The organism is Pedococcus badiiscoriae (assembly GCF_013408925.1).
Classification (GTDB): domain Bacteria; phylum Actinomycetota; class Actinomycetes; order Actinomycetales; family Dermatophilaceae; genus Pedococcus; species Pedococcus badiiscoriae.
Genome location: NZ_JACCAB010000001.1, coordinates 1134955 through 1363718, shown reverse-complemented (window position 1 = coordinate 1363718; position 228764 = coordinate 1134955). Strand labels below are relative to the sequence as shown.

Sequence of the window (228764 nt, the reverse complement as noted above, 5' to 3'; positions counted from 1 at the left end):
GCCGAGCTTGGTCAGGGCGGCGAGGTGACCGGCGGCCAGGTCCTCGACGTGGATGTAGTCGCGCAGGGCCGTCCCGTCGGGGGTGTCGTAGTCGCCGCCGAAGACGTTGAGCTTCTCCAGCTTGCCGACCGCGACCTGGGCGATGAACGGCATGAGGTTGTTGGGGATGCCCTGGGGGTCCTCGCCGATCGTTCCCGAGGCGTGCGCACCGACCGGGTTGAAGTAGCGCAGCAGGGCGATCCTCCACCGCTCGTCGGTGCTCGCGACGTCCCGCAGCACCTGCTCGATCATCACCTTGGTCCAGCCGTAGGGGTTGGTCGCCGAGGTCGGGTACTCCTCCTTCATCGGCACGGGCGCGTTGTCGCCGTAGACCGTGGCGGAGGAGGAGAAGACGAGGCGGTAGCAGCCGTGCCGTTGCATGGCGCGCACGAGCGCGAAGGTCGAGTCGAGGTTGTTCTGGTAGTACTCCAGCGGCACGTCCACGCTCTCGCCCACGGCCTTGAGCCCGGCGAAGTGGATCACCGCGTCGAACTGGCGCGCCGCGAAGAGCGACTCGACCTTGTCGCGGTCGGTCAGGTCGAAGGCGTGCACCTCGAGGGGCGTCCCGGTGAGCGCCTCGAGGCGCCCGACCACGGTGGGCTTGGCGTTGGAGAAGTTGTCGACGACGACGACCTCGTGGCCCGCCGCCACGAGCTGGACGACGGTGTGGGATCCGATGTAGCCGGCACCGCCGGTGACGAGGACGCGCATGGCCCTACCGTATGCCGCGCGCTGGGTTCCCCGCGTGCGCTATCACCGCGCGGTCAGTCGGTGCGACCGTCCCATCGCCTCCGGGTGGTCCACGTCCAGTCCGGTGTCTCCTTGGCCTCGGGGTGGCGGGTGAAGAACCAGGAATGCGCGCACCACGAGCGCACCGGGTTGGCCGCGGCCGGTAGCCGGCGACCGTCACTGAACCGTGCCACCAGCTCGGTGACCGGCCACTCCACCGGCGCGACGGGCGCGTCGTCCCGGTCCCGGTGCAGCACCAGGTGGTAACCCGTCCCCTCGAGCGCGGAGAGGACATCCGCGAGCTTGAGCGTCTGCGGCGCGCTCTCCAGTCGAGCCCCGTGGCTCTTGCTCCAGCCACGGTCCTGCGCGTAGGAACGCTGGCCCAGGCCCATCACGCTGCGGTGGCTCCGCAAGGCCAGCCCGACGCTCTCCTCCAGAGTGAGGGAATCCTGGGCGTCCTCCCAGGCCGCCACCAATCGGGCGATCGACGCGCTCCGGGTCTCGAACATGCACCCAGCCTGGCGCGCCGGGCCAGCTCCTGACAGGCATCGCGCCCAGCCCTGTGGACGAGCCCGGATCCACGTCCCCGCGGTGGACTCGCGGTCCGCAACGGCGCCGTCACGGCGATCCGGGGCTCGGTGGCGGGCATGGTGAGGACGGCGCTCTCGACGCTATGCCGTGCCCCTGAGCGTGGGGCACGGCATAGGAACCCGAAATGGTGATGGGGCCGGCGCTGCTCGCCGCCCTTCTCAGTGACGGTGACGTCGGCGAGGCCCCTGGCGCCCGTACGTCCCGCGCGCTTGCCGTGCCCCTGAGCGTGGGGCACGGCATAGGAGCCCGAAATGGTGATGTGGCCGGCGCTGCTCGCCGGCCCCAGTGATGGAGGGGCGGCTGGGGCTGCTCGCCGGCCCGCCAGTGACGGACGGGTGGCTAGAGCTGCTCGTCCGCTCGCGTGGGGGCGGAGCTCAGCGTGCGCGACCGGCCGCGGAACTCGGCGATCACGGCGCCGTCGGCCTCCCGCGTGACGGTGACGTCGGTGAGGCCGCTGCGCCCGTACGACGCGCGCGCCCAGCCCTGCGCGACGAGGACGTCGCCACGGCGAGCCGCCGCGATGAACGTGATGTCCGCGCCGGCGGCGACCGTGGGGTGGCCACCGGAGTTGCAGACGAGCGCGAAGGTCGAGTCGGCCAGCGTGAACAGGTAGCCCCCGTGGGCGATGTCGTGGCCGTTGACCATCGCGGCGGTGACCGTCATGCGCACCACGGCGTGGTCGACCTCGATGACGGTCGCCTCCATGCCGAGTGCCCGGGAAGCCTCGTCGCCGTCCCACATCGTCAGGACGTGCGTGAGGTCCGCGGTCACCGACCTTCCTCCGGGTGCATGATCCGGAGTCTGGCAGAGACCGGGCACAACGCAACGGGAGGTATGCCGCGGTGCGAACCCGCGGCATACCTCCCGAGTGGGGGGGGCGGAGCCGGTCAGCTGATCGGCGTCGCTGCCTGCACGAAGTCGTTCGTGTAGGTCTTGGACAGGTCGATCGCCTTGCCCTTCACCTTCGGGTTGAACTCGCTCAGCACTGCGAGGCAGGTGGGCGGGCCGTCGGCCGGCATGAGGCCGGTCGGGTTGAAGATGCCGCGCTCGCTGTCCAGCGCCTTGACGTAGGCCGCCTTGCCGACGCCGCTGTAGTAGTCAGCGGGCATCTGGTCGGCGATCTGCGCCCCGGTGTGGCCCTGGATCCACTTCAGGGTGGCGACGTAGGCGTTGACGAGCTTCTGGACGGTGTCCTTGTGCGCGTTCACCCAGTCGACCGGCATGTACAGCGACGTCGCCGGGTAGGTGCCACCGAGGGCGGCCTTCGACCCGTCGGCCGTGCGCATGTCGAGCAGGATGAAGGCCGTTCCGTCGGACAGTGCTTTGGACACCGTCGGCTCGGTCGTCATGCCGCAGTCGATGGCCTTCTGCTTCATCGCGGCGATGAAGGTCTGGCCGGCGCCCACACCACGACGGGTCTCCTGGGTCGGGTCGACGCCGTTCTTCTTGCTCAGGTACTGCGTGAGGAAGTCGGTCGACGAGCCGGTGTCGGTGATGCCGAGCGAGCGACCCTTGAAGTCGGCCGGGCTCTTGACCTTGCCCTTGAGGTCGCTGCGGCACAGCTCCACCTCGCCGGGGATCTGGAGCATGGACACGACAGCCTCGGACGACTTGCCCTGCGCCTGCAGGGCGATGTTGTGGTCGTAGAAGCCACCGACGCCCTGGACCTGGCCGGCGAGCATGTTCTGGGTGGCGTCGCCACCGGCGGGCTCGTCGATGAGGTTGACGTTGACGCCGGCCTTGTCGTAGTAGCCGAGGCGCTTGGCGAGCATGAACGGCAGGTAGATCTGCTTGCTCATGCCGCCGACCATGATGGTGACCTGGGGGGCGTTGGCGGCCGCCGAGGAGCTGGACGACGAGCCGCCGCCAGCTGCCGCGCCGGAGGACCCGGAGGCGTTGTTGGCGCAGGCGGCCAGGCTCGAGGCGGCAAGCAGTGCGACCCCGAGGGTTGCAAAGCGTTGAGTGGTGGACATGAACTCTCCTTTGAGCTGCGTGGTGGTGCTGCGTGTGATGGTGCGGGTGATGCGGATCGTGCGGGGGGTGCCGCAGTTGGTGCGGCCTGCTCTCACTGGACTGCCGCACCTCCGTGGGTCTGGGGAGGGCGCCAGCGGAGCAGGCGTCGCTCGAGCAGGCTGATGAGGGCTTCCGCCGTGAGCGCGATGATGGCGACGAGCACCATGCCGGCGAGCACGCCGTTCATGTCGAAGTTGTTCTGCGAGGAGCGGATCAGCAGGCCCAGGCCTGCGTTGGCGCCGAGGATCTCGCCGACCAGCGCGCCGATGAGGGCGAACCCGAAGCTGATGTGCAGGCTCGCGAGGATCCAGGTGAACGCGGACGGCAGGACGACGTCGCGGGTCACCTGCCAGCGCGAGGCGCCCAGCAGCCGGGCGTTGGCGATGAGGTTGCGGTCCACCTCACGCGAGCCCTGGTAGGCGTTGAAGAAGACACCGAAGAACACCAGGACGACCGCGAGGATCACCTTGGACTGGATCCCGAAGCCGAAGGCCACCGTGAAGATGGCGCCGAGGATGATGCGGGGGATCGAGTTCGCGGCCTTGAGGAACGGCCCGAAGATCTCCGAGAGCACCGCCACCCGACCCAGGGCGATGCCGCAGACGATGCCGAGGATCGACCCGATGATGAAGCCCATCACGGCTTCCTCGAGCGTGACGAGGACCTGCTGGCCGAGCGAGCCCTGGGTGGTCCCGACAGTGAACCAGTCGATGAGGGTGTGCCAGACACCCGTGGGCTCGCCCCAGAAGAACGGGTCGACGATCTTGGCCTGCACGCACAGCTGCCAGACCGCAAGCGCCACCACGACGATGGCCGTCCGCACTCCCGCGAGGACCAGGCGCCGACGCATGCCCCGGGGCCCGCGCCGCCGCGGCCCTGCGATGTCTCCCTGGACCTCGATGCGGCCGAACTCCGCCGCCAGGGCCACGACGCTGTCGGTCGTGTGCGAGTCGGCACTGGAGGTGTCCATCATGACGCCACCGCCGTCCGGGTGGTGCGGTCGTACGCCTCGGCGACCTCGGCGCGCAGGGCCTCCCAGATCTGCTCGTAGAGCTCGATGAACCGGGGGTCGAACCGGATCTCCTGCACCACACGCGGGCGGGGCAGGTCGATCTCGAACTCGGCCTTCACCGTGCCCGGTCCGGCAGTCAGCACGACGACCTTGTCGGCGAGGGCGATGGCCTCCTCGAGGTCGTGGGTCACGAACACCACGGCCGGCTTGGTCTGGTCCCACAGGTGCAGCAGCTCGGTCGACATGATCGCCCGGGTCTGCACGTCGAGAGCGCTGAACGGCTCGTCCATGAGCAGGATCCGCGGCTCGTTGATCAGGGTCTGGGCGAGCGCGACGCGCTTGCGCATGCCGCCGGAGAGCTGGTGGGGGAAGCGGTCCTCGAAACCGGACAGCCCGACGCGGCGCAGCCAGTCACGGGCTTGGGCGGTTGCCTCGCTCCGGTCCTTGCCCCGGTAGATCGGACCCGCGGCGACGTTGTCCAGTACCGAGCGCCACGGGAAGACGGCATCCTGCTGGAAGACGAACCCGGTGCCGGTCTCGATGCCCTTGACCTCCTGGCCGTGGACGAAGGCCTCGCCGCGCGAGGGGCGTTCGAGGCCGGAGACGAGGGTGAGGGTCGTGGACTTGCCGCAGCCCGTCGGTCCGACGACCGCGCAGAACTGTCCCTCCTCCACGGTCAGCGACAGGTCCTTCAGGGCGGTGTAGGTGCCGCCGTCCGCTGTCGCGAACTTCTTGGTGACGTTCCGCAGTTCGATGGCCGCCATTGGCCGAACCTCTTTCCTCGACGATGAGTTGCGTCACCGTAGGAGCGGGTCCCTTCGGCGCGGAACCCTTCTGTGCGTTGCCCCCGTATGCCGCGATAGCCGTGGTTTTGTGCGTTCTGCTCAGTCATGCTGGGGACGGCGCCGGCCGGCGCCAGCGGTGGGACCACCCACCCGGGACGAGGAGACGTATGCCGCGAATGGGCCGCACCCTGGCCTCCCGGATTCTCTTCGCCGTCCTCGGGATCATGGCTGTGACGATGGCCCTCGGACTCGCGCTGTTCACCCGGGTCACGAGCCGTGCCACCGACCAGCAGGCGGTCGAGCAGACCCGCAGCATCGCCGTCTCGCTGGGACACGTGCCCCAGGTGGCGACCGCGGTCGAGGCCGGCGACCCCGACCACGTCCTCCGCCGGCTCGCCGAGGCGGTCCGCCGCGACTCCGGGGCGTCCTACGTCGTCATCATCGGGCGCGACGGCACGAGGTACTCCCACCCCAACCCGGCCCTGGTCGGACAGAAGATCGAGGAGCCCGTCGTCGCCCTCGACGGCCGGGTGCACACCGGGGTCGACCAGGGCAGCCTCGGCCGGTCCGCCAACGCGCGCGCGCCCATCTTCGATGCCAACGGCAGGCCGGTGGGCGAGGTCTCGGTCGGGCTGCTCGAGTCGGAGGTGGGCGTCCGGTTCACCCACGAGATGGCGGATGTCCTGCTCTACACGGGCGCCGCCCTGGCGCTCGGGGTGGGGGCATCCCTGTTGCTGGCCCGCGGGATCAAGCGGGTGACGTTCGGGCTCGAACCTGCCGAGATCGTCGCCCTGGTCCAGGAGCGCGAGGCGATGCTGCACGGCATACGCGAGGGGGTCCTGGGGATCGACCCGTCGGGGAGGATCAACGTCCTGAACGACGAGGCGAGACGACTCCTCGACATCCAGGGCGCCGTGCTTGGCCAGCGGGTCGTCGACGTCCTGCCCGACAACCGGCTGCGGGGGGTGGTCACCGGCGAGGTCGCGGGTCAGGACCTCGTGGCCGTGACGGACGAGCACCTGCTCGTGCTCAACCGGATGCCTGTCGTCGTCGGTGAGCGCCAAGCGGGCTGGGTGGTGACCATCCGTGACCGGACCGAGCTCGAGGCCCTGCTGAGGCAGCTCGACTCGGTCGAGGGACTGACCACCGCGCTGCGTGCCCAGGAGCACGAGTTCTCCAACCGGCTGCACGTCCTGTCGGTGCTGCTCGAGCTCGGCGAGGTCGACGAGGCGACCCGGTACAGCCGGCACCTGCAGGCCGACACGGCCCTGGTCGGCGAGGAGGTCCGGTCGCGGATCGGCTCGCCGGTGGTCACCGCCCTGCTGCTGGCCAAGACCACCGTGGCGGCAGAGCGCGACGTCCGGGTGCGGCTCGACCCGGCCAGCAGGCTGACCACTCCCGTCGCCGACGAGGTGCCGATCGTGACGGTGCTGGGCAACCTCATCGACAACGCCGTCGACGCGGTCGCCGACGACCCCCGGACCGTGGGGGACCACCCGCGCGGCGAGGTCATGGTGTCGCTGGGCTGCGAGGACGGGGTGATTCAGATGTCGGTCAGCGACACCGGGCCAGGCATCTCGGCGGACCGGCTCGACGACGTGTTCGTCGACGGGTTCTCCACCAAGGAGCCGCGGCGCGGCATGCGCCGGGGGGTGGGCCTGGCGCTGGTGCACCGGCTCGTCACCCGCGACGGCGGGACCATCACCGCCACCAGTCCCGACGGTGCCAGGTTCGACGTGACACTGCCGATGCGGCGCAAGGAGGTCGTCGAGTGATCCGTGTCCTCGTGGTCGACGACGACTACCACGTGGCCCAGGCCCATGCCCTCAGCGTGGCCCGCATCGAGGGGTTCGCCGTGGTCGGGGAGGCGCACACGGCCTCCGAGGCGGCTGACCTCGTGGCGTCCCAGGCGCCCGACCTGCTGCTGCTCGACATGTACCTGCCCGACTTCAGCGGACTCGAGCTCGTGCGGCGGCTGGCCGCCTCGGGAGACCGGGTGCCCGACTTCCTGCTGGTGACGGCGGCCCGGGACATCGACTCCGTGCGCACCGCGATGCAGCTCGGGGCGTTCTACTACCTGGTCAAGCCGTTCAGCTTCGTCGCCCTGCGCGAGCAGCTGGAGGCCTACCGCGCGTGGACCGAACGGGTCGACCAGGAGGGCGAGGCCGACCAGCACGTCGTCGACACCCTCTTCAGCCTCCGGGGCACCTCGACGCGACGCGCGGTGGCCGGTCGGGCCCTCCAGCCGACGATGGCCCGGGTGCTCGAGATCGTCACGACGGCTAAGGGCCCGATCGGCGCCACGGAAGTGGCCGAGATCCTCGGCGCCAGCAGGCCGACCGCGCAGCGGTACCTCGCGTCCTTGGTGAGCAAGCAGCTGCTCGACCTCGACCTCAGCTACGGCAGCACCGGCCGGCCCGAGCACCGTTACCTGCCGCGGAGGCGCTGACCCCGGGAGATTGCGACGGCCAGGGGTCGGCCTGCAGCCGTTTACGATGACCGCATGACCACGGCAACGGCGCCCACCACCCACCCCCTCGTCGACAAGCACGCTCAGGTGATCGCGCAGGCGACCCAGGCGCTGGCGGACCGTTCGTACTTCAGCCGGTTCCCCGAGTCGCCGTCGCCCCGGGTCTACGGCGAGGGGTCCGCCGACGCGGGCCAGGCGGCCTACGAAGCCTTGCGCGACAGTGCTTTCGGGGCGCTGGGCGACGTGCGCACCGATGGCCAGTGGGTCGGCGAGGAGATCTCGCCCTACGGTCCCGCGCTCGGCATCACCTACCCCCACCTCGACCTGGACGCGGCCTTCGCGGCGGCCGCGGACGCAGCGCCTGCGTGGCGTGACGCCGGGGCCCGGACGCGTGCCGCGATCTGTGTCGAGATCGTCGAGCAGATCAACGCCCGCTCGTTCCAGATCGCCCACGCGGTGATGCACACGACGGGCCAGCCGTTCGTGATGGCGTTCCAGGCCGCGGGGCCGCACGCGCAGGACCGCGCCCTCGAGTCGATCGTGGCCGGTCTCGTCGAGCAGGAGCGCATCCCCCAGTCCGTCGTCTGGGAGAAGCCCGGCCGTGACAAGGAGGGCAACCCCGCCCCGCTGCGGATGCAGAAGGACTACCGCGTCGTGCCGCGTGGTGTCGCGCTCGTCATCGGCTGCAACACCTTCCCCACCTGGAACGGCTACCCGGGCCTGTTCGCCTCGCTGGTCACCGGCAACCCGGTCATCGTCAAGCCGCACCCGCGGGCCGTGCTCCCCCTCGCCATCTCCGTCGCCGTGTGCCGCGACGTGCTGGGTGCGGCCGGCTTCAGTCCCGACCTGGTCCAGCTCGCGCCCGAGGCCGACGGCGAGGGCCTGGCCAAGGTGCTCGCCGAACGCGACGAGGTCAGGATCATCGACTACACCGGCGGTCCGGGCTTCGGCGGCTGGCTCGAGGAGCACGGCGCGGCCCGCGGCCAGCTCGTCTACACCGAGAAGGCCGGCGTCAACACGATCGTCGTCGACTCGACCGACAACCTGCGGGGGGTGCTGGGCAACCTCGCGTTCTCGCTCACGCTCTACTCGGGACAGATGTGCACCACCCCGCAGAACATCTACGTCCCGCGCGACGGCATCGACACCGACGAGGGCCACCTGTCGTTCGAGGACTTCGGTGGCCGCCTGGCGGCCGCCGTGGGCAAGCTGACCGGCGACGACGCCCGGGCGGTCGAGCTGCTCGGCGCGACGGTCAACGACGGGGTCCGTGCCAACGCGGCCGGTCTCGCCGCGCTCGCCGATGAGGCCGGCGGCACCGTCGTGCTGGACTCCCGAGAGGTCAGCCACCCGGCATACCCCGACGCGGTCGTGCGCGCCCCGGGCCTGGTGAGCATGGACGCGAGCCGCGAGGACGTCTACACGCAGGAGTGCTTCGGACCGGTCACCTTCCTCATCGCCACGAGCGGCACCGACCAGTCGCTGGCGCAGTTCCGCGACACGGTGCGCGAGTACGGGGCGATGACGGCCGCGGTCTACTCGACGAGCGACGACGTCCTCGACGCCGCGCGGGACGCCGCCGCCGACGCGGGGGTCGCGCTGTCCGAGAACCTGACCGGTCCGGTGTTCGTCAACCAGACGGCGGCGTTCAGCGACCTCCACGGCACGGGGGCCAACCCGGCGGCCAACGCGGCCTACGTCGATGCTGCGTTCGTGGCCAGCCGGTTCCGCGTCGTCACCTCCCGTCGCCACGTGTAGTCGCCGCCGATCTGGCACGATCACTGCATGGGCATCCTCATCAAGATCGCGATCAACGCGGTGGCACTGTGGGTCGCGGCCTGGCTGCTGCCGGGCATCTCGTTCGGGGCAGGCAAGTTCGGCTCGAAGTTCGCGACCGTGGTGCTCGTGGCGCTGGTGTTCGGACTGGTCAACACGGTGGTCAAGCCGATCGCGAAGCTGCTGAGCTTCCCGTTCATCGTCCTGACGCTCGGGCTGTTCACGTTCATCGTCAACGCGTTCATGCTCCAGCTGACCGAGTGGATCTCCGGGCCGCTCGGGCTGAGCTTCACGATCGACCACTTCTTCTGGGATGCGGTGCTCGGCGCCCTGGTGATCACCGTGGTGTCGATGATCCTGCACTGGGTCATTCCCGACCGCGACGAGTGACTCCCGGCCCCGCCTAGAGTGAGCCGCATGAGCAACGCCGCCCCCGAGAACACCACTGACGTCCGCCTGCGCGCGGCCCTCGACCAGGTGCCTGCCTACGTCCCCGGCAAGCCCGCGGCCGCGCCCGAGGGCGTCACGGCATACAAGGTCTCGTCCAACGAGAACCCGTACCCGCCGCTGCCGTCGGTGCTCGAGGTGGTGCGCGAGGCAGCGGGCGCGATCAACCGGTATCCCGACATGGCGGTCACCGAGCTCACCCAGGCCCTCGCGGACACGCTCGGGGTGCCCGCCGAGCACCTCGCCACCGGCACCGGGTCCGTCGGCGTCCTCGGTCAGGTCATCGCCGCGACCTGCGACGCGGGGGACGAGGTCGTCTACGCGTGGCGGTCGTTCGAGGCCTACCCGATCGTCACCGCGCTCGCGGGTGCGAGGTCGGTGCAGGTCGGGCTGGACGACCACGCCCGCCACCGCCTCGATGCCATGCAGGCCGCGATCACCGACCGCACCAAGGTCGTCATCGTGTGCACCCCCAACAACCCCACCGGCCCGATGGTGACCCACGCCGAGCTGGAGCAGTTCCTCGACGCCGTGCCGAGCCGGGTGCTCGTCGTCATCGACGAGGCCTACGTCGAGTTCGTCACCGACGAGCAGGCCCCGCGCAGCCTCGAGCTCTACCGCGACCGCCCCAACGTGATGGTGCTGCGCACCTTCTCCAAGGCCTACGGCCTGGCCGGCCTGCGCGTCGGGTATGCCGTGGCGCACCCGCCGGTCGCGGCGGCCCTGCGCAAGACGGCGACCCCCTTCGGCGTGAACTCGATCGCCCAGGCGGCGGCAGTGGCGTCACTCAAGGCCTTCGACGAGCTCAAGGAGCGGGTGGACGCCCTGGTGGCAGAACGCACCCGGGTGGTCGAGGAGCTGCGCGGCCAGGGCTGGTTCATCCCCGACACCCAGGCCAACTTTGTGTGGTTCGCGCTCGGCGACCGCTCGGGCGACTTCGCCGCGGCGGCCCAGCGTGAAGGGCTGATGCTGCGGCAGTACGGCACCGACGGCGTCCGCGCGACCATCGGCGAGACCGAGGCCAACGACGTGCTCATCCGGGTGGCCGGGGAGTTCCTCGCCGAGCACCCGGTCGACCCCGCCCTGCCGCCCTCCTAGGCTGGGGCCATGGTCGACACCTGGCTCCCGCCCTATCTCGCCCGCCCGGACCGCTACGGCCCGATGCCCTACCGCAAGGTGGGTCAGAGCGGCCTGCGGCTGCCAGCCGTCAGCCTCGGCCTGTGGCACAACTTCGGCGACGACAAGCCCTTCGACGTCCAGCGGGCCATCCTGCGGAGGGCGTTCGACATCGGCATCACCCACTTCGACCTCGCCAACAACTACGGCCCGCCCTACGGCGCGGCCGAGATGAACTTCGGGCGGCACTTCGCCGCCGACTTCCGGCCCTACCGCGACGAGCTCGTCATCAGCTCCAAGGCCGGCTGGGACATGTGGCCGGGTCCCTACGGCGACGGCGGCTCGCGCAAGTACCTCGTCGCCAGCCTCGACCAGACGCTCCAGCGCACCGGCCTCGACTACGTCGACATCTTCTACTCCCACCGCCCCGACCCCGACACCCCGCTCGAGGAGACGATGGGTGCGCTCGCCTCGATCGTGAAGCAGGGCAAGGCGCTGTATGCCGGCATCTCCAGCTACGGCCCCGAGCTCACTGCTCGTGCGGCGGACCTGCTCGACGAGATGGGCGTCCCGCTGCTGATCCACCAGCCGTCGTACTCGATGGTGAACCGCTGGATCGAGGGCGGCCTGCTGGACACCCTCGGCGAGCGCGGCATCGGCTGCATCGCGTTCAGCCCGCTCGCCCAGGGGATGCTGACCAACAAGTACCTCGGCGGGATCCCCGAGGGCTCGCGCGCCAGCCAGGGCAAGTCGCTGTCTCCCGACCTGCTCACCGACGAGTCGCTGGCCCACATCCGCAAGCTCAACGACCTGGCTCAGGAGCGGGGGCAGTCGCTCGCGCAGATGGCTCTGGCCTGGGCCCTGCGCGACGACCGGGTGACCTCGGTCCTGATCGGTGCGTCCTCCGTGGACCAGCTGGAGGACTCCGCGGCCGCGGTCGCGAACCTGCGTTTCTCCGACGCCGAGCTGGAGGAGATCGACCGTGACGCCGTCGAGGCCGGCATCGACCTCTGGCGCTCCCAGTCCCGCATCAGCTGACCCGCCCCACCTGCGGCGGGAGTCCGGATTCTGAGATTTTCCGCCGTCCCGATATCTTGGCCGGGTAAGGCCCCCCTGTGAGCGCCGCCACAAGCGCGCCCCACACCAGCCGCCCCACGACGGCGGAGACCCCGCCCGGGTGAAGAAGGAGTTCCAGTGAGCGACAACGCAGTCGCCGGCGCCACGAGCGTCGAGCATGAGGACGAGGTGCTGGCCGAGCTGACCGCCCCGGTGCCCGAGGTCGGTGACGGCGGACCCGAGATGGTCCAGCTGCTGACTCCCGAGGGCCAGCGCGTCGAGAACACCGAGTACGACGAGTACGTCAAGGACCTCTCCGACGAGGACCTGCGCGGCTTCTACCGCGACCTCGTGCTGATCCGCCGGGTCGACGCCGAGGCCACCGCCCTGCAGCGCCAGGGCGAGCTGGGCATCTGGGCCAGCCTGCTCGGCCAGGAGGCGGCGCAGGTCGGTTCCGGTCGCGCGATGCGCCCGCAGGACTACGCCTTCCCGACCTACCGCGAGCACGGCGTCGCCTGGTGCCGCGGGGTCAACCCGCTCAACCTGCTCGGGCTCTTCCGTGGCGTCAACCACGGCGGCTGGGACCCGAACGAGAAGAACTTCCACCTCTACACGATCGTCATCGGCGCCCAGACGCTGCACGCGACCGGCTATGCCATGGGCATCCAGCGCGACGGCGACGTCGGCACCGGCGACCCCGAGCGCGACGCCGCGGTGATCGCCTACTTCGGCGACGGCGCGACCGCCCAGGGTGACGTCAACGAGTCCTTCGTCTACGCCGCGGTCAACAACGCCCCGGTCGTCTTCTTCTGCCAGAACAACCAGTGGGCCATCTCCGAGCCGAACGAGCGCCAGACGCGGATCCCGCTCTACCAGCGTGCCCGCGGCTTCGGCTTCCCCGGCGTCCGCGTGGACGGCAACGACGTGCTCGCGGTGTATGCCGTGACCCAGCAGGCGCTCAACGCGGCCCGTTCGGGCAACGGCCCCACCTTCGTCGAGGCCTACACCTACCGGATGGGTGCGCACACCACCTCGGACGACCCGACGAAGTACCGCGTCTCCGCCGAGGTCGAGGTCTGGAAGCACCGCGACCCGATCGAGCGCCTGAAGTCCTACCTCGTGCACACCCAGAAGGCCGACCAGGCGTTCTTCGACGCCGTCGAGGTGGAGGGCGACGAGCTGGCGGTCGCGGTCCGCGAGGGCTGCCTGTCCATGCCCGACCCGACGCCCGAGTCGATGTTCGACCACATCTACGTCGAGGAGCACCCGGTCGTGGAGGCCGAGCGCAAGGAGTTCGCGGCCTACCACGCCGGCTTCACGCAGGAGGGTGGTCACTGATGGCCAGCATGACGATCGCCAAGGGCATCAACAACGGCCTGCGCGCTGCCATGGAGCGCGACCCCAAGGTCGTCCTCATGGGTGAGGACATCGGCAAGCTCGGTGGCGTCTTCCGCGTCACGGACGGCCTCCAGAAGGACTTCGGCGAGGACCGGGTCATCGACACCCCGCTCGCGGAGGCCGGCATCGTCGGCACCGCGATCGGTATGGCGCTGCGTGGTTACCGCCCCGTCGTGGAGATCCAGTTCGACGGGTTCATCTACCCGGCGTTCGACCACATCGTCAGCCAGGTCGCCAAGATGCGGGCCCGGTCCCTCGGCAAGATCACGCTGCCGATGGTCATCCGGATCCCTGTCGGCGGTGGCATCGGCGCGGTCGAGCACCACTCCGAGTCCAACGAGGCCTACTTCGCGCACACCGCGGGCCTCAAGGTCGTCTGCTGCTCCAACGCCGAGGACGCCTACTGGATGATCCAGCAGGCCATCGAGTCCGACGACCCGGTGCTCTTCTACGAACCGAAGCGCCGCTACTGGGACAAGGGCGAGGTCGCCGACGTCGCCCAGCGCGGGCTGCTCGAGGCGAACGTCGTCCGCGAGGGCACCGACGCGACGCTCATCGCCTACGGCCCGATGGTCAAGACCTGCCTCCAGGCGGCCGAGGCGGCCGCCGCCGAGGGCAAGAACCTCGAGGTCATCGACCTGCGCACGCTGAGCCCGCTGGACCTCGACACCGTCGCGGCGTCCGTCGAGAAGACCGGCCGGGCCGTCGTCGTCCACGAGGCGTCGACGTTCCTGGGCATGGGCGCCGAGATCGCCGCGGCGCTCCAGCAGCGCTGCTTCTACCACCTCGAGGCGCCCGTGCTCCGGGTCGGCGGGTACAACCTGCCGTACCCGCCGAGCAAGCTCGAGGAGGAGTTCCTCCCCGACCTCGACCGGGTGCTCGACGCCGTCGACCGCTCACTGGCCTTCTGAGCCAGGGAAAGCGAGAACCCATGTCAGTCAAAGAGTTCAAGCTCCCCGACCCCGGTGAGGGCCTGACCGAGGCCGAGATCGTCACCTGGAACGTCACGGTCGGCGACACGGTGAAGGTCAACGACATCATCGTCGAGATCGAGACCGCGAAGTCGCTCGTCGAGCTGCCGGTGCCGTTCGCCGGCACCGTGACGGCGCTGCACGTCTCCGAGGGCGACACGGTCGAGGTCGGCACGCCGATCATCTCCGTCGACACCGCGGGCGGCCCCGCCCCCGTGCAGGACGCCCCCGCCGCCGGGGCCGTCGAGCCCGGCATCGAGGGATCGCCCGCCCCGAAGATGGCGGCCGCAGCCGCGGCCGCCGATGCCGAGGAGGAGATCGAGGAGGGCAAGATCGGCGGCACCACGTCGACCGGTCGCACCGCCGTCCTCGTCGGTTACGGCGTCAAGCAGACCGAGGCCAAGCGCCGTCCGCGCAAGACAGCCATTGCGGAGGCGCCGTCAGCGCAGCCTGCTCCGGTGGCACAGCCGTCTCCGGTCGTCCGGGAGGGTGGCGCTCGCGCGCTGGCCAAGCCGCCGGTCCGCAAGTACGCCAAGGACCTGGGCATCGACCTCGCCGCTATCACCGGCTCCGGCGAGGGCGGCATCATCACCCGCGCCGACATCGAGGCCCACGCCGCGGGCACCACGGGCGGTGCGCCCGCGGACGGTGGCCAGCCGGCATACCAGGCTCCTGTCATCCAGCGCGCCGGCGAGCGTGAGACGCGGATCCCGATCAAGGGTGTCCGCAAGATGACGGCTCAGGCGATGGTCGGGTCGGCATTCACCGCCCCCCACGTCACGGAGTGGGTCACGGTCGACGCGACGGCCACCATGGAGCTGGTCGAGCGGCTCAAGAAGGACCGCGAGTTCAAGGACGTCAAGGTCACCCCGCTGCTGGTGCTGGCCAAGGCGATGACGCTCGCGATCCGACGTCACCCGGAGATCAACGCCACGTGGGACGAGGCTGCCCAGGAGATCGTGGTCAAGCACTACGTCAACCTCGGCATCGCCGCGGCCACCCCGCGGGGTCTGATAGTCCCCAACATCAAGGACGCCGACCAGCTCTCGATGCGCGAGCTGGCCGAGTGCATCGGCGCGCTGACTGCGACGGCCCGCGAGGGTCGTACGCAGCCGGCCGAGATGTCCGGCGGCACCATCACGATCACCAACGTGGGTGTCTTCGGCGTCGACACGGGCACGCCGATCATCAACCCGGGTGAGTCGGCGATCCTGGCCTTCGGTGCGATCCGTCGTCAGCCCTGGGTGGTCACCGCGGCGGACGGCACCGAGACGATCGAGCCGCGCTGGGTCACCCAGCTGGCGCTGTCCTTCGACCACCGCCTCGTGGATGGCGAGCTCGGCAGCAAGTTCATCGCCGACGTCGGCGCCATCCTCGCCGACCCGGCGCGCGGCCTGGTCTGGGGCTGAGCCCAAACCCTCGACGGAACGCGCAAAGCCGACAACGCGCCGGGACTTCCCGGCGCGTTGTCGGCTTTCTGCGTCAGACGATTCCTGCGTCAGACCTGGGGCGCGACCGCCGCGTCCGCGTCGGCCTTGTCGGCCGCCCCGCGCTCGGAGTAGGCAGACCCGCCACGCAGTTCGACGTGCGGGAGCAGCAGCATCACGAGGAAGCCCAGCACCATCACCCCGGCGCCCACGAGGAACACCAGGTCCATCGAGTCGGAGAAGCCCTGGAGGAACGGCTTGGCCAGCCTCGGGTCGAGGTGGTTGAGGAACGAGCTGTCCTTGAGCACGCTCCCGGACGTCCCGCCGCCCTGAGCCGCCGCCGAAGCCATGCCCTTGGCGAACTGGGCGTTGGCCGGATCGGCCAGCGCGGACCGGAACTCCTTGGTCCCGGACGCCGTGGTGAGGGCTGCCTTGATCTTGTCCGGCACCGTGGAGAACAGGATCGACAGGAACACCGCGGTCCCCAGGGTGCCGCCGATCTGTCGCGTGAACGTCGCCGACGAGGTCGCGACGCCGATCAGCCGCGGCGACACGGCGTTCTGCACGGCGAGGGTGAGCGGCTGGAAGTTGAAGCCGAGCCCGAGTCCGAAGGCGACCATCACGATGCTGGTCTCCCACAGCGGGGTGTCCGCCTTGATGAAGTGGAAGACGTACAGCGAGAGCGCCAGCAGTGCCGAGCCGATGATGGGGAACCGCCGGTAGCGGCCGGTCCGGCTGATGATCTGGCCCGAGACGATCGATCCGGCCATGATGCCCAGCGTCAGGGGAAGCAGCAGCAGGCCTGCCTTGGTCGGCGACGCGCCCTTGACGATCTGCAGGTAGAGCGGCAGGGAGGCAAGGCCACCGAACATGGCCATGCCGATGAGCACCGAGGCGCCGGACGCCACGGCGACCGTCCGCTCCTGGAAGAGCGTGAGCGGCAGGAGTGCCTCGTCCTTCATGGCACGCTCGACGAGCAGGAACGCGATGACGCCGATGATCCCGACGGCGTAGCAGGCGATCGAGCGGCCGGAACCCCAGCCCCAGTCACGGCCCTGCTCGGCGACCAGCAGCAGCGGGACGAGCCCGAGGGTCAGCATGGCCGCGCCCCACCAGTCGATCCGGTGGTCGAGGCGGGTGTGCTGCAGGTGCAGGGTGCGCGACACGACGAGCAGCGCGGCGATGCCGATCGGCACGTTCACGAGGAACACCCAACGCCAGCCGGTGACGCCCAGGATGCTCGACTGGCCGGCCAGGAACCCGCCGATGACCGGGCCGAGGACGCTCGAGGTGCCGAACACGGCGAGGAAGTAGCCCTGGTACTTGGCGCGCTCCCGAGGCGGCACGATGTCTCCGATGATGGCCAGGGCCAGGGAGAACAGGCCACCGGCGCCGAGCCCCTGGACGGCGCGGTAGAACGCCAGCTGGAGCATCGACTGGGAGAGGGTGCACAGCACCGAGCCGACCACGAAGATCGTGATCGCGGCCGAGAAGAACTTCTTGCGGCCGTAGATGTCGCTCAGCTTGCCGTAGAGCGGGGTCACGATGGTCGAGGTGATCAGGTAGGCCGTGGTGGCCCAGGCCTGCTGGTCGAGTCCCTTGAGGTCGTCGGCGATCGTGCGGATGGACGTGGCCACGATGGTCTGGTCGAGAGCGGCGAGGAACATCCCCATCATCAGGCCGACCAGGATCGTGACGATCTGCCGGTGGGTGAGGGGTCCGTCGGGACGGGCGGGGGCGGCGGCTGCCATGTCAGTTCTCCGTTGAGCGAGTAGAAAGTATCGAGCGAGTGGGAAGAGTTGTCTTGGTGCGCTGTCGTTCGAGGTCTGCGCCGAACCGCTCCAGGTGACCCGCGAAGTCGCTGGCCTCCTCAGGCGTCCAGTCGGCCATCAGCTCACGGAACCACTCGGTCCGCTGCTGCTGGATGTCGGCGACCAGGGCCTGCCCCTCGTCGCTGAGCCGGACGACCTGGACGCGGCCGTCGTCCGGGTCGCTGACCTTGTCGACCAGCCCGTGGGCCTCGAGGGTGCTCACCTGCCGGCTCACCGTCGAGACGTCCGAGTGGACGCACTCGGCGAGCACCGAGACGCGCCGCGGCTCTGCGGCGAGGTTGAACAGGATCGGGTAGGCGCTGGCGTCCACGGCCGGGTGGATGCGCGGCGCGTGTTGCCGCATGGCCTGCAGGAGCTTCATCAACCGGATGAGGCCGACGCTGACGCGCTCAGCGGTCTGCCGGTCGAGGTGGTGCGGGGACATGGTGAGCCTAGGAGTGGGAGCGAACAGAAGATTGCTTGCCGCATACAAATATCACGACATGGTTGTGTGATGCAAGCAAAGAGTGGGCAGGCAAGGACCGACCCCTCAGCCGACCGAGCCCAGCCGACCAACCCCAGCCGACCAAGTCGGCCGACCACTCAGCCGACCACTCAGGGAACGAGGACGACGTTCTCCAGCACGCGGCGCGCGACGGACTCGTCGCCGTGCACCGTGAAGTGGATGTCGTCGACGGACCCACGCCCGGCCGCGCGCCGGGTCAGCGCGTCGGTGGAGAGCGTGATGGTGGTGAACACGTCGCGCGGGTCCCCGTCGTGGGCCACGCCGGAGAACAGGGGTATGCCGCGTGGCTTGCCGCCGTCCTCGCCCTCCTCGACCCAGACCCCCGCGCGACCCAGCACCGGGCCGGTCACGTCGAAGATGACGACGTTGCCGGGCTCGATCCCGGCGTTGCGGGCGACGAGCTTGGGGAGCTGGGAGAACAACATGTCCATGAACACCGCGGCGCCGCCCGAGTCGAGGTTCCCCGGTCGCCGCAAGGCCTGGCGGATGTCCTGCTCGTGGGTCCAGATGTCGAGGACCCGGGTGCGCAGGTTCTCGCCGGCGGGCGCCGGCCCCCAGGCTCCCCGCACCACGGACTCGAGGGTCATCCCGGGGGCGCTGAACTGCTCCACCCGGTGCGCCACGATGGTCTCCAGCTCGTTGACGACCTTGGCCCCCAGCATCCCCCGCCGGAGCTCCACGGACCGCTCGATGAACTTGCCGGCCTCGTGGCGGACGTGGTCGTAGTCGGGCAGGTCGACCCGCGGCACCTCACCGGTGTGCAGCCACGACTCGAGACCGACGACGTGCGAGATCTGGTCCTTGACGGTCCAGCCGGGACAGGCCGTGGGCAGGTCGAAGTCGGCATCCGAGCACGAACGGCCCAGGTCGATGATGGCTTGCGTCGTCTGCTGGTAGGCCGCGACGAGTCCGGCCAGGTCTTCAGGGGCTGCCGGGTGCAGGGACATGCCTCCACCATACTTAGGCTGTCGTCATGACCTCCCCCGCCGCCCGGACCGTGGGCGCTCCACCAGCGCCCGCGGCGCCGTTGCGGCGGCTGCCGCTCCTGGGCCTGGCGCTCGCGGCCCTGCTGGCGCTGCCGCTGGCGGCCCTGGTGGGCGAGGCCGCCGCGGCACCGGTCGTCGGCGACCCGGGGGTCGTCGTCCGCTGGGGCGTGCTCTACGCGCGCGTCGTGCACGACCTCGCTGCCGCGGTGACGGTCGGGCTGCTCCTCCACGCGGCATACCTCGTGCCGGAGACCACGCGCACCAACCGCAGGGTGACCGCCACCAGGCTCGCCGGGATCGCGGCAGGGCTGTGGGCGCTCTCCGGGGCTGTCGGTGCCGTGCTCGCGATGGCCGACCTGATCGGGATCCCGCTGTCCGACCCGACGTTCGGGCAGCAGTTCACGACGTTCGCGTGGCAGATCGAGCCGACGAGGGTCGCGCTCATCACGGCGGGCGTCGCGGCCCTCATCTCCGTCGCGGCGCTCCTGGTCACGAGCCGCGCGGCGATGGCGTGGCTCTCGGTGGCCTCAGTGCTCGGCGTGCTGCCGCTCGCGCTGGCAGGGCACGCGGCCGGTGCGACCGACCACGGCACCGCCGTCAACGCGCTGGCCGTCCACCTCGTCGCCGTCACGGTCTGGGTGGGCGGGCTGCTCGCGCTCGCGGTGCTGAGGCCGATCCTGGGGCGCGACCTCGCCCCCACGGCCGCGCGCTTCTCGGTGCTGGCCGGCTGGTGCTACGCGGCGGTGGCGCTGTCGGGGCTGCAGAGTGCGTGGATCCGGCTCGGTTCGTTGAGCGGCCTCGGCACCCGCTACGGCGTCCTGATCTTCGTCAAGACCGTGGCCCTTGTCCTGCTCGGGTATGCCGGCTGGCGGCAGCGCCGCTCGCTGCTGCCGGGGCTCGCACACGGCAGGACCGCAGTCTTCGTGCGGCTGGTGGGCACCGAGCTCGTCGTCATGGGGATCGCCATCGGGACGGCGGTCGCCCTGGCACGCAGTGCGCCGCCGGTGCCGGACGCGCCGGTGGCGGACGCGTCGCGCACCTTCGCCCTGACCGGGTACCCGGACCCCGGACCGCTGTCGGGGGCTTCGTGGCTGACGGCGTGGGTGACCGACTGGCTGTGGCTGAGCGTCGCGGTCCTGGCCGTGGGCACCTACCTGGCCGGGGTGCGGCGACTGCGACTTCGGGGTGACGCGTGGCCGGTGCACCGGACGGTCGTCTGGGTCCTGGGCTGGGCCGTCTTCGCCTATGCCACGTCGGGGGCCCCGGGCGTGTACGGCAGGGTGCTCTTCTCCATGCACATGGTCATGCACATGGTCATCGCGATGCTCGTGCCGTTGCTGCTCGTGCCCGCGGCGCCGATCCTGCTCGCCCTGCGTGCGCTGCCCGCACGCACCGACAAGACCTGGGGGCCGCGCGAGGTCCTCCTCCAGGTGGTGCACTCGCGACTGCTCAAGGTGGCTGCCAACCCCGTCGTGGCGGCCGCACTGTTCTTCTTCAGCCTCGCGATCTTCTACTACTCGCCGCTGTTCGAGCTGGCCCTGCGCACCCACACCGGCCACGTCCTGATGATCGTGCACTTCCTGCTGACCGGTTACCTGTTCACCTGGGTGCTCATCGGGATCGACCCCGGCCCCAAGAGGTGGCCGCCGATCATGCTGCTCGTCGTGCTGTTCGCGACCATGTCGTTCCACGCGTTCTTCGGTGTGGTCATGACCGGCAGCACGACGGTGCTGGCCCCCGACTTCTTCGAGGCGCTGAAGCTGCCGTGGATGACCAGCGTGCTGGGCAACCAGCGGGAGGCCGGCGCCATCGCGTGGGGCATCGGCGAGGCTCCGACCGTGATCCTCACGCTCCTGGTCGCGGTGGCCTGGGTCCGCGCGGACCGGGCCGAGACCAAGCGCAAGGACCGCCAGGCCGACCGGGACGGGGATGCCGAGCTCCTCGCATACAACGCACACTTGGCGCAGCTGAAGAAGCGCTCCGAGCGGAAGGGCTGAGCCATGCGCATTGCAGTCGTCCAGGTCGCCTACGGCGATGACGAGCCGATGTCCGAGCGCATCCCGCGCGTCGCGGACCTCGTCCGGGCGCAGGCGGGCCACGACCTGGTGGTGCTGCCCGAGCTCTGGGCGCCCGGCGGGTTCTCGTACCGCGAGTGGGCCGACCGCGCCCAGCCGGTCGACGGTCCGATCGGGGCCGCCATGTCGGCGGCGGCGCGCGATGCCCAGGTCATGCTCCACGCCGGGTCGATCGTCGAACGTCCCACGTCCGGCGAGGTCGGCTCCGACGGGCGGGGGCTCTGGAACACCTCGCTCGTCTACGCCGCGGACGGGAGTCTCGTCGCGACCTACCGCAAGATCCACCGGTTCGGGTTCGGGTCGGGCGAGCCCGCCCTGATGGACGCCGGCGAGGACATCGTCCTCGTCGACCTGCCCGGTGGCGCGGGGCGGGCAGGGCTCTCGACCTGTTACGACCTGAGGTTCCCCGAGCTCTACCGCCGACAGCTCGACGCGGGTGCCATGGCCTTCATCGTCCCGGCTGCGTGGCCGGCGGCGCGAGTGCGGCACTGGACCCTGCTGTCGCATGCGCGCGCGATCGAGAACCAGTGCGTCGTCATCGCGTGCAACACGGCCGGCACCCACGCGGGCACCACGATGGGCGGGCACTCCCAGGTGATCTCGGCGACCGGCGAGGCCTTGGCCATGGCGGGATCCGGCGAGGAGGTGCTCAGCGTCGACGTCGACCTGGCGGCCGTGGGCACCTGGCGCGAAGAGTTCCCCGTCCTGCAGGACCGGCGGCTGTGAAGCAGGCGACTGACAGGAGGGTGGCGCGGCTGCGCGCGCCCGAGCTGGCCGGACGGGGGTGGCTCAACACCGGTGGTGAGCCGGTGACCCTGGCTGACCTTCGCGGCCGGATCGTGGTGCTCGACTTCTGGACCTTCTGCTGCGTCAACTGCCTGCACGTCCTCGACGAGCTTCGCCCGCTGGAGGAGAAGTACGCGGACTCCCTCGTCCTGATCGGGGTTCACTCCCCGAAGTTCGAGCACGAAGCCGACCCGGACGCGCTCGCCGCCGCGGTCGAGCGGTATGCCGTCCACCATCCCGTCCTCGACGACCCCGAGCTGGTGACCTGGCAGGCCTACACCGCCCGCGCGTGGCCCACCCTGGTCGTCATCGACCCCGAGGGCTACATCGTCGCCTCCCTCTCCGGCGAGGGGCACGGCCACGGGCTGTCCGTCCTCGTCGAGGAGCTGATCGCGGAGCACAGCGCGAAAGGCACACTGCGCCAAGGCAACTCCCCGTACGCCCCGCCTGCACCTGCCCAGACCGCGCTGCGGTTCCCGGGCAAGGCGGCCGGGTTGGCAGACGGCTCGTTCCTCGTGTCCGACACGGCGCACCACCAGCTCGTGTGGCTCGAGCCGGACCTCGAGACCGAGCGGCGCCGGTTCGCCGGGCCGACAGGCGACGGGCTGAACGAGCCCCAGGGGGTCCTGGTGCTTCCGGCAGACACGGCCGAGCGGGTCGGCTACGACGTGGTGGTCGCCGACTCGGTCAACCACCGCGTCATGGGGCTGCGCCTGGCCGACGGCGCCTGGACCGTCCTGGCCGGGTCCGGCAGGCAGCTGCGCGAACGGTCCGGCAGCGGTCGGGCCCTGACCCAGGATCTCTCGACACCGTGGGACCTGGCCTGGTTCATCGACAGGGTTGTGGTCGCCATGGCCGGTACCCATCAGCTCTGGGCCCTCCACCTCGCCACGGATCCGGCGGACAACACCGTCGCCGTGCTCGGGGGCACGTCTGCTGAGGGCATTCGGGACGGCGCCGCGGACGAGGCGTGGTTCGCGCAGCCGTCGGGTCTTGCGGTGTCCGAGGACGGCTCACGACTCTGGGTCGCGGACTCCGAGACCTCCGCGCTGCGGTCCCTCGACGTCACGGACGAAGGCTTCGTGGTCACCACCCACGTGGGTCAGGGCCTGTTCGACTTCGGGCACCGGGACGGCCCGGCCGCCGAGGCCCTGCTGCAGCACCCCTTGGGCGTGACCACCCTGCCGGACGGTTCCGTGGCCATCAGTGACACCTACAACGGTGCGATCCGCCGGTTCGACCCGGCCACCACGGAAGTCAGCACGCTCGCGACCGGACTGCGCGAGCCGTCCGACGCCGTCGTCGAGCTCGACGACCAGGGCCGCGCCCGTCTGGTCGTCGTCGAGTCGGCGGCCCACCAGCTGGTGCGCGTCGCGTTGCCCGACAAGGCTCAACGGGTGGATGGCCTGGCCCGGCGGACCCAGCGGCCCCGCACCGAGGTCGCGCCGGGTCCCCTGAGCCTGCGGGTGAACTTCACGCCACCGACCGGGCAGAAGCTCGACTTCCGCTGGGGTGACCCGACCCGGCTGATGGTGTCCTCGACCCCTGAGGGCCTGCTGCGCGGGGGCGGCGGCAGCGCCGAAGGCCTGACGCGCACCCTCACCCTCGACCCCGCGGCCGGCGACGGGGTGCTCCACATCTCGGTCCAGGCGGCCTCGTGCGACGGCGACCCCGAGACCGGCGAGGTGCCCGAGCACGCGGCGTGCCACCTCTACCAGCAGGACTGGGGCATCCCCGTGGTCCTCGTCGACGGCGCCACCACCGAGCTGACCCTGGACCTGCGCGGCGTCTGACCTGCGACGCGGCGTTGCATTCGCGCAGGTCAGGGTCATCACGGGCTACAGTCGACATATCGGGTCATTCCCCGAACCCGCGACACACAGGAGCGAGAATGTACATCGGACTGGGCATCTTCCTCATCGTGGTAGGGGCGATCCTGACCTTCGCCCTCCATGCGTCTGTCGGTGCAGTCGACCTCAACGCCATCGGCTGGATCTGCATGGCCGCGGGCGTGCTGGCCATCGTCCTTTCCCTCATCGTGACCCGCAGGGCCACCGGCGCCGGCTACTCCTCGCGTCGGGTGAGCCACACCGACCCCGCCACCGGCACCCGGGTCGACGAGGTCGACGTCGACCCGCACGCCTGACCCTCGCCGCGAGCGCACGACGAAGGGGCGGGACCGGAGTGATCCGGTACCGCCCCTTCGTCGTCCCCCGGTGGGGGATCGGGTCAGAACGCAGACTCGGGGATGTCCATCAGGGCGTTGTCGGTCGCCTCAGCGATCTGGCGCTCGGCCGCGATCTTGGGCAGCACGTTGCGCGCGAAGAAGGACGCGGCAGCGATCTTGCCCTCGTAGAAGTCGCGGTCCTTGGCCGAGAGTCCTTCTCCCTCAAGGGCCTTAGCCGCCACGGCCGCCTGGCGCAGCAGCAGCCAGCCGATGATGAGGTCGCCGGCGGACAGCAACAGCCGTGAGGTGTTCTGGCCGACCTTGTACAGGTTCGTCAGGTCGCCACCCTCCTGGCGCGGGTCGGACTTCATCAGCTCGCCGACCATGTAGCCGAGGATGCCCTGGACATCCTCGAGACCGGCGCCGAGCAGCTCGCGCTCCCTGTCCAGCCGGCCACCGCTGGCGCCGAGGTCCTTGGCGAACTCCTGGATCTGCATCGCGACGTGCGAGAGTGCCTGGGCCTTGTCCTTGATGATCTTGCGGAAGAAGAAGTCGAGGCCCTGGATCGCCGTGGTGCCCTCGTAGAGCGTGTCGATCTTGGCGTCACGGATGTACTGCTCGATGGGGTAGTCCTGCAGGAAGCCGGACCCTCCGAGCGTCTGGAGCGACTCGGTGCCGAGCAGCACCCAGGCGCGCTCGGACCCGACGCCCTTGACGATGGGCAGCAGCAGGTCGTTGACCCGGTTGGCCATCTCGGCGGGGCTGTCCTTGACCAGCTCCTCGCTGCCGCTCTCGATGAACGCCTGGTCGACGACGTCCTGCTGCGTCGCGGTGTAGATGACCAGCGCGCGCAGCCCCTCGGCATACGCCTTCTGGGTCATCAGCGAACGCCGCACGTCCGGGTGGTGGGTGATGGTGACGCGCGGGGCCGCCTTGTCGGTCTGCTGCGTCAGGTCGGCGCCCTGGACGCGCTCCTTGGCATAGTCGCGAGCGTTCAGGTATGCCGTCGACAGCGTCGAGATCGCCTTGGTGCCGACCAGCATCCGGGCGTGCTCGATGACCCGGAACATCTGGGCGATGCCGTCGTGGGTGTCGCCGAGCAGGGTGCCGGTGGCCGGCTCCTTGTCGCCGAACGTGATCTCGCAGGTGGTGGAGACCTTGAGGCCCATCTTGTGCTCGAGGTTGGTGACGTAGGCGCCGTTGCGCTCGCCCAGCTCGCCCGTCTCGAGGTCGACGTGGAACTTGGGGACGATGAACAGCGACAGGCCCTTGGTGCCGGCCCCGGCCCCCTCGGGGCGTGCCAGGACGAAGTGCACGACGTTGTCGACCATGTCGGACTCGCCGGAGGTGATGAACCGCTTGACGCCGGTGATGTTCCAGGTGCCGTCGGCGTTCTCGGTGGCCTTGGTGCGGCCGGCGCCCACGTCGGAGCCGGCGTCGGGCTCGGTCAGCACCATCGTGCAGTGCCAGCCCTTCTCGATGATCCAGCGGGCGAGCTTCTTCTGCTCGTCGTTGCCGAGGATGTAGAGGAGCTTGCCGAAGGAGTACCCGGCGGCGAACATCGCGACGGCCGGGTTGGCGCCCAGCACCATCTCGTTCATGGCCCACTTGAGGCTGGGAGGGACCACGGTGCCGTCGAGCTCGCCGGGTACGTCCACACCCCAGAAGCCGGAGTCGACGTACGCCTTGTAGCTCTTCTTGAACGACTCGGGCATCGTCACCGAGTAGGTCTTGGGGTCGTAGACCGGGGGGTTGCGATCGGCGTCCGCGAAGGACTCGGCCAGCTCGTTCTCGGCCAGCCGCGAGACCTCCTTCAGCATCTCCTTGGCCGTGTCCGCATCGACGTCGGCGTAGGGGCCGGTGCCCAGCACGTCGCCGCGCCCGAAGACCTCGAAAAGGTTGAACTCCAGGTCGCGCAGGTTGCTCTTGTAGTGACCCATGGCGGGGAATCCTCCGGTGTGACTCGGTGTGACTCGGGCTCGGCCGACCATTACCGATCGGTAACATCCATGTTGCTACCGGCTGGTAACAATTGCAACCCCTCTGTGGGATTCACCACCAAACGGACGATCCGTGCGGCGCGCCTGCGTGGCCCCTGCCCCGGCGCCTGCCCCGCGCGTGCCCGGTGGGCGCGCGACGGAGGGCACGGCATACTCACGTGGTGTGACCGAGGAAGCGAGCACCCAGCCTTCGAGCCGGACGAGCAACGCCGTGCTCCGCGCCCGGGCGGACCTCGAAGCCGGGCGGGAGTGGAAGGCCCGCGAGCGCCTGGTCGGTCACCTGGCCGGCGAGTTCGACGCCGAGGCCCTGGAGCTGCTCGGCGAGGTCAACTACGCGATGCGGGATCTGCCGGCGGCAGGGGCGGCCTGGTTCGGCACGGCCCGACGCGGCCACGACGTCGACGAGGCGGTCGAGGCCTGGCGTGAGCGGCACGGTGACCACTTCGGCCAGATGTGGAGCAGCCTGCCGCGGTCGGTGCGTGAGCGGGAGGGCAACAAGCGGGTCGACGCCCTGCGACGACGGGCCGAGCAGACGCAGGCACCGACGACGCCCCCGGCAGCCACCCCGTCCGGAGAGGGAGGCCCGGACGCGGCCACGATCATCGCGATCGCCCTGGCGGTCCTGTTCGTGGTGTGTGCCGTCATCGGCTTCGTCACCCTGCTGGCCTGGATCACCCCCGGCTGAACGCATCGGCGAGGTGCCCGGACGTCTGTGCACAGACCCGGGGCCCACTGCCCATCGACGAGGTCTCGGTGAGGTCGCCCAAACCTGTGCGCAGTCAGGTCCGCGAGGCGCGCGGGAGCCGGGCGACACGCTCCCGGAGGCCGCCGTTGATCGTCCTTTCGGTCGGGACATGTCGGATATTTCCATTCCCGGGACAGGGAGTACCCAAGCGTCCTAGTTTCACCTGGGTTGCCGGGCCGCACGACGTGTCGGCCCCTGGCGAGGGGGAACCACCTGGACGTGTCCAAGGAGTCCGCCACGCCTACCCCCCTTTGTCACTCTTTTGAACCTAGGAGCACTCTCCGTATGAGATTCCCGTCCAAAGCCGTCTCGGTCCTTGCCGCTGGCGCCGCAGTGTGCGCGCCACTGGCAGTCGCCCTGGCGTCCCCCGCCAGCGCCACTTCTGGCCCTGACAGCACCACGCTGAGCGTCGTCTCGCCGTCCAACGCTTCGGCGCAGAACTGGGCCCCGATGGCCTACAACTGCGACAACGGCGCAGACCTCACTCCCTTTCAGTCGTTCGAGCTGACGCCGAAGGCCCCGCTCGGCCAGGGTGCCCTCTTCTTCAACATCGGCGCCTCCATCAACCAGACTGAGCTCTACCGCAACACCTCCCTGGACGGGACGAACCTCTCGGCTCTGAGCGCCCTCAAGTACTCCACGATGACGCCTGCCGGCAAGCAGCCGGCGTACCTGCGGCTCACCGTCGACCGGGATGGCACCCAGGCCAACATCGACAGCCTCTACTTCGAGCCGGCACTGAACCCCACGCAGGGCGCGGTCGTCGCCGGCGAGTGGCAGACCTGGAGCGCCGGGCCGGGCTCCAACTGGACCACCGACGGTGGCCCCAGCGGCGTGACGGCCCTGGCCGACTACATCACCGCGAACCCCGACGCCAAGATCTACAACAACGGCTACGGCGGCGGTCTGTCCCTCATCGCCGGTTGCGGCGGCGACACGCAGACCAACGCCAAGCTGGGCATCGACCGCGTGGTCGCCACGTCCGCAGGGCAGACGTCCCTGTGGGACTTCGAGCCTGAGGCCGGCTCCCCGACGAACAGCTCCGTCGTCGTCAAGGACGCCAACGGCAGCTGGAACGCCTCGGCCTACAACTACGGCGGCAACAGCGGCGCTGGCTCGGCCACGTACATCGCGCAGAAGTTCGTCCTCGGGCCGAAGACTCCGGTCCTGGGCAAGGGCAGCCGTCAGATGACGGTCTGGGACAACTCCGACGCCACGCAGTTCTGGCGCACCACCGCTGTGGACGGCAAGAAGGTCGACACCATCCGCGGGCTGGGCTACTCCACCTTCGAGGAGCACATGGCAGGCAAGGCCGGCTCGGCACTCCAGCAGCCGGCATACCTGCGTCTGTCGATCGACTCCGACGGCCCCGACGCCACCACCGGCGACATCGTCAAGGACACGACGCTCAACTTCGAGCCCGCGAACAACAGCGACCAGGGCGCGGTCCAGAACGGCACCTGGCAGAGCTGGGACGCCTACAACGGCCTCTTCCGCGTGGTCGAGGGTCCGGACGACAACGCTGGCCAGCTGGTCACGCTCGCCTCGTTCATGGCCCACCACCCCGACGCCGTGTTCGCCACGAACGCGAAGGACTTCGGCGGCTCCGGTGCCCTGTCCCTCGTGGTCGGGTCGGGCGGCGACAACCAGCGCAACGGCACCTTCGCCGTCGACAAGGTGAACGTCGGGCTGTCCACGGTCAACGCGGGCAAGCCGTCCGTCAGCACCACGACGTACGACTTCGAGCCGACCTACACCGTCCCCACGGCCAACAGCCTGACCCGGGTCGGTGCGGGCAACGTCCTGCTCACTGGGACTGCCGCACCCGGCAACTCGGTGGAGATCCGGCTGCTCAAGAACGGCACCTTCGCCACCCTGGCCGGCACCGCCACGACCGACAGCTACGGCAAGTGGTCCTACACCCTGCCGGTCAGCCAGATCACGAGCTACCGGGCCTACCTGGCCGACACCTATGGCACGACCGACATCGCCTCGGCGACCGCGACCGCCTCGGTCCGGTTCCTGCCCACGCTGACCCTGTCGACGGCCAAGGGCTTCACCTACGGCAAGCTCCTGCTCAACCCGAGCGCGAGCAACGTCCCGGTGCGTTACGAGACGTACGTCAACCACAAGTGGGTCTCCTTCGCGCGGACCGTCTCCAAGAACGGCGTCGCCGCCCTCTCGTGGGACACCGCCAAGGGCCGGACCTACCTGGTGCGCGCCTACGTGTCGTCCACCCCGACGGTGCTCGGCAACTACTCCGCGGTCCAGACGATCAAGTCATCCTGACCTGAGCAGCTGAGCGAGGGGGCGGACCGTGATCGGTCCGCCCCCTCCCTGCGTCCCTGAGCTCACATCAGCTCGGCGAGCCGGGCCAGCCCGGGACCGGTATGTGTGGCCAGGCGTTCGCGGGCCTCGTCCAGTCCTGCCGATCCGGGATACCCGGGTGGGATGCGCGCCGGGTTGAGCGGCACCTGGTTGGACCACTCCTTGATGTCGGGCTCGGCCGAGAACGCCATCGTGGCCCGCGTGCCCAGGACGTTCATCCTCACCCACTGCGCCATCGAGTTGCCGTACGGCGTCGGCGGGCACAGCCGGTTCTTCTCGTCGTCGTCGTCGCGAGTCGCCTCGACGTAGCCCGCCAGCGCGGCACCGAAGCACGGGAAGCCGGCCCTGATCGCCTGCAGGGTGATCTCCTCGCGCTGCCAGAGGGGGACGAGCGGGGGGTACTTCAGCCCGTCGGCGGCACAGTGCACGACGAGGGCGTCGTCCGCGACGGCGACCGAGCCGTCGGCGAAGGTGAGCTTGCCCCGGTCGACGGACTCGAGGTGTCCGCGGCGAACGACGTTCTCCAGGGTGCGCAGCTGCTCGAGCTCCCAGGTGGCGAGCGTCGGCGCCTTGGCCATGGTGGGAACGACCGTGCGGTCGATGCGCAGCATGACCCCGGCGGCTTCGAGTCGCAGGAACAGGTCCTCCAGCGAGCTCGCGCTGGCACCCGCCTGCCAGATGTCGGCGGCCATGCCGAGGAAGACCGCGGGGTCGGGCTGGACGACGGCCCGGTTCATCATCCACGGGTCACGGGCCCGCACCCAGCAGATCGCGTCGGGGTCGACACCCCGCGAGAGCAGCCAGATGCAGGCGTCGGTCGCGGTCTTGCCCGAGCCCACGACGACGTACTGGCTGGGGGCCTCCTCCAGCCGTGCTAGCGCATTGACGGGCACCACCCGGGCGTCGTCGGCGACCCCGAACGGCGGCGGCTTCTCCGCAGGGATGCTGGGCGCCAGGTAGTGGGCGTTGACGACTCGGCATCCCTGCGACACCTCGAGCCGTTCACCCGAGATCCGCGAGACGACCGTGCGCTCGCCGACGTAGTCGCTGTTGGGGAAGAACTCGACCTTGCCCGACTGCACCATCCGATCCAGCATCCGCGCGTAGTAGGCGCAGATCTCCGACTGCGAGGCGCGTTCCTGCAGGCCCTTCTCGGGGCCGTGCTGCTGGAGCTGGCCGGTGCCGAGCCTGGTCGACGGGACGCCGTAGAACACCGAGGCCTGGTGCAGCCGCACGAACGGGTATGCCTCGAGCCAGTGTCCGCTGACCCCGTGACGCCGGTCGACGAGGGCCACGCGGACATCCGCATGGTCGGTGAGCGCGTCGGTGAAGGCCATCCCCATGGCCCCGGCCCCCACCACCAGGTAGTCGGCCTCGATGGTGCGCCTCATGGAGCCACGCTGTCACGCCGGCCGCGGCGCGTCTACGGATCCCGCCGGGTATGCCGTGGGGCCCCTGCTGGTGGCAACGCGGCATACCCTGTGCGTCGTGTGGTCGCGGGTGTGGGCCTGCCCGAGGTGGGATGGTCCCGGCTCGATACAGGGAAGGCTGGACGATGAGGTCGTGGCGCAAGTCTGAGGTCGGCTCGCTCGCCAGGATGTACGCCTGGCTCGTGGTCAGGCTCCGGTGGTTCGTCGTCCTGGGATGGGTGGCGGGCGGGATCGCGGCCGCCGTCTGGCTCCCCGCGAGCGTCCCGAACGCTGACCTGGGTGGTTTCGCGCCGCCGAACAGCCGGGCCATCGCGACCGAGACTGCGTCCGCCAAGGCCTTCGGGTTCCCGGTCCTCTCACGCACCATGCTCGTCCAGCACGACGAACACGGTCTGTCGCAGGCAGCGCAGCAGCGGGTGCTGGATCGTGCCGTGGCGGTGGCCAAGCACCAGGCCGGTGACGTCGGACCCATGGTGGCGGCGGTGCCCATCATCAACACCCAGCGGGTCTTCCCGTCGTCGTCCGAGCAGGGCACCACCGCCCTGACCTACATCTTCACCAAGCCGGGCACCACCTTCGGCGCCGAGGTCGAGGCTGCGAAGGGGTTCGGTCGACGGCAGATGAACCAGGCGGATGACCACCTGGTCGGCGTGACCGGGACAGTCCCCGCACAGCTGGCGCAGTCCTCGATCCTCTACGGCCACCTGTTGCTGCTGGAGGGCGCGACCTTGGTGGTGGTCATCGGGATCGTGGCCCTCAAGTTCCGTTCGTTCGTCGCACCGCTGGTGGCGCTGGTGACCGCCGCGGCGTCCTACTTCCTGGCCGTGCGGGTCACCAACTATGCCGGACGCTTCGTCCAGGGGGGCGCCCCGGAGGAGCTCAAACCGCTGGTGCTGGCGCTGGTGCTGGGCATCGTGACCGACTACGCCATCTTCTATCTCTCCAGCATGCGCACCGGTCTGCAGGAGGGCATGGACCGGCTGACGGCGGCCAAGGCCTCGGCGGCGCACACCGGCAGGATCGTGCTGGTCGCCGGGATCGCGGTGGCCGCAGGCAGCGCAGCGATGCTCGTCGCGAGGTCAGGTTTCTTCCGCGCCTTCGGGCCCGTGCTCTCGCTGTCGGTGCTGTGCGCGGTGGTCGTGTCCCTGACGCTGTTGCCGGCGCTGATGGCGATCTTCGGTCGCATGCTGTTCTGGCCGTCGCGACCCCGGCGCCCCTGGTCGCTGCCCTTGGCGCGCGCCGCCGCCCGGGTGCTCACCGTCAGGGTGGTGGCGCTCGTCCTGGGCGGGGCGTGTGTCGTCGGCCTCGCCACCCTCGCCATCGATGCCGATCGTCTCAAGCTCGGGGTGTCCTTCGTCGCGTCGCTGCCTGCCGACAGCGCCCCGCACGCGGCCGCGCAGGCGGCGACCTCGGGGTTCGCCCCGGGGATCGTCGCGCCGACCGAGGTGCTGCTGCAGGGCAACGGGGTCGGCAGTGACCAGCAGAAGCTCACCCGCCTCGCCAGCGAGCTCCAGCACCAGCCGGGAGTCGCGGGGGTCCTCAGCCCCGCCGCGTTGCCTCCGGAGGTGGTGAGCGGGGCCCTGGTCACCAAGAGTGGCGACGCCGCTCGCTTCCTCGTCGTCCTCGACCACGACCCCCTCGGACCCACCGCCATCGGGGACCTGGACAGGCTGTCGCACCGGATGCCGGCCCTGCTGCAGCAGGCCGGGCTGACGGGCGCGCGCTACGGCGTGGCCGGTGACACCGCCATCGCGAGCGAGCTCGTGGCCGCGACCAACGCCGACCTGCGTCGGATCGCCATCGCGGTGCTGCTGGTGAACCTGGTCCTGCTGATGGTGTTCCTGCGGGCTGTCGTCGCGCCGGTGTTGCTTCTCGGCTGCAGCGTGCTCGCCCTGGCCGCGTCGCTGGGTTGTCTGACCCTGGTCTTCCAGGACCGGCTCGGCCACGAGGGGGTTGCGTTCTACGTTCCCTTCGCGGCCTCGGTGCTGCTCCTGTCGCTGGGATCCGACTACAACATCTACGGGGTCGGCCATGTCTGGACCCGGGCCAACCACACGACGTTGCGCAAGGCGATCGCGGAGCGCATCCCGGAGACCTCCGGCGCCATCACCGCAGCCGGCGTCACGCTGGCGGCGAGCTTCGGGATGCTGGCGCTGATCCCCTTGCGGCAGTTCCGTGAGCTGGCGTTCGTCATGGGGCTGGGCGTACTCATCGACGCGCTGGTGGTGCGGAGCATCCTGGTGCCGGCGCTGCTCACGCTCCTGGGCGACTTCAGTGCCTGGCCGCGCAAGCTCAAGGGTGCGGCCGTCGCGGAAGCCGCCGAGCAGGACGAGCGAGCCGACCAGCCGAGCAGCTAGCGTGGCGAACAGAACCCACGAAACAGAACCCCCACGAACACAACCCCCACGAACAGAACCCACGAGCAGAGGTGGCCATGGCCTACGTCGTCGATTTCGAGAAGGTGTCCACGGTCGGCCTCGAGTCGTCACCCGTCACTGAGGCGCTCGCCGGGCTGAGGGCCAACGAGGCGCGGTACTTCAAGAACAAGTACTCCCACGACTTCACGGTCGAGCCCGCCGACGAGGCGAAGGCCCTGGTCGACTCGGTGCACCACATCCTCAAGGATGAGCGCGACCTCGTCATCGCCTCTCGACCCCTGGAGGCGACGGCTTTCGAGGTCGACGGCATCCGGTGGACGTATGTCTTCTACGAGTCCGGGTTGTCGGTCAACGTGCTCTACACCATCGCGGACGGGGGAAAGCGCGCCGTCGGGTTCAAGCTCTCGGACGGGATGGAGGTGCCCGCTGAGCTCGCCGACCGTTTCAAGTTCGCGCGTCAGAAGTCGAAGCTGGCAGGGACGATCCGTGGCTCCTACTTCGTCATCAAGGGCGAGTACTGACCGCCCGTCCGTCGCCTTGGGAAGTCGTGGGAGGATCCTCGACTTGTGACCAAGAATGTCGACCAGTCCACCGCCGGGTGGGTCCCTCTGGCGTTGGGGGCGCTGGGCGTTGTCTTCGGCGACATCGGCACCAGCCCCCTCTACGCGATCCAGACCGTCTTCTCCATCGACCACAACATGGTCAGGCCCACTCCGGGTGACGTGTACGGCGTGATCTCGCTGGTCTTCTGGTCGATCACCCTCGTGGTCTCGGTGAAGTACGTGGTCTTCATCCTGCGCGCCGACAACGACGGCGAGGGAGGCGTCATGGCGTTGGCGGCCCTGGCGCGCAGTGCAGTGCGGCCCGGCGGCAAGCGGTTCGGGCTGGTCATGCTCCTCGGCGTGCTCGGGGCGTCGCTGTTCTACGGCGACAGCGTCATCACCCCGGCGATCTCGGTGATGTCGGCGATCGAGGGCCTCTCGGTCACGGCTCCCGAGCTCGACAAGCTCGTCGTCCCCATCGGGGCGGCCATCATCGCCGTCCTGTTCGGCGTCCAGCGTTTCGGGACCCACCTGGTGGGCCGGTTCTTCGGCCCCGTCATGGTGCTGTGGTTTGCCGTGCTCGCCGCTCTCGGTGGCGCACAGGTCATGCGTGACCCCGCCATCCTGCGCGGCCTGTCGCCCCACTACGCGGTGCTGTTCGTGGTCGAGCACCCGACCATCGCGTTCGTCGCCATGGGTGCCGTCGTCCTGGCCATCACGGGCGCCGAGGCCTTGTATGCCGACATGGGGCACTTCGGATCGGGGCCCATCCGGCGTGCGTGGTTCCTCGTGGTGTTTCCCGCCCTCACCCTCAACTACCTCGGTCAGGGGGCCCTCATCCTGAAGGACCCGACCACGTCGGCGAACCCCTTCTTCCGGATGGTCCCCCATGCGCTCGTCGTCCCCCTGGTGATCCTGGCGACGCTTGCCACCGTCATCGCCTCGCAAGCGGTCATCTCGGGGGCCTACTCGGTGTCCCGCCAGGCCGAGCGGCTGGGCTTCCTGCCCCGGCTGACCGTGCGCCACACGTCCAAGCACGAGCGTGGCCAGATCTACATCGCGGCGGTCAACTGGTCACTGTTCGTGGGGGTGATCCTGCTCCTCGTGCTCTTCCGCTCCTCCGAGCGCCTCGCCACGGCATACGGACTAGCGGTGACGGGCACGTTCCTGATCACCACGACCCTCTTCCTCATCTTCGCCGAGTCGGCGTGGGGATGGAGCCGTGGTCGGCTGGCGATGATCGGAGTGCCGCTGGCAGTGCTGGAGCTGACCTACTTCGGCGCCAACCTGACGAAGGTCGCCCATGGTGGGTGGTTGCCGCTGCTGATCGCGCTCGTCGTCGCCACGGTGATGCTCACCTGGCAGCGCGGGCGCACCCTGGTGACCGCGCGTCGTACGGAGATGGAAGGGCCGCTGGAACCGTTCATCGAGTGGCTGCACGGGGACCCGGTCGGCAAGGTGGCCGGCACCGCCGTCTTCCTTCACCCCAACAAGGACTCCACGCCGCTGGCGCTGCGGGAGAACGCGCTGTTCAACCACGTCATCCACGAGACCGTCCTCATCGTCAGCACCACGTCGGAGAACACACCGCACGTGCCCGACGAGCAGCGCATCGAGCTGGACCACCTGGGCGATCCGTATGACGCGATCACCCACCTGACCCTGCGGTTCGGGTTCCAGGAGGACCAGGACATCCCGGCGGCGCTCGCCCTCGCCCGGGACCTGGGGATCCTCGACGTGGACCCGGACACGGCCTACTACTTCCTGTCGCGGATCAGCCTCCAACGGGGGTCAGGCCGCGAGATGAGTCCGTGGCGCAAGCGGGTGTTCCTGGGGCTGGCGCACAACGCCGCGTCACCGATCGAGTACTTCCGGCTGCCCGAGGACCGGACCGTCGCTATGGGCGCGGCCGTCGTCCTGTAGCGCTGGGGCGCGCCTGCTGCGAGTCAGGGCAGGTGCCTGTCCACCCGCCGTAGCAGCGGGCCGACCACCAGAGCACCGCGGGCCTCGATGATCCGGCGCGCCTGCGGCGACTGGGTTCTGGCCTGCGCGGGGGCCGATAACAATTTTGTACATACGTATTCCAATTCGGCTTCGAGTTCGTTACTGTCGCCGACATGCAGTCAATGCCATCGGTTCCTCGAGCCGTAGGAGGCAGCCTCGCGGTCGTGAAGTTGCTGCGCATGACCGAGGTCGCTGAGGCGATGGCCGAGTCCGGGCTCCCCGCGCCAGCATCCGCGATCCACTGAGAAAGGTTCGGAGATGGCAGAAACGTCCTACCTCCTCGAAGCCCGAGGCATCGTGAAGAGCTACGGGCACGTGCAGGTGCTCAGGGAGACCGACTTTCATGCCGCGCCCGGCCGGGTCACCGCCCTCATCGGCGACAACGGAGCCGGCAAGAGCACTCTCGTCAAGATCCTCTCCGGAGTGATGCCCCCGCAGGGCGGGACGATCCTGATGAACGGGAAGGAGGTCGAGTTCCAGTCCCCGACTCACGCGAGGGACTGCGGCATCGAGACGGTGTACCAGGATCTGGCGCTGGCGCCCGACCTCGGGCCGGCCGAGAACGCCTACATCGGCCGTGAGCTCCTGATGCCAGGTCTGCTCGGCAAGCTGGGCGTGCTCGACAAGAAGCGGATGCGCCGCGAGGCGTTCAAGACCTTCACCTCGCTCGGCACCGACGTCAAGGACATGGACGCATCCGTCGCGGCCCTGTCCGGTGGACAACGACAGAGCGTCGCCATCTGCCGCTCGGTGATGTGGGCCAAAGGCCTGGTCTTCATGGACGAACCGACCGCGGCACTCGGCGTTCGGCAGACCCGGCGGGTGCTCGACCTGATCCGCCGCGTCGCCGACGAGGGGGTCGCGGTCGTGCTGATCAGCCACAACATGCCTGAGGTGCTCGAGGTCTCGGACTCGATCCAGGTGCTTCGGCTGGGTCGCCGGGTTGCCGAGTTCACGAACAGCGCGACTGTCGACGATCTCGTGGGTGCGATGACCGGCTCCCTGGACGTGGCGTCATGAGCCGGATCGAGCGCGACCCCGAGCTGGGCACGGAGAAGGGGTATGCCGCCTCGTCCGCACCCTCGGAGCTCGCCATCACCACTCCCACCGAGCCCGCCGGTGGCCCTGCGGGCGACGCCGTCGACGCGGTGGCGGCCAGCGGGGTCTCGGCACGCAGCCGGCTCATCCGCCGTGGGTTCAGCTCCTCGCCCGCCTACATGTTCGCGGTGCTGGTGGTGATGTTCGTGATATTCAGCGCCCTCTCCCCGACCACCTTCCCCACGCAGGCGAACGTCAAGAACCTGGTCGTGGACACCTCGATCGTCCTGGTCATGTCGGTCGGGATGACCTATGTCATGGTCGCCGCCGGCTTCGACCTCTCGATCGGGTCGGTGCTGGTGTTCGCCGGCATCTGCGCGGTCAAGACGATGACCTGGGTCGGCGGTCAGGGTTATGGGACGGCTCTGGCGGGGCTGGTCGCGGCCCTGCTCGGTGGCGTCGCCTGGGGCCTGTTCAACGGGTTCTGCGTGACGCGCCTGCGCGTGCCTGCGTTGATCACCACCCTCGGTACCTTGGGCGCGGCCCTGGGTATCGCGAACCTGATGACGAACGGCAACGACATCTCGGTGTCGCAGAAGTCGATGATCCAGCTCCAGATCGATGACGTGCTGGGCATGCCGTGGATCGTCTGGCTGTCACTGGTCGTCGTCCTCATCGGGGGCGCAGTGCTCCGCTACACCCGCTTCGGCCGGCACACCTACGTCATCGGCTCGAACGACGAGGCGGCCCGGCGCGCCGGGATCAACGTCAATGCCCACCTGGTGAAGCTGTATGCGATCAGCGGCGCCCTGGCCGGGCTCGCGGGGATGATGTCGCTGGTCCGGTTCTCGACCACGACGATCGGCGGCCACTCGCAGGACGCCCTGACCGTCATCACCGGCGTCATCCTCGGCGGCACCAGCCTCTACGGCGGGTACGGCGTCGTGCTCGGAACCGTCATCGGCATCTTCATCCCGACCGTCCTCCAGAACGGACTCGTCGTGCAGAACGTCCAGCCCTTCTGGCAGAACGTCGCCATCGGCTTCATCCTCATCGGCGCCGTCTACCTCGACCAGCTCAAGCGTCGCGCCCGCGACAAGGGTTGACCGGAAACCTTTACCCAGCAACGCAGGAACCCATCTCACCCCAGCAAAGGATCACCATGACAGGCATCAGCAAGTGGGCCGCGGCAACCGTCGGCGTCGCCTCCGTCGCCCTGGCGACAGGCTGCGCGGGACCGGGCGCATCGACATCGACGTCGACATCGAGCGGTGGGGCATCCAGCAGCAGCTCGTCCGCCGCCATGGGCAAGATCGTCTACATCCCCGGCTTGACGGGAAACCCGTTCTACAACACCGTCTCCTGCGGTGCGAAGACCGAGGCGAGCAAGCTCGGCGTCGACTTCTCCTACCAGGGTGCGCCAACCTTCGGTGTCCCGGAGCAGACGAAGATCCTCAATGCGGTCGTCGCGACCAAGCCCGGCGCGATCATGATCTCGATCACTGACCCGACGGCGATGATCGGCCCCCTGACCGCCGCCAAGCAGGCCGGCGTGAAGATCATCGGCATCGACGGCGACCTCTCGGACACCAGCATCATGACCACCAACATCCAGTCGGACGGGGTGCAGGGGGGCGGCCTCGCCGGGGACGCGCTCGCCAAGGCGGTGGGTGAGAAGGGCACGGTCCTCATCATCGACAACGCGACCGGCTCGGTCGTCTCCAAGGCGCGCACCGACGGCTTCCAGAAGGCGATCGCCAAGTACCCGAACATGAAGGTCCTCCCGATCCAGTTCAGCGCCAACGACGTCAGCAAGGCGGCCTCGATCGTCTCCACCACTGCCGCGACCAACGCCGACCTCGTCGGGGTGTTCGGGGCGGAGACCAACAACACCACGGGTGCCCTGACAGGCGTACGCGAGGCGGGGAAGTCCGGCAAGGTCAAGGTGGTCGGCTACGACACCTCCGAGCCGATCGTCGCCGCCCTGAAGGACGGCTCGCTGACGGGAACGGTGGTGCAGTTCCCGCGCGGTGAAGGTGCCACGGGTGTCGACTCCGCCGTGGCCGCTATGCAGGGCAAGTCGGTCCCGCGCAACCAGGCCGCTGACGCCATCTTCGTCACGCCCGAAACGGTGAACTCCGACAAGGCGAAGCAGTACATTTACGACGTCAACTGCTCGGGCTGATGGAGTCTGACGGCGTGGAAAACGGATCGACCCGCCAGGAGGCGGCGCCCGCGAGCGCCGCCTCCCCGGCCGGTCGCGCCCCCCAGCCCACCGGCCTCGTTGTCGGGCACGACGGCATACCCGATCCGGGCGTGACCCCCCACCCCATCCAGGCGGCGACCATCGGCGCCGGCGAGTCCCGCCGGGCGATGCCGAGCGACTTCCGGATCGCGGTGCGCCCTGGGACCGGGAGTGACACGGTGCGCGCCGAGCGTGAGCGAGGTGCTCGTGTCCAGTCGATGCGCGGCTTCGAAGACACCTACACCGACATCGTGGACTACATCGTCCGGATCACCCATCGGATCTGGGAGGACCAGGACGTCGGCTACATCTACGACACCTACTCTCCCGGCTGTTTTGTCTACGACGACAGCGGTCCCCACTACGGGGTAGAGCGCGTCGTCGAGGCGACCATGGGTGCGCTGCACGCGTTTCCGGACACCCGTTCGTGGGCCGACGAGGTCATCTGGGCCGGTGACGAGGACCAGGGCTTCGTCACCTCCCACCGGTACATCACCACCGGGCACCATCTCGGCGCGTGGCGGTGGGGCCCTGCCACCGGCCGCAAGGTCAACCTGTGGGGCCTGGCCAACTGCGTGATCCGTGAGAACGAGATCTTCGAGGAGTGGGTCCTCTACAACATGGTCTCGAGGTTCATGCAGCTAGGCATCGATCCGGCGTGGGCCGCTCGCGAGTACGGCAACGAGCTGAACCGCACGGTCGCCGACCGCCACCAAGGTGAGGTCCAACGCCTCGCAGGGGGCCGGTTGCCGGAGCCCTACCCGGAGTCCGGGACCCGCGCGTTCGACGTCGAGCACTTCGTGCGGTCGCTCTGGCACAACGTGTACAACCGCCGCGACCTCAGCGCTGTGGACAAGGCGTATGCGGCGACCGCGCGCTGGAAGGGCACGTCCAACAGGGCTGGCTACGGACGCCAGGACATCAAGGGCATGGCGCGCGCGCTGATGGCGACCTTCCCGGACCTCGGCATGCAGGTCGACGAGGTGTACTGGATGGGCAACGAGGTCGAGGGCTACCGGGTCTCGGTCCGGTGGACCGCCCAGGGAACCCATCGGGGCTACGCGCTCTATCGCGAGCCGACGAACCGCCGCGTCCACCTCTGGGGCATCAACCAGCTCTACATCTCGCACGGGCAGATCACCGAGGACTGGCAGATGTTCAACGAGTTCGACGTCATGGCCCAGATCCTCAGTGACGAACCGGCAGGCATGCTCTGAGCCAAGGTCGCGGGGCAGGGCGGCCAACCGCCCTGCCCCCGTCGTAGCCGTCTACTGAGCCACACATGCGCCTCGGTACAGTCGGGCGACAGACGACGGGGAAGGGAGGCAGCCATGGCAGTGACCAGTCACGACGTCGCGCGCGCGGCGGGGGTGTCGCAGCCGACCGTGTCCAGGGCGTTGCGTGACGATCCGCGCGTGGCCGACGCGACCAGGCAGAAGGTCCAGCGGGTTGCCACCGAGCTCGGCTACGTCCCCAGCGAGCTCGGCCGAAGCCTCTCCACACGCTCGACCCATCAGATCGCGATGGTCGCCGACCTGCGAAACGCGCTCTACCCCGCCCTCGTCGAGCCGTTGCACGACCGCTTCGCCCACCACGGTCTCCGGATGCTGCTGCTGGCGGAGCGTGGTGACGACCGGGCCACCTACGAGCGTCTCCTGGACCGCTCGGTTGACGGGGTCGTCCTCACCACCACGCTGATCGGTTCGTCGCTGTCCAAGGGCCTGCTCGACAAGGGGCTTCCCTTCGTCGAGCTGAACCGCTTGTCGGGGAGGCGCAAGGTGGACGGCGTCGCCGCCGACAACCACGGCGGCGCAGCTGACGTCGCCCGGCTCCTGGTGCGTGAGGGTCACCGGCGGATTGCAGCGGTGTTCAGCAGTGCCGACTCCAGCACCAGCCGTGACCGCGAGGCCGGCTTCCGCGCCGCCCTGGTCGAGGCCGGCATCGACCTGCCCGAGCGTCGGGTGGCCCGCACCGGGTTCGGCTTCGACGACGGTGAACGCGGTTTCGCGGCGTTGATGACCGGGCGGCACCGCCCGACGGCTGTGTTCTGCGTCGGTGACCTCGTCGCGGTCGGGGCGCTCAACCAGGCGCAGCGCATGGGCCTGTCGGTCCCCGACGACGTGGCGATCGTCGGCTTCGACGACATCGCGATGGCCGCGTGGCCATGCTTCAACCTCACCACTGCGCGCGTCGACCTGTCGGGCATGGCGGTCGCCGCGGCGGATCTGCTGGTCCGTCGACTGGGTGGCGACGACAGCCCGGCTCGTACGCACGTCTTTCCGACCCAGCTGGTCCTGCGCGGCACCCACCACGGCACCGGCTCGGTGGCGAGCAGCCTTTCCACGTAAGGGAAGTCGCCTGCGCGGTGCGTCGCGTTGGCCGGCGCAGGGTGCGGGGCGACCCGGTCTATGGCTGTCGAACGATGAGGCAACCGACTCTTGACGACGACGTGTGCATACGTATACATTTGAGTCGGCTCGCATCCCCGTCTTCATCCTTCGAGAGGCGTCATGATCACCCAGCTCAAGCAGGCCGTCCCCGCTGAGTCGCTCACCAGTGGCCGCGAGGAGGTGGCCGCGACCGTTCGTGAGGTGCTGGACGACGTCCGTGCTCGCGGGGACGAGGCCGTGCGGACGTACTCGACGAAGTTCGACAGCTGGAGCCCCGAGTCCTTCCGGCTGTCCGCGGGGCAGATCGCCGAGATCGTGGCCGGGGTTCCCGAGCAGGTCATCCGAGACATCGAGTTCGTACAGGCCCAGGTCCGCCGGTTCGCCGAGGCCCAGCGCGCGTCCCTGACCGACTTCGAGGTGGAGACGCTGCCCGGCGTGCACCTCGGACAGAAGAACGTCCCGATCTCCGCGGTCGGGGCCTACGTCCCCGGTGGTCGCTATCCGCTCACCGCCTCGGCCCACATGACGATCGTGACCGCGAAGGTCGCAGGGGTACCGCGCGTCGCAGCCTGCACACCGCCGATCAGGGGACAGATCCCCGCCGCCACCGTGGCGGCGATGTCGATGGCGGGGGCCGACGAGATCTATCTGCTGGGCGGAGTGCAAGCCATGGCCGCCCTGGCCATCGGCACCGAGTCGATCGGCCGGGTCGATCTCATTGCCGGCCCGGGGAACGCCTACGTGGCGGAGGCCAAGCGTCAGCTCTTCGGGCAGGTGGGCATCGACCTGTTCGCAGGGCCCACCGAGATCCTGGTCATCGCCGACGAGGACGCCGACCCGTTCATTGTGGCCGTCGACCTGCTGAGCCAGGCCGAACACGGACCGGACTCGCCTGCCGTCCTCGTGACCACGAGCGAGACCGTCGCCAGGGCTGCGATGGACCATATCGAGCGGATCCTGGTGGACATGCCGACGCGCGACTATGCGGGCCCGGCGTGGCGCGACCACGGCCAGGTGCTCGTCGTCGACTCGATCGACGAGGCTTTCGCGGTCGCTGACACGTTCGCCTCCGAGCACGTCCAGGTGCTCACGAGCTCCCCTCGGCAGGCCCTGGAGAAGATGCAGAACTACGGCGCGCTGTTCCTCGGTGAGGGGACCTGTGTCTCATACGGCGACAAGGTGATCGGGACGAACCACGTACTGCCGACTCGGGGGAGCGCCCGCTTCACCGGCGGCCTCTGGGTGGGCAAGTACCTCAAGACAGTGACCTACCAAGAGGTGACCGACACCGACTCCAGCGCGATGCTCGGCGAGCTGTGCGGTCGCGCCGCACGGGTCGAGCTCTTCGAGGGGCATGCCCGTTCGGGCGACGTGCGTGCGGCGAAGTATGCCGGGGCACCCCTCGACTGGAGTGAGCACCAGTTCACCGCGCATGCCTGACCAAGCGGCCCGGACCGCGCTGGTCACCGGCGCGGGCAACGGGCTGGGCCGCGCCATAGCGATCGCGTTGTCCCAGGCGGGATACCGCGTCATCGTCGCGGGGCGTCGTGAAGGGCCGCTGCGAGACACGGCCGCCCTCATCGCCGGGAACTCCCGAGTCGGCATCGTGGACGTCGCCGATGCCGACTCGGTCTCCACACTGCGCGCGGAGCTGTCTGACGAGGTCATCTCCGTGTTGGTGAACAACGCCGGGGTGGCAGGGCCGGTGAAGCCGCTCGTCGAGATCGAGCTCGACGAGTGGGAGGAGGTCTTCGCGGTCAACGTCCGCGGGATCTTCCTGATGTGCAGGGCTTTTCTGCCTCCGATGATCGCGCGCGGTCAGGGCGACGTCATCAACCTGGCCTCGGTCAGCGGCAAGCGGCCCCTTGCCATGCGCACCCCCTACACCGCGTCGAAGATGGCGGTGATCGGTCTCACGACCACGCTCGGAGCCGAGGTCGGCACGTCCGGTGTGCGCGTGAACAGCCTGTCTCCGGGGCCGGTGCGGGGCGAGCGGATGGCGCGAAACTTCCGGCTCGAGTCTCAGCGGCTCGGCATCAGCGAGCAGCAGGCCGAGGAAGCCTTCGCCGGACGGGCGGCTCTGGGTCGTCTCGTCGAGGAGTCCGAGGTAGGCGATGCGGTGGTGGCGATGCTGCACATGACCGGGCTGCACTGCGCCGACATCGACCTGTCGGCAGGCATGGTGGCACGATAAGCGCCGTGAGCTCCGTCCTGCCGCCTGGAGCGGGCGCGCCCACCTTCGAACAACGGCTGCGACGGCGTGAGCGGCTGCTCGGTGCACTCCTCGGCGCCGAGCAGGACCCGCGCGACGCGGCCTCAGGCCTGGATTTCATCGTCGTGCCGGACGTCGCTCGTTACGGCGCGGTCCGGGCGCTGGTCGGACCGCGGACCCCGGTGCTCGTCCTGGTGGAATCGGCCGAGGACGGTGCCGTAGCCCGGGCGGCGGGTGCCGACGGCCTCGTGGCCGCAGAGGTCGTGCAGGACAGCGCGGGTGACGTCGAGGTGGTTCTGTCCCGCACCGGTCGTGGCCGCCTCGTCACGTCACCGCAGGCAGCGCGGGCGGCGTTCGCCTCGGGCGCCGAGGTCGTGGCCTACGACCTGCCCGCGATGCTGGCCGCCGTCTTTGCCGGCCTGACCGAAGGGCGTCCCAGCGGGGCCCTGGCGTCGGGCCGTGAGCCGCTGGTCCTGCTCAGCGGAATGCTGTGTGACGCCAACCTCTGGGATGGGCTCGCCGCGCGGATATCGGACGTCGTCCTGCCGTGGCCGTGCCGCATCGACCTCGATGACTCGGTGGCCGAGATGGCGGCGAGCGTGCTGGCGGAAGCGCCGCCGCGGTTCGCGCTCGGCGGCCACTCTCTCGGAGCGATCGTCGCCCTGGAGGTCATGCGCCAGGCACCGGAACGCGTGACCAGCCTCCTGCTCGTCAACGCCAGCCCCCGAGGCCCTTCGCAGCTGCAGCAGGACACCTGGGCCCGGTGGCGCCAACGCGCGACCGACGGCGAGCTCGAGCAGATCGCACGAGAGCTGGCCCCGGCGTTGCTCGGCCCCGCTGCGCGTGAGGACCCGGCGACTGTCCAGGCTGTCGTCAGCATGGCCGACGCCGTGGGCGTCGAGGGCTTCTTGCGTCAGCTTGCGGCCCAGTCAACCCGTCCCGACAGCCGAGCGAGTCTCGGCGCGATCGCTGTGCCCGTGCTGGTCGTGTCCGGAGAGCTCGACGACACCTGCCCGCCGGCACTGCAGCAAGAGCTTGCCGACGGTTGTGAGGGCTCGGTGCTGGTGACGCTTCACGGCGGTCACATGCTCCCGCTCGAGGATCCCGACAGCCTTGCGGACGCAGTGCGAGCCTGGCTCCCACGCGCATCGGCGTGATCGCTGACCCGTGACCACCGCAGGCTGAGTCAGTACCCACCACCGCTGGGCGGTCCCCCAGGTTGGCCGCCGTGGGTGTGCGCGATGAGCTCGGCGGCTGCCTTGCGCATGACGCCCACGTCGTTGCCGGGCGTGACGAGGTGGTAGCCCAGCTCCGCCATCTGCTTCGCGCCCACGGCGTCCGCGCTGAAGACCCCGGCCCACTTTCCGGCAGCACGAGCCGCGTCGGCGATCTGCGCGAGCGCCCGCGTCACCCCGGCGGGTGGATGTGCCTGCCCCGGGGTCTCACCGAGGGAGAGGGCCAGGTCGTTGGGACCGACGTACACACCGTCCAGGCCCTCGACCGCAAGGATCTCCCCGAGGTTGTCCAGGGCCTGTGCCGACTCGATCATCGCCCACGTGAGGATCGTGGCATCGGCGTGGTCGACGTAGTCGCTGCCGCCGTAGAGCAAGCCTCGCGAGGGACCGAAGCTTCGGGCTCCATCCGGCGGGTAGTGGCACGCGCGGACGAAAGCGGCGGCCTCGACGGCGGTGTCGACGACCGGGCAGATGATTCCGTAGGCGCCGGCGTCGAGCAGCTTGCCGATGATCGCCGGATCGAGTGAGGGGCAGCGGGCCATCGGAACGGCCGGCCCCGCACTGATTCCCTGCAACATCGTGATCGCGCTGTCCAGACCGAACATGCCGTGCTGCAGGTCCACCGTCACGGCGTCATAGCCGCAATGGGACAGCACCTCGGCCAGGTAGGGGCTGCCGATCGACATCCACGCGCTCACGGCAGCGCGATCCGAGGCCATGGTCGCGCGCAGCCGGTTCTCTCTCACCGGGTCCTCCGTCCGTCGTAGCAAGGCAATTCGGGTTGACAAGCATGCTGGCACTCGCCATCATACATACGTATTCATTGTTTTTTTTCCATCAAGAAAGTTGGCTCGCCGGAAATGCCTGCCGAAGTCGTCGTCACTCCAGAAGAGCTCGCCTACCGCACCATCCTGCGCAAGGACCTCAAGGAAGACCGGGCTGCCTTCCTGGACACGAAGATCCCCGGCTCGGAGGCCAAGATCAACTATCCCCTGATCGGACCGGGCGTGTCCGAGAATGCTGACCAGGTCATCCCGGTGACCGAGCCCCATGGCTTCAACCTGGGTGGCGCGGTGATGCCCGCGGGCGTGGTGAACAACCTGCACCTGCACTTCACCGCCGAGGTGTTCGTCTGCTTCGCCGGCGAGTGGCAGTTCAGGTGGGGTGTGGACGGCGCCGATGGTGAGGCCGTCGTCTCCGACGGCGACGTCATCTCGATCCCGACGTGGATCTTCCGCGGCTTCACCAGCAAGACGGACGACGCGTGGCTCTTCACCGCGCTCGGGCGGGACGAGAGCGGGGGCCTGATCTGGGCGCCCTCGGTGATCGAGAAGGCTGCTCAGTACGGGATGCACCTGTCCGCCGACAACAAGATCATCGAGACGGAGCCCGGTGTCGCGCCCGAGGGCGTCGAGCTGATCAAGCCACTGTCCGCTGACCAGCTCGGCGCGTTGCGCCGGTACTCCGTCGACGAGATGCGCGAGCGCCTGGCGAAGCCGGCGGACCTCGTCTGGAGCGAGAAGCCGTTCCTGGACTCGACGCTGCCGGGTGGCGGGGCGCAGCTTGCGCTGGTGGTCGGCTACGGGCTGACCGAGGACCGCTTCCAGCGCCCTCGACTGTCGGATCCGCATGGCATGTCACTCGCCTGGCTGCGTGCCCAGCCAGGTCAAGGCGTGGGTCAGCACCGCCTTGCCCAGTCCCAGGTCCTGATCGTCAAGAGCGGGCGTCTGAAGGTCAGCCTCAACCAGGACAGCCCGGTCTCGGTCGAGCTCGGTCCCTACGACACCCTCTCCATCCCTGTCGGGGCATGGCGCAGCTTCGAATGCGTCGGCGAGGATGCGACCCAGGTCGTCCTCCTGACCGAGGGCGATGGGCGTGTCTACATCGAATGGGCCGCCCCGGTCGTGGCCGAGGCCGAGGCCAACGGAGTTGCCCTGGACCCCAACGGCTACCTCGCCCCCGCCAGCCTGCTCGCCGGCCGGACGTCCTGACGCCGCGCGCTAGGACGACCTCGGCCGCCGACCGCGCGGCTCGGGGATGCGCCAGCGCAAGGAATGGCGGGTGAGGGCGATCATCTGCCTGGTGGCCGGGGAGAGCACCTGTCCTTCTCGTTGGATGAGGGCGATGGTGTCGTTCAGCGGCTCGGCGAACGGGAACGTCCGCAGATGGGACGGGAACGTCGGGGATCTGACGATCGAGCTGCTGACGATGGTGTCGCCGACGCCCTGACCGACCAGCCCGAGTGCCGTCTCCACCTGTTCGACCTCGATCACCGGGACCAGGTCGACGCCGGCGGCCACCGCCCGCTCGCGCAGCTGGAGCCGCGTCGGGTCGCTCCAGCCGACGTGTGCGTCGTAGAGCACCAAGGAGACGTCAGCGAGCTCGCGGATCTCCACCGGGCCGGCCGACGCCGCGCGGGTGCTCGAGCAGTACAGGACTTCGTCGTCGAACAGGGGCGTCACGACCAGCCCTTCCTCGCTGACGGGGAGAACGACCAGGCCGGCTTCCAGCTCGCCCGTCCGGACGGACTCTGCGACCAGGGCGGAGTTGAGCCCCACCATTCGCAGCTGCACCCCGGGGAAGCGTGCGTGGAACTGGTGGGCCAGATCCGCGAGGTCGTAGTACGCGGCATTGCGCAGCACCCCGAAGGTGCACACCCCCGAGGTCAGGGAGCGCATCGCTTGCAGTGCATTGCGACCACTCTCGACGGCGGCCGTGGCTTGCAAGGCGTGCACGCGCAGCTCGGCGGCGGCCGCGGTAGGCGCCAGCTGGCGTCCTCCTCGGGTGAACAGTGACAGCCCGAGCTCGTCCTCGAGTCGGGAGACGAGCTCGCTCACCGATGCCTGGCTCGTGTCGAGGCGCTTCGCGGCACCCGTGAACGAACCGGTTTCCAGGACCATCAGGAAGGCCCTCAGCTGCGCCAGAGTCACAAGGAAACCCTATATTGTCGATCGTTTCACTATGGGTTGTCCTATTGATCGCGACTCCTTATCTTCGCTGTATGCACATTGGCAACAGCGACAGACCACGCATCACTGGGCAGTTCGAGACCCTCAAGAAGGGCGACATCGGGGGGGTGCCCGCGCAGCGACGCCCCGACGTCATCGAGACGGTGTCCTCGATGTTGAGCGACATCGAGGCCAACGGACTAGACGCCGTCCTGCGCTACTCGCGGACCCTCGACGGATGGGCCGGCGGCGAGCTCGAGCTCTCGGCCGAGGCCCTGGCCCGCACGGGCGACGAGCTCCCTGCGGACCTGCGCGAAGCGCTGGAGGTCGGCGCCGACCGGACGGGACGCTTCGCCCGGGCTCAGCGTGAACGCCTGACGGACTTCGAGGTCGAGCTGGAGCCGGGACTGCTCACGGGCTACCGCTACCTGCCCGTGCCGCGGGTCGGCGCCTACCTGCCCGCCGGCAACTTCCCGATCCTGGCCAGCGCCTTCATGACCGTCGGCGTGGCGAAGGCCGCTGAGGTCCCGACCGTGCTCGTCTGCACCCCGCCGGTGACCCCCGAGGCCGGTCACCCAGCGGTGCTGTACGCCGCGTACCTGTCGGGAGCCGATCGCGCCTTCGTCCTCGGTGGGGTCCAGGCACTGGCCGCGATGGCCTTCGGGCTGGTCGGCGAGGCGTCTGTCGACATGCTCGTCGGCGCGGGCAACGCCTACGTCACGGAGGCGAAGCGACAGCTGTTCGGCCGTGTGGGCATCGACCTGCTGGCCGGGCCGTCCGAGGTCGCGGTGATCGCCGATGAGACCGCCGACCCCGAGATGGTCGCCGCGGACCTCCTGGGTCAGGCGGAACACGGTCTTCAGTCGCCGGCCTCGCTGGTCACCACGTCCAGGGCCTTGGGAGAGGCCGTCATCTTGGCGGTCGACCGGCAGCTCGAGACGCTCTCCACCCGGGAGATCGCGGGCCCCGCATGGCGCGACTATGGCACCGTGTACCTGGCTGACACGCGGGAGACCGCGGTCGAGCTCATGGACCTGCTCGCCCCCGAGCACCTCGAGGTGCTGACGGCCGAGGACGACTGGTACCACGACCACCTGAGCAGCTACGGGTCGATCTTCCTGGGGCCGTGGTCGACCGTCGCATACTCGGACAAGGGCATGGGAGGCACCAACCACGTCCTGCCGACCGGCCGTGGGGCGCGATCCAACGCCGGCCTCTCGGTGTCCCGCTTCCTGCGGCCGTTGACCTACCAGCGGGCGACCCGCGAAGCCACTCCCGAGCTCGCGCCATATGTCGAGCGGATCGCACACTTCGAGGGCATGGAGGCGCACGAGCGCACGGCCACGCTTCGTCTCAGGCAGTACCACGCCTAACCTTTGCCCCATCCCCACCGAAGGAACGAGGAACGCCATGCCCCGTCATTCCCAAGATCAGCTCGAGGAGTTCGCGCCGGGCGTGCTGCGCCGCGAGCTCCGCGTCGTGGATGCCGCCGCCTTCTCGGTCGGGCTCATCGGTCCGGTGGGTGCGATGGCGCTCCTCGGAGTCGGCGCAGCCGGGCTGCTCGGGCACGCCGCGACCTGGGCGTTCATCTTCGCCATCGTCGGTGTCGTGCTCGTCGGGTATGGGTTCATCAAGCTGTCGCGCTACATCGCCCACACCGGATCGGTGTACGCGCTGGTCGGTCGGACCCTCGGGCCGCGGGCCGGCTTCGTCGCCGGAGCCGCCCTGGCCATGGCGTACACGACCATCGGCACCGGCTCGACCATCGAGATCGCCCTGTTCTTCAACAAGGTGCTCTCCGGCCTGCACATCGTCCCGACTGGCACGAAGGAGTGGATCTGGACCGCCGTGGTCGCGCTCGCGATCGTGCTGGCCCTCGCGCTGACGGAGGTCCGCGTGCTGACCAAGGTGCTGCTCGTCTCGGAGCTGGTCGGCGCCGCCCTGGTCGCGTTGCTGAGCCTCGTGATCCTGGTACGGGTCGGCACTGGGCATGCTCCGCACGGTCAGACGCTCAGCTGGGACATCTTCGCGCTGCCCCACGGCACCGATGCGGGGACCATCGCGGGCGCCGCGGTGTTCGGCTTCCTGGCCTTCGCCGGGTTCGAAGGCGCCGCAGCCCTCGGTGAGGAGACCCTGGACCCGAAGCGCGGCATACCTCGCGCCTTGAAGATCACCATCGTCGTCGTCGCCGCATTCTTCCTGCTCACCATCGTCGGCCAGGTCGTGGGCTATGGCGGCAGCCCCGACCAGGTGAAGGCGTTCGCCGGTGCCGACGACCCCTACGGCGACCTCGCGACGGCATACGTCGGGAGTGCCATGGGGATCCTGCTCAACCTCATGGCCAGCGTGAGCCTGTTCGCCATCACGCTCGGCACGGTCAACGGTGCGGCTCGGGTCTCCTACGCCCTGCTTCGGGACGCCGGGGCCGGCGGCCCGGTCGTGCGGCTCACGCGCCGGGGCGCACCGATCGGCACCATCGCCGTCGTGACCGCCCTCATCTTGTGCTTCTCGGTGGGTCAACGGTTGGCTGGGACCGGGGTTCTCGACGCGACCTTCTACTGGCTCACGCTCGGCACGATCGCACTGCTGGTCGCGTATGCGTTGGCCACCGCCGGCGCCTTCCGCTTCCTGTTCATGAACGGTGAGCAGCGCGCCCCACGCTGGCAGGCGGTGGTGCCGATCCTGGCCATGGCCTTCGTGCTCTACACGATCTACAAGAACGTCGTCGGCGTCGAGGGTCCCTACCGGGTCTTCCCCTGGGTGGTCCTGGCGGTGCTCGTCGTTGCGGCGGTCCTGGTGACCTTCGTGCCGGGGCTCGCTGCCCGGGTGGGTGCGCGGATCGGGCAGGAGGAGGAGCCGGCCGCAGCCGATGCACCGGCGCTCGAGGAGCTCGTATGACGACGGTGGTGTGTCGGCAGCTGGCTCCCCGGGTCGGGGAGCCAGCTCACAACCACCAGCTGATCCTCGAGGCCATCGCCACGAGCGGCGACGCAGACCTGCTGGTGCTGCCCGAGCTCTCCTCGTCCGGTTACGTCTTCCGGGACGCGCAGGAGGCGCGGTCCCTGGCGCTCACCTCCACCAGCGATGCCATCGGTGAGTGGATCGGGGCCGTGCCCGAGGGCATGATCGTGGCCTGCGGGTATGCCGAGCTGGGCGAGGACGACCGCGTCTACAACAGTGCGATGCTGTTCGACCGTTCGGGGATCCTGGCGAACTACCGCAAGGTGCACCTCTGGGACCAGGAGAAGAGGGTCTTCCAGGCGGGCCAGTCGGCGGCCCCGATCGTCGACACCGAGTGGGGGCGGCTCGGCCTCATGGTCTGCTACGACCTCGAGTTCCCGGAGTACACCCGCAGCGCGGCCTTGCGCGGAGCGGATGCGCTCGTCGTGCCGACCAACTGGCCGTTGGTGCCCAGACCGGACGGCGAGCGACCGCCCGAGGTGATCATCGCCCAGGCCGCCGCGCGCACCAACAAGATGCCGGTCATCTGTTGTGATCGCAGCGGCGCCGAGCGGGGGCAGGACTGGACCGAGGGCACCACGGTGATCGATCACGAAGGCTGGGTCGCGGGCGAGGCCGACGAGTCAGGCGTGGCGCGCTGCGAGCTGGATCTGCGAGCCGGTCGTGACAAACGGGTCAGCGAGCACAACCACCTCTTCGACGACCGGCGGCCCGACCTCTACTGACCGCCGTGGAGCACATCTGGCGTGGGCGTGGAACAAACCAGCCTGACGATGGTTGACGGTTGTATGAAGAAGATCGGGTTCCTGAACTTCGGACACTGGTCGGCCTCGCCCCACTCGCGGGTGCGGACGGCGTCCGACGCGTTGCTCCACTCGATCGACCTCGCCGTGGCGACCGAGGAGCTCGGAGGCGACGGCGCCTATTTCCGGGTCCACCACTTCGCGAACCAGCTCTCCTCACCGTTCCCGTTGCTGGCCGCGATCGGTGCCAAGACCTCACGCATCGAGATCGGCACTGGCGTGATCGACATGCGGTACGAGAACCCGCTCTACATGGCCGAGGACGCCGGCTCCGCTGATCTCATCGCCGGCGGTCGGCTGCAGCTCGGCCTCAGCCGGGGATCGCCCGAGCAGGTCATCGAGGGGTGGCGCTACTTCGGCTATGAGCCCGCCGAGGGTGAGGACCACGCCGACATGGCGCGCCAGCACACCGACGTGCTGCTGCAGGTGCTTCGAGGTGAGGGCTTCGCCGAGCCGAACCCGCGACCGATGTTTCCCAACCCGCCCGGGATGCTCCGGATCGAGCCGCACTCGAAGGGGCTGCGCGAGCGGATCTGGTGGGGTGCGGCCTCGGACGCGACCGCCCGATGGGCGGCCGAGAAGGGCATGCACCTGATGAGCTCGACCCTGAAGGCGGACGAGAGCGGCGAGCCGTTTCACGTCCAGCAGCGCAAACAGATCGATGCTTTCCGCGAGGCGTGGAAGGAAGCCTGTCACGCCCACGAGCCGCGTGTCTCGGTGAGCCGTTCGATCATGCCCATCACCACCGACCTCGATCGCGCGTATTTCGGTCATGAGGGGAACAGCAGGGACCAGGTGGGCCAGATCGAGGCCAACCTGCGCGCTGTCTTCGGTCGGACGTACGCCGCCGAGCCGGACGTGCTGGTCACGCAGCTGGCCGGGGACGAGGCGATCGCCGCGGCAGACACGCTCCTGCTGACCGTGCCCAACCAGCTGGGTGTCGACTACAACGCCCACCTGCTGGAGTCGATCATCAAGGACGTGGCCCCGGGACTGGGCTGGCGCTGACCTACACATCCATGTTTACCCGTACAGTTTTTCGTTACCCGTACAGCTTTTCGGCGTAGCTGGGCCCGTAGTAGTCATCGAGTTCCGCGACGCTCATGCCGTTGGGTTCAACTGCGTGGGCGATGACGGCGCGGCGAGGCACCGTCGCCTCTGGAGCCCACGTCGTCGGATTCCACAGCTCGGAGCGAAGGAAGGCCTTGGAGCAGTGGAAGAAGATGTCCTCGACGTGGACCACCACCGCCAGGATGGGTCGATGGCCCCGGACGGCCAGCTCGTCGAAGAATGGCGCGTCGCTGACCAGCTCGGCCCGTCCGTTGACGCGCAGCGTGTCGCCGCGGCCCGGGATGACGAAGACCAGCCCGACGTGGGGGTTGCTCAGGATGTTGCGGTAGCCGTCGGCGCGACGGTTGCCCGGGCGTTCGGCCAGGGCGATCGTGCGATCGTCGATCACGTGGACGAGCTGCCCGGCTGCGTCGCCCTTCGGGGAGGCGTCGCACGTGCCGTCAGCACCGGCGGTGGCCAGGATGCAGAACGGTGACGCCGCCAGCCAGTCCCGGTCGACCTCGAGCAGCGCCTGCCTGCTCTTGTCGCGGGCACGAGCCGCGGGCTCGCCCAGGACGGCGACGAGCTCATCGACGTTGGAGACAGCGGCCGATCGACTCATGGCCTCACCTTATGAGGCCCCCGGCGCACGCGGGAGGCAGCGGGCAGTCCCAGCCTGCACGGCCAGGTCGTCGCTCAGGACCACGGTGCGCTTGCGGGATCCGGTGTCTCGAAAAGAGCCTCAGGCAGCGCGACGGTGGCGACCAGCCCGCCGCTCACGAGCCGCTGGAAGTGAACGGTCAGCGAGTGTCGGCGGGCGATCTCCCGGGTGACCACCAGGCCGACCCCAGTGCCGCCTCCGTTGCGAGCGAGGCCGGCAAGGCTGTCGTTGAGCTGGCCCAGAAGTTCGTCCGAGACGTGTGCGCCGCTGTCGCCGACCCTGAGCAGGGCAGGTGCACCAGTCCCCTCGGCCTGGGGCCGCTCGCCGCGGATCCACACGCCACCGGTGCGGGGCGCCATCGCCAGGGCGTTCTCGAGGAGGTCGCCCAACAGGTGCACCAGGTCGGATGCGGCATGTGCCTGCACACGCCGGGTGGGGAAGGCCCCCACGGTGACCCGTTGGTACCCGTTGACCTCCGAGACGGCTGCATGAGCGAGCTCGCTGAGCACGGTGGGAGCGTCGATGCTGCGGATGGTGGGTAGTCCGGCCAAGACAAGGGCGGTGTTGCTGTTGCGGCGCAGCTGGGCGGCCAGGTGGTCGAGGCGGAACAGGCCCGCGAGGCGCTGGGGATCCTCCTCGCGGAGCTGGAGCCTTTCCAGCACTTCATGCTGACGATCGATGAGCGTGGCGCCGCGTTCGGCTATCCAGGCGAAGAGGTTCGCGGTCGGGATCTCCCCGTCGCTCGGCAGACTCCTGCGAGCGTCAGTGACCGAGCTCATGGCGCGGTGGAGTGAGGCACCGAAGCGCCGTTGCGGACTGACACTGACACCACGTACCCCTGCCCCTGGTTCGCACGGTCATTCGGTGCCGCTCGACGCGAGTGGGCCGACCAGCGGTCCTGGCTCCGCGACCGTTGCGGAGACTGGCCAAGGTAATCATCTCGGCAGGAGCAAGTAAAGGGATGGTAAGTCCACATGGTGGCGAACCGGCCAAACCCCCCGGCTCAACCCTCTGGTTGCAACTCTGTCAAAACCCGAACAAAGGGCCCCGAACGATGCTCTACTTCGGCGGTCCCGACCGACGGTTGACCTGTTGACAGAAAGCATCCACACTCCATGAACTCATTCCGCTGCCGCCTGCTTGCCGCGGGCGTCACCGCGAGCACCATCGCGGCCGCTGCCACAATCGCAGCCTCTCCGGCCCTCGCAGCCGCCTCTGACACCGCGGTGACCTTCAACGCCACGGGGAGCGTCCAGAACTGGACCGTTCCCGCAGGTGTCACCCAGCTCTACGTCGATATCGTCGGCGCGCAGGGCGGCGCGGCATACGGCGGGGGTTGGGGCGGCGCCGAGCTGACCGGCACGATCTCCGTCACCCCGGGCCAGACGCTCCACATCGTCGCCGGAAGTCTCGGCAGCAACGGAATCGTGTACCAGAAGGGTGCCGGCGGCGGCGGCGGGTCGTTCCTCTACACCACCGCGAACCAGAGCGGCCTCCTTGCTGCGGCGGGCGGCGGCGGAGGCGCGGGATCGAACACGTTCCCCTCCGAGGCCAGCACCGGCACCTCCGGAACCCCTGGTCTCAACGGTGGTGGGTCGGGAGGCACCAGCGGTAATGGCGGCGGCGCCGGTACCGCCGGCGGTGGCGGCGGCCTCCTCACCAATGGTGGTAGCGCCAGTGGGGGCGGCGGTCAGGCTCTCGCGTTTGGCGCGGCCGGGGGCTCTGGCTCGGGCGGCTACGGAGTCGGCGGCTTCGGCGGTGGCGGCGGGACCGCCGGGTTCGCCGGCGGCGGCGGTGGTGGTTACAGCGGCGGCGGTGGCGGCCGATACGGCAGCGGCAACAATGGCGGCGGCGGCGGCGGAGGTTCCTACTTCTCGGGCACGCTGACCGGCGCAGTCTCCGGCCATGCCGGCAACGGCAGCGTCACGTTGTTCTACCCGTCTCTTCTCACCTCGAGCTCGCCCGCAGCGGGAGTGCCCGGTAGCTCAGTGACCATTGATGGCACTGGCCTCACGGGCGCAACCGTGACGATCGGTGGGTACGCCGCGACAGTGACGTCCTCGACCGACACCCAGGTGGTGGCCACCGTGCCCGGGCCGGCGACTCCGCCCAGCGGGAAGCAGCGGGTCGACGTGACCACCGCAGGCGGAGTCACCCTCCCCGCCGTCGGAGCGTTCACGTACCAGTCGATCCCCCCGCAGTTCACAGCGAACACCCCACCGGGCACCGCGACCCGGGGGACGGCGTACTCGTACACCTTCGGGGCGTCCGGATACCCCACGCCCACGTTCACGGTGTCCTCCGGGACACTGCCGGCAGGGCTGACCCTGACCAGCGGCGGGGTGCTCTCCGGCACCCCCACCAGCGTCGGGATCTCCACCTTCACCGTCACCGCGACCAACGGCGCCTCCCCTGACGCGAACAGCAACCAGACGATCACGGTCAACCCGACTCCTCAGGCCATCACGTTCACGAGCACCGCCCCCAGCAGTGCCGTGGTGGGAGACGCCTACCTGGTCGCGGCGACCGGTGGTGCGTCGGGCAACCCGGTGACGTTCTCCGTTGATTCGGCCAGCGCGTCGGTGTGCTCGGTCAGCAGCTCGACGGTCACGTTCGACCACTCGGGTACCTGCATCGTGGACGCCGACCAGGCCGGCAACACCAACTATGCGGCCGCTCCTCAGGCTCAGCAGCAGATCGCTGTCGGCCAGGCTGCACAGGCCATCAACTTCACCAGCACCGCGCCCACCACTGCGGTGGTGGGAGACACCTACCTGGTCGCGGCGACCGGTGGTGCGTCGGGCAACCCGGTGACGTTCTCCGTTGATTCGGCCAGCGCGTCGGTGTGCTCGATCAGCAGTTCCACGGTCACGTTCGACCACTCGGGTACCTGCGTCGTGGACGCCGACCAGGCCGGTAACGCTGACTATGTGTCGGCTTCGCAGGTGCAGCAGCAGATCGCTGTCGGCCAGGCCTCACAGGCGATCAACTTCACCAGCACCGCCCCCAGCACCGCGGTGGTGGGAGACACCTACCTGGTCGCGGCGACCGGTGGTGCGTCGGGCAATCCGGTGACGTTCTCGGTCGATGCGGCCAGCGCGTCGGTGTGCTCGATCAGCGGTTCGATGGTCACGTTCGACCACGTTGGCACCTGCGTCGTGGACGCGGACCAGGCCGGTAACGCCGACTACGTGTCGGCTTCGCAGGCGCAGCAGACCATCACGGTCGGCCAGGCCGCACAGGCCATCACGTTCACCAGCACCGCGCCCAGCAATGCTGTGGTGGGAGATACCTACCTGGCCGCGGCGACCGGTGGTGCGTCGGGCAACCCGGTGACGTTCTCCGTTGATTCGGCCAGCGCGTCGGTGTGCTCGATCAGCAGTTCCACGGTCACGTTCGACCACGTTGGCACCTGCGTCGTGGACGCCGACCAGGCCGGTAACGCCGACTACGTGTCGGCTTCGCAGGCGCAGCAGACCATCACGGTCGGCCAGGCCGCACAGGCCATCACCTTTGCGCCGCTGACCTCGACGGCGACCGTGGGCGACACCCAGGGCCTCACCGCCTCCGGCGGTGCGTCGGGCAACCCGGTCAGCTTCGCCGTCTCGGCGGCCACGACCGGCTCAGCCTGCTCGATCAGCGGGACGACCCTGTCGTTCGACAACGCCGGCACCTGTGTCGTCGTGGCCGACCAGGGTGGCAACGCCGACTACACCGCCGCCCCGCAGGTCATCCAGACCGTGACGGTCGGGCTCGCATCGACCTCGGTCTCAGTGGTGCTCAACCCGAGCGTGACGGTCTTCGGCCAGAACGCCACCGCCACCGCAACGGTGGGGGGAGCCCAGGCAGGGGACATCCAGTTCTCCGTCGACGGCACCAACCTCGGTCAGCCCGTCACCGTGAGCAACACCCAGGCGACGAGTGCGCCGTTGGGCAACCTCACGCCCGGGGCACACCAGATCGGGGCGGTCTTCACCCCGATGGAGGCGACGAAGTACGCACCCTCGGGCGCGACGCCCCAGGCGCTGGTGGTCGACCAGGCGGCGACGACCTCGACCATCACCACGCGAGCCGACAGCATCACCGCCACCATCGCCCCGGTGTCACCCGGCGCGGGAACCCCGAGCGGCACCGTCCTGTTCGCCGTCGATGGCAACCTGGTCGGGAGTGCGACGCTGTCCGGTGGGGTCGCGACGTTGAGCTACACGCTGCCCACCAGCAAGGCTGACGAGGTTGCCGTCCTGTACCAGGGCGACTCCAACTTCCTTGCCTCCTCCGGCACCACGACTCGTCACAGCCCGACGATCACGGCGACGGTGAGCAGCGCTCAGCCGAATACCAAGGCCGGTTGGTACCGCAGTGCCGTCACGGTGCGCTTCACGTGCACCCCGAACGGTGCTGCACTGGTGACCGACTGCCCGGCCCCGGTCACGCTGGCCGGCAACGGTGCGGCACAGTCCGTCTCCCGCACCATCACGGCCGTCGACGGTGGCGCAGCCACCGTCGCGGTCACCGGCATCAACATCGACCGGACCAGCCCGACTGTTGCGGTCACCGGAGTCTCGACCCGGATGCCGTACTTCGCCGTGGCACCGGCCGGGCGCTGCACCGCTCGTGATGGGCTCTCGGGCATCGCGTCCTGCACCATCAGTCGGCGCATCAGCGGTGCCAGCGTGGTCTACACCGCGACAGCGACCGACAAGGCTGGCAACGTCTCGACGAGCCGGCTCACCGCGATGGTGAGCAGCTTCGCGATCCAGGGTGCGAGCTTCAACAACGGCGTGTACTCGGTGCGCGCCGGTCGCACCTACACGATGCTGGCAGCCGCGACGAGCCAGCCTCGCTACGTCGACGCGATGCCCCACCCCGGGGCCCCGCGCGGCCTGGACAACAAGTTCATCAAGACGGGTCCGAACCGCTGGGCCCTCGGCGTGACCTTCAGCAACGCGATGCTCCACCAGCGCTACTGGCTGATCGGCATGCGAGTCGGCCGCACGACCCAGGTCCTGAAGGTCCAGGTCGTCCGGTAGTCCGCTTCCTAGGGCGATGTAGACACGCCGGGCATCCCCGGCGTGTCTACATCGATCGGACGGGCGGAGTATGCCGTCCCGTCTCCGTGCGAGTTACGTCGCGCACACATGGCCGTGCCCCGCGCAGCAAGCTGCGCGGGGCACGGCCATGTGTGTTGTGAGGACCTGCCGAGTCAGCTGACGGTGGGGTGGGTGACCTCGCACCCGCCCTGGCCGCCGTTGAAGTCGTTGGACCAGGTCGACTGCACGGGGTAGCTACCGGTGCTGAGCGCGATGTTCTGCGACGCGCCCTGACCGGAGGAGATCCACGCGCACTTGTCGCCGTTCTCGTAGCCGGTCAGGTCGGTCCAACCGCCGGCCGGGAACTGGTCGGTGATGGTCTCCGCGTACTCGTGCCCCTCCACGATCGTCACCCCATCGGTGACTCCGCTGGTGCCGGGGTTGACGAAGTTCGCGCCGCAGCTCGAGCCCATGTCGGTGACGTACGGCTCGTTCGTGAAGGCCAGCGGCCCGTACGGCGAGGCCGGCGCGCCGCCGGACAGGCTGGTGTCACCGGTGTAGTCGTGCCAGGCGCAGAACTGCGACGTCGTCGTGTTGAAGCCGTCGGGGTGGGTCCCCGTGGGCGAGAGCACGACATACTGCACGTTGCGGTTGGAGGCGGCGGTCGTGTTGCCGAAGTGCCCCGCGGCCTTGACCGCTTCAGCGCCGATCTGGTTGCCGGTGGCCTGCGACGGTGCGGCGGAGGAAGGGTCCGCCCAGACGCCTGCCAGCGCACCGCCGGTGGGGTAGGCGACGTGCGCGGAACCCGTCGGACAGCTCGTGCTTCCGGAGGCCACGCCCTCGCAGTACTGGGTCATGACGCCCGACCACGAGTCGCCCGTCGTGCCCAGCCCCTTGAAGAAGCCCTGCAGGATCGGCGCCGTGTTCTTGGGGTCACCGGTGAACGTGGCGTTCCCCTTGGCGTCCGTGCCCTGGGTGCCCCACTGTGAGCCCCAGAACACGAGGTAGACCTTGGGGGCGCCGGTGGTCACGCCGACACCACTGGTCCCTCCGCCATAACGCAGGTTGTTGATACCGAGGTTGGGCAGCGCGGCGGTGGTCGTCGGGACCACGCCGTGGCGGTAGGGGTGGCTGAGGACGTCTGAGGGGTCAGCGGCACCCAGACCTGAGGCCTGGGCGGCTGTCGGCACGAGTGCCGCGGCGAGAGCGACGGCGCCGAGGACAGCCAGGGCGCGGCCAGCCCGCGGGAACATCCTGGTTCGGGACTTGTCGGAGATCACGAGGGGCCCTTCGTTGGGGGAGGGCGACCGGCGTGGGCACCCACCGTGGCCAACGAGCCATCTCGGAACCGGTTATGGGCACAAAAGACGCGAATCGCCCAAAGTGTTCAGGATTTGGCAAATTGAGCACGCCTCGCCCCCAAGCTGCGCGTCGGCTCGGCGGCCCGTCAGTGCGTGCGGACTCAAGTCCACCGGGATGGCGCTCTGGCAGGCTCGCCCTGTGAAGTCGGAGCTCGCCCATGGGCCGTCGGGACCATGGCGGACGCCTTTGTGGTTGATCGCGGCCGTCTCGGTCGTCATTGGCCTCCTTACTGGAGCCGGCTACGTTCTGGTGTCGACTGTCGAGTGATCAGCTGGCGGGCTGGCCTGCGGTCTGGGTCGGGTTCGCAGGCGGAATTGTTTCGACCTTGGTCGGCGCGTGGTTCCGGCGGCCGAAGGGGTTGCGAACCGTGAGTTCGTATCGCGAGTGACAGTCACCGCGGGCCTCGCCCGCCCGCGCGTTTGAGCCGGTGACCAGAGCCGTCGGCAACGCGGTCGCTCGTGCCTCGCTCCCTGCCTCCTCCCGATTCTCGGCGCGTTCCATAAACGAGTAACGACCCCGACGAAAGGCGTGTCGGGGTCATTACTCGTTTGAGCCGGTGACGAGAATCGAACTCGCGTGTCCAGCTTGGGAAGCTGGCGCTCTACCATTGAGCTACACCGGCGCACGTCGCCGGAGCGACGTGAACACCGCCCACGGGCGGTGCGGCAGGAAGTCTAACCGAAGGCGCGCGCGAGACTGACGGCCTCCGGCATACCCCTCGCGTTAGTCTCTCTCCGTGCTGCTCAGCGACCGTGACATCAAGGCCGAGATCGACAACGGGCGAGTCGTCCTCGAGCCCTGGGACCCCGACATGGTCCAGCCGTCGAGCGTGGATGTGCGGCTCGACCGCTACTTCCGGTTGTTCGACAACCACAAGTACCCGTTCATCGACCCGGCCGAGGACCAGCCCGACCTCACCCGCCTCGTCGAGGTCGACCCGGGCGAGCCGTTCATCCTGCACCCCGGCGAGTTCGTGCTGGGCTCCATCTACGAGACGGTCACCCTCCCCGACGACGTCGCCGCCCGGGTCGAGGGCAAGTCGAGCCTCGGCCGCCTCGGCCTGCTGACCCACGCGACGGCCGGCTTCGTCGACCCCGGTTTCACCGGTCACGTCACGCTCGAGCTGAGCAACGTCGCGACCCTCCCGATCAAGCTGTGGCCGGGCATGAAGATCGGCCAGCTCTGCTTCTTCCGCCTGTCAAGCCCGGTCGAGAACCCTTACGGCTCAACGAAGTACGGCTCCCACTACCAGGGTCAGCGTGGCCCGACGGCCAGCCGCTCGTTCAAGAACTTCCACGTCACCGACGTCTGAGTCTGCTACGGCCGCGGGGCCGTGTCGGGGCCGTGCCGGCGCACGCTGTGGCAGTAGCCGACGAGTGTGGGAATCCGCCTCGGCGTCGGCTACGAAATACTGCGACTGCCCCACCCGTGAGGAGAACCCGTGCCTGCCCCCCGACTGCTCTGGCCCACCGAGGTCGACCAGCCGCGCGCCGTCGTGCTGATCCTGCACGGCGGCAAGTCGCGCAGCAGGCGTCCGGTCCGCCCCTGGCAGGGAGCCGTCGTGCGGATGGCCCCGTTCGCCCGTGCCGTCGCGGAGGCAGGCGGAGGTGCCATCGCGGTCGCCTCCATCCGATATGCCGTGCGCGGTTGGAACGGCGAGGCGGCCAGTCCGGTCGCCGACACCCGCCTCGCTCTCGAACAGATCGCCGCGAGGCACCCCGGCGTGCCGATCGGGCTGCTCGGGCACTCGATGGGCGGCCGCGTGGCGCTGCACCTCGCCGACGACGAGCGCATCGACGCCATCGCCGCGCTCGCTCCATGGGTCGAACGCCAGGACCGGCCCCGCTGGCACCGTGGCCTGCACGTGCTGTTCATGCACGGCACCCTGGACAGGATGACCTCGCCCCGCGCCTCCCGGGCGCTGGCGACCGCGATGGGGGCGCTGGGCGCCGACGTCCGGTACGACGCGGTCAAGGGTGAGAGCCACGCCATGCTGCGCCAGGCGGCGCGGTGGCACCGCGAGTCGGCGGACTTCTTGGCCACCCACCTGCTGGCACGGTGTGAGGTCGAGGAGCAGTCCTGTCGGACCCCCGCGCCATGATGGCCGGACCCGCACATCGAGAGAGGATCCGCCATGGCTGAGGTCGTCCTGTTCCACCACGTCCAGGGACTGACTGCCGGAGTGCTGGACTTCGCGGACACGCTCCGCGCGGCCGGCCACACGGTGCACACTCCCGATCTGCTCGACGGGCACACCTTCGACACGATCGACGAGGGCATGGCGTACGTCAGGCAGGCCGGCTTCGGCGCGATCCTCGAGCGGGGCAAGGAGGCCGGCGAGGCCTTGCCCGAGGCCCTGGTCTACGCGGGGTTCTCCCTCGGCGTGATGCCGGCCCAGCTGCTGGCCCAGACCCGGCCGGGCGCCAGAGGTGCCCTGCTCATGGAGTCCTGCGTGCCGCCGTCGGAGTTCGGGGACGGCTGGCCCGCCGGGGTGCCGGTGCAGGTGCACGGCAAGGACGCTGATCCCTACTTCGCCGGCGAGGGCGACATCGACGCCGCCCGTGCGCTGGTGGCCGAGGCGCCGGACGCCGAGCTGTTCGTCTACCCCGGCGAGCAGCACCTCTTCGCCGACAACAGCCTGAGCTCCTACGACCCCGATGCCGCGCGGCTGCTCACCGAACGCGTGCTCGTCTTCCTGGACCGCGTCTCCTGACCGAGGCCACTTCTGCTGACCGAGGCTCTAGCGCTCCTCCGGCGTCGACACGGCATACCGCTCCACGATGCGCTCGGCGGTGGCGAGCTCGGGTGAGAGGTCACGGTCCTCGACCCCGGCGGGCAGGCTCGCGCACCGCGCGAAGGCGTCGCCCAGCTCGCCGACCGGCACGACACCGCGCATCCGCAGCGCCCGCACCGTGCACACGAGCTCGACGGCCAGCATCCGTCGGTAGGCCGCGGTCGCCTCGCCCAGCCGCAGCGCCGCCTGACCTGCGAAGCTCGCATCGTCCTCGATGCCTGCCGACACCCCAGCCGTCTGCACGCTCGACGGTGTCGACGCCACCCCGCGGATCGTCGACAACGCCGACGCCGCAACGTATTCCGCGATGAGGACCCCCGACGAGCCCATCGTCGAGTCCGACAGGAACAGCGGCAGCCCGCTGTCCGAGTCCGTGAGGGTGTGGCTGATGCGCGACTGCACGGCCTGTGCCGATCGGGTGAGCGCCAGCAGCGTCCTGTCCACCGCCAGCACCAGGTATGCCGCGTGGAAGCCTCCGTGGTGCGTCACCTCGGCGACGTCGTCCGAGCCCGTGAAGAGCGGGTTCTCCGAGGCGGTGTTGGCGGTCGTCTCCACGACGGCCTTCAGGTCGAGGATCGTGTCGAGGACCGGTCCGTGGACCTGTGGCCAGGTGCGCAGGCCGAAGAAGTCCTGGAGGTGTGCCGGCGTCCCGGGCTGGTCGACCAACAGCTCGCGAAGCACCCGGATCACCTCGCCGGCGCCACGGAACGGGGTTGCTGCGGCAGCGGTCTCGCTCACTGCCTCCGGATTGCCTTGCAGGGCAACGAAGCTCAGCGCGCACACCGTGTCGGCCGCTCGCGCCAGGGCGTGCAGCGACGCCGCGTGCAGGCCCGTCTCGGCGATGGCGAACGCGTTGGACGACATGAGCGGCAGGGCGTCGGCCGAGGTCAGCTGCAGGTCGGTGCGGCGCGCGCCGCCGGACCGTTCTCGCTCGCCGATGAGCGCGAGCCCGACCTCGGCGAGCGCGGTGAGGTCACCGGTCCCGAGCGACCCGTAGCGGTGCACCACCGGCAGCTCGCCTTCCGGCGCGCCCACGAGGTCGGCGAGCGCCTGCGCCAGAACAGGACTGGCGCCCGACCCACCCGCGAGCAGCTGGTTGGCGCGCACGGCCAGCGCCGCCCTGACGACGCTCGACGGCATCACCTCACCCCAGCCCGCCGCGTGCGAGCGCAACAGCCGCAGCCCGTGTTCGACCTTGGAGTCCGTGCTCTCGTCGCGCGCTGCCCCCACTCCGGTGGTGCGCCCGTAGACCGCCCGACGCGAGCTCACCTGCGCCGCGGTGCGATGGGAGCGCCGTGCCGTCTCCATGGCCGCAGGGTCGATCGACGCAAGGGCTCCTCGGGCAGCGCGCTCCAGGGCGTCGAGGTCGAGGCTGTGGCCGTCGAGGTGCACCGGTTGCGTCACGCCGGTCAGTATCGCGCTCCCGGCGCCGTCGCAGGTCAACCGGGGGCGCGAAGGTGATCGCGTCTGTCGGTGCGCTGGGTTAGGTTGATCGACATGATCGTCTTCGACGGTGTCACGAAGCAGTTTCCTGACGGCACGGTCGCCGTCGACCACCTCAGTTTCGAGGCACCCAGCGGCAAGATCACCGTGCTGGTGGGCCCGTCCGGATGCGGCAAGACGACGTCACTGCGGATGATCAACCGGATGATCCGACCGACCTCGGGCACCATCACGCTGGATGGCCAGGACACGGGGCGGATGAAGGAGTCCGACCTGCGTCGCGGCATCGGGTACGTCATCCAGCACGCAGGCCTGTTCCCGCACCGCACCGTGCTCGACAACGTCTCCACCGTCCCGCGACTGCTGGGGATGGACAAGACCGAGACCAAGAAGCGTTCGATGGAGCTCCTCGAGCGCGTCGGCCTCGATCCGGCGTTCGCCAAGCGCTACCCCGCACAGCTCTCCGGCGGCCAGCAGCAACGCGTCGGGGTCGCGCGCGCCCTCGCGGCCGACCCGCCCGTCATGCTCATGGACGAGCCCTTCAGCGCGGTGGACCCCGTGGTCCGCGAGCAGCTCCAGGACGAGTTCCTGCGGCTGCAGGGCGACCTCGGCAAGACCATCATCTTCGTCACCCACGACATCGACGAGGCGATCAAGCTCGGTGACCAGGTGGCGGTGCTCAAGGTCGGCGGGCACCTCGCCCAGATCGCCGCACCGGCATACCTGCTCTCCCACCCCGTCGACGACTTCGTGGCGGACTTCGTGGGCCGCGACCGCGGCTACCGTGCGCTCTCCTTCCAGGCCACCCCGCAGCTGCCGCTCGCTCCCGAACGCACCGTCGCGATGGGGGAGAGCGCCGACGGGGTGGACGCCGACTGGCTCCTCGTCGTCGACGAGCACAACCACCCGTTGGGCTGGGTGGAGCCAGCGCGCATCAAGGGGCAGATCCGCACCGAGATGCTGCACCGCGGTGGCACCGTCGCCAAGGCGAGCGGCCCGCTGCGCGCCGCGCTCGACTCCGCCCTCTCCAGCCCGAGCCGTCGCGGGGTGATCGTCGACGACAGCGGCTCGCTCGTCGGCACGGTCCGCGCCCACGAGGTGCTGACCGCCATCGAGGAGACCGAGCGGCCCGAGCTGGCGCACCCGGAGGCGCCCGGGACGCCCGTGCCATGACCTGGTTCCTCGACCACCTCGACGTTGTCTGGAGCCGGGCGCTCCAGCACAGCTACCTCGCGGGCGTCCCGCTCGTCATCGGTCTGCTGCTGGCCCTGCCGCTGGGGTGGCTCGCGCGGCGCTACCCGCGCCTCTATGCGCCGTTCACCGCTGGTTTCGGCCTGCTCTACACGATCCCCAGCCTGGCCCTGTTCGTCATCCTCCCCGTCATCCTGGGCACGAGGGCGCTCGACCCGATCAACGTCGTCGTCGCGATGACCCTCTACACCGTGGCCCTGCTGGTGCGCACCGTCGCCGACGCGCTCGGCTCGGTGCCCGACCACGTCCAGCAGGCCGCGACGGCGATGGGCTACACCCGCGTCAGGCGGTTCTTCGCCATCGAGCTGCCGCTCGCGGTCCCCGTGATCTCCGCCGGCCTGCGGGTCGCTGCGGTGAGCAACGTCAGCATCGTCAGCGTCGGCACGATCATCGGGGTCAACCAGCTCGGCCTGTTCTTCAGCGACGGCTTCGACCGCGACTTCTACGACCCGCTCTTCGTCGGCATCGTGGCCTGCGTGGTCCTGGCCCTCCTCTTCGACGCCGTGATCCTGCTCATCACCCGGCTGGCCACTCCCTGGGTCCGGGCCACGGGGGCACGCGCATGATCAACAAGACGTTCGCCTGGCTCACCGACCCGTCGCACTGGTCCGGCTCCGACGGCATACCGACTCGGATCTTCGAGCATCTGTGGTACTCCGCCCTGGCCCTGGCGGTCGCGGCCCTGATCGCGATCCCGCTGGGGCTGGCGATCGGGCACACCGGCCGTGGCCGTCTGTTCGTCGTCAACCTGGCCGGTGCCGCGCGGGCGATCCCCAGCCTGGGCCTGCTCTACCTCATGGTGCTCTGGCTGTTCCCGAAGATCAGCGGCGACAACGCCTTCCTCGTGCCGGTGTTCATCGTGCTCATCGTGCTGGCGATCCCACCCCTCATGGCCGGCGCCTACGCGGGGGTCGAGGGAGTCGACCCGGCGGCACGCGACGCCGCCAAGGGGATGGGCATGACTGGCATGCAGGTCCTTCGCAAGGTCGAGGTGCCGAACGCCCTGCCCCTGATCTTCTCGGGGTTCCGCTCCGCCACGCTGCAGGTCATCGCCACCACGACGCTGGCCGCCATCACCGGTGCGGGTGGTCTCGGTCGCTTCCTCATCGACGGCCAGAAGATCCTCCAGTACGAGCAGATGGTGTCCGGAGCGATCGTGGTCGCGGTCCTGGCCCTCGTCGTCGACGCACTGCTCGCCGTCGTGCAGCGGTATGCCGTGTCGCCGGGTCTGACCGGCCGGTCCAGCGGGCGATCGGCGTCGGCGCTGTCCACCCAGCGATCAAATACCCCCCTTGATGTAGAGATTCCGGTCGCGCAGCGTACGGTGGATTCCCAGCCCAGTTGACCAACGGTAGGAGCGGTTTCGTGAAGATCAGCAAGATCACCCTGACGATCGCCACAGCGGCGGCTCTGATGGCCACCGCCGCGTGCGGCAACTCCAGCGACCCGCTCGCCAAGGGCGGCGGCAGCTCCAGCTCGGCCGCAGGCACGATCACGGTCGGCTCGGCCGATTTCCCCGAGAGCGCGCTGCTGGCCGAGATCTACGCCGGCGCACTCAAGGCCAAAGGCATCACTGTCGACAAGAAGCTCAACATCGGCGCTCGCGAGGCCTACATCCCGGCCCTCAAGGACGGGTCGATCGACCTGATCCCCGAGTACACCGGCGTGCTCAGCCAGTACTTCAACAAGAACGCCAAGGCCACCGACAGCGAGGGCGTCTACGCCGAGCTCAAGGCGGCCCTGCCGCCCACGCTCATCGTCCTGAACAAGTCGGCCGCGGAGGACAAGGACGCCTTGGTGATGAAGAAGTCCAAGGCGGACTCCCTCGGCGTCAAGTCCATCGCGGACCTCAAGGGCAAGTCCGCCCAGCTCACCGTGGGTGGGCCGCCCGAGTGGAAGACCCGGATGACCGGCCTGCCCGGCTTCAAGGCGATCTACGGCCTGGACTTCAAGACCTTCCGTCCGCTCGACGCCGGTGGCCCGCTCACCCTGGCCGCCCTCAAGAACGGCCAGATCGACGCCGGTGACCTCTTCACCACCGACCCGAGCATCGCGGCCAACAACCTCGTGGCGCTCGAGGACCCCAAGAGCATGTATGCCGCGCAGAACGTCGTGCCGCTCATCACCAAGAGCAAGAGCAACCCGACTATCGAGGGTGCCCTCAACGCGGTGTCGGCGAAGCTCGACACGGCGACCCTGGCGGCCCTGCTCAAGGAGGTCGTCGTGGACAAGAAAGACCCTGACGCCGTGGCCAAGGAGTTCCTGAGCAAGAACAGCCTCGGCTGAGCAGACTCAGAAAGGCCTTCGCTGAGGCCTGCAGGACCCGGACACGTTGAAGGCCGGGTGTGGTTTCCTCCGGAACCCACACCCGGCCTTTCGGCGTGACCCCCCGGTCCGCCCATCCCAGCTCCGCTGCATCGGGAGGCGCCCCTCCGCACTTCCCGCAACATCGGATCCAGTGATCTCCGTGTGCACCAGAGTGCCCGACGCGGTGGCGTCCGGCATCGGTGAAACCACCGATATTGGGCAGCGCGTTTTCGATAGCCTGTCCGGATGCTGACTCCGTGCGTGGGTCGCGACGACGTCCTCGATCGCCTCCGGCTCCTGCTCAGCAGCGCTCGGTGGGTCACCCTGACCGGGGCTCCGGGGTGCGGGAAGACGCTCGTGGCACGGCACATCGCCAGCGCTGCGCCCAGCGTGGCCTGGGTGCCCGGCCACCGGCACTCGACAACCGAGTCCCTGGTGACTGCCTGCCTCGACGCCCTCGATGCCGAGGTCGCCCCGGGTGACTCGCCCACGTTGGCCCTGCGGCGCGCCCTTGACGGCCGCGACCTGTTGCTGGTGCTCGACGGGGTGGACGCCATCGATGGGCTGGGCGGCGTCCTCAACGACCTCGTCGAGGACGCCGAGGACTTCCGCCTCCTGTGCACCGCGACCACCGTGGCAGGACGCCCCCACGAACAGGTCCTGAAGCTGCCGCCACTGCCCGTCCCCTCGCCGCGCGGCCCGCTCGAAGGTCCCGCCCTCGAGCTGCTGCTGGCCCGCATCGCCGCCGCGGGCGGGCACTCCGTGGACCTCGACAAGCATCACGACATCCTGCGCCGGGTGCTGCGGGCCAGCGGGGGCCTGCCGTCCCTGGTGGAGCAGCTCGCCGTCCAGATCGCGCTCATCGGGGTCAGCGACGTCTCGCCGACGGGCACCCTCGAGGAGGCGGTGCGCCGGTCCTACGACCTGCTCGACCCGGCACAGCAGCAGTGCTTCCGGCGCCTTGCGGTGGTCGGGCGCCCGCTCGGGCTCGACGTCCTCGCCGACGTCTGCGGCGTCAGCCGTCCCCAAGCCGTCCAGCTCGCGTCAGCCCTGGCTCGGCGCAGCCTCGTCGAGGTGAACCCCGATGGGACGTTCGACATGCTGCCGCCGATCAGGGAGGTCGGGCGCTCCCTCGCGCAGCACACGGACGATGCCGAGGAGTCCCTGGCCGGGCTGCTGGCCTGGGCCGACCTGGTCGTCCCGCAGGCCGTCAACGAGGGATCAGCCGATGCTGCCTTCCTCAGCCAGCTGAGCCTCGTCGATGCCGCGGTCAGGCAGGCGTGCGCGGTCGACGCCACGCGACCACGCGGCTACGCCATCGCCAACCGGGCCTTCCCCTCCCTGTCAGCCGCCATGCGCGCCCGCGAAGCCCTGGAGATGATGGACGCTGCGCTCGCCAGCGGGGACGGGCCGCCCATCATCGGCTCGCAGCTGGCACGTCGAGCGGGCATCTGTGCATCCGAGGTGCGTGGCACCTACGAAGGGCTGCGCCTGCTCGACCGGTCCGAAGAGCACGCCAGCGCGCTGGAGGGGCCGATGCGTGACGTCGAGCTGGCCCGCACTGCCGCCATCCGGGCCGAGATGCACCTCGATGCCGGGGACCTGGCCGCCGCCCGCGCCGATGTCGAGCGGACCCTTGCGCTGGGTGGCGGCGACCCCTACGTCATCCGCCAGGTCCGGCGGACCCTGATGGATGTCTGCGTCTCGGCCGGTGACTTCGCCGAAGCCGAGAGGCTGGCGGCCGCCATCGTGGACGCGCCCCCTCCGGATGAGCTGTGGATCGCACTGTCCGCCCGCACCCTGCAGGCCAAGATCGCCTACGAGCAGGGCCGGTTGGTCGAGGCCGCCTCGTTGGCACTCTTCGCCCGCACCCAGGCCGAGGAGATCCGCGAGGACCGCATCGCGCTGCTCGCCGACACGGTGCACCGCATGGTGTCGGGCACGCGGGGCATCGCCGTCGACGCCGAGTCCCTGCCGTGGGCCGTCCGCCTGATCGTCCAGCTCCAGGATGCCCGCGAGCTGTTGTCGGCCGGCGACGTCAGCCGGGCTGCCGGTCGGGCGGCCGACATCGTGGTGCTGGCCGACAGCAGCCGGCTGGGGCGTGACGCGGTGGAGGCGAGGCTGCTGGTGGCTGACGCCCTGATGTCCCTGGGTGAGCCCGCCCAGGCGCAGGCGTCCTACCTGTCCGTGCTGCGGCGCGCGACAGAGGTCCCGATGCCGTTGCGGGCCGCGGACGCGCTCGACGGCTTGGCCGCCATCGCCGCGGAGTCAGGCAACCCGGCATACCGGGCGGTGGCGGGGGCAGCGGCAGCGCTGCGCGTCAGCCGCCGCGCCGTGGGACGCGACCGTCCCGGAGTCGCGTATGCCGCGGGGGCGATTCGCGACTGTCCCGCCGGGTGGCTCGAGCACGGGCAGTTCAGCGCGCAGGGGGTCGCCGCAGTGACGGGTCTGTTTGCCGGCGAGGCCCCGACCGAGGCGTCGTCCTCACCGCTGAACGTCCTGACCAAGGCCGAGCGCGGGGTCGCCGAGCTGGTGGCCGAGGGACTGACCAGCCGGCAGATCGCCGAGCAGCTGTTCGTCTCACCGCGCACGGTCGACGCGCACCTGTCCCACATCTTCCGCAAGCTCGAGATCGCCTCGCGGGCCAAGCTGGCCGCCCTGATGGTCGAGATCGCCTAAGCAAGCCGGCGCCGGGAGCGGCTCCGAATGCCCTGCGTGCCCGACCTCACCTACCGCCTCGTGATCGGGCTCTGTCGTGGGTTGTTCCGTGCGCTCGGCGTGCGGATCACCGTGTCCGGAGCGGACCGGCTCCCCGCGCAGGGGCCCGTGGTCGTGGCAGCGAACCACAGCAGCTTCCTCGACTTCATGTTCGTCGGCCTGGTCGGTGTCCAGCGTGGCCGGCTCGTGCGGTTCATGGCCAAGGAGTCAGTCTTCCGGTCGCGGCTGTCCGGACCGTTGATGCGGGCGATGCGGCACCTGCCCGTCGACCGCGCGCACGGGGAGCTCGCGGCGAGGCAGGCATGGCAGGCACTGTGTGCCGGTGAGGTCGTGGGGGTGTACCCCGAGGCGACGATCGGGCGGGCGTTCATGGTGAAGGAGCGCGCGGACTTCCGGCGCGGCGCGGCTTACCTCGCCCTGGCGACGGGGGCGCCGCTGGTGCCGGTGGCGCACTGGGGCATCCACCGCATCCTCACCGTCGACGGTCGCTACTCGCTGCGTCGCGGCACGGCAGTCGACGTGGTCGTCGGCGAGCCGCTCACCCCCTTCGACGGCGAGACCGCGGAGGAGCTCACGGCGCGGTTGCACGACCGGCTGGCCGACATGGTCGACGAGCTGGTGACGGGCTACGCCCAGCCGCCGCACGACCCGGCGAGCGCCTGGTGGTGGCCCGCCTCGCGAGGGGGTGCGGCACCGACCGTCGACGTCGCGAGGGCGCTGGACGAGGCGGCCGTCAGCCGAGCCGACGCCCCCCGCTGACCCGACCCGCGGCATACCCGCCCGACAGCCCCGGCAGACCACGCGGCATACGTGCCCCGCGGCCCCTGTCGCACCCTCTGCTAGCAGAGGGTGCCTGACTCAGCGCAGGCTGCACCCTCTGCTGAGCCGACCGACCTCTGCTAGCAGAGGTTAGGTACCGGGGGCGGTCAAGTAGCGGGGGCGGTCAGGAAGCGGGGGCGGTCAGGAAGCGGGGGCGGTCAGGAAACGGGGGCGGGCTCGACGTCGTCGCGGCGCTTGACGGCGGCGAGGAGCATCTGGGCGACGTCGACGACCTCGACGTCCTCGCCCTTGCCCTCGGACTGGGCTGCGGTGAGGCCGTCGGACATCATCACCCGGCAGAACGGGCAGCCGATCGCGATCCGTTCGGCGCCGGTGTCGATGGCCTCTTCGGTGCGGTTGGTGTTGATCCGCGTGCCGAGCTTCTCCTCCATCCACATGCGGGCACCACCGGCGCCGCAGCAGAACGACTTCTCCTTGGTGCGCTCCATCTCCTTGAGCTCGACGCCGGGCAGGGCGCCGATCAGCTCGCGGGGTGGCGCGTAGACACCGTTGTGGCGGCCGAGGTAGCAGGGGTCGTGGTAGGTGACCGTGGCGGCGGTGGAGGCGACGTCCTTGGTGGAGGACTTGCCGGGCACGTCGGCCGGGCGCGCGACCGGGACCAGCTTCTTCTCGCGCACGAGGCGGTTGAGCAGCTGGGTGTGGTGGACGACCTCGTACTTGCCGCCGAGCTGGGGGTACTCGTTCTTGATGGTGTTGAAGCAGTGCGCGCAGGTGACCACGATCTTGGTGGCGCCGGCCTCGTTGAGGGTCTCGACGTTCTGCTGCGCGAGCATCTGGAAGAGGAACTCGTTGCCGGCCCGGCGGGCGGAGTCACCGGTGCAGGACTCGCCGTCGCCGAGGATCGCGAAGCTGACCCCGGCCTGGTCGAGCAGCTCGGCCACGGCGCGGGTGGTCTTCTTGGCGCGGTCCTCGTACGCGCCGGCGCAGCCGACCCAGAACAGGTAGTCCACCTCGTCGGCGGACTCGACGTCCTGACCGAGGATCTTCACCGGGAACGGCAGGTCCTTGGCCCAGTCGAGGCGGGCGCGGGCGGCCATGCCCCACGGGTTGCCCTTGTTCTCGAGGTTCTTGAACAGGCCACCGAGCTCGTTCGGGAACGCCGACTCGATCAGCACCTGGTAGCGGCGCATGTCGACGATCGCGTCGACGTGCTCGATGTCGACCGGGCACTGCTCCACGCACGCGCCACAGGTGGTGCACGACCACAGCACATCCTGGTCGATGACGGCGTCAGGACCGTGCGGGTTGTATGCCGCGAGCGGGTTGGTGATGTCGTAGCCGGTGTCGCCGATGAGCGGCGCCTCGGCCAGCGCGGCGGCGCCTTCGCCGAGCGAATCCCGGGTGTCCTCGGTGGCGAGCAGCCAGGGGGCCTTCGCGTGCGCGTGGTCGCGCATCGCCATCACGAGCAGCTTGGGCGACAGCGGCTTCTCGGTGTTCCAGGCGGGGCACTGGGACTGGCAGCGACCGCACTCGGTGCAGGTCGTGAAGTCCAGCAGGCCCTTCCAGGTGAAGTCCTCGACCTTGCCGACTCCGAGCGCGGCGTCCTCGTCGAGGTCCTCGATGTTCTCGAAGTCCACCGGCTGACCGCCCACCACCATCGGCTGCAGAGCCCCGAGGGAGGTGCGGCCGTCAGCGTGGCGCTTGAGGAAGATGTTGAAGAACGCCAGGAAGCGGTGCCACGCCACGCCCATGGTGGGCTGCAGCGAGATGGTGATCATCCAGGCGAACGAGATGAGGATCTTGACCGCCGCCACGACGACGACGACGTTCTCCAGGGTGCCCACCGAGGCGCCGTGGAACAGCCCGCCGAGCCACCCGGTCAGCGGGTAGTGCAGCGCGTTCGCGTGACCGACGGCCGTCGTGCCCGTGGTGCCGCCCTTGGCCTCCAGCGCGTACTCGAGCCCGCGCAGGGTGATGATGCAGATCGTCACGCCGAGGATGGTCAGCTCGACGTAGTAGGCCTGCCAGAACGTCGACCCGAAGAACCGCGACCGGCGGCCACCCTCACCGGCCGCCGAGCGCGGGTGGTTCTTCTGCCGGATCGCCATCAGCGTGACGATGCCGACCAGGCCGGTCCACGCGAAGAACTCCGTCACCCACTCGTACGGGAAGAAGTGCCCGATCAGCGGGAGCGCGAAGTCAGGCTTGACCAGCTGCCCGAACGCGTTGACCAGCGTGAAGAACAGCACCCCGAAGCTGATCATCGTGAACCAGTGCGCCACCGCGACGACCGGCAGCCGCGACATCCGGGTGTGCCCCAGGAACTCGCGCAGCAACGTCACCGTCCGCGCGCCCTTGTCATTCGTGCGGGCGCCGTCGGGCTGCCCCAGGCGGAAGACGGACAGGAAGTGCCGGACCACCCGGGCGAACAACGCGACGGCCACCAGGGTGACCACCCCGCAGACGACGAGCGCGACGATCTGGAGCGCAGACATGGCCGTCACTCTACTGTCCGGTAAGCGCCTGCTTACCCCATTGTGAGCAGGCTCAAATGCGCGTCGTATGCCGTGTGACCAGTTCACGACGCCCGCAGCCTGAACGCGCGTTGCCAGATCGCATAACGATCTGTTGGAATACACATAACGTCTGGTTCGCTGAACAGGACGAACGCCCACGTCCGCGCGCACGGCAGGCACGCGGCATACGACGACGCAAGGAAGCCCGCATGCCCATCTATGACGACGTCACCCAGCTCATCGGCAACACGCCCCTCGTGCGGATCAACCGGTTGATCGACAGCGAGGCCACCGTCGCCGCGAAGCTCGAGTTCTACAACCCCGCCTCGTCCGTCAAGGACCGCATCGGGGTCTCGATCATCGATGCGGCCGAGGCGGCGGGTGAGCTCAAGCCCGGCGGCACCATCGTCGAGGCCACTTCGGGCAACACGGGGATCGCGCTCGCCATGGTGGGCGCGGCGCGCGGCTACAACGTGGTCCTCACCATGCCCGAGACGATGAGCAAGGAGCGCCGCGCGCTGCTGCGTGCCTATGGCGCCGAGCTGGTCCTCACCGAGGGCGCGCTGGGCATGAAGGGCGCGGTGGCGAAGTCCGAGGAGATCGCGGCCGAGCGTGGCGGGATCCTCGCGAGGCAGTTCGCCAACGAGGCCAACCCGGAGATCCACCGCCGGACGACGGCCGAGGAGATCTGGAAGGACACCGACGGCGCGGTCGACATCGTCGTGGCGGGGATCGGCACCGGTGGCACGATCACCGGGGTCGGCCAGGTCCTCAAGGACCGCAAGCCGGGCGTCCAGATGGTCGCCGTGGAGCCGGCCGAGTCGCCGATCCTCAACGGTGGCGAGCCGGGCCCGCACAAGATCCAGGGCCTGGGTGCCAACTTCGTGCCCGAGATCCTGGACCGCACGATCTACGACGAGGTCATCGACATCAACGCCGAGACGGCGGTCGAGTGGGCCAAGCGTGCCGCCAAGGAGGAGGGCCTGCTCGTCGGGATCTCCTCGGGCGCAGCGCTCGCGGCGGCCGACCAGGTCGCCCGGCGCCCGGAGAACGCCGGCAAGACCATCGTCGTCATCATCCCGTCGTTCGGTGAGCGCTACCTGTCGACGATCCTCTTCTCCGACCTCCTCGACTGACCTTCCCGACTGACCTGCTCGACTGACCTGCCCGACTGACCTGCTCGACTGACCGACCCGACCCTAGGTGGCGCTTCCTCCGTGACCCTCGCACTGTATGCCCGGCGCGCGCGCAGCCGTGTCGTCGACGACCTCGACGCCGCGATCGCGCGCGACCCGGCCGCGACGTCGCGGGTGGACGTCGCCCTGAACTCGCCCGGCCTGCATGCGATCTGGGCGTACCGGTTCGCCCATCGCCTCTGGTTGCGTGGTGGCCTGGCGAAGCCGGTGGCTCGCGTCGTGATGACCCTCGTCCGCTCGGTGACCGGTGTCGAGATCCATCCGGGTGCAGTGATCGGCCACCGGTTCTTCATCGACCACGGGATGGGTGTCGTCATCGGCGAGACCGCCGAGGTCGGGGACGACGTCATGCTCTACCACGGCGTCACCCTGGGCGGCCGGTCGCTGCAGAAGGTGAAGCGCCACCCCACCCTGGGGTCGCGGATCACCATCGGTGCCGGCGCTCGCATCCTCGGCCCCGTCTACATCGGTGACGACGTGCAGATCGGCGCGAACTCCGTCGTGGTCAAGGACGTCCCCGCGGGTGCGATCGCGACGGGGATCCCCGCCACGATCCGGTTCCCCCAGGGACACGAGGACCCCTACGAGGCGATGTTCAAGGACCCCGCCCTCTGGATCTGAGAGGTCTCCGGGCGCCAGTCCGTGCCGTAGAGGCAGAACGCGCCGGCACCCGGATGCTCGGCGAGGGTCGCGGCCAGGGCCTGCGACGCGGAGTCGCCGCGGGCCAGACGCCGGTGGTAGGCCACCATCGCGTCGGCTGCCACAGCATCAGAGACCGGGGCCACCGGCGCGACGATGCTGCGCACGCCCAAGGCCATCAGGGCGGCCGTCAGCCCGAGCGGCTCGTCGCCGGGGCGGGGGTCGAGCCGTCCCACGTCACAGGCGGAGAGCACGACGTGGCGGGCCGTCGCCCGGCGCCGGAGCTCGTGCGCGAAGACCGGCCCGTCGGCCATGTGCAGTGACGAGAACCACGGGCTCTGCCGCTCGTGGGTGCCGTGCGCGGCCACGTGGACCACGCCGTCGCGGGCCAGCGCGTCCCTGACGGCCTCCGCCGTTGCGGCCTCCTGGCGGTTCGACAGGGCGCCGACCCCTTCCCACACGCGGGCCACCGCCTCGGCCTCGGCGGCCGCCCGCTCCAGTCGCGGCCCCGTCAGGGTGGTGACCTTGAGCCGGCCAGGCGGATCGACCTCGGTGGCCAGCAGCGGCACGGCCCACCGAGTCACCGAGGGGGCGATGGTGACCGGGCGACCCGCGAGGGTGGGCAGCATCCCCCACGGCACCGCCATCAGGGTGCGCCCGGGGACCACGACGACAGGTCCGTCGGCCAGCTGCACGTCGGCGAAGAGCCTCGCGTCGAGCGCGGCCACCGAACCAGCCACGGCCCGGCCCACGGCTGCCTCCAGGGCCGGGTTCGTGCCGGCGAAGGCGTGCGCGTGCAGGTCGCGCGCGAGGCGGTCGGCCAGCGCCGCGACCTCTGACGCCGAGCCCACGTGGTGCAGCCGGGTCCGCCTGGGGGTCACGACCAGGAGGTACTCCTCACCGTCCTGCGCGACCCACACCAGGCCCTGCTCGCCGCGGGACCCGAGCAGGTCCCGCGCCGCGGCATGCCCGACCGGCGCCACGCGTGTCGTGCCGCCGCCTGTCGTGCCGCCGCCTGTCGCGCCCCCGGCTGTCGCGCCCCCGTCGTCCTCGGCCCGCGACCAGTCCAGGCGGCTCACCTCCCACTCGAGCTCGGTGGCGCGAGCACGGTGCCTGGCCCCCTCCTCGCCGGGCGCGGCACCTTCACGACGGGCCTGGCGCAGCTCGGCGACCAGCTCGGCCGAGCGCCCGTCCTGGGGGCCGGACAACAGCGGCAGGCGGTGCGACACCGCGCGCCATCGCTCGACCGCCTCGAAGACCCGCACGGGTGACCCGCTCGCGAGCGCGTCGTTCACGTCGAAGTCCGCGATCCTTCGCCCGTGCAGAGCGAGGGCCGACCGGATCTCGACGCTCTGGCTGGGGGCCTGTCGCTGGGTCAGCCGGTGCATGGCCGAGCGCACTGCTCTGCGAGAGCCGGAGCTGTTGCCCTGTGCCGCAGCGACTTTCGCAACGAGCAGTCGATCATGCATGTCGGCGGCGAAGCCCTGGCGTGCCCTGCCCCGCAGCCTCTGCACGGCATACCCGGCCTCGGCGACGCGGCCCCGCAGCAACAGGGACTCGACGTGCACCCGCGCCGCGAGCCGCTCGTCGGGGGTGACCGGTCGGTCGACGCCCAGCCAGGGTGCGAGGGTGCGGTCCAACCCGCGCGGCACGACCCCCTCCGTCACGGCCACCCATGCGCGCAGCAGTGCGGCGCTCCGCTGACGCTCGCCCGCCCCTCGTGCGCGGAACGCGGCCACCGCGGCGTCGAGGTGCTGCCGCGCTGTCGAGAGCTCGTCGCGCAGCAGGGCCGTCGTCGCGAGGTCCAGGCGGAGGTCGGCCTCCTCGAGGCGGTGGCCGTCGTGCCGGGCCTCGTCGAGCGCCCGCGTCAGCGTCTCGCGCGCCTGGTCGAGCAACCCCGCCTCCAGCAGGACCAGCGCGAGGTCGTGCTGGGCCCTGACCCGGCCCACCTGCACGTCCATCTCGTCGGCCTCGCGCATGAGGCGGATTGCTTCGGGGAGCCGGCCGGCGTAGTACTCGAGGCAGCCCAGGTTGTGCCTGACCTTGAACTCCTTCTCCACGAGCCCATTGGCGACACAGATCTCGAGCGCGGAGAGGAGCTCGGCGCGAGCGGGCGCGAGCTCCAGCAGGGAGAGGTGGGCGAGTCCCGCGTTGATGCGGGCCGCGACCTCCTCACTGGGCACCAGGAGCCCGTCGGTGTCGCCGAGCCTGTTCAGGGCATCGAGAGCCGCCCGCCAGTCCTGGCAGGAGACGTGCACGACCGCCTCCTGGATCCAGCTCAGCGCGCGCAGCCGCGGCGAGTCGCTCTGCTCGCGCGACTCGGCGAGCATGGCGAGGGCCTGGTCCAGGCCGTGCAGCGCCAGGGTCGGCCAGGCGAGCGTGATGAGCAGCCGCGCGCGCGTGGCGACGCGTTCCTCGCCGTCCAGGCCGTCAGCAAGCACGAGGGCGCGCCGAAGGTCGCGCTCGGCCTCGCGGAACCTGCCGATCTCGTTGAGGTTCCGCGCTCGGGCCAAGAGCTCGGCGACCTGGTGGTCAGCAACCTCGATGTCGTACCTCAGATCTCGATGGCGGGAGTGATGACCGGCCGGCCCTGCGGCTCGTCGAGGCGGCGCAGGACGAGGTGGACCAGTCCGCGTTCGACGGAGGCGAAGGCGAACCGGCCGGCGTCGTCGGTGGTGGTCTCCTGGGTGCGGGACCGCTCGCGCAGCTCGACGTGAGTGGGCCCGGTGGTGACCCAGCCGCTCAGCCGCGCTCCGCCGCCCTCCAGCATCTCGATGGTGATCATCGCGCTGAGCTGGTCGCTGGAGAAGGTGATCGTGCCGGCGCGGTCGTACTGCGTGGAACGCACTCCGGCGAGCTCGGCGGTCGTCGTCGTGATCTCCGCGACCTCCGCCTCTAGGGCAGCCACCGACATCGCGAACTTCGCACGCTCGGCCAGGCCGCTCGGCACCGGGTCGCTGGCCTGCAGGACGGTCCGGAGCATCGCGAGCGCCCTGAGGTCCTGGTCGTCGATCTCGCCGAGGGCCGCGGCCTCCCAGTCGCCGTCGGCGCTCACGACGTCGCCCACCCGGGGTCGCCGATCAGGGCACTTCGGAGCTTGGCCAGGCAGCGCCCGCGGGTGGGTCCGATGCTGCCGACGGGCATGCCGAGCGCCTCGGCGACCTGCGCGTAGTCGGGCCGGTCAGCGAGGGCGATCACCCGCAGGAGCTGCTGGCACCGCTCGGGCAGGTCCTTGAAGTGACGCCACAGCAACCTCTGCTCCTGGCTGCGCACGACGACTGCGGCCGGCTCGTCCGAGGTCGGGGCGACATCGGGCATCGCGTCGCCCATGTCGTCTCGCACGTCCTCGCGCCGAGACCGCCGCGACACGGCCCAGGCCTCGCGCCGGGTGGTGGTGAGCAGCCACTTCAGCACACCTTGCGGATCCGCGATCCCCGACGCGTGCTGGACCAGCGACAGCCAGGTGTTCTGCACGACGTCCTCGGCCTGCGGGCCGCTGAGCCCCTGCGCCCGGGCGGTGTGCCACAGCAGCGTGGTGGTGCTGTCCACCAGCTGTGACATCGCCTCGGGGCGCCCGTCCCGGTAGTCGGCGAAGGCACGGGCTGCGAGCTCGGCGAGGCTGCGGGTGCCGCCCTCGGCCTGCATCACCGCTCGTCCTCGTCGAGCCGGGCGACAGCCTTGGCCAGTGCGTCGACGCGGGCCTTGGCGAGCTCCGCGCCCCGGACCGTGAGGCCCCGGACCTCGGCCCAGCACTCCCGGTGCAGGTGTGAGGCGAGGTCACCGGCATACGCCGGCGCCGCGAACGAGGTGCCACTCCAGAGGGCGAAGCCGCTCGAGAAGTCGTCGGGGTCGCACGACCCGCGGGCCGGGTCCGCGCCGGCCGGCTGGTGCAGGACCGGCCGCAGGCTGCCGTTGAAGGTGACTGGCATCGTGCTGACGACCGCGGTCCCGCAGCGGTAGGCCCGTACCCAGTGTCCGGTGTTGGAGTAGACCGACACCGTGCGCCCGTCCGGGTTGTAGGTGCCCACACTCGCCAGGGGCACCTCGAACCCTTCCGAGACAGCGAAGGCCGCAGGGTAGAACTCGTGGTTGGTGCCGCCATTCCCTGCCGCGGCCACCACGGCCACGCCGGTGCCGGCCAGTGCCCGCAGGATGCCGAAGAATGCAGGCTCGTCATCGAACGCGCCGGGCGTCTCGTGGTAGTAGCCCAGCGAGAGCGACAGGACGTCGATCGCCGGTCCCTTGTCGCGGTCGGAGAGGGCGAGCAGCTGGCGGACGTAGAGCAGTCCGAGGGTCTCGACGAGGTAAGCCTCGTCGGTGACGCCGTCGCCGAACATGACCGGGACGACCAGCAGCGTGGCCTGCGGGCAGTGCTGGCGCACCACTCCTGCGATGAAGGTGCCGTGACCCGCCAACGGGTCGAGCAGCCCGTTGACCCGGTCGAGCGTGCAGCCGGACAGCTCCGGGTCGTCGTCAGGGTTGAACCGCAAGCCGATCGGTATGCCGTCGACGGTCACGTCGCGGATGATGCCGTCGGTGAACCAGGGGTGCTCCCCGAGTCCGGTGTCGAGCAGCGCCACCACCGGTGCCGCGGCGTCGTCGGAGTCCCGGTCGCCGCCGCCGCCCCCCTCGTGCTTCTCGCCCCGGACCACGCCCCGGGGCGCAGCTCCTGCCCAGGCCACCGGGCAGCGGGGCGAGGGCCCGCCACCGGGCATCTGCACGTCTTCGTCACCCACGCCCGAGCCGTAGCCCACGCCGGATCCATAGCCCACGCCGGAGCCGTAGCCGACACCGGAGCCGTAGCCCACGCCGGAGCCGTACCCGACACCCGAGCCGTAGCCCACGCCGGACCCGTAGCCCGACGCAGTCACGATGTGGCTGAGGCTCACGGCCTTCGCCGACTCCGGGTCCTGCGCCCGCAGGGTCTGCAGGATCAGCCAGGCATCGGGAGCCACGACGGGACGATCCGGCAAGGGCCGGAACCGCACGGTCGTCGACACGGCCAGGTCGACCACCTCGCCGAGCTCGTTCTGCTCGACCAAGGCCTCGAAGCGCTCGTCGCGGTGGGCCTGGACGGAGTAGCCCAGCCGCTCGGCGATGGCCGTGAGCGCGCTGATGGGGCCCTGCGCCGACCGCGTCGCGAGGCCCCGCACGAGGAGCTGGTTGCCGGCATACAGGGTGGGGGCGAGGGCGTCGTCACCGTCGAGCCGCACCGCCTTGGCGGGATCGAGCACGCGCACGTCGAGGCGTCGCGCCGCCGAGCGGGGGATCGCGACCCAGGGTGCGGGTCCCGGCCCCGAGGACGGCGGGGGGGCTGATGCGGCCATCGGATCTCCTGAGGTCGTGCCGACCACGGCGTGCGGTGTTCAGCGTAGTGAGGGAATGCCTCATCTGACAGGAGAACCTGACCGGCCGGGTGATACCGGACGGCCGTCGCGAACTCGTCGGAAGTTTTCCTCACCGGCGATGTATCAGGGCCCGCCCTGCCCGCTCTTGTCCAGTGTCAGACCTGGTCGGGGGACCGAGGAGGACACAACGGAGAGGACGCCACATGTCGTGCAGGACCTGTCGCAGGGGGCGACGGGTCCGGGCGATGAAGGACCGCTGGTCACAGGGGTGCCAGCGGGCCGGGCGGCAGTTCGTGGGGGCGTGCTGCCATCCCGCCCTTCGGGGCGCGTCGCCGGGTAGGTCAGGTTGTGGAAGGTGCTGGTCGGGGGTACCCAGCACGCGCCCAGCCGGGCCTCCTCGGCGACGCCGTTGAGTCCAGCAACACAGGAGCGGCACGGCATACAGACTCCGTATGCCGTGCCGCTTCCGCTGTGCGCGCTTCCGGTGTACCCGTGGCCGTGAGCCCGGGCGGTCTACCTCGAGGTCAGGGCAGCTTGCCCGGCCCGGGTCCGAAACCGGTGGTGTCGGCGTGCAGCCGTCCATCGGTCCCGCGGTGCAGGGTCTCGGGGAGCTGCTCACCGGTGAGCCGCTCCTTGGCGCTGGCGCCGGCGGTCTTCGCGACATCACCGAGCCTGGCCGCCACCAAGGGCGCCTGGTCCTTGACGACCTGCTTGACCGTGTCGACCCGGGCCTGGACCGGTGCACTGCCCCAGATGCGGTCGGTCTGGGTCTTGATCTGCTGGTAACGCTTCTGACCGGCCTTGGCCCCGAGCACGTAGCCCGCAGCGAGACCGGCGAGGAAGGTGAGCTTTGCCATGGTTCGCTCCTTTGGTCGGTTCGTTCGACCCTAACAAATCCGCTGGTCAGCGGCCTGCCCAGTCGACGGCGGAGTGGTCGGACGCTGGCAGCCGGTGACGGGCGATACCGTGTCCTCTGGCCTCGCGGGTATGCCGTGGGGCCAAGGAGGGCTCGCATAGTGGCCTAGTGCGGCGGTCTTGAAAACCGCTATGGGTTACACCCATCGTGGGTTCGAATCCCACGCCCTCCGCACATTGAGCATGCGGGATTCGGGAGGAGCGGCGAGGAACGAGCCGCGACGGTTCCCACGCCCTCCGCGTGCGGGGTTCCGACCCCGCGACACGCCCGGGCGCAGGCCGGTCGCTCCCCGGCGACGGGTCCCAATTGCCGTGAAAATCTAGAAAAATTGGATCGCGACCTCATCACTCCGGGTGCAGTCATACGCGAATTGAACGATCCTGAAGAGTAGGACCGACCATTAGCGTTTGTGGTCGGGGGAAAGAGGCGTCCGCTTTCGGGCGGCGGGCCGGAGGCCGGGCAACCCTGCAGCCCGGCCTTCGCGCCGTCCACGGGCAGCGATGCCACACTCAGCGGGCCCGCGCCGGCCGACCCCCGGCGAGCGCTGCGTCCGCCAGCGCCTGCGCCAGCCCGTCGAGGTCGTCGCCTGCTGCCCCGACCGTCACCCGCAGGTGCCCGCCGCCCTCCGGCGCGCCGTCCGGGGCCCCGAGCCGGAAGGGCGCACCAGGCGCGACACCGATTCCCTGGCTGGCCAACCGCACGACGGCCGCGGTCTCGTCGTGCACCGGCACCCAGATGTTGATGCCCTCCGACCCCGGCACCTCGATGCCTCGTCGAGCCAACGCGTCGACCACGTGGGCGCGGCGCGCGGCATACGTCGCGGTCGCCGCTGCGACCTCGTCCTGGGCCGCAGGGCTGGTGAGCAGGCCCAGCAGCACCTGTTGCAGCAACCGGCTCGACCACCCCTGACCGAGCTCGCGCCGGGCCGTGATGGCCCGGTGCAGTGCCGGCGGCGCGCTGAGTGCCGCGAGCCGCAGGTCGGGTCCGTGCGACTTCGAGAACGACCGGATGTATGCCGTGTGGCCAGGCCTCCACCGGCCGATGCTGGCGAGGTCGGCCGCGGACAGGCCGGCAGCCGAATCGTCTTCCACCACAAGGGTTTCGGACCCCTCGAGCAGGTCGGCGATCGCCTTGGCGCGGGTCGCGGTCATCGTGACCCCCACCGGGTTCTGGGCCCGGGGCTGGAGGAAGATGGCAGCGACCGGTTCGGCGAGGGCGGCCTCCAGCCCGGCGAGTACGAGCCCCTCCGCGTCCAGGTGCACGCCGACGAGCTGCACGCCCACGGACTCGAGGAGGTCGACCAGCGGCGGGAACCCCGGGTCCTCGACCACGACGCGGTCGCCGTAGCGCAACGAGGTGCGCACGATGAGGTCCATGGCGTCCATGGCGCCATCCACGACGGCGAGGTCGGTCGCGGCGCACGGCCAGTCGGCACGCAGCACCGCGGCGAGCTCGGGCAGGACGGGGTCGTCCAGGTAGCTGCCGGTCGGGCTGGAGGTGAGCTGCGCGAGGACCGGTCCGAGGGAGGGAAGCAGGCGCGGGTCGGGCACGCCGGTGGACAGGTCGACGGTGAAGTCCGACTCGTGGCGCAGCGCCTGCCGGTACCTGCCCCCGCTCGGCCCGCGCTGGTCGAGGACGGTCGTGCCGCGCCGGCCGTCGGTGCTCACCGCGCCCGAGCGCGCCAACAGCCCCCAGGCGGCGCTGACCGTGGTGGGGGACAGTGCCAGCTGTGCCGCCACCGTGCGAATGGGAGGCAGCCGGTCTCCAGCGGACAGCACGCCGTCGCGGATCGCGGCGGAGACTGCGTGGGCCAGCCCCTTCGCGGTGGGCTGGTCGAGGCGCTGCTCCAGGGCCGAGAGAGTGGCGGACATCTTTGTACCATAGCAATAACAATATTGTGTTACCAGTGGGTGGATCGTATGGTGTGGGCATGACGACGCGCATCTCCCACTGGATCGACGGTCGCCCGCGCGAGGGCACGTCGGGACGTTCCGCACCCGTGCACAACCCCGCCACCGGTCGGGTGACCGCCGAGGTCGACCTCGCCTCGGTCGAGGAGCTGGATGCCGCGGTGGCCAGCGCGTCCGCGGCGGCGCAGGAGTGGCGGCACTCGTCGTTGTCGCAACGGGCCGCGGTGCTCTTCGCCTTCCGGGAGCTGCTGCACACCCGCTCGCCGGAGCTCGCCGCCATCATCACGGCAGAGCACGGCAAGGTGCTCTCCGACGCCGCTGGTGAGATCGCCCGCGGCCTGGAGAACGTCGAGTTCGCCACCGGCGTCCCGAACCTGCTCAAGGGTGGCTTCAGCGAGCAGGTCTCGACGGGGGTGGACGTCTACAACATCCGCCAGCCGCTCGGCGTGGTCGCCGGCATCACGCCCTTCAACTTCCCGGCGATGGTGCCGCTGTGGATGTGCGCCAACGCCATCGCCTGTGGCAACGCGTTCATCCTCAAGCCCAGCGAGAAGGACCCCTCCGCATCGCTCTTCCTCGCCCGCCTGTGGCAGGAAGCCGGTCTGCCTGACGGCGTCTTCAGCGTCGTGCACGGTGACAAGGTGGCGGTCGACGCGATCCTCGACCACCCCGGCATCGCCGCCGTCAGCTTCGTCGGGTCGACCCCGATCGCCAAGTACATCTACGAGCGGGGCACCGCGAACGGCAAGCGCGTCCAGGCGCTCGGCGGCGCCAAGAACCACGCCCTCGTGCTCCCGGACGCCGACATCGACATGGCGGCTGACGCCGTGGTCTCGGCCGCCTACGGCGCGGCGGGGGAGCGCTGCATGGCCCTGTCCGTGGCGGTCGCGGTCGGAGACGTGGCCCAGCCGCTCGTCGACGCCATCGCGGCCCGGCTGCCCAAGCTCACCGTCGGCGACGGCGCCGACCCCGACACCGACATAGGCCCGCTCATCACGGCCGAGCACCGGGACAAGGTCGCCGGCTACGTCGACGCCGGGGAGGCGGCGGGGGCCGCGGTCGTCGTCGACGGCCGCACCGGGGAGCTCCCGGCCGAGGGCTTCTTCCTCGGCACGACGTTGCTCGACCACGTGACCCCCGAGATGACCGTGTACACCGACGAGATCTTCGGCCCGGTGCTGTCGGTCGTCCGGGTCGACACCTACGAGGAGGGGATCGCCCTGATCAACGCCAACCAGTACGCCAACGGCACGGCGATCTTCACCCGCGACGGTGGGGTCGCCCGCCAGTTCCAGTACGACGTCGAAGTCGGCATGGTCGGGATCAACGTGCCCATCCCGGTCCCCGTCGCCTACTACTCCTTCGGCGGCTGGAAGGACTCGCTCTTCGGCGACACCCACATGTACGGACCCGAGGGCGTGAGCTTCTACACCCGCGGCAAGGTGGTCACCCAGCGCTGGCCCGATCCGGCCACCTCGTCGGTCGACCTCGGCTTCCCGAGGACCCGCTGATGGGCCTCGACGGCGTGACCGGCGCCACCGAGGAGCAGGTGCGCCGCGACGACCGCGCGCACGTCTTCCACTCGTGGTCTGCCCAGGGACTCATCGACCCGTTGCCGATCGCGGACGCACTCGGGTCCTACTTCACGGACTACTCCGGCAAGCGATACCTGGACTTCTCCAGCCAGCTGGTCAACGTCAACATCGGCTACCAGCACCCGAAGCTCGTCGCCGCGATCCAGGAACAGGCAGGTCGCCTGACGACGATCAGCCCGGCCTTCGCCAACGACGCGCGCTCTGAAGCGGCCCGGCTGATCACCGAGCTGGCCCCCGGTGACCTCACCAAGGTGTTCTTCACCAACGGCGGAGCCGAGGCCAGCGAGAACGCCCTGCGCATGGCTCGCCTGCACACCGGGCGCCACAAGGTGATGGCCGCCTACCGCAGCTACCACGGGGCCACTGCGGGAGCCATCGCGATGACCGGCGACCCGCGCCGCTGGGCATCGGAGCCCGGTATGCCGGGCATCGTGCGCTACTGGGGTCCCTACCCCTACCGCTCGGCCTTCCACGCCGAGACCGAGCAGGAGGAGGGTGTCCGCGCACTGCAGCACCTGCGCGACCTGGTCATGGTCGAGGGGCCCGCCACGATCGCCGCGATCATCCTCGAGACGGTGGTCGGCACCAACGGGGTCCTCGTCCCGCCGCCGGGCTACCTGCAGGGGGTGCGCGACCTCTGCGACGAGTTCGGCATCGTCATGATCGCCGACGAGGTGATGGCGGGGTTCGGCCGGTGCGGTGAGTGGTTCGCCGTCGACCACTGGGGTGTCGCCCCCGACCTCATCACCTTCGCGAAGGGGGTCAACAGCGGCTACGTCCCGCTGGGCGGCGTCATCATCTCCGAGCGGATCGCGGCGACCTTCGACCAGCGGCCGTTCCCGGGCGGCCTGACCTACTCGGGTCACCCGCTCGCGTGCGCCTCGGCCGTCGCCTCCATCAACATCTTCAAGGAGGAGGGCATCGTCGAGCACGCCCGCGACCTCGGCGAGGACGTCATCGGGCCGGGTCTGCGCGACCTGGCCGACCGCCACCCGAGCGTGGGCGAGGTGCGCGGGCTGGGGGTCTTCTGGGCGCTCGAGCTGGTGCGCGACCGGCATACCCGCGAGCCGTTGGTGCCGTTCAACGCCGCCGGCGCCGATGCCGCCCCGATGAACGACTTCGCCGCAGCCTGCAAGCAGCGCGGGCTCTGGCCGTTCATCCACTTCAACCGCACCCACGTCGTGCCGCCCTGCACCACCTCGGCCGACGAGGTGCGCGAGGGGCTGGCGATCCTCGACGAGGCGCTCGACGTCGCCGACGGCTTCTACACCGGCGCCGACGCCTGACACCGGTGGGCCATCCCGCGCTCGCCGACGCCAAGCCGTCGGTCTTCTGGCTGGACCGACCCGACCGGCCAGAAGGTCGCCCCGGGCTGGGGGGCGCGCGGTCCGCGGACCTCGTGGTGGTCGGCGCCGGGTACTCCGGCCTGTGGACCGCGCTGCTCGCCAAGCAGGCCGACCCCTCACGGGACGTCCTGGTGCTCGAGGCGGGTTCGGTGGGGTGGGCCGCCTCGGGGCGCAACGGCGGCTTCTGCGCGGCGAGCCTGACCCACGGCGAACCCAACGGGATGGCGCGCTGGCCGCAGGAGTATGCCGTGCTGCGCCGCCTCGGGCGCGAGAACCTCGACGCGATCGAGGCGACCGTGCGCGAGCACGACATCGACTGCGACTTCCGGCGCTCGGGCTCCCTCACCGTGGCCACCCAGCCGCACCAGGTGGAGTGGCTGGCGCAGGAGCCGGGGGAGTTCCTCGACCGCGACGCGGTCCGGGCCCACCTCGACTCGCCCACCTACCTGGCGGGGGTCCACGAGCCCGACGAGACGGCGATGGTCGACCCGGCGCGGCTCGCCTGGGGGCTGGCTCGGGCCGCCGAGTCGCTGGGCGTGCGCATCGCCGAGGGAGTGCGGGTCGCAGGACTGTCGACCGCGGGCTCGGGCGTCGACGTGACGACGGCTGACGGGGCCGTCATCCGAGCCGGCCGAGTCGCCCTGGGCACCAACGCCTTTCCGTCGCTGGTCCGGCGCACCCGGCTGCACACGGTCCCTGTCTACGACTACGCGCTGATGACAGAACCGCTCACCCAGGACCAGCTCGACTCGCTGGGCTGGGCCAGTCGCGCGGGGGTGGGTGACCTGGCCAACCAGTTCCACTACTACCGGTTGTCGGCCGACAACCGGATCCTCTGGGGCGGCTACGACGCGATCTACCACTACGGGCGGCGCCTCGCGCCCAGCCTGGACCAGCGACCGGCGACGTTCGACCGGCTGGCCGGACACTTCTTCGACACCTTCCCCCAGCTCGAGGGCCTGCGGTTCAGCCACCAGTGGGGTGGCGCGATCGACACGTGCACGCGGTTCTGTGCCTTCTACGGCACGGCCCATCGCGGCCGTGTGGCCTATGCGGCCGGCTTCACCGGTCTCGGCGTGGGAGCCACCCGCTTCGGCGCGCAGGTGATGCTCGACCTGCTCGGCGGCCGGCACACCGAACGCACCCGGCTCCGGATGGTCCGCGAGAAGCCGCTGCCGTTCCCGCCGGAACCCCTGGCCTACACCGGGATCCAGCTCACCCGCTGGTCGCTGGCCAGTGCCGATCGGCACGAGGGTCGACGGAACCTGTGGCTGCGGACCCTCGACCGCGCCGGTCTCGGCTTCGACTCCTAGGGTCCGCATGACGCGGGGCCGGCCGATGCGAGGATGACTGCGTGAGCCTCCCGGAGCCGCACCCCCTCGACCTGCCACGCACGCCCCCGTTGCGGCTGCGCGGTCGCACCTTCGACGCGTCCAGCCCGGCGGTGATGGGAATCATCAACCGCACCAGCGACTCCTTCTTCGCAGGCAACCGTCACGCCGATCTCGACTCGGCCAAGCGGGCGCTGGATGAAGCGGTGTCCGCCGGGGCCGACATCGTCGACATCGGTGGCGTCCGCGCGGGGCAGCAGGGGGAGGTCGTCGGGCCGCAGGAGGAGATGGAGCGTGTCATCCCGTTCCTGGCGCACGCCCGGGCGAGCTACCCCGACCTCGCCCTGAGCCTCGACACCTGGCGCTCGGAGGTGGCGGCGGAGGCCGGGCGCCACGGCCTCGACCTCGTCAATGACACCTGGGCCGGCCACGACCCCGACCTCGTCCACGTCGCCGCCCGCATCGGGGCTGCCGTGGTCTGCTCCCACACCGGCGGTCTGCCGCCGCGCACCGACCCGGTCAAGGTCAGCTACGGACCTGACCCGCTGGACGTCGTCCGCGACGTGCTCGTCACCCTGGCCAACGGTGCCCGCGCGGCCCAGGAGGCCGGCATACCCGCGGACCGCATCCTGGTCGACCCGACCCTGGACTTCGGCAAGACCACGATGCACTCCCTCGAGGTGCTGCGGCACACCGCGGACGTGGCGGCCCTGGGGTTCCCGATCCTGCAGGCGCTCTCCCGCAAGGACTTCGTCGGGGAGTCCTTGGGACTCGACGCCGACGACCGGCTCGAGGGCACGCTCGCGGCGACGGCGGTTGCGGCCTGGCTCGGCGCCACGGTGTTCCGCGCCCACGACGTGCGGGCCACCCGACGCGTTGTCGACATGGTGGCCGTCATCCGGGGCGACCGTGCTCCGGTACACGCTGTGCGGGGCACCTGAGGGTCCCCGCACAGGGGCCCAACACGTCCCTACGGCATACCGAAAGTTTGAACATCTCGACCTCCACGGATCGCATCCTGCGTGCTAGCGTTTCTCACGGTTGCATCAAGCAGTTCCTCGCAAGGTCGATGAAGTGCCCGTCCTAGCACCATCAGGTCGGGCATTTGCTTTCTAACGAAGGCAGCTCATCTGAGGACGGGCATGTCTCGTCGGTGGGGGTGTGTACGGCAGCCTGGGGCTTCGCAAAGTGCGGACTCCCAATGGCTACAAAAGAAAGAGTTACCCCATGGCACAGGGAACCGTTAAGTGGTTCAACGCTGAGAAGGGCTTCGGCTTCATCGCCCAGGACGGCGGCGGCCCGGACGTGTTCGTCCACTACTCGGCGATCGACTCCTCGGGCTACCGCTCGCTGGACGAGGCGCAGCGCGTGGAGTTCGAGGTCACCCAGGGGCCCAAGGGCCCCCAGGCTGACGCCGTTCGCCCGATCTGACCCGAGGACTGCTCAACCAACAGTCTTCTGACGAGGCCCCCACCGCGTGCGGTGGGGGCCTCGTTGCGTCAGGGTCGCCGGCGCCCTCGGTATGCCGACGACTCGCCGGGGTTTCCCGGGGCGCCGTCGGCGGGGACTCAGCCCCGGGCGAGCGTGGTGAGGAAGGCCCTGGCGATGGGGGCGGCGACGGTGCCACCGCTCTTGCCGGTCTCCACCAGGACCGCGAAGGCCATCCCGCCCTGGTAGCCGACGAACCAGGCGTGCGTCTGGGGCGGGTTCGTCGAGCCGAACTCCGCAGTGCCCGTCTTGCCCCGGACCGTGCCACCGGGCGTGCCCTTGAGCACCGTGGCGGTGCCCTGGTTGACCACCTCACCCATGAGCGTCTGCAGCTGGCCGACGACCGTGGCGTCCAACGGCTTCGGAGTGCGGTCCACCCCCGGCGGCGCGGGCTGGGTGACCAGCTCCGGTGAGATGGTCGAGCCTCGAGCGACATTGGCCGCCAGCACGGCCAGGGCCAGCGGGGACGTGACGTTGCGACCCTGCCCGATCGCGGCCGCCGCCTTGTCGGTCTTGCCGTTGTTGACGGGGACGTCGGCGTCGAAGGCGTTCGCGACGCCGAGGGTCTTGGCCCATCCGGTCAGCCCCAGCGCGGCGGCCGCCTTCGTCAGGTCGCTGTCCCCGAGCCTGGTCGAGAGCTGCACGAACGCGGTGTTGCAGGAGTGGGCGAAGTCGGTGGTGAAGTCGGGGGTGCCGAGCGACTCCCCCTCGTAGTTCTTGTAGGTCCGGCCGTCGACCACGAACGACTTCGGGCAGGAGACCGACGTGGTCGGGGTCACCTTGCCGGCAGTCAGCAGCGCATAGGTCGTCGCGATCTTGAACGCCGACCCCGGGGGGTAGTGGCCGGTCATCGCCCGGTCGAAGCCGAGCTCCGGCGAGTTCGCCGAGGCAAGCACGTCACCGGTCTTGACGTCCACGGCCACGAGGGCGGACGGCACCGAGCCGGTGGCCGCCAGGGCGCTCTCCGCCGCGTCCTGGACCCGCGGCGACATCGTCGTCGACACGTCCTTGCCCGCGACCGGGTCCTTCGAGAACAGCGGGGTGCCCGGCGCGGCGCTGGAGGTGACCTTGACGCCGGCGGTGCCGCCGAGGATCGCGTCGTACTGCCCCTGGAGCCCGCTGATCCCGGCGTAGTCGCCCGCGGCATACCTGCCCTTGCTCTTGGTGATGAGCTCGGCGCTGACCGCGCCGAACGACCCGAGCAACGGCTGGGCGAAGGTGCGGGACTTGGCCAGGGGCTGTTCGCGGACCGGGTAGATCACTCCCTTGAGCCCGTCGAGTGCGGCCTTGTGTGCGTCGAAGTCGGCCTGCCGGTAGGTGATGACGGGAATCGTCGCCTTGCTGCCCGCCTTGGTCGCCGCGGTGAGCTTGGCCACGAGGGAGCCGGCAGGTTCGTTGACGATCTTCTCGAGCTGGGCCACGGTGGCCGCGGTGGCTCGGCCCGGGTCGATCTGCACCGGGTAGACCTTGCCCATCGGGGTGAGGGCGGCACCGTCACGGTCGAGGAGAGTGCCTCGGTTGCCCCAGGTGCGGGTGGCGGTCAGGGTGGCGCCGGACTTGAGCGCGGGATGCCACAAGGAGTGGCCCTGGGGGAGCGTGATCGACCACCGGGTGTCCGAGCCCGCGGCACGCTGGGCAGTCACCGGCACGTCATAGGACCAGACGACGCCCCCGGCCAGGGTCCACGCGACGTGCGCGGTAGCGGTCGCCCGGTCACCCGCGCGCTGCAGCCCGCCCGCCGTGACCTTGACGGGTCCGGAGCCCAGACCCGCCGTGGCCTTGACGAAGTCCGCCTGGACCGCGTCGCTGGTGGCACCCGTGAACAGGACGCCGGGCTTGGTGAACGAGCGTCCGGACCACGACGTCGCGAACGCCGCCACCTCTGCCCGGGCCGCGGTGTCCAGCGTCTTCTCGTGCTCGGCGTGCCGCCACCACAACCACCCTGCGACGGCTGCCGCGACGACCAGTGTGGCGACCGCGACTCCCCCGACGACTGCGCGTTTGGTCATGCCACCATCCAACCCCACTCCGGCCGTGCTTCGTCCCATTTGTCTCCTCGGGCCCACCTCGGGCCCACCTCGGGCCACCCCTCGCGCCCCTCGCGCCCACCGGGGACCACTCCGGAACCGGGCTGGAGCCAACCTCGGCGCTGCCTGCGGCGTCGGGAGTGCGGAGGCGCATCTTAGGGAGCGTTCAGGATGCGCCCGTACACTCACGGAGGCGATTCGTCGCCCGAGCCACTGCACGCGTGGCTCTTCTTCATCAGAGAGGTACACGTGAGCGAGCCCACCAACGGCTCCGCGCCGGACCACAATGTGTCCGACCCGGGCCCTGGTGCCGCGGGGGACGGCAGCCAGCAGAACACCGCGACGTCGCACAGTCGGTCCGACCGCCACGGCGGCACGACGCGTCGCCACCCGTGGCTGCGCCGGACCGCGTTCGCCATGGCCGGCGTGCTGGTCGTGGCCCTGGTCCTCGGCGTCGCGGCCTACGTGAAGCTCAACGGCAACATCAGAAGGCTCGACATCAGCGGGGCGCTGGGCGTTCGCCCGACCAAGGAAGCCACCAAGGACGCGCAGACCAACCTGGCCCCGATGAACATCTTCGTGATGGGTTCGGACAGCCGGGAGGGGACCAACCTCGGCAAGGGGCAGACGGAGTACGGCATGGCAGGCAGCCGCTCCGACACCAACCTCATCGTGCACCTGTCGGCGGACCGCCAGTCGGCGATCGTCGTCTCGATCCCCCGCGACTCGATGACGAAGGCCCCGCGCGACTGCAAGAACAAGAACGACAGCGTGCAGAACGGCGTCACCCGACAGTGGAACCAGAACTTCACCCTGGGCGGACCGGCGTGCACCATCCGCACGTTCGAGGGACTGACCGGCATCTATATCGACCACTTCATCGTGATCGACTTCCGCGGGTTCCAGGACATGGTCAACGCCCTCGGCGGGGTCACCGTCTGCCTGCCCCAGCCCGTCAAGGACCGACAGAGCCACCTCGACCTCCCCGCGGGTCGGAGCAGGGTGGACGGCCGGAACGCCCTCGCCTACGTCCGGTTGCGCCACAACATCGGCGACGGCTCTGACCTCGGGCGCATCGACCGCCAGCAGGCCTTCCTCTCCTCGGTGATCCAGGAAGCCACGAAGTCGTCCCTGCTGCTGCGGCCCGACAAGCTCTTCGGCTTCCTCAACGCCACGACTTCGGCGATGACCACGGACAAGGGCCTGGACATCGGCCAGATGAAGGACATCGCCGGAAGCGTGGCCCGGATCGGCACCGACCAGATCCGGTTCGTGAAGCTCCCGACCGAGACCTACCCCGCGGACCCCAACCGGGTCCAGTGGACCCCTGCGGCCGACACCATCTGGAAGGCCATCCGGCAGGACAAGCCCCTTCCGGGCACGAAGGTGCCGAAGAAGGCGAGCACGCCCACCGCGTCGCCGACCACAGCGCCGGCCCTGACCGTGAGCCCCGCCGACATCAAGGTGCGGGTCACCAACAACTCCGGGGTGCCCGGTCTGGCCAAGCAGGCCGCCGCCGAGCTCCAGGTGCAAGGCTTCACGATCGCGTCGTACCTCACCGGTACGGGCTCGCCGACTGATGGCGTCGTGGTCCGCTACGGCCCCACCATGAAGGAGGCGGCGCGCACGGTCGCCGCCGTCTACCCGGGCGCCGAGATGCGCCAGGACGCCCAGCTGGGCTCGACCATCGAGCTGAGCATGGGCGTGGGCTCGCCGAAGGCGGTCGAGATCCCGAACCGCCTCGGGACCAAGCCGCTGCCGACGGAGAGCATCACCGCGCCCGCCACGTCGGGTTCCACCCCGACCGTGAAGGCCCGCACCGCGGCGCAGGACATCTGCAGCTGAGGTCGGCGACAGGGGGCGATTTTGCTCCTGTCGCTGGGGTGCGGATACCCTGTGCGGGCTCGGCTGCGACAGCCGCCGGGCGTGGAGGCGTCGCCTAGTCCGGTCTATGGCGCCGCACTGCTAATGCGGTTTGGGTTTATCGCCCATCGAGGGTTCAAATCCCTCCGCCTCCGCCAAAAACGAGAAGGACCCGACACGCTTTTCGTCGGGTCCTTCTCGTTTTATCGAACGCGCGGGATTTGGGAGGAGCTGGCGGCGGGGCGAGGAACGAGCCCCGGCGCCAGCGACGGCTCCCTCCGCCTCCCTCTGGCTTTCATCGCACGCGCAGCTTTCCTCGCCCGCGGGGCAGCCGTCGCACGGGGAGCCGAGCGGGCGCATACCGGACCGTTCGGTCCGGCTTGGGCTGGGGCGCCGGTCCAGCAGACCGGCTATGCCGCTTCGGCGCCGCCGCCGAGTCAGTACCAGGGTTTCGCGCCCGCGCCCAAGCGGTGCAACGGACTGGCCATCGCGGCGATCGTGATGAGCGGCTTGGCCCTGGGCGTCCTGGCGATGGGAGGGTTCATCGCGATGTCGATGTCGATGTCAGGTGGCGGCGGTGCCCTCAAGGGGGCCGTGCACCCGCTGGCCCAGTCGGTGTCCGCCGTCGTCCTGCAGGACACCCTCACCTCGACGCTCGAGAACGCGGGCAGCAGCGTCGACAGGCTCGAGTGCCCGGCCGACTCGAAGGTCGGTCAGGGGCTGGTCACTGTCTGCCACGGCTCGGTGGACGGGTTCGACTGGACGGGGGTCGTGGTGTTCGAAGACGACGGCGGCGCGTTCATCGTCACCGAGTACTGATCCGCTTCCTGGGCGGGCTTGCGGCGAAAGATCCAGGAACGCATCGCGACGAACCGTACGGTCGTGGACACGGCCGTCGCAGCGCCGACGACCAGGGTGGCGACCGCGGTCGACGGGCTGGCCACCGCTGTGTGCAGCAGGCCCAGCGCCCCCCCGGTCAGCAGCCAGGTGATGCCGAAGACCACCAGGCCCTGCGTCTGTGACCGCAGGGCTCCGGCCCCGCTGACGCCGAAGGTCCACCGCCGGTTAAGGGCCGTGTTGACGACGGTCGCGACGAGCAGCGCCACGAGGTTGGCTGCCTGGACCGACCCCGCGCCGGCAACGAGCGCGGCGAACAGGCCGAGGTGCACGACCGTGGAGGCCATCCCGACGGCGGCGAACCTCGTAAGCTGGTGCCACGCGCCCAGCGCGCCCGGCCTGTGTCGACGGATGCGGGCCGCGACCTCGGCGACGGGGAGCCGACCGGACGCGAGGCCGCGCCGGACCCTGACGACTCCCCGAAGGTCGTCCCACGCCGTCGCGACCACGTCGACCCGGGAGTCGGGGTCGTCGAACCAGTCGACGGGCACCTCGTGGATCCGCAGGCCGGCCCGCTGGGCCAGGACCAGCAGCTCGGTGTCGAAGAACCACGCGGGGTCCTCGACCATCGGCAGCAGCTCGGCGGCGACATCGGCCCGGATCGCCTTGAAGCCGCACTGTGCGTCCGTGAAACGAGCCCCGAGCGCGCCACGCAGGAGCAGGTTGTAGCACCGCGAGATGACCTCCCGTCGGGGGCCGCGCACGACCCGGGCACCCCTGGCCAGGCGGGAGCCGATGGCCACGTCCGAGTGGCCTGACATGAGGGGCGCCACGAGCGGCCACAGGGCGTCGAGGTCCGTGGAGAGGTCGACGTCCATGTAGGCAAGGATCGGCGCGTCCGAGCCCGCCCACACCTGCTTGAGGGCCCGGCCCCGGCCCTTCTGGGGCAGCTGCACGAGTGCGACTCCCGGCAGCTCTGCCACCAGCCCCGACGCGACGACCGCCGTCGCGTCGGGGCTGGTGTTGTCGGCCACGGTGATCCGGAAGGGATAGGGGAAGCTCTGGACCAGGTGGTGGTGCAGGCGGCGGACACTGGCCGCGAGCGTGTGCTGCTCGTTGTGCACAGGGATGACGATGTCGAGGACGGGGGTGGTCATCGCGGCGTTCCTCAGGTGCTCTGGGTCGTGGCGGAGCCCGAGGTGGCCGTGCCGGACGAGCGCGGCCGGGTCAGGTCGTAGAACGTCGATCCGCCGATCGTGACCTGGCTGAAGGTGGCCGCCACCCACTGCGAGATCTGCGCGCCCGTTCCCGAGCCGCCCGGGCCCCCGCCCAGGCCTCCGCCGCGTCCGCCGCCGGGCCCGTCGCCGTTCCCGCTGGCGACGAAGTAGTGGACGTCGCCGTCCGCGACGTACTGCTGGAACTGGGCCAGTGTCGGGCTGGGGTCGCTGCCGTTGAAGCCGCCGATGGCCATCACGGGGAGCCCGGTCCCGAGCTGCAGGCCCGCCGCGTTCTGCGAGCCGATCGCCGCGGCCACCCATCGATAGCTCGACGCATCGGCCGACAGGGCGGAGACGACCTCGGTGCTGGGAGTGGAGGCGTTGAGCAGGCCGCCGATCCCACCAGCACCGCGGGTGGCACCCGGGCCGCCGGCGGTGCCCTGCTGGGGAGGTGCGCCCATCGCGCCGCGGGGCCCACCCGGCATACCGCCACGGCCGGGGCCGCCGCCCGCGATGGCCGGCCCAGCGTTCACGATCGAGCCGGTGTGGCCCGTGCTGACGGTCTGGACGCTGTAGGCCGCGGGACCGGCGAGCACCGCCACGAGGGCGCTGGCGATGACGGCCGGCACGAAGCGCCGGTGCAGCTGGGTGATGGCGAGCAGCAGCAGGGCGCTCGCGAGCCCGAGGACGAGGACGCCGACGCGCAGCCAGTTCTGCCAGTCGGTCCGCGAGAGCAGGACGAAGGACCATGCAGCGGCGACAGCCGTGGCGGCCGAGAGCGTGACCGAGCCGACGGCCTTCGCGCGATGCTCCCAGGCCTCTGCCGCGCCCATGCCGACCAGGGCAGCGATGGCAGGGGCCAGGGCGACGGTGTAGTACTCGTGGAAGATGCCGGCCATCAGTGAGAACGTCACCATCGTGACGAGGAGCCAGCCACCCCAGACGACGTATGCCGCGCGGCGGCCGTCGGTGCGGGGCGCCCGGCCGCGAAGGAACAGGCCGACCGCGAGCAGGATGAGCGCCGAGGGGATGAGCCAGGAGATCTGGCCGCCGATGCTGGTGCTGAACATGCGCCCGAGTCCCGTGGCGCCCCAGCCGTTGCCGCCACCGACGGAGCCCGTCTCGTTGCCGCTGATCCGGCCGAGACCGTTGTAGCCGAAGGTGACCGACAGGAACGAGTTGTCCTGCGAGCCGCCGATGTAGGGGCGCATGCTGGCCGGGACCAGCTCGACGATCGCGACCCACCAGCCCGCTGAGAGGACCATGGCGCCGGCTCCGAGGATCGCACCGGTGATCCGCCTGCGCAGGGTCGTGTTCGCGAACAGGACGTAGGCGAGGCCGAGGGCTGGCACGACGAGCAGGACCTGGAGCGCCTTGGTGAGGAAGCCGAGGCCGAGGAGGACGCCGACGATGGCGAACCACCTGGCCGAGCCCTGCTCGATGGACTTGATCGTGGCCCAGGCCGCGAGGGCCATGAGCAGCACCAGCAGTGCGTCCGGGTTGTTGAACCGGAACATCAGCACGGCCACCGGGGTCAGCGCCATCACAGCGCCGGCGATGAGGCCGGCTGCGGCACCGAAGTGGCGCTTCACGGTGCCGTGGACGACGCCGACGGTGGCCACACCCATCAGCACCTCGGGCATGAGGATGCTGAACGAGCTCAGCCCGAAGAGCCGCACCGACAGGGCCATCGCCCACAGGGAGGCCGGCGGCTTGTCGACCGTGATCGAGTTGCCGGCGTCCGAGGAGCCGTAGAAGAAGGCCTTCCAGCTGGCGCTGCCGGCCTGGGCAGCCGCGGAGTAGAAGGAGTTCGCGTAGCCGCTAGAGGTCAGGTTGGCGAAGTAGAAGAGGGCCGTGGCCAGGAGCAGGCCGAGCAGTGCGGGACGGGCCCACGTCGGGTCGCCTTCCGCGCCACGCCACAGGCGATGGATCCGGCTGGGCGCCGGCGGCGCGTGGCCGGCCTGCGCGGGAGTCGTGGGAGGTGGGGCCAGCACGGGCTCGCCGGTGGCGTCGCGGTGGAAGGTCATCGAGTCCATGCCCTTACCGTCCGGTCCGGCCCTGTGCGGTCCCTGTGTCACTCATGAGGCCTGCTGATGAGCCGCGCAACCCCTCGGGGCGGCGGGTCAGGCGGGGAGGAGGACGGTGAACGTCGTGTCGCCGGGAGTCGAGGAGAGCTCGACATTGCCCCCGTGCGACTTGGCCACGGCGTCGACGATCGACAGGCCGAGACCGGTGGAGCCGGCGGCCCGGTTGCGCGAGTCATCGCCGCGGGTGAACCGGTTGAACACGGTGCGCTGCAACGACTCGGGCACGCCCGGTCCGTCGTCGGTGACGCTGACGCGGATCCACGGCCCATCGGGCCTCACCGACGTGACGACCTTCGTGCCTGCGGGCGTGTGGGTCCGGGCGTTCGCGAGCAGGTTGGCCACGACCTGGTGCAGGCGGGCGTGGTCCCCGGTCACTTCGACCGGCTCGTCGGGCAGGTCCAGCTCCCAGTGGTGGTCGGGTGATGCGGCGTGGGCATCACTGACCGCGTCCATCGCGAGCAGCGACAGGTCGACTGGTTCGCGGTCGAGCGGCCGACCCGCGTCGAGCCGGGCCAGCAGCAGCAGGTCCTCCACGAGTCCCTGCATCCGCAGCGCCTCGGACTCGACCCGCGACAGCGCATGGGTGACCGACGCGGGCACCGGTTCGCGCTCGCGACGGGACAGCTCGGCATACCCGCGGATGGACGCCAGCGGCGTCCGCAGCTCGTGCGAGGCGTCGGCGACGAACTGGCGCACCCGCTGCTCACTCTCGTGGCGGGACTGGAGCGCGCCCTCGACGTTGTCGAGCATGTTGTTGATCGCCAGGCCGACCTGTCCCACCTCCGTGCGGGGGTCGGTGTCAGTGGCCGGGATGCGTTCGGCTAGGGCGACGTCGCCGGAGTCGAGCTTGAGGTTGGAGACCTGGGTCGCCGTGTGCGCGACCCGTTGCAGTGGGGCGAGGTTGCGGCGCACGAGCCACAGTCCGCCTACTGTCACGAGGACGAAACCGACGAGGGCGCCACCGACCATCAGTGTGATCACCGTGCTGATGGTCTCGGTGACCCCGCCCGTCGGGAGCCCTGAGATGACCGTGTCGCCGTCGGCCTCGCGCGCCGACGCCACGCGGTAGGCGCCGAGCCCGGCGATCTCGACCGTCTTCGGGCTCGTGCCGACTCCCGCGGTCTGCAGCGAGCCGATCTGCCCAGCGGTGAGCGTGCCCGTGGTCTCGTCGTGCTCGACCCGGTTGACGATGACGACGCCGTCGCGGACCACCAGGACGAGGGACTGGGCACCTCCACCGGGGATCGGCCCGCCCGCGCCGCCGGGCCCGTGGTCCGTGCCGTCGTTGATGCGCGGCCCGCCGGCCCGGACGAGGGTGGACTGGAGGTCCTGGTCGAGGCGGCTGACGAGGAAGTTGTGCAGCAGCACCACGGTCAGGGTGGACGTGACCACCGTGATGGCGAGGAACAGCCCGACCACCGTCGCGATCAGCTTCCTGCTGAGCGTCCAGGTTGCCGGGTTGAGGTACGACCGCGTGGCACCGACGGCAGGGGTGGGCCTCATGCCGCGGGCTTGAGGACGTATCCGACGCCGCGCATCGTGTGGATCATCGGCTCGCGACCGGCGTCGACCTTCTTGCGCAGGTAGGAGATGTAGAGCTCGACCACGTTGGCCTGGCCACCGAAGTCGTAGTTCCAGACCCGGTCGAGGATCTGGGCCTTGGACAGCACGCGCTTCGGGTTGCGCATGAGGTACCTCAGCAGCTCGAACTCCGTTGCCGTGAGGTTGATCTGCTCGCCCGCCCGCATCACCTCGTGGCTGTCCTCGTCCATGGTGAGGTCGCCGACGGCCAGCACTGAGGCGGAGTCATCGGTGACGACGGCTGTACGGCGCATCAGGGCACGCAGGCGGGCGACCACCTCCTCGAGGCTGAACGGCTTGGTGACGTAGTCGTCGCCACCGGCGGTCAGCCCGGCCACCCGGTCCTCGACGGCGTCCTTGGCCGTGAGGAAGAGCACCGGCACGTTGGGGTTGTCGCCACGCATCCGACGCAGGACCTCCAGGCCGTCGAAGTCCGGCAGCATCATGTCGAGGGCAACCGCGTCGGGCTGGAACTCACGGGCCGCCCGGACGGCCGCGACTCCGGTGGCCGCGGTGCGGACCTCCCAGCCCTCGTAGCGCAGGGCCATCCTCAGGAGCTCGGTCAGGTTGTGCTCGTCGTCCACGACGAGCACACGGACGGGCGAGCCGTCGAGGCGCTGGAGCTTGGCCGAGGCGGACTGCTGCGAGTTCATGCCTCAAGGAAACACCGGGACCATGTGCGGTGCCCGCGCAACGGCTGTGCGGATCCTGTGAACCCACTGTGGCGGTGGCGCCTGTCTGTCCCTCAGGGGTTCGGCTGGTCACGAGGCTCAGGCATCCGATATCCGAGGCACAGGACCGCCACAGCCCAGGGGCGAACTCTCGGAGTCGACCACCTCACGCACCGACGTTCGGAGACCCCGATGACGATCCCACCCACGGGGGCAGCTGCCGCTCCGGCGACCGCGCCCGCGCTCAACCCGCCCCACCTGGAGCGGACGCAAGGCCAGATTCCCAGGCTCCGGCCGGCCCGAAGGTGAGCGCGCCATGATCCACCTCACGCTGGTCCGTCACTCGAGTGGCCGAAAAGCATTGCAGCGCAAGGACTTCAGCGCCATCCCGGTGTGCGGTTCGGTCCGGCCGCTCGCCTCGCAGCGGGCGATGCGACCTCCGAGGACGTCAGTGACCTCAGGTCCTGGCTGAGCCGAGGCCGAGCACCACGGCGATCCCGAGGGCGCTGCGCGGCTCGTAGGGTGTGCGCCACAGACCGCCGTGGACGGCGCCGGCGGCCTCCTCGCGCCACGGGGTGGTCGGCGCGTGCGGCGCGGTCCGCAGGTCGTGGACGAGGAGGGCTGCCATGAGCGTGTTGCTCGTGGCGGGTTCGAACACCTCGATCCCGAACCGGTGTGCACCGGCATACGCGCTGGCCAGGGCGCGGTTCTTCACCACCGAACGGGTGCGGGTGGGGGGTGCGACGTTGAGGGACACGGTCCGGCCGTCGCGACGGGCAACGGTGGCTCGCCAGCGCTGGAGTCGTTTGGCCAGAGCGTAGTTCGGCCCCTGTTGGGGAACGAGGCTGTCGTTGAGACCGGGGTCGGTGCCTGGGGCGTAGTTGCGTCGCAGCAGCCGTCCGCCGCTCATGGTCCGCAGCGCCGGGCGGACAAGTCGCATGGGCGTGGAAGGTCCGCGGTAGGTGCGGGTGGAGTGCTCGACGGCGTCACCGGGCACGGCGAAGACGTCCGTCGGGGTGGCGAGGAAGGCCAGGGCGACGTCGGCGCGGCGCCTCATCAGCTCGGTGCTGAGGACGTCGACGGCCATGGAGACCCGGACGTTGGTGGCGCCGTCGGCATAGACGTAGTTGCCGAGCACGAGGGGTCCGTCCAGCTCCGTGAGCCAGTCGGCGATGGCCGGGAGCCCGTGCAGCAGGTCGGCACCAGCGTGGGTGGCGAGGTCGTGTGCGGACCACGGTGCGTCGGCCGCCACCGGCATGTGCAGGGCCCCGGCCGACGACGCCGCCACGTCGAGCACCCGCTTCCAGATGTCGGCGCGCGGCAGGTCGACCCCGATGACCTCCCCGCCCCACGAAAGGATCGACCGCAAGGGACCCATCTCCGCCCCCGCCCCGAGCACGACGACCCGCTGGTCGCGCAGGTCGAGCCAGTCCGGGTTGGCCAGGACGGTCCGGACCGCCTCCGCGGCGGAGGGTTCGATGATGCCGCGGGTGGTCCAGTCGTCGAGCTGCCTGCGCAGCGCGTCGCCGCGCAGCCGGTCGCCGTGCAGGGGCAGGCTCAGCTCGGCCGCGCGTTCGCCGCTGCCACGCACCGTGGCCGTGCCGAGGGGGGTGCCGGCGGGGGTGTCGCCGGGGGGGCCGGCGGGCGCCGCGAAGGCCTCGGCGAGCGGCACCTCGCCGTGGGGAGTCGTGGCCCGCATCCGAGCGTGCAGCGAGGCCAGCCCGGCCTGCGCGACATCGACCGCGGCCTCGCCGTCACGCAGCAGTCCCGCCTCGACGAGGCGCTTGAAGTGGGTCAGGTACCCCTGGCGCCAGTTGGTCTCGCGCTCCGCCGCCCGGGCCCCCACCGGGTCGACCCCGCGCAGCGCGTCGGCGACGACAGCCCGGCCGAGCGCCGAGGTGCTCCGCTTGCCGTCGACCTCCGGAAAGACCACTCCGCTGTGAGCCATGCGCCGAGTATGCCGCGTCGTCGCCGTGGCCCTTCGCCCGAGTAGGGCGACCCGTGAGCGGCCTGCGGTGGCGGAACGTCCGGCCCCAGTCCTAGCGTGCACGCATGGCAATCACCGAGACCACCGCCCAGACTCCGTGGGAGCCGCCCCTGGCAGGCACCGAGGAGGGCGCCGTGCTCGGGGCGCTCGAACGGCTGCGTGCCACCTTCCGCTACAAGGTCGACGGCCTCGACGCCGACGGCCTCGCCACGCGGATCGGCGCGTCCAGCCTGACGCTCGGCGGCCTGCTCAAGCACCTCGCAGCGAACGAGGACCACAAGTTCAGCGTGAAGCTTTCCGGGGCACCCATGGAACCGGTCTGGGACGACAACGGCTGGGATGAGAGCGACGACTGGGAGTTCGAGTCCGCAGCCGGGGACGCGCCCGCGCGGCTCTTTGCGCTCTACGACGCTGCGGTCGCCAGGTCGCGCGCCAGTCTTGCGGTGTTCCTTGATGGCGGCGGTCTGGACCAGCCGGCGCACGTGTCCGACGCCGAGGGCAACCACGCGAACGTGCGTCGGCTGGTGCTCGACATGGTCGAGGAATACGGCCGTCACACGGGTCAGGCCGACCTGCTGCGCGAGGCCGTCGACGGCCGGGTCGGTGAGGACCCGCCGCCTGGCTGGCAGCCCGTGTCGGGTGCATGGACGTGGCCCGGCCGCTGACCGACGCCGACGACCCGAGCCGAGCTGGGGGACCGCGGGACGAGTCGCCACCAGGCACGCGAGGGGCCCGGAACCGTCTTGGTTCCGGGCCCTTTGACGAATGCCGCGTTCACGGCAAAGCAGGTGTTCTCACTCGAGGCCGAGGCGGGCCTTGAGGCCATCGAGCTCGATCTGGAGCTCGGTCGGGAGGTTCTCGCCGAACTTGGCAAACCACTCCTCGATCTGCGGGATCTCGGCCTTCCACTCCTCGGGGTCGACCTTGAGCGCCGCCGCGATGTCGGCATCGCTCATGTCGAGGCCATCGGTGTCGAGCGACTCCGGGGTCGGCACGTGGCCGATCGGGGTCTCGACGGCGGCAGCCTTGCCCTCGATGCGCTCGATGGCCCACTTGAGCACTCGGCTGTTCTCGCCGAACCCGGGCCACAGGAAGCCGCCGTCGTCGTCCCGACGGAACCAGTTGACGTAGAAGATCTTCGGCAGCTTGGACGCGTCGGCGTCCTTGCCCATGTTGATCCAGTGCTGGAAGTAGTCGCCCGCGTTGTAGCCGATGAACGGCAGCATCGCCATCGGGTCGCGGCGGACGACGCCGACCGCGCCGGTCGCGGCGGCGGTGGTCTCCGAGGAGAGGGTGGCGCCCATGAAGGTGCCGTGGGTCCAGTCACGCGACTCCGTCACCAGTGGCACGGTCGTCTTGCGGCGGCCACCGAAGAAGATCGCCGAGATCGGCACGCCCTGGGGGTCGTAGTACTCGTCGGCGAGGATGTCGCACTGCTCGATCGGGGTGCAGTAGCGGCTGTTGGCGTGGCTCGAGAGCTCAGCGGAGTCGGGCGTCCAGTCCAGTCCCTTCCAGCTGGTGGCGTGGGCCGGCGTGTTCTCCAGGCCCTCCCACCAGATGTCGCGGTCGTCGGTGAGCGCGACGTTGGTGAAGACCGAGTTGCCCTTGTTGATGGTCTTCATGGCGTTGGGATTGGTGTGCTCGTTGGTGCCGGGCGCGACGCCGAAGAAGCCGAACTCGGGGTTCACGGCATACAGCCGGCCGTCCTTGCCGAAGCGCATCCAGGCGATGTCGTCGCCGAGCGTCTCGACCTTCCAGCCCGGGATGGTCGGCGCCAGCATGGCCAGGTTGGTCTTGCCGCACGCGCTCGGGAAGGCCGCGGCGATGTAGTAGACCTGCTGCTCGGGTGAGATGAGCTTGAGGATGAGCATGTGCTCGGCGAGCCAGCCCTCGTCGCGGGCCATCGCGCTGGCGATGCGCAGCGAGTAGCACTTCTTGCCCAGCAGGGCGTTGCCGCCGTAGCCGGAGCCGAACGACCAGATCATCCGCTCCTCGGGGAACTGGACGATGTACTTCTCGGGGTTGCACGGCCACTTGACGTCCTTCTGGCCGGGCTCGAGGGGGGCGCCCACCGAGTGCAGTGCCGGGACGTACTTGGCGTTCTCACCCAGCTCCTCGATCCGGCGCAGGACGTTGACGCCGCAGCGGGCCATCACGCGCATCGAGACCACGACGTACTCGGAGTCGGTGATCTCGACGCCGAACATGGGGTTCTCGGCCTCGACGTGGCCCATGACGAACGGGATGACGTACATCGTGCGGCCCTTCATGCAGCCGGCATAGAGCCCGCGCATGAGGTCCTTCATCTCGTTCGGGTCCATCCAGTTGTTGGTGGGCCCGGCGTCCTTCTCGTCGACGGAGCAGATGTAGGTGCGGTCCTCGACCCGGGCGACGTCGGTCGGGTCGGAGGCGGCGTAGAAGCTGTTCGGCTTCTTCTCCTCGTTGAGGCGCACGAAGGTGCCGGCCTCGACGAGCTTGTCGGTGAGGCGGGTCCACTCGGCGTCGGAGCCGGTGACCCACTCGATGTGGTCGGGGGTGGTCATCGCTGCCACCTCGTCGACCCATGCCTGCAGGCCGGCGTGCGTCGTGCCGCCGGCCCGCTGGTCGGTGTGCGTCGCCTCGGTCGTCATGTGATCGGCCGTCCCTTTCGCCCGGGTGTGTGCCCCCCGGATCAATGAGGTGATGCGTCCACCGACCCGGGTCCGACGACGCCGTGTCCACATGGTGAACGCTTCTGATCTGGTCACGGTACGCCCGGCTACGCGCCAGTAGATACCGCGTGGGTCGTAGATCGCTCGTGAAAAGCCTCACAACCGACGGGTAGGTCGACCGCCTTTGCCGCCTTCTTGCAGACGCTGCAAGAAGGCGGCCGAATCCCGGGTGATTTCTTGCGAATCCGCGCCGGGAGCGGCCGAGGGAGAAGCAGCTCTGGAGGCTATGCCGTGCCCCACCACCTGGGGCACGGCATAGTCTCTTGGCCACTGAGCTGGTCGGTGCGGCGGGGGCCCTTGCGCGGACGCCCGCCAACGGATTTCGCCCACTCGGGGGTGACCCGGTAGTCTTGCCCGTCGTTGCTCTGGGCGATCCCACAAGGAACCTCAGGGCAGCATCTGCGCCCGTAGCTCAACGGATAGAGCATCTGACTACGGATCAGAAGGTTAGGGGTTCGAATCCCTTCGGGCGCACTCTGTGTTGAGACAGAAACCAGCAGGTCACAGCCCCGCGCCGATCCACACGGCCGGGGCTGTTGCTCTGCCGGAGGCCGCTTTCGGGACCTCTTGCTCACCGATTTGCTGACACTGGACCTCATTCGCCTCTCAACGGTGTTGGGACTCGTCCTTCATCTCCTTGGCGAATGTCTCCGCAGCACGGTCACCTGGTGTGTTCGCGGCTCAGCCAATCGGCCGGACTTCGCCGTGATTGGCTGAGCGCCCGCCGCCGCTCGGTAGGTTTGCGCGATGACTTTGGGGGAGGGCCTGCACGGGCGCGACAACGCGTTGAACGCGGTGCGGCTGCTGCTTGCCGTCCTAGTGGTCCTGTCGCACACTCGCCCGGTCGGGGGGTTCGGTCCGGACCCTGTCATCGGCGGCCGAGGGCTCGGCGCGTGGGCGGTGGCGGGCTTCTTCGCTATCTCGGGGTATCTCATCTGCGCCTCGCGGGACCGGTTGTCGTGGCAGCAGTTCGCGATATCCCGGATCCTGCGGATCTACCCCGGATATTGGCTGTCGCTCGTCGCCGTGGCCGTGGTCTTTTCCCCCGCGGCGGCCATGTTCACCGGCAGCCGCTTCGATCCCGCCGCTGCGTCCAGGTTCGTGCTCGTGAACCTTGCGACTCCGGTGCAGTGGACCTTCGGCGAAGCCATCGGCCGCGCGGCACGGCCGGAGGCGTGGAACGCGCCCCTGTGGACCCTCACGCACGAGATGTGCTGTTACGTGATCGCGGGGGTCGCTTTGAGCGCGCGGCGCGTCAGACGTCGGGTCGCGCTGGTCACCGGAGGCACCCTCGCAGCGCTGACCGTCGTGAATCTGCTGCTCGCATGGTCGGGAGCCTTGGGTGGCACGAAGCTCTTGGATCTACTGCACCTTCTCGGCTTCTTCACCGCCGGTTCGCTGATCTGGGCGCTCCGGGACCGGATCAGGGTCCGGGGCACACTGGCCATCCTGTCTCTGGCTGCAGTCACAGCGATCGGCCTGATGAGCGCCACCGATCAGCTCGCCGCGCTGCCTGTCGCCTACCTCGCCCTCGCCAGCGGCGCCGCCCTGCCCACCCGGATCGGAAATAAGCGAGACCTGTCCTACGGGCTCTACATCTACGGCTGGCCGGTCGAGACCACCCTCTACCTCGCGGGTGCCTCCCACTTCGGCTGGGCCAAGTACACCCTGCTCAGCCTCGCCGTAGCAGTCCCGGTCGCGTGGGCATCGTGGGCCTGCGTCGAGCGACCCGCCTTGGGACTCCGACGGCGACTGTCCAGCCGGCCAGCTCGAACGCCAGACCAACACACCAGCCCGGATCGCAAGCCCGCGGACGACACGGCACCCGCGCCGCTCGCACCGGCGACGCCCGGGTGACCGTCTTCCTGCCCGCGGCAACCTGGACACGTACGCTCATCCGGCAGAAGGTGTCACGCCTCGTTCCTGCGTTCCAACCGCCGCTTCAGCGTCGGCGGCGGGCACCCAGGGCGACGATGACGCCGATGAGGGCCACGAACGGTCCGATGACCGCCCAGAGGCGGACACCGCTCATCCCGCTCCCGCCGAGGATGTCGAGACCCTGGAGCGTCCAGAGGATGCCGACGAGGACGAGCACGACACCGATGACGACTGAGACGCGACGGTTCACGGACTGAGCGTACGTCGCGACGCGCCCGATCACACGACGCCGATCACACGACGCAGAACTCGTTCCCCTCCGGGTCGCGCAGGGTCTGGGCGTAGTAGTCGGCGCCCTCGGGTGCGTTGACGTAGGCCACCGTCGCGCCGAGGGCGACCAACCGCGCGACCTCCGCGTCGACGCTTGCCCGCCGCGCTGCATACGGCATCGCGTCCCGCCCCGGCGTGTGCCGAAGGTCGAGGTGGAGCCGGTTCTTGCCGACCTTGGGCTCCGGCACCTCCTGGAACCAGATGCGCGGCCGCAGGCCCTCGGGGTCGATGATCGCCCCGCTGCCCGCCTCCGCCCCCACGAGGTCCTCGTCCCGGATGCCGCCGCCCCGCCAGTACTCGAGCCAGGACTCCCAGCCGTCGGGCGCAGGCTCGGGGACGTACCCCAGCGCCGCGCACCAGAACTCGATGAGACGCGACGAGTCGGAGCAGTCGACCGTCAGCTGCCAGGTGGTCATGCCACCGATTGTGTCAACCGAGGAGGAAGCCGAGCCAGACGGCGGGCAGGCCCAGACCGAAGGTGAGGGCCAGGTTCGCCGCGAACGCCCGCCACGCCCGTTCCTCGAAGAACACCCACGTCTCGAAGGCCAGCGTGGAGAACGTCGTCAGGGCTCCGCAGAACCCGATCCCCACGAGCGGCAGCACCCAGTCCGGCGCGTCGCGCAGCCCGGCCACGAGCCCGAGCACCAGGGAGCCGGCCACGTTGACGACCAGCGTGCCGAGGATGGTCCCGGCCCGGGTGTGCTCGCGCGCCCACCGGTCGACGACGAACCGCAGTGGCGCACCGACCGCGGCTCCCACCACCACCAGCAGCGCACTGGAGGCGTTCATGGCCGCCGCCCGAAGAGCCGTTCACCGAGGCTGATGCCCAGTCCCACCGCCACGAGACCGGCCATCAGAGATCCCACCAGGTATGCCGCGGCGAGCAGTCCGTGTCCCGCCTGCACCATCGCGTGGAAGTCCAGGGCGAACGACGAGAAGGTCGTCCAGCCGCCCAGCACCCCCACGCCGAGGAACGGTCGCAGCCACGGGTGCGGCGACGTCATGGACAGCACCCAGACCACCAGCACGCCCATCCCGAGCGAACCCGTGACGTTGACGAGGAAGGTCGACCACGCGAAGGCGCCGGTGTCGTGCGGCAGCGCCAGCCCCACGGCATACCTGCCGACGGACCCCAGCACGCCGCCCGCGGCGACGGCCCCGAGCAGCCCAGCGTCACCCGCCCGCACGATCCGCATCAGGCGCGCAGGGTCTCCAGGAAGTCCGCGATCCGACCGATCGCCTCGGTGAGGACCTCGACGTCGGGCAGCGTGACGAGACGGAAGTGGTCGGGCTCGAACCAGTTGAAGCCGGTGCCGTGTGTGACCAGGATCTTCTTGCTGCGCAACAGGTCGATGACGAACGCCTGGTCGTCCTCGATGGCGTAGACGTCGGGATCCAGGCGCGGGAAGCAGTACAGCGCTCCGTGCGGCTCGACGCAGCTCACGCCTGGGATCTCGTTGAGCAGCCGCCAGGCAGTCTTGCTCTGCTCGTAGAAGCGGCCACCGGGGTGGATGTACTCCTCGATCGACTGGTAGCCGCCGAGTGCTGTCTGGATCGCGTGCTGCCCGGGGACGTTGGCGCACATCCGCATGTTGGCCAGCAGCGTCAGCCCCTCGAGGAAGTCGGTCGCGAGCTCCTTCGGCCCGGAGACCATCACCCAGCCCGCCCGGTAGCCGCAGACCCGGTAGGCCTTGGACAGCCCGCTGAACGTCAGGCAGAGCACGTCGTCGCCGGCGAAGGTCGCCGTGTGGTGGTGGACCGGCTGGTGGACCTCGTCGGCGAACAGGATCTTCTCGTAGATCTCGTCGGACATCAGGACCAGGTTGTGACGCCGCGCGATGTCGGCCATGCCGCGCACGATCTCGTCGCTGTAGACCGCACCCGTGGGGTTGTTGGGGTTGATGACGACCAGAGCGTGGGTGTTCTCGGTGATCTTGGACTCGATGTCGGCCAGATCCGGGTTCCAGCCGTTCGACTCGTCGCAGCGGTAGTGGACCGGGGTGCCGCCGGCCAGCGTCACGGCCCCGGTCCACAGGGGGTAGTCGGGCGCGGGCACGAGGATCTCGTTGCCCTCGTCGACGAAGGCCGTGAGCACCATCGAGATGAGTTCCGAGACGCCGTTGCCGATGTAGACGTCGTCGACGTGCGTGTCGGTCAGCCCCCGGGACTGGTAGTAGTGCGCCACGGCGGTGCGGGCGGAGTAGATGCCGCGCGAGTCGCTGTAGCCCTGCGAGTTGGGCAGGTGGTGGACCATGTCCTGCAAGATCGCCTGGGGTGCCTCGAAACCGAACGGCTGCGGGTTGCCGATGTTCAGCTTGAGGATCTTGTGTCCCTCGGCCTCGAGCTTCTGGGCCTCGACGAGGATCGGACCGCGGACGTCATAGCGGACCTGGTGGAGCTTGCGGGACTGCGTGATACGGCGCACGCGTTCAGTCTCCCAGCACTTCGACCGTCGTCACGACGGAGGTCACGCCCGGGCGCGTCGGGGTGGAGCTGAAGCCGAAGCGACACGGCGGGTCGACCGCAGCCAGGTCCCCCAGCGCAGAGCCGCGCCACGACCCGGTCAGGGACGTCACGGCGTGCCGGTCAGTGGCTCCGTACCACTCGCGTCGCCCCTCCACAGCCACCCCTCGGGTCCGCACCCCACGCAACGCGACCCGGGCCACGGGATCGACCAGCGCAGCCCAGGTGGTGCTCGTCGCCACCCTGGGCGGCACCCCGCGCAGCAGCCAGCCGAGCGGCATGCGCCTGCCCAACCCCAGGTATGCCGCGACGTGGTCGCCGGCCCGCACGTCCCAGCCCGCGTCGGTCACGGTCACCGACACCGGGGTCAGGCAGACCTCGTCGAACGCGTACGTCCCGGTGACGAACCGTGCCACGGCCTCATTCGGTGCGAGCAGGGTGCGATGGCCCGCCCCGTCCTCGACCATGACGTCGGCGAACTCGCCGAGGGGTGACTCGAGCCACCGGCCCACGACCAGGCGCACGCCGCTGGTGGAGCCGACCCCGGCGATGGCGCCCGTGAAGCGCAGTCTCTGCCCGGGCGCCACCGCGGTCAGGCGTGCGTCGGCTTCGTGAACGCCAGTGCGGCAACCACCCCGAGGAGCAACACGCCCGCCGGCATCAGCAGGGACTGCGACATGGCGCTCGCGAACCCGTCGGCGAGCTGCGGAGGCAGCTTCACCCCGGCGGTGTGCCGCGACATGTTCTGCGGCACCCCGGGCAGGTTGGCCGTCAGCCTGGCCTCGATGAGGGCGGCGATCGCCGCGCTGCCGAGGACCGCGCCGATCTGACGGGTCGTGTTGTAGATGCCGGACCCCGCGCCCGCCGACGACATCGGCAGGTTGCGCGTCGCCGTGGCGGCCAGGGGAGCCCACATGAAGGCGTTCGCAATCCCCATGAGCCCCATCGGGACGAGCAGCAGCCACGTCGGGCTGCCCGTGGTCGTCACCGCGCTCAGCAGGAAGAGCGCGAGCGAGCACAGAGCCAGCCCGAACGCCGTGATCGTCCGCGGGTGCATGCGGTCGATGAGTCGGCCCGCGACGGGGGACAGGGCCCCGGCCAGCACCGCCATCGGCACGAGCAGCAGGGCCGACTTCGTCGGCGTCAGCCCTCGCACGACCTGGGCGTAGAGCATGAACGGGAACGCCATCGCCGTGATGGCGAAGCCGACCGAGGTGATCGCGATGTTGGACAGCGAGAAGTTGCGGTCCCGGAAGAGGCCGAGCGGCACGAGGGGCTCGGTGCGGATCCTGCTCTGCCAGTAGACGAACAGCCCGAAGACGAGGACGCCGGCGGCGATCAGGAGCGGCACGGAGATGATCCCGGTGATGGTGCCCCAGCTGTAGGTCTCACCCTCCTGGATCCCGAACACGATGAGGAACATGCCGATCGCTGAGAGCCCCACGCCGACCCAGTCGAAGGAGTGGCTGTGCGTCTGCAGCCTGGGCACGAGCCGGGCGGCGAGCGCGAAGGCGACGATGCCGACCGGGACGTTGATGAAGAAGATCCACTGCCAGCCGGGACCGTCGACGAGCAGGCCGCCGACGAGCGGGCCGACGAGGATGGCCACCCCCGCGGTGGCGCCCCACAGGGACATCGCCTGACCGCGGGAGGCTGCAGGGAAGGTGCGGGTGATGACGGCCATCGTCTGTGGCGTCATCAGCGAGGCGCCGAGGCCCTGGACGATGCGGGCGACGATCAGCATCTCGATCGACCCGGTGAACCCGCACCACAGGGAGGCGACGGTGAACAGGGCCAGTCCGCTGAGGTACACGTACTTCGGCCCGATGCGGTCGCCGAGCCGGCCCGTGATGAGCAACGGCACGGCATACGCGAGGAGGTAGGCGGAGGTGACCCAGATGACCGAGTTCACGTCGGCGCCCAGGCCCTGCATGATCGCGGGCGTCGCGACGGACACGATCGTGGAGTCGACCAGGATCATGAAGAACCCGATCACCATCGCCCACAGGGCGGGCCAGGGGCGGTAGCCAGTGGGGAGGTCGGTCGTCAGGGTTGCGGGTGCGGCCATGACAGGTCGCCTTTCTCGAGTCGGGTGATGAAACCGTTGATCCAGTCCTGCTGGGCCACGGTCATGTGGCGGATGTAGTCGGCCGTGACCCAGTACGCCTCGTCGATGTCTCGCGCCCGGGCCTTGGCCACGAGGCAGTCGATGTCGGCGAGCTCACCGTCGATGACCTTGAGGTGGTCGCGCAGGTCGGCGCAGACGGCACTGGCCGGAGCGTTGTGCGCCTCGGCCAGCGCGAGGGCGAAGGTCGGGAACTCGTTGACGGGTTCGCGCAGGATCTCGCGGATCCGGTCGACCAGGGCGGTCCGGCCGGGCGCGGTGATCGCATAGGTGGTGCGCTCCGGCCGGTTCCCCTCCCGGGCGGTGCCGGTCGCCTCGGCCAGGCCGTCCTGGGTGAGTCGCTCGACGGTGCGGTAGAGCGAGCCGGGGGTGACGCGGACGATGCGGTCCTCGTGACGCTCGAGCAGGAGCTGGTACATCTCGTAGGGGTGCATGGCACGCTCGTTGAGCAGTGCGAGCGCCGAGATGGCCAGCGAGGAGAGAGGCATCGCGATCCTGGTGGACGGGGTCGACTAAACGTTCCGGGTGAAATATTCCACGCGGAATATAGGTCGGCTCCCCGCTCACCGTCAAGGGCCGCGGGCCTGCGCGCCGTGCTCGGCCTTGCCACCTGTCGCTGCCCTAGGCTCCGTGCATGGCTCCCACGTCCGACCTCGGTGCCCTCGAGATCGAGCTCAGCAGGCTGCTGCGCCGGGCGCGCAGTGCGCAGCAGCGCACCGCCTCGGACGTGCACCCCGACCTCGACTCCGCCGGGTATGCCGTGCTGGTCGCCATCCGTGACCTGGCCGCCACCGGGGGAGGCGCCCGGGGTGGCGACATCTCCGAGCTGCTCGGGCTGCACAAGTCGACCACCAGCCGGAACCTCACCACGCTGGAGGACCTGGGCCTCATCGAGCGCATCCCCGACCCGGCCGACGCCCGGGCTCGCCAGGTGCGCCTGACGAGTGCCGGGGCGCAGGCCCTGGAGCGCTCGGTGTCGGGTCGGCGCGAGCGGCTGCGCGAGCGGCTGGCCAGCTGGGAGGCGCAGGACGTCTCCGACCTGGCCCGGCTGCTGCGGCTGCTGAACGACACCGCGCCCTGACCAGCGCCCCCCTCCGCCGCCGGGCGGTAGCTGGATACTGCCTCCGCAGAAGTTGCTTTCAGCAACTATCTGGAGTTATGGTTGTGTTCTGCAACCAAAGGATCGCCATGACCACGACCACCACCCCCCGCTCGACCACCGACGTCCTCTCCGCGCTGTCCAGCCTGATCCGCGCCAGCCGTTCGGTCGCCCGCCAGCGCCAGGCCCAGCTCGGCACCGCCGGCACACCGCTGGCCATCCTCAAGGCGCTCGCCACCCAGCCGGCGGAGAACCGGCCCGGCGACCTGGCCGTCGTCACCGGGGTCGCGCCCTCGGTCGTCAGCCGGGCGCTGGCGCGCCTCGAGGAGGACGGTCTTGTCGTCCGCCACCCCGACGAGGCAGACGCCCGCGCGTGCCACATCAGCCTGACCCCCGAGGGACACAGCCAGCTGGACGCCATCACCGACCAGTACGCCCTCCTGCTCGGCGACGCCCTCGCCGAGCTGAGCGACGACGACGTCGAACGCCTCCCCGGGTTGCTGCACACCCTCGAGCAGTCACTGCGGCGAGCCGGCGCGCGGCTGGCGCCACCGCGGCATACCCCGCTCGCACCCAGCCTCGTCGACTCCCAGACCAGCACCCCCTCCACCGCCACCAACACCACCGTTCACGAAAGCCTGTGATGTCAGCCCTTTCCTCTCCCCCCGACGTGTCCACGCCCGCGGGTCTGCCCGCGCCCGAGGCGACAACGTCGTTCTCCGCGCCGGGCGTCGGCCAGGAGGAGATGTCGCACCGGCAGATCCTCGAGGCGATGACCGGGCTGCTCGCCGGCCTCTTCACCGCCATGCTCAGCAGCACCATCGTGTCGACCGCGCTGCCGACGATCATCGGTGACCTGCACGGCACGCAGCGGCAGTACACCTGGGTGATCACGGCATCCCTGCTCGCGACCACCGTGAGCACGCCCATCTGGGGCAAGCTGTCCGACCTGTTCAGCAAGAAGCTGCTGGTGCAGCTGTCGCTGGTGGTCTTCGTCGCCGGATCGATCGCCGCGGGGATGTCGCGCTCGGTGGGCTTCCTCATTGCCTGCCGCGTCGTCCAGGGCCTCGGCATGGGCGGGCTGACCGCCCTGACCCAGTCGATCATGGGCGCGATGATCGCCCCGCGTCAGCGCGGGCGGTATGCCGGCTACATGGGCGCCGTCATGGCCGTCGCCACGGTCAGCGGACCACTGCTCGGTGGCGTCATCGTCGACAGCAGCCTGGGCTGGCGCTGGACCTTCTACGTCTGCATCCCGCTGGCCATCATCGCCCTGTTCGTCCTCCAGGCGACCCTGCACATCACGACGCCCCGGCGCACGCCCAGCATCGACTACCTCGGCGCCGCGCTGATCGCCGTGACCGCGTCGCTCCCGTTGTTGTGGGTCACCTTCGCCGGCAACGACTTCCCGTGGTGGTCTGCCCAGACCCTGTGGTACCTCGGCGGCACCCTCGTCGCCCTGGCGCTGACCGTGGTCGTCGAGCTTCGCGCCGTCGAGCCGATCATCCCGATCCGCCTGCTCAAGAACGTCACCACCGGGCTGGTCGTCGTCGCCAGTGCCGCCGTCGGGGTCGCGATGTTCGGTGGCACGACGTTCCTCACCCAGTACTTCCAGATCTCCCGGGACTACAGCCCGACCCGTGCCGGGCTGCTCACCATCCCGCTGATGGGCGCGCTGCTCCTCTCGTCCACGCTGGGCGGTCAGGTGGTCAGCCGCACCGGACGGTGGAAGGGCATCATCGTCGGGGGCGCCGTGTTCCTCGTCGCGGGGACCGCCTGGCTCGCCCAGATCGACCACCGCACCCCGATGTGGCAGATCGGTGTCGCCATGGCGTTCATGGGCTTCGGGATCGGTGCCATGATGCAGAACCTCGTGCTGGCGGTGCAGAACTCCGTCGACGTGAGCAACATCGGGGCGGCGTCCGCGACCATCGCGTTCTTCCGCACGCTCGGTGGCGCCATCGGGGTCTCCGTGCTCGGCGCCGTGCTGGCCAACAACGTGCGTGACAGCATCGTCACCGGCCTGGCCGCCCTGGGGCCGAAGGCGGCCGCCGCTGCGCGGTCGGGCTCAGGCACCGGCACCCTGGACATCAGGCACATGCCCGGTCCGGTCGCGGACATCGTGCGAGCCGGCTACGGCGACGCGACCGGCCACATCTTCCTCATCAGTGCGGGCTTCGCGGTCGTCGCCCTGCTGGCCGTCCTGTTCGTCCGCGAGGTGCCGCTGCGGACCACGGTCTCGATCGCCGCCGCGACCGCCACCACCGAGGCTGCGACCGAGGTGACCGCGGGCTCAGCCTCCGGCTGATCGTCCCGGGCCGGCCCGGTCGAAGGCGACGACGGCGCGCACCCCCGGCGCGGCGTCCTCGAGCCACACGCGAGCACCATTGCGCCGCAACAGCTCTCGCGTGATGGCGAGGCCGAGCCCGCTCCCACCGCTGTCCCGGTCACGGGCCTCGTCCAGCCGGGTGAACCGGTCGAAGACGCGCTCGCGGTCGGCTTCGGAGATGCCGTGGCCGTCATCGGTCACGGCCAGCAACACGGCGTTGCCACGCTGCTCCCAGGACAGGGTCACACGGGTGGCGGCGTGGCGCACGGCGTTGTCGACCAGGTTGCCAACGGCCCTGGTGAGGTCGTCGGGTCGCGCCACCACCGTCGCGTCCGCAGGACCACCGGACGGCCGCACCCGGACCGGGACGCGCGCCAGTGCGTGACGCCGCTCCGTGTCGACCATGAGCTGGGCGACCGACTGGGCCGTCGGCTCGGAGAGGGTCCCGTCGGTGCCCGAGCGGGCGAGGACCAGCAGGTCGTCGACGAGGGCGGAGAGCCGGATCACCTCAGGCAGCAGCTCGTCCGGCAGCGGCCCGCCCTCGCCGACGCGGGCCGCCACCTCGAGCTGGGTGCGCATGCTCGCCAGTGGGCTGCGCAGCTCGTGGGCGGCGTCCGCCACGAAGCTGCGCTGCACGACCCCCGCGGACGCGAGTCGGGCGAGCATGGCGTTGAGCGTGGTCGCCAGCGCGCTCACCTCGTCCCCGGTGTCGGGCACGGGGAGCCGCTCGGTCGGGTCGGCCGCGGTGCCGATGCGCTGGGCGCCCTGACGCAGGGACTCCACCGGACGCAGGGCAGACCCGATGACCCGCCAGGCCACGACCCCGATCAGCGCGAGGAAGAGCGGCAGGAGGACCAGCATGAGGGTCCGGAGCACCCGACGGCTGGTATCGAGGTCTGCCGTCGGCACGGCCGCGACGACGAGCACGCGTGCCGTGGCGGGGCCGGCCTCGACGCCGGCCACCTGGAGCTCACCCGAGAGCCCCGCCCGCGAGCCCGGCACCCGCAGCCCCGAACCGCGCGAGACCAGCCGTCGCTCTGACGGGTCCACGAGGGGGGTCAACCGGTCGGCGGTCACCGAAGAGCCGACCACCCTGTTCTCGGGATCGAGCACCTGGACCAGCTGGGCGCCGCTCACCGGCACCGGCTCGGGAAGGCGTCCGTCGTCCACGAGCAGCGCCACGTCATGGGCACTCGAGGCCGCCTCCGCGGTGGTGGCCCGGTCGAGCGCCGCGCCCATCGCGGCATACAGGGCGATCCCTCCGACGAGCAGGGCACCCGCGACCCCCGCCAGGCCCACCACCATGAGCCGCGACCGCAGGCTGCGCCGACCGAACCACCCGGTCATGAGCGCAACCGGTACCCGACGCCACGCACGGTCTCGATGCGGTCCCGACCGAGCTTGCGCCGCAGGTAGCCGATGTAGACCTCGACCACGTTGGGGTCGATCGTCTCGGCGGATCCCCACACGTTGTCGAGCAGCGACTCCTTGGTCGCCACGGTCGGGTGCGCTCGCATCAGGTGCTCGAGCACGAGGTACTCCCGCCGCGACAGTGCGACCACCTCGCCGGCGAGCTCGACCCGGCGTGAGGCGGGGTCGAGCTGCAGGCTCCCAGCGGCCAGCGTCGTCGCGCGCGGCACGGGGTCGCGGCGGACCAGGGCACGCAGCCGGGCGAGCAGGACCACGAAGGAGAACGGCTTGGTGAGGTAGTCGTCGGCGCCGTAGTCGAGCCCGTCCGCCTGGTCGTACTCCCCGTCCTTGGCCGACAGCAGCATGACCGGCACCCAGTTCTCCTCGGCGCGCAGCGTCTGCACCACCGTGTAGCCCGACATGCGGGGAAGCATGATGTCGAGCAGCACCGCGTCGTACCCGCCGAACCGGGCAGCCTCCAGGCCACTGGGTCCGTCCGCAGCGGTGTCGACCACGAATCCTTCTGCCGCAAGGCCCTTCGCGAGGGCAGCGGCCATCCGGGGCTCGTCCTCGACCACCAGCACCCGCACCCCGCCACTGTGGCACGAGACTCCCGGCCCTCAGCCCATAACCCTTAGAAAGCTCACAGGTCCGGCGGGGCACCATTGCCCCATGAGCCTGTTCACTGATCACCCGGCCGCCCGTTGGGCAGCTCCGTCCGTCGCCGTCGCCGTCATCGGTGTTGTCGCTCTCACGGCCAACCACGTCGCCAGCGCCGACCCGAGCCTGCCGCCCCGATCGGCCGCGCAGCTGCTCGTCGACGTGCAGCAAGCCAGCCTCAAGGGTCTGTCCGGCACGGTCGTGCAGACCGCGAACCTCGGGCTCCCAGACATCAGCTTCGGCAGGTCGGGCCAGGGTGGTTCGTCCTCGCTGACCTCGTTGGTCTCCGGCACCCACACCTGGCGGGTGTGGCTGGCCGGCCCGCAGCAGCAGCGGCTCGCCCTCGTCGGCAGCCTCGGCGAGTCCGACGTCATCCGCAACGGGCGCGACCTGTGGGTGTGGTCCAGCAAGGACAAGACGGCCAGCCACACCCTGCTGCCGGCCGAGAGCGGCAGGCCGGGTGACAAGGCGGGCACCAAGGCGGGTGCGAAGGCCACGAACCCCAGCCCGGAACAGCTCCCCAAGACACCGCAGGAAGCCGCCCAGCTCGCCCTGTCGGCCATCCAGCCCACCACCAGTGTCGCCACCTCGGGTGCTTCGGTGGTCGCGGGGCAGCAGGCCTACGACCTCATCCTGAAGCCCAAGGACCCCGCCAGCCTGGTCGCGTCCGTGCGGATCTCGCTCGACGCCGTGCACCACGTGCCGCTGAGGGTGCAGGTGTTCTCCACCAAGACGGCGAACCCGGTCTTCGAGGTGGGCTTCACCGAGGTCGACTTCGCCAAGCCCGCGGCGCGGCAGTTCGCCTTCAACGCCCCGCCCGGCACCAAGGTCACCCAGTCGCCCCTCGGCGGTGACACGGGTTCGACCAAGGCCAAGCCCACGACCCCAGCCACCCCGGGGGCGAAGAAGTCGACCCAGGCAGGCACCCGGCCGAAGGTGGTCGGCAACGGCTGGAGCGCAGTCGTGGTCTCCCGCATGCCGAGCTCCCCGACCGCGGGCGCTCCGGCTGCTGGAGCTCGCGGCCAGTCCGGCGACCTCGCCGGCCAGCTGCAGCGCGTCCTCGGTCTGCTGCCCAAGGTGTCCGGCGCCTGGGGCTCCGGCCGCGTCCTCCAGGGCACCCTCTTCACCGTGGTGGTCACCGATGACGGCCGGATCGCCGTGGGCGCGGTCGCCCCGGAGCGGGTGTATGCCGCGCTGGCCGCGAAATGACCCAGCTCACCGCGGCGGGTGAGCAGGCGGGACCCGCCGGCGAGGAAGCCCGGACGCCCGGGCCCGTGACGTCCACCACGGGTCCGGGCGCGCTGCCAGAGACCGGGCTCGCCATCGCCACCAAGGGGCTGACCAAGCGGTTCGGTGCGCAGGTCGCGGTCGACGACCTCGACCTGCGGGTCCCCCACGGCGCGGTCTACGGCTTCCTGGGCCCGAACGGCTCGGGCAAGACGACGACGATCCGGATGCTGCTGGGGCTGGTCGAGCCCACCTCGGGGAGCCGGAGCCTGCTGGGCATGGCCATCCCGCAACAAGCCACCGTCGCACTGCACCGGGTCGGGTCGCTCGTCGAGGGGCCGGCCTTCCATCCCTACCTGTCGGGCCAGGCCAACCTCGAACGACTCGACGCGGCCGACGTCCTCGCCGATCCGCGTACGACGCGCGCTCGCATCGGCACCGCCCTGGAACGGGTGGGGCTGAGCGCAGCGGCAGGCAAGCGCTACCGCGCCTACTCGCTCGGGATGCGCCAGCGACTGGCCATCGCCGCGGCCCTCCTCGCACCCCGGGACCTGCTGGTCCTCGACGAGCCCACCAACGGGCTCGACCCGCAGGGCACCCGTGAGGTCCGCTCGCTCATCGGGTCGCTGGCCTCCGACGGCACGACCGTCTTCGTCTCCAGCCACCTGCTCGCCGAGGTGGAGCAGATCTGCAGCCACCTCGGCGTGATGCGCGAGGGGCGCCTGGTCGCGCAGGGCACCGCGTCAGAGGTCCGCGGCGGCGGCACGGTGTCCCTGCATCTCGTGACCGCCCAGCCGCAGGAGGCGGCGGCAGTGCTGACCGCCCTCGGCGTCCAGTCGGTCACCACCCACGCGGGTGAGGTGCGCGGCATACCCGGCGAGCTCGAACCCGAGGCCATCGTCGCCGCCCTGGTCCGCGCGGGAGTCGGGGTGCGGTCCTTCACCGCGAGCTCACCGAGCCTGGAGGACCTGTTCGTCTCGCTCACCGGGGAGGGTTTCGATGTCAGCGGCTGAGGCACCAGTCACCGGCTCCGGGCTGACCGGCTCCGGACCCGCCGCAGGTCGCCTGGGGGCCCTTCCGAGGGGCCGACGGGTGTCGACGCGCCTGCTGCGCTCCGAGCTGCGCATCATCGCCGGCCGCAGGCGCAACCAGGCGGGTCTGCTCGTCCTCGCCGCTGTGCCCATCATGATGGCGATCGCCGTCAAGATGTCGACACCGCGTAACGGCGAGGGGCCTGACTTCCTCTCGTCCATCACCTCCAACGGCCTGTTCGTCCCGCTGGCGGCCCTCAGTGTCGAGGTGGTGATGTTCCTGCCGCTGGCGATGTCGATGCTCTCGGGCGACGCGATCGCGGGCGAGGCCAACCTCGGCACCCTGCGCTACCTGCTGACGGTCCCGGTGAACCGCACCCGCCTGCTGCTGGTGAAGTTCGCGTCGCTGTGCATCGGCGCGGTGTGGGGCGTCGCCGCCGTGGCCCTGCCGGGTGCCGTGATCGGGATCGCGTTGTTCGGCACCGGTCCGCTGACCACCCTGTCGGGCAGCCAGATCGGGTTCGGGGCAGCGGTATGGCGCGTGGTGCTGGTCATGCTCTACCTCGCCGCCGGCCTCGCCGGGCTCGCGGCAGTCGGGTTGTTCATCTCGACCCTGACCGAGGTGCCGATCGCGGCCGCGATCGCGTTGATGGTCTTCACGATCGTGTCGTGGATCCTCGACTCGGTGCCGCAGCTGGGCTGGCTGCACCCGTGGCTCCTGGTCGACCACTGGATGGCGTTCGGTGACCTGCTGCGTGACCCGATGGCCGGTGGCGAGATCGGACGTGGCCTGTTCACCGCCGCCGGGTACGCCCTCGTCTTCTGGCTGGCGGCCTGGGCGCGGTTCGCGGGCAAGGACATCACGAGCTAGCCGCCGACCTCGCTGCCGATTTCCCCGCCGACTTCGCTGGCGGGGGGGTGGCGTGGGCTGGCGCGGGCTGGGTCGGCGTGACGAGGGCCACGGGGCTGCGAGGTTCCGTCGGCTACCGATGGGTAACTAGGCTCGCAGTCATGACGACGCTCTCCGGCAAGACCATCATCATGTCCGGCGGCAGCCGCGGCATCGGCTTGGCCATCGCCGTGCGGGCAGCCCGCGACGGGGCGAACATCACCCTCATCGCCAAGACGGACAAGGCGGACCCGCGACTCGTCGGCACCATCCACACGGCGGCCGAGGCCATCGAGGCGGCTGGCGGCAAGGCGCTCGCCGTGGTCGGCGACGTGCGCGACGACGAGACCCTCGCGGCTGCCGTCGACCGGACCGCGGAGGCGTTCGGCGGGATCGACATCGTCGTCAACAACGCGAGCGTGCTCAACCTGAGCCCCACTGCCACCCTCGACCCCAAGCGCTACGACCTCATGCAGGACGTCAACGTCCGTGGCACCTTCATGCTGACCAGGGCGGCGCTGCCGCACCTGCTGGCCTCACCCGACCCCAAGGTCCTGACCCTGTCGCCACCCATCAACCTGGACCCGCGCTGGTTCGCCGGCCACCCGGCATACACGATGGCGAAGTACGGGATGACGCTGGCGGCGCTGGGCTTCGCCCACGAGCTCGGCCAGAAGGGCGTCACCTCCACATGCCTGTGGCCGGCGACGCTCGTCGCGACCGACGCGATCGGCAACCTGCCGGGCGGGGACCAGATGATCAAGGTGAGCCGCAAGCCCGACATCGTGGCCGACGCAGCCTGGGAGATCCTCACCACCGAGGGTCAGGGCCTCAACGGCCAGACGGTGATCGACGAGGACCTCCTGCGCGCGCGGGGAGTTGCCGACTTCGCGGCCTACTCCATGACCGGCAAGGACGAGGGCCTCGCGCCCGACCTGTTCCTGTCCTGACCCCGCGCCGAGGCTCGGCCGCCGGACTGGTCAGAGCTCGCGGAGCTGTCCGTCCTCGACGTGCCAGCGACGGGTGGCGTGGACGTCGGCCAGCATGCGGCGGTCGTGGGTGACGAGCAGGACCGTACCCCCGAACGAGTCGAGGGCCTGTTCGAGCTGCTCGATGGCGGGCAGGTCGAGGTGGTTGGTGGGTTCGTCGAGCACCAGGAGGTTGACCTCGCGGGCCTGCAGCAGGGCCAGTGCCGCGCGGGTTCGCTCGCCCGGTGACAGCGAGTCGGCGGGACGGTGCACATGCTCGGCACCCAGCCCGAACTTGGCCAGCAGCGTGCGGACATCCGCATCCGGCCAGCTCGGGAGGGCGTCCGCGAAGGCCCGGGCCAGCGGCTGCGGCCCGAGGAAGTGGCCACGCGCCTGGTCGACCTCGCCGACTCGGACCGACGAGCCCAGGCCCGCGGTCCCCTCGACGACGGGGATGGTGCCCAGCAGCATCCCCAGCAGCGTCGTCTTGCCCGAGCCGTTGGCGCCGGTGACGACGATCCGGTCGGCCCAGTCCACCTGGACGTCGATGGGCCCGAGGGTGAAGTCGCCACGGCGGACCACCGCGCGCGAGGCGGACGCCACGACCGACCCCGACCGCGGCGCAGCGGCGATCGTCATCCGCAGCTCCCATTCCTTGCGCGGCTCCTCGACCACCTCGAGACGCTCGATCATCCGCTCGGTCTGGCGGGCCTTGGCGGCCTGCTTCTCGGCCGACTCCGCCCGGAACGCCGGGATGAACTTGTCGTTGTCGGTGGCCTTACGACGGGCGTTGCGGACGCCCACCGCCATCCAGTTGCGCTGGGTGACGGCCCGCTGCTCGAGTCGGCCGCGAGTGTCGGCGTACTCCTCGTACTCCTCCCGGGCATGTCGTCGCGCGACCTCGCGCTCGGCGAGGTAGCTGTCGTAGCCGCCCTCGTAGACGCCCACCTGCTGCTGGGCCAGGTCGAGCTCGACGACCCTGGTGACGGTGCGCGCCAGGAACTCCCGGTCGTGGCTGATGATGACTGCGGGGCTGCGCAGGCCCGCGACGAACTGTTCCAGGCGTTCGAGTCCGTCGAGGTCGAGGTCGTTGGTGGGCTCGTCGAGCAGGAGCACGTCGTACCGCGAGAGCAGCAGGGCGGCCAGCCCGGCACGCGCGGCCTGGCCGCCGGACAGGGCGGTCATCGGCATCTCGAGGTCGACTCCCAGGCCGAGGGTGGCGGCTGTGGTGGCCGCGCGCTGCTCGAGGTCCGCTCCACCCAGCGCCAGCCACGTCTCCAGCGCCACGGCATATCTGTCGTCGGCCCCGGGAGTGGGGTCGGCGAGCGCTTCGGCGGCGGCGTTCATCGCCGCCTCGGCGTGGCTCACGCCGGTGCGCCGCGCGATGAAACCGGACACGGTCTCGCCGGGTCGGCGCTCCGGTTCCTGGGGCAGGTGCCCCACCGTCGCGCTCGCCGGGGTCAGCGTGACCGAGCCCTCCTCCGGCTCCAGCTCACCCGCGAGCAGCCGCAGCAGCGTCGACTTCCCGGCACCGTTGGCGCCGACGAGGCCGACGACGTCACCGGGACCCACGATGAGGTCGAGACCGGCGAAGAGCGCCCGGGCGCCGTGCCCGGCGGCGAGGTTGGTGGCCTGGAGTGTGCTGCTCATGTCCCGACGGACGGTACCGGCACCCTGGCCCCGGTCGACACCGGGTTTCGTTTCGAAGGCGAACCGGCGTCCGGGGTTGTGGGATGGGTGTGTGCGCGGTGGGATGACAGACATGACCACGCTGTCGCACACCGCGGGCGAGACCGAACCCCCGCTGCTCGAGCAGACCATCCCCGACAACCTCGACGCGACCGTGTCCAGGTTCGGGGACCGTGAGGCCCTGGTGGACGTGGCCCAAGGGATCCGCTGGACGTATGCCGAGTTCGCCGCCGAGGTGGACCGGCTCGCGCGGGCGCTGCTAGCCACCGGCATGACCACCGGGGAGCGAGTGGGCATCTGGGCACCGAACTGCGCGCAGTGGACGGTGGTGCAGTACGCGACGGCCAAGATCGGGGCCATCCTCGTCAACATCAACCCGAGCTACCGCACCCACGAGCTCGAGTTCGTCCTCAAGCAGGCCGGCATCTCGGCGGTGTTCCTCGCCGAGTCGTTCAAGACCAGCGACTACGTCGCCATGCTCGACGAGGTGCGCGGCAGCTGCCCCCAGCTGCGCGACTCGTTCGTCTTCGGCCAGGAGTCGTGGGACCAGCTCCTCGCGCGGGCTGAGGAGGTCAGCGAAGAGCAGGTGGCGCAGGTCCAGTCCGCCCTGAAGCCCGGTGACGCGATCAACATCCAGTACACGTCGGGCACGACCGGCTTCCCCAAGGGTGCCACCCTGTCGCACCGCAACATCCTCAACAACGGCTTCTTCGTCGGCGAGCTCTGCCGCTACACCGAGGCCGACCGGGTCTGCATTCCGGTGCCGTTCTACCACTGCTTCGGCATGGTGATGGGCAACCTGGCCTGCACCACCCACGGCGCGGCCATGATCATCCCCGCCCCCGGTTTCGACCCGGCCGCAACCCTCAAGGCGACCGCGGACGAGAAGTGCACCTCGCTCTACGGCGTGCCCACGATGTTCATCGCGGAGTGGTCGCTGCCGGACTTCGACAACTACGACCTGTCGTCCGTGCGGACCGGGATCATGGCCGGATCGCCGTGCCCTGCCACGATGATGACCAAGCTCATCGACACGGGGATCACGGAGATGACGATCGCCTACGGGATGACCGAGACGTCGCCCGTCTCCACCCAGAACCGCCCCGACGACACCTTCGAGCAGAAGGTCGGCACCGTCGGCCGCGTCGGGCCCCACCTCGAGATCAAGGTCGTCGACCCGGTCTCGGGCGAGACGCTGCCGCGCGGTCAGGCGGGCGAGTTCTGCACCAAGGGCTACTCGGTGATGCTGGGCTACTGGCAGCAGCCGGACAAGACCGACGAGGTGCTCGTCGACGGCTGGATGCACACCGGTGACATCGCGGTGATGGACGAGGACGGCTACGTCCAGATCACCGGGCGGATCAAGGACATGGTCATCCGGGGCGGCGAGAACGTCTACCCGCGCGAGATCGAGGAGTTCCTCTACACCCACCCGGACATCCTCGACGCGCAGGTGATCGGGGTGCCCGACGAGAAGTACGGCGAGGAGCTGTGCGCCTGGATCCGGATGCGCGAAGGAGCAGAGCCGCTCGACGCCGAGGCCGTGCGGGCCTTCGCCACCGGCAAGCTCGCGCACTACAAGATCCCGCGCTACGTCACGATCGTGGACGAGTTCCCGATGACCGTCACCGGCAAGGTCCGCAAGGTCGAGATGCGCGAGAAGTCCATCGCCGACCTCGGGCTCAGCACGTAGCCCACACCGGTCCTGACCTGCGTAGATGTCCCCGTCGACGGTGGACGTTTGCGCCGGTCTGCCCTAGGTTGCGAATGCCGGGGATCCCGTTCCCGGCCCAACCCAGGAGGGCTCATGAAACCCATCGTCTGGATCATCCTCATCGTCGTGGTGCTGGCCGTCATCGGCCTAGTCGTCATGATGAACCGGAACCGCCGGCTCGAAGCCCGTCGCGAGGAGGCCGCAGAGCTGCGGTCCGAGGCCGAGCGGCACGACCGCGAGCACCGCGAGCGGGACGCCGCGGCGGCGCAGGCGCAGGCGCAGGCAGAGAAGGCCAGGGCCGAGGCGCAGGAGCAGCAGGCCCGAGCGGTCCAGCTGGAGGCGGAGGCCGAGCGACGGGCCGAAGGCGCGGCCGTGGCGCGTGAGCACCGGGACGAGCACCTGCGGCAGGCGGATGAGCGCGACCCCGATGTCGACATGTCGGGGGCCGAAGCCGACACCGAACGCGACGTGGCGGCCGAGCCGACGGCCCAGACCGACGGAACCGTCACCCATTCCGACGGAACCGTCACTCACTCCGACGGCACGTCCGGCACCCCCTACGACGGCACGGCCGGGGCGGACTCCGGAGAGCGGCGCCCGCCGGTCTGACGACCCCCGAAGCCCGGTCCGCAGGCATGCCTGCGGACCGGGCTTCGTCGTGGGGAATGGGTTGACGGGTGCGCTGGTTCTAGGAGATAGTTGAAATTCGAACTAGATCGGGAGTCACCATGCCTGCTGTCTCTGTCGCCGACCTCACGGTCCTGCCACGCGTCCCGGCGCCCGGCGCGATCGCCGAGCAGCGCCGCGTCCGCTCCGTGACCAGCGCACCCAGTGGCCTCGAGGGTGAGGGGTTCCCGGTCAAGCGCGCCTTCGCGGGCGTCGACCTGCGCGACCTCGACCCGTTCATCCACATGGACGAGATGGGCGCCGTCGAGTACGCGCCCGGTGAGCCCAAGGGCACCCCGTGGCACCCGCACCGTGGTTTCGAGACGGTCACCTACATCATCGACGGCATCTTCGAGCACCAGGACTCGTTCGGAGGTGGCGGGACCATCACGGATGGCGACACCCAGTGGATGACTGCCGGGTCGGGGATCCTGCACATCGAAGCGCCCCCGGAGCACCTCGTCGTCAGCGGCGGCCTGTTCCACGGGTTCCAGCTGTGGGTGAACCTGCCGAAGGTCGACAAGCTCAAGGCGCCGGCATACCAAGACCTCCGGTCGAGCGAGGTGGGCCTGCTCACCTCCGCGGACGGTGGGTCGCTGCTGCGCGTCATCGCCGGCGAGGTGGGCGGCGTCAGCGGCCCCGGGTCGACGCACACGCCCATGGCGATGGTCCACGCGACCGTGGCTCCCGGCGGCGAGCTCTCGCTCCCGTGGCGACGCGACTTCAACGCCCTGGTGTACGTCATGAGTGGCGATGGCTTCGTGGGCCCCGACCAGACGCCTGTCGGTCCCGGCCAACTCGCCGTCTTCGGCCCCGGCGACGCCATCCAGCTGTCGTCGGCTCGCACGCAGCAGGAGCGGTATGCCGCGGGGCTCGACGTCGTCGTCCTCGGCGGGCTGCCCATCCGTGAACCGGTCGCCTGGGCCGGCCCGTTCGTCATGAACACCGAGGCCGAGGTCCGCAAGGCGTTCGCGGACTACCAAGCCGGTCGGCTCGGCCAGCCTGTGCCGCACGGGGATGTCGGCGGGGGCACCGCCTGACGTCGCCGGGTACACGGCCTGACGTCGGCGGGGTTGTGCGGCCTCCACAGATACGATACGGTTCGTAGCGTATTGAAAGGAGTGAGTGACATGACCAGTTCCACCACCCGGACCCGTACCCGCGCCGCAGAGCGCGCCGGCCGCCACTCACGTGGCCACGCCAGCCACTACCCCCATGACTACCTGCACAACGACCGCAGCTACGCCGAGACCCAGTCAGACATCGGTGGTGGCCTGCTCATCGGCGCGATCACGGTGATCGCCCTGATGACCATGATCGTGCTCGGCCTCGTCTGAGCAGTCCCACCCCACACTGCCTCGCGCCCGTCGTCCAACCTGTGGACGGCGGGCGCGACCGTCGTCACGTTGCGGCGCCATCGCGGCGGTCCAGCCAATAGGTTTGGCGACGTCACGAGGCGTGACGCGACGTTCCAGGCCTTCCAGCGACGGGAGCAGCAGTGCGGATCGGTGTCCCAGCAGAGTCCAAGCCGGGGGAGACTCGGGTCGCCGCGACGCCCAAGACCGTCGGTCAGCTGATCGCCCTCGGGTACGACGTGGTCGTGGAGCGGGGTGCCGGAGCACGATCCTCCTTCTCCGACGAGGCGTATGCCGCGGCGGGCGCCTCGGTGGTCCAAGCGGCCGACGCGTGGGCGAGCGACGTGGTCCTGAAGGTGAACGCGCCGAGTGACGACGAGATCGGTCGCCTGCGTCCCGGTTCCCTGCTGGCCTGCTTGGTGTCGCCCGCGCTGAACCCCGACCTCGTCGAGCGGCTCACCGCCGCGGGGGTCACGGCGCTCGCGATGGACGCCGTGCCACGCATCTCCCGTGCGCAGTCGCTCGACGTGCTCTCCTCGATGGCGAACATCGGCGGCTACCGCGCGGTGATCGAGGCGGCGCACGAGTTCGGGAGCCTGTTCACCGGCCAGGTCACCGCAGCGGGCAAGGTCCCCCCGGCCAAGGTGCTGGTCGTCGGTGCCGGCGTGGCAGGTCTCGCCGCCATCGGCACGGCGAGCAGCCTGGGCGCCATCGTCCGGGCCTTCGACGCGCGGTCCGAGGTCGGCGAGCAGGTCGAGTCGATGGGCGCCGAGTTCCTGAGCATCGCGGTCGACGACGAAGGCCCTTCGGCCACCGGCTACGCCAAGGAGATGGGCGAGGACTTCAACCGCAAGGCCGCCGAGCTCTATGCCGAGCAGGTCAAGGACGTCGACATCGTCATCACCACGGCCCTCATCCCCGGCAGGCCGGCGCCGCGCCTCATCACCGAGGAGATGGTGGCCTCGATGAAGCCGGGCTCGGTCGTCGTCGACATGGCGGCTTCCAACGGCGGCAACGTCGCCGGCACCGTGGCCGACCAGATCGTCACGACCGCGAACGGCGTCCGGCTGATTGGCTACACGGACCTGCCCGGCCGCCTCCCCACCCAGGCCAGCCAGCTGTTCGGCACCAACCTCGTCAACCTGCTCAAGCTGCTCACCCCCGGCAAGGACGGGCGCGTCGTCCTCGACCTCGACGACGTGGTCCAGCGTGGCATGACGGTATGCCGTGACGGCCAGACCATGTGGCCGCCTCCGCCGGTGCAGGTGAGCGCTGCGCCGGTCGCTGTCGCCAAGGCGGAACCCGAGCCCAAGGCGCCGAAGGCGCCACCGGACCCGCGCCGCAAGTACGTCCTCATGGCCCTGGCCGCAGTCCTGTTCGGGATCATCGCGGTGAACTCGCCCGCCGTCTTCCTCGGCCACTTCACCGTGTTCGCTCTGGCCGTCATCGTGGGCTTCTACGTCATCTCCAACGTCGCGCACGCGCTGCACACCCCGCTCATGGCCGAGACCAACGCGATCAGCGGCATCATCCTCGTCGGTGGGGTCCTGCAGCTCGGAAGCTCCAACGCGCTGATCCAGGTCCTCGCGTTCCTCGCCACCCTGGTGGCCAGCATCAACATCTTCGGAGGGTTCGCCGTGACCGGTCGGATGCTCCAGATGTTCCGGAAGGACTGAGGCGCGATGACCACCAACCTCGTCCAAGCGGCATACATCGTCTCGGCCGTGCTCTTCGTCCTCTCACTGGCAGGGCTGTCGAAGCACGAGAAAGCCAAGGAGGGCAACGCTTTCGGCGTGGCCGGCATGGTGCTTGCCCTCGGCGCCACGATCTGGCTGTCGGTCGACCGCGCCGAGCACCCGGTCGTCACGGTCGCCCTGATCGCCGCCGCCATGGCGGTCGGTGCAGGCATCGGGTTGTGGCGAGCCAGGGTCGTGGAGATGACCCAGATGCCCGAGCTGGTCGCGATGCTGCACAGCTTCGTCGGGCTCGCGGCCGTCCTGGTCGGCTACAGCTCGTACCTCGAGTCGCGCGACGCCGGCACCGACGACAGCCTGCACCTGGTCGAGGTGTTCATCGGGGTCTTCATCGGCGCGGTGACGTTCACCGGGTCGATCGTCGCGTTCCTCAAGCTGAGCGCGCGGATCAAGTCCTCGCCGTTGATGCTGCCCGCACGCCACTGGCTCAACCTCGCGGCCCTCGTGGTGTCGGCAGTGCTGCTCGTGTGGTTCGTCCAGTCGCACTCGGTGCTGCCGCTGGTCATCATGACCGTGGTCGCGCTGGCCTTCGGCTGGCACCTGGTCGCCTCGATCGGTGGCGGCGACATGCCCGTGGTCGTGTCGATGCTCAACAGCTACAGCGGATGGGCCGCGGCGGCGGCGGGCTTCATGCTGGGCAACGACCTGCTGATCGTGACCGGTGCGCTCGTCGGCTCCTCGGGCGCGATCCTGTCCTACATCATGTGCAAGGCCATGAACCGGTCGTTCTTCTCGGTCATCGCAGGGGGGTTCGGCCAGGAGGTGTCCGTCGGGGACGACAAGGACTACGGCGAGCACCGCGAGACGATCGCGGCCGACGTGGCGGAGCTGCTGCGCGACGCCTCCACCGTGGTCATCACCCCGGGCTACGGGATGGCGGTCGCCCAGGCGCAGTATCCGGTCGCCGAGCTGACGTCGCAGCTGCGCAAGAAGGGCGTGAACGTCCGGTTCGGCATCCATCCGGTCGCGGGACGGCTGCCCGGCCACATGAACGTCCTGCTCGCCGAGGCCAAGGTCCCGTACGACATCGTGCTCGAGATGGACGAGATCAACGGCGACTTCTCCGACACCGACGTGGTGCTGGTCATCGGGGCCAACGACACCGTCAACCCTTCAGCCGCGGAGGACCCGGGCAGCCCGATCGCGGGGATGCCGGTCCTGGAGGTGTGGAAGGCCCGCAACGTCGTCGTCTTCAAGCGCTCCATGGCCACCGGGTATGCAGGGGTGCAGAACCCACTGTTCTTCAAGGACAACAGCCAGATGCTCTTCGGCGACGCCAAGGAACGGGTCGAGGACATCATCAAGGCCCTCTGACGCACCGCGAGGACGCGCCCGAGGCGGGTCGGCCTCAGACCACCGGTGGCGGGTGGCCGGGGTCGGCGACCACGTCGAAGACGTTGCCCTCGGGGTCGGCCATCGTCTGCCACCAGATCCCCAGGGTCTGGACGAGGTCGGTCACCGGGGGTCCGAGCGCACGGCCGCCCAGCGACTCGAGCCGGTGGACCAGGGCGGGGACGCCGAGATCCAGTGGGGGGTGGACGTCGACGTGCATGCGGTTGTTGCCAGTGCGGTTCTTGTCACTGCGGGGCTCGTCCACCTGCTGGAGCAGGAACGTCGGGGCCGCGTCGGACCCCTCAGGGCTGCGCAGCACCTCGAACCCCGGTACCGACCCGGCATGCTCGTACCCGAGGGCAGCCATCCAGAACGCCACCAGTCCTGGTGCGTCGACACAGTCCAGCACGATGGCCAGCTTCATGCGGCGAGTATGCCGCCCGGCCTCGTGTCGTGCCTCGTGACGTCCTGGTGGACCCAGGGGCGGACAGGCGAAACGGCGGGCGGCGGGTGCGGGGTGGCGGGTGCCGCCCGCCGCTTCTGGTGACCGACCATTCCCCCATGGTTAGTCATCCATGAAGACGTCCGAGGCCCGGAATCGTGACGCGGACCACGAGCATGGAGGAGCGGCGGGCGGATTTGCGGGTGCCACCTGCCGCTCCAGACCGGCATCGCCTCGATTGTCGGTCACCCATGGAGACGTCCGGGGCCCCGAATCGTGACGCGCGGTCTCAGGTGCTCGTCAGGCTGGGGACCTCGCCTTCCCTGGCCTTGACCGACAGGCGGCTGTTGCGCACGCCGTAGGTGAAGTAGATGAGGAAGCCCAGCGCCATCCAGACGAGGAAACGAAGCCAGGTCTCCACCGAGAGGTTGAGCATCAGGTAGACGCTGATCAGGGCGGCCACGACGGGCAGGACCGGCGAGAACGGCACCGTGAACGCCCGCTTCAGGTCCGGCCGGCGCCGCCGAAGGACGGGGACGGCGAGCGACACCAGGGCGAACGCGGAGAGCGTCCCGATGTTGACCATCTCCTCCAGCTTGCCGATGGGCGTCAGGCTCGCGATGAGGGCGATGGCCAGACCGATCATCACCGTCAGCCGCACGGGGGTGCCGGTCCGGTGGTTCGTGCGACCCAGGGAGGGTGGCAGCAACCAGTCGCGTGACATCGCGAAGGTGACCCGGGTGGCTCCGATGATCAGCGTCATGACGACAGTCATCAGGCCGGCCACCGCTCCTGCCGCGATCAACGTGGCGAACCCTGGCTTGCCCACCGACTCGAAAGCCGAGGCCAGTGCCGCCTTGGGGTCGATCTTCGTGTACTTGACCATGCCCGTGATGACCAGGGTCGTCGCCACGTACAGGACGGTGCAGATCACCAGGGAGGCGATGATGCCGATGGGCAGGTCGCGCTGGGGGTTCCGGGCCTCCTCCGCGGTGGTTGCCACGACGTCGAAGCCGATGTAGGCGAAGAACACGATCGAGGCGCCGGCGACGATGCCCGCGATGCCGAACGTCGAGGGCGTGACACCGAAGAGGACCTGGATGAGCGGGGCGTGGATGCCCGCCGAGGACTTCCCGGCCACAGAGGCAGGGATGAACGGCGAGTAGTTGGCCGACTTGATGAAGCCGATCCCGGCGACGATCACGAACAGGACGATGAAGAGCTTGACCCCCACGAGCACGAGATTGACGCGCAGCGACTCCCTGATGCCGATCGAGATCAGGGCCGTCAGGACGATGACGAGGAGGAAGGCCAGGAGGTCGAAGTGCGACCCCGGGGCCACGCCCGTCGGCACGGTGAAGCCGAGCTTGTCGAGGAGCAGGGTTGCGTACTGCGACCAGCCCTGGGCCACGACGCTGGCACCGAGCATGAGCTCCAGCAGCAGGTCCCAGCCGATGACCCAGGCGACGAGCTCACCGAGCGAGGCGTAGGAGAACGTGTAGGCCGAACCGGAGACCGGCACCGTGGACGCGAACTCGGCGTAGCAGAGCGCGGCGAGGCCGCAGCAGATGGCGGCGATGACGAAGGAGATCGCGATGGACGGCCCGGCGTAGTTGGCGGCGGCCCGCCCGGTCAGGGTGAAGATGCCTGCGCCGATGATGACGCCGATCCCGAAGTCGGTGAGGTCGAGGGCGGTCAACCGCTTCTTGAGCTGGTAGTCCGGCTCGTCGGTCTCCTGGATCGACTGCTAGCAGTGGTTCGCCGCCTCGGCGGCCCGGTCCGGGACACGCTAGCGTCGCCCTCGCGACCTCGCCCGCCGGAGCCCTTCAGTCCTCGGGCCAGTCCCGTCGCGGCCGGATCGGGATCGGACCGGTGTCGGCGGACCGGTCGCGGGCCGACAGGTCCGGGCTGCGATAGAGCGAGTCCGAGGGATCATCCGAGGCCAGCCGAGGGAGCCGCGGGGAGTGGCGGGCGTCGTCCCAGCCGGCATACGGATCGGGTAGGCCGTCCGGGGTGCCGTCCCAGCCGCCGGGCCAGTGGTCGTCCGGGTCCACCGGGGGACGCCGGTGGTCGCCCACGGCGAAGATCTCCGAGCAGATGGCTCGGTAGTGCTCGTCGGGGGACGGGACCCAGTTGACCTTGTGCAGCGCCTGGTCCTGGCCGGCCGACTCCATGACGAACCGGCCGTAGCCGAGGATCCGCCCTGGCACGGACCGCTCGTAGGACATGTCGGTGACCTTCATCAACGGCATCATCGACACCTTCCGGGTGATGAAGCCGTAGAAGAGGAGCAGCCGCTTGTCGGTGGCCACGAACCAGTCGTGCCGCCACTGCGCCAGCCGGTAGGCCATCCGGGCGACGACCGCGAACCACGCCCACCAGGTGGCCGTGGCGAGGAACCCCAGGGCGGGGTAGACGTGCGCGTCCACCCAGACGGCGACGAGGCCGGCGAGGACTGCCGAGCCGACGGGCTCGGCGACCTTGACCCAGTGCTGGTGGACCGCCGTGACGAGGCGCTCGCCGTCCAACAGGTAGCGGTCGAGCTCCTCGTGGCGCCGATCGGGCGCAGCCATCAGGCCTGGCCTGCTATCTGCCCAGCAGTGCGTCGAAGAAGTGGCCCAAGTTCTTGACGCCGTCTCCCAGGATCGACCCGGACGTCTTGACGATCTCGGCTGCCTGCGCCGGGGAGGTGAAGATCGCGTACGCGGCGAACGCGACGAGGACCCACAGCAGGATCTTCTTCACGCGCTGCATGTCAGACTCCTTGATCGGTCGTCGTGGGCACACCGACGGGCACACCTCATGTCCAGTTTGCCCGAAATGCCGCGTAAGGACGGAAGGCGCGCCGTCCACGGGTGCGGGCGCACGGCATACCGAGTCATGCCAAGGCGGCGCGGCGTGCCGGCGCGGCGCAGGGGTCAGACGACGCCGTAGAGCCGGTCGCCTGCGTCCCCGAGGCCAGGCACGATGTAGCCCTTGTCGTTGAGTCGCTCGTCCATCGCGCCCGTCACGATCGTGATCGGGATGGTGAGGTCGGCGAGTGCCTCCTCGACGTGCTTGACGCCCTCGGGCGCGGCCAGCAGCGTCACGGCCGTGATGTCGTCGGCGCCGCGGTCGGCGAGGTAGCGGATGGCGTCGACCAGGGTGCCGCCGGTGGCGAGCATGGGGTCGACGACGTAGCACTGGCGACCCTTGAGGTCGTCGGGCAGGCGGTTGGCGTAGGTGATCGCCTCGAGCGTCTCCTCGTTGCGCTGCATGCCCAGGAAGCCGACCTCGGCGCTCGGCAGCAGGCGCACCATCCCCTCGAGCATCCCGAGTCCGGCGCGCAGGATCGGCACGATGAGCGGCTTCGGGTTCGACAGCTTGATGCCCGTGGTCGGCGCCACCGGGGTCTCGATCTCGAACGGCTCCACGCGCACGTCGCGGGTCGCCTCATAGGCCAGCAACGTCACGAGCTCCTCGGCCAGCCGCCGGAAGGTCGGGCTGTCCGTGCGCTTGTCGCGCAGGTAGGTCAGCTTGTGCGTGATGAGCGGGTGGTCGGCAACGTGGACGCGCATAGGCGAAACTTAGCGCGTGACTTCCAGCGGTGGACCAGCAGTCGACCCCCGGTATGCCGCGTGGATGGGGCACGCGCTCGACCTCGCTGCCGCTGCGGCCCGCGACGGCGACGTGCCGGTGGGCGCCATCGTCGTCTCACCGGCCGGAGAGGTCCTCGGCGAGGGGCGCAACCTGCGCGAGGTCGAGGGCGACCCGACGGCCCACGCCGAGGTGGTCGCCCTGCGCGCCGCGGCGCGCGCGCTGGGGCAGTGGCGGCTGGAGGACTGCACCCTAGTCGTCACGCTGGAGCCCTGCCCCATGTGTGCGGGGGCGCTGATGCTGTCGCGGATCTCGCGCCTGGTGCTCGGCGCCTGGGATCCCAAGCTCGGAGCGACGGGCTCGGTCTGGGATCTGGTCCGGGACCGCCGCGCGACACACCGGGTCGAGGTCATCGGTGGCGTGCGTGAGGCAGAGTGCTCTCAGGTCCTTCTGGCATTCTTCGAGCAGCACAGAGCGACCGGGGCAATGCCGGCGCACCACAGTGAGCATCACAGTGAGCAGGGAGCTGGCGCGTGAGCGGAATCATCAATGGCCTGGTGAACCAGGTCCTCGGGGCACCTCCGTGGCTGGTCTACCTCATCGTCGGGGCGGTGGTGTTCGCCGAGGACGCCCTGTTCGTGGGGTTCGTGCTCCCGGGCGAGACGCTGGCGATCGTCGGCGGGGTCACCGCCAGCGTGGGCCACACCTCCCTCGCCGGGGTCCTGGTGGTCGTGATCGTCGCGGCGGTGGTCGGTGACTCGGTGGGCTTCGAGATCGGGCGCATGTTCGGGCCACGGATCCTCGGCATGAAGATGCTGAAGCGGCGACGTCAGAAGCTCGAGTCGGCCCAGGACTTCCTGCGACGTCGGGGAGGTTCGGCGGTGTTCCTCGGCCGCTGGACGGCGTTCTTCCGGGCCGTCATGCCGGCGCTCGCAGGACTCTCCGGCATGAAGTACCGGGTGTTCCTGCCGTGGAACGCGGCGGGCGGGATCGCCTGGGGTGCCACGGCGGTCACGGCCGGCTACCTCGCGGGCGAGTCCTACCACCGGGTCGAGAAGTGGCTGGGACGTGGCGCGGCAGCCATCGTGGGGCTCGTCGTGGTGGTGGCCCTGGTGGTGTGGGCGATCCGCCGACACCGGGCACAGCCCGCCGAGTGACCGACGAGCTCGTGCGTCTGGGCCTCGTCGCCCTCCGGCGGATCAGGGTGGACACCGCCGATTTCTTGACGGGTCACCTGCTCTAGTAACCTGCTCCGCGGTGGCGTGTCCGAGCGGCCTAAGGAGCACGCCTCGAAAGCGTGTGTGGGGGAAACTCCACCGTGGGTTCAAATCCCACCGCCACCGCCACGTGAGAAGGACCCGACACGCTTTTCGTCGGGTCCTTCTCACGTAGCGGGCGATGTGTATGGGGGATTTGGGAGGAGCGAGGTACGAGCGACGGCTCCCACCGCCACCGCCACGCGGGACTTACGAAACTGGTAGGTCACCTGTGACGAAACCCCGGCTGGACTTCATGTCCGCCCGGGGTCCCCCATTACCCGGCACACCGCCGGTGAGGGACGCGTGTCATGGGCTTGCCGTGTGCTGTTGCGGGGATGCGTGTGTCTGGTGGTGGGGCAATGCATGCGGCAGCGAATCCGCGAGACAGTTACAGCGAATCCGCGACCCTTGTTAAGCGAATCCGCGAGACGAACTCAGCGAATCCGCGACGAGTGTCATATTTATGCAGTTCACGGGCTTAGAGTGATGGGTATGGATAATTCGAGCTTAAGCCGCGGCCTGAGGCCGCGGTTCGCGCGTGCCTTGGTTGAAGAGACATTGTCCGACACCCCGATCACCGTCATCCAGGGCGCGCGTCAGGTCGGGAAGAGCACGCTGGCGCGCGTTGTCGCGGGTCCGCAGGCCCGGGTCGTGAGCCTAGACGCAGCAGCCAACTACAACGCGGCACGCACGGACCCGGACGCGTTCGTCCGTCAGAGCGACGACCTTCTGGTGATCGACGAGATCCAGCGTGTGCCAGAGCTCATCAGGGCCATGAAGGACGCCGTCGAGCAGACCCGTCGTCCAGGGCGGTTCCTCATCACCGGTTCGGCGAACCTGCTGGAGATCCCCGGCACGGAGGAAAGCCTGGCGGGTCGGGCGGAGACCGTGGTGCTGTACGGCCTGAGTCAGGGCGAGCTGTCCGGGCAACGTGAGGACTTCATCGACCGGCTGCTGAGCGGGGATGGCAAGGCGCTCGGGGTCCGCACCGGGACGCTCAGGCGCCAGGACTACCTCGAGATCCTCTGCGCCGGGAGCTACCCGGAACCACTGACCCGGCAGGGTCGACGTCGTAACGCCTGGTTCGACAACTACATCGGCCGCATCATGACCCGTGACGTCCAGGACCTCAGCAGACTCACCCACCTCGACCGGCTACCAGACCTCGTGCGGCTGCTCGCTGCCAACACCTCCGGCGAGCTCGTCAAGGCGAGGTTCGCCCAGGACTCGGGGATACCCGAATCCAGCCTGCCGCCTTACCTGGAACTGCTGGAGACCCTGTACCTCATCCATCAGCTGCCAGCCTGGGGGGAAGACCTGAACAAACGCGTCACAGGCCGACCCAAGGTCTCCCTGCTCGACACCGGGCTTGCGGCACGGCTGAACCACGTCACGCCCGCAGCGATGGCGCCGGGCTCGGTCAGCGACGCAGCCGGCGGTCTGCTGGAGTCGTTCGTCGCAGCGGAACTTCGACGACAGCTGGTCTGGGCCGAGACCTCGGCACGCCTGTTCCACTTCCGTGACCGCAACGGGCTCGAGGTCGACATTGTCCTCGAAAGCGACGACCGCCGGGTCGCAGGTGTCGAGATGAAGGCAGCCGGCTCTGTCTCCGGCGGGGACTTCAAGGGTCTGCGCTTCCTGCGGGACAAGCTCAAGGACCGTTTCTCCCTCGGCGTTGTCCTGCATACCGGGACCGAAGCGGTCCCGTTCGGTGACCGGCTCTGGGCACTGCCCTACTCAGCGTTGTGGACCTGACGGCTCACCGGGGTACAAGGGTGGGCGGTAGGCGCTACCAGGGGGCCGCTTCGGTGCCCGCTGACTGCGTCAGCCCACCTGTGCGCCGGCTCCCGCAGGGCTGGCCGGTCGTGGGGGAGACCCACTAGTCCATCAGTGCTGTGTTGTGTGCGCTCATCTCGGCGACGAAGCGGTCGATCTCTCGACGTGTCCGCAGACGATAGAAGGTCACGTGGCTCCATTGAGGGTCAATCATCGCCTGGGTGTAGCGCTCCTGGGTGCGTGGGTACGTCGTCCAGGCCCACCAGAGGATCGAATCCTCGCCGCGCCAGAACATCAGGCCGCGCCAACCCTCGCGGTTGCCGCTCCACAGCTCCTGCCGTGTGGACGCTCGATGCAATGTCCGGGTCACGGACTGCCACATGGTGCGCCATCGCGGTGGGCTGACCCACACGACGGTGTCGGCCGCGGTCCACACCTGGGCACCGATCTTGCTCCAGTAGTTGCCGTCCACCACCCACTCCCCGCCGGCGGTCGCGGCGCTCACGCGCTCGGACAGTTGGGCGCTCGTGGGAGCGCTCCAGTTCTGCCCCCAGTGCAACGCGTCCAGCTCGACATGAGGCAGCCCAAGCGCCGCAGCAAGCCGTTGGGCGACAGTCGTCTTGCCAGATCCTGAACTGCCGACCACCGAGATGCGCTTCATGGTTCGACGACCCTAGGTGACAGCGCGCGCAACTGCGTCGATCCGTGAGACCCGCTTGGCGCGATAGTCAAGTGAGCCGCCGTCGGGGTCCGATTCGCGGGAGTCAGCGCAGGACCTTGGCCAGCACGAGCAGGCCGAGTGCGTTGACCACCACGACCAGCACGGCGGCGGTGCCGGGGCCGTGCTCGTATGCCACTCCGATCAATGCTCCAGCGAGCAGCAACCCGAGTCCGCGCACCAGGGCCAGCCACCCGAACGCCGCCGCCCTGGAGCCTGGTCCGACAAGCTGGGTCACGACCGCCTTGACGACTGAGTCGAGGACGCCGTTGACCAGCCCCCAGACGCCGACACCAACCCACACCAAGACCGCCGACCCGCCGAACGAGATGGCTGCGACCCCCGCAGCAACCGGGACCACGAGGAGCACGCCGGGTCCGGCCCGGTCGTAGGTGGGTCCGGCGACCAGCCCGGTGATCCCGTCGACCGCCATCGCGACCGCGAACAGCACGGGAACCTGCGGCGCGGTCAACAGCCCACTGCCCTGCGCGTGCAGCGCCAGCAGTGGGAAGGGGGCCACGCCCACCGACAGCACGCCGACCGCGGCCACGTACTGCCACAACAGGTTCGGTAGGCGGCGTCGCGTCTGCGCGCTGGTGGTGGCCACCGACGGGTCGGACTCGGGGACGGTCGTGGTCGCGTCCCGGTCATCGAGGGGCTCAGCGGCGACTTCTTCGTACGAACCAGCGGCGGCGACTTCTTCGTACGAACTCGGATCCGGGACGCGGGACCGCAACCAGGCGAGCAACGCCAGGACAACCAGACCCGGGACCGCCAGTACCCCGAACGCGAGCCGGTAGTTCCCCCCGCTCGTGGCAAGAACCGCCGCCAGCAGTAGCGGCCCCGCCATCGCCCCGAACTGGTCCATCGCCTGGTGGACCCCGAAAGCGGTGCCGCGTCCGGTCCGGGTCGACGCATGCGACAGCAGCGTGTCTTTCGCCGGCGACCTGACCGCCTTGCCAAGCCGCTCAGTCCCGTACAGAAGCAGGGCTGGGACCAGGGCATGGGAAGCGCCGATCAGGGGGACGCTGAGCGCAGTCAGCGCATACCCGGTGATGGTCCATGCCCAGTAGTGCCGGCTCCGGGACACGAGGTACCCGGACGCCACCCTCAGCCCATACCCGATGAAGTCACCTGCTCCAGCGACCACCCCGACCACAGCGGCCGAAGCGCCCAGGGTCGCCAGGTAGGGACCGATGATGCTGCGTGCGCCCTCGTAGACCATGTCGGTGAACAAGCTCACCAACCCGAACACGACAACGAATCGCCACGCGGTGAGCCGCGCGGACGCGGGGCGGGCTGGCCCCTCGATGGTCACGGGCCAATCCAAGCACTGGTCATGGGCGGCTGCGCCGCGCGCCGACCGGGGTGGGGGTTACAGGTATCCGGCCCAGCCTGTGCCGATGACTCCGCGGTAGATGAAGCTGGCGTGGCCGTTGCCGCTGTAGAAGCGCAGGTAGCCGTGGGAGTCCACGGCGAGCAGGTCGGGGCGGCCGTCGTTGTTCCAGTCGGTCGCGAGCATGGTGCGTGCGCCGGCGAACCCCGACGCGACCTGGTACCCGCTGCGGGCGAAGCCGCCGCGCCCGTTGCCGGGGTACAGCCACAGGGTGCCGTCGGGTCGTAGTCCGAGGATGTCGGCATGGTGGTCGCCGTTCTGGTCTCCGGCGCCGAGGACCTGCCGGTAGCTGCCCCATCCGCCGCCCAGGCGCACGCCGGTGGCGAGGGTGTCCTGGTTGGTGTGCCGGTAGGAGTACAGGTCGCCGTTGTCCGTGATGCCCATGACGTCAGGCTCCCCGTCGCCGGACCAGTCTCCGGGGGAGAACGCCGTGGCGATCCCTGTCCAGCCGGTCGCGATCGCGGACGTGAAGTCCAGGTCTGTGCGACCCATGGTGGTGTGGGCGTGCTCCCGGAAGGTGCCGTCGTAGTTCACGGACCAGAACAGGTTCTCGCCGCTGTAGGGGACCGGGGTGGCGTGGGGTATGAGGATCCGCTCGTCCTGGAGCCCTCGCCCGATGACCGTTGGTCCTCCCGTGAACCCTCCGCGACAGTTCCCCCGGTAGAGGTAGGCCACCCCTGTGGGGCTTAAGGTGACCAGGTCGGTGCACGTGTCCGCGTCCCATCGGCCGGCGGAGATGATGCGTTGGCCGTGGATGCGAGGCACCACCGTCGCGGTCACTGCGCGACCGAGCCCGATGGTGCTGTTCGCCTGGACGGACACGGTGTACGGCTTCATGGTGGTCAGCCCGGTGATGGTGACCGATCGTGCGGACGGGGCCGCCGTGATGGTCCTGCCCAGCTGGGGCACCGTGACCACGAAGCCAGTGGTCTTGGTGTCCCAGGCGTAGGGCGGGAGCCAGCGAACCGTGACGGCCCCTTCGCCGGGGACGATGGTGGCCGAGTGCATGATCGGCGGGTCCGTGACGGTGGTGGTGAGCGCGCCAAGGTTGAGGCTGTGGTTGTCGACGGCGACGCCGTTGACCGTCTGGGTCCCGTTGGCGTAGTAGTGCCGCTCGACCCCTGCCCGGTCCTGCACCCACACGTCCGTCACGGTGAATGGGCCGTAGTCCGGCGTGGGCGTGGGTGTCACGGTGCCGGTGACGGTGCCGTTGAGGGGCAGGTCGGATCCCTGCAGGAGGAACTGGCGGCCGGAGGAGCTGGTCAGGCGCACGCCCAGGTAGCCGACGACACCGCTCGCGTCGGTGGCGGTGAACGGGATGGACAGGGTGCCGTTCATTGCGGCGAGCTTGGGTGCCGGGCCGATGGCGGTGATGACGGGCGGCTCGTAGTCGGCGCTCGACCCTGACAGGCTGAACGTCGCACCGGAGAAGTCGACGGTGTGGTTGAAGGCGCCGCCCGGGGTGTACGTGCCCGTCCCGGTCGCGTTGTACACAGCGGACTGGTTGTACCGGTCCGTCAGGGCAACCGTCTGGACGTGCCACGCCCCGTTCGCCCAGGAGTTGTCGATGGGGGCGGTCCAGTTGCCGCTGGCGGGTGCGTCCGGGGCGGTGAGCCGGATGACGCGGGTGCTGTTCGCCAACTGGTTGTACAAGGCCACCGACGTCCTCGACAGGAGGCTGGCGTCGGTGGCGTCGTAGTGGACGGTCAAGGTGTCCCCGACCGTCAGGGCGGCAGGACCGGCCACCCTCACCGCGGTGAGCACCGGCGGCTGCACGTCCTCCGTGAAGCCGGCCAACGTCACCGCTGCGGCCGCGAAGGACACCGAGGCCGTCGTCGGCCCGGACGCCCCACCCGCGTACGACACGGAGCCGTTGGCGGCCCACGTCGACGTCCGGCCCGCCGTGTCGGTGAGTGCCACCATCGCCACACCGACCGTCCCGTTGTGGGCGCCCTGCGGAAAGGACACGGGAATGGTTCCATCCAGCGGCGGCGTCGCAGCAGGGTCGGAGGTGAACGGGAACGCCGGCGAGTTCTGGTACCTGACGCTCACCCGGGCAAGCGGGTCAGCCGAGGTGGCCGTGTAGTGAAGCTGCCCGACCTGGTCCGGGCCGAGCGACGCGGGGTCGACGCTCACCGACGTCAGCACCGGACCCATCGGGTCGGCCGCCGCGGCGACACTTGCGCCAGCAGCGACCGGGAAGACCGCCAGCGCGCCCACGGCGAGCGCCGCAACGCGGCGACCCCAGGCCGCCGCGCCGCGGGCACCGGTGCGCGCGGGACCCCTGTTGACCGACATGAGCAACCCCCGAACTCACGCCGGACCACCTCCGGCTGTGCAGAGTTTCGGCCAACCAGGACAAATGGTCAATGACAGGTGTCATGGAGACGGCGGGCTCGCGACGACGACCTCTTCCCAGTCGTGACCGGCAAGCAGCTGGTGAAAGGTCGCCTCGTCGTGCTCGGATACCTCACTATCCTTCGTACTCGGTAGTACGACGAGTACGAAAGAGCTTCACGCAGAAGCCCGTCCTAGGGAGGTCATGTCGATGTTGCCCGTTGTTCCTCCGGCCATGCTGGGGCAGCCACCGTGCCTCAGCCTCGTCCAGCAGGAAGCCCTGTGATCCGGCTGGGCTGGCTTGGCACCTCGTGGTCCTCCAAACGCCAGCTGGGGGCCCGCGTGGCCTTGGGGACGGTCGCGGTTGCCATTGCGGCGGTGCCGTTCACCCTGCTGCTCCTGTTCGTCGAGTCGCACTTTGCGCCGTTGCTGAGGGCCGACAACGGCGCCCGGGACGGCCTGCACAGCTACGCCCTGACCCACCCGTTCTTCGTCACGCTCATGCGGATCGCCAGCAACTCCGGGTCGGCCCTGGCCTGGCAGGTGGTCACCGTCGTCCTCGCCGCGGCTCTGCTCTGGCGCAGGCAGATCCGCCTGGCCCTGTTCGTCATCATCACGAACCTGGGCTCCTCCCTGATCAACGGCTTCGTCAAGACCGCCACCAACCGCGCACGCCCGGTCGTGGCCCACCCCCTGCTGCACGAGCCCGGCAAGAGCTTCCCCAGCGGCCACGCCCAAGCGGCCATCGTCGGCTACGGCGTCCTCCTTCTCGTCGTGCTGCCGTACCTGCACGGCGCCTGGCGCCGGGTCGTGGTCGCCGTCGCGGTGTTCATGGTGCTCGCCATCGGGTTCTCGCGCGTCGCCCTCGCAGCCCACTACATCTCCGACGTCCTGGCCGCCTACCTTCTCGGGCTGGCCTGGGTCGCGGTCATGGCGTCGGTCTTCCACGTATGGCGGCGCGCCAAGGCGTCCGCCCCACCAGAAGGCGCGACCGTCCCTGACCCGGAGCGCCGGTCCGATCCCTCCACCGAACCAGGAAGTCTCACCTCGTGAACCAGCTCCGCCACCTCGATGACCAGCTCCTGCTGTCCATCAACTCCTTCGCCCGCCACACTCCGGCCCTGCACGGCCCCCTGCTCGCGTACGCCAAGTACGGCGTGGTCCTGTTCGGACTGCTGCTGCTGCTCGCTCTGGTGGCGGCCCGGCACCGGTCGTCGCGCGCGCTGGCCGCCACCGGATGGGCGGCGCTGGCGATGCTGCTGGGTCTGGCCCTGAACCAGCCGCTGGGGCACGTCTTCGCTGAACGGCGTCCGTACGCCACCCACCCCGGGATCCTTCGCCTGGCCGACGTGACCACCGACTTCTCCTTCCCCTCCGACCACGCTGTGATGGCTGGCGCCGTCGCCGCGGGGCTCCTGCTGGCGCACCGCCGCCTCGGCGCCGTCGCGGTCGCCGCGGCGCTGTTGATGGCGTTCGCGCGGGTGTACATCGCCGCGCACTACCCCTGGGACGTCCTGGGCGGTCTCGCCTTCGGAGCGCTCGTCGCGGTCGTCGGGTGGCTCGTCCTGCGCGTGCCGCTGACCGCCCTGACCGCCTGGGTGCGCCGCCTGCCAGGCGTGCGGACGGTGTTCGGGGAGCCAGTCGTCGAGCCGGTCTCCGGGTCGTAGGTGAGGCGGCGGGGGCAGTCCGCTGCTGGGCAAAACCGTGCTCGTCGTGGAACGGTGGGGGCGTGATCCCGGAGTCCGACGAGCCAGCCGCCCCCACCCCGGTGTTCTTCGTCGCTGGCGGCACGGGGATCTCGGCCGAGACGCTCGGCAACATGATGCTGCAGCAGTTCCCCTCGGTCTCCTTCACGCGGCGCAAGATCCCGTTCGTCACGACCGTGCAGCAGGCCCAGGCGGTCGTCGCCGAGCTCGACGCAGCCGTGACGGACTCGGTGGTGCCCCTGGTGTTCTCCACCGTCTCGGACGAGGACATCCGCGCCGAGCTCCAGAAGACGCAGTGCGCCTTCATCGACCTGTTCGGCTCCCACCTCGACACCGTGGAGCGGGTGCTGCACGTCAACGCCACCCACGGGGTCGGGGCCCTGCACGGCGTCGGTGACAAGGGACGCTACGACGCCCGGATGAAGGCGATCGAGTTCGCCATGGAGCACGACGACGGGGCGAGCCTGCGCAACCTCGAGCAGGCGGACCTGATCCTCGTGGCGCCGTCGCGGTGCGGCAAGACCCCGACCTCGATGTACCTCGCCCTCCAGCACGGACTCAAGGTGGCGAACTACCCCCTGGTCGACGAGGACTTCGCCGCCGGCGGCCTCCCCCGTCCCATCCAGGGCCTGGTCGACCGCTGCTACGGGCTGCTCTCCACCCCGGCGCGACTCAGCCAGGTGAGGGGGGAGCGCCGGCCGGGATCGACGTATGCCAGTCTCGCCCAGTGCAGCTTCGAGCTGCGCCGGGCCGAGGCGCTCTATCGTGCGCATCGCATCCCCGCGATCAACTCCGCTTCGATGTCGGTCGAGGAGATGGCCGCGGTCATCATGCAGACCAGCCGCCTCGACAACCTCGGTTGAGGCAACAATCTCGAACAGCAACGCCCGTGCGGCCCGCGCCGCTTGTCGAAAGGATCGCCGTGAGCGGCAACATCTCCTGGTTCAAAGACCTCGGGTTGGCCGACGTCGAGACGGTGGGTGGGAAGAACGCCTCGCTCGGTGAGATGGTCCAGCACCTGTCGAAGGCGGGCGTGCGGGTCCCCGACGGCTTCGCGACGACGGCGGATGCGTACCGGCGTTTCCTTGCGCACGAGGGTCTGGCGGACCGGATCAGCGCGACCCTGGCGGACCTGGACGTGGAGGACACCCGGGCGCTGGCCGAGGCCGGCGCCCAGATCCGCGACCTCGTCGAGAGCCAGCCGTTCCCGCAGGACCTCGAGGCCGACATCCGCGCGGCATACGAGCAGCTCGTGGCGGGCGCCCCCGGGGAGGTGACGTGGGCGGTGCGCTCGAGCGCGACGGCCGAGGACATGCCCGACGCGTCGTTCGCGGGGCAGCAGGAGACCTTCCTCAACGTGGCCGGGATCGACAACATCCTGCTCGCGATCAAGAAGGTGTTCGCCTCGCTCTACAACGACCGGGCGATCGCCTACCGCGTGCACTCCAGCTATGACCACGACGTCGTGGCCCTGTCGGCGGGCGTGCAGCGGATGGTGCGTTCTGACATCGGGTCCTCGGGGGTGATGTTCACCATCGACACCGAGTCGGGGTTCCCGGACGCGGTGTTCGTCACGAGCAGCTACGGCCTCGGCGAGGCGGTCGTGCAGGGCGCGGTCAACCCCGACGAGTTCTACGTCTACAAGCCGGCTCTGCGGGCGGGGCGACCGGCGATCCTCAAGCGTGGGGTGGGCAGCAAGGCCACCAAGATGGTCTACACGCAGGACTCGGCCGTGGGTCGCTCGATCGACTTCGTGCCCGTGGACGAGGCGGAGCGGGGCCGGCTGAGCCTGACCGACGACGAGGTCACCGAGCTCGCCCAGCACGCCCTGAAGATCGAGGAGCACTACGGCCGCCCGATGGACATCGAGTGGGGCAAGGACGGCGTCGACGGCCGGCTCTACATCCTGCAGGCGCGCCCGGAGACGGTGAAGTCGCGCCAGTCCGGCTCGACGCTGCAGCGGTTCCGGATGGACGAGCGCGGCCCGGTCATCGCCGAAGGGCGCGCGATCGGCCAGAAGATCGGCGCCGGTGCGGTGCGAGTGCTGACCTCGGCCGAGTCGATGCACGAGTTCCAGCCCGGCGAGGTCCTGGTCGCCGACATGACCGACCCCGACTGGGAGCCGGTGATGAAGCGTGCGAGCGCGATCGTCACCAACCGCGGCGGACGCACCTGCCACGCGGCGATCATCGCCCGCGAGCTCGGGATCCCCGCGGTCGTCGGCAGCGGTTCGGCGACGACCACGCTGTCCGACGGCCAGGAGGTGACGGTGTCGGCCGCCGAGGGCGACACCGGCTTCGTCTACGAGGGCCTGCGCGCGTTCTCGGTCACCGAGACCGCGCTGGACGACATGCCCGACGTGCCGGTCAAGATCATGATGAACGTCGGCACGCCGGACCAGGCGTTCGAGTTCTCGCGCTTGCCGCACAAGGGAATTGGGCTGGCGCGCCTGGAGTTCATCATCAACCGCCAGATCGGCATCCACCCCAGGGCCCTGCTCGAGCTCGAGGACCAGGAGCCCGGGCTCCGCACCGAGATCGAGGCCCTCATCGCGGCCTACGACGGCCCGCGCGACTTCTTCGTCAAGCGCGTCGCCGAGGGTGTCTCGATGCTCGCGGCGGCGTTCGCGCCCGAGCCGGTGATCGTGCGGATGAGCGACTTCAAGTCCAACGAGTATGCCGGGATGCTGGGTGGGCAGCGCTACGAGCCGCACGAGGAGAACCCGATGATCGGGTACCGCGGCGCGGCCCGATACCTGTCCCCGGAGTTCGCCGAGTGCTTCGCGATGGAGTGCGAGGCCCTGCGGCTGGTGCGCGACGAGATGGGCCTGACCAACGTCAAGGTGATGATCCCGTTCGTGCGCACGCTCACTGAGGCGCAGGGAGTCATCGACCTGTTGGGGCAGAACGGACTTCGACGCGGCGAGAACGACCTCCAGGTCGTGATGATGTGCGAGGTCCCGTCGAACGCCGTGAACGCCGACGCGTTCCTCGACCACTTCGACGGGTTCTCCATCGGGTCCAACGACCTCACCCAGCTGACCCTGGGCCTGGACCGCGACTCGGCGCTGGTGGCAGGCGGGTTCGACGAACGCGACCCCGCGGTGAAGAAGATGCTCACCATGGCGATCGAGGCCTGCCGGGCGCGCGGCAAGTACGTCGGGATCTGCGGCCAGGGCCCGTCAGACCACCCCGACCTCGCGGACTGGCTGATGGACCAGGGCATCGAGTCGATGTCCCTCAACCCCGACACCGTCGTCGAGACCTGGCTCCGGCTCGCCCGGCGTGGGGCACCGGCCCAGGCCTGACCTGCCGATTCGGGAATGAACGCGCCTCCCGATAGGGTTGCAACCACTGCGTGCGCACCGTCGTGCACCCAAGGTCGTCTGCTCCGCGCCCCAACTCATGGTTGGCGCCGTCAGCTCACAGGATTCGTGAGTGGTCCAGCATCTTCGGCCACTCCCTACTGCTGATGAGAGTCCTCTGTGTCCCCCCACGCTGTGTCCCCCAACAACGCCCCCGCCCGGGTCGCCTTCGCCGACCTCGGCATCCACCCGCGCGTCGTCGCAGCCCTGCGTGAGCGCGGAATCGACGCGCCGTTCCCGATCCAGGCCGCGACCCTGCCCGACTCGCTCGCGGGCCGTGACGTCCTGGGCCGCGGCCGCACGGGCAGCGGCAAGACGGTGGCGTTCTCGCTGCCCACGATCGCGACCCTCGCCGCGTCAGGGCGACGTCGCGCGCCGCACACCCCCCGCGCGCTCGTCCTCGTCCCGACCCGTGAGCTGGCCATCCAGGTCGCCGAGACGATGACCCCGCTGGCCGCTGCGCTGGAGCTGCGCACCATGACCATCTTCGGTGGCGTGGGGCAGAACCCGCAGGTGGCCGCACTGCGTCGCGGGGTCGACATCGTCATCGCGACCCCGGGCCGCCTCGAGGACCTCATCGGCCAGGGCCACGTGCGCCTGGGTGACGTCGAGGTCACGGTGCTCGACGAGGCGGACCACATGGCCGACCTGGGCTTCCTGCCGGCCGTGAAGCGGCTGCTCGACGCCACCCCGCGCGACGGCCAGCGACTGCTCTTCTCGGCGACGCTCGACAACGCGATCGACCAGCTGGTCAAGCGCTACCTGCACAACCCGGTGACGCACAGCGTCGACAGCGCGGCCTCCCCGGTGCCGGCGATGACCCACCACCTGTTCAACGTCTCGCGCGACAACAAACCGGCCGTCGTGCGTGAGCTCGTGGCAGGACAGGGTCGCACGCTCGCCTTCACCCGCACCAAGCACGCTGCCAAGAAGCTGGCCAAGCAGCTCACCGCCTCGGGCATCCCCGCCGTCGACCTGCACGGCAACCTGTCCCAGAGCGCGCGACAGCGCAACCTGGCGGCCTTCAGCGACGGCTCCAGCCGGGTGCTCGTGGCCACCGACATCGCGGCTCGCGGCATCCACGTGGACGGCGTCAGCCTGGTCGTGCACGTCGACCCCCCGGCCGAGCACAAGGCCTACCTGCACCGTTCCGGGCGCACGGCCCGGGCCGGCGCCGAGGGCGTCGTCGTCACCGTCAGCACGCCCGAGGAGCGCGGTGACACCCGCACCCTCATGCGTCAGGCCGGCATCAAGCCCACCGCCGTCGACGTCGCCCCCGGCCACCCAGCCATCGGCGACCTGACCGGACCCGCGGCGGACCTCGTCACGCCGGCTCCGGTGGTCGAGAAGCCCGCCAACGGCAACGGATCGCGCGGTCGGGGCGGCTCTGGCGCACCCCGTCAGCAGGGGGGCGCCGGGCGCTCCTCCGCAGGCGGTGGCCGCGGTCGCAGTGGCTCGTCGCAGTCCTCGCGCTCGCAGTCCTCGCGCTCCGAGTCCTCGTCGCGCCAGCAGGACTCGCGCGGCCAGGGCGGCGGCCAGGGCGGCCGATCCTCCGGTTCCCAGCAGCGCAGCTCGTCGGCCCGCCGTGGGTCGAGCCAGGGCACCTCGCGTTCGGGCGGCGGCATCGCTGCGTTCTCCGCGGGGCGCGGATCCCGCGGACCACGCTGACCGACGGCTGAGCTCGGAGCGGTCTGCGCTAGGACCGCCGAGCCACGACTGCTGAGCCACGACTGCTGAGCCACGACCCCTGAGCTCGCAGGGCTGAGGTCGGACCGCAGACGACCCCGCCGTTTGGCGGAGCGACCCGCCCCGCGTCGGTGGGACCATGGCGCCATGGCGTCGCACGACGTCCGAGCCGCAGGTGTGCTGGCTCGGGGTGGTTTCAGCGCCGCGCTGCTCGGCGGCGCCGGGGTCAGCGTCGCCCTGGGTGCCTACGCCAAGGTGCACACGCCGAGCGCGCGCCCGCTGCTCACCTTGGGCTTCTCGGGCATGCTCCAGATGAAGGTCTGGCTGGGTGCCCTCGCCGTCGCCCTGCTCGTCGCGCAGCTGCTCACCGCGCTGTGGATGTGGGGTCGGCTACCGGGAGCTGGAGCGGCGCCGGACTGGGTCGCCCCCCTGCACCGGTGGAGCGGCAGCATCGCCTTCGTGGCCACCCTCCCGGTCGCCTTCCACTGCCTGTGGGCGTTGGGCTTCGGGGTCTCCAGCCCGCGGGTGCTGCTGCACGGTGTCGCCGGCTGCGTCTTCTACGGGGCGTATGCCGCGAAGATGCTCGGCCTGCGGCTCCAGACAGCCCCGGGCTGGGCACTCCCCGTGCTCGGCGGGACGGTGCTCGGCTCGCTCGTGCTGACCTGGCTGAGCGCCGCTCTCTGGTTCTTCACCCGGTCGGGCCTGCCCCTGTTCTGAGAGGAGGCCTGCGTGCCGATCCCCCCGCTGTCGCGTCGCTCCCTCCTGCAAGGGGCAGCCGTTGCGGGGGTTGCTGCGGTCGCCGGCTTCGTGGTCGCGCGAGCCGCGCGGTCCGAGGTCACCCGACCCGGCACGGCGGCCAATGCCTACGGCCCCATCGCCGCTCACCGCGATCGTCAGCTGGCTCGCCTCGACCAGGTGCCCAGCCGAGGAGGGCTGGTCGTCGGCAACGACTCGATCGTCCTCACGCGCGGAGCCGGCGAGGACGTCCACGGATTCTCGGCGATCTGCACGCACCAGGGCTGCCCGGTGTCGTCGGTGGCGGCCGGGGCGATCGTGTGCCCCTGCCATGGCAGCCGTTTCGACGCCACCAGCGGCGCGGTGATCGCCGGGCCGGCGACGCGTCCCCTGCCAGCGGTGCCCGTCGTCGTCCGCGACGGCGTCGTCTACACCACCACCTGAGGAGAGGTCATGTCCCGTCTGTGGTCGGCACTCCCGACTCTGCTCTGGCTCGCAGCAGCTGGTTTCGCGATCGGCGCCCTCATCGCCCTCTCCTGAAGCCGCGCCCGCTCCTAGGGCGACAGCGGCTCGTCGTCATCCAGCTCCTCGGCGGCGATCACCTTGAGCACCGCGTTGATCAGTCCCAGGTGGGTGAAGGCCTGGGGGAAGTTGCCGAGGTGACGCCCGCTCGCGGCGTCGATCTCCTCGGCATACAGGCCAAGCGGCGTCGCGAGGTTGAGCAGGCGTTCGCACAGGCGACGGGCACGATGCTTCTCGCCCACGATGGCCAGGCACGACACCAGCCAGAACGAGCAGATCGTGAACGTCCCCTCCTCACCCGACAGGCCGTCGTCGGTCTCCTCCACCCGGTAGCGCAGGACCAGGCCGTCGTCGGTGAGCTCGTCCGCGATGGCGACGACGGTGTCGTGGAGCCGGGGGTCGTCGGCAGGCAGGAAGCCGACCAGGGGCATGAGCAGGTTCGAGGCATCCAGCGCGTCGGTGTCGTAGTGCTGGGTGAAGACGCCCCGGTCGTCGACGCCGTGGGCGCAGATGTCGGCGTGAATCTCGTCCGCGGCCTCCTGCCAGCGCTGTGCCAGCTCGAAGTTCTCGCGCACCCGGGCGAGCTTGCTGCCGCGGTCCGCAGCCACCCAGCACATGACCTTCGAGGAGGTGAAGTGCCTCGGCTCGCCGCGGACCTCCCAGATGCCCCGGTCCGGCTCCCGCCAGTGTTCGATCGCCGCCTCGACGAAGGCCGACAGGATGGGCCAGAGCCGCTCGTCCAGGGTGTCCCGCGACTTCGTGTGGATCCACACCGAGTCGAGGATGGCTCCCCAGACATCGTGCTGCTTCTGGTCGAACGCGCCGTTGCCGATCCGCACCGGGCGCGCGCCGTCGTAGCCGGTGAGGTGGTCGAGGGTGCTCTCGGACAGGTCCTTCTCGCCGGCGATGCCATACATGATCTGGAGCACGTCGGACGACTCGGCGAGGTCGGCGATGAACCAGAAGAAGTCGCTTGCCTCCCAGTCGAACCCGAGCGTGTCCAGGGCCCAGAGTGCAAGGGTCGAGTCGCGGATCCAGGTGTAGCGGTAGTCCCAGTTGCGTTCGCCCTTGGGCGTCTCGGGCAGCGAGGTCGTCGGCGCGGCGATCAGGGCCCCCGTGGGCGCATAGCTCAAGCCCTTGAGGGTGAGGGCGCTGCGCTCCAGGTGGGTCCGCCACGGGTGGTCGGGGAACTTGCCGCGCGCGAGCCAGTGCTGCCAGTGGTGTGCCGTCCACACCTGTCGGCGGTAGGCGTCGGCGAACGTCATCGGTGGTTCGTGCTCGGTCCACGAGAGGGCCGCGTAGTGCGTGTCGCCCTCCTTCATGAGGGTGCGCACCGTCGCCTGCGGCCCCTCGATGCCCAGCCGCATGTCTGTGGTGAGGCGCACCTTGAGGTCGTGGCCGTTGCCCTGGGCGACGGCCGAGTGGTAGTCCTCGCCGAAGAAGGACCAGACCGCCTGCCTGCGGCCGTAGTCGAAGACGGGAGCGCAGTTGAGCGCCAGCTGCACCTCGCCGTTCACGCAGCGGATGGTCCGCAGCAGCACGTGCTCGGCGTCGTAGTCGGTGGGTGCCCGCCGGTAGCGGTGGGCCCGCTCCGTCTCGTGGTGCCACGGCCCCATCAGCAGGGCGTCGCGCACGATGATCCAGCCGCTCGGTGTGCCCCACGACGTCTCCAGGATCATCGTCCCCGGGAGGTAGCGGCGAGCCGTGGGCACCAGCATGTCGGCCGGCCCGAGCCGGAAGCCGCCTGCGTCGCGGTCCAGGATGGCGCCGAACACGCTGGGGGAGTCCATCCGTGGCAGGCACATCCACTCGACGTTGCCACTGGGGGCGATGAGCGCGGTGACCTGGCAGTCGGAGACGAAGGCGTAGTCGCCGATGCGCGGGAACGGCGAGCGCACGATCCGCTGCTCACGGCCGCGCCCGGCCGATGATGACTCCGTGGGGGAGACGGTCGCAGCCATGGCGTCACCTCCTGAGTGGGCGATGGCGCCCTCTCGCAGGATCCCGCAGTTTCGCGCCTCGCGCCATGGGCAGTTCGCGCAAACCCGTTGGTCGTCACCTCCGTCGGACGTCACCGCCCTTGGTCGTCACCGCCTACGCCGCAGGGGGTATGCCGCGTTGCCTCCTGCGGGGGACGCCGCCTCCGCGTGGCGGTCCCTAGGCTGGGCGGTATGCGTGAGCCGGCCGACCTGCCCTGGGGTCCCCCCTGGATGCGCGGTCGGCAGCAGTGGGCGCACGGGGAGGCTCCCGCGGTTCCCCGGTACCTGCTGGCCCTGGTGGTGGGCGTCATCCAGCTCGGCGGCAGCGTCGGGGCGTCGCACGCGCAGCCGACCCGCAGGCCGCTGGACGCTCTGGCGTTCGCGCTGCTCCTGGTGGCACCACTGGCGATCACGGTGCAACGGCGGTTCCCGGTGCAGGCCATGGCAGCCATCGCCGCGGCGGCCTCCGCGTACCTCCTGCGCGGGTACGCCTACGGACCGGTGTTCCTCGGTCTCGCCATCGGGCTGGTGGCAGCGGTCGTGCGAGGTCACCGCGTCGTCGCCTGGCTGGGCGCAGCGGCCGTGCTGGCCGGCGACGCCCTGGGCCGGCTTGCCTTCCACACGGCACCCTGGTCGTGGCCGGCGGCCGGAGGTCTGCTCGCGTGGGTCCTCGTGCTGCTCGCGTTCGCCGAGGTGGTGCGCGGCTGGCGAGAGCGAGCCGCGACCTACCGGCAGGCGATGCGTGAGACGAGACTTCGGCAAGCCGGCGAGGAACGGCTCCGGATCGCGCAGGAGCTGCATGACGTGGTGGCGCACCACATGTCCCTCATCAACGTGCAGGCCGGCGTCGCCCTGCACCTGGCCGATCGCCGGCCCGAGCAGGTCGAACCTGCCCTGGTCGCCATCCGCGACGCGAGCAAGGAAGCGCTCACCGAGCTCAGGTCACTCATCGACGTCCTGCGCCTCGACGGGGTCCCCGCCCCACGGTCCCCGGTGGCCACACTGGCCGGGATCGACGACATCGTGGAGCGCAGCGGTCACGCGGGTCTGCGGGTGACCAAGACGGTGACGGGGCAGCCGAGGCCACTGTCCGCGGCCGTGGAGCTCGCGGCATACCGGATCGTGCAGGAGGCGATCACCAACATCGTCCGACACGCCCACGCGCAGCGTGCCATGGTGATGCTCGACTACGGGGCTGACAGGCTCGCGGTCACGATCGAGGACGATGGGGACAGGGGCTCGAAGGTGTCGAACTTGGTGCAGGGCAACGGGATCAGCGGCATGCAGGAGCGCGCTCGCGCCCTGGGTGGCGAGCTGCGGGTCGGCCCGGGGGCGGGCGGCGGACTGCGCGTCGAGGCCGACCTGCCGACCGGTGGCCAGCGGTGATCCGGGTGGTGCTGGCCGACGACCAGGCGCTGCTCCGGGCAGGGATCCGTGCGCTGCTCGACGCGGAGGACGACATCGAGGTGGTGGGCGAGGCGGCCGACGGGGGCGAGGCTGTGGCCGTGGTGCGTGACACGCTGCCCGACGTGGTGCTGATGGACATCCGGATGCCCGGCACCGACGGCCTGGAGGCCACCCGCCAGATCGCGGCCGACGAGCGGCTCGCAGGCACGCGGGTGGTGGTGCTGACGACCTTCGACCTCGACGAGTACGTCTTCGAGGCGGTCCGGATCGGCGCCAGCGGGTTCCTCGTCAAGGACACCGAACCCGCCGAGCTGCTGCGCGGGGTGCGCGCGGTCGCGGCCGGTGACGCCCTGCTCAGCCCGGGCGTCACGCGGCGCCTCATCGGCGAGTTCGCCACCCGCAGCCGCCCCCACGCAGCACCGGCGGCCGGCCGCCTCGCGGAGCTCACCGACCGGGAGCGGGAGGTCGTCGCGCTCGTCGGGGAGGGCCTCACCAACGACGAGATCGCCCAGCGGCTGTTCCTCAGCCCCGCCACCGCCAAGACCCATGTCAGCCGGGCGATGGTCAAGCTCGGGGTCCGCGACCGGGCCCAGCTCGTGGTGCTGGCCTACGAGTCCGGCCTGGTCCGCCCCGGCTGGTCGGAGTAGTCCAAGGGTCGGAGTAGTCCACGAGCCGGAGTAGTCCAGGAGTCACGGTCTACGCCGAGGGGAGCAGGGGAGGTGTCTCCTCCGGTGGGATTCGAAAGGTGCTCTCCCGCCGAAGGATTGAGGTGTCAGCCCAATCCGACCAAGGAGTCATCATGACGAGCATCATCGCCGGCGCCACCGCGGCCACGCTGGCCGCGGACAACGACCACTGGAACGGCCCGGGCCCGTGGTGGCCGCTGTTCCCCTTGCTGTGGCTGGTGTTCATCATCGCCATCTTCGCCACGTTCCGGTTCTTCGGGATGCGCCGCTGGCGGAGCATGCAGGGCCACTTCGGGACGCGCGCCGGGGAGGCCAAGCTCGCCGAGCGCTATGCCGCGGGGGAGATCGACGAGCAGGAGTACGAGCGGCGGCTCGCCACCCTGAGGCGGATGGGGTCCTCCACCTAGCGGCCGCGACGGACCTGCCGATGATTGCCAACCTCGTTGGGAGGGAAGACAATCAAGGTGTTCGGCCCGCCTAGGATCGACGGACCATCTTCAAGGAAAGCTGGTTGTGACCACCATGAAGCGATGGACCCATCCACAGGATCTCGTTGCTCTGATCGCTGGCGCCTACGCAGCCCTCTCGCCGTTGTGGACCACCACGACGACACGGGCGACCACCACCATGGTCGTGCTCGGTGCCATCACCGCCGTCCTCGCCCTGATCGAGCTGGTGCGGCCGGACATGATGTCCATCGAGGGGCTCACGGCCCTCATGGGCGCCCTCATGGTCGCCGCCCCCTGGATCATGGGATTCAGCGGCACCCGGCCGATCTCGTGGACCGCGTGGATCGTCGGTGCCGTCGTCCTCGTCGTCGGCGCGGCGGATCTCCAGGTCACCCGGTCGCATCACCGGGGCACCATGGCGACCTCGCACTAGCGGGTCGTCACACGACGCTCAACAGCGCCAGCGCGTAGGCGCACTCGGGGTCGGGGTCACGGAAGGTGCCCCGGCCCCCTTCGCCGTCCACCTGGACGACCCACTCGTCGCCGTCGCGGTGCAGTCCCGCGAACCGCTCGCCGAGCAGCACCCGCAGCTGGTCCTCGCGGGGCATCCACAGGGCGGTGTCGAGGGTCACCGAGTCGAGTGCCCACTCGGTGGTCCCGTTGAAGCCCAACAACGGCTGTCCCTTGAAGGTGTGCACGTCGATGGTCAGGTGGCTGATCCAGAACACCTCACCGACGACGTTCGGCTGGTCGATCGTGAACCGGTCGCCCGGCACGGGCTCCCAGAGCACCCCGCCCTGGCTGAGGCTGCGCGACAGCTCCACCGTGATCATGGGGGGAGCCTACGTCGCAGCCCGCTCCCGGACCGGGGTTGCGCGGCTCAGCAACCGGTGGGGCTTGGTGCCGCCGCCGCGGGGGTCGTCTTGGGGGGAGGCGTCAGCGCCGTGAACGTGTTTCCCAGCACGAGGTCGACCGAGGAGTCGGTGCGACTGTCCTTGACGCCCTTGGATCCCTTGACCAGGGCCAGCACGAGCTTGGCCGACGGGGCACCGGTGGCGCCGTAGCGCACCTCGGCGGCGGCGGCGATCTTCTTCTGCAGCGGGTCGTTGCTGACGGCCGACACCCTGAAGCCACGCTTGCGCACGTCGGACGCCGTCCTGGCCGCCAGGCCGGCGCGGTCGGTCGCGTTGTAGACGTTGACGGTGACCTGCGCGGGAGTCCGCACGGCGGACGTCGACGTACACGTCTGTGTCGGGACCGCCCGCGGTTTGGTGTTGCTGGTCTGGAAGTACGAGTAGGCGTACCAGAAGGCGAAGAACAGCATCAGCGCCACGACGCCCAGCGTGATCAGGGCACGGCGTCGGCGGGCGCGACGCGCTGCAGAGGCGCCCGACTCCACGACGTAGCTCATGCACCCACCTCCGCCCGCGTCATCGCGGCCCCAGACTCTTGGGGTCAGTCAAGCACGAGGACCCGCGCGTGGAGGGTAGGACGCTGCTGAAGAGCGGCACGCAGTGCGCGGTGCAGCCCGTCCTCGAGGTAGAGCGTCCCCTCCCACTCCACGACGTGCGCGAACAGGTCGCCGTAGAAGGTGGAGTCCTCGGCGAGCAGGTGGCCGAGGTCGAGGGTGCGCTTCGTGGTGACGAGCTGTTCGAGCCGCACCAAGCGCGGCGGCACGTCCGCCCAGTCCCGGGGGGTCTGCTTGCCGTGGTCGGGATAGGGCCGTCCTTCGCCCACCTTCTTGAAGATCACCCAGCAACCATAGGGGTATGCCGCGTGGTCGGCCTTTCATCCAATCCACACCTGCCCGAGTGCAGGGGGGCCGGTCTAGAGTGCCGAAGGTGACCGAGAACGCGACACCGGAGAAGCACGCGACGTCCAACGCCCAGCTCGACGAGATCCGGGCTGGCTACTCCTTCGAAGGGGGTGCACTGCTCTTCGGCGCGACCGTCATCGACGGCACTGCCCATCCCGATGCGCCGGTGCGGGTCCCGCTCGCGACCCTGAACCGCCACGGCCTGGTCGCCGGGGCCACCGGCACCGGCAAGACCAAGACGTTGCAGCTGATGGCCGAGCAGCTCTCGGGCCAGGGTGTGCCCGTCTTCCTCGCGGACATCAAGGGCGACCTGTCGGGCATGGCCACGCCGGGGCAGGCCAACGACCGGATCACCTCCCGCGCGGCGGAGGTCGGGCAGCAGTGGACCGGCACGGCATACCCCACCGAGTTCCTCTCGCTCGGCGGGATCGGCAACGGCATCCCCATCCGCGCGGCCGTGTCCTCCTTCGGGGCCACGTTGCTCTCCAAGGTCCTCGGGCTCAACGAGACCCAGGAGTCGAGCCTCGGCCTGGTGTTCCACTACGCCGACTCCAAGCAGCTGTGGCTCGACGAGCTCAAGGACCTGCGCGCGGTCGTGTCGTTCCTGACCTCCGACGAGGGCAAGGCAGACCTCAAGGAGCTCGGCGGCCTCTCCTCGGCCACGGCCGGGGTGATCCTGCGCGAGCTCATCACCTTCGCCGACCAGGGCGCGGAGGCGTTCTTCGGCACCCCCGAGTTCGACACCAAGGACCTGCTGCGGACGGCCGCGGACGGCAAGGGCCTGGTGACCTGCCTCGAGCTGCCGGCGGTGCAGGACCGGCCCGCGCTGTTCTCCACGTTCCTGATGTGGATGCTGGCCGACCTCTATCACGACCTGCCGGAGGTGGGTGACCCGGAGAAGCCCAACCTGGTCTTCTTCTTCGACGAGGCCCACCTGCTGTTCGACGGCGCGTCCAAGGCCTTCCTCGACGCGATCCAGCAGACTGTGCGGCTGATCCGGTCCAAGGGGGTCGGCGTCTTCTTCGTGACGCAGTCACCCAAGGACGTGCCCGGCGACGTCCTCGCCCAGCTCGGCAACCGGGTGCAGCACGCGCTGCGCGCCTACACCCCCGACGACGCCAAGGCGCTCAAGGCGGCGGTCTCCACCTACCCGCACAGTGCCTATGACCTCGAGGAGCTGCTCACCTCGCTCGGCACCGGTGAGGCCGTCGTGACGGTGCTGTCCGAGCGGGGCGCACCGACCCCGGTGGCGTGGACCCGGATGATCGCGCCGCAGTCGCTGATGGCGCCGTCGGACGACGCCACCATCAAGGGCATCATCGCGGCGTCGACCCTGGGTGCGAAGTACGCCGTGGCCACCAACCGCGACTCCGCCTTCGAGATGTTGCAGGCCAAGCAGGCCGCGGCCAGCGCCCAGGCGGCGACCCCTGCGCCGGCTCAGGCCGGCCCACCCGCCTCGTCCCAGCCCGCACCACGGCCGGCCAAGGAGCAGCCGAGCCTGGTGGAGCAGGTGGTCACGTCCAGCGCGTTCAAGTCCGCCCTGCGTTCGGCCGGCACCGTCCTGGGTCGTGAGATCACCCGCTCCATCTTCGGAACCGCTCGCCGCCGCTGACGCGCCCCACCGGCATCCGGGCGGCCTCAGCCGAGGACTGCCGCCACCAGCAGGATCACCGGCACCGCGCCGACCGTCGTGATGAGGATGGTGTCCCGCGCCAGCACCGTGGCGCGGTGGTAGCGGGTCGCGTGCACGAAGATGTTCTGCGCCGTGGGCAGCGCTGAGGTGACGACGATCGCGAGCAGCGCGTGCCCCTCGACACCCAGCAGGACGCTCGCCACGAACCACGCCACCACCGGCTGCACGAAGAGCTTGAGGGTGGACGTGCACGCGAGCTCGGCTGCCGACCCCGCCCGTCCCAGCCCGGGGCCCAGCCGCAGTGCGATCCCGTAGGCGACCAGCATGCAGGGCACCGCCATGTCACCGAGCAGGCCCAGCGGCGCGGCGGCCACGGTGGGCAACGTCCACCCGGTGACCGACAGGACGACGCCGACGAGCGAGCCGACGGTCAGGGGGTTGCGGAACGGTCGGGTGAGCAGCTGCCACCAGCGGGACCGCCCGTGGGCGTCCGCGTCGAGGAACCCCAGCGCGAGCGGTTGCAGGACCAGCAGCTGCAGCAACAGGGTGGGCGCCACGAAGGCCGCGTTGCCGAGCACGTAACTCGCCACCGGGATGCCGAGGTTCCCGGCATTGACGTAGGCCGCGGAGAGGGCGCCAATCGTCGTGTCGCCGAGCGAGCGGTGCCAGAGCGTCCGGGCCAGCACGATGTAGGTGCCGGCCGCCACGGTGATGCCCGCGACCGACGCGACGAGGTTGGCCGACAGGACCTGGTGGACGTCGGCCCGGGACAGCGTGATCACCATCAGGGCGGGGCTGGCGACGAAGAACGCGATCCGCGAAAGGACCTGCTGTGCACCGAGATCGACGATCCTGAGGTGGGCGAGCAGGGCTCCGACGGCGATGACGACGCCGATGGTCGTGAACCCGTTGAGGACGCCCTGCACACGGACAGGCTAGGCGGGCCCCCGCAGCACCGGCGTGAGGGTCTCGAGGACGGACGCGTCCTCGATGGTGCCGGGCACGTTCGGGGTCTGCCCGTCGGCGATCTCGCGCATCGTCCTGCGCAGGATCTTGCCCGAGCGTGTCTTGGGCAGCGCCGTCACGATGTCGACGCGCTGCAGGGACGCGATCGCGCCCACCTCGTCGCGCACCCGTCGCAGGAGCTCGGACCGGATCTGCTCACCGTCGGCCGCCCCGTCGACCCCGGACTTGACGACGACCAGCGCTCGCGGCACCTGTCCCTTGAGCTCGTCGTGGACGCCGATCACGGCGCACTCGGCCACGGCGGGGTGGCCGGCCAGGGCAGCTTCGATCGACCCCGTCGACAGCCGGTGCCCCGCGACGTTGAGGACGTCGTCGGTGCGACCCATGACGTAGAGGTAGCCGTCCTCGTCGACGCGGCCGCCGTCGCCGGTGAGGTAGTAGCCGTCGAAGGCCGACAGGTAGCCCGACACGTAGCGGTCGTCGTCGCCCCACAGCGTCGTCAGCGTGCCCGGGGGCAGCGGCAGCCTGATGCAGATGGCGCCTTCCTCGCCCGTGGCCAGCTCCTGCCCGCGATCCCCGAGGATGCGCACGTCGAAGCCGGGCGTCGGCACGCTGGGTGAGCCCGGCTTGATCGGCATCGGCTCCAGGCCACGCAGGTTGGCGGCGATCGGCCACCCGGTCTCGGTCTGCCACCAGTTGTCGACGACCGGAACCCCCAGCCGCTGCGTCGCCCACTCGTAGGTGTCGGGGTCGAGCCGCTCCCCGGCGAGGAAGACCGTCTGCAGGCTGGTGAGGTCGTGGGTCCTCATGAGCTCGCCGTCCGGGTCGTCGCGCTTGATCGCCCGGTAGGCCGTGGGGGCCGTGAACATGGCCTTGACGCCATACTTGGCGACCACCCTCCAGAACGCGCCCGCGTCCGGGGTCCCGACCGGTTTCCCTTCGTAGAGAACGGAGGTCGCGCCGGACAGGAGTGGCGCGTAGACGATGTACGAGTGGCCGACGACCCAGCCGACATCGCTGGCCGTGAACCAGGTGTCTCCCGGTCCGATGCCGTAGACGTTGCCCATCGACCACCGCAGCGCCACGGCGTGGCCACCGTTGTCGCGCACGATGCCCTTGGGCCGGCCGGTCGTCCCCGAGGTGTAGAGGATGTAGAGGGGATCGGTCGCCGCCACCTCGACGCAGTCGGCAGGCTCTGCATCCGCGACGAGCTCATCCCAGTCGAGCTCCTCCCAGTCGGTGTCGCGCTCGCCGACGGCGGCGCGCGCCTGAGGTCGCTGCAGGACGATGACGGACTCAGGCTTGTGGCTGCTGCGGTCGAGCGCGGCATCGAGCAGCGGCTTGTACTCGACCACCCGGGTCGGCTCGACGCCGCAGCTCGCCGCGACGACCACGGTGGGCTTCGCGTCCTCGATGCGCACGGCGAGCTCCGCGGCAGCGAACCCGCCGAACACCACGGAGTGGACCGCTCCGAGCCGGGCGCAGGCCAGCATCGCCACGACCGCCTCCGGCACCATCGGCATGTAGATGACGACCCGGTCGCCCTTGGCGACCCCTAGTGAGGCGAGGGCCCCCGCGAAGTGGGCGACGCGGTCGAGCAACGCGGCATACGTGATGGTCTCGCTGGTGTTCGTGACGGGGCTCTCGTAGTGCAGCGCGGGTTGGTCGCCCCGCCCGGCGGCGACGTGACGGTCGAGGGCGTTGAAGCAGGTGTTGAGCGTCCCGCCGGTGAACCAGCGGTAGAACGGTGGCCGGTCGGAGTCCAGCACCCGCGGCGGGACCGTGATCCAGTCGATCGCCGTCGCCGCCTCGCCCCAGAAGCCGTCGGGATCGCTGAGGCTCTGCTCGTATGCCGCGCGGTACGCACCGTTGCCCATGTCGCCATCGTGCGGCACGCGCTGGCGACCCGCCAGAGGCATCGCGCGGTTGCTCGTCGCGACCATGGCGCCTCACGCCGCGGTGGTCGCCCCTAGTCGTCCTGCGGCCTGGTCTGGTACCTGATGTAGGCGCTGGAGTCCCGGTGCCAGAGGCGGACCACGGCCCATGCCCCGATCACCAGGATGGCCAGGGCGAACGTCTGGCCGAAGGTGCCGGCGGTCGGCAGCAGGGCGCCGACGAAGCTGCCCACGTCCAGCGCGAACAACCCGCTCGCGACGATGCGACCCGAGCGGGACCCCCGGGCGGTGATGCGGGACATGACGAGCCAGATGACGCAGGCCACGGCCGCGGTCACGGTGGTGACCGTGAGGGTGATCTGCAGGACGCGGTCCACGTCGGCGTCGGTCGCGACGAGTCGGCCGGCCGCGGCGTCGTGCACGATGGCGGCGCGCAGCTGGTCCCGCGTGGCGAAGCCGCGGACGATCTCGGCGACCTCGAGGACAGCACCGAACTGCATCAGGCGGACGGCGTCGACGATCGAGCGCGGCGGGACCAGCGGGGTGCCGGGCCGCCACACCGCGGGTTCGGGATGACTGGCACCGGGACCGTCCGGACTCAGCACTCCACGCCACGAGATCTGTCGAGCCATCTGGGTGGTGCTCCCTCCGAGCGGATGTGAGGACATCCTGTCCCGGAACTCTGTGCAGAGCCAGTCCCGCGGCAGAGCCGGCTGCGCATGACGAAGGCCCCCGTGCGAGCAAGGGGGCCTTTGACGTCTGGTGGCGGAGGATAGGGGATTCGAACCCCTGAGAGCTTTCACTCAACACGCTTTCCAAGCGTGCGCACTAGGCCACTATGCGAATCCTCCGCCGAGGAGGCTACCCGAGCGAATGCCTTGTCCTGAAATCGTCAGGTCTGGGAGCTGGCCGGTGGCCCGACGAGCAGCGCGATCGTGGTCAGAACGGCGACGGCGACCACGGCTGCACCCACTGCAGCCACGGGTCGGGCGAGCATCCACGCCTGCGCCCGCTCGGCCGGGTTGGTGGGGCGTTCGCGCCCAGGTGCCAGCCGCCAGCCACCGTCCAGCTGTCCGCGACGCTCGGCCCGGCGGTCAAACCACACGGTCATGAACGGCGGCACAGCCGAGGCCAGCGCGAGCGCGAGCGTCCCGCGGGACCACCGCTGGTTGACCGCGACGAACACTGCGGTGAGGCAGTAGGCGATGAAGACCACGCCGTGCGTCATACCGAAGATTCGAACCCCGAGCTCGGTCGTCCGGGTGACGTACTTGAGGAACATGCCGGCGAGCAAGAGGCCCCATGTGACGGCTTCAGCGATGGCCAGGCGGCGGAACAGGGTGAGCGGCGACATGCCGCCATTCTCACCGCCGGGGCACTCGCTCCTCCCCTCGGGTGGTCCGCGCGAGAGGGGCAGGCGGATTCGCAGACCTGCGCGCCCCCTGTCTAGACTGGGACCAGACACCCCGTGTGGTGGTACCTCTCCGAACTCCCCCAGGGCAGGAATGCAGCAAGGGTAGGAGAGCTCTTCCAGGTACGCGGGGTGTCCCTTTGTGTGGCCGCCGGCTCAGGCTCGGTGACCCTCGTCGAGCAGCCGCACCCGGCGCCGCCCGAACGTGACGGCCGCATAGGACGCGAGCACGAGGACCATGATGGCGTTCGACGCGCCCGACCGGGTGAGCAGCGCCGTGGCCGCGACGCCGGCGATGACCGTGAGCAGCAGCGGCCGGGCGTACCAGAAGGTCACGGACAGGACGGCCGACCCCGGCGAGAACAGCGAGATGGGCGGCAGGCCGCGAAAGGATGCCATCAGGTGCGCGCCCGCCACGAGCGCGACCATGCCCAGCGGCCAGGCGAGCGCGACGGCGCCGCCGCCCGAGGTCAGCGTGACCGCCCCACCGGCGAGCAGCGCCACGACGGCATACAGGATCGACGGCGTCACGAGGTGGGCCAGTGCCTCCTGCCCGTAGGCCAGTCCGATGAGGGGCGGCGTCCCCGCGTTGTCCCCCTGTAGCCGCAGGCCCTCCGCCCACGCGCCGTAGCCGAGGTAGCAGGCGACGACCCCGACGAAGGCGACGATGTTCGGCACTCCAGGTGTCGTCGACTGCGCCAGGGCCCAGCACCCGGCCCCCGACAGGACGGCACCGACGAGCAGGGCTCCCGGCGATCGTCGCAGGCCCAGCCAGTCACGGGCGGCGACCACGGCCACCGGCCCGCGGGCCCGCAACCGCCGACGGCGCAGGCGTGTCGTGGGGGAGGCGACGTCGAGCCTGGCCGCGCGCAGGTCGCCCGCGAGCACCGCACCACCGATGGTCACGGCGCGGGCGGCCTGGGTCCGCAGGCCCACGTGGTGCAGGGCCCGCAGCGAGCGCGCCTCACGCAGGACCGTGGCGGGACCCCTGGCGCCGGTGGGCCAGGAACGCACCTGGCCCCACAGCCACGCCCCGGCGAAACCGAGCCCGACCACGAGGCCGCCCAGGGTGGTCGGGACGAGGGCCAGCGGCGGCGCCACGGCGGCGACGACCATGCCGGTGCCGACCACCGCCCCGGTCAACAGGCCGCCGAGCAGGCAGCCGAAGAGGCTGAGCCGCCACGTCCGCCGCAGCACGACAGCCCGGTCGAGGGCGCTGACCGCGACCTGGTCGAGGTAGGGCAGGTCGGGCACCACAGGGCCCCTGACCGAGCCGAGCCGGTGCGCCAGCAAGAGAAGTGCGACGACGACGGCCCCCACGACGAGGACGCCCTGCACCCCGGTCAGGTGTCGTGACAACCAGGCCGGGTCGACGAACTCGAAGAAGGCACGCGACGCCGGGACGCCGTAGACGAGGGACGCGATGACGGCGACGTAGGCGGCATACACGGCGTTGCCGTTGCCCTTGTCGGGCAGGCCGCCGCGGATGACCTCGCGCGCCTGGGCGAGGCGTTCGCGGTCGGTCGTCGGACCCGCGATCTCGCCGGGTGCCTTGCTCATGGGCCGGCGACGTCGACGACGACGTCACCGATGGCGGCCGTCATGGTCGGGTCGTGGCAGGCGACGACGAGGGCCGCCCCGGCAGCCTTGCGGGCCAGCAGGATGTCGGTGAGTAGGCCGCGCTTGTGGGTGTCGAGCCGTTGCTCGGGTTCGTCGAGGAGCAGCACGCGGGCCGGCCGGAACAACACCATCGCGAGGTGGAACAGGTGTTGCTGTCCCGAGGACAGCTCGTGCGGGAACCGTTCGGAGAGGTGGTCGACCTCCAGCTCGGCCAGCATCGCGTCGGCCCGCTCGTCGGCGGTGCCGATGGCCCCGCCCCAGGTCGAGTCGATGAGCACGAGGTGGTCGATGAGGGTCAGGTCGCGGTATGCCGTGGGCGAGCCGATCAGGGCGGCGACCCGGGCGCGCGTGGCCGGGTCGCGTTCGTCGAGCGGCTGCCCGTCGAGGCTCGCGCTGCCCGACGAGGGGTCGAGGGTGCCTGCGAGGATCCGCAGCAGCGTGGTCTTCCCGCTGCCGTTCTCGCCACGCAGGACGACGCACCCACCCGAGGCGACGGTGACGTCGACCGGCCGCAGGAGCACGTTGCCGTCGATCTCCTTCGCGACCCCGGCGGCCGTCAGCGTGACCGGTTGCGTCCCCGGTTCCGAGTCCGGACCCGGCTCGGCGGTGGCCTTTGGGCGGCGTGCGAACATCTGCCTCCTTCGTCGCCGTCAGTGTGCCACCCGGCCCTGACCGCCAGGTGCACGCGGGCGCCCGGATGTCGTGCCGGGCGACTAGGGTTCCCGAGGTGAGCACCGCGCTGTACCGCCGCTACCGGCCCGAGACCTTCGCCGACGTCATCGGCCAGGAGCACGTCACCGAGCCGCTGATGCAGGCGCTGCGCACGGGGCGGGTCAACCACGCCTACCTCTTCTCCGGTCCGCGCGGCTGCGGCAAGACGACCAGCGCCCGCATCCTGGCCCGGTGCCTCAACTGTGAGCAGGGGCCCACGCCGACTCCCTGCGGCACCTGCGACTCCTGTGTCGCGCTCGCCCGGGGCGGCGCCGGCAGCGTCGACGTCATCGAGATCGACGCGGCCAGCCACGGTGGTGTCGACGACGCCCGTGACCTGCGGGAACGCGCGTCCTACGGGCCGGCGCAGAGCCGCTACAAGATCTACATCATCGACGAGGCCCACATGGTCACGCCGCAGGGCTTCAACGCCCTGCTCAAGATCGTCGAGGAGCCGCCGGAGCACGTGAAGTTCGTCTTCGCGACGACCGAGCCCGAGAAGGTCATCGGCACGATCCGCAGCCGCACCCACCACTACCCCTTCCGGCTCGTCCCGCCCGGCCAGCTGTCCGACTACATGGCCTCGCTGTGCCAGCAGGAGGGGGTCGCGGTGGCGCCGGGAGTGCTGTCATTCGTGACCCGTGCCGGGGGTGGGTCGGTGCGTGACTCGTTGTCCGTGCTCGACCAGCTCATCGCCGGTTCCGGCGACGAGGGCCTCACCTATGAAGGTGCGGCCGCCCTGCTGGGGTTCACCGATGGCGAGCTGCTCGACGCCATCATCGACGCCTTCGCCGCGGGTGACGCCGCGGGTGTCTTCCACCAGGTCGACCGGGTCATCGAGACCGGTCTCGACCCCCGGCGGTTCGTCGAGGACCTGCTCGAGCGGCTGCGTGACCTCATCGTCGTGGCCGCGGTCCCGGACGGTGCCTCGTCGGTGTTGCGGGGGGTCTCGGAGGACCAGCTCGAGCGCATGCGTCAGCAGTCGGCCGCCTTCGGCGGTGGTGCCCTGTCGCGCGCGGCCGACATCGTCAACGCCGGACTGACCGAGATGACCGGCGCCACCGCGCCGCGCCTCCAGCTCGAGCTGATCTGCGCGCGCGTGCTGCTCCCCGCCGCCTCCGGTGAGTCCGGGTATGCCGCTCGCCTGGACCGCCTCGAACGCCGCCTCGACGTCGAGGGCGTCCCGTCGGTGACCCGACCGCCTGCCCCGGTCGCTGTGGCCGAACCGGCCGCCGTGCCTACCCAGCGCGCGCCTGAGCCTGAGTCGCCCGCACCCCCGCCCGCGCCGACGCCGGCGACCGCGGAGCCCGTCGCTACGTCGGCCGCTGAGCCGGCCGCTGAGCCGGCCGCTGAGCCGGCCGCTGAGCCGGCCGCTGAGCCGGCCGCTGAGCCGGCCGCTGAGCCGGCGGCCGCTCCGGAGCGCGTGGCGCAGCCCGCCGCGGAGGAGGCCCGACCCGGCACCCCCACCGGTGGGATCGACGTCGCCGCCATCCGCCGGGCCTGGCCGGACATCCTCGGGTGGATCTTCAAGCACAAGCGCACCACCTGGACCCTCCTGTCGGAGCATGCGTCCGTCCACGACTACGACGGCTCCAAGGTGGTGCTCGGGATCTCGACCGTGGGCATTGCCAACACCTTCCGGCACGGTCCGCACGCCGACCTGGTCCGGCAGGCCCTCATCGACGTGCTCGGCGTCGACGCCCGGGTCGAGGGGATCCCGACCCCCGACGCCGCCCTCGCTGCGCCGAGCGGGGAGGCCCATCCCACCGTCGCTGCCTCCCCCCGGTTCCCGTCCGACGACCCGGCCGTCAAGGGTGACTCGCCTGGTCCCACCCCCCGCGCCCGCGCCACCGACCCAGGTCCCGGGCCTTCAGCGGCAGGCTCCGACCCGGCATACGCAGGAATCGCGGCGTCGAGCCCTCCGCCGGAAACCGGTGGAGGCTGGGCGACCGCATCGTCGGGTCCCGGCGGAGGACCCAGCTGGGCCAGCGACGACCCGACCAGTGCTCCCGCCGCTCCCGCCCAGGGTTCGAACCAGGCCCCGAGCCAAGGGACGAGGTTGGCCGCCGCGCAGGCCGCGGTGGCGGCCGAGGCCCCGGCGCGGACGCCGGACACCTATGTCGCCGACGACAGCGCCGCCAGTGCCGACGACGAGGACATCGCCGAGCTGGGTGAGGTGGGCCGGCCGGTGATCGAGCGGCTGCTCGGCGGCAAGGTCATCGACGAAGGGCCTTGACCGCCGCCATGCGCTTCGCCGAGCTCCTCACGCGCCCGACCGTGGCCGAGCGTGCGGGCTCGATGCCGGGCGACGACGTCGTGACTCCCGCCGACGTGGTGATGGACCGGGCGTTCACCCTGGCGGCGCCCCCTGAGGCCGTGTGGCCATGGATCGTCCAGCTCGGGAAGCGACGTGCCGGCTGGTACTTCCCTGCCGTCGTCGAGAAGGTCGTCCCGCCGCCACGTCGTGGACTGCGACGGATCGACCCGGGCCACCAGCAGCTCTCGGCCGGCGACGTGGTCCCGGACTGGGGAGGGGCCGACGCGACGTTCACCGTGGTCGAGGTCGCGCCCGCCCGCCACCTGCTCTACGCATCGACCCGCGGGCACACGCACCTGACGTGGTGCCTGGGCCTGACGCGGGTCGACGGCACGGGCACCCGGATGCACCTGCGCCTGCGCCTGGCGCCGGTCAGGCACCGGTTCGCCGCACAGCACCTGGGCGGCCTGGTCGACCAGCTGACGATCATCGGACTCGCGGCGGGGCTGCGGGAGAGGGTCCTCGCTGGCGGTGACACCGCGAGGGCATAGGCTCATCGATGTGTACGAAGGCGTGGTCCAGGACCTGATCGACGAGCTCGGGCGACTGCCCGGTGTCGGTCCCAAGAGCGCCCAGCGGATCGCCTTCCACCTCCTGCAGGCTGACGCGATCGACGTCAAGCGCCTGGTGGAGGTGCTCACCGAGGTCAAGGCCAAGGTGCGGTTCTGCGAGACCTGCGGCAACGTCGCCGAGTCCGAGCAGTGCCGGATCTGCGCCGACCCGCGCCGTGACGGCACGGCCATCTGCGTCGTGGAGGAGCCGAAGGACGTGGTCGCCATCGAGCGCACCCGCGAGTTCCGCGGGCGGTACCACGTCCTGGGTGGCGCGATCAGCCCGATCGACGGCGTCGGCCCCGACGACCTGCGCATCAAGGAGCTGATGACCCGGCTGGCGTCGGCCGAGGTCACCGAGATCATCATCGCCACCGACCCCAACCTGGAGGGCGAGGCCACCGCCAGCTATCTCGCCCGTTTCCTGCGCCCCATGGGGTTGCGGGTCACGCGGCTCGCGTCGGGGCTGCCGGTGGGTGGCGACCTGGAGTATGCGGACGAGGTCACCCTGGGCCGCGCGTTCGAAGGTAGGAGGCTGCTGGATGTCTGACGACCTGCAGGTGCTGGCCGACGACTGTGCCGCGGAGGCGCGCACGTTCCTCTCGACCATGACGGAGGTTGCCTCCGGCAGCGAGCCCGCCGCCGCGATGCCGATGACCCTGCTGGCCCTGTCGCAGGTGCTGCTGATGGGTTCACGGCTGGGGGCGATCGAGGACATCGTGCCCGAGGAGCGGTTCGAGGCCGACCCCGGTCCGGACGTGGACGTCGACCCCCTGCGGATCGCGCTGGCCAACCTGTTCGACGGCCTGGACGACTACGCCTACGTCGTCGACCCGATGGTCGACGTCGAAGTCGCCCGCAGCGCCTTGTCCGGAGACGTCGCCGAGATCGCCGCGGCGCTCTCCCACGGCCTGCGCCACTACGAGTCGAGCCGCGCCTCCGAGGCCCTGTGGTGGTGGCAGTTCAGCTACCTCTCGACCTGGGGTGAAGCCGGCGCCCGGGCCCTGCGCGCGCTGTTGTCCCTCCTCGCGCACATCCGCCTCGACGCCGACGAGGAGATCACGGCCGAGGCCGAGTTCGACGCACTGCACCCCTGACCCGCCCAGGCCAACGCCGCCGGCGGCGACGTCAGGCGATGCGGGTCCCGTTGGGCAGTCGGCGGATGGGCGTGCGCAACCGCCGGCCGGCCACCGCTGCGGCACCCGCACCCGCGACCAGGAGGAAACCGAGACCGAAAGGCCAGACCGGGTCAGTCCGCAGCGCGGTCTCGAGGGGATCCACATAACCCGGGTCGGGGACCCCTGGTTGCGCCACCACGGCGAACTGGCACTCCTGCGCGACGGCATCCGGCCCGTTGCGCGCCAGCCGGGACCCCGCGCTGATCCACCGCATCGGGGTGAAGCCGCTGCTGTAGACACCCTGGTTCTTGCGCGGCTCGGAGGGCGCGGCGTCGGCGACCACGACGAACGGGTTGAGGGGCAGCATCCACCAGATCCGCTCCGTGTGGGCAACGGTCGCGCGTCGGGTGAACGTCGTGCAGTCCGCCCGCGTCGGCTGGATCTGGCTCTGCTTGATCTGCTCGAGCTGGGCGGGCGTGAGGTTCGGGTCACTGGGGTCGAACGCCGGCGGTTGGTGGGCCTTGTACCAGGAGTCGGGGACGCCGTAGACCTGCTGACTCTCCGGGCCGGTCACGAGGAAGGCACTGAGCGCGAACCCGATGGTGGTGCCGAAGACCAGGGCGCCCATCGTCAGGTAGGTCAGCACCGCCGAGGCCACGGGTCGCGCGGTGAGGGTGGAGAACATCAGGCCGATGGTGCACACCACCGCCAGCACGAGGACCAGCACCAGCAGGGACAGCACGATGCGACCGGCGGAGATGCCCCCCTCGAACCACGCCCAGGCCAGGAACGGCAGCGCGCTGGTGAGGAAGGCGAGCGAGACCACCCACGCGGACAGCAGCTTGCCGAGGGCGATGTCCCAGGGGGACAGCAGGGTGGTCTGGAGGGTCGCCAGCACTCCGTGCTCGCGGTCGCCGTTGACCGAGGTCGCCGTGAGCGAGGGGACGATGAGCATGGAGAGGCCGAGGACGAAGAAGACGACGATGTCGTACATCGCCGGGCCCGAGCTCAGGTCGGGGTCGTTCGTGGCCCAGTAGGCGAGGAAGGTGACGCCGGCGATGAGCACCACCCAGACCACGAGCACGATCGGCCAGCGCGAGGTGCGGACCCGTTGACGCAGCTCGAGGGCCGCGATCGTCCTGATGCCGTGCCAGCTCATCGCCGGTCCTCCGTCGCTGCGAGGTAGGCGGACTCGAGGGCGCCCTGGCTGGGTGCGAAGGCGATGACCCGGATGCCGTCGCGGACCAGGTCCGCAAGCAACCGGGCCGCGTTCTCCTCGCCGGCCACCTCGACCTCGGTGAGGCCGCCGCCGCTGCGGGTCGACGCGACGTGGTGTTCCTCGAGCCAGGCGTTGAGGCGTTCGGGGTCGAGCGAGTCGATGCGCCAGGAAGCCAGCGCCGTCGCGACGACGTCGGCGTCCAGGCTCTGGGTCTCCAGGCTCCGGCCGCGGGCGACGATGACGGCGCGGTCAGCCACCTCCTGGAGCTCGGTGAGGATGTGGCTGGACACGAGCACCGTCTTGCCTTGTGCCGCAAGGGATCTCAGCACGTCTCGTAGCTCGATCCGGCTGCGCGGGTCGAGTCCGGAGGCCGGTTCGTCGAGCAGCAGCACGCTGGGGTCGTTGATCAGTGCCCGCGCCAGCCCGAGCCGCTGCTTCTGTCCCCGCGACAGGACCCGCGCCCGCCGGTCGGCCAGGTCCTCGAGGTGCACCGTGTGCAACAGCTCGTCGGTGCGGGCCCGAGCCCGGTCAGCCGGGATCCGGTATGCCGCGGCGATGGTGTGCAGGACCTCGCGCACCGTGAGGGCGTCCCAGGTGCCGAAGCCGTCGGGCATCCACCCGATCCGTGCGCGCACCTGCGCCGGTTGGCTGACCGGGTCGAGGCCGTCGATGCGGATCTGGCCCTGGTCGGGCACGAGCAGCGTCGCCATCATCAGGAGCAAGGTGGTCTTGCCCGAACCGTTGGGACCGATCAACGCGGTGACCTCGCCGGGCTGCGCCGTGAGGCTGATGCTGTCGACGGCGAGCACGTCCCCGAAAGCTCGCCGCACCCCCTGCACCTCGATGCTCATGCGCGAAGGCTAGCGGCGCACCACCCCCTGGACCTGAGCTTTGGTACTCACTCGTGCGTCCGGCATACGGCACCCGCGTCCCACGATGAGGACCGCAGATAGACTGGCCGCCCATCCCACCCCGCACCTGCCCGCCCCGTGGTCCCAGGAGAAGCACCGTGCCCATCGTCGTCCAGAAGTACGGCGGCTCCTCGCTCGCCGACGCCGCGAGCATCAAGCGCGTCGCCCGCCGGATCGCCGAGGCCAAGAAGGCCGGCAACGACGTGTGCGTGGCCGTGTCGGCCATGGGGGACAGCACCGACGAGCTGCTCGACCTGGCCAACCAGGTGAGCCCACAGCCCCCGCCGCGCGAGCTGGACATGTTGCTGACGGCGGGCGAGCGCATCTCGATGGCGCTCGTCGCGATGGCGATCGCCGACCTCGGATACACCGTGCGGTCCTTCACGGGCAGCCAGGCAGGGGTCATCACCGACTCGTCCCACGGCCGCGCCCGGATCATCGACGTGACGCCCGGACGGGTCACCGACGCCCTCGACAAGGGCCACATCGTCATCGTCGCCGGGTTCCAGGGCGTCAGCCAGGACACCAAGGAGATCACCACCCTGGGTCGTGGCGGCACCGACACGACGGCGGTCGCGCTGGCGGCCGCCCTCAACGCGGACGTGTGCGAGATCTACACCGACGTCGACGGTGTGTTCACCGCCGACCCGCGGATCGTCCCTGCCGCCAGGAAGATCCACCGCATCTCCAACGAGGAGATGCTGGAGCTGGCGGCCTCGGGGTCGAAGGTGCTGCACTTGCGCAGCGTCGAGTACGCCCGTCGTTTCGACATCCCCATCCACGTCCGGAGCTCCTTCTCAGCGAAGGAGGGCACCATCGTCACGGACAAACCAGGTGAAGGAGACACCGTGGAAGCCCCCATCATCGCCGGTGTCGCCCACGACCGCACCGAAGCCAAGATCACCGTCGTCGGCGTCCCCGACCATCCCGGCAAGGCGGCTGCGATCTTCCAGACCTGCGCCGACGCCGAGATCAACATCGACATGATCGTCCAGAACGTGTCGGCGACCGAGACCGGCCTGACCGACATCTCGTTCACCTGCCCCAAGACGGACGGCCAGACCGGCGTGCACGCACTGAGGAAGGTGCAGGAGTCCGTGGGCTTCGCCTCGATCCAGTACGACGACCAGATCGGCAAGCTGTCTCTGGTGGGCGCCGGGATGCGTTCGCACCCGGGGGTCTCCGCGACGTTCTTCAAGGCTCTCGCCGACACCGGCGTCAACATCGAGATGATCTCGACGTCCGAGATCCGCATCTCGGTGGTGACCCGGGCCGACGTCCTCGACGATGCCGTGCGCGCCGTCCACTCGGCGTTCGGGCTGGACTCCGCTGAAGGAGAGGCCGTGGTCTACGGAGGCACCGGCCGGTGACCTCACTCGCCTCGAAGGCCCCGCGTCCGACCCTCGCACTGGTCGGTGCCACCGGGGCCGTGGGGGCGGTCACCCAGCAGGTGCTCGCGATGCGGGCCGACGTCTGGGGGGAGATCCGGGCCGCTGCGTGCGCCGAGGACGCCGGCACCGTCCTGGTCGTATGCGGTCGCGAGGTCGTCGTCCAGGAGCTGTCCCCCGAGTTCTTCGACGACGTCGACATCGCCCTTGTCGACGTCCCGGCGCCCGTGGCTGCCCTGTGGGCGCCCATTGCCGCGGCCCGGGGCGCGGTCGTCATCGACAACAGCTCGGCGCTGCGCGGTGATCCGGACATCCCGCTGGTCGTCCCCGAGGTCAACCCGCTGCAGATCCGCAACCGGCCCAAGGGCATCATCGCCAACCCCGGCGCCACGACGCTGACCATGATCGACGCGCTGGGCGTCCTGCACGCCGGCTGGGAGCTCACCGAGCTGGTCGTGGCCTCCTACCAGGCTGCCTCCGGGGCCGGCCGGGTCGGCATGGCCCGGCTCTATGACGAGCTCCAGGTCGTCGCTGGTCACCGCGAGCTGGGCCACCAGGCGGGCGACGTGCGACGCCTCATCGAGCACGAGCTCGGAGCCGAGTCGCCCTTCCCGGCACCGCTGGCCCTCAACGTGATCCCGTGGATCGGGGCGGCCGCCGAGGACGGCTGGACGACCGAGGAGCTGAAGATCCGCAACGAGACCCGCAAGGTGCTCGGGCTGCCCGAGCTGCGCGTGTCCGCGACCTGTGTCCGCGTGCCCGTCGTCACGACGCACTCCGTGGCGGTACACGCGACGTTCGCGCGCAAGATCGACGTCGCGGAGGCTCGGCAGGCGCTCGTGGAGGCGCCGGCCGTGGTGGTGCTCGACGACCCGGAGAGCCTGGAGTTCCCCACGCCGTCGGACATCGTCGGGGCTGACCCGCGCTTTGCCGGCCGGTTGCGTCAGGCGCTCGACTTCCCCAACACGCTCGACTTCTTCATCTGCGGCGACAACCTGCGCAAGGGCGCGGCCCTCAACATGGTGCAGGTCGCCGAGCTCGTGGCGCGAGACCTCGCCGCCGTCTGACCGACCCGACCCCGCTCCAGGTCCGGGGCCGCTGGATCACGGCTCGGTGACGAAAGCGACGGTCCGCGTGTCGCTTGACGTGTGACTGGTGTGACTGATGTGACGATTGTGATTCACGATCAGCGAGTCAGGGGGCACCAGATGAAGGACGTGGACCTCACGCCCACCCAGGTGTGGCGCAAGCACCGGTTGCGCCAGATCATGCTGTTCGTCACCGTCCCCGGCGTGCTGCTCGGCACGGCCAGCATCACGGCGGCCTACTCGGCCGGCTGGATGACACCGCCGCCGCCGAAGCCCGCCTGCACCCCAGACGTCGTCCCTGCGCCGGCGCGGGGCTCCTTCACCGTCAACGTCATGAACGCCACGGGCCGTCACGGCGTGGCGGCGGAGGTCGCGATAGGCCTGTTCAAGCGCAAGTTCACCGTCGGGGGCATCAGCAACGCGCCTGACTCCTGGTACGTCACCCAGACGGCGGTCGTCCACCACGGCCCGGACGGTCTCGACCAGGCTCTGCTGGCGGCCTCCCAGATCCCGGGGGCCAAGCTGTTCACCGACGCCCGGTCGGGCACCTCCGTCGACGTCGTCGTGGGCCTGGGCTACCAACACATGGTCCCCATCCCGGCACGACTCAAGCCGATCCCGTCCGAGGTCAAGGTCAACGTCTACAACACGACCTACAAGACCGGTCTGGCCAAGACCGTCGCCGATGCCGTCGCGGCCCGGGGGTTCAAGGTCAAGGACGTGTCGAACGACCCGTTGCGGACCATGCAGCTGGGGCCCGCCGTCATCCGCTACGGCGAGGAGGGCGACCTCGCCGCGGCGCTGCTGCAGGAGCACGTCCCTGGCGCCCAGCTGGTCAAGGACGGCCGCGCCGGGTCCGGGGTCGACCTCGTCATCGGCAACGCCTTCACGAGCCTGACTCCGCTTGCCGACGTCCCCCCTCTGCCGCCCCGGCTCCCGCAGGCGATCCCTACTGTCGCGCGTCCCTGCATGTGACCACGACCTGAGAGAGGCACGTGTCCGGGCTGGCTTCGGGCGGGAGGAACAGGCACAGTAGGTGCCCCATGACGTCCCGCTCCCTGTATGCCGTGCCTCTGCTGTGTGCCGTCCTCGCCTCCGCGTGTGGTGGCGGACAGCCCGACTCCCCGGCCAAGGGAGGCCCCGGGGCCGGCGCCGCGTCTGCCTCGGCGACATCGACGTCTGCCACCTCCGCGCCGACGAGCCCGACACCCAGCACCACCCCGAGCGCCAGCGCGAGCCCGACCAGCCGCGCCACGCCCTCGGCGTCGGTCACGCCCACGCCGGCCACGCGGCATACGAGCGCTGCCGGGACATCATCGTCGGCCACCAGCCTGGCCCCGGTCGCCAGCGCCGGCGCCGAGCCGACGGTGCGGTTCCCCAAGAACGATCCGGCGGTCGGGTCCGGCGCCAACGCCACGATCGGGCGGGTGCCGGACGGTGTCTGGAAGGCGATGGTGGGCTACTCGTGGACCAGCGGCTGCCCGGTGGGCCGCTCGCAGCTGAGGTACGTGCGCGTCAACTTCTGGGGCTTCGACGGCAAGCGGTCCCGCGGATCGGTCGTCGTCAACGCCTCGATCGCCGGCGCGGCGGCTGCGGCCCTCTCCCAGCTCTACGACCTGCGGTTCCGCATCCGGCAGATGAGGCCGATGGACTCGTCCTGGGGCAGGAACCCCAAGGGGCCGGGCGCCAACGACTACGCGGCGATGGCGGCGGACAACACCTCCGCGTTCAACTGCCGCTACGTCGGCGGCCAGGAGGCCAGCAAGGTCTACAGCAAGCACGCCTACGGCACGGCGATCGACGTCAACGACTTCGAGAACCCGTACGTCGCCGACAACGGGACGGTGTACCCGGACCGCTACTGGCTGAGCAGGCGTGGGCCGGCGCCGGGCGTGTTCTCCTCCAGCGGGAGCGCCGCGGTGCGGGCGTTCACGAGCCAGGGCCTGCGCTGGGGTGGCCTGTGGGGACCTCCCGACTACCAGCACTTCGACCGATGACCGGGCCGTTGCGTCCGCGTCGTCCGCGTCCCGGGTATGCCGTGAGGTCCACGGCGCTGGGGCTGGCGGCAGTCGCCGCGCTCGCCGCCTGCTCTGCTGCGGCGCCTGCCGCCGCCCCGTCAACCCGTGCGTCCTCGGCGACAGCGCCGACCGCGACGGACCTGGCCACCACCACCTCGACGACCACCTCGTCCTCGACGACCACCACCGCTGCGCCGAAGGCGAAGCCGAAGCCAGCCACGACAACCCACTCCACACCGCGGCCGCGCCCGAAACCGAGTCCGGCGCTCGCCGCGAAGCCCAGCCCGAAGCCCCAGGCCGCACCGGCCTGCTCGGTCCCCTCGGGAGTTGTCGCCTCGCAGGTCGTGACGGTGAGGTCGTCCGGCTCGAGCGCGACGGTCCGCGCCTGCCGCAGGACGTCCGCCGGCTATGTCCTCGACCTCGGCCCCTACTACGGCCACGTCGGGCTCAACGGCGTGAGCTGGTCCAAGAGGGAGGGTGACCTCAGGACCCCGGCAGGCACCTTCCCCCTGCGCGGTGGCTTCGGCGTGCGCGCCAACCCCGGTCTGCCGCAAGGGTGGTTCAGGGTCGACAGCTCGGACGTCTGGGTCGATGACAGCCGGTCGAGCCTCTACAACACCCACCAGCGCAAGCCGGTGAACGGCCGTTGGACCTCGGCCGAGAACCTCCTCAAGACGCCGGCCTACGACTACGCCCAGGTGATCGGCTACAACGAGGCGCGGACGCCCGGGCGGGGTTCGGCGATCTTCTTCCACGTCGACACGGGCCGGGGCACCGCCGGGTGCGTGTCGCTGCCCACGTCGGCCCTGCTGGCCGTGATGCGCTGGGAGCGCACCGGTGCCGTGATGTCGATCGGCTGAGACGACGGTGGCCGTGTCCCCGCCGACACGGCAGAGTGGGCGCATGACCGTCAAGACCGTCGCCATGCTCACCGCCGGAGGCCTCGCACCGTGCCTCTCGTCCGCTGTCGGCGGGCTCATCGAGCGGTACTCCGAGGTCGCGCCGAACGTGCGCATCCTGGCCTACCGCAACGGGTACGCCGGTCTGCTCACGGGTGACTCCGTGGAGGTCACCGACGACGTGCGGACCACCGCCCACCGGCTGCACGGCTTCGGTGGCAGCCCGATCGGCAACAGCCGGGTCAAGCTCACCAACGTGGCCGACTGCGTCGAGCGCGGCCTCGTCCAGGAGGGTCAGGACCCCCTGCACGTCGCCGCCGAGCAGCTCACCCGCGACGGGGTCGACGTGCTGCACACGATCGGCGGCGACGACACCAACGGCACGGCGGCCGACCTCGCGGCCTACCTGCACTCCCATGGCTACGAGCTGACGGTCGTCGGGCTCCCCAAGACCATCGACAACGACGTGATCCCGATCCGGCAGTCGCTCGGCGCCTGGACGGCCGCCGAGCAGGGCGCCACGTTCGCGCGCAACGTGATCGCCGAGCACTCCGCCAACCCGCGGATGCTCATCGTGCACGAGGTGATGGGTCGTAACTGCGGATGGCTTACTGCCGCAACAGCTCTCGCGTACCACCAGTGGGTGCGGGGGTCGGAGTTCAGTGGCTGGCTCGACAACGCACCCGGACCGTGGGAAGTGCACGGTGTCTTCGTCCCCGAGCGCCCGCTGGACATCGCCAGCGAGGCCAAGCGGCTGAGTGCGGTCATGGACGAGCACGACTGCGTCAACCTCTTCGTCTCCGAGGGTGCAGGCGTCTCCGAGATCGTCGAGTCGATGGAGGCGAGCGGCCAGGAGGTGCCACGCGATCCGTTCGGCCACGTGCAGCTCGACAAGGTCAACCCCGGGGCGTGGTTCGCCAAGCAGTTCGCCGACCAGCTCGGCGCCGAGAAGGTGCTGGTCCAGAAGAGCGGCTACTTCGCGCGGTCTGCGGCGGCCAACGACGCGGATCTCGCCCTCATCAAGGACTGCACGACGTATGCCGTCGATGCAGCCCTGCGTGGGGAGTCCGGGGTCGTGGGCCACGACGAGGAGCGCGGCGACACCCTGCGCGCCATCGAGTTCGACCGGATCAAGGGCGGCAAGGCGTTCGACCACTCCGTCGACTGGTTCACCGCCCTGCTTGCTGACCTCGGGCAGGCGTAGCACAGTCGGTGCCATGGCACCCACCTCGACAGCCGAGCCCCGCCCCAGCACCACGGCATACCGACAGGCGCGTGACACGCTCGTCGCGCTCACCGGACAGCACGACCGCGCCGTCGCCGAGTTCCGCTGGCCGGAGGTGGGGGAGCGCTTCAGCTGGGCGATCGACTGGTTCGACCAGATCGCGCGCGGCAACGCCACGACGGCCTTGTGGATCGTCGAGGAGGACGGCTCCGAGCTCAAGCTGAGCTTCGACGAGCTGGCGACCCGCTCGGACCAGGTCGCCGTCTGGCTGTCGGGGCTCGGGGTGGCCAAGGGGGACCGGGTGCTGCTCATGCTCGGCAACCAGGTCGAGCTGTGGGAGACGATGCTCGGGGTGTTCAAGCTGGGCGCCGTCATCATGCCGACGACCGCCGCGCTCGGTCCGGCCGACCTTCGCGACCGGGTCGAGCGCGGGGGCGCCCGGGTCGTCGTGGCCAACGCCGCGGATTCCGCCAAGTTCGACGAAGTGCCGGGCGACTACCTGCGCGTGTGTGTCGGCGAGGCGGACGGCTGGCACGCCTACGCCGACGCGTATGCCGAGCAGCCCCACCCTTTCGAGACGGTCACCGCGTCCACGGATCCGCTGCTGCTCTACTTCACCTCGGGCACGACCAGCAAGCCGAAACTCGTTGAGCACACCCAGGTTTCGTACCCGGTCGGCCACCTGTCCACGATGTACTGGATCGGGGCCCGGCCGGGTGACGTCCATCTGGCCATCAGCTCGCCCGGCTGGGCCAAGCACGCCTGGTCGTGCTTCTTCGCCCCGTGGATCGCGGAGGCCACGATCTTCGTCTACAACTACACGCGGTTCGACGCGGGCCGGCTGCTGGACCAGATCCGTCGCGCCGGGGTGACGACGTTCTGCGCTCCCCCGACGGTCTGGCGGATGCTCATCCAGGCCGACCTCAGCGGTGGCAAGGGCGACCTGCGGGAGCTGCTCGCGGCCGGCGAACCCCTCAACCCCGAGGTGATCACCCAGGTCCAGCACGCGTGGGACCTGACCATCCGCGACGGGTACGGCCAGACCGAGACCACCCTGCAGATCGGCAACATCGCCGGTGAGCCCCTGAAGCCGGGGTCGATGGGGCGTCCCATGCCCGGGGTGCCGGTCGCGCTCCTCGACCCGCTCACGGGCGAGCTCGCCGACGAGGGGGAGATCGTCCTCGACCTGTCCCGGCACCCGGTCAACCTGATGACCGGCTACCTCGGCGACGAGGAGCGGCAGGCCGAGGCCATGGCCGGCGGCTACTACCACACCGGTGACGTGGCCCAGCGGGACTCGGACGGCTACATCACCTACATCGGCCGGACCGACGACGTGTTCAAGGCGAGCGACTACAAGGTGTCCCCGTTCGAGCTGGAGAGCGTGCTCATCGAGCACCCTGCGGTGGCCGAGGCGGCGGTCGTCCCGGCACCCGACCCGACCCGGCTCGCGGTGCCCAAGGCCTACATCGCCCTCGCGCCCGGCTGGGAGCCCGACGCGGAGACCGCGAAGGCGATCCTCGCGCACGCTCGTGGCCACCTCGCGCCCTACCTGCGCGTGCGGCGCATCGAGTTCTTCGAGCTGCCCAAGACGATCTCGGGCAAGATCCGCCGGGTCGAGCTGCGCGACCGGGAGCAGCGCGCCTTCGACGGGGGCCAGTCCCTGTCGCAGGAGTTCCGCGACGACCAGTTCCCCGACCTCAAGGCGTGACGCTGTCGCTCCCGGAGGCGCCGTCAGATCCTGAGCCGGGCCCTGAGCCGGGCCCTGAGCCCGAGCCGTCGTGGGAGGCGCCTGCCGTGTCGCCCGCCTCCTGGCCGCCAGTGCTCGTGCCCGATGACGTCCCGTCGCCTCCGGTGCTGGTGCCGCGGCTCGTCGACGACGCCTGGTCGTCGCCCCGCCCGGCGCCATCCTTCGCGTCACCCGGCTCGTTCGCCCGGGACGGATGGTCCGAGTCGTCACCGTGCTGGTGGACGGTGGGCACCGTGACGGGGCCGAGCTTGGCGTGGGGCCTGGTCGTCGACGGATCGGACGCGGCGTGAGTCGCCTCGTGTGAGGCCACTGCGAGGACGGGCAGCCTGGTCGGCGTGGTGGCGACCGGGTGCGGAGTCGTCGCCCTCGGGGGCGAGACCACCGCGGGCGGGGGAGCCGCGTGGCCTGCGTGCTCCCGTCCTCCGATGGTGCCGATGGCTGCCGCAGCCGTCGCGGTGGCGAGCAGGATGCCGGCGACGACCGTCGTCCCGGTCGCGACGTGGCGAGCGCTTCCCTGTCGGCGTCGGCCCAGTTCGTCTCCCGACACCGGCGACACGGTCGGCCCGAGGAGTCGGGCGAGCTCTCCCGTGGGCTCCGGTGCCGTCGTGACCAGGGCACGCAACGCCTCGAGGGTGGCATCGAGGGCGGGGTCGCCCGACGGCAGGGCACCCGTCAGGACCGCCTCGGCCGTGTCGGCGTCGAGATCGGGCTGGGGGGTGTGCTGACCCCCGTGCTGGGAAGGAGAGTTCATGTCGCTAGGTGTCATCGTCGGTCCGGTCATGGGGTTACGCCGTGTGCTCGGGCGGTCGTGCGCAGGGCCAGGAGACCGCGACGCTGGAGCTGTTTGACCGCGCCCACGCTGCGGCCGGTGGTGGCTGCCGTTTCCTCCAGGCTGAGGCCCGCCACGACTCGCAGGAGGACCACCTCGCGCTGACCCTCGTTGAGGGACTCGAGCAGCGCCACGGCCTGCTCCGAGCCGATCGCACGAACGGCGACAGCCTCCGCGGAGTCACTGGCTCGGTGGTCGTCCTCCGGCACATACGGCACGCTGACCGGTTGCCGTTGGCGGGCTCGCAGCTCGTCGACCAACCGCGCGTGCGCCAGGGAGAACGTGAACGTCCGCAGGCCTGCGGCGCCCCCGGTGAGCTCCGGCATGCGCTGGTACAACGTGAGGAACACGTCGTGGGTGAGGGCCTCCGGGTCTGCGGACCCATGGGCCCGCAGGTACCCGGCGACCCGGGGCGCCAGCGCGTCGTAGACCGACCGCAGCGCCCCGGGTTCACCCGCAATGGCAGCAGTGCTGAGCTCGTCGGTGAGCGCGTTCACGGTGTCAGCGTGGCAGTGCTCGGCGTCCGGTGTCAGAAAATGCGTCCTCGAAGCGTCCGTCAGTCGCCAGAGCCGTTGCCAGAGCCGTTGCCACCGCCGTTGCCACCGCCGTTGCCACCGCTGTCTCCGTTGTCGCCACCCTGGTCGCCGTGGCTGGTCGTCGAGCTGGAGGAAGGTCGCGGCGTGTGGTCTGCGTTCTCGCCCTGGTGGTCACCGGTCTGGCCCTGGTGGTCACCGTTCTGGCCCTGGTGGTCACCGTTCTGGCCGTCGTTGTCGCCGTGCTGGCCCTGGTGGTCGCCGTTCTGGCCGTCGTTGTCGCCGGACTCGGTGTGCGTCGCCGTGGAGGTGGGCGTGTCGGTCGCCGTAGCCGTGTGCGTGTGGGTCGGCTCGGAGGTCTCCGACGGGTCAGACGTCTCCGAGGACTTCGAGGGGTGCGAGGTCTCGGACTCGGTGGGCTCGGCGGTGTCGGTGGGTTCTGCCGTGTCGGTGGGCTCTGCGGTCTGGGTCGCGTCGGAGGCGCTCGAGGAGACGGCAGGCGTGGTCGGGGAGAAGGGGGCCGTGGCTGCCTGGGCGGCGCCGAACCCGACGGCACCGAGGACGGCTGCTGCTGCGCCGACGCCGATGATCTTGCGACGGAGGGGGAGAGTGCGGGCCATGACTGTCCTTAATCGCGGGGAAGGGGTTCCACAGGGGTCATCGCATCGTGGAGGCCGTGGGATACGCCAATTGACGTAGTTGACGAAGTCTTTACCCGGACGCGGACCCGATTGGTCTCACTGGGTGGTCCTTGAGCCCTTTCGAGGCCGTTGGACCCCGAGTACGGTGAAGTCGGCGGCCCGCCGGGACGCCGGGGTATTCGAGCAGGCCGGGGCTGCCAGTGCGGACCTACCCATATGCCTTTCACGTCGCCCTCGACGGCAACGGACTGAACGGTCTCGAGGGCAGGGCAGGCGTCTGCCTGTTCCACTACGACCCGGTCACCGGGGACCACGCCTACAAGGTCACCTACTTCTCCGGCGCTTCCGGCGGGCATGCGCCGAGTGTCGACCCCAGTAGGCGGATCGGCTTCCTGGGCAACACCGGTCAACACCTGCTCTTCTACGACCTGGCGACGCTGGAGGAGGCAGACCGGGTCTCGACCCTGCGCTTCGAGGTCCCCGACACGACGATCAAGGGAAGCACCCACGTCGTGTGGCTCGACGACACCCAGTTCGTCACGTCGATCGGCGAGCACCTGTGGAAGCTCGACGTGAACCGCCTGACCAAGGCCGAGCAGATCGCGCCGCACGGCCTCAAGATCCCCCACGCCATGAAGCGGACCGCGTCGGGCCGCTACATCGTCTACGGGGGGATGGACCACCCCACCAGGGGGGAGGCCAAGGAGGTCGGCATCCTCGACACGGTCACCGGCGAGGTGCGCCGGATCGTGCTGCCTACGACTTGCTGGCACGTGGTCTGCCACCCGGTCCTGGACGTCTTCTACGCGATCTCGTTCCGGGTCAACGCCGCCGACCGCTCCGACTGGGAGCACTGGGGTATGGCGTGGCTGCGGCAGTACGCCTTCGAGATCGACGCGGAGGACGGGCGCGTGGTGCGCCACTGGGCGGCCGACCGCGACCTGCCTGCCCACATCAACTCGGACGTGACGATCTCCGACTCCGAGCTCATCTTCTGCACCGGTGGCAGTCACACCGTGGTCTTCGTCGACCTGCTCACGCTGAGCCAGCACCGGCTGATCGACGAGCACCCGGGTGCGCTGGAGAGCCTTGCGCTCACCCGGCAGTCGGCGAGCACCCTGGCCGAGTCGGTGATGCGCGCGAACTTCTTCAGCAACTCCCAGCTGTATGCCGAGTCGCTGCGCGTCAGCCGCGGCGCCCTCGTCGACGGCATCTACGCCTGCCAGCTGTCGGCCGACCAGACCCTGCTCTTCACGGCCAACCGCGGTCAGAACCACATCACCGTCTACGACTACCCGTCCCTGGAGGTCCGAGACCGGATCGTCATGCCGGAGCTGCAGGAGTTCGACTCGCGCCTGGGGGCCTGGGGCGACCCCCGTCTGGGCTTCCACCACTCCTACCTCGTCAGTCCCGACGCACCACCTCCGGCAGGAGCACCCTGATGGCTGACTTCTCGATCGACACCACCGTCTTCGGCGGGAACACGTTCAGCTCCGATGTCACCGCGGATGTCACTTCGACCCTCACGGGGCTCGATGACATGAAGCTCACCCTCGCCGGGGGCACCACGAACACCAACAACGGAGAGAACACCGTCCACACCGACTCGAAGCTCACCCTCGAACCCGTCACGACGACGTCGACGGTCAACACCACGTCGCGGATCGACTCCGGCTCGAGCGTCGACAGCACGGCGACGGTCGACCTCAAGCCCGTCGCGGTGGACACCTGCGTCCGGCTCGAGCTGGGTCCCCCGCCGGCGACCGAGGTCTGCACGCCCTACGAACAGACGTGGGGCTGGTCCGTGCTCGGGCTCGAGCTCTTCGCCATCACCGTGCGCGGCAGCACGACGATGCACGTGCGGCCCGAGCACCACGGCCCTGTCGTGATCGACCTGTGAGCCCGCCGTGACGACCGCACCCCGCAGACCCACGACGCCGACCGCGTCCGCTCCGGCAACCAAGTCCACCCCCGCCAGGAAGCGCGCTGCCGCGAGGAAGCCCGCGCCGGACCAGATCGTCCTGACCGGGCCCCCGAAGCTGTTGCGCGCCACCGTCTCGGTCCAGAACGCCGTCGACCAGCGGGTCGCGGTCCGGGGACTGACGCTGCACCGCGAGGGTCGAAAGGCCGTGAGCGGCGTCGGCGCGGCCGTCATCGCCCCCGGCGCCACCGCCGACCTTCCCGTGACGTTCCGGCTCGAGCCCGACACCCCGCCCGGCGAGTATGCCGCGGAGGTCGAGGTCGGAGGCATCCGTCGGGACGCCGTGCTGCGGGTCGAGCCTGACCTGTCGATGCACGTCTCACCGCGGCGGGTCCTCGCCGAGCCCGGACGGCACGCGCTCACCCTGACGGTCTCGAACGACGGGAACCTCGCCATCCCACTGGCCGCGATCGTGCGCGCCGCCACCGACGACGGCAGCCCCGACCCCGCCGCCGGTCCCGACGTCACCGTCACGCTGACCGCCGGGACGACCGTCGCCCCCGGCACCACCGCCGTCCTCGAGGGGCACGTCACGGTGCCCGCCGAGCTCGACCCGACCCGGCGGCATACCGCGCGGATCCCTGTCGGCACAGCCGATCTCGACGTCATCATCCTGCCCCGCGACCCATCGGAGTGATCACCATGAGCACGACCACACCCGACTACCTCACGACCCTGCGCGACAGCTTCACCGGCGCCATGCAGCAGTGGGTCGACCAGTCGACCACGGCTTGGGACCAGTGGTCGCAGGCCTGGTCGCCGATGGTCGCCGCCGTCGGCTTCCGGGTGCCGGCAGCTCCCGGCACCCCGACCGGCCACCGTCACCAGGGCGGTCACCACCATGACAGTCACCGCCATGGGCATCACGATGGGTGCGGCTGCCGCGACACCTGCGAGTGCTGCGTGCCCGAGGCCGATGTCGTCGTCCACGCCAGGGCTGGCGAGGTGCGCGTGGTGCCGTTCCGGCTGCACAACCCGTGGCGCCGCGAGCGCGAGGTGACCCTGGAGGTCGGGCCCTGGCACGGCTGCGCGGGCGATGACCTCCAGATCCGTGCCGTCCTGGAGGACGACAAGGTCGTCCTCGGGCCCTGCGAGGACCGCGTCGTCCGGCTGCTCGTCTCGACCCGCGGCTCAGCCGGCGACGGGTCGAACACGACGGGCACGACGAGCACCACCAACACCACGGACACGACGAACACCAAGGACACCAAGGTCACGAAGGACGGCACCACGGCCGCGGTGCCCGGAGACGTCATGGTCGGCCGGTTCGGTGGCGCGACGGACGTGCGGTCGTGCGAGAGCGCCTACGCCGACGTCCGCTTCGAGGGGTGCGCGAGGCCGCAGCGAGTGGCCGTGGTCGTGCTCCCGACGGACTGTGACGCCGTCGAGGTCGGGTGTGACTGCGGATGCTGCTGCTAGGAGGATCGAGATGACCGACTCGAACGACCCCAGGGCCGCGAACAACGCTGCCGCCGCGGACGAGACCCTGGCGCGCATCACCGAGCTCGCCCGGCAGGCGTTGCAGGCCCAGGCTGCGCTGGCCAAGCAGTCCCTCGAGCTGGGTCGGGCCACCCTGTCCGGCGACGTGGACCGTTCGTCGACGAGCCGGGCCTACCTCGACGCAGTCAGCCGCGAGGGTGCGCGCTACTGGCGAGAGGCAGGCGCACTCGGCTTCGACTACGCCAGCGAGCTGATGGCCCTGGGGACGCGGAGCGCGGCCCGGATCATCAGCGACGCCACCACCGCCGGGTCAGGCGCGCGCAGCCGGCGCGGGCCTGTCGGGACGCACAACGGCTCCCCACCGCCCGCGCCCCCACCCGTGGCCGACGACGCGGTACGCCGTGCGAGTGTGTTGCTGCGCGCTGCTGTCGGGCAGACGGCGCAGTCATCGGTCACCGTGGTGAACCACCACCCGCGGGCCCGTCGGGTCGAGCTGGAGCCGAGCGAGCTGCGTGACGCCACCGGCACGGTGGTCGCCGTGACCCTGCGCGTCGACCCCGACCGGGTCACCATCCCGGCCGGTGGTGAGTACCAGGTGCGGATCGAGGCCGACCTCGACCAGGACATCGTCCAGCCGGGGCAGCAGTACGTCGGGAGCGTGGTGGTCAGCGGCGGCGACGAGGCCACGCTGGAGGTGACCGTCGAGGTCGCCGACTGAGGCCCTCCGCCCCCGCGCCGGCTGCGCCCGCGCCGGTCGCGCCCGCGCCGGTCGCGCCCGCGCCGGCCGCGCCCGCGCCGGCCGTCCCCGCGCCGGCCGTCCCCGTCGGCGCACCCAGCGGAGCGGGCACGAGCTCCCGCGCGGCGCGCACCTCGGGGTGCAGGCGCAGGCCCTCCCGCGCCCACCGGGGCAGGTCGAGGCTGACCGCCAGCCACGCGAGGGACGCGGCGACGGTGGCGCGAGCCGGCCGCGCGGCATACCCGAGGTCGTGGGCCTTGGACGAGGTGTACCAGTAGTACCGGCCGACGGTGGATGCCTCGTCGCGCGTGGTCAGCGGTGTCGCGCCCTGCAAGCCGGCCACCCACTCCGCAGCGGCGGACAGGGCCCACGCGCTCCCGGCAGGCATCTCGGCAAACGGTCCCGGCAGCCCCGCGAGGTCGGAGACCAGGGTGTGCAGCATCCGCCAGCTCACGTCTTCGCCGCCGAGCAGGTAGCGCTCGCCCGCGACGCCGTGCTCGAGCAGGGCGACGTGGCCGACGCCGACGTCGCGGGCGTCGACGACGTTGCAGCCGCCGGCGAAGGTGCTGCGGGTGGGGTCGAGCAGGTAGCGCAGCACGATGGCGTTGCTCGGCGCGAGGCGGGTGAACGGGCCGCCGAGCACGACGGTGGGCAGCGCCAGGACCACCGGTATGCCGAGCCGTTGCCCGGTCTCCAGGGCCACCTGCTCCTGGGCGACCTTGCTGGCGTAGTAAGGGGGCGCCGGTTCGGTGCCGAGGTGGTCGCGTTCGGACCTGGTCCGGGGGAGCAGGCTCGAGCCGCAGGTGACCGACGAGGTCGTGACGACGACCCGGGAGACGCCGGCCGCGACGGCCGCCTCGAGGACGGCGCGGGTGCCCTCGGCGTTGACCTGCTCGACCTCGCCCGCGCGCGAGGCGCCGAAGGCGTAGACCGCGGCGCAGTGGACCAGGGCCTCACAGCCCCGCAAGGCCCTGGTGAGGGCCTCGCTGTCGGTGAGGCTCGCGGTCACCGCCGGCACCGGTTGGCCGCCGACCAGGAGCGTGGCCCCGCGGCGCTGCGGATCGGGACGGGTGACGGCCCGCACCTCGTGACCGGCAGCGAGGGCCGCGCGTGAGACCTGGCCGCCGACCATGCCCGTGGCACCGGTGACCGCGATCCTCACCGCTGCCCCCTGACGTGCCGGAAGCCGTGGGCGTCGACCTGGTCCTGCGTCGCCGAGGCCGGCCCACGCGGGTCGGCGGGATCACCGATCCACTGGCTGAACGCACCGAGCAGGAGCTCGAGTGACTGGGTCAGCAGCGGTTCGGTGGGATCCATCGGCGGCCGCCCGATGCGGAACTCGCGTCCCTCGAAACAGGCTTCCAGGTTGTCGAAGGTGGTCGTGAAGAAGCGGCGGTAGGCCTCCTCGAGGAGCGGGTTGCGCAGCTCGGGGAGCGCCGCCAGGTCCACCCCGGCCCAGGCCGCGGGGAGGGCGAACAGCTGTCGGCCACGCACGACCGCGAGGGTGCCCGACGGTTTGCGGCTGAAGGTCAGGCTGCCATCGTCGAACTCGGCAGAACCGTTGGGGCTGTGGACGGTTCGCCAGGTGAGCTGGTGCCGGTCGGCGCTGCGCTCGACGAGCTCGAGCTTGCAGACGTCGATCGGTTCGCCGCCCCAGGCGGCCAGGTAGTTGGGCTGCGGGAGGTAGAGGTTGCGCTCGGCCTGACGGGCGCTGGTGGTCCTGCCGGGTCCAGCCGGCGTCCCGGACGCGCCGGTGGGACCGGGCAGGACCACCCGCCGACCGCCAACGTAGTCGGCCATCAGGCTGATGCCGACGGCCACGTCCACGCGGGCGACGAACTCGTCGAAGTCGGCACGGATCTCCCGACCCACCTCGAAGACCGTGGCGCCGTCGACGAGTCGCCAGCGCATGCCGTCGGCGTTCTCGGCCACCCCCTCCAGGAGCGCCCCGAAGGGCTCCACCCAGGCCGGGAGCCCGTCGAAGGCCTCGTCCGGGTATGCCGCGGGGTCGAAACCCAGCGGCACCTCCCGTCGGTCGACGGTCGCCTTGTCCACCCCCGTCGCCCAGGCGAGCGCCCCTTGCCGGAGGGTGGCGACGCTCCCCAGGAAGGTCGCGAGGGGCAGGTGCCCGACCGGGTCGTCCGCGGCCCCGACGAGCGGCGTCACCACCCCTCGGACGCTGGCCAGCACCGGGTCAGCGGACGTGGCCCCCTCGTCGGGACCTCCGATGGCGGCGCTGAGGACCCGTGCAAGTCGTGGCTCGGCCGCCACCGACCGCGCGGCCGCCCGGGCCAGGGGGTGGGCCGCGTGGGCGCCGTCCAGCGGCGCCAGCAGTCCGTCAGTGCGGCCATCGGGCGTGCCGTGGTCCAGGATCGCCCGCTGCACCAGGCCTGACGCGGAGCGGTCCAGTCCCAGCAGGGCGGCGCACGCGCTGTCTGCGGCGAGGACCTCGGTCGCGACGACGAGCGCCCGGCTGTCGATGGTCTTGGGGAGGCGGGCGCCGTCCGGCCCGACGCTGGCCGAGAGCGCGTCCACCACCGCGAGCGTGGGTGGGAGGTGTCGCAGCAGGTCGGTGGCGACGTCGGCGGGGTCCGCTCCGGCCACCTCCGGTGCCGCGCCCGACAGCGTCGCCAGGCACGCGGCATACCCGTGCACGAGGTCGGTGACGGCGCGGCCGACGACCACCCGCGACCCCGCCTCGGCCCACCGTCGCGAGACCTGGTGGCCCGACAGCACGCTGGCCTCCGGCACCGGCGCGGGCACGAGCTCGGCGCCGAGGTCGACCACCTCGTAGGACCGGCCGCGGGGAGTGCGCCCGAGCAGGCCGGCCAGACGCGCCAGCTCCGCGACCGAGTGGTGACCTCGGTCCCTGTCGTAGGCGTGCAGGCTCGAGCCGACGGCCACAGGTTGGCAGCCCGCCTCGTGCAGGAGGTCGACCACGGCATGGACGACCGCGGCGCTCGCGGGCGTCGGCTGGCACAGACGCACCAGCACGACCGCTGCTCCCTGCCACGGCGACGTCAGCCGGCTGGCGGCCGAGGCGAGGGCATCGGCATCCACGCCCCTGACCACGACGCAGGCCAGCGGATCCCGGCTCGGCACGACCCCTGGTGCCACCCGTCCATGAAACCAGCGCGCTCTCGCCAGCGACAGGGGGCGGTGCCATAGTGATCGGGTGGCCGACGACATCGACATCCAGCAGCACATCCGGGGACTCATCGACGAGGAGCACAGCCTGCGCGGCAAGCTGGGAGTCGGCGAGATCAGCGTCGAGGAGGAGAACCAGCGGCTTCGGACCCTCGAGGTCGAGCTCGACCAGTGCTGGGACCTGCTGCGCCAGAGGCGCGCCAAGCGCGAGTTCGGGGAGGACCCGTCCGGTGCTCAGGTGCGCGACGCCGGCACGGTGGAGAACTACCGGGGCTGAGGCGCCTGAGCGCACGGACGGCGTGGCGGACTGGACAGATCGGGGAGGAGTCCTACCCTCGAAACAGGCCGGTACTCATCCGCAAGGGGGTGCGCCGATGCGCACAGCACTCGCTCAACTGCACGTGCCCCACCACGAGACGCGCTGGTGGCTGAGCCACAGCGCGGTCGCCATTGCCGTCGGGGCCCTGCTCGTCTATGCCGCGGCCGTCCTGCTGGTCGTCGCCGGCGTGCTGCTCCTCACCTGACCTCACCAGCCGCGGTCGATCCACTCCTGCAGGTGGGGCAGCTCTGCCCCGATGACGGTCGAGTCGCCGTGCCCGGGCAGGACCACCGTCTCCGCCGGCAGGCTGAACAGGCGCTCGCGGACCGACTCGATGATCGTGGGGAAGTCGCTGTAGTCGTGCCGCGTCGCTCCGGGGCCCCCGGGGAACAACGTGTCGCCGGTGAAGACGACGCCGAGGGAGGGGGCGTGGAAGCAGCACGATCCGGGCGTGTGGCCGGGCGTGTGCAGCACGTGCAGCTCGACGTCGCCGACAGTCAGCGTCTGGCCGTCGGCCAGCTCGCCGTCCGGGGTGACGGGATACAGCTCGTCCCAGAGGAACCGGTCGCGGGGGTGCAGGTATGCCGGGGCGCGGGTGCCGTCGCAGACCTCACCGACCGCGTCGAGGTGGTCGAAGTGGCCGTGGGTGATGAGGACTCCCTGGACGCGCTGCTCGCGCGGGATCGACTTCACGATGGCGTGGCCGTCGTGCCCGGCGTCGATGACCAGGCACTCGCGGTCGTTGCCGATGACCCAGGTGTTGTTCTCGAGGGTCATGGCGCCCTCGGGTCGGTCGAAGGTGCCTGCGGTGACGACGCGCTGGATGCGCACGCCGCCCGGCGAAGGTGCGATGTCCGGCATACCTCCATCCTCGCGCATCCAGCAGTGGGTGGCCTCACGGGCCTCGTCACGACGCGACGGGGGTCGGTTCCGACTGCGCCGGCTCTCAGCAAGCGGCCTCGCGTCCACCGAGGTGGACGCGCCCTTAGGCTGTGACGCGTCGTTCGAGCGGAAGGCTGGTCATGGGCGGATCTCACAGGCACCGGGAGGGGGCCCATCCGCCGACTCCACTGTGGATGAGAGTCGTGCTTGCCGGGGTGGTCCTGGTCCTCGCCTTGGCCACCGCGGTCGGCATGTGGCTGCTGCGACCGACGGGGGTAGGGCGCCCCACCGTGAAGGCGAGCGTCGCAGTCGGCGTCCAGTACATGCATGGTGACGTCACCGCGATCGCGCCGCTGAGCTGCGATGACTTCGGGGCTCCGCCATCCCTGACGCACCCGTCTGCGAAGGACGCCAAGTGTGGCCGTGCCCAGGTGAAGCTCACCTCGGGGCCGGAGCAGGGCTCCGTGGTCACCGTGGACCTGCCACCCGACGCGCGTCGCGCGGGGGTCGGGGTGAGCCTGGTGATCATGAAGGTTCCCGGGCCGGGGGAGGGCTCGCCCTACACGTTCTACGACATCGAGAGGGGCACTCCGCTGGCCCTCCTGGTCGCGGCGTTCGCGCTCACGGTGGTCGTGGTGGCGCGGTGGAGGGGCCTTCGGTCACTCATCGGTCTGGCGCTCGCCGCGGCAGTCGTCGTCGAGTACCTCCTGCCGGGGCTGCTCGAGGGACACAACCCGGTCGCGCTGGGCCTGGTCTCCTCGGCGGCCATCATGATCGTCGTCCTGTACGTCGCCCACGGCGTCTCGGCTCGCACGACGACCGCCCTTCTGGGCACGTTCGCGGGGTTGGGCATCACGGCGGGCATGGGAGCCCTGGCGGTCGCGTGGGCGCACCTCAATGGCGTGAGCAGCGATGACAACGCGGCCCTGCAGCAGGCGGCCCAGCAGCTCGACCTGCGCAACCTGCTCACCTGCGGGATCATCCTGGCCGGCCTCGGCATCCTCAACGACGTGACGATCACGCAGAGCTCGGCGGTGTGGGAGCTGTACGACGCGGCGCCGCACCTGCCGCCGTTGCGCCTCTACCGACAGGCCATGCGCATCGGGCGTGACCACATCGCGTCCACCGTCTACACCGTCGTCTTCGCGTATGCCGGCGCGGCACTTCCGGTGCTGCTCCTGATCAGCCTGGTGAACCAGCCGGTGTCACGGATCCTGACCAGCGCTGACATCAGCGAGGAGATCGTCCGGACGATGGCCAGCGGCATCGGACTCGTCCTCGCGGTGCCGGCCACGACCGCCCTCGCGACACTGGTCGTGAGGTCCCTTCAGCGGGCCGAGGCGCGGTCCGCGGAGCAGGTGTCGGCGCCGCGCGAGACCCGCGCGCGGGTAGGTGCAGACGCCTAGGGCCGGACGCCTAGGCGCCGGATGCAGGGCTCTAGGTTGACGGCTGGAGGTCGGTCTTCTCGATCACCTTCTCGGCGACGGCTTCAGGAATGTCGTCCTCCTGGGCCTTCTCCGCGTCCTCCTGCTGCTTGACCTCGACGCGGGCGGCTTGCCATGCGGACCAATGGCCGGAGACCAGGGCCCAGAGGGAGAGGGCGGACACGTAGACGACCGAGTTCAGCCAGCCCATCATCAACGAGATCGGGATCATGACTATCCAGAAGACGGCCAGCCAGCCGTTGACCCGACGCATGAACACGGGGTCTCCCTGCACCATTGCCCAGATGGACTTCACGCCACCCATTTCCGCAGCCTCCTCCTGGGCCGCAGCCGGCCCTCAGGAGGGACATTTACCAGAATGAACCTTGGATAAACCTGAGAACGTGGAGAGATTTTTCGCGTCACGTGTTACCCCTCTGACCTGCGCAAACGCGATGTTTGGGATGTCGTTGGCTGACGTGCTGGCCGGGCTTACGATTCGGCGGTGAGGGTGGTTGAGTCCCTGGACCGCTTCCAACGGCGACGGCGCTGGCTGGCGGTGCCGATCGCCGTGGCGTACAAGTTCTTCGATGACCAGGGCAGCTACTTAGCGGCCTTGGTCGCGTACTACGCGTTGGTATCGCTGTTTCCCCTGCTCCTGCTGCTCTCGTCGCTGCTGGGGTTCGCGTTGCAGGGGAACCCGCGCCTCCAGCTCGAGATCCTGACCTCGACGCTGAGCCAGTTCCCCGTCATTGGTTCGCAGCTTCGCGGCACCGGACTTCGCGGGAGCGGGATCGGGGTCCTCGTTGGTGTGCTGGGCTCCCTCTACGGGGCCTTGGGCGTGGCCCAAGCGGTGCAGAACCTGATGAACGTTGCCTGGGCCGTGCCGAGGAACCGGCGACCCAACCCGATCCTGTCGCGGGTTCGCAGCCTCGTGCTGCTGGGTACCGCGGGTGTTGCGGTGGTCGCCACCACGGTTCTGTCCGCGGTGGGTTCGGCTGCTGGGTCCTTCGGAGCGACTTCCGTGGGCCTCGGGCTGAAGGTCGTGCTCATCCTCGTCTCGGTCGTGGTCAACGCGGCGTCTTCCTGTTGGCCTTCCGCGTCGCGACGGCTCGGGACGTCAGCTGGCGGCAGTCGGCGCCGGGGGCGTTGACTGCCGCCGTCGCCTGGCAGCTCCTCCAGATCTTCGGCGCCCTGCTCGTGGGCCATGTGCTCAAGCACGCCAGCGCTGTCAACGGAGTCTTTGGTCTTGTCCTTGGGCTGCTGGCGTGGCTCTATGTCACGGCTTTTGCCATCACGATGTCGGTGGAGCTCAACGTCGTGCTCGCCAAACGCATGTGGCCGCGCGCCCTTCTGACCCCGTTCACCGACGACGTGGACCTGACCAGCGGCGACCGCCGCAGCTACACCGACGCGGCAAAGGCTCAGCGGGCGAAGGACCAAGGTGGCTCTGAACTGCGGAAACGTGCTGGTCGGGGCGACAGGAGCCGCCGTTGCGTCCGGCTTCGTGCCTCAGCCGTGCGCTCCGGCTCCCAGCATCCTGTCCCCGGACGCAGAAGGGCGGTTGCCTCGACTCCGTCGAGCAACCGCCCTCATTGCGTCGGGGTGACAGGATTTGAACCTGCGGCCTCTTCGTCCCGAACGAAGCGCGCTACCAAGCTGCGCCACACCCCGTGGCAATCGCCACCCACGCCAGTTCGACGGGAGCAGCGACAGTGAAGGATAGCCCACCCGACCCGGCCCCTCCCAATCGGTATGCCCCCGTGGCCGGGACGCGGTCGCGCCCCTGGCCGGCACGCGGTCGCGCCCGTGGTTGCGCCTGCTCAGGCGTCGGCGGGCGTCAGGGTCAGCAGCGTCGCCTCGGGCCGGCAGGCGAACCGCACCGGGGCGTAGGGCGAGGTGCCCAGGCCGGCCGACACGTGCAGCCAGGCGGCGTCCGCCGGAGCGGCCGAGGAGGGCGTCGACCCTGCCCCCGGCCACCAGCGCGAGACCCCTTTGGCGCGGTCGGTCGGCAGGTCGCAGTTGGTGACCAGCGCCCCGTAGAACGGCACCACGAGCTGCCCGCCGTGGGTGTGTCCCGCGATCAGCAGCTGCGCCCCGTCGGCCGCCATCGGGTCGAGGACCCGCTGGTAGGGCGCGTGCGTGACGCCGACCGTCAGGTCGACGTCCGCGGACGCGGGGCCGGCCACCGCGGCATACCTGTCCTTGCGCAGGTGGGCGTCGTCGGTCCCCACGAACTCGACCTCGGCGCCCCTCACCGTGAGCTTGGTGCGCACGTTGTCGAGGTCGACCCAGCCACCATCGCGCATGCCCGCGCGCAGGTCCTCGATCGGCAGGTCCACGCGCCCGGGTGGCGCCTGGGCGTGGCCCCGGGTGAGGTAGCGCGCGGGGTTCTTGGGCACCGGGGCGTAGTAGTCGTTCGACCCCATGACGAACACGCCGGGGAAGGCGAACAACGGCTCCATCGCCTCCAGCGCGCCCGGGACGGCGTCGAGTGCGGCGAGGTTGTCACCGGTGTTCACGACGAGGTCGGGCTCCAGGGCGGCCAGGCCTCGCACCCACTCGATCCGACGGCGCTGGCGTGGCACGAGGTGCAGGTCGGAGATGTGCAGGACGCGCAGCGGGGCCGCTCCCGGGGCCAGCACGGGCACGTCGAACCTTCGCAGCGCGAACCAGTTCCGCTCCACCAGGCTCGCGTAGGCCACGCCGCCCACGCCCAGCGCGGCGACGCCTGCAGCAGCGCCCAGGATCGTGTTCATCGCCGCCATCCTTGCAAACGACTGGCGTGCAGGCGAAATGTCAGTAGGTCGGACAGCCGCTGCCTGAGAGACTGGACCCATGACCGAGCAGAGCCTCAAGGCCACCGTCCAGAGCGATCTCACCGACGCCATCCGCGCCCGGGACCAGGTGCGTTCGGGCACCCTGCGCCTGGCGCTGACCGCCATCACCAACGAAGAGGTCTCCGGCACGGCGTCCCGTGAGCTCAGTGACGACGAGGTGCTGAAGGTGCTCGCCAAGGAGGCCAAGAAACGCAAGGAAGCCGCGGCCGCCTATGCCGACGCCTCGCGCCCGGAGCTCGCCGCCAAGGAGGAGGCCGAGCTGCTCGTGCTCGAGGCCTACCTGCCCGCCCAGCTCTCCGACGACGAGCTCGCCACGATCGTGGCCGCTGCCGTCGAGCAGACCGGTGCCACCGGTATGCCGCAGCTCGGCCAGGTCATGAAGGTCGCCCAGGCCGTCGTGGCCGGCCGCGCCGACGGTGGGCGCGTCGCCGCCGCCGTGCGGACCGCCCTCACCACCGCCTGAGGCCACATCTGAGGCAACACCCGAGCGGACAGGTGACCGCGACCCGTTCGCTCGACGCCCTCGGTGATCAGTGCTTCTTCTTGCGCCCTGGCTTCGTCTGCGATGGCGTGGGAGTCTGCGTCTGCGTCTGCGCCGGTGTCGGAGTCTGGGCCGGCGGCGGGGCAGGCGTGTAGCCGGACGAGAGGTAGAGCCCGATCGTCGACCCGCGCAGCGCCGTGCCGCTCGGGTCGGTGTAGACCACCAGGCCCTGAGCGAGATTGCTGCCGGTCTGCCCGGCCACCTGGACCAGGAACCCTGCGTTCTTCAGCTGCGTCGTGGCGTCGGCGACCGACAGGCCGCTCACGTACGGCACCGAGATGCGGTCGCCGTTGAGCACCTTCTGGCTGGGGTCCCCGAACGGGCGTTCAGGCATGCCCACCGATGCTCCGAGCATGATGGCCCGCCAGGTGGGCGCGGACAGCGTGCCACCGAAGATGTCGCCGTAGCTGCGGCCTCCGAGGGTCAGGTTGCGCAGGCTGGACTGGCTGTCGGGGGTGCCGATCCAGACCGCCGTCGCGAGCTGCGCGGTGTATCCGATGAACCAGCCCTCGGCGTTGTCCTCCGTCGTGCCCGTCTTGCCGGCGGCGGGACGGCTGCCGAGCGAGGCCGCCTTGCCGGTGCCGTTCTTGATGACCTCCTTGAGGAGCTCGGTCGTGCCGCGCGCGATGTCCTTGTCGATGACCTGCTTGCAGGGGTTGGTGCCGATCTTCAGCGGCTTCTTGTCTGCGGTGGTGATCGAGAGGATGGGGTCGGGCGGGCAGTACTTGCCGTCCGCGGCCAGCGTGGCGTACGAGGCAGCCAGGGTCAGCGGGGTGGCGTCGGACGAGCCCAGCGTCACCGGGGAGGGGTAGCACTCGATCGGAGCACCGTTGCCCTGGTGCAGGCCCATCGTGGTCATCGTCCTGCGCACGTTGGACACGCCGAGCTTGAGCACGAGCGAGGCGAATGCCGTGTTGACCGAGTTCGCGGTGGCCGTCCGGAACGGGATCGGCTTGCCCCCGATCGACTCGTCGTTCCGCACCTTCCACACGTCCTGGGAGCCACAGGGCCCCTGCTCCTGGGGGGTGTACAGGGCCGGGACCTTCTTGTTGGCGTACTTGGACGGGACCGTGCCGTTGACCGCCAGGCCGTGCTCCAGCGCGGTCACGATGGCATACATCTTGGCCGTGGAACCGAAGTGCTGGCCGACCGTGCCGCCGTACTTGCTGTCGACGTTCAGGTTGACCTGGTTGAAGGCGACACCGGTGTCCTTGCTGGACCTCGGGAAGCTGGTGTTCTGGACCATGGCGATGATCCGGCCCGTCCCCGGCTCGACGATGCTCGCGGCCGCACCCACGAACCGGGTCCTGCCGCTCTTGGACGTGTCGCCCTTGGCCCGCGGGAGTGCCGTGTTGCCGATCGGCACCCGCTGGGTCAGCTCCTTGAGCGCCATCTGCTGCACGACCGGGTCGAGGGTGGTCTGGATCGTCAGGCCGCCGCCGGTGATGTTCTTGACCCGCTCCGGCTCGGACTTGCCGAGGGCGTCGAGGGCGTGGTTGCTGGTGTCCTTGAGGTAGGCCATCACGTAGTTGCAGAAGTACGGCTCGGAGGACGCGGCGCAGTTGCTCAGGGGGTTCTTCAGGTGGAGCATCTTCTTGACCGGGATCGCCTTGGCCGCCTTGAGCTCCTTGTCGCTGATGATGTTGAGGACGCGCATCCGGTCCAGGACGACGTCGCGGCGGGCCTGGGCCTTCTCGGGGTTGTTGCGCGGGTCCGTCTTGCCCGGGTTCTGCACGAGCCCGGCCAGCAGAGCCGCCTGAGCAAGGTTCAGCTTCTTGGCGGGGATGCTGAAGTAGTGCTGCGAGGCGGCTTCGATGCCGTAGGCCAGGTCGCCGTAGTAGGCCAGGTTGAGGTAGCCCTGCAGGATCTGGTCCTTGGTCATCTCCTTCTCGAGCGTGACCGCGTACTTGATCTCCTGGATCTTGCGCGCAGCGCTCTTGCGGACCGCGGCCAGGGCGCCCTGCTCGTCGTTGTTGCGCAGGGCGTTCTCCTGCAGCGTGAGCTTGACGTACTGCTGCGTGAGCGTGGACGCACCCTGGGTGCCACCGCCCTGCGCGTTGGACGCCACCGCTCGCAGGATGCCGCGGGGGTCGACGCCACCGTGCTCGTAGAAGCGGCTGTCCTCGATGGCGATCTGCGCCTTCTGCATGATCGGCGCGACGTCCTTGAGGCTGACGATGATCCGGTTCTCCTGCTGCGGGGTCGCCAGGATCCCGCCGCGCGCGTCCTTGATGGTGGACTGCTGCGTCAGCTGGGCCGCGGTGAACTCACCCGGGAGGTCGTCGAACATCTTCACCCCACCGGCGGCCGTGCGCCCCGTGGCGAAGGCCAGAGGGATGAGCAGACCGGCTGCCAGGATGCCCGCCACCATCGCCGTGGCGACGAAGGCTCCGAGCAGGCTGACAACTTTACCGAGGTCGGTGGCGCGTTCGTGCATGGCCACAGGGTAACTGCCGAACATGGGGTGGGCCGTTTCCGAAGCGTGGGCCATTCGGATTGTGGGCGGTCGTCCCCATTTGCCGCGTTTGATCACGACCCCATCGAGCCGGGACGGGATGGCTCGGAATGACTAGTCCCTTTGGCCATCGCAGAACTACACGAATGGGCCATGTCGTGAAGGTGGCTTCCCTTCCTATCGTTTTCAAACGTCGATACGGACATAAGACGCAGAGTGTTGCGTCTGAATCAGCAGCATCTGGAGGCACTGAGATGACGATCGCACCAGCGCGACCCGGCGGGCAGGCCGCCGGAACGGGGTGGATGGATGACTGGGCGCCCATGGGCTCCTGCTCCACGTCCGACCCTGATGCCCTGTTCGTCCAGGGTGCCGCGCAGCAGACCGCCAAGGTCGTCTGCCAGCGGTGTCCGGTCATCGCGGAGTGCCTCGCGGATGCCCTCGACAACCGCACCGAGTTCGGCGTCTGGGGTGGGATGACCGAGCGTGAGCGCCGGGCCCTGCTCAAGCGCCGACCCAACATCGCCTCGTGGGCCGCCCTGTTCGCCTCGGCCCGCAACCAGACCCCGACCGAGGCCGCGAGCGCCTGAGCGCTGTCGGCCCGGACCGAAGTCCCTGACCCACCCCCGGGGGTCAGGGACTTCGTCGTTCCCGGGCGCTGGCGCGGACCGATTCCGAGTCAGCTCGAGGCGGTCAGGGCGGCGGCGATCTCCCGCAGGCCGTCGAGGTCGTGGATGTCCTGGGCGGATGCCGGGACCTCCACGCCGGGTATGCCGGGGTGCCCGGCGGTGAACCGGGCCGTCAGTCGCTCCTGCCGCGCGGCGGTCTCGGCCAGGGACGCGTGCAGGCGCAACAGGCCCTCGGTGGTCGCGGCCGTCGGACTCGGCTCGTCGGCGTCAGCGAGCTGCTCCGCTGCCGCCAGGGCCCGGGCGGCCGTCAGGGCGGGGGCGGCCACGCGCTGGATCCGGTTCACGACGAGGCCGGCCAGCGGCATACCCTCCTCGTCGAGGCGGCCGGCGAAGAAGGAGGCCTCGCGCAGGGCGTCCCGCTCGGGCGCGGCCACCACCACGAACGCGGTCTCCGAGTCCTTGAGCAGGGCGTAGGTCTGGTCGGCGCGCTCGCGGAAGCCCCCGAACATCGTGTCGAGAGCCGCGACGAACGTCTGCACGTCCTGGAGGAGCTGGCCGCCCAGCACCTTGGACAGGGTGCTGGTGACGACGTTGACCCCGACGCTGAAGACCTTGAAGCCGGCGCGGCCACCCGCCTTGGCCGGCGCCGACAGCAGCCGGATGAAGCGGCCGTCGAGGAACGACCCGAGCCGCTTCGGGGCGTCGAGGAAGTCCAGCGCCGACCGCGACGGGGGAGTGTCGACGACGATGAGGTCCCAGCGGCCGTCGCGACCGGCCTCCGCGCGGAGCTGGCCGAGCTTCTCCATCGCCATGTACTCCTGGGTGCCCGCGAACGAGCTGGAGACCGCCTGGTAGAAGGGGTTGGCGAGGATCTGGGCGGCCTTGTCGGGGGCCGCGTGCTGCTCGACCACCTCGTCGAAGGTTCGCTTCATGTCGAGCATCATCGCGTCGAGCGAGCCGCCAGAGCCGCTGCTGCTGCCGCCGACGCCGACCACGGGGCGCGGGGTGTTGTCGAGCTCGGACAGGCCGAGCGACTGGGCGAGCCGGCGGGCCGGGTCGATGGTCAGGACGACGACCCTGCGGCCGTGCTCTGCCGCCCACAGCCCCAGTGCCGCGGCCGTCGTCGTCTTGCCCACCCCGCCCGCGCCGCAGCAGACGACGATCTTGGTCTGCGGGTCGGTGAGCAGGGCGGCCAGGTCCAACGTGGCGGGCTGTCCGGAGGGGTGGGAGGCGGCTGGGTGGGCGGTGGTGCGGCCCGACGTGCGGCCTGTGGTGCGGGAGGCCATCAGACCATCCCCTGCTCGTCGAGCGACTGCGCCAGCACGGTGATGCCGCCGCCTTCGGTCCCCTCCGCGAGGAAGGGCAGCCGGATCATCAGCCGCCCCTCCTGCTCGAGGATCGCATCCTGCTCGCGCTCGAGGGCGACCCGGTCGGCGTGGTTCGCGGCGTCCGCGAGCAGCCCGGCGACCATGCCGTTCGTGGCGCGGATGCCGACCCCCGCGAGGTCTGCCGAGACCCCCTCGACCAGGGGGGCCCGCCGCCGGCTGCGCACCGCCGTGAAGGCCTTGTCGGTCAGCAGTGGGTCACGCAGCTGGTTGACGACGATGGCGCCCAGCGGGAGCTCGGTGCGGCGCAGCTCGGCCAGGGCGTCCACCGTCTCCTGGACGGGCATCTCCTCGAGCAGGGTGACGACGTGCACCGCGGTGGTGTGGCTGCGCAGCATCCTGGTGATCGAGTCGGCCTGGGAGCGGATCGGGCCCACCTTCGCGACATCCGCCACCTCGGCGTTGACGTTGAGGAACCGCACGACGCGCCCGGTCGGAGGCGCGTCGAGGACGACCGCGTCATACGCGGGGGCGGTGGGCCCCTTGCCGGTGCGTCGTCCCGCGGCCTCGTAGACCTTGCCGATCAGCAGGACGTCGCGCACGCCCGGGGCGATCGTCGTGGCGAAGTCGACCGCGCCGAACCGGTCGAGCACCGTCATCGCCTTGCCGACCTTGTAGAACTTCTGGAGGTACTCGCGCAGCGAGTCCTTGGCGTCGACCGAGATCGCCCAGAGCTGTCCACCGCTGCGGTCGGTCAGGATGCGCGTCTCGGTGTGTCCCAGCGGCGGCACGTCGAACGTCTGCGAGATCCCCTGGCGTCCCTCGACCTCGGCGAGCAGCACCCGCTTGCCCTGGCGCGCGAGGGCGAGCGCGAGCGCGGCGGCGACGGTGGTCTTGCCCGTGCCGCCCTTGCCGGTGACCACGTGGAGACGGACCTGGGACAGGTCGTGGGTGGCGTCGGGCATGCCGCCAGCCTAGGAGGCGAGCAGGTCGACCGCGGCGAGGACCTGCGCGAACGCCGGGTTCTCCGGGTCGATCAACCCGTAGTGGCCCCCACTGCCCACCGGAGCCAGGCGCACGTTGGGCCCGTGGTGCGCCGCGGCATACCGCTGGCTCTGGTCGAAGGGCACCACGTCGTCGTCGTGGGCGTGCACGACCAGCGCGGGTATGCCGGGTGCGAGCCTGAACGGGTCGGCGGCGGCGTACGCCGTGGGGGCATCGGTTGGCCCGCCGCCGAGGAAGTCGCTGATGGCGCTGCCACCCACGCCGGTCTGCGCCCCGTGGCCCAGGTCGAGCACCCCGGCCAGCGTCACGATGCCGCGCAGCCCGTGAGCCCACGGCTGGGCGGCGGCCCAGGCGACGAGCTGGCCCCCGGCGGAGTGGCCGACCAGCACCGGCGGGTGTCCGAGGTCGGGGTCGCGGCGCACGGCGGTGATGGCGGCCGCGACGTCGTCGGCGGTCCCCGGCCAGCCACCACCCGGCATCCCGGCGCGGCGGTACTCGAGGGAGGCGGTGGGGTAGCCGGCATCGGCGAAGGCCTGCGCCTGGCGGCTGGCGTGGGTCCGGTCGTACTCGGGTCGCCAGAACCCGCCGTGCACGACCACCACCGTGAGCTTCCGGGTGGCCCGCTGCGGCAGCCGCACGTCATACACCTGGGCCGGGTCGTCCCCGTAGTCCGTGGTGCGCGTGGGGGGAGCGGCCACCTCGTCGAGCACCTGGATCGGGTCACGGTGGCTGGCCATGGGAGCCATCCTGCCAGCGGTGGCTAGGCTGCGACCCATGAACAAGTGGGAGTACGCGACGGTGCCCCTCATCGTCCACGCCACCAAGCAGATCCTCGACCAGTGGGGTGAGGACGGCTGGGAGCTGGTGCAGGTCCTCACCGGACCTGACGGCAATGGCCTGGTCGCCTACCTGAAGCGGGAGAAAGCCTGATGAGTGCAGTTGAAGATCGCCTGGCCGAGCTCGGCCTGACCGTGCCCGAGGTCGCCAAGCCGGTGGCCGCCTACGTCCCGGCCGTCCAGGACGGACGCCGGATCTACACCTCCGGGCAGCTGCCCATGGTCTCCGGTGCCCTCGTGCAGACCGGCAAGGTCGGCGACGGTCACGGACTCGTCCCGCCGGAGGACGCGAAGAAGCTCGCCGAGATCTGCGCGCTCAACGCCATCGCTGCCGTCAAGAGCATCGTGGGCGACCTCGACAAGGTGACCCAGGTGGTCAAGCTGGTCGGGTTCGTCGCCTCCGACCCGGGCTTCACGGGTCAGCCCGGCGTCATCAACGGCGCCAGCGAGCTGATGGGCAAGGCCTTCGGCGACGCAGGCATCCACGCCCGGTCTGCCGTCGGGGTCGCCGTGCTCCCGCTGGATGCCCCGGTCGAGGTCGAGATCGTCGTCGCGCTCGCTGACGAGTAGGCCCGTGCTCTCCATGGTGAGGCGCGAGTTCCCGGTCGCCGACTCCCCGTCGCTGCGGGCCAGGGCCGACTCCTGGCTGAGTGCGCCCGACCCGGCGGGTCCGGTCGAGCCCAAGCTGGCGGCCACCGTCATGTTCGTGCGGGACTGGGCCTCGCAGGGGCAGTCGGGCGTCGAGGTGTTCATGCTGCGCCGGGTCGCCACCATGGAGTTCGCCCCGCGGATGATGGTCTTCCCGGGCGGTGGGGTCGACCCGCGGGACGCCGACCCGGGTCTGCCCTGGGCGGGCCCGACGCCGGCCGAGTGGGCCGCCCGGCTCGAGGTCGACGAGGAGACGGCTCGCGAGCTCGTCGCCGCTGCAGTCCGTGAGGTCTTCGAGGAGTCCGGGGTCCTCCTGGCCGGACCGACGCCCGACGAGGTGATCGCGGATGTCAGTGGCGCGCACTGGCACGAGCGGCGACGACGACTGCTCCAGCGCGAGGCCTCGTTGTCCGAGGTGCTGCGCGAGCACGACCTGCTGCTGCGGTCCGACCTGCTCGGGTACCGCGCGCACTGGATCACCCCCGAGTTCGAGGCGCGGCGCTATGACACCCGGTTCTTCAGCGCGGCCGTCCCCGAAGGCCAGCGGGCCGACGACGACACCACCGAGGCGGATCTCGCCGACTGGGTGCGCCCGGCTGACCTGCTGGCGGCCTGGCGGGACGGCGCCGCGCTCATGCTCCCGCCCACCGTCGTGGCCGTCGAGGAGGTCGCCGCAGCCACGTCTGCCGCGGCCTTCATCGCCGAACGTCCCGTGGTCGCTCCGGTGCAGCCCGAGCTGGTCGACACCGGCAACGGCCTGGTGATGGTGGCGGAGCTCCCCCGATGACCGAGATGACCCCCGCGATGACCCCCGCGATGACCCCGCGATGACCCCGGCCCAGGCACCCGCGCCGTCGGCGGCGTTCGGAGACTGGCACGGCGGCCAGGTCACCGCCCGCGCTCTGTGCGTCCTGTGCCCGAACCCCAGCCCGATGACGCTCGACGGCACCAACACCTGGGTGCTGCTCGAGCCGGGCAGCACCGAGGCCATCGTGATCGACCCGGGCCCGCTCGACGAGGGCCACCTGCAGTCGGTCCTGCGGGCCGTGTCCGCGCGCGGTGCCCGGGTGGCGCAGACGATCCTCACGCATGGCCACGCCGACCACGCCGAGGGGGCGGGGCGCTTCGCCGAGCTGAGCGGTGCTCCCACCAGGGCGGTCGGGCGCGGGCACGACGACCTGGCCCACGGGGACGTCGTGACGGCCGGCGGCCTCGAGCTGCGGGTGGTCGCGACCCCCGGTCACACCTCCGACTCGCTCTCCTTCGCCCTGGCGGCCGACCATGCGCTGCTCACCGGCGACACCGTCCTCGGTCGCGGCACCACGGTGGTGGCGCACCCCGATGGTGAGCTGGCGGCATACCTCGCGTCGTTGGAGCGCATCGCCCACCTGACCGGCGACGGTGAGGTCACCGCGATCCTGCCCGGACACGGGCCGGTCGTGCCGGACGCAGCAGCCATGGTGGCCTTCTACCGCCTGCACCGCGCCGAGAGGCTCGAGCAGGTGCGGCAGGCGCTGGCTGACGGTGCGGCCGCGGCTCCCGACGTGGTCCAGGCCGTGGTCGAGCGCGTGTATGCCGACGTGCCCCGCGAGGTCTGGCCGGCCGCGGCGATGTCGGTGGCGGCCCAGCTGGACTACCTGAGCGCGCGCTCCTGACCCCGCCGTCGCTGAGTCTCCGACAACACGCCGGAGATCACCGGCGAGTCGTCGGGGTCAGCGGGCGCGACGCTGCAGGCGCTCGACGTCGAGCAGCAGCACGGCGCGGGCTTCGAGGCGCAGCCAGCCACGGGTGGCGAAGTCGGCCAGCGCCTTGTTGACCGTCTCGCGGGAGGCGCCGACCAGCTGGGCGAGCTCCTCCTGGGTGAGGTCGTGGGCGACGAGCACGCCCTCCTCGACGGGGCGGCCGAAGCGGGCCGACAGGTCGAGCAGTGCCTTGGCGACGCGACCCGGCACGTCGGTGAAGACCAGGTCGGCGAGGTTCTCGTTGGTGCGACGCAGCCGCTGCGCCAGTGCCGCGAGCAGCACCTTCGCGACGCCGGGGCGCCCCTCGAGCAGGCCGTTCAGGTCGTCGTTGCCGATCCCCAGCAGCTGGGTCTCGGCCACCGCGGTCGCGGTCATCGTGCGCGGGCCGGGGTCGAACAGGCTCAGCTCGCCGAACATCTCGCCCGGGCCGAGGATCGCGACGAGGTTCTCGCGGCCGTCCGCGCTGCGGCGACCGAGCTTGATCTTGCCCTCACGGATGACGTAGAGCCGATCGCCCTGGTCGCCCTCATGGAACAGCACGTCGCCGCGCTCGAGCCGGCTCTGGGTCATCGAGGCCATCAGCGTCGTCGACGCCTCGTCGTCCAGCGCAGCGAACAGCGGGGCCTTCTTCACCACGTCGTGATCCACGGGCGACAGTGTGCCACGTCGGATGTCGCGACCGCCCCGTAGTCTGTGCGGGTGTCTGGATCCCCTGCGCAGGCCACCCGTGACGAGTCCTCCATCGCCCTCACCAGGCGTGCCCGTCGGATGTACCGGATGCTGCACGAGCACTACCCCTACGCCCACTGCGAGCTCGACTTCGAGAGTCCCCTGCAGCTCCTCGTGGCGACGGTCCTGTCGGCCCAGACCACCGACGTGATGGTCAACAAGGTGACGCCCCAGCTCTTCGCTCGCTACCCCGACGCGGCAGCGCTCGCCGGTGCCGACCGCGAGGAGATGGAGGCCCTGCTCAAGCCCACCGGGTTCTTCCGTGCCAAGACGAACTCGGTGATGAAGCTCGGCGCAGACCTCGTCGAGCGCTTCGACGGGGAGGTGCCGCCGCGGATGAAGGACCTGGTGACGCTGCCCGGTGTGGGACGCAAGACCGCCAACGTCGTGCTCGGCAACGCGTTCGGCATCCCGGGCATCACCGTCGACACCCACTTCGGCAGGCTGGTGCGCCGCTTCGGCTGGACCGCCGAGGACGATCCGGTCAAGGTCGAGACGGCGGTCGGGGCGCTGATCCCGCGCAAGGAGTGGACGATGCTGTCGCACGTCCTGATCTTCCACGGCCGTCGCACCTGCCACGCCAAGAAGCCCGCCTGCGGAGCCTGCCCGGTCGCGCGGCTCTGTCCTTCGTACGGCATCGGGGAGACCGACCCGGTCAAGGCCGACAAGCTGCTCAAGTTCGAGCTCGCTCCCGGCGCGACCAACCCGTATGCCGCCTCGGCGCTGGCCGCGAACGAGGTGGCCCTCTCGTGACCGCCGCCCGACCTGCGTGGCTGGACCGTGCCCGCGACGCGATCCTCGCCGCCGACCAGGGGTACTTCGCGACGTTCGCGCCACCGCCGGAGGGTGGGCAGCGCTCCAGCGTGATGATCCTGTTCGGTCCCTCTGCCGGGTCGGCCGGCGGGTCCGGCGGCACGTCGGTCGGCGGCTCCGCCGGGTCCGGCGAGGACGTCGTGCTGACCGAGCGGGCGCACACTCTGCGCACCCAGCCCGGCGACATCTCCTTCCCCGGCGGCAAGCGGGAGCCGTCGGACACCTCCGCCGCGGCGGCCGCCCTGCGCGAGACGCAGGAGGAGGTGGGGATCGACCCGGCGACCATCGACGTCGTCGCGACCCTGCCGGACATCTACCTCAGCCCCCGGCAGTTCGTCGTCACCCCGGTGCTCGGGTGGTGGCGCGAGCCCGGGCCGCTGGACGCCGTGGACCCGGTCGAGGTGCACCGCGCGGTCCGCGCACCGCTCGCCGACCTGCTGGATCCGGCCGCCCGGTTCACCGTGTCGCACCCCAGCGGGTACCGCGGTCCGGGGTTCGAGTTCGACGGCCTGTTCGTGTGGGGGTTCACCGCGGGACTGCTGTCGGCGGTCCTCGATTTCGGCGGATTGACCGTTCCGTGGGACCGTAGCGTTGAGCGTCCACTCCCCGACCGCTATCGTCCGGGCGGGCCACAGGACGCCCTGACCAAGACCGCGACGGAAGGCCGGGCCTGATGTTCCTCGGACTCACCGTCCTGGACTACCTCCTCATCCTGCTTTTCATCAGCTACGGCTTCACGGGGTTCCGGCAAGGGCTGGTGGTCAGCGTCCTGTCGCTCGCCGGGTTCTTCATCGGCGGAGCGCTCGCCATGTGGCTGCTCCCGTTGGCCATCGGGCACTGGGCCGAGCTCCAGGCCTCGCCACTGCTGCGCTCGGTCGTGCTCATCGCGGGAGTCTTCATCCTCGCCTCGGCAGGCCAGGCCCTGGCCGTCACGGTCGGCCGCAGGCTCCGGTCGCAGCTCAAGATCAAGCCGGTCCAGTGGTTCGACGCCACGGCCGGCGCAGTGGCTGTCGTCCTGTCGGCCGCTGTCCTCGTCTGGTTCATCGCGGGCGCGCTCCGCGGTGGCGCCCCGGCACCCATCGCCAAGGCCATCGGTGAGTCCCGGGTGCTGCGCACCATCGACAACGTGGTGCCTCCGGGTACCTCGAGGCTCTTCGCGTCGTTCCGTGAGGTGCTCGACCGTGAGGGGTTCCCGCGGGTCTTCGACGGGCTCCAGAGCGAGCGGATCGCGCCCGTCGCCCCCCCGGACCCGTCCGTGGTCGAGACGGCGGGTGTCCGTCAGGCGGCGGCCTCCGTCATCAAGATCACCGGCGTCGCGGCGTCCTGCAACCGTGGACAGGAGGGCAGCGGCTGGGTCGTCGCCCCCGAGCGGGTCGTGACCAACGCCCACGTCGTCGCCGGCATGGACACGGCGACCCTGCGCATCCACGGCACGGGGCGCTCCTACACCGGTCGCGTCGTCATCTTCGACGCCCGGCGTGACCTCGCCGTGCTCTCCGTGCCCGGGCTTCCCGCGGAGCCGCTGCGCCTGGGCCCGGACCTGTCCCGCGGGGACGCTGGGGTCGTGGCCGGTTTCCCGCTCGACGGGCCGTACCGGCTCGACGCGGCCCGCGTCCGCGAGATCGTCGATGCCCGTGGTTCGGACATCTATGGCAGTCCGGGCACCAGTCGGCAGGTCTACTCGCTGTACGCCCAGATCCGACCCGGCAACTCCGGTGGTCCGCTGCTCTCGACCGACGGGCGGGTCGTCGGGGTGGTGTTCGCGAAGTCGCTGGACGACGCCAGCACCGGGTATGCGCTGACCATGGACGAGGCTCGACCCGTGCTCGCTGCCGCGTCAGGCGCGTCCACGCCGGTCGACACCGGCGCCTGCGTCGCCGGCTGACTCCTCGGCGGACCACCCCTCGGCTCGTCGGAGGGCTGAGGGGCCTGGCCGGGTCAGCGCAGCGTGGCGAGCCAGGCGATGAGGTGCTCGTTCACCGCGTCTGGCGCTTCTTCGGGCAGGAAGTGACCAGCGCCCGGCACCAGGTGGCGCTCGAACGGCCCGGTGACGAAGTCCGCCGAGTCGCTGGACGTGTCGGGCAGCACCGCTGCGTCGTGCTCGCCGTGGAGCTGGAGCACCGGCAGGCTGATGGTCGTCCGCATGCGTGCCGCGAACCGCCAGCCGTCGGGTCGGATCTGGCTGCGCACGACCCACCGGTAGTACTCGGCGGCCGAGTGGGCCACGAACGGCAGCGCCATGGCGTCGGCATACGTCCGGGCCTCCTCGGGGGAGGGCCAGATCCCCTCGGGCGAGGCCCACTCACGCAGCAGCCGCTGGACGTACCCGCCGTGCACGGTCATCTGCCGCTCCGGGACGAACGGCCGTTGCAAGCCGCCGAGGTAGGCATTGGCCCTGACCTGGCGGGGGTTGACGAACGACGCCCTGCGGAAGACCAGCGGGTGCGGCATCGACAGCGAGGCGATCGCGCGGGTGACTGTCGGCTGCAGCGTCGGCATGCTCCAGGCGATCCAACCGCCCCACCCGTGGCCGACGACGACCGCGCGCGAGGCGCCGAGCGAGCGCAGGACCGAGGCGACGTCGGTGGCCGACGTGCGGGTGTCGTAGCCCCGCGGTGGTTTGTCGGACGCGCCATAGCCGCGCAGGTCCATCGCGCAGGCCCGGTAGCCGGCATCCGCGAGCGCCTGCAGCTGGTGCCGCCAGGCCCACCAGAACTGCGGAAACCCGTGCAGCAGAAGGACTACCGGTCCCTCACCCTGCTCCGCCACGTGGAACCGAGCGCCGTTCGCGGCGACGAACCGGTGCTCCCACGGGCCCTCGACGAGGGCCATCGAGGCGTCGAGACTCATGGTTTCGTATGCCGATCGGCTGGGTGTGCGGATCCGGTTCAGGAACCGGACTTGAGCGTGCTCAGCGTCTCCTGCGCGTTCTTGATCGTGCGCTCGGGCTTGCCCCGCATGCCCTTCATGCTCTTGCGGCCGACGAGTGCGAGGACCAGGGCGACGACGAACAGCAGCCCCGTGGTGATGAGGTAGCCGGCCCACTCCGGCAGCCAGATGGAGATGACGGCGGCAACGGTGTGGAAGAAGAAGATGAGGCCCAGCAACGCGACGAAGCCGGCCGCCGCGAACATCCCCGCGCCCGCCGCTGCCTTCTTGGCGTCCGCCGTGATCTCGGCCTTGGCGAGCGCGATCTCGCTGCGGACGATCGTGGAGACGTCGTGGGTGGCATCGGCGACGAGCTGCCCGATGGTGCGTTCGGTGCCCACCTGCGCGCCCGTCTGGTTGTCGACGTGGTTGGCCATGCGCGTTCACCTTCGCTTCCTGAAGTCCGGGGTTCGGCTCCCAACCCTAACGGCGTCGTCCTGGCTCCACATCCGTGACCGCGAAGCAGTCGGGGACGCCGTCCCCGTCGTCGTCGCGGGACTCGAGCTCTGCGAGGCGGCGGTAGACGCGGTTCCGGGCTCGCAGCACGATCGTGGCGAGGGTGGCGGCGATCACCGAACCCAGCAGGACCGCGAGCTTCACGTGCTCGTCCCGGGGGCTGCCCGCGCCGAACGCGAGCTCACCCACGAGCAGCGAGACGGTGAACCCGATCCCGGCCAGGAGCGACAGCCCCGCGACATCCCACCAGGCGAGGTCGTCGTCCAGCTCGGCCCTGGTGAAGCGCGCGAACACCCAGGTGCCGCCGAAGACCCCCACCAGCTTGCCGAGGACCAGTGCGAGCACCACCGCGAGGGCGGCCTCGTCGGCGAGGGTGTCACCGAACCCGCCACCCACCACGCGCACCCCTGCCGCGAAGAACGCGAACACCGGCACGGCCACGCCAGCCGACAGGGGACGCAACCGGTGCTCGAACCGCTCGGCCAGGTCGACGTGCCTGTCGACGTGCCTGTCGACGTGCCCGCGAAGGCTGCTCAGCCGAGTGGCGCGACGGCGGGGCCTGACGGGGACGACCAGCCCCAGCAGCACCCCCGCCACCGTGGCGTGGACGCCGGACGCGTGCACCAGCCCCCACGTCAGGGCGGCCAGCGGCACCAGCAGCCACCACGCGGCGATCCGTCGCTGCACCAGCCAGGCGAACGCAGCGAGCGGCACCAGCGCTGCCGCGAACAGGCCGAGGTCGAGGCTCCTGGTGTAGAAGACCGCGATGATCGTGATCGCCACGACGTCGTCGACGACGGCCAGCGTCAGCAGGAAGCTGCGCAGCGCCGAGGGCAGGTGGGTCCCGATCACGGCGAGCACCGCGAGGGCGAAGGCGATGTCCGTCGCCGTCGGGATCGCCCAGCCCCGCAACGCCCCGCCACCCGCGCCCGCGGTGGTGACGACCACGGCATATCCGAGTGCGGGCAGGGCGACCCCGCACAGGGCGGCGGCCACCGGCAGCGCTGCCTTGGCTGGGGTGCGCAGCTCGCCGACGAGGAACTCACGCTTGAGCTCAAGGCCGGCCACGAAGAAGAACAGCGCGAGCAGTCCGTCGGCGGCCCACTGTCCGAGGGTGAGGCGCAGGTGCCACGACGCGGGCCCCGAGGGCCAGTCACGCAGCGAGGCGTAGGAGGCGAACCACGGCGAGTTGGCCCAGGCCATCGCGGCGACGGCCGCGGCCAACAGGAGGGCGCCCCCGACGGTCTCGGTGCGCAGCGCCGCGGCGACGCGCTGCGCCTCCTGCCACGTGGTGCGGGCGAAGAGGCGGGGGCGCAGCGGGTTCAGGGGGCTCAAGCGGCTCGGGGAGCGGGGGCTCACGCGGGGCCTTTCGGGGTCGACGGCGGGTCAGACGTCCGCAGACGCCGCCGACCAGACTTCCCGGCACACCAGGAAGCCATTCTACCGGCGCGCCCTGGCCAGCAGCTCGGCGAACATGTCGGCGAGGGACTGCTCCTGCGCCTCGTCGGCCGTCACCTCGCCCTCCTGGCTGAGCGTCGTGCCGAAGGCCAGCCCGGGGCCGTCCACGACCGTCATCTTCACCCTCTCGAGGGTCTGGCGCAGGGCCGACTTCGCGAAGCTCGCGCCGTGCCAGCCATAGCCGACGCACCCCACGGGGAGGCCCTCCCACTCGGCGTAGAGGAAGTCGATGGCGTTCTTGAGCGCCGCGTTGTAGCCGCGGTTGTACTCCGGCATGACGAGCACGAGGGCGTCCGTGGCCTGCATCGCCGCGGACCAGCGGCGGGTGTGGTCGTGGACGTAGTCGCCGTCGGCGGGCTGGCCCGGCTCGTCGAGGAAAGGCAGTGCCAGCTCGCGCAGGTCGTGCACGGTGACCTCGAACTCCGGCGGGACCGCCTCGAGCACCCACTGGGCGACGCGGTGGCCGATGCGGTGGGGGCGGGTGCTGGCAATCACGACAGAGACACGCTTGGTCGCCATGGGCGAGAGCCTAGGTGCAGTCCCTCGAGCGGTCGCTCGCGCGGCCGCTCGTCGGACGCTCGTGCAGTCGCTCGGCTGGGCGGCCTTGTCTCGAGCGATCACGCCCCCTAGAGTTCCGTTGAACAGAAAGTGAAGTCCGTATCGTGGAAGAATGAGGCCGACGATGTCTGCACCGAGCCCCGGGTACTCCATCACCGTCCGCGCCGAGGCGCCCGCCGCCATCGACACCACGGGAGTCGTCGCCGCTGCCGTGGCGTCGGCGGGCGGGGCCCTCACGGCCCTCGACGTCGTGGAGTCCCACGGCGACAAGCTGGTGGTGGACGTGACCTGCAACGCCTCCGACGCCGACCATGCGGACCGGATCACCGCAGCCATCGCTGCGGTCCCGGGGGTCGCGGTGCGCAAGGTCAGCGACCGCACCTTCCTGCTCCACCTCGGCGGCAAGCTCGAGGTCGTGCCCAAGGTGCCGCTCAAGCACCGCGACGACCTGTCCCGCGCCTACACCCCCGGGGTGGCCCGCGTCTGCCTGGCCATCGCCGAGAACCCTGACGACGCCCGGCGCCTCACCATCAAGCGCAACACCGTGGCGGTCGTGACCGACGGCTCCGCCGTCCTCGGCCTCGGCAACATCGGCCCAGCCGCGGCGCTGCCCGTCATGGAGGGCAAGGCTGCGCTGTTCAAGCAGTTCGCCGGCGTCGACGCCTGGCCGGTCTGCCTCGACACCCAGGACACCGAGCAGATCATCAGCATCGTCAAGGCGATCGCCCCGGTCTACGGCGGGGTGAACCTGGAGGACATCTCGGCGCCACGCTGCTTCGAGATCGAGCAGCGGCTGCGGGACGAGCTCGACATCCCGGTCTTCCACGACGACCAGCACGGCACCGCCATCGTCACCCTCGCCGCTCTGCGCAACGCGTTGCGCGTGGTGGACAAGAAGCTGGAGGACGTGCGGATCGTGGTGTCGGGGGTGGGGGCCGCCGGCCACGCCATCGTCCGGCTCCTCGACGCCCAGGGCGCCACCGACATCATCGGGTGCGACCGGCGGGGTGCGCTCGACCCGGAAGCCGAGCACGCCGACGAGTTCCGGGGCTGGATCGCCCGCAACACCAACCCTTCTCGCACGACCGGCACGCTCAAGGAGGTCGTGCGCGGGGCAGACGTCTTCATCGGCGTCTCGGCGCCGAACCTGCTGGACGGCGACGACATCGCGTCGATGGCCAAGGACGCGATCGTCTTCGCGATGGCCAACCCCGACCCCGAGGTCGACCCGGTCGCGGCGAGCCACCACGCGGCCGTCGTCGCCACCGGACGATCCGACTACGCCAACCAGATCAACAACGTGCTGGCGTTCCCGGGCTTCTTCCGCGGGCTGCTGGACGCCGGGGCTCGCGACATCACGGACGAGATGATGATCGCCGCCGCCTCGGCCATCGCCGACTGCGTGCACCCCGACGAGCTGAACGCAAGCTACATCGTGCCGAGCGTGTTCGACCCAGAGGTGTCCCCCGCCGTGGCTGCCGCCGTCCGCTCCGCCGCTGGCACCGAGCGGAGGGGCTGAACCATGGCCTTCGACCCCACCGACCTCACGCGTGAGCTCGACGATCGCCTGCGCGAGGCCGATTCCGCTCTCGCGCAACAGTTCCCGGGTGAGCGTCCGACGCGCCAGCCGGTCCACACCGTCTACGTCCCAGCCGACCGCTACGACGCGGAGCTGGCGCCCTCGTGGGGTGCGCGGGCGCTCGCCTCCCTCGACGAGCACGGCGGCACGGCGCAGGAGTATGCCGCGCTGCTCGGCCTGCCCGCCGACCTCGCCGAGGACGTGGTCGCGCGGGTGCGGGCCAAGCTCGCCACCGAGCCGATCGAGGACCTGCGCATCGACTTCGAGGACGGCTACGGTGCACCCGGGGACGACGCGGAGGACGCCGCGATCACGACGGCCGCAGCCGACCTGCTCACATCCATCGAGGGGCGAACTGCCGCACCGTTCAACGGGATCCGCTTCAAGAGCTTCGAGGCGCCCACCCGGACCCGAGGCGTGCGTACCCTCGCCCGGTTCGTCGAGGCCGTCGCCCGGGGGGCTGGGACGGTGCCCGACGGCTTCGTGGTGACCCTGCCCAAGGTCACCTCCGTCGACCAGGTGGAGGCGATGGTGCACGCCGCTGAGGCGGTCGAGCGCGGGGTGGGCCTCGAGCCGGGTTCGCTTCGGTTCGAGATCCAGGTCGAGACACCCCAGTCGATCCTCGGCCCGGACGGCACGGCGCTGGTGGCGCGGATGGTCCATGCGTCCGCAGGGCGTTGCACGGGCCTGCACTACGGCACCTACGACTACTCGGCATCGACGGGCATCGCCGCGGCATACCAGTCGATGGAGCACCCGGCCGCGGACCACGCGAAGGCGGTCATGCAGGTGGCGGCTGCCGGGACCGGGGTGCGGCTGTCGGACGGGTCCACCAACATCCTTCCCGTCGGCGAGCGCGACGCGGTGCACCGCGCCTGGGCGCTGCACGCCCGCCTCGTACGGCGTTCGCTCGAGCGCGGTTTCTACCAGGGCTGGGACCTGCACCCCGCCCAGCTGCCCAGCCGGTACGCGGCCACGTACGCCTTCTTCCGCGAGGGCCTCCCCGCGGCAGCCGAGCGACTGCGCAACTATGTCGGGCAGGTCGACTCCGGAGTCATGGACGAGCCGGCGACGGCCCGCGCCCTCGCGGACTTCGTGGTGCGTGGCCTCGACTGCGGCGCCACGGACGAGCAGGAGGTGCAGGCTCTGACCGGCCTGGACCGCCCTGCCATCGACCGCCTCGCCAAGCGGGTGGCTGCCTAGCGGCAGAGCCGCGGCGGTCACGCGGGTAGGTTGGCCGCATGCGCGTGCGGGTGGAGTTCACGACCGAGCCGTTCCACGGTGAGGACGACAACCTGCCCGCCCACGTCACGGCGTCTGCCGACGCGCTCCGGCATGCCGGGTTGTCACCCGACCTGGGCCCGCTCGGCACGTCCGTCGAAGGTGACTCCGACACGGTCGTCGACGCCGTGGCGGCGGCCCTCAAGGAAGCGCTCTCGCACGGCGCGACCCGGGTGACCCTCACGCTCGGGGACGTCGACGCGGCCGCCCAGTCGGCCCCTGCCGGGGGCTCCGCCACCGACCTCACGGACGGGCTGTCTCGCCTCATTGCCGACGTCGAGCGCGAGCTCGGGGGCCCTCTTGCGACCTTGCCGAGGGCCGAGAAGCAGCACGCGGTGCGCCTGCTCGAGGAGCGCGGTGCGTTCGAGATGCGCCGCAGTGCGGAGACGGTGGGGGAGGCCCTCGGTCTGACCCGCTTCACCGTCTACAACTACCTCAACCGCATCCGCGACGCCGCCCAGCCCGCCGGCTGACCCGGCGTAGCTGGCCCGGCATACCCGGCCGCGTCGCCGCCCCTGGGGCCGCTCACGCCCGCCGACCGTTCGGCGCTCGCACGGCGAAACTATTCAACAAACTGTTGACTTGATCACATCCACCCGCTTATCGTTCCATCATTCGTAAACGGGTTTCCACCATTCGGAAGATCTTCGAATCGCTCGGGAAGCCATCAGCGCCACCCACGCCGAGCCCACGCCGACCCCGCCAGGGTCGACCGGCACCGCAAGGAGCACCATGAGCTTCGTCCTCGGACCCAACCAGTACGGCAAGGCGGAGAACCGCGTCGTCCGCGTCTACCGCGACACCGCCCGCCACGAGATCCGCGACCTCAACGTGTCGACCGCCCTCCGCGGCGACTTCACCGAGGCGCACACGACCGGTGACCAGGCCAACGTGCTACCCACCGACACGCAGAAGAACACCGCGTTCGCCTTCGCCAAGGAGCACGGCGTCACCTCCCCTGAGGACTACGCGCTCACCCTCGGCCAGCGCTTCCTCGACGTCACGCCCGCCGCGACCGCCAGCCGGATCGAGGTCGAGGAGTACGCCTGGGACCGCATCGAGGTCGGCGGCACCGGCCACGACCACGCGTTCGTCAAGCGCGGCGGCGAGGTACGCACCACCGTCGTCACCCGCGACCGCAGCAGGGCCCAGCCCCGCGCCTGGGTCGTCTCCGGCGTCAAGGACCTCGTGGTCCTCAAGTCGACCGGCTCGGAGTTCAAGGGCTACCTCAAGGACGAGTACACGACCTTGCAGGAGACCGACGACCGCATCCTCGCGACCTCGCTCGTGGCGCGCTGGCGCTACGAGACCACAGAGGGCGTCGACTGGAACAAGTCGTTCGACGACGTGAGGTCCCTGCTCCTCGAGACGTTCGCGACGACCTACAGCCGCGCGCTGCAGGAGAGCCTCTACGCGATGGGCTCGGCCGTGCTGGCCGCTCATCCCGAGGTCGCGGAGATCAAGTTCTCCGCCCCCAACAAGCACCACTTCCTAGTTGACCTCGCCCCGTTCGGCCTGGACAACCCGGGTGAGGTGTTCATCGCCGCCGACCGTCCGTACGGGCTGATCGAGGCCACGGTCCAGCGCGAGAACGGCTCGGACGCCGGCGACGCCTGGCTCACCGTGCCCGGCTTCTGCTGAACCGGTTCGACCCGGGCTCGGCCCATCCTTCGTCGTCCCCCTGCACAGAAAGGTGCCTGTCATGAGTGCAGCCACCGCAACACCCCAGTCCCAGCGCGCCTCCCGCCACCCGGTCGACGAGGTCCTGCCCGTCCCGAAGCTCGCGATCTACGGCTTCCAACACGTGCTGGCCTTCTACGCCGGCGCGGTGATCGTGCCGATCCTGCTGGCCAACGCCATCGGGCTCACCACGCCGGAGCTCATCCACCTCATCAACGCGGACCTCTTCACCTGCGGCATCGCCTCGATCATCCAGTCGGTCGGCTTCTGGAAGGTCGGCGTGAAACTGCCTCTGCTGCAAGGGGTCACGTTCACCGCCGTCTCCCCGATGATCGCCATCGGCATGGCGGCCGGAGGTGGCACCGACGGGCTCCTCGTCATCTACGGCGCCGTGATCGTCGCCGGGCTGTTCACGTTCTTCCTGGCGCCCTACTTCAGCCGGCTGATCCGCTACTTCCCGCCGGTGGTCACCGGGTCGGTGATCACGATCATCGGCCTGGCGCTGCTGCCCGTTGCCGCGGCCGACGCCGCCGGTGGCGCGGGGCCGACGCTGCACCCGGACAGTGGCCGCAACCTGGCCTACGCGCTCGGGACCCTGGCCCTGATCGTCGCGATCCAGCGGATCTTCAAGGGATTCATGGCCACGGTTGCGGTCCTCATCGGCCTGGTCGTCGGCACCCTCGTGGCCTGGGTCCTCGGTGACGCGCACTTCGACTCGGTCTCGGGGGCAGGGTGGGTCGGGGTCACGACGCCGTTCCACTTCGGCTGGCCGAGGTTCTCGGTGGCAGCGATCGTCTCGATGATCGTCGTCATGCTCATCACGGCGGTGGAGACGACCGGTGACGTATTCGCCACCGGCGAGATCGTCGAGAAGCGGGTCGGCAAGGAGGACATCGCGCGGGCTCTGCGGGCCGACGGCCTGGCCACCACCATCGGCGGGGTCTTCAACTCCTTCCCCTACACCTGCTTCGCGGAGAACGTCGGGCTGGTGCGGCTGACCAGGGTCAAGAGCCGCTACGTCGTCGCCACCGCGGGGGCGATCATGGTCCTCATCGGGCTGATCCCCAAGGCCGGCGCCATCGTCGCGGGCATCCCGCACCCGGTGCTCGGCGGCGCAGCCCTGGCGATGTTCGCCACCGTCGCGGTCGTGGGCTTCCAGACCCTGTCGCGAGTCGACTTCCACGACCACCGCAACGTCGTCATCGTCGCGACGGCAGTCGGCCTGGCGATGTACGTCACCGCGCAGCCCGATGTGGCCAAGGCGGTGCCGCACTGGGCCCAGATCATCCTGGGGTCGGGCATCACGCTCGGCTCGATCACCGCCATCGTCCTGAACTTCCTCTTCCACCACGTGGGTTCGAGCCGTGGCCCGGCCGTCGCGGGCGCTCCCGGCTCGCTGGTCCGGCTCAACGAGGTCAACCAGATGTCGCGTGAGGACTTCGCGGACACCTTCGGCAGCCTGTTCCAGGGCCCGCGCTGGGTGGTCGAGCGGGCTTTCGACTCGCGGCCGTTCAGTGACACCAGCGACCTGCGTCGTGCCTTCCAGGAGGCGTTGTTCTCCGCGAACGGGGAGGAGCAGCGCCAGCTGATCGACTCCTACCCGGACCTCGGCGCCGACAGCGTGGCCGAGGGCGACGAGGGGCCCGACTCGTTCCGCGACCAGTCCGTCCTCGGGCTGACCCGGCTCGACGAGAAGGGCCACGGCGAGCTCGCCGAGCTCACCTCGCAGTACCGCGAGCGGTTCGGCTTCCCCCTCGTGACCTGCGTCCGTGACCGCGACTCGTTCGACCAGGTGGTGCGTACGGGATGGGAGCGGCTCAACAACTCGCAGGCCCAGGAGCACGCCTCCGCCCTCGTCGAGATCGCCAAGATCGCCGGCTACCGGTTTGATGACCTCGTGGCCGACGCCAACCCGATCCACTCCGCCCGCACCCGGTTCGTGGACAGCTGATGACGATCGAGGACTTCAACGCGCTCCCGGCGCCTGAGGTGGAGGAGCGGCTGGCCGCCTGCCTCCCGGTGCCGCGGTGGGTCGAGGCCGTCCGCGACGGCCGACCGTATGCCGCGTGGCAGGACCTCGAAGCCACCGCCAGCGCCGCCGCCACGCACCTCGACGACGAGGAGCTGGAGGCGGCGCTGGCCGCCCACCCCCGCATCGGGGAGCGGGCGGCCAGCCCGCACCACAACGCCGCGGCGAGTGCGCGGGAGCAGGCAGGGGTGGACCCGGCCGACGCGGAGGTGGCGCGCGCGCTCACCGAGGGCAACGCGGCATACGAGGCGCGTTTCGACCGGGTGTTCCTCATCCGGGCCGCCGGTCGGTCGGCGCCGGAGATCCTTGCCGAGCTCGACCGGCGGCTCGGCAACGACGACGGTGCCGAACGCGACGAGACCGTGACCCAGCTGCGCGAGATCGCGCTGCTCCGACTCCGACAGGTGGCCTCCTGATGGGAACCCTCAGCACGCACGTCCTCGACACCAGCCTGGGCCGGCCGGCCGCCGGCATCACCGTCGTGCTCGAGACCGTCGACGCGGTTGCGCAGGCCGGGGCCGTGATCGGCGACGGCGTCACCGACGGCGACGGTCGGGTCGCCAGCATCGGCCCGGAGCGGCTCGGTGGGGGGGACTATCGGCTCCGGTTCGCCTCAGGCTCCTACTTCGCGGGTCGCGGCGTCGAGGCCTTCTACCCCGAGATCGTGGTGGTCTTCACGATCACCGATGCCGACCAGCACTACCACGTGCCGGTCCTGCTCAACCCCTTCGGCTACTCCACCTACCGGGGGTCCTGAGCTCCGGCGGAGCTGAGTCCGCCACCTGCTGAGACCGGCGACCGACAGGGTTGACGCCCTGTTCGGACGACACTTACCCTCTCACTCATCGGAAAACCGATTCCACAATACGGAAAAAGGAGATTGTCGTGACGGACCACGGACTGCGTTACGAGGTGAACTGCTCGATCCTGTTCACCGAGCTGCCGCTCCTCGAGCGACCCGCCGCCGCGAAGGCCGCCGGCTTCGACGCCGTCGAGTTCTGGTGGCCCTGGCCCGACCAGCCGGTGCCCACCGACGGTGAGGTCGACGCCTTCGTCGGCGCCGTCCAGGACGCCGGGGTGCAGCTGGTCGGGCTCAACTTCTTCGCGGGCGACCTGGCCGGGCCCGACTGCGGAGTGCTGTCGATCCCGGGCCGCGTGCAGCAGTTCCGCGACAACGTCGACGTGACGGTCGGCATCGGCGAGCGGCTGGGTGTCGCGGCCTTCAACGCCCTCTTCGGCAACCGCGTCGAGGGCGTGTCCCCTCAGGAGCAGGACGAGCTCGGCCGCGAGTCGATCGCCTTCGCGGCCAAGGCCGCCGACCGGATCGGGTCGACCGTGCTGGTCGAGTCGGTCAGCGGCCCCAAGCCCTACCCGCTGCGCACCGCTGCGGACGCCGTGGCGGTCGTCGACGACGTGCGCGCCACCGGGGCGAGCAACGTCGGCTTCCTGCTCGACCTCTACCACCTCGCGGCCAACGGCGACGACCTCGACGCAGCCATCGCGGCATACACCGACCGCACCGCGCACGTGCAGATCGCCGACGCGCCCGGTCGCGGCGAGCCCGGCTCGGGCGACCTCGACCTCCAGCGCCACCTCGGCGCCCTCGCCTCGCGTGGGTATGCCGGGTGGGTGGGCCTGGAGTACAAGCCCACCACCGCGACCACCCCCGAGAGCTTCGGCTGGCTGCCGCGCGAGCGCCGCGGCGCCTGAACGCAGCCCCTGAGCTGTGGCCCCTGACGACTGACCTGTGACCGACTGCCGCACCACCACCAAGGAGCACGACATGACCAGCATCGCCTTCATCGGACTCGGCATCATGGGCAGCCCCATGGCCGTCCACCTCCAGGACGCAGGGCACGACGTCACGGGCTACAACCTGCACCCCGACAAGACCCAGCCCCTCGTCGACGCCGGTGGCGCCGCGGCGGCCTCCATCGCGGACGCGGTCCGTGACGCACAGGTGGTCGCGGTCATGGTGCCCGACAGCCCCGACGTGCAGGACGTCCTGCTCGGCGAGGACGGCGTCTTCGCCAACGCGAAGGAGGGCACGCTGGTCATCGACTTCTCCAGCATCCGCCCGGACGTGACCGTCGAGCTCGCGAAGGCCGCGCAGGAGAAGGGCTTCCGCCTCCTGGACGCACCCGTCTCGGGTGGCGAGGCCGGGGCGAAGAACGCCGCGCTGTCGATCATGGTCGGCGGCTCGGCCGAGGACTTCGAGCAGGCCAAGCCGCTCTTCGACGCGGTCGGCAAGACAGTCGTCCACGTCGGAGGCAACGGCGCAGGGCAGACGGTCAAGGCGGCCAACCAGCTCATCGTCGCCGCGAACATCCAGGCCCTGGCCGAGGCGGTCGTCTTCCTCGAGGCCTATGGCGTCGACCTCGGTCCTGCGCTCGACGTGCTCGGTGGGGGCTTGGCCGGCTCGAAGGTGCTCGACCAGAAGCGCGGCAACATGACGACCAGGTCGTTCGAGCCGGGGTTCCGGATCGACCTGCACCACAAGGACCTCGGGATCGTGACCAGCGCAGCCCGTGAGGCAGGGGTGGTCGTACCCCTCGGCGGGCTCGTCGCCCAGTTGATGGCCTCGGCCCGCGCCAACGGCGACGGCGGACTCGACCACTCCGCACTCCTGCGCGGCGTCCAGCGCCTCTCCGGTCAGACCCCCTGACCCACCCACAGACCAGCACCACCAGACCAGGAGCAATCCCATGGCACGCATGACAGCGGCCCAAGCGGCCGTCGAGATCCTCAAGAAGGAAGGGGTGACCCACGTCTTCGGGCTGCCCGGAGCCGCGATCAACCCCTTCTACAAGGCGATGAAGACCAACGGCGGCCTGCACCACACGCTCGCCCGCCACGTCGAGGGCGCCTCGCACATGGCCGAGGGTTACACCCGCGCCAAGGCCGGCAACATCGGCGTCTGCGTCGGCACCAGCGGCCCCGCAGGCACCGACATGATCACCGGCCTCTACTCGGCCAGCGCCGACTCGATCCCGATCCTGTGCATCACCGGCCAGGCGCCCGTCGCCAAGCTGCACAAGGAGGACTTCCAGGCCGTCGACATCGCCTCGATCGCCAAGCCGCTGACCAAGATGGCGGTCACCGTCCTCGAACCCGCCCAGGTGCCGGGCACGTTCCAGCAGGCCTTCCACCTGATGCGCTCGGGTCGGCCCGGCCCGGTCCTGATCGATCTGCCGATCGACGTCCAGATGGCCGAGATCGAGTTCGACGTCGAGACCTACGAGCCGCTGCCGACCTACAAGCCGGCCGCCACGCGACCCCAGGTCGAGAAGGCGCTCGACCTGCTGGCCGCCAGCGAACGCCCGCTGATCGTGGCGGGCGGCGGCATCATCAACGCCGACGCTGCCGACCTGCTGGTCGAGTTCGCCGAGCTGACCGGGGTGCCGGTCGTTCCCACCCTGATGGGGTGGGGCGCGATCCCCGACGACCACGAGCTCAACGCCGGGATGGTGGGGCTGCAGACCAGCCACCGCTACGGCAACGCCACCATGCTCGAGTCCGACTTCGTCCTGGGCGTCGGCAACCGCTGGGCCAACCGGCACACCGGTGACGTCGAGACCTACACGAAGGGCCGGACGTTCGTGCACGTCGACATCGAGCCGACCCAGATCGGACGCGTCTTCGCCCCGGACTACGGGATCGTGTCCGATGCCAAGGCCGCGCTCCAGCTCTTCGTCGAGGTCGCCCGCGAACGGCAGGGTGCCGCTGGGCTCGCCGACCGCAGCGCCTGGGCGCAGTCCTGCCAGGACCGCAAGAGGACCATGCTGCGCAAGACCAACTTCGACGCCACCCCGGTCAAGCCGCAGCGGGTCTACCAGGAGATGAACCGCGCCTTCGGCAAGGACGTCCGCTACGTCTCCACCATCGGGCTGTCCCAGATCCAGGCGGCCCAGCTGCTGCACGTCTACAAGGACCGGCACTGGATCAACGCCGGCCAGGCGGGTCCGCTCGGCTGGACCGTCCCGGCAGCCCTGGGCGTGGCGACGGCAGCCCCGGACGAGACCGTGGTCGCCCTGTCCGGCGACTACGACTTCCAGTTCATGATCGAGGAGCTTGCGGTCGGGGCGCAGTTCAACATCCCCTACATCCACGTCCTGGTGAACAACGCCTACCTCGGCCTGATCCGGCAGTCGCAGCGCGGGTTCGACATGGACTACTGCGTCCAGCTGTCGTTCGACAACATCAACAGTCCCGAGGTCGGCGGCTACGGCGTCGACCACGTCAAGGTCGTCGAAGGCCTGGGCTGCAAGGCGATCCGCGTCACCGACCCTGAGGAGATCTACTCGGCCCTGGAGAAGGCCAAGGGCATGGCGCAGGAGTACCGCGTCCCCGTCGTCGTCGAGGTCATCCTCGAGCGGGTCACCAACGTCTCCATGGGTCTGTCGATCGCCAGCGTGACCGAGTTCGAGGAGCTGGCCGAAGGCGGCGCCGATGCCCCGACCGCGCTCTTCGCGAACCTGGACTAGGGCTGTCGATGCCTCGCGTCCTGCTCGCGCCCGACAAGTTCAAGGGCACCCTGACGGCCGACGAGGTCGCCGGGCACCTCTCGAACGGGCTGCGATCGGTGATGCCCGACGTCGAGGTGGTCGTCGTCCCCGTCGCCGACGGGGGTGACGGCACCCTCGACGCAGCCGTTGCTGCCGGGTTCACCCGTGTGCCGGTGCGGGCCACCGGACCCACGGGGGTCCCGTGCGCCGCGTCCTATGCCCGGCGAGGCACCGACGCCGTGGTCGAGCTGGCCCAGGTGTCCGGGCTGGCCCAGCTGCCCGGGGGCCGGTCGGACGCGCTCGGCGCCACCAGCCGTGGCACCGGCGAGGTCATCGCCGCCGCGCTGGACGCCGGGGCGCGCCGCATCGTCGTCGGGATCGGCGGCAGCGCCTGCACCGATGGCGGTGCCGGGCTCCTGGGTGGGCTCGGTGCGCGCCTGAGCGGCCGCCACGGACGCGCGTTGCGCGACGGCGGTGGAGCTCTCGAGGATGTCGTCTCGCTCGACCTCAGCGAGCTGCACCCGGCGCTGGCCGAGGCCGAGCTCGTGGTCGCCTGCGACGTCGACAACCCCCTCACCGGTCGCACCGGCGCTGCTGCCGTCTACGGCCCGCAGAAGGGTGCGGGCCCTGAGGACGTCGAGCGCCTCGACGCCGCCCTGTCGAGGTGGGCCGCGGTCGTGGCTGCGGCCACGGGTCACGACCACCGCGACCGACCAGGGGCGGGAGCCGCCGGCGGGGTGGGCTTCGCCCTGATGGCCGTGCTCGGAGCCGTGCCCCGGCCCGGTGCGCAGGTCGTCGCCGAGCTCACCGGCCTGGCTGATGCCGTCGGCGCCGCCGACCTCGTCGTGACCGGCGAGGGATCGCTCGACGCCCAGACGCTGCACGGCAAGGCGCCGGCCGCCGTGGCCGCCTTGGCGCGCGACAAGGGCGTGGCCGCCGTGGCAGTGGCGGGGCAGGTCACCTTGACACACGGCGAGCTGGCCGCGGCCGGGCTCTGCGCGGCATACGCGTTGGTCGATGAGGCGGGCACGCGACAGGAGGCCCTGGACGCGCCGGGACCCCTGCTGGAACGCCTCGGCGCGCGCATCGCGCGCGAGCACCTGTGCGGTGTCCGATGAGAGTGGCGCGGGCCGGGCGTCCCGGGTCAGAACGACCCGTCGTGGTGGCCCCGGATGGCAGCCTGCTCGACCTGGGCGGGCACACGGGCGAGGTCGATGGAGCCTTCCTCGGACGGCTCGCGTCCATCGACGCCGACTGCCTCGCACCGTTCCACGGCGACGCCACCCGCTTCGGCGCGCCCTTCACCCGACCGGGCAAGGTCGTCGGGATCGGGCTCAACTACAGGGACCACGCCGCCGAGGCGAGGGTGCCACTGCCCACCGAGCCTGTCGTCTTCCTCAAGGCGTCGACCTCGGTCTGCGGTCCCACCGATGACATCCAGCTGCTGCCGCAGTCGGTCACCACCGACTACGAGGTGGAGCTCGGCGTCATCCTAGGGGCGCCGCTGAAGGACGAGCGCGACCCTGGCCGAGCCCTCGCGGCCGTCGCCGGCTACGTGTTGGCCCACGACGTCTCCGACCGTGCGCTCCAGCTTGAACGCGGAGGCACCTGGACCAAGGGCAAGTCGGCCGACACGTTCTGCCCGGTCGGCCCGTGGCTGGTCACCCCCGACGAGCTGGGCGACCCCGCCGACGTACGCCTGCGGTTGTCGGTCAACGACGCGCCTCGCCAGGACGGGTGGACCGGCGACATGCTCTTCTCCGTGCCCGAGCTGCTCTGCTACGTCAGCGGCCTCATGACGCTCGAGCCCGGAGACCTCGTCATCACCGGCACCCCTGCGGGGGTGGCGATGGGGCAGCCGGAGCCGAAGCCCTACCTGCGTCACGGGGACCTCGTCTGCGTTGACGGCGGCGTGCTCGGCCGCCATCGCAACAGGGTCGTGGACGCGGTTCGTTCCGCCACACCGGCAGCGGCGAGCTGAGGCAGGGATTACGGTCATGGCAAGTGCGGTGGACGGCTCCGGGAAGAGGTCGGGCGTGACGGCAGAAGTGGTGCTCCGGGCGAGGCGCGCCGTCGTCGACGGGGCCGAGGTGGCCGTCGCGGTCTCGGTCGCGGACGGGCGGATCGTGGCCATCGACCCGTACGACACGGACGTGCCCGGTGCCCGCGTCGTCGAGCTGAAAGACGACGAGGTGCTGCTGCCGGGTCTCGTCGACGCCCACGTGCACGTCAACGAACCAGGTCGCACCGACTGGGAGGGCTTCGCGAGCGCCACCCGTGCCGCAGCGGCCGGCGGCGTCACGACGATCATCGACATGCCGCTCAACTCGATCCCGCCAACGGTCACGGTGGCCGCGCTGAAGGAGAAGCGGGCCGTGGCCCGCGACCAGTCCTACGTCGACGTGGGTTTCTGGGGCGGGGCCGTGCCCGGCAACCTGCCAGACCTGCGACCGCTCCACGAGGCTGGCGTGTTCGGCTTCAAGTGCTTCCTGCTGCACTCCGGCGTCGACGAGTTCCCCCACCTGTCCGCCTCCGAGCTGCGCGAGGCGCTCGCGGAGACAGCCACGTTCGACGCGCTCGTCATCGTGCACGCCGAGGACGAGCAGACCATCGAGTCCGCGCCCCCGCCGCACGGCCAGGGGTATGCCGGGTTCCTGGGTTCGCGTCCGAAGGAGGCCGAGGAGCGGGCCATCTCCGAGGTGATCGACGCGACGCGGGAGACGGGTGGACGGGCGCACATCCTCCACCTGTCCGATGCCGACGCGATCCCCTTGATCGCCAAGGCCCAGGCCGAAGGGCTGCGGCTGTCGGTCGAGACCTGCCCGCACTACCTCACGCTCGACGCGGAGCAGATCCCCGACGGTGCGACGCAGTTCAAGTGCTGCCCTCCGATCCGCGAGCACGACAACCAGGACCGGCTCTGGGCGGGTCTCGAGGACGGCGTGATCCGCACCATCGTGTCGGACCACTCGCCGTGCACCGAGGACCTCAAGAAGTTCGACTCCGGAGACTTCGGCGAGGCATGGGGTGGCATCGCCGGGCTCCAGCTCGGCCTGCCCGCGGTGTGGACCGAGGCGCGCTCGCGAGGACACTCACTCGCCGACGTCGTGCGCTGGATGGGCGAGGGACCGGCCGACCAGGTGGGGCTGTTCGAGCGCGGGCGGATCTCCGTCGGCGCGACCGCGGACCTCGTCGTGTTCGCGCCCGACGAGTCGTTCACCGTCGACGTCGCCTCCCTGCGGCACAAGAACCCCGTGTCGGCGTATACCGGCCGCACGCTCACCGGGGCGGTGCGCCAGACCTGGCTGCACGGCATACCGGTCGACATCGAGGCCGACCCGCGCGGTCGGCTCCTGACGAGAGGACAGTCATGACGACGCCCCGGGACACGACGACCCCCACCACCACTCCTCACTACGCCGTCCCCGCCGGAGGTCTGCCGCCGCAGACCCAGCTGACCACGGACCGTGCGGTGTTCACCGAGGCCTACGCCGTCCTGCCGCGGGGGACGATGACCGACATCGTCACCAGCCTCCTGCCGTTCTGGGACAAGACCAGGCTGTGGGTCATCGCCCGACCACTGTCCGGGTTCTCGGAGACCTTCTCCCAGTACGTCGTCGAGGTCTCGCCCGGCGGTGGGTCCGACAAGCCGGAGCTCGACCCTCGGGCCGAAGGGGTGCTGTTCGTCGTGGCAGGCGGCCTGACCCTGACCCTCGGCGAGGCCACCCATGAGCTGGCGGAGGGCGGCTACGCATTCATCCCGCCGGGGCAGGTGTGGACCCTGCACAACCGCGGCGCGGACACGGCGACCTTCCACTGGATCCGCAAGGCCTACCAGGCTGTCGAGGGCATCGACGCGCCGGAGGCCTTTGTCACCAACGAGTCCGACGTCGTCCCGGGCGAGATGCCCGGCACGAATGGCGCGTGGACCACGCAGCGTTTCGCCGACCCGACCGACATCCGTCACGACATGCACGTGAACATCGTCAACTTCCAGCCAGGCGGGGCGATCCCCTTCCCGGAGACCCACGTCATGGAGCACGGGCTGTACGTCCTCGAGGGCAAGGCGATGTATCTGCTCAACGACGACTGGGTCGAGGTGCAGGCAGGTGACTTCATGTGGCTGCGTGCCTTCTGCCCGCAGGCCTGCTACGCCGGAGGGCCCGGTCGTTTCCGGTACCTGCTGTACAAGGACGTCAACCGCCACGCGGTGCTCAGTCGCCAGCTCCTGTAGGCAGCGGGATTCCATATTGCGAAATCTCTCTCTCGAAACTCTTGCTTCAACAGTTTGTTGAGACGTATCGTTCTCGAGAACCAACGACAGGGCCGTCGTTCGGCATGGATAACCGGCGGACCCACTCCTGTCCCGAACCATGCCCCTCGGCAATGACGCCTGGGGGATGATGGTCCCCAAGGACGGGGCGACGGGAGTTGCGCGATGGCGGCAGCGAACACGCACAGGGTCAGCGAGCAGGGTGTCAATGGGCACGGTGTCACTGTCAACGGGGCGCCGCGTGCCCTCGACGGCACGGACCCGAGCACCACGACCCTCGACTGGCTGCGGGCCCAAGGGCTGACCGGCGCCAAGGAGGGGTGCGCCGAGGGGGAGTGCGGCGCCTGCTCGATCATGGTGGCTCGTCCCACCGAGGGCTCCGGTACTCAGTGGACCGCGATCAACGCCTGCCTGGTCCCTGTCGCCGCGCTCGACGGCCAGGAGGTCGTGACCTCCGAGGGGCTCGGCCGGCCGGACTCGCTGCACCCGGTGCAGCGTGAGATGGCTGTCCGCGGTGGGTCGCAGTGTGGCTACTGCACGCCGGGCTTCGTCTGCAGCATGGCCGCCGAGTACTACCGCGAGGGACGGTGCGCCCCATCCGCCGCCCCCTCCGCTGCCGTACCCGACCCGTCGCAGAACGGCCACGAGCCCGCCGCCACCGCGAACGCGCCGGGCCGTGACGCCGACAGCGAGCAACCTGACCACGAGCACGGGCCCAATGGGTTCGACCTGCACGCGCTGTCGGGCAACCTGTGTCGCTGCACCGGTTACCGCCCCATCCGCGACGCCGCCTACGCCCTGCGCCAGCCCGCCGCCGACGACCCGTATGCCGCGCGGCTGGCTGCCGCACCGCCCGCCGCCCGCGCCACCCGACTCGACGGCGCGACCGGCACGTTCGCGCGGCCGGGCGACCTCGCTGAGGCACTGGCCCTGCTGGCCGAGCACCCCGACGCCGTCCTGGTGGCCGGGTCGACCGACTGGGGGGTCGAGGTCAACCTCCGCGGCGCGCGCACCCCCTTCGCCATCGGCATCGACCGCCTGCCCGAGCTTCGCACGCTCGACCTCGGCGAGGACAGCATCGAGATCGGCGCCGCCCTCAGCCTCAGTGAGGCCGAGTGGGGCCTGGCCGGCCGGATCCCGTTGCTGGACCAGATGTTCCCGCAGTTCGCCTCCCGCCTGATCCGCAACGGCGCGACCATCGGCGGCAACCTCGGCACCGGCTCACCGATCGGTGACACGCCGCCGGCCCTGCTCGCCCTCGAGGCCGTCGTGGTGCTCGCCTCGGCCGACGGCGAGCGCGAGGTGCCGCTGGCCGACTACTTCACCGGCTACCGCCAGACCGTCAAGCGCGAAGGTGAGCTGATCCGCGCGGTGCGGATCCCGTTGCCGCTCAGCGAGGTCACGGCCTTCCACAAGATCGCCAAGCGTCGCTTCGACGACATCTCCAGCGTGGCGGTCGGCTTCGCCCTCGACCTGGCTGACGGCGTCGTGGCCAAGGCCCGGATCGGCCTCGGCGGCGTTGCCGCCACCCCCATCCGGGCTCTGGCCACCGAGGCCGCGCTCGAGGGCCGGGCGTGGAGCGCCGAGGTCGTTCGCGAGGCTGCGGCGGTGATGCGCGGGGAAGGCACGCCGATGGACGACCACCGTGCCAGCGCGGCATACCGCGCGGCGACACTGGGGACCGCGCTCCTCAAGCTCCGTGCCGAGACCGCGCTGCAGCAGGAGGTCGGAGCATGAGCGCCCTGTCCGAACGCCCCGCCAATCCTGTTGTCGGGCAGGAGATCCCGCACGAGGCCGCATCGCTGCACGTGACCGGCGAGGCGCTCTACACCGACGACCTCGCGGTCCGCACGCACGGCATCCTCCACGCCCACCCCGTGCAGGCGCCCCACGCGCACGCCCGGGTCACCCGGCTCCTCACCGCTCCGGCGCTCGACGTGCCGGGCGTGGTGCGCGTGCTCACGGCCGACGACGTGCCGGGCGTCAACGACGCCGGGGTGAAGCACGACGAGCCGCTGTTCCCCTCCGAGGTCATGTTCTTCGGTCACGCCGTGTGCTGGGTGCTCGGCGAGACCCTGGAGGCCGCCCGGCTGGGCTCGCTCGCGGTCGAGGTCGACTACGAGCCACTGCCGTCCCTGGTGACCGTCCGAGAGGCGATCGAGGCCGGGAGCTTCCAGGGCGGGCAGCCGCACATGGAGCGTGGCGACATCGAGGCCGGGTTCGCCGGCGCGGCCCACGTCTTCAGCGGCGAGTTCGAGTTCGCGGGGCAGGAGCACTTCTACCTCGAGACGCACTGCTCGATCGCACTCGTCGACGAGAACGGCCAGATCTTCGTCCAGTGCTCGACGCAGCACCCGACCGAGACCCAGGACATCGTCGCGCACGTGCTCGGCCTGCCCAGCCACGCGGTGACGGTCCAGTGCCTGCGGATGGGAGGCGGCTTCGGGGGCAAGGAGATGCAACCCCACGGGTATGCCGCGATCGCGGCCCTCGGCGCCACCCTCACAGGCCGCCCGGTACGGCTGCGGCTCAACCGCACCCAGGACATGACCATGTCCGGGAAGCGGCACGGGTTCCACGCCCAGTGGCGGGTCGCGTTCGACGACTCCGGGATGCTGCAGGCACTCGACGCGACACTCACCTCCGACGGCGGTTGGAGCCTCGACCTGTCCGAGCCGGTGCTGGCGCGCGCGCTCTGCCACATCGACAACGCCTACTGGATCCCGAACGTGCGGGTGAACGGCCGGATCGCCAGGACCAACAAGACGTCACAGACGGCGTTCCGTGGCTTCGGTGGACCCCAGGGGATGCTGGTTATCGAGGACATCCTCGGCCGGTGTGCCCCCCAGCTGGGGATCGACCCGATCGAGCTGCGGTCGCGCAACTTCTACACCGACGGGCAGTCGACCCCCTACGGCCAGCCGGTGCGTCACCCCGAGCGGGTCGCCATCTGCTGGGACCAGGTGCTCACGACCGGTGACGTGGCAGCGCGCAAGGCCGAGATCGCGGCATACAACGCCTCGCACGAGCACTCCAAGCGCGCCCTCGCGATGACGCCCGTGAAGTTCGGGATCTCGTTCAACTTCACGTCGTTCAACCAGGCCGGCGCCCTCGTCCACGTCTACAAGGACGGCTCGGTGCTGATCACCCACGGCGGCACCGAGATGGGGCAGGGCCTGCACACCAAGATGCTCCAGGTTGCCGCCACCACGCTGGGCGTGCCCCTGTCGACCGTGCGGCTGGCCCCGACCCGCACCGACAAGGTGCCCAACACCTCGGCCACGGCCGCCAGCTCCGGAGCCGACCTCAACGGTGGCGCAGTCAAGGACGCGTGCGAGCAGATCATCGAGCGGCTGCGCGCGGTCGCCGCGGGCAGGCTCGGCGTGCACCCGGCGGACGTGCGGTTCAGTGACGGCCACGTGGGCAAGGTCGGCGGTGGTGACACCGTGCCGTGGGCCGACCTGGTGAACCAGGCCTACTTCCAACGGATCCAGCTGTGGGCGGCGGGGTTCTACCGCACCGAGGGGCTGCACTGGGACTCCACGGCGATGCACGGTTCGCCGTTCAAGTACTTCTCCTACGGGGTGGCCGCCAGCGAGGTCGAGGTCGACGAGTTCACCGGTGCCTATCGCCTGCGGCGGGTCGACATCGTGCACGACGTGGGCGACTCGCTCTCGCCGCTGGTGGACATCGGACAGGTCGAGGGTGCGTTCGTCCAGGGCGCCGGCTGGCTGACGCTGGAGGACCTGCGCTGGGACGAGTCGGACCGGCCGACCCGAGGCCGGCTGGCCACCCAGGCGGCGAGCACCTACAAGCTGCCCAGCTTCTCCGAGATGCCCGAGGTCTTCAACGTGGCGCTGCTCGAGCGCGCCCACGAGGACGGCGCCGTCTACGGTTCGAAGGCCGTCGGCGAGCCGCCGCTGATGCTCGCGTTCTCGGTGCGGGAGGCGCTGCGCGAGGCTGCGGCTGCGTTCGGCCCGGCGGGGACCTCGGTCGACCTCGCCTCGCCGGCGACTCCCGAAGCGGTCTTCTGGGCCGTCCAGGAGGCCAGGGGTGGGGCCGAGCCGCCGCACATGACCGCGATGGTCGAGGGTGCCCCCGGCATGGAGCCCGACCAGCCCGACGCCGACGCGGCCCCGCTGCGGCCGCACTCGGAGCAAGCCGCCCAGCCGGCCAGGGCGGGGACGTGACCGTGGAGTGGCTGTCCGCCGTCGAACGGCTCCGTCGCGAGCGCCGGCCGGGCGTCCTCGTGACGCTGACCTCCGTCAGGGGTCACTCGCCGCGCGAGGCCGGGGCGAAGATGGTCGTCGGCGTCGGCGCGACCTGGGGCAGCATCGGTGGCGGCAACCTCGAAGCCACCGCCGTCGCGCGGGCTCGGGTGATGCTGGACGAGTCGACCGTCGCGCCCGAGCAGATCTCGTTGTCCCTCAACGACAAGGCACCCGCCGAGCACGGCCAGCAGTGCTGCGGCGGCGAGGTGCAGGTGCTCCTCGAGCCGCTCGCGGTGGTGCCGGCGGTGGCGATCTTCGGCATCGGCCACGTCGGCCTCGAGCTCGCCCGCATCCTCGCCCGGCATGACCTGGAGCTCCACCTCGTCGACTCCCGGGCCGACCAGCTCGGCCACGACCGGCTCGGCGTGCTCGACGACTCGACGGCCCGGGTGCACGTGCACCACGCCCCGGTGCCGGAGCTCGTCCTGGGGCAGGTCCCCCACGGCACCCACGTCCTCGTGATGACGCACGACCACGCCGAGGACGCGGCCCTGTGCGACGGCGCCCTGCGCTGTCAGCACCTGGGGTCGATCGGGCTCATCGGGTCGTCGGCCAAGTGGTCCCGGTTCCGCCAGCGCCTTGCGGCTGAGGGACATTCGGAGGCCGACCTGGCCCGCATCCAGACCCCGATCGGGCTCGCGGACCTGACGGGAAAG

Annotated in this window: 205 protein-coding genes, 7 tRNA genes, 1 other RNA gene and 1 pseudogene (2 of these 214 only partly in view); 132 read left to right on the top strand and 82 right to left on the bottom strand. The window is 70.3% G+C overall.

Annotation, left to right across the window (positions count from 1 at the left end):
• From galE to BJ986_RS06500, 6 genes are all read right to left on the bottom strand, one after another.
• A protein-coding gene (gene galE / locus BJ986_RS06525; protein ID WP_179421248.1) for a UDP-glucose 4-epimerase GalE crosses the window boundary here: on the bottom strand, positions 1–750 show its 5' portion. Its footprint begins 267 nt before the window's first position; only the first 750 of its 1017 coding nucleotides appear in the window; its start codon is at positions 748–750; its stop codon lies off the left edge, out of view.
• Positions 751–803: 53 nt separating this feature from the next.
• Positions 804–1277, bottom strand: a complete 474-nt coding sequence (locus BJ986_RS06520) for a hypothetical protein (protein WP_179421247.1) — start codon at positions 1275–1277, stop codon at positions 804–806.
• A gap of 421 nt (positions 1278–1698) precedes the next feature.
• A complete protein-coding gene (paaI, locus tag BJ986_RS06515) occupies positions 1699–2130 on the bottom strand; it encodes a hydroxyphenylacetyl-CoA thioesterase PaaI (protein ID WP_337794929.1) in 432 nt (143 codons plus the stop codon).
• 116 nt (positions 2131–2246) lie between these two features.
• On the bottom strand, positions 2247–3332 hold the full coding sequence (locus BJ986_RS06510; RefSeq protein WP_179421246.1) for an ABC transporter substrate-binding protein: 1086 nt from the start codon (positions 3330–3332) through the stop codon (positions 2247–2249).
• Between the two features lie 92 nt (positions 3333–3424).
• Positions 3425–4345 carry an ABC transporter permease gene (locus tag BJ986_RS06505; RefSeq protein ID WP_202881196.1) on the bottom strand — a complete coding sequence of 307 codons (921 nt, stop codon included), beginning with the start codon at positions 4343–4345 and terminating at the stop codon, positions 3425–3427.
• Positions 4342–5148 carry an ABC transporter ATP-binding protein gene (locus BJ986_RS06500; protein ID WP_179421245.1) on the bottom strand — a complete coding sequence of 269 codons (807 nt, stop codon included), beginning with the start codon at positions 5146–5148 and terminating at the stop codon, positions 4342–4344. The genes BJ986_RS06505 and BJ986_RS06500 overlap by 4 nt, the downstream gene beginning before the upstream one ends.
• A 188-nt stretch (positions 5149–5336) precedes the next feature.
• Here BJ986_RS06500 and BJ986_RS06495 point away from each other — a divergent pair, with 188 nt between their 5' ends.
• From BJ986_RS06495 to BJ986_RS06455, 9 genes are all read left to right on the top strand, one after another.
• The gene (locus BJ986_RS06495; RefSeq protein ID WP_202881195.1) at positions 5337–6944 is read left to right on the top strand and encodes an ATP-binding protein; all 1608 of its coding nucleotides are present in this window, start codon (positions 5337–5339) and stop codon (positions 6942–6944) included.
• Positions 6941–7618: a response regulator gene (locus BJ986_RS16750; RefSeq protein WP_179421244.1), complete on the top strand. Its 678-nt coding sequence runs from the start codon at positions 6941–6943 to the stop codon at positions 7616–7618. Before BJ986_RS06495 ends, BJ986_RS16750 begins: the two co-directional genes overlap by 4 nt.
• A 54-nt stretch (positions 7619–7672) precedes the next feature.
• Complete coding sequence (gene paaN, locus BJ986_RS06485) at positions 7673–9397, top strand: phenylacetic acid degradation protein PaaN (RefSeq protein WP_179421243.1); 1725 nt, start codon at positions 7673–7675, stop codon at positions 9395–9397.
• Between the two features lie 27 nt (positions 9398–9424).
• A complete protein-coding gene (locus BJ986_RS06480; RefSeq protein WP_179421242.1) occupies positions 9425–9805 on the top strand; it encodes a phage holin family protein in 381 nt (126 codons plus the stop codon).
• Between the two features lie 27 nt (positions 9806–9832).
• On the top strand, positions 9833–10960 hold the full coding sequence (gene hisC / locus BJ986_RS06475) for a histidinol-phosphate transaminase (RefSeq protein ID WP_179421241.1): 1128 nt from the start codon (positions 9833–9835) through the stop codon (positions 10958–10960).
• 9 nt (positions 10961–10969) lie between these two features.
• Positions 10970–12016, top strand: coding sequence for an L-glyceraldehyde 3-phosphate reductase (gene mgrA / locus BJ986_RS06470; protein ID WP_179421240.1), 1047 nt, complete (start codon positions 10970–10972; stop codon positions 12014–12016).
• 156 nt (positions 12017–12172) lie between these two features.
• Positions 12173–13372, top strand: a complete 1200-nt coding sequence (gene pdhA / locus BJ986_RS06465; RefSeq protein WP_420372037.1) for a pyruvate dehydrogenase (acetyl-transferring) E1 component subunit alpha — start codon at positions 12173–12175, stop codon at positions 13370–13372.
• Entirely contained in the window at positions 13372–14343 is a 972-nt protein-coding gene (locus tag BJ986_RS06460) for an alpha-ketoacid dehydrogenase subunit beta (RefSeq protein ID WP_179421239.1), read from the top strand. The genes pdhA and BJ986_RS06460 overlap by 1 nt, the downstream gene beginning before the upstream one ends.
• A gap of 20 nt (positions 14344–14363) precedes the next feature.
• Positions 14364–15812, top strand: coding sequence for a dihydrolipoamide acetyltransferase family protein (locus tag BJ986_RS06455; RefSeq protein WP_179421238.1), 1449 nt, complete (start codon positions 14364–14366; stop codon positions 15810–15812).
• Positions 15813–15901: 89 nt separating this feature from the next.
• On the opposite strand, the gene BJ986_RS06450 is transcribed toward BJ986_RS06455, so the two are convergent.
• From BJ986_RS06450 to BJ986_RS06440, 3 genes are all read right to left on the bottom strand, one after another.
• Entirely contained in the window at positions 15902–17581 is a 1680-nt protein-coding gene (locus BJ986_RS06450) for an MDR family MFS transporter (RefSeq protein ID WP_179421237.1), read from the bottom strand.
• A gap of 1 nt (position 17582) precedes the next feature.
• Complete coding sequence (locus BJ986_RS06445) at positions 17583–18086, bottom strand: MarR family winged helix-turn-helix transcriptional regulator (RefSeq protein WP_179421236.1); 504 nt, start codon at positions 18084–18086, stop codon at positions 17583–17585.
• A 170-nt stretch (positions 18087–18256) separates the two neighbouring features.
• Complete coding sequence (locus BJ986_RS06440) at positions 18257–19114, bottom strand: maleylpyruvate isomerase family mycothiol-dependent enzyme (protein ID WP_179421235.1); 858 nt, start codon at positions 19112–19114, stop codon at positions 18257–18259.
• 26 nt (positions 19115–19140) lie between these two features.
• On the opposite strand from BJ986_RS06440, the gene BJ986_RS06435 reads away from it, so the two are divergent.
• The 4 genes from BJ986_RS06435 to BJ986_RS06420 all read left to right on the top strand — a co-directional run bounded on the left by BJ986_RS06435 (position 19141) and on the right by BJ986_RS06420 (position 24160).
• Entirely contained in the window at positions 19141–21150 is a 2010-nt protein-coding gene (locus tag BJ986_RS06435; RefSeq protein ID WP_179421234.1) for a bifunctional copper resistance protein CopD/cytochrome c oxidase assembly protein, read from the top strand.
• 3 nt (positions 21151–21153) lie between these two features.
• Complete coding sequence (locus tag BJ986_RS06430; RefSeq protein WP_179421233.1) at positions 21154–21954, top strand: carbon-nitrogen family hydrolase; 801 nt, start codon at positions 21154–21156, stop codon at positions 21952–21954.
• The gene (locus BJ986_RS06425) at positions 21951–23807 is read left to right on the top strand and encodes a thioredoxin-like domain-containing protein (RefSeq protein ID WP_179421232.1); all 1857 of its coding nucleotides are present in this window, start codon (positions 21951–21953) and stop codon (positions 23805–23807) included. Before BJ986_RS06430 ends, BJ986_RS06425 begins: the two co-directional genes overlap by 4 nt.
• Positions 23808–23905: 98 nt before the next feature.
• Positions 23906–24160: a DUF6458 family protein gene (locus tag BJ986_RS06420; RefSeq protein ID WP_179421231.1), complete on the top strand. Its 255-nt coding sequence runs from the start codon at positions 23906–23908 to the stop codon at positions 24158–24160.
• An 83-nt stretch (positions 24161–24243) separates the two neighbouring features.
• On the opposite strand, the gene BJ986_RS06415 is transcribed toward BJ986_RS06420, so the two are convergent.
• Positions 24244–26121, bottom strand: coding sequence for an acyl-CoA dehydrogenase (locus tag BJ986_RS06415; protein ID WP_179421230.1), 1878 nt, complete (start codon positions 26119–26121; stop codon positions 24244–24246).
• A gap of 223 nt (positions 26122–26344) precedes the next feature.
• On the opposite strand from BJ986_RS06415, the gene BJ986_RS06410 reads away from it, so the two are divergent.
• Positions 26345–26866, top strand: coding sequence for a DUF6584 family protein (locus tag BJ986_RS06410; protein WP_179421229.1), 522 nt, complete (start codon positions 26345–26347; stop codon positions 26864–26866).
• A gap of 345 nt (positions 26867–27211) precedes the next feature.
• Positions 27212–29215 carry a hypothetical protein gene (locus BJ986_RS06405; RefSeq protein WP_179421228.1) on the top strand — a complete coding sequence of 668 codons (2004 nt, stop codon included), beginning with the start codon at positions 27212–27214 and terminating at the stop codon, positions 29213–29215.
• A gap of 62 nt (positions 29216–29277) precedes the next feature.
• On the opposite strand, the gene BJ986_RS06400 is transcribed toward BJ986_RS06405, so the two are convergent.
• Positions 29278–30645, bottom strand: coding sequence for an NAD(P)-binding protein (locus tag BJ986_RS06400; protein WP_179421227.1), 1368 nt, complete (start codon positions 30643–30645; stop codon positions 29278–29280).
• A 164-nt stretch (positions 30646–30809) separates the two neighbouring features.
• On the opposite strand from BJ986_RS06400, the gene BJ986_RS06395 reads away from it, so the two are divergent.
• The 11 genes from BJ986_RS06395 to BJ986_RS06345 all read left to right on the top strand — a co-directional run bounded on the left by BJ986_RS06395 (position 30810) and on the right by BJ986_RS06345 (position 44650).
• Positions 30810–33041, top strand: coding sequence for an MMPL family transporter (locus BJ986_RS06395; RefSeq protein ID WP_179421226.1), 2232 nt, complete (start codon positions 30810–30812; stop codon positions 33039–33041).
• 77 nt (positions 33042–33118) lie between these two features.
• Positions 33119–33583, top strand: a complete 465-nt coding sequence (locus tag BJ986_RS06390; RefSeq protein ID WP_179421225.1) for a phage tail protein — start codon at positions 33119–33121, stop codon at positions 33581–33583.
• A gap of 45 nt (positions 33584–33628) precedes the next feature.
• Positions 33629–35527: a KUP/HAK/KT family potassium transporter gene (locus tag BJ986_RS06385; protein WP_179421224.1), complete on the top strand. Its 1899-nt coding sequence runs from the start codon at positions 33629–33631 to the stop codon at positions 35525–35527.
• A 339-nt stretch (positions 35528–35866) separates the two neighbouring features.
• Positions 35867–36628, top strand: a complete 762-nt coding sequence (locus tag BJ986_RS06380) for an ATP-binding cassette domain-containing protein (RefSeq protein WP_179421223.1) — start codon at positions 35867–35869, stop codon at positions 36626–36628.
• Complete coding sequence (locus BJ986_RS06375) at positions 36625–37752, top strand: ABC transporter permease (protein ID WP_179421222.1); 1128 nt, start codon at positions 36625–36627, stop codon at positions 37750–37752. Before BJ986_RS06380 ends, BJ986_RS06375 begins: the two co-directional genes overlap by 4 nt.
• Before the next feature lie 56 nt (positions 37753–37808).
• On the top strand, positions 37809–38831 hold the full coding sequence (locus BJ986_RS06370) for an ABC transporter substrate-binding protein (RefSeq protein ID WP_179421221.1): 1023 nt from the start codon (positions 37809–37811) through the stop codon (positions 38829–38831).
• Positions 38832–38845: 14 nt separating this feature from the next.
• Positions 38846–40108, top strand: a complete 1263-nt coding sequence (locus BJ986_RS06365) for an ester cyclase (RefSeq protein ID WP_202881194.1) — start codon at positions 38846–38848, stop codon at positions 40106–40108.
• A gap of 114 nt (positions 40109–40222) precedes the next feature.
• A complete protein-coding gene (locus BJ986_RS06360; protein WP_179421219.1) occupies positions 40223–41239 on the top strand; it encodes a LacI family DNA-binding transcriptional regulator in 1017 nt (338 codons plus the stop codon).
• A 162-nt stretch (positions 41240–41401) separates the two neighbouring features.
• Complete coding sequence (hisD, locus tag BJ986_RS06355; RefSeq protein WP_179421218.1) at positions 41402–42721, top strand: histidinol dehydrogenase; 1320 nt, start codon at positions 41402–41404, stop codon at positions 42719–42721.
• A complete protein-coding gene (locus tag BJ986_RS06350; protein WP_179421217.1) occupies positions 42714–43475 on the top strand; it encodes an SDR family NAD(P)-dependent oxidoreductase in 762 nt (253 codons plus the stop codon). Before hisD (BJ986_RS06355) ends, BJ986_RS06350 begins: the two co-directional genes overlap by 8 nt.
• A 5-nt stretch (positions 43476–43480) precedes the next feature.
• Positions 43481–44650 (top strand): alpha/beta fold hydrolase, encoded by a 1170-nt coding sequence (locus BJ986_RS06345; RefSeq protein ID WP_179421216.1) that lies wholly within the window; start codon positions 43481–43483, stop codon positions 44648–44650.
• Positions 44651–44679: 29 nt separating this feature from the next.
• Here the strand turns inward: BJ986_RS06345 and BJ986_RS06340 are convergent, their stop codons facing one another.
• Complete coding sequence (locus BJ986_RS06340) at positions 44680–45474, bottom strand: aldolase/citrate lyase family protein (protein ID WP_179421215.1); 795 nt, start codon at positions 45472–45474, stop codon at positions 44680–44682.
• A gap of 114 nt (positions 45475–45588) precedes the next feature.
• On the opposite strand from BJ986_RS06340, the gene BJ986_RS06335 reads away from it, so the two are divergent.
• On the top strand, positions 45589–46719 hold the full coding sequence (locus tag BJ986_RS06335; RefSeq protein ID WP_179421214.1) for a cupin domain-containing protein: 1131 nt from the start codon (positions 45589–45591) through the stop codon (positions 46717–46719).
• Positions 46720–46728: 9 nt separating this feature from the next.
• On the opposite strand, the gene BJ986_RS06330 is transcribed toward BJ986_RS06335, so the two are convergent.
• Positions 46729–47658, bottom strand: a complete 930-nt coding sequence (locus BJ986_RS06330; RefSeq protein WP_202881193.1) for a LysR substrate-binding domain-containing protein — start codon at positions 47656–47658, stop codon at positions 46729–46731.
• 71 nt (positions 47659–47729) lie between these two features.
• Between BJ986_RS06330 and hisD (BJ986_RS06325) the strand changes: the two genes are divergently transcribed.
• From hisD (BJ986_RS06325) to BJ986_RS06310, 4 genes are all read left to right on the top strand, one after another.
• Complete coding sequence (hisD, locus tag BJ986_RS06325) at positions 47730–49049, top strand: histidinol dehydrogenase (protein ID WP_179421213.1); 1320 nt, start codon at positions 47730–47732, stop codon at positions 49047–49049.
• 37 nt (positions 49050–49086) lie between these two features.
• Entirely contained in the window at positions 49087–50574 is a 1488-nt protein-coding gene (locus BJ986_RS06320) for an APC family permease (RefSeq protein WP_179421212.1), read from the top strand.
• Positions 50571–51362, top strand: coding sequence for a nitrilase-related carbon-nitrogen hydrolase (locus BJ986_RS06315; protein ID WP_179421211.1), 792 nt, complete (start codon positions 50571–50573; stop codon positions 51360–51362). Before BJ986_RS06320 ends, BJ986_RS06315 begins: the two co-directional genes overlap by 4 nt.
• A gap of 63 nt (positions 51363–51425) precedes the next feature.
• Positions 51426–52448 carry an LLM class flavin-dependent oxidoreductase gene (locus BJ986_RS06310; protein ID WP_179423561.1) on the top strand — a complete coding sequence of 341 codons (1023 nt, stop codon included), beginning with the start codon at positions 51426–51428 and terminating at the stop codon, positions 52446–52448.
• A gap of 34 nt (positions 52449–52482) precedes the next feature.
• On the opposite strand, the gene BJ986_RS06305 is transcribed toward BJ986_RS06310, so the two are convergent.
• Together BJ986_RS06305 and BJ986_RS06300 are read right to left on the bottom strand one after the other, a co-directional pair.
• Positions 52483–53112, bottom strand: coding sequence for a pyridoxamine 5'-phosphate oxidase family protein (locus BJ986_RS06305; RefSeq protein WP_179421210.1), 630 nt, complete (start codon positions 53110–53112; stop codon positions 52483–52485).
• Between the two features lie 74 nt (positions 53113–53186).
• Positions 53187–53930 carry an ATP-binding protein gene (locus BJ986_RS06300; protein ID WP_179421209.1) on the bottom strand — a complete coding sequence of 248 codons (744 nt, stop codon included), beginning with the start codon at positions 53928–53930 and terminating at the stop codon, positions 53187–53189.
• A gap of 336 nt (positions 53931–54266) precedes the next feature.
• Here BJ986_RS06300 and BJ986_RS16600 point away from each other — a divergent pair, with 336 nt between their 5' ends.
• Positions 54267–58181 (top strand): beta strand repeat-containing protein, encoded by a 3915-nt coding sequence (locus BJ986_RS16600; RefSeq protein WP_179421208.1) that lies wholly within the window; start codon positions 54267–54269, stop codon positions 58179–58181.
• Between the two features lie 173 nt (positions 58182–58354).
• On the opposite strand, the gene BJ986_RS06290 is transcribed toward BJ986_RS16600, so the two are convergent.
• Together BJ986_RS06290 and BJ986_RS06285 are read right to left on the bottom strand one after the other, a co-directional pair.
• Positions 58355–59461, bottom strand: a complete 1107-nt coding sequence (locus BJ986_RS06290; protein WP_337794918.1) for a hypothetical protein — start codon at positions 59459–59461, stop codon at positions 58355–58357.
• Positions 59462–60094: 633 nt separating this feature from the next.
• A tRNA-Gly gene (locus BJ986_RS06285) sits at positions 60095–60165 on the bottom strand.
• Positions 60166–60279: 114 nt separating this feature from the next.
• Here BJ986_RS06285 and dcd point away from each other — a divergent pair.
• The 3 genes from dcd to BJ986_RS06270 all read left to right on the top strand — a co-directional run bounded on the left by dcd (position 60280) and on the right by BJ986_RS06270 (position 62256).
• Positions 60280–60855 carry a dCTP deaminase gene (dcd, locus tag BJ986_RS06280; protein WP_179421207.1) on the top strand — a complete coding sequence of 192 codons (576 nt, stop codon included), beginning with the start codon at positions 60280–60282 and terminating at the stop codon, positions 60853–60855.
• Positions 60856–60984: 129 nt separating this feature from the next.
• Positions 60985–61644 carry a serine aminopeptidase domain-containing protein gene (locus tag BJ986_RS06275; RefSeq protein WP_179421206.1) on the top strand — a complete coding sequence of 220 codons (660 nt, stop codon included), beginning with the start codon at positions 60985–60987 and terminating at the stop codon, positions 61642–61644.
• A gap of 33 nt (positions 61645–61677) precedes the next feature.
• Positions 61678–62256: a dienelactone hydrolase family protein gene (locus BJ986_RS06270; protein WP_179421205.1), complete on the top strand. Its 579-nt coding sequence runs from the start codon at positions 61678–61680 to the stop codon at positions 62254–62256.
• A 27-nt stretch (positions 62257–62283) separates the two neighbouring features.
• On the opposite strand, the gene BJ986_RS06265 is transcribed toward BJ986_RS06270, so the two are convergent.
• The gene (locus BJ986_RS06265) at positions 62284–63741 is read right to left on the bottom strand and encodes an aromatic amino acid lyase (protein WP_179421204.1); all 1458 of its coding nucleotides are present in this window, start codon (positions 63739–63741) and stop codon (positions 62284–62286) included.
• 93 nt (positions 63742–63834) lie between these two features.
• Here BJ986_RS06265 and BJ986_RS06260 point away from each other — a divergent pair, with 93 nt between their 5' ends.
• The 6 genes from BJ986_RS06260 to BJ986_RS06235 all read left to right on the top strand — a co-directional run bounded on the left by BJ986_RS06260 (position 63835) and on the right by BJ986_RS06235 (position 70815).
• Positions 63835–64953 (top strand): ABC transporter ATP-binding protein, encoded by a 1119-nt coding sequence (locus BJ986_RS06260; RefSeq protein WP_179421203.1) that lies wholly within the window; start codon positions 63835–63837, stop codon positions 64951–64953.
• Positions 64950–65597 carry an ABC transporter permease gene (locus BJ986_RS06255; protein ID WP_179421202.1) on the top strand — a complete coding sequence of 216 codons (648 nt, stop codon included), beginning with the start codon at positions 64950–64952 and terminating at the stop codon, positions 65595–65597. Before BJ986_RS06260 ends, BJ986_RS06255 begins: the two co-directional genes overlap by 4 nt.
• Positions 65594–66376, top strand: a complete 783-nt coding sequence (locus BJ986_RS06250) for an ABC transporter permease (RefSeq protein WP_179421201.1) — start codon at positions 65594–65596, stop codon at positions 66374–66376. Before BJ986_RS06255 ends, BJ986_RS06250 begins: the two co-directional genes overlap by 4 nt.
• A 20-nt stretch (positions 66377–66396) precedes the next feature.
• Complete coding sequence (locus BJ986_RS06245; RefSeq protein ID WP_337794914.1) at positions 66397–67317, top strand: ABC transporter substrate-binding protein; 921 nt, start codon at positions 66397–66399, stop codon at positions 67315–67317.
• Positions 67318–67584: 267 nt separating this feature from the next.
• A complete protein-coding gene (locus BJ986_RS06240; protein ID WP_179421200.1) occupies positions 67585–70017 on the top strand; it encodes a LuxR C-terminal-related transcriptional regulator in 2433 nt (810 codons plus the stop codon).
• Between the two features lie 36 nt (positions 70018–70053).
• Positions 70054–70815, top strand: coding sequence for a 1-acyl-sn-glycerol-3-phosphate acyltransferase (locus tag BJ986_RS06235; protein ID WP_202881192.1), 762 nt, complete (start codon positions 70054–70056; stop codon positions 70813–70815).
• Positions 70816–71033: 218 nt separating this feature from the next.
• On the opposite strand, the gene BJ986_RS06230 is transcribed toward BJ986_RS06235, so the two are convergent.
• The gene (locus tag BJ986_RS06230) at positions 71034–73331 is read right to left on the bottom strand and encodes a (Fe-S)-binding protein (RefSeq protein WP_179421198.1); all 2298 of its coding nucleotides are present in this window, start codon (positions 73329–73331) and stop codon (positions 71034–71036) included.
• Positions 73332–73561: 230 nt separating this feature from the next.
• Between BJ986_RS06230 and cysK the strand changes: the two genes are divergently transcribed.
• Complete coding sequence (gene cysK, locus BJ986_RS06225) at positions 73562–74488, top strand: cysteine synthase A (RefSeq protein WP_179421197.1); 927 nt, start codon at positions 73562–73564, stop codon at positions 74486–74488.
• 81 nt (positions 74489–74569) lie between these two features.
• Positions 74570–75169: a serine O-acetyltransferase gene (gene cysE, locus BJ986_RS06220; RefSeq protein ID WP_179421196.1), complete on the top strand. Its 600-nt coding sequence runs from the start codon at positions 74570–74572 to the stop codon at positions 75167–75169.
• On the opposite strand, the gene BJ986_RS06215 is transcribed toward cysE, so the two are convergent.
• The 5 genes from BJ986_RS06215 to BJ986_RS06195 all read right to left on the bottom strand — a co-directional run bounded on the left by BJ986_RS06215 (position 75130) and on the right by BJ986_RS06195 (position 81392).
• On the bottom strand, positions 75130–77700 hold the full coding sequence (locus tag BJ986_RS06215; protein ID WP_179421195.1) for a CHAT domain-containing protein: 2571 nt from the start codon (positions 77698–77700) through the stop codon (positions 75130–75132). The two genes, cysE and BJ986_RS06215, sit on opposite strands and share 40 nt — an antisense overlap.
• Before the next feature lie 41 nt (positions 77701–77741).
• A complete protein-coding gene (locus BJ986_RS06210; RefSeq protein ID WP_179421194.1) occupies positions 77742–78242 on the bottom strand; it encodes a hypothetical protein in 501 nt (166 codons plus the stop codon).
• Positions 78239–78832 carry an RNA polymerase sigma factor gene (locus BJ986_RS06205; RefSeq protein WP_179423555.1) on the bottom strand — a complete coding sequence of 198 codons (594 nt, stop codon included), beginning with the start codon at positions 78830–78832 and terminating at the stop codon, positions 78239–78241. The genes BJ986_RS06210 and BJ986_RS06205 overlap by 4 nt, the downstream gene beginning before the upstream one ends.
• Entirely contained in the window at positions 78832–80514 is a 1683-nt protein-coding gene (locus tag BJ986_RS06200; RefSeq protein ID WP_179421193.1) for a S8/S53 family peptidase, read from the bottom strand. The genes BJ986_RS06205 and BJ986_RS06200 overlap by 1 nt, the downstream gene beginning before the upstream one ends.
• Before the next feature lie 545 nt (positions 80515–81059).
• Entirely contained in the window at positions 81060–81392 is a 333-nt protein-coding gene (locus BJ986_RS06195) for a YtxH domain-containing protein (protein ID WP_179421192.1), read from the bottom strand.
• Between the two features lie 145 nt (positions 81393–81537).
• Here BJ986_RS06195 and BJ986_RS06190 point away from each other — a divergent pair.
• Positions 81538–81623: transfer RNA gene (locus BJ986_RS06190), tRNA-Ser, on the top strand.
• A 337-nt stretch (positions 81624–81960) separates the two neighbouring features.
• Here BJ986_RS06190 and BJ986_RS06185 read toward each other — a convergent pair.
• Positions 81961–83322: an aminotransferase-like domain-containing protein gene (locus BJ986_RS06185; RefSeq protein WP_179421191.1), complete on the bottom strand. Its 1362-nt coding sequence runs from the start codon at positions 83320–83322 to the stop codon at positions 81961–81963.
• Between the two features lie 59 nt (positions 83323–83381).
• On the opposite strand from BJ986_RS06185, the gene BJ986_RS06180 reads away from it, so the two are divergent.
• The 5 genes from BJ986_RS06180 to BJ986_RS06160 all read left to right on the top strand — a co-directional run bounded on the left by BJ986_RS06180 (position 83382) and on the right by BJ986_RS06160 (position 89064).
• Positions 83382–84872 (top strand): CoA-acylating methylmalonate-semialdehyde dehydrogenase, encoded by a 1491-nt coding sequence (locus BJ986_RS06180; protein ID WP_179421190.1) that lies wholly within the window; start codon positions 83382–83384, stop codon positions 84870–84872.
• Positions 84872–86242, top strand: coding sequence for an aspartate aminotransferase family protein (locus BJ986_RS06175; protein WP_179421189.1), 1371 nt, complete (start codon positions 84872–84874; stop codon positions 86240–86242). The genes BJ986_RS06180 and BJ986_RS06175 overlap by 1 nt, the downstream gene beginning before the upstream one ends.
• A gap of 5 nt (positions 86243–86247) precedes the next feature.
• Positions 86248–87615, top strand: a complete 1368-nt coding sequence (locus tag BJ986_RS06170; protein WP_337794913.1) for an NAD(P)/FAD-dependent oxidoreductase — start codon at positions 86248–86250, stop codon at positions 87613–87615.
• 41 nt (positions 87616–87656) lie between these two features.
• A complete protein-coding gene (gene folP, locus BJ986_RS06165) occupies positions 87657–88574 on the top strand; it encodes a dihydropteroate synthase (protein WP_337794912.1) in 918 nt (305 codons plus the stop codon).
• Positions 88575–88860: 286 nt separating this feature from the next.
• Complete coding sequence (locus BJ986_RS06160; RefSeq protein WP_056915917.1) at positions 88861–89064, top strand: cold-shock protein; 204 nt, start codon at positions 88861–88863, stop codon at positions 89062–89064.
• Positions 89065–89201: 137 nt separating this feature from the next.
• On the opposite strand, the gene BJ986_RS06155 is transcribed toward BJ986_RS06160, so the two are convergent.
• A complete protein-coding gene (locus BJ986_RS06155; RefSeq protein WP_179421188.1) occupies positions 89202–91130 on the bottom strand; it encodes a penicillin-binding transpeptidase domain-containing protein in 1929 nt (642 codons plus the stop codon).
• 267 nt (positions 91131–91397) lie between these two features.
• Here BJ986_RS06155 and BJ986_RS06150 point away from each other — a divergent pair, with 267 nt between their 5' ends.
• The 3 genes from BJ986_RS06150 to BJ986_RS06140 all read left to right on the top strand — a co-directional run bounded on the left by BJ986_RS06150 (position 91398) and on the right by BJ986_RS06140 (position 93830).
• Entirely contained in the window at positions 91398–92993 is a 1596-nt protein-coding gene (locus BJ986_RS06150; RefSeq protein WP_337794909.1) for an LCP family protein, read from the top strand.
• Between the two features lie 83 nt (positions 92994–93076).
• A tRNA-Ser gene (locus BJ986_RS06145) sits at positions 93077–93169 on the top strand.
• 343 nt (positions 93170–93512) lie between these two features.
• Positions 93513–93830, top strand: a complete 318-nt coding sequence (locus BJ986_RS06140) for a hypothetical protein (RefSeq protein ID WP_179421187.1) — start codon at positions 93513–93515, stop codon at positions 93828–93830.
• Here the strand turns inward: BJ986_RS06140 and BJ986_RS06135 are convergent.
• The 5 genes from BJ986_RS06135 to BJ986_RS06115 form a co-directional block, all read right to left on the bottom strand.
• Complete coding sequence (locus tag BJ986_RS06135) at positions 93725–95005, bottom strand: bifunctional glycosyltransferase family 2/GtrA family protein (protein WP_179421186.1); 1281 nt, start codon at positions 95003–95005, stop codon at positions 93725–93727. The genes BJ986_RS06140 and BJ986_RS06135 overlap by 106 nt on opposite strands.
• Before the next feature lie 11 nt (positions 95006–95016).
• Positions 95017–97101 (bottom strand): glycosyltransferase family 39 protein, encoded by a 2085-nt coding sequence (locus BJ986_RS06130; protein ID WP_179421185.1) that lies wholly within the window; start codon positions 97099–97101, stop codon positions 95017–95019.
• Between the two features lie 87 nt (positions 97102–97188).
• Positions 97189–98655 (bottom strand): sensor histidine kinase, encoded by a 1467-nt coding sequence (locus BJ986_RS06125; RefSeq protein ID WP_179421184.1) that lies wholly within the window; start codon positions 98653–98655, stop codon positions 97189–97191.
• Positions 98652–99386, bottom strand: coding sequence for a response regulator transcription factor (locus tag BJ986_RS06120; protein ID WP_179421183.1), 735 nt, complete (start codon positions 99384–99386; stop codon positions 98652–98654). The genes BJ986_RS06125 and BJ986_RS06120 overlap by 4 nt, the downstream gene beginning before the upstream one ends.
• A gap of 475 nt (positions 99387–99861) precedes the next feature.
• Complete coding sequence (locus BJ986_RS06115; protein ID WP_179421182.1) at positions 99862–101352, bottom strand: hypothetical protein; 1491 nt, start codon at positions 101350–101352, stop codon at positions 99862–99864.
• Positions 101353–101456: 104 nt separating this feature from the next.
• Here BJ986_RS06115 and BJ986_RS06110 point away from each other — a divergent pair, with 104 nt between their 5' ends.
• Positions 101457–102056, top strand: a complete 600-nt coding sequence (locus BJ986_RS06110) for a DinB family protein (protein ID WP_179421181.1) — start codon at positions 101457–101459, stop codon at positions 102054–102056.
• A gap of 129 nt (positions 102057–102185) precedes the next feature.
• Here the strand turns inward: BJ986_RS06110 and BJ986_RS06105 are convergent, their stop codons facing one another.
• Positions 102186–104021: a phosphoenolpyruvate carboxykinase (GTP) gene (locus tag BJ986_RS06105; protein WP_179421180.1), complete on the bottom strand. Its 1836-nt coding sequence runs from the start codon at positions 104019–104021 to the stop codon at positions 102186–102188.
• Between the two features lie 482 nt (positions 104022–104503).
• Here BJ986_RS06105 and BJ986_RS06100 point away from each other — a divergent pair.
• Positions 104504–104576 (top strand) — tRNA-Arg (locus BJ986_RS06100).
• Between the two features lie 273 nt (positions 104577–104849).
• On the top strand, positions 104850–105959 hold the full coding sequence (locus BJ986_RS06095) for an acyltransferase family protein (RefSeq protein WP_179421179.1): 1110 nt from the start codon (positions 104850–104852) through the stop codon (positions 105957–105959).
• An 85-nt stretch (positions 105960–106044) separates the two neighbouring features.
• Here BJ986_RS06095 and BJ986_RS06090 read toward each other — a convergent pair whose 3' ends face one another.
• The 8 genes from BJ986_RS06090 to BJ986_RS06055 are packed head-to-tail and all read right to left on the bottom strand — an operon-like array spanning position 106045 to position 111386.
• The gene (locus tag BJ986_RS06090; RefSeq protein ID WP_179421178.1) at positions 106045–106230 is read right to left on the bottom strand and encodes a hypothetical protein; all 186 of its coding nucleotides are present in this window, start codon (positions 106228–106230) and stop codon (positions 106045–106047) included.
• A gap of 43 nt (positions 106231–106273) precedes the next feature.
• On the bottom strand, positions 106274–106726 hold the full coding sequence (locus tag BJ986_RS06085) for a VOC family protein (protein WP_179421177.1): 453 nt from the start codon (positions 106724–106726) through the stop codon (positions 106274–106276).
• A 13-nt stretch (positions 106727–106739) separates the two neighbouring features.
• Positions 106740–107099 (bottom strand): fluoride efflux transporter FluC, encoded by a 360-nt coding sequence (locus tag BJ986_RS06080; protein WP_179421176.1) that lies wholly within the window; start codon positions 107097–107099, stop codon positions 106740–106742.
• Entirely contained in the window at positions 107096–107506 is a 411-nt protein-coding gene (locus BJ986_RS06075; protein WP_179421175.1) for a fluoride efflux transporter FluC, read from the bottom strand. The genes BJ986_RS06080 and BJ986_RS06075 overlap by 4 nt, the downstream gene beginning before the upstream one ends.
• Positions 107506–108735 (bottom strand): aminotransferase class I/II-fold pyridoxal phosphate-dependent enzyme, encoded by a 1230-nt coding sequence (locus BJ986_RS06070; protein WP_179421174.1) that lies wholly within the window; start codon positions 108733–108735, stop codon positions 107506–107508. Before BJ986_RS06070 ends, BJ986_RS06075 begins: the two co-directional genes overlap by 1 nt.
• Before the next feature lie 4 nt (positions 108736–108739).
• On the bottom strand, positions 108740–109360 hold the full coding sequence (locus BJ986_RS06065) for a hypothetical protein (RefSeq protein WP_179421173.1): 621 nt from the start codon (positions 109358–109360) through the stop codon (positions 108740–108742).
• Positions 109361–109365: 5 nt separating this feature from the next.
• Positions 109366–110841 carry a DHA2 family efflux MFS transporter permease subunit gene (locus BJ986_RS06060; RefSeq protein WP_179421172.1) on the bottom strand — a complete coding sequence of 492 codons (1476 nt, stop codon included), beginning with the start codon at positions 110839–110841 and terminating at the stop codon, positions 109366–109368.
• Positions 110820–111386 (bottom strand): PadR family transcriptional regulator, encoded by a 567-nt coding sequence (locus tag BJ986_RS06055; protein ID WP_179421171.1) that lies wholly within the window; start codon positions 111384–111386, stop codon positions 110820–110822. The genes BJ986_RS06060 and BJ986_RS06055 overlap by 22 nt, the downstream gene beginning before the upstream one ends.
• A 146-nt stretch (positions 111387–111532) precedes the next feature.
• Here BJ986_RS06055 and BJ986_RS06050 point away from each other — a divergent pair, with 146 nt between their 5' ends.
• The 3 genes from BJ986_RS06050 to BJ986_RS06040 all read left to right on the top strand — a co-directional run bounded on the left by BJ986_RS06050 (position 111533) and on the right by BJ986_RS06040 (position 114305).
• On the top strand, positions 111533–111979 hold the full coding sequence (locus BJ986_RS06050) for a MarR family winged helix-turn-helix transcriptional regulator (RefSeq protein ID WP_179421170.1): 447 nt from the start codon (positions 111533–111535) through the stop codon (positions 111977–111979).
• A gap of 107 nt (positions 111980–112086) precedes the next feature.
• Positions 112087–112641, top strand: a complete 555-nt coding sequence (locus tag BJ986_RS06045) for a MarR family winged helix-turn-helix transcriptional regulator (protein WP_179421169.1) — start codon at positions 112087–112089, stop codon at positions 112639–112641.
• Positions 112642–112667: 26 nt separating this feature from the next.
• Positions 112668–114305, top strand: a complete 1638-nt coding sequence (locus tag BJ986_RS06040) for an MDR family MFS transporter (RefSeq protein WP_337794905.1) — start codon at positions 112668–112670, stop codon at positions 114303–114305.
• On the opposite strand, the gene BJ986_RS06035 is transcribed toward BJ986_RS06040, so the two are convergent.
• On the bottom strand, positions 114291–115673 hold the full coding sequence (locus tag BJ986_RS06035; protein WP_179421168.1) for a sensor histidine kinase: 1383 nt from the start codon (positions 115671–115673) through the stop codon (positions 114291–114293). The genes BJ986_RS06040 and BJ986_RS06035 overlap by 15 nt on opposite strands.
• Positions 115670–116326 (bottom strand): response regulator, encoded by a 657-nt coding sequence (locus tag BJ986_RS06030; RefSeq protein ID WP_179421167.1) that lies wholly within the window; start codon positions 116324–116326, stop codon positions 115670–115672. The genes BJ986_RS06035 and BJ986_RS06030 overlap by 4 nt, the downstream gene beginning before the upstream one ends.
• Before the next feature lie 82 nt (positions 116327–116408).
• On the opposite strand from BJ986_RS06030, the gene BJ986_RS06025 reads away from it, so the two are divergent.
• From BJ986_RS06025 to BJ986_RS06010, 4 genes are all read left to right on the top strand, one after another.
• On the top strand, positions 116409–117605 hold the full coding sequence (locus BJ986_RS06025) for a LolA family protein (RefSeq protein ID WP_179421166.1): 1197 nt from the start codon (positions 116409–116411) through the stop codon (positions 117603–117605).
• Positions 117602–118636 (top strand): ABC transporter ATP-binding protein, encoded by a 1035-nt coding sequence (locus BJ986_RS06020; RefSeq protein WP_179421165.1) that lies wholly within the window; start codon positions 117602–117604, stop codon positions 118634–118636. Before BJ986_RS06025 ends, BJ986_RS06020 begins: the two co-directional genes overlap by 4 nt.
• 79 nt (positions 118637–118715) lie before the next feature.
• Complete coding sequence (locus BJ986_RS06015) at positions 118716–119525, top strand: ABC transporter permease (RefSeq protein WP_337794903.1); 810 nt, start codon at positions 118716–118718, stop codon at positions 119523–119525.
• Between the two features lie 140 nt (positions 119526–119665).
• Positions 119666–120493: an SDR family oxidoreductase gene (locus BJ986_RS06010; RefSeq protein WP_179421163.1), complete on the top strand. Its 828-nt coding sequence runs from the start codon at positions 119666–119668 to the stop codon at positions 120491–120493.
• Positions 120494–120523: 30 nt separating this feature from the next.
• Here BJ986_RS06010 and BJ986_RS06005 read toward each other — a convergent pair whose 3' ends face one another.
• On the bottom strand, positions 120524–122161 hold the full coding sequence (locus BJ986_RS06005; RefSeq protein WP_179421162.1) for an ABC-F family ATP-binding cassette domain-containing protein: 1638 nt from the start codon (positions 122159–122161) through the stop codon (positions 120524–120526).
• 103 nt (positions 122162–122264) lie between these two features.
• On the opposite strand from BJ986_RS06005, the gene BJ986_RS06000 reads away from it, so the two are divergent.
• The 6 genes from BJ986_RS06000 (at position 122265) to pntB (ending at position 129003) form a co-directional block, all read left to right on the top strand.
• On the top strand, positions 122265–123893 hold the full coding sequence (locus BJ986_RS06000; protein WP_179421161.1) for an AMP-binding protein: 1629 nt from the start codon (positions 122265–122267) through the stop codon (positions 123891–123893).
• Between the two features lie 114 nt (positions 123894–124007).
• A complete protein-coding gene (locus BJ986_RS05995; RefSeq protein ID WP_179421160.1) occupies positions 124008–124523 on the top strand; it encodes a hypothetical protein in 516 nt (171 codons plus the stop codon).
• A gap of 119 nt (positions 124524–124642) precedes the next feature.
• Entirely contained in the window at positions 124643–125620 is a 978-nt protein-coding gene (locus tag BJ986_RS05990) for a pirin family protein (RefSeq protein WP_179421159.1), read from the top strand.
• A gap of 90 nt (positions 125621–125710) precedes the next feature.
• Positions 125711–125917, top strand: a complete 207-nt coding sequence (locus BJ986_RS05985; protein WP_179421158.1) for a hypothetical protein — start codon at positions 125711–125713, stop codon at positions 125915–125917.
• A gap of 161 nt (positions 125918–126078) precedes the next feature.
• Positions 126079–127611, top strand: a complete 1533-nt coding sequence (locus BJ986_RS05980) for a Re/Si-specific NAD(P)(+) transhydrogenase subunit alpha (RefSeq protein WP_179421157.1) — start codon at positions 126079–126081, stop codon at positions 127609–127611.
• A gap of 6 nt (positions 127612–127617) precedes the next feature.
• Positions 127618–129003, top strand: coding sequence for a Re/Si-specific NAD(P)(+) transhydrogenase subunit beta (gene pntB / locus BJ986_RS05975; protein ID WP_179421156.1), 1386 nt, complete (start codon positions 127618–127620; stop codon positions 129001–129003).
• A gap of 34 nt (positions 129004–129037) precedes the next feature.
• Here pntB and BJ986_RS05970 read toward each other — a convergent pair whose 3' ends face one another.
• The 5 genes from BJ986_RS05970 to upp form a co-directional block, all read right to left on the bottom strand.
• The gene (locus BJ986_RS05970) at positions 129038–129445 is read right to left on the bottom strand and encodes a VOC family protein (RefSeq protein ID WP_179421155.1); all 408 of its coding nucleotides are present in this window, start codon (positions 129443–129445) and stop codon (positions 129038–129040) included.
• Positions 129446–129752: 307 nt separating this feature from the next.
• A complete protein-coding gene (locus tag BJ986_RS05965; RefSeq protein ID WP_202881190.1) occupies positions 129753–131162 on the bottom strand; it encodes an amino acid permease in 1410 nt (469 codons plus the stop codon).
• Positions 131163–131289: 127 nt separating this feature from the next.
• Entirely contained in the window at positions 131290–132036 is a 747-nt protein-coding gene (locus tag BJ986_RS05960; RefSeq protein ID WP_179421154.1) for a PH domain-containing protein, read from the bottom strand.
• 13 nt (positions 132037–132049) lie between these two features.
• Complete coding sequence (locus BJ986_RS05955) at positions 132050–132217, bottom strand: hypothetical protein (RefSeq protein WP_179421153.1); 168 nt, start codon at positions 132215–132217, stop codon at positions 132050–132052.
• A 164-nt stretch (positions 132218–132381) separates the two neighbouring features.
• Entirely contained in the window at positions 132382–133020 is a 639-nt protein-coding gene (gene upp, locus BJ986_RS05950; RefSeq protein ID WP_179421152.1) for a uracil phosphoribosyltransferase, read from the bottom strand.
• A 64-nt stretch (positions 133021–133084) separates the two neighbouring features.
• On the opposite strand from upp, the gene tadA reads away from it, so the two are divergent.
• The 4 genes from tadA to BJ986_RS05930 all read left to right on the top strand — a co-directional run bounded on the left by tadA (position 133085) and on the right by BJ986_RS05930 (position 136053).
• Positions 133085–133576, top strand: a complete 492-nt coding sequence (gene tadA / locus BJ986_RS05945) for a tRNA adenosine(34) deaminase TadA (RefSeq protein ID WP_179423543.1) — start codon at positions 133085–133087, stop codon at positions 133574–133576.
• A complete protein-coding gene (locus BJ986_RS05940) occupies positions 133573–134196 on the top strand; it encodes a VTT domain-containing protein (protein ID WP_179421151.1) in 624 nt (207 codons plus the stop codon). The genes tadA and BJ986_RS05940 overlap by 4 nt, the downstream gene beginning before the upstream one ends.
• Positions 134197–134295: 99 nt before the next feature.
• Positions 134296–134385: transfer RNA gene (locus BJ986_RS05935), tRNA-Ser, on the top strand.
• A gap of 276 nt (positions 134386–134661) precedes the next feature.
• On the top strand, positions 134662–136053 hold the full coding sequence (locus tag BJ986_RS05930; protein WP_202881189.1) for an ATP-binding protein: 1392 nt from the start codon (positions 134662–134664) through the stop codon (positions 136051–136053).
• A 124-nt stretch (positions 136054–136177) separates the two neighbouring features.
• Here BJ986_RS05930 and BJ986_RS05925 read toward each other — a convergent pair whose 3' ends face one another.
• From BJ986_RS05925 to BJ986_RS05915, 3 genes are all read right to left on the bottom strand, one after another.
• Positions 136178–136735 carry a P-loop NTPase family protein gene (locus BJ986_RS05925; protein ID WP_179421150.1) on the bottom strand — a complete coding sequence of 186 codons (558 nt, stop codon included), beginning with the start codon at positions 136733–136735 and terminating at the stop codon, positions 136178–136180.
• Positions 136736–136838: 103 nt separating this feature from the next.
• Positions 136839–138110: an MFS transporter gene (locus tag BJ986_RS05920; protein WP_202881188.1), complete on the bottom strand. Its 1272-nt coding sequence runs from the start codon at positions 138108–138110 to the stop codon at positions 136839–136841.
• Between the two features lie 57 nt (positions 138111–138167).
• Positions 138168–140486 (bottom strand): FG-GAP-like repeat-containing protein, encoded by a 2319-nt coding sequence (locus BJ986_RS05915; protein WP_179421149.1) that lies wholly within the window; start codon positions 140484–140486, stop codon positions 138168–138170.
• 417 nt (positions 140487–140903) lie between these two features.
• On the opposite strand from BJ986_RS05915, the gene BJ986_RS05910 reads away from it, so the two are divergent.
• From BJ986_RS05910 to BJ986_RS16745, 7 genes are all read left to right on the top strand, one after another.
• Positions 140904–141578, top strand: coding sequence for a phosphatase PAP2 family protein (locus tag BJ986_RS05910; RefSeq protein ID WP_179421148.1), 675 nt, complete (start codon positions 140904–140906; stop codon positions 141576–141578).
• Positions 141575–142192, top strand: coding sequence for a phosphatase PAP2 family protein (locus BJ986_RS05905; RefSeq protein WP_179421147.1), 618 nt, complete (start codon positions 141575–141577; stop codon positions 142190–142192). Before BJ986_RS05910 ends, BJ986_RS05905 begins: the two co-directional genes overlap by 4 nt.
• A gap of 62 nt (positions 142193–142254) precedes the next feature.
• Complete coding sequence (locus BJ986_RS05900) at positions 142255–143094, top strand: pyruvate, water dikinase regulatory protein (RefSeq protein ID WP_337794899.1); 840 nt, start codon at positions 142255–142257, stop codon at positions 143092–143094.
• Positions 143095–143153: 59 nt separating this feature from the next.
• Complete coding sequence (gene ppsA / locus BJ986_RS05895) at positions 143154–145538, top strand: phosphoenolpyruvate synthase (protein WP_179421146.1); 2385 nt, start codon at positions 143154–143156, stop codon at positions 145536–145538.
• 177 nt (positions 145539–145715) lie between these two features.
• The gene (locus tag BJ986_RS05890) at positions 145716–147263 is read left to right on the top strand and encodes a DEAD/DEAH box helicase (RefSeq protein ID WP_337794897.1); all 1548 of its coding nucleotides are present in this window, start codon (positions 145716–145718) and stop codon (positions 147261–147263) included.
• 165 nt (positions 147264–147428) lie between these two features.
• Positions 147429–147998 carry a DUF6529 family protein gene (locus BJ986_RS05885; protein WP_179421145.1) on the top strand — a complete coding sequence of 190 codons (570 nt, stop codon included), beginning with the start codon at positions 147429–147431 and terminating at the stop codon, positions 147996–147998.
• Between the two features lie 12 nt (positions 147999–148010).
• A complete protein-coding gene (locus BJ986_RS16745) occupies positions 148011–148460 on the top strand; it encodes a Rieske 2Fe-2S domain-containing protein (protein ID WP_179421144.1) in 450 nt (149 codons plus the stop codon).
• Between the two features lie 110 nt (positions 148461–148570).
• On the opposite strand, the gene BJ986_RS05875 is transcribed toward BJ986_RS16745, so the two are convergent.
• The gene (locus BJ986_RS05875; RefSeq protein ID WP_179421143.1) at positions 148571–150499 is read right to left on the bottom strand and encodes a glycoside hydrolase family 15 protein; all 1929 of its coding nucleotides are present in this window, start codon (positions 150497–150499) and stop codon (positions 148571–148573) included.
• Between the two features lie 210 nt (positions 150500–150709).
• Here BJ986_RS05875 and BJ986_RS05870 point away from each other — a divergent pair, with 210 nt between their 5' ends.
• The 4 genes from BJ986_RS05870 to BJ986_RS05855 all read left to right on the top strand — a co-directional run bounded on the left by BJ986_RS05870 (position 150710) and on the right by BJ986_RS05855 (position 153492).
• Positions 150710–151903 (top strand): sensor histidine kinase, encoded by a 1194-nt coding sequence (locus BJ986_RS05870; RefSeq protein WP_179421142.1) that lies wholly within the window; start codon positions 150710–150712, stop codon positions 151901–151903.
• Positions 151900–152571 carry a response regulator gene (locus BJ986_RS05865; RefSeq protein ID WP_179421141.1) on the top strand — a complete coding sequence of 224 codons (672 nt, stop codon included), beginning with the start codon at positions 151900–151902 and terminating at the stop codon, positions 152569–152571. Before BJ986_RS05870 ends, BJ986_RS05865 begins: the two co-directional genes overlap by 4 nt.
• A 152-nt stretch (positions 152572–152723) precedes the next feature.
• Positions 152724–153017, top strand: a complete 294-nt coding sequence (locus BJ986_RS05860; RefSeq protein ID WP_179421140.1) for an SHOCT domain-containing protein — start codon at positions 152724–152726, stop codon at positions 153015–153017.
• A gap of 115 nt (positions 153018–153132) precedes the next feature.
• A complete protein-coding gene (locus BJ986_RS05855) occupies positions 153133–153492 on the top strand; it encodes an SPW repeat domain-containing protein (protein WP_238338262.1) in 360 nt (119 codons plus the stop codon).
• A gap of 7 nt (positions 153493–153499) precedes the next feature.
• On the opposite strand, the gene BJ986_RS05850 is transcribed toward BJ986_RS05855, so the two are convergent.
• The 3 genes from BJ986_RS05850 to BJ986_RS05840 are packed head-to-tail and all read right to left on the bottom strand — an operon-like array spanning position 153500 to position 154811.
• Positions 153500–153892, bottom strand: coding sequence for a hypothetical protein (locus BJ986_RS05850; RefSeq protein WP_179421138.1), 393 nt, complete (start codon positions 153890–153892; stop codon positions 153500–153502).
• A 47-nt stretch (positions 153893–153939) separates the two neighbouring features.
• Positions 153940–154470 (bottom strand): LytR C-terminal domain-containing protein, encoded by a 531-nt coding sequence (locus BJ986_RS05845; RefSeq protein ID WP_179421137.1) that lies wholly within the window; start codon positions 154468–154470, stop codon positions 153940–153942.
• A gap of 44 nt (positions 154471–154514) precedes the next feature.
• Entirely contained in the window at positions 154515–154811 is a 297-nt protein-coding gene (locus tag BJ986_RS05840) for a type II toxin-antitoxin system VapB family antitoxin (RefSeq protein ID WP_179421136.1), read from the bottom strand.
• Positions 154812–154828: 17 nt separating this feature from the next.
• Between BJ986_RS05840 and BJ986_RS05835 the strand changes: the two genes are divergently transcribed.
• Positions 154829–156487, top strand: coding sequence for a helicase HerA-like domain-containing protein (locus tag BJ986_RS05835; RefSeq protein WP_179421135.1), 1659 nt, complete (start codon positions 154829–154831; stop codon positions 156485–156487).
• Positions 156488–156513: 26 nt separating this feature from the next.
• On the opposite strand, the gene BJ986_RS05830 is transcribed toward BJ986_RS05835, so the two are convergent.
• The 5 genes from BJ986_RS05830 to BJ986_RS05810 form a co-directional block, all read right to left on the bottom strand.
• Positions 156514–157434: an AEC family transporter gene (locus tag BJ986_RS05830; RefSeq protein ID WP_179421134.1), complete on the bottom strand. Its 921-nt coding sequence runs from the start codon at positions 157432–157434 to the stop codon at positions 156514–156516.
• 9 nt (positions 157435–157443) lie between these two features.
• Positions 157444–159351 carry a propionyl-CoA synthetase gene (locus tag BJ986_RS05825; protein ID WP_179421133.1) on the bottom strand — a complete coding sequence of 636 codons (1908 nt, stop codon included), beginning with the start codon at positions 159349–159351 and terminating at the stop codon, positions 157444–157446.
• Between the two features lie 92 nt (positions 159352–159443).
• On the bottom strand, positions 159444–160001 hold the full coding sequence (locus BJ986_RS05820) for a hypothetical protein (RefSeq protein ID WP_179421132.1): 558 nt from the start codon (positions 159999–160001) through the stop codon (positions 159444–159446).
• A gap of 131 nt (positions 160002–160132) precedes the next feature.
• Positions 160133–160220: transfer RNA gene (locus BJ986_RS05815), tRNA-Ser, on the bottom strand.
• A gap of 41 nt (positions 160221–160261) precedes the next feature.
• Positions 160262–160723, bottom strand: coding sequence for a DUF3817 domain-containing protein (locus BJ986_RS05810; protein WP_179421131.1), 462 nt, complete (start codon positions 160721–160723; stop codon positions 160262–160264).
• Between the two features lie 103 nt (positions 160724–160826).
• Between BJ986_RS05810 and ffs the strand changes: the two genes are divergently transcribed.
• Positions 160827–160923: signal recognition particle sRNA small type (gene ffs / locus BJ986_RS05805), an RNA gene on the top strand.
• 13 nt (positions 160924–160936) lie between these two features.
• Here ffs and BJ986_RS05800 read toward each other — a convergent pair.
• Positions 160937–162340, bottom strand: coding sequence for a hypothetical protein (locus tag BJ986_RS05800; RefSeq protein ID WP_179421130.1), 1404 nt, complete (start codon positions 162338–162340; stop codon positions 160937–160939).
• Positions 162337–163032, bottom strand: a complete 696-nt coding sequence (locus tag BJ986_RS05795; protein WP_179421129.1) for an ABC transporter ATP-binding protein — start codon at positions 163030–163032, stop codon at positions 162337–162339. The genes BJ986_RS05800 and BJ986_RS05795 overlap by 4 nt, the downstream gene beginning before the upstream one ends.
• A gap of 95 nt (positions 163033–163127) precedes the next feature.
• Between BJ986_RS05795 and BJ986_RS05790 the strand changes: the two genes are divergently transcribed.
• From BJ986_RS05790 to BJ986_RS05775, 4 genes are read left to right on the top strand one after another with little or no spacing between them, the layout of a single operon-like run.
• Positions 163128–165347 (top strand): DNA polymerase III subunit gamma and tau, encoded by a 2220-nt coding sequence (locus BJ986_RS05790; RefSeq protein ID WP_179421128.1) that lies wholly within the window; start codon positions 163128–163130, stop codon positions 165345–165347.
• On the top strand, positions 165344–165919 hold the full coding sequence (locus BJ986_RS05785; RefSeq protein WP_238338056.1) for an SRPBCC family protein: 576 nt from the start codon (positions 165344–165346) through the stop codon (positions 165917–165919). Before BJ986_RS05790 ends, BJ986_RS05785 begins: the two co-directional genes overlap by 4 nt.
• A gap of 10 nt (positions 165920–165929) precedes the next feature.
• A complete protein-coding gene (gene recR, locus BJ986_RS05780; protein WP_179421127.1) occupies positions 165930–166529 on the top strand; it encodes a recombination mediator RecR in 600 nt (199 codons plus the stop codon).
• Complete coding sequence (locus BJ986_RS05775; RefSeq protein ID WP_179421126.1) at positions 166522–167076, top strand: DUF5063 domain-containing protein; 555 nt, start codon at positions 166522–166524, stop codon at positions 167074–167076. Before recR ends, BJ986_RS05775 begins: the two co-directional genes overlap by 8 nt.
• A gap of 31 nt (positions 167077–167107) precedes the next feature.
• Here the strand turns inward: BJ986_RS05775 and BJ986_RS05770 are convergent, their stop codons facing one another.
• Both BJ986_RS05770 and BJ986_RS05765 read right to left on the bottom strand, forming a co-directional pair.
• Entirely contained in the window at positions 167108–168256 is a 1149-nt protein-coding gene (locus tag BJ986_RS05770; protein WP_179421125.1) for an ABC transporter permease, read from the bottom strand.
• On the bottom strand, positions 168253–169167 hold the full coding sequence (locus tag BJ986_RS05765) for an ABC transporter ATP-binding protein (RefSeq protein ID WP_179421124.1): 915 nt from the start codon (positions 169165–169167) through the stop codon (positions 168253–168255). The genes BJ986_RS05770 and BJ986_RS05765 overlap by 4 nt, the downstream gene beginning before the upstream one ends.
• 158 nt (positions 169168–169325) lie before the next feature.
• On the opposite strand from BJ986_RS05765, the gene BJ986_RS05760 reads away from it, so the two are divergent.
• The 7 genes from BJ986_RS05760 (at position 169326) to BJ986_RS05730 (ending at position 177556) form a co-directional block, all read left to right on the top strand.
• Positions 169326–170597, top strand: coding sequence for an aspartate kinase (locus tag BJ986_RS05760; protein WP_179421123.1), 1272 nt, complete (start codon positions 169326–169328; stop codon positions 170595–170597).
• Positions 170594–171682, top strand: a complete 1089-nt coding sequence (locus tag BJ986_RS05755; RefSeq protein WP_179421122.1) for an aspartate-semialdehyde dehydrogenase — start codon at positions 170594–170596, stop codon at positions 171680–171682. Before BJ986_RS05760 ends, BJ986_RS05755 begins: the two co-directional genes overlap by 4 nt.
• 141 nt (positions 171683–171823) lie before the next feature.
• Positions 171824–172678, top strand: a complete 855-nt coding sequence (locus BJ986_RS05750) for a LytR C-terminal domain-containing protein (RefSeq protein WP_179421121.1) — start codon at positions 171824–171826, stop codon at positions 172676–172678.
• A 68-nt stretch (positions 172679–172746) separates the two neighbouring features.
• The gene (locus BJ986_RS05745) at positions 172747–173700 is read left to right on the top strand and encodes a M15 family metallopeptidase (protein ID WP_179421120.1); all 954 of its coding nucleotides are present in this window, start codon (positions 172747–172749) and stop codon (positions 173698–173700) included.
• A complete protein-coding gene (locus BJ986_RS05740) occupies positions 173697–174581 on the top strand; it encodes a L,D-transpeptidase family protein (protein ID WP_179421119.1) in 885 nt (294 codons plus the stop codon). The genes BJ986_RS05745 and BJ986_RS05740 overlap by 4 nt, the downstream gene beginning before the upstream one ends.
• 43 nt (positions 174582–174624) lie before the next feature.
• Positions 174625–175824, top strand: coding sequence for a pyrophosphate--fructose-6-phosphate 1-phosphotransferase (locus BJ986_RS05735; protein ID WP_179421118.1), 1200 nt, complete (start codon positions 174625–174627; stop codon positions 175822–175824).
• 13 nt (positions 175825–175837) lie between these two features.
• Positions 175838–177556 (top strand): AMP-binding protein, encoded by a 1719-nt coding sequence (locus BJ986_RS05730; RefSeq protein WP_179421117.1) that lies wholly within the window; start codon positions 175838–175840, stop codon positions 177554–177556.
• Here the strand turns inward: BJ986_RS05730 and BJ986_RS05725 are convergent.
• From BJ986_RS05725 to BJ986_RS05715, 3 genes are read right to left on the bottom strand one after another with little or no spacing between them, the layout of a single operon-like run.
• Complete coding sequence (locus BJ986_RS05725; protein ID WP_179421116.1) at positions 177546–178346, bottom strand: hypothetical protein; 801 nt, start codon at positions 178344–178346, stop codon at positions 177546–177548. The two genes, BJ986_RS05730 and BJ986_RS05725, sit on opposite strands and share 11 nt — an antisense overlap.
• Before the next feature lie 26 nt (positions 178347–178372).
• Positions 178373–178921, bottom strand: coding sequence for a sigma-70 family RNA polymerase sigma factor (locus BJ986_RS05720; protein ID WP_179421115.1), 549 nt, complete (start codon positions 178919–178921; stop codon positions 178373–178375).
• Between the two features lie 59 nt (positions 178922–178980).
• Entirely contained in the window at positions 178981–179577 is a 597-nt protein-coding gene (locus BJ986_RS05715; protein ID WP_179421114.1) for a hypothetical protein, read from the bottom strand.
• Between the two features lie 221 nt (positions 179578–179798).
• Here BJ986_RS05715 and BJ986_RS05710 point away from each other — a divergent pair, with 221 nt between their 5' ends.
• From BJ986_RS05710 to BJ986_RS05690, 5 genes are read left to right on the top strand one after another with little or no spacing between them, the layout of a single operon-like run.
• On the top strand, positions 179799–181040 hold the full coding sequence (locus BJ986_RS05710; protein WP_179421113.1) for a hypothetical protein: 1242 nt from the start codon (positions 179799–179801) through the stop codon (positions 181038–181040).
• Positions 181040–181498 (top strand): hypothetical protein, encoded by a 459-nt coding sequence (locus tag BJ986_RS05705; RefSeq protein WP_179421112.1) that lies wholly within the window; start codon positions 181040–181042, stop codon positions 181496–181498. The genes BJ986_RS05710 and BJ986_RS05705 overlap by 1 nt, the downstream gene beginning before the upstream one ends.
• Positions 181499–181505: 7 nt before the next feature.
• Complete coding sequence (locus tag BJ986_RS05700; RefSeq protein WP_179421111.1) at positions 181506–182216, top strand: hypothetical protein; 711 nt, start codon at positions 181506–181508, stop codon at positions 182214–182216.
• 5 nt (positions 182217–182221) lie between these two features.
• Positions 182222–182998, top strand: a complete 777-nt coding sequence (locus tag BJ986_RS05695) for a hypothetical protein (RefSeq protein WP_179421110.1) — start codon at positions 182222–182224, stop codon at positions 182996–182998.
• A 10-nt stretch (positions 182999–183008) separates the two neighbouring features.
• Complete coding sequence (locus BJ986_RS05690; protein WP_179421109.1) at positions 183009–183737, top strand: hypothetical protein; 729 nt, start codon at positions 183009–183011, stop codon at positions 183735–183737.
• Here the strand turns inward: BJ986_RS05690 and BJ986_RS05685 are convergent.
• On the bottom strand, positions 183685–184917 hold the full coding sequence (locus BJ986_RS05685; RefSeq protein ID WP_179421108.1) for an NAD-dependent epimerase/dehydratase family protein: 1233 nt from the start codon (positions 184915–184917) through the stop codon (positions 183685–183687). The two genes, BJ986_RS05690 and BJ986_RS05685, sit on opposite strands and share 53 nt — an antisense overlap.
• Positions 184914–186872, bottom strand: a complete 1959-nt coding sequence (locus tag BJ986_RS05680) for a DUF362 domain-containing protein (protein WP_179421107.1) — start codon at positions 186870–186872, stop codon at positions 184914–184916. Before BJ986_RS05680 ends, BJ986_RS05685 begins: the two co-directional genes overlap by 4 nt.
• 58 nt (positions 186873–186930) lie before the next feature.
• Between BJ986_RS05680 and BJ986_RS05675 the strand changes: the two genes are divergently transcribed.
• Both BJ986_RS05675 and BJ986_RS05670 read left to right on the top strand, forming a co-directional pair.
• Positions 186931–187179 (top strand): DUF2630 family protein, encoded by a 249-nt coding sequence (locus tag BJ986_RS05675; RefSeq protein WP_179421106.1) that lies wholly within the window; start codon positions 186931–186933, stop codon positions 187177–187179.
• Positions 187180–187276: 97 nt separating this feature from the next.
• Positions 187277–187426: a hypothetical protein gene (locus BJ986_RS05670; RefSeq protein ID WP_179421105.1), complete on the top strand. Its 150-nt coding sequence runs from the start codon at positions 187277–187279 to the stop codon at positions 187424–187426.
• A gap of 2 nt (positions 187427–187428) precedes the next feature.
• On the opposite strand, the gene BJ986_RS05665 is transcribed toward BJ986_RS05670, so the two are convergent.
• Positions 187429–188082 carry an MBL fold metallo-hydrolase gene (locus BJ986_RS05665; RefSeq protein ID WP_179421104.1) on the bottom strand — a complete coding sequence of 218 codons (654 nt, stop codon included), beginning with the start codon at positions 188080–188082 and terminating at the stop codon, positions 187429–187431.
• Positions 188083–188306: 224 nt separating this feature from the next.
• Here BJ986_RS05665 and BJ986_RS05660 point away from each other — a divergent pair, with 224 nt between their 5' ends.
• Positions 188307–189509 (top strand): YibE/F family protein, encoded by a 1203-nt coding sequence (locus BJ986_RS05660; protein ID WP_179421103.1) that lies wholly within the window; start codon positions 188307–188309, stop codon positions 189507–189509.
• Between the two features lie 31 nt (positions 189510–189540).
• Here BJ986_RS05660 and BJ986_RS05655 read toward each other — a convergent pair whose 3' ends face one another.
• Positions 189541–189852, bottom strand: coding sequence for a hypothetical protein (locus BJ986_RS05655; protein ID WP_179421102.1), 312 nt, complete (start codon positions 189850–189852; stop codon positions 189541–189543).
• Between the two features lie 180 nt (positions 189853–190032).
• Between BJ986_RS05655 and BJ986_RS05650 the strand changes: the two genes are divergently transcribed.
• Positions 190033–190680, top strand: coding sequence for a YhjD/YihY/BrkB family envelope integrity protein (locus BJ986_RS05650; RefSeq protein ID WP_202881186.1), 648 nt, complete (start codon positions 190033–190035; stop codon positions 190678–190680).
• Positions 190617–190802, top strand: a pseudogene (locus tag BJ986_RS16870) (YhjD/YihY/BrkB family envelope integrity protein); the annotation flags it as partial. The gene BJ986_RS05650 and the pseudogene BJ986_RS16870, both read left to right, overlap by 64 nt.
• A gap of 325 nt (positions 190803–191127) precedes the next feature.
• Here BJ986_RS16870 and BJ986_RS05645 read toward each other — a convergent pair.
• A tRNA-Pro gene (locus BJ986_RS05645) sits at positions 191128–191201 on the bottom strand.
• 149 nt (positions 191202–191350) lie between these two features.
• The gene (locus tag BJ986_RS05640) at positions 191351–192286 is read right to left on the bottom strand and encodes a metallophosphoesterase (RefSeq protein ID WP_179421101.1); all 936 of its coding nucleotides are present in this window, start codon (positions 192284–192286) and stop codon (positions 191351–191353) included.
• A gap of 79 nt (positions 192287–192365) precedes the next feature.
• Between BJ986_RS05640 and BJ986_RS05635 the strand changes: the two genes are divergently transcribed.
• Positions 192366–192830, top strand: coding sequence for a GatB/YqeY domain-containing protein (locus BJ986_RS05635; RefSeq protein WP_179421100.1), 465 nt, complete (start codon positions 192366–192368; stop codon positions 192828–192830).
• A 67-nt stretch (positions 192831–192897) separates the two neighbouring features.
• Here BJ986_RS05635 and BJ986_RS05630 read toward each other — a convergent pair whose 3' ends face one another.
• Positions 192898–195345 carry a transglycosylase domain-containing protein gene (locus tag BJ986_RS05630; protein WP_179421099.1) on the bottom strand — a complete coding sequence of 816 codons (2448 nt, stop codon included), beginning with the start codon at positions 195343–195345 and terminating at the stop codon, positions 192898–192900.
• 272 nt (positions 195346–195617) lie between these two features.
• Here BJ986_RS05630 and BJ986_RS05625 point away from each other — a divergent pair, with 272 nt between their 5' ends.
• Positions 195618–195953, top strand: coding sequence for a WhiB family transcriptional regulator (locus BJ986_RS05625; protein WP_272955371.1), 336 nt, complete (start codon positions 195618–195620; stop codon positions 195951–195953).
• Between the two features lie 89 nt (positions 195954–196042).
• Here BJ986_RS05625 and bagB read toward each other — a convergent pair whose 3' ends face one another.
• From bagB to BJ986_RS05610, 3 genes are read right to left on the bottom strand one after another with little or no spacing between them, the layout of a single operon-like run.
• Positions 196043–197278, bottom strand: a complete 1236-nt coding sequence (gene bagB / locus BJ986_RS05620) for an ArsA family ATPase (protein ID WP_179421098.1) — start codon at positions 197276–197278, stop codon at positions 196043–196045.
• Positions 197278–198282: an ATPase BagA gene (gene bagA, locus BJ986_RS05615; protein ID WP_179421097.1), complete on the bottom strand. Its 1005-nt coding sequence runs from the start codon at positions 198280–198282 to the stop codon at positions 197278–197280. The genes bagB and bagA overlap by 1 nt, the downstream gene beginning before the upstream one ends.
• A gap of 9 nt (positions 198283–198291) precedes the next feature.
• Complete coding sequence (locus BJ986_RS05610) at positions 198292–199059, bottom strand: alpha/beta hydrolase family protein (RefSeq protein ID WP_179421096.1); 768 nt, start codon at positions 199057–199059, stop codon at positions 198292–198294.
• A gap of 37 nt (positions 199060–199096) precedes the next feature.
• Between BJ986_RS05610 and BJ986_RS05605 the strand changes: the two genes are divergently transcribed.
• Genes BJ986_RS05605 through BJ986_RS05590 form a run of 4 tightly spaced genes read left to right on the top strand, consistent with a single transcriptional unit; the run spans position 199097 to position 201461 of the window.
• Positions 199097–199252: a Sp36 family protein gene (locus BJ986_RS05605; protein ID WP_179421095.1), complete on the top strand. Its 156-nt coding sequence runs from the start codon at positions 199097–199099 to the stop codon at positions 199250–199252.
• On the top strand, positions 199252–199728 hold the full coding sequence (locus BJ986_RS05600; RefSeq protein WP_179421094.1) for a RidA family protein: 477 nt from the start codon (positions 199252–199254) through the stop codon (positions 199726–199728). The genes BJ986_RS05605 and BJ986_RS05600 overlap by 1 nt, the downstream gene beginning before the upstream one ends.
• A gap of 13 nt (positions 199729–199741) precedes the next feature.
• Positions 199742–200593: an NUDIX hydrolase gene (locus tag BJ986_RS05595; RefSeq protein ID WP_238338253.1), complete on the top strand. Its 852-nt coding sequence runs from the start codon at positions 199742–199744 to the stop codon at positions 200591–200593.
• 40 nt (positions 200594–200633) lie between these two features.
• The gene (locus BJ986_RS05590; protein WP_179421093.1) at positions 200634–201461 is read left to right on the top strand and encodes an MBL fold metallo-hydrolase; all 828 of its coding nucleotides are present in this window, start codon (positions 200634–200636) and stop codon (positions 201459–201461) included.
• 57 nt (positions 201462–201518) lie between these two features.
• Here BJ986_RS05590 and BJ986_RS05585 read toward each other — a convergent pair whose 3' ends face one another.
• Positions 201519–202196, bottom strand: a complete 678-nt coding sequence (locus tag BJ986_RS05585) for a Crp/Fnr family transcriptional regulator (RefSeq protein WP_337794888.1) — start codon at positions 202194–202196, stop codon at positions 201519–201521.
• A 120-nt stretch (positions 202197–202316) separates the two neighbouring features.
• On the opposite strand from BJ986_RS05585, the gene nth reads away from it, so the two are divergent.
• The 3 genes from nth to BJ986_RS05570 are packed head-to-tail and all read left to right on the top strand — an operon-like array spanning position 202317 to position 204975.
• Positions 202317–203030, top strand: coding sequence for an endonuclease III (gene nth, locus BJ986_RS05580; RefSeq protein WP_179423525.1), 714 nt, complete (start codon positions 202317–202319; stop codon positions 203028–203030).
• Positions 203027–203764, top strand: coding sequence for an NUDIX hydrolase (locus BJ986_RS05575; protein WP_337794887.1), 738 nt, complete (start codon positions 203027–203029; stop codon positions 203762–203764). The genes nth and BJ986_RS05575 overlap by 4 nt, the downstream gene beginning before the upstream one ends.
• Complete coding sequence (locus BJ986_RS05570) at positions 203764–204975, top strand: MarP family serine protease (protein ID WP_179421092.1); 1212 nt, start codon at positions 203764–203766, stop codon at positions 204973–204975. The genes BJ986_RS05575 and BJ986_RS05570 overlap by 1 nt, the downstream gene beginning before the upstream one ends.
• A gap of 53 nt (positions 204976–205028) precedes the next feature.
• Here BJ986_RS05570 and BJ986_RS05565 read toward each other — a convergent pair whose 3' ends face one another.
• The 4 genes from BJ986_RS05565 to BJ986_RS05550 all read right to left on the bottom strand — a co-directional run bounded on the left by BJ986_RS05565 (position 205029) and on the right by BJ986_RS05550 (position 208451).
• On the bottom strand, positions 205029–205940 hold the full coding sequence (locus tag BJ986_RS05565) for an alpha/beta fold hydrolase (protein ID WP_179421091.1): 912 nt from the start codon (positions 205938–205940) through the stop codon (positions 205029–205031).
• Between the two features lie 38 nt (positions 205941–205978).
• On the bottom strand, positions 205979–206395 hold the full coding sequence (locus BJ986_RS05560) for a phage holin family protein (RefSeq protein ID WP_179421090.1): 417 nt from the start codon (positions 206393–206395) through the stop codon (positions 205979–205981).
• 46 nt (positions 206396–206441) lie between these two features.
• A complete protein-coding gene (nhaA, locus tag BJ986_RS05555) occupies positions 206442–207800 on the bottom strand; it encodes a Na+/H+ antiporter NhaA (RefSeq protein ID WP_202881459.1) in 1359 nt (452 codons plus the stop codon).
• A 114-nt stretch (positions 207801–207914) separates the two neighbouring features.
• Complete coding sequence (locus BJ986_RS05550; protein WP_179421089.1) at positions 207915–208451, bottom strand: NADPH-dependent FMN reductase; 537 nt, start codon at positions 208449–208451, stop codon at positions 207915–207917.
• 163 nt (positions 208452–208614) lie between these two features.
• Here BJ986_RS05550 and BJ986_RS05545 point away from each other — a divergent pair, with 163 nt between their 5' ends.
• The 17 genes from BJ986_RS05545 to xdhC form a co-directional block, all read left to right on the top strand.
• On the top strand, positions 208615–210009 hold the full coding sequence (locus tag BJ986_RS05545) for an NAD-dependent malic enzyme (protein WP_179421088.1): 1395 nt from the start codon (positions 208615–208617) through the stop codon (positions 210007–210009).
• Between the two features lie 3 nt (positions 210010–210012).
• Positions 210013–211272, top strand: a complete 1260-nt coding sequence (locus BJ986_RS05540; RefSeq protein WP_179421087.1) for a DUF6986 family protein — start codon at positions 210013–210015, stop codon at positions 211270–211272.
• Between the two features lie 38 nt (positions 211273–211310).
• On the top strand, positions 211311–211823 hold the full coding sequence (locus BJ986_RS05535; RefSeq protein ID WP_179421086.1) for a helix-turn-helix domain-containing protein: 513 nt from the start codon (positions 211311–211313) through the stop codon (positions 211821–211823).
• Between the two features lie 259 nt (positions 211824–212082).
• Positions 212083–212991 (top strand): factor-independent urate hydroxylase, encoded by a 909-nt coding sequence (pucL, locus tag BJ986_RS05530; RefSeq protein ID WP_179421085.1) that lies wholly within the window; start codon positions 212083–212085, stop codon positions 212989–212991.
• Between the two features lie 61 nt (positions 212992–213052).
• The gene (gene uraD, locus BJ986_RS05525; RefSeq protein WP_179421084.1) at positions 213053–214981 is read left to right on the top strand and encodes a 2-oxo-4-hydroxy-4-carboxy-5-ureidoimidazoline decarboxylase; all 1929 of its coding nucleotides are present in this window, start codon (positions 213053–213055) and stop codon (positions 214979–214981) included.
• Positions 214981–215475 carry a 2-oxo-4-hydroxy-4-carboxy-5-ureidoimidazoline decarboxylase gene (gene uraD / locus BJ986_RS05520; RefSeq protein ID WP_179421083.1) on the top strand — a complete coding sequence of 165 codons (495 nt, stop codon included), beginning with the start codon at positions 214981–214983 and terminating at the stop codon, positions 215473–215475. Before uraD (BJ986_RS05525) ends, uraD (BJ986_RS05520) begins: the two co-directional genes overlap by 1 nt.
• Positions 215475–215816 (top strand): hydroxyisourate hydrolase, encoded by a 342-nt coding sequence (gene uraH / locus BJ986_RS05515; RefSeq protein ID WP_179421082.1) that lies wholly within the window; start codon positions 215475–215477, stop codon positions 215814–215816. Before uraD (BJ986_RS05520) ends, uraH begins: the two co-directional genes overlap by 1 nt.
• 143 nt (positions 215817–215959) lie before the next feature.
• Positions 215960–216769: a hydroxypyruvate isomerase family protein gene (locus BJ986_RS05510; RefSeq protein WP_202881458.1), complete on the top strand. Its 810-nt coding sequence runs from the start codon at positions 215960–215962 to the stop codon at positions 216767–216769.
• A gap of 37 nt (positions 216770–216806) precedes the next feature.
• Positions 216807–217724, top strand: coding sequence for a 2-hydroxy-3-oxopropionate reductase (locus tag BJ986_RS05505; RefSeq protein ID WP_337794883.1), 918 nt, complete (start codon positions 216807–216809; stop codon positions 217722–217724).
• 40 nt (positions 217725–217764) lie between these two features.
• Complete coding sequence (gene gcl, locus BJ986_RS05500; protein ID WP_179421079.1) at positions 217765–219543, top strand: glyoxylate carboligase; 1779 nt, start codon at positions 217765–217767, stop codon at positions 219541–219543.
• A gap of 8 nt (positions 219544–219551) precedes the next feature.
• Positions 219552–220682, top strand: coding sequence for a glycerate kinase (locus BJ986_RS05495; protein WP_179421078.1), 1131 nt, complete (start codon positions 219552–219554; stop codon positions 220680–220682).
• A gap of 41 nt (positions 220683–220723) precedes the next feature.
• Positions 220724–221545 (top strand): fumarylacetoacetate hydrolase family protein, encoded by an 822-nt coding sequence (locus BJ986_RS05490; RefSeq protein WP_337794881.1) that lies wholly within the window; start codon positions 220724–220726, stop codon positions 221543–221545.
• Between the two features lie 16 nt (positions 221546–221561).
• Entirely contained in the window at positions 221562–222938 is a 1377-nt protein-coding gene (allB, locus tag BJ986_RS05485) for an allantoinase AllB (RefSeq protein WP_179421076.1), read from the top strand.
• Positions 222935–223798, top strand: coding sequence for a bifunctional allantoicase/(S)-ureidoglycine aminohydrolase (locus BJ986_RS05480; protein ID WP_179421075.1), 864 nt, complete (start codon positions 222935–222937; stop codon positions 223796–223798). The genes allB and BJ986_RS05480 overlap by 4 nt, the downstream gene beginning before the upstream one ends.
• A gap of 204 nt (positions 223799–224002) precedes the next feature.
• On the top strand, positions 224003–225574 hold the full coding sequence (locus BJ986_RS05475) for a xanthine dehydrogenase small subunit (RefSeq protein ID WP_179421074.1): 1572 nt from the start codon (positions 224003–224005) through the stop codon (positions 225572–225574).
• Positions 225571–228027, top strand: coding sequence for a xanthine dehydrogenase molybdopterin binding subunit (gene xdhB, locus BJ986_RS05470; RefSeq protein ID WP_179421073.1), 2457 nt, complete (start codon positions 225571–225573; stop codon positions 228025–228027). Before BJ986_RS05475 ends, xdhB begins: the two co-directional genes overlap by 4 nt.
• 2 nt (positions 228028–228029) lie before the next feature.
• Positions 228030–228764: the 5' portion of a xanthine dehydrogenase accessory protein XdhC gene (gene xdhC, locus BJ986_RS05465; RefSeq protein ID WP_179423519.1), read on the top strand. The gene runs 81 nt beyond the window's last position; the window shows 735 of its 816 coding nt (coding positions 1–735); the start codon lies at positions 228030–228032; the stop codon falls past the right edge of the window.

Bases quoted from the DNA above. Each gene is read 5' to 3' on its own strand.
- BJ986_RS06315 (WP_179421211.1), top strand. From the start codon at position 50,571: ATGACGACGGTGGTGTGTCGGCAGCTGGCTCCCCGGGTCGGGGAGCCA.
- BJ986_RS06500 (WP_179421245.1), bottom strand. From the start codon at position 5,148: ATGGCGGCCATCGAACTGCGGAACGTCACCAAGAAGTTCGCGACAGCG.
- BJ986_RS05545 (WP_179421088.1), top strand. From the start codon at position 208,615: ATGTCTGCACCGAGCCCCGGGTACTCCATCACCGTCCGCGCCGAGGCG.
- BJ986_RS05535 (WP_179421086.1), top strand. From the start codon at position 211,311: ATGCGCGTGCGGGTGGAGTTCACGACCGAGCCGTTCCACGGTGAGGAC.
- pucL (WP_179421085.1), top strand. From the start codon at position 212,083: ATGAGCTTCGTCCTCGGACCCAACCAGTACGGCAAGGCGGAGAACCGC.
- BJ986_RS06440 (WP_179421235.1), bottom strand. From the start codon at position 19,114: ATGTCCCTGCACCCGGCAGCCCCTGAAGACCTGGCCGGACTCGTCGCG.
- BJ986_RS05605 (WP_179421095.1), top strand. From the start codon at position 199,097: ATGAACAAGTGGGAGTACGCGACGGTGCCCCTCATCGTCCACGCCACC.
- BJ986_RS05820 (WP_179421132.1), bottom strand. From the start codon at position 160,001: ATGGCTCGACAGATCTCGTGGCGTGGAGTGCTGAGTCCGGACGGTCCC.
- BJ986_RS05850 (WP_179421138.1), bottom strand. From the start codon at position 153,892: ATGATCACGGTGGAGCTGTCGCGCAGCCTCAGCCAGGGCGGGGTGCTC.
- BJ986_RS06460 (WP_179421239.1), top strand. From the start codon at position 13,372: ATGGCCAGCATGACGATCGCCAAGGGCATCAACAACGGCCTGCGCGCT.
- uraD (WP_179421084.1), top strand. From the start codon at position 213,053: ATGAGTGCAGCCACCGCAACACCCCAGTCCCAGCGCGCCTCCCGCCAC.
- BJ986_RS05495 (WP_179421078.1), top strand. From the start codon at position 219,552: ATGCCTCGCGTCCTGCTCGCGCCCGACAAGTTCAAGGGCACCCTGACG.
- BJ986_RS06510 (WP_179421246.1), bottom strand. From the start codon at position 3,332: ATGTCCACCACTCAACGCTTTGCAACCCTCGGGGTCGCACTGCTTGCC.
- BJ986_RS05915 (WP_179421149.1), bottom strand. From the start codon at position 140,486: ATGTCGGTCAACAGGGGTCCCGCGCGCACCGGTGCCCGCGGCGCGGCG.
- BJ986_RS06180 (WP_179421190.1), top strand. From the start codon at position 83,382: ATGACGACGCGCATCTCCCACTGGATCGACGGTCGCCCGCGCGAGGGC.
- BJ986_RS06050 (WP_179421170.1), top strand. From the start codon at position 111,533: ATGGCTCCCACGTCCGACCTCGGTGCCCTCGAGATCGAGCTCAGCAGG.
- BJ986_RS06270 (WP_179421205.1), top strand. From the start codon at position 61,678: ATGGCTGAGGTCGTCCTGTTCCACCACGTCCAGGGACTGACTGCCGGA.
- BJ986_RS05740 (WP_179421119.1), top strand. From the start codon at position 173,697: ATGACCGGGCCGTTGCGTCCGCGTCGTCCGCGTCCCGGGTATGCCGTG.
- BJ986_RS05630 (WP_179421099.1), bottom strand. From the start codon at position 195,345: ATGCACGAACGCGCCACCGACCTCGGTAAAGTTGTCAGCCTGCTCGGA.
- nth (WP_179423525.1), top strand. From the start codon at position 202,317: ATGTACCGGATGCTGCACGAGCACTACCCCTACGCCCACTGCGAGCTC.
- BJ986_RS06020 (WP_179421165.1), top strand. From the start codon at position 117,602: ATGACCCAGCTCACCGCGGCGGGTGAGCAGGCGGGACCCGCCGGCGAG.
- BJ986_RS06335 (WP_179421214.1), top strand. From the start codon at position 45,589: ATGCCTGCCGAAGTCGTCGTCACTCCAGAAGAGCTCGCCTACCGCACC.
- BJ986_RS05925 (WP_179421150.1), bottom strand. From the start codon at position 136,735: ATGAAGCGCATCTCGGTGGTCGGCAGTTCAGGATCTGGCAAGACGACT.
- tadA (WP_179423543.1), top strand. From the start codon at position 133,085: ATGGGGCACGCGCTCGACCTCGCTGCCGCTGCGGCCCGCGACGGCGAC.
- BJ986_RS05855 (WP_238338262.1), top strand. From the start codon at position 153,133: ATGAAGCGATGGACCCATCCACAGGATCTCGTTGCTCTGATCGCTGGC.
- BJ986_RS06105 (WP_179421180.1), bottom strand. From the start codon at position 104,021: ATGACGACCGAGGCGACGCACACCGACCAGCGGGCCGGCGGCACGACG.
- hisD (WP_179421213.1), top strand. From the start codon at position 47,730: ATGCACATTGGCAACAGCGACAGACCACGCATCACTGGGCAGTTCGAG.
- BJ986_RS05795 (WP_179421129.1), bottom strand. From the start codon at position 163,032: ATGTTCGCACGCCGCCCAAAGGCCACCGCCGAGCCGGGTCCGGACTCG.
- BJ986_RS06060 (WP_179421172.1), bottom strand. From the start codon at position 110,841: ATGGCCGCACCCGCAACCCTGACGACCGACCTCCCCACTGGCTACCGC.
- BJ986_RS06445 (WP_179421236.1), bottom strand. From the start codon at position 18,086: ATGTCCCCGCACCACCTCGACCGGCAGACCGCTGAGCGCGTCAGCGTC.
- hisD (WP_179421218.1), top strand. From the start codon at position 41,402: ATGATCACCCAGCTCAAGCAGGCCGTCCCCGCTGAGTCGCTCACCAGT.
- BJ986_RS06375 (WP_179421222.1), top strand. From the start codon at position 36,625: ATGAGCCGGATCGAGCGCGACCCCGAGCTGGGCACGGAGAAGGGGTAT.
- BJ986_RS05775 (WP_179421126.1), top strand. From the start codon at position 166,522: ATGTCTGACGACCTGCAGGTGCTGGCCGACGACTGTGCCGCGGAGGCG.
- BJ986_RS05475 (WP_179421074.1), top strand. From the start codon at position 224,003: ATGGCGGCAGCGAACACGCACAGGGTCAGCGAGCAGGGTGTCAATGGG.
- BJ986_RS06505 (WP_202881196.1), bottom strand. From the start codon at position 4,345: ATGATGGACACCTCCAGTGCCGACTCGCACACGACCGACAGCGTCGTG.
- BJ986_RS05550 (WP_179421089.1), bottom strand. From the start codon at position 208,451: ATGGCGACCAAGCGTGTCTCTGTCGTGATTGCCAGCACCCGCCCCCAC.
- BJ986_RS06055 (WP_179421171.1), bottom strand. From the start codon at position 111,386: ATGCCTCTCTCCTCGCTGGCCATCTCGGCGCTCGCACTGCTCAACGAG.
- BJ986_RS05765 (WP_179421124.1), bottom strand. From the start codon at position 169,167: ATGAGCATCGAGGTGCAGGGGGTGCGGCGAGCTTTCGGGGACGTGCTC.
- BJ986_RS05640 (WP_179421101.1), bottom strand. From the start codon at position 192,286: ATGAACACGATCCTGGGCGCTGCTGCAGGCGTCGCCGCGCTGGGCGTG.
- BJ986_RS05695 (WP_179421110.1), top strand. From the start codon at position 182,222: ATGAGCACGACCACACCCGACTACCTCACGACCCTGCGCGACAGCTTC.
- BJ986_RS06450 (WP_179421237.1), bottom strand. From the start codon at position 17,581: ATGGCAGCCGCCGCCCCCGCCCGTCCCGACGGACCCCTCACCCACCGG.
- BJ986_RS05995 (WP_179421160.1), top strand. From the start codon at position 124,008: ATGAAACCCATCGTCTGGATCATCCTCATCGTCGTGGTGCTGGCCGTC.
- BJ986_RS06080 (WP_179421176.1), bottom strand. From the start codon at position 107,099: ATGAACGCCTCCAGTGCGCTGCTGGTGGTGGTGGGAGCCGCGGTCGGT.
- BJ986_RS05870 (WP_179421142.1), top strand. From the start codon at position 150,710: ATGCGTGAGCCGGCCGACCTGCCCTGGGGTCCCCCCTGGATGCGCGGT.
- BJ986_RS06025 (WP_179421166.1), top strand. From the start codon at position 116,409: ATGAGCCTGTTCACTGATCACCCGGCCGCCCGTTGGGCAGCTCCGTCC.
- BJ986_RS06320 (WP_179421212.1), top strand. From the start codon at position 49,087: ATGCCCCGTCATTCCCAAGATCAGCTCGAGGAGTTCGCGCCGGGCGTG.
- BJ986_RS05480 (WP_179421075.1), top strand. From the start codon at position 222,935: ATGACGACGCCCCGGGACACGACGACCCCCACCACCACTCCTCACTAC.
- BJ986_RS06415 (WP_179421230.1), bottom strand. From the start codon at position 26,121: ATGGGTCACTACAAGAGCAACCTGCGCGACCTGGAGTTCAACCTTTTC.
- paaN (WP_179421243.1), top strand. From the start codon at position 7,673: ATGACCACGGCAACGGCGCCCACCACCCACCCCCTCGTCGACAAGCAC.
- BJ986_RS05715 (WP_179421114.1), bottom strand. From the start codon at position 179,577: ATGGCCCGCACTCTCCCCCTCCGTCGCAAGATCATCGGCGTCGGCGCA.
- BJ986_RS05725 (WP_179421116.1), bottom strand. From the start codon at position 178,346: ATGAACTCTCCTTCCCAGCACGGGGGTCAGCACACCCCCCAGCCCGAT.
- BJ986_RS05860 (WP_179421140.1), top strand. From the start codon at position 152,724: ATGACGAGCATCATCGCCGGCGCCACCGCGGCCACGCTGGCCGCGGAC.
- BJ986_RS06120 (WP_179421183.1), bottom strand. From the start codon at position 99,386: ATGAACTCGCAGCAGTCCGCCTCGGCCAAGCTCCAGCGCCTCGACGGC.
- BJ986_RS06035 (WP_179421168.1), bottom strand. From the start codon at position 115,673: ATGACCGGGTGGTTCGGTCGGCGCAGCCTGCGGTCGCGGCTCATGGTG.
- BJ986_RS05875 (WP_179421143.1), bottom strand. From the start codon at position 150,499: ATGGCTGCGACCGTCTCCCCCACGGAGTCATCATCGGCCGGGCGCGGC.
- bagB (WP_179421098.1), bottom strand. From the start codon at position 197,278: ATGGCCTCCCGCACCACAGGCCGCACGTCGGGCCGCACCACCGCCCAC.
- BJ986_RS06160 (WP_056915917.1), top strand. From the start codon at position 88,861: ATGGCACAGGGAACCGTTAAGTGGTTCAACGCTGAGAAGGGCTTCGGC.
- BJ986_RS06085 (WP_179421177.1), bottom strand. From the start codon at position 106,726: ATGACCACCTGGCAGCTGACGGTCGACTGCTCCGACTCGTCGCGTCTC.
- BJ986_RS05670 (WP_179421105.1), top strand. From the start codon at position 187,277: ATGCGCACAGCACTCGCTCAACTGCACGTGCCCCACCACGAGACGCGC.
- BJ986_RS06115 (WP_179421182.1), bottom strand. From the start codon at position 101,352: ATGGCTCACAGCGGAGTGGTCTTTCCGGAGGTCGACGGCAAGCGGAGC.
- BJ986_RS05960 (WP_179421154.1), bottom strand. From the start codon at position 132,036: ATGGCTGCGCCCGATCGGCGCCACGAGGAGCTCGACCGCTACCTGTTG.
- BJ986_RS06395 (WP_179421226.1), top strand. From the start codon at position 30,810: ATGAGGTCGTGGCGCAAGTCTGAGGTCGGCTCGCTCGCCAGGATGTAC.
- BJ986_RS05800 (WP_179421130.1), bottom strand. From the start codon at position 162,340: ATGAGCAAGGCACCCGGCGAGATCGCGGGTCCGACGACCGACCGCGAA.
- BJ986_RS06240 (WP_179421200.1), top strand. From the start codon at position 67,585: ATGCTGACTCCGTGCGTGGGTCGCGACGACGTCCTCGATCGCCTCCGG.
- cysK (WP_179421197.1), top strand. From the start codon at position 73,562: ATGCCCATCTATGACGACGTCACCCAGCTCATCGGCAACACGCCCCTC.
- bagA (WP_179421097.1), bottom strand. From the start codon at position 198,282: ATGCCCGACGCCACCCACGACCTGTCCCAGGTCCGTCTCCACGTGGTC.
- xdhB (WP_179421073.1), top strand. From the start codon at position 225,571: ATGAGCGCCCTGTCCGAACGCCCCGCCAATCCTGTTGTCGGGCAGGAG.
- BJ986_RS06405 (WP_179421228.1), top strand. From the start codon at position 27,212: ATGAGATTCCCGTCCAAAGCCGTCTCGGTCCTTGCCGCTGGCGCCGCA.
- upp (WP_179421152.1), bottom strand. From the start codon at position 133,020: ATGCGCGTCCACGTTGCCGACCACCCGCTCATCACGCACAAGCTGACC.
- allB (WP_179421076.1), top strand. From the start codon at position 221,562: ATGGCAAGTGCGGTGGACGGCTCCGGGAAGAGGTCGGGCGTGACGGCA.
- BJ986_RS06075 (WP_179421175.1), bottom strand. From the start codon at position 107,506: ATGCGGATCGTGCGGGCGGGTGACGCTGGGCTGCTCGGGGCCGTCGCC.
- BJ986_RS06390 (WP_179421225.1), top strand. From the start codon at position 33,119: ATGGCCTACGTCGTCGATTTCGAGAAGGTGTCCACGGTCGGCCTCGAG.
- BJ986_RS06200 (WP_179421193.1), bottom strand. From the start codon at position 80,514: ATGGCCGCATCAGCCCCCCCGCCGTCCTCGGGGCCGGGACCCGCACCC.
- BJ986_RS05970 (WP_179421155.1), bottom strand. From the start codon at position 129,445: ATGAAGCTGGCCATCGTGCTGGACTGTGTCGACGCACCAGGACTGGTG.
- BJ986_RS05730 (WP_179421117.1), top strand. From the start codon at position 175,838: ATGGCACCCACCTCGACAGCCGAGCCCCGCCCCAGCACCACGGCATAC.
- BJ986_RS05565 (WP_179421091.1), bottom strand. From the start codon at position 205,940: ATGAGTCTCGACGCCTCGATGGCCCTCGTCGAGGGCCCGTGGGAGCAC.
- BJ986_RS06435 (WP_179421234.1), top strand. From the start codon at position 19,141: ATGACCTCCCCCGCCGCCCGGACCGTGGGCGCTCCACCAGCGCCCGCG.
- BJ986_RS05635 (WP_179421100.1), top strand. From the start codon at position 192,366: ATGACCGAGCAGAGCCTCAAGGCCACCGTCCAGAGCGATCTCACCGAC.
- BJ986_RS05665 (WP_179421104.1), bottom strand. From the start codon at position 188,082: ATGCCGGACATCGCACCTTCGCCGGGCGGCGTGCGCATCCAGCGCGTC.
- BJ986_RS05560 (WP_179421090.1), bottom strand. From the start codon at position 206,395: ATGGCCAACCACGTCGACAACCAGACGGGCGCGCAGGTGGGCACCGAA.
- BJ986_RS05570 (WP_179421092.1), top strand. From the start codon at position 203,764: ATGTTCCTCGGACTCACCGTCCTGGACTACCTCCTCATCCTGCTTTTC.
- BJ986_RS06155 (WP_179421188.1), bottom strand. From the start codon at position 91,130: ATGACCAAACGCGCAGTCGTCGGGGGAGTCGCGGTCGCCACACTGGTC.
- BJ986_RS06380 (WP_179421223.1), top strand. From the start codon at position 35,867: ATGGCAGAAACGTCCTACCTCCTCGAAGCCCGAGGCATCGTGAAGAGC.
- BJ986_RS06305 (WP_179421210.1), bottom strand. From the start codon at position 53,112: ATGAGTCGATCGGCCGCTGTCTCCAACGTCGATGAGCTCGTCGCCGTC.
- hisC (WP_179421241.1), top strand. From the start codon at position 9,833: ATGAGCAACGCCGCCCCCGAGAACACCACTGACGTCCGCCTGCGCGCG.
- BJ986_RS06370 (WP_179421221.1), top strand. From the start codon at position 37,809: ATGACAGGCATCAGCAAGTGGGCCGCGGCAACCGTCGGCGTCGCCTCC.
- BJ986_RS05655 (WP_179421102.1), bottom strand. From the start codon at position 189,852: ATGGGTGGCGTGAAGTCCATCTGGGCAATGGTGCAGGGAGACCCCGTG.
- BJ986_RS06360 (WP_179421219.1), top strand. From the start codon at position 40,223: ATGGCAGTGACCAGTCACGACGTCGCGCGCGCGGCGGGGGTGTCGCAG.
- BJ986_RS05985 (WP_179421158.1), top strand. From the start codon at position 125,711: ATGACCAGTTCCACCACCCGGACCCGTACCCGCGCCGCAGAGCGCGCC.
- BJ986_RS05810 (WP_179421131.1), bottom strand. From the start codon at position 160,723: ATGTCGCCGCTCACCCTGTTCCGCCGCCTGGCCATCGCTGAAGCCGTC.
- BJ986_RS05845 (WP_179421137.1), bottom strand. From the start codon at position 154,470: ATGAGCTACGTCGTGGAGTCGGGCGCCTCTGCAGCGCGTCGCGCCCGC.
- BJ986_RS05770 (WP_179421125.1), bottom strand. From the start codon at position 168,256: ATGAGCTGGCACGGCATCAGGACGATCGCGGCCCTCGAGCTGCGTCAA.
- BJ986_RS06175 (WP_179421189.1), top strand. From the start codon at position 84,872: ATGGGCCTCGACGGCGTGACCGGCGCCACCGAGGAGCAGGTGCGCCGC.
- BJ986_RS06350 (WP_179421217.1), top strand. From the start codon at position 42,714: ATGCCTGACCAAGCGGCCCGGACCGCGCTGGTCACCGGCGCGGGCAAC.
- BJ986_RS05990 (WP_179421159.1), top strand. From the start codon at position 124,643: ATGCCTGCTGTCTCTGTCGCCGACCTCACGGTCCTGCCACGCGTCCCG.
- BJ986_RS06205 (WP_179423555.1), bottom strand. From the start codon at position 78,832: ATGCAGGCCGAGGGCGGCACCCGCAGCCTCGCCGAGCTCGCAGCCCGT.
- BJ986_RS05540 (WP_179421087.1), top strand. From the start codon at position 210,013: ATGGCCTTCGACCCCACCGACCTCACGCGTGAGCTCGACGATCGCCTG.
- BJ986_RS05835 (WP_179421135.1), top strand. From the start codon at position 154,829: ATGCCGCGTGGTCGGCCTTTCATCCAATCCACACCTGCCCGAGTGCAG.
- BJ986_RS06230 (WP_179421198.1), bottom strand. From the start codon at position 73,331: ATGTCTGCGCTCCAGATCGTCGCGCTCGTCGTCTGCGGGGTGGTCACC.
- BJ986_RS05745 (WP_179421120.1), top strand. From the start codon at position 172,747: ATGACGTCCCGCTCCCTGTATGCCGTGCCTCTGCTGTGTGCCGTCCTC.
- BJ986_RS06195 (WP_179421192.1), bottom strand. From the start codon at position 81,392: ATGGCAAAGCTCACCTTCCTCGCCGGTCTCGCTGCGGGCTACGTGCTC.
- BJ986_RS05825 (WP_179421133.1), bottom strand. From the start codon at position 159,351: ATGGGCAACGGTGCGTACCGCGCGGCATACGAGCAGAGCCTCAGCGAT.
- BJ986_RS05885 (WP_179421145.1), top strand. From the start codon at position 147,429: ATGGCGTCGCACGACGTCCGAGCCGCAGGTGTGCTGGCTCGGGGTGGT.
- BJ986_RS05625 (WP_272955371.1), top strand. From the start codon at position 195,618: ATGACGATCGCACCAGCGCGACCCGGCGGGCAGGCCGCCGGAACGGGG.
- BJ986_RS06400 (WP_179421227.1), bottom strand. From the start codon at position 30,645: ATGAGGCGCACCATCGAGGCCGACTACCTGGTGGTGGGGGCCGGGGCC.
- BJ986_RS05735 (WP_179421118.1), top strand. From the start codon at position 174,625: ATGACCGTCAAGACCGTCGCCATGCTCACCGCCGGAGGCCTCGCACCG.
- BJ986_RS06300 (WP_179421209.1), bottom strand. From the start codon at position 53,930: ATGAGCTCGGTCACTGACGCTCGCAGGAGTCTGCCGAGCGACGGGGAG.
- BJ986_RS05590 (WP_179421093.1), top strand. From the start codon at position 200,634: ATGACCCCGGCCCAGGCACCCGCGCCGTCGGCGGCGTTCGGAGACTGG.
- BJ986_RS06260 (WP_179421203.1), top strand. From the start codon at position 63,835: ATGATCGTCTTCGACGGTGTCACGAAGCAGTTTCCTGACGGCACGGTC.
- BJ986_RS06310 (WP_179423561.1), top strand. From the start codon at position 51,426: ATGAAGAAGATCGGGTTCCTGAACTTCGGACACTGGTCGGCCTCGCCC.
- BJ986_RS06010 (WP_179421163.1), top strand. From the start codon at position 119,666: ATGACGACGCTCTCCGGCAAGACCATCATCATGTCCGGCGGCAGCCGC.
- BJ986_RS06130 (WP_179421185.1), bottom strand. From the start codon at position 97,101: ATGGACTCGATGACCTTCCACCGCGACGCCACCGGCGAGCCCGTGCTG.
- BJ986_RS16600 (WP_179421208.1), top strand. From the start codon at position 54,267: ATGAACTCATTCCGCTGCCGCCTGCTTGCCGCGGGCGTCACCGCGAGC.
- BJ986_RS06135 (WP_179421186.1), bottom strand. From the start codon at position 95,005: ATGACCACCCCCGTCCTCGACATCGTCATCCCTGTGCACAACGAGCAG.
- uraH (WP_179421082.1), top strand. From the start codon at position 215,475: ATGGGAACCCTCAGCACGCACGTCCTCGACACCAGCCTGGGCCGGCCG.
- BJ986_RS06420 (WP_179421231.1), top strand. From the start codon at position 23,906: ATGTACATCGGACTGGGCATCTTCCTCATCGTGGTAGGGGCGATCCTG.
- BJ986_RS06520 (WP_179421247.1), bottom strand. From the start codon at position 1,277: ATGTTCGAGACCCGGAGCGCGTCGATCGCCCGATTGGTGGCGGCCTGG.
- BJ986_RS05610 (WP_179421096.1), bottom strand. From the start codon at position 199,059: ATGGCCAGCCACCGTGACCCGATCCAGGTGCTCGACGAGGTGGCCGCT.
- BJ986_RS05595 (WP_238338253.1), top strand. From the start codon at position 199,742: ATGGTGAGGCGCGAGTTCCCGGTCGCCGACTCCCCGTCGCTGCGGGCC.
- BJ986_RS05705 (WP_179421112.1), top strand. From the start codon at position 181,040: ATGGCTGACTTCTCGATCGACACCACCGTCTTCGGCGGGAACACGTTC.
- BJ986_RS06095 (WP_179421179.1), top strand. From the start codon at position 104,850: ATGACTTTGGGGGAGGGCCTGCACGGGCGCGACAACGCGTTGAACGCG.
- BJ986_RS05750 (WP_179421121.1), top strand. From the start codon at position 171,824: ATGAAGGACGTGGACCTCACGCCCACCCAGGTGTGGCGCAAGCACCGG.
- BJ986_RS06185 (WP_179421191.1), bottom strand. From the start codon at position 83,322: ATGTCCGCCACTCTCTCGGCCCTGGAGCAGCGCCTCGACCAGCCCACC.
- mgrA (WP_179421240.1), top strand. From the start codon at position 10,970: ATGGTCGACACCTGGCTCCCGCCCTATCTCGCCCGCCCGGACCGCTAC.
- BJ986_RS06125 (WP_179421184.1), bottom strand. From the start codon at position 98,655: ATGAGGCCCACCCCTGCCGTCGGTGCCACGCGGTCGTACCTCAACCCG.
- BJ986_RS06495 (WP_202881195.1), top strand. From the start codon at position 5,337: ATGCCGCGAATGGGCCGCACCCTGGCCTCCCGGATTCTCTTCGCCGTC.
- pntB (WP_179421156.1), top strand. From the start codon at position 127,618: ATGACCACCAACCTCGTCCAAGCGGCATACATCGTCTCGGCCGTGCTC.
- BJ986_RS06480 (WP_179421242.1), top strand. From the start codon at position 9,425: ATGGGCATCCTCATCAAGATCGCGATCAACGCGGTGGCACTGTGGGTC.
- BJ986_RS05690 (WP_179421109.1), top strand. From the start codon at position 183,009: ATGACCGACTCGAACGACCCCAGGGCCGCGAACAACGCTGCCGCCGCG.
- BJ986_RS06430 (WP_179421233.1), top strand. From the start codon at position 21,154: ATGCGCATTGCAGTCGTCCAGGTCGCCTACGGCGATGACGAGCCGATG.
- gcl (WP_179421079.1), top strand. From the start codon at position 217,765: ATGGCACGCATGACAGCGGCCCAAGCGGCCGTCGAGATCCTCAAGAAG.
- BJ986_RS06000 (WP_179421161.1), top strand. From the start codon at position 122,265: ATGACAGACATGACCACGCTGTCGCACACCGCGGGCGAGACCGAACCC.
- BJ986_RS06045 (WP_179421169.1), top strand. From the start codon at position 112,087: ATGACCACGACCACCACCCCCCGCTCGACCACCGACGTCCTCTCCGCG.
- BJ986_RS06250 (WP_179421201.1), top strand. From the start codon at position 65,594: ATGATCAACAAGACGTTCGCCTGGCTCACCGACCCGTCGCACTGGTCC.
- BJ986_RS06255 (WP_179421202.1), top strand. From the start codon at position 64,950: ATGACCTGGTTCCTCGACCACCTCGACGTTGTCTGGAGCCGGGCGCTC.
- BJ986_RS06005 (WP_179421162.1), bottom strand. From the start codon at position 122,161: ATGAGCAGCACACTCCAGGCCACCAACCTCGCCGCCGGGCACGGCGCC.
- BJ986_RS05955 (WP_179421153.1), bottom strand. From the start codon at position 132,217: ATGCAGCGCGTGAAGAAGATCCTGCTGTGGGTCCTCGTCGCGTTCGCC.
- BJ986_RS06455 (WP_179421238.1), top strand. From the start codon at position 14,364: ATGTCAGTCAAAGAGTTCAAGCTCCCCGACCCCGGTGAGGGCCTGACC.
- BJ986_RS05600 (WP_179421094.1), top strand. From the start codon at position 199,252: ATGAGTGCAGTTGAAGATCGCCTGGCCGAGCTCGGCCTGACCGTGCCC.
- BJ986_RS06110 (WP_179421181.1), top strand. From the start codon at position 101,457: ATGGCAATCACCGAGACCACCGCCCAGACTCCGTGGGAGCCGCCCCTG.
- uraD (WP_179421083.1), top strand. From the start codon at position 214,981: ATGACGATCGAGGACTTCAACGCGCTCCCGGCGCCTGAGGTGGAGGAG.
- BJ986_RS05930 (WP_202881189.1), top strand. From the start codon at position 134,662: ATGCGGCAGCGAATCCGCGAGACAGTTACAGCGAATCCGCGACCCTTG.
- BJ986_RS06140 (WP_179421187.1), top strand. From the start codon at position 93,513: ATGAGCGGCTTGGCCCTGGGCGTCCTGGCGATGGGAGGGTTCATCGCG.